Origin of the sequence: Cupriavidus sp. U2 (assembly GCF_009663685.2) — a bacterium.
In the GTDB taxonomy this organism is placed as follows: Bacteria; Pseudomonadota; Gammaproteobacteria; order Burkholderiales; family Burkholderiaceae; genus Cupriavidus; species Cupriavidus necator_C.
Genome location: NZ_RCOG02000002.1, coordinates 1 through 226345, shown reverse-complemented (window position 1 = coordinate 226345; position 226345 = coordinate 1). Strand labels below are relative to the sequence as shown.

Below are 226345 nucleotides of genomic sequence, written 5' to 3'. Positions count from 1 at the left end.
CGCCATGGGCGGCCGTACCGGCGGCCTGGTAGGCGCCGGTCTGGGCGGTGCAGCAGGCGCCGCACTGGGCGGCAATGTGTCGCGCAGCAACTCGTACGACGATGACCGCCGCTACTACAAGCGCAGCAAGCATCGTCACCATCACCACGATTAATACAGAACGGGCCCTGCGGGGCCCGTTTTTACGACGGCATGACGTTGCTGACGGCCGACACCAAGATGCGTGCGTATCGGCCAACCCCGCGGGTCGTGTGACACCCGCCGTCAGAAAACAAAAAACCCGTACCAATCGGTACGGGTTTTTTTCGGAATGCCTGGCGGATCAGATCTTGGCGCCGTCCGAGTAGACGTCGAACGACTTGGCGCCGTCGGTGAACGAATCGAACTTGCCAGCCTTGGCACCGTCCGTGAACGTGTCGAACTTGCCGGCCTTCGCGCCGTCGGTGTACGGGTCGAAGCGGGTGGCCTTGGCGCCATCGGTGTAAGGGTCGAACTTGCCGGCCTTGGCGAAGGCGGGCGCGGCGGACAGGGCAACAACGGCTGCAGCGATCAGGGCGATTTGGCGGTTCATGGCGAATCCTTCACTTTGTTCGAGGATGCCGCCGTTCTGGCTATTGCTGCGTCGCGGCATCGGTTAGCGTGATATTAGGCATTCCCCTGATATGAATAAATAGCCGCGTCCACAATGATTGATTGTGGTTTCAACAATAAACTACCCGTACCGTGTAAAAGTTCACGGCGGAAGCGGGAGACTATGTCATGGATCGGCTGCAATCGATGCGCGTCTTCGCCAAGGTAGTCGAACTTGGCAGCTTCGCCCGTGCGGCGCAGCAACTGGAAATGTCCAACGCCGTGGTCACGCGCTATGTGGCCGACCTGGAAAGCCATCTCGGCACGCGGCTGCTGAACCGCACCACGCGCAGCCTGTCGCTGACGGACGCGGGCGAAACCTACTTGCAGCGTTGCGCCCAGATTCTTGAAGACGTCGAAGAGGCGGAGTCGATCGTCACCGCCCGTAGCCAGTCGTTGTCCGGCACGCTGCGGCTGGTGGCGCCGGTCATGTTCGGCCTGCACCTGCTGCCGCACACCCTGGAGCGGTTCCACCAGCGTTACCCGGACGTGGTCTTCGACGTGCAGTTGTCCGACCGTGTGATCGATATCGTCGAGGAAGGACGCGACGTCGGCGTGGTGCTGTCTGACCTGGGTCTCGGTTCCCACCTGGTGGCCCGGCCGCTGATCTCGGCCGAAATCATCCTGTGCGCCTCGCCGGGCTATCTGCGCGAGCATCCGCCGCTGCGCACCGCCCACGACCTGTCCAATCATCGCGCCATCGCCATGCGCATTCCCACGGCCGAGCATGAGTGGACGCTGTCCGGGCCGGAAGGGGAGGTGACCGTGCCGATTCGCCCGGGCCTGCTCTGCAGCAACGCCGAACTGGCACACCAGGCGGCGCTGGCCAATATGGGCATCGCGATGCTGTCGTCGTACCTGGCCCGGCCCAATATCGAGGCGGGACGCCTGATGCACATCCTGCCGCAGTACCAGTTGCCGCGCCGCGACGTGAGCGTGGTCTACCCGAGCCGCAAGTTCCTGCCCACCAAGGTGCGCGCCTTCATCGACTTCCTGCTCGACGAGGGCAAGCAGCGGGCTGGCGAGAATCTCGTCAAGCTGGCCAGCCAATAAAAAAGCGAGGCGCCTGCCTCGCTTTTTCGTTTGCCGTCCGGAGAGCCTGGCGAGTGCTTACTCCTCGGCTTCCGCCGTCTGCTTCGCCTTCCTGGCCGCAGGCGTCTTGGCAGCCGTCTTCGTGGCTACCTTCTTGGCCGGTGCGGTCTTGGCGGCAGCCTTCCTGGCAGGCGCTTTCTTGGCAGCCGTTTTTGCAGCCGTTTTTGCGGCGGCCTTGGCCGGCGCGGCCTCGGCTTCGTCGCCCTTGGCTGCCGACTTCGCCGCCGCGGACTTCGCCGCCGGCTTGGCGCCTGCCTTGGGCTCGCGAGCCTCGAACTCGAAGCCGATCTTGCCGTCCGGCTGCTTGACCAGGAACGCCTTGAAGTTGCGGCCCGTGCGCGACGACTTGAAGCCCGTCAGCAGATCCGTCTTGCCGGCGGTCAGCAACTTGCCGATCTGCTCGCGCGAGATTTCCTGCTGCAGGATGATCTTGCCGGTCGTGAAGTCGCAGGTCTTCTCGCTGCCCACGGCGTTCTCGCAGACGTACTTCATGCCGTGCTCGTAGACCCGGCCGTTGCACTTCGGGCAGTGGCCCACCGGCGTCTGCCCGCTGAAGTCCACCGGTTCGTCGTCTTCCTCGTCGTTCTGCCCGAAGTCGAACTCCATCTTCCAGTGGCCTTCGTCGTCCTTGGCCAGCTTCAGGATGGCTGCGAATGGACGGCCCATCTTGCTGCGGAAGCCCTGCAGCGGACCGATTTCCTTCTTCTGCAGCAGTTCCTCGACTTCGTCGATCTCGAACTGGCGTCCGCCCGGGATCTTGCTGATCGAGAAGTCGCACGCCGTACAGGCAAAGCGACGGTAGTTTTCCTTGACCTGGCCCCCGCACTGCGGGCACGGCGTGTTCAGTGTGGCGTAGTCGCCGGGGATCGTGTCGCTGTCGTATTCCTTGGCGCGCTTGACGATCTGCTGCGTCATCTGCGCGATCTCGCGCATGAATTCATCACGCTTCAGACGGCCGCGCTCGATCTGCGACAGCTTGTGTTCCCACTCGCCGGTCAGCTCGGCCTGCGTCAGTTCCTGCACACCCAGGCCGCGCAGCAGCGTCATCAGCTGGAACGCCTTGGCGGTCGGAATCAGCTCGCGGCCCTCGCGCACCAGGTATTTTTCGGTCAGCAGGCCTTCGATGATGGCCGCGCGCGTGGCTGGCGTGCCCAGGCCCTTGCCGGCCATGGCCTCGCGCAGCGCGTCGTCGTCCACCAGCTTGCCGGCACCTTCCATCGCCGACAGCAGCGTCGCTTCGTTGTAGCGGGCCGGCGGGCGGGTGCTCAGGCCGACGGACTCGACCTTGTCGGTCTTGACGCGCTCGTCCTTCTGCACCGGCACCAGGTTCGCATCCTTGTCGTCCTTGCCCTGCGCTTCGCGGCCGTAGATCACAAGCCAGCCCGGATTGACCAGCACCTTGCCTTCGGTCTTGAAGTGATGGCCCGCTACCTCCGTGATCCGCGTGGTCACCTGGAACTCGGCCGCCGGGAAGAACACGGCCAGGAAGCGGCGCACGACCAGGTCGTACAGCTTCTGTTCGGGCTCGGACAGGTTTTTCGGCGCCTGCAGCGTCGGGATGATGGCGAAGTGATCGCTGATCTTGCTGTTGTCGAAGATCTTCTTGTTCGGCTTCACCCAGCCTTGCGACAGGATCTTCTTGGCGTGCGGCAGGTAGTTCGGCGAGCTGTCGGCCAGCATGTCCATGGTCTGCTTGACCGTGTCCAGGTAGTCCTCGGGCAGCGCGCGGGCGTCGGTACGCGGGTATGTCAGCACCTTGTGCTTTTCATACAGCGCCTGCGCCAGGCCCAGCGTGTTCTTGGCCGAAAAGCCAAAACGCGAGTTGGCTTCGCGCTGCAGGGTGGTCAGGTCGAACAGGGCCGGCGACTGCTGGGTGGACGGCTTCGATTCCTCGGTGACCGTGCCCGGCTTGTCGCGGCAGGCCGCCACGATGCTCTTGGCCTCGGCTTCGCTCCACAGGCGCGACTCGCGTGCCTCGGCGTCGAACTCGTTCTTCTTGAACTTCGGGTCGAACCAGCGGCCCTCGTACAGGCCGGCGGCGGCGATGAACTCGGCGCGCACTTCCCAGTAGTCGCGCGGCACGAAGTGTTTGATCTTCTCTTCGCGCTCCACCACGATCGACAGCGTCGGCGTCTGCACCCGGCCGACCGTGGTCAGGAAGAAGCCGCCGCCCTTGCTGTTGAAGGCCGTCATCGCGCGCGTGCCGTTGATCCCGACGAGCCAGTCGGCCTCGGAACGGCAGCGGGCCGCGTCGGCCAGCGGCAGCATTTCCTCGTCCTCGCGCAGCGCGGCAAACCCGTCGCGGATCGCCTGCGGCGTCATCGACTGCAGCCACAGCCGGCGCACGGGCTGCTTGGCCTTGGCCTGCTGGGCGATCAGCCGGAAAATCAGTTCGCCTTCGCGCCCCGCGTCACAGGCGTTGATCAGCGCGGTCACATCCTTGCGCTTGATGAGGCGGTTGAGCACTTTCAGGCGCGATTCGGTCTTGGCGATCGGGCGCAGGTCGAAGTGCGGGGGGATCACCGGCAGATTGGCGAAGCTCCACTTGCCTCGCTTGACCTCGTAGTCGTCGGGCGCGGCGATTTCCACCAGGTGGCCAACCGCCGAGGACAGCACGTAGTCGTCGCTCTCGAAATACTCGTCGTGCTTGGTAAAGCCCCCGAGGGCGCGCGCAATATCGGCAGCGACCGATGGCTTTTCCGCGATGATGAGGGCTTTAGACATTCAACGGGTCCTTGTGGCGCCACCGCGTGAAGTGCAGTGGGCGCCTCTTGAAATTCACGGCAAACTATGTAAACAGCAGGCCTGGGCTTTGAGGCGCCAATAATAAGCGCGGTTCCGACGGGCGTGCAAGCGACCGCCGCCGCCCGCCCTGACCCCGCTCAACCGTTATCGGCACCGCTGCCAAGCAACCAGGGCAGCACTTCAGGGATGTCTGGCGCCGTGCCGGACATGGTACCCGCACGCGCCAGCATCCGATCAAGCACATCGAGGTGGGGCAGCACGGTTCCGTAAAACTGCGGTGCGCCGCCACTGACGGGCTGAATCAATACAGTAGGAAAGTTTTCGATGTCGATGTCCTCTCCCAGATAGTCGGAGTGGGTTTCGACATCGATCCAGACGAAACAGTCGTCCGGATAACGTGCCGCCAATGCCGCAAAGCCCGGCAGGTAGTCCTTGCACGTGCCACACCATGCGGCGCAAAGGCAGGCCACCAGCCGTCCGTGCGGACGGGCATGAAGCGCCTGGCGCAGGGCTGCGGCATCCTGCTCGGGGAAGTAAACGGCCATTCCAGTCGAAAAGTGAGGCAAGGGCGATACCGGATCATGCCAGACGCCGGAAACGATTGCCTGGCAAGCGCTCGGCCGCGCCGGCCAGTTCCAGTTGCAGCAGTTCGGCCGATACCGCCTCCGCCGCCATGCCGGTGCCCTCGCACAATGCATCGAGCGTGACAGGATCATAGGCTAGCGCCGCCCCGAGCGCGTCGGCCGCCGCCGGCTGCGGGGTGGCCAATACCGATACTTGGCTGGCCTTCGTCCTCGCCGGCGTCCTTGTTGCGCTGCTGGCCCCGGTTGGCGCCAGGTCGGCGAATTCCTCGAACACGTCGGCCGCCGACTCCACCAGCTTGGCGCCCTGGCGGATCAGCTTGTGGCAGCCGCGCGAAAGCTCGGCGTGGGTCGAACCGGGGATCGCAAACACCTCACGGCCGATTTCGGACGCCAGCCGGGCGGTAATCAGCGAACCGGACCGCTCGGCGGCTTCCACCACCAATACGCCCCGCGCCAGCGCCGCGATGATGCGGTTGCGACGCGGAAAATGGTTCGGCAATCCCGGCGTACCGAGTGGGAATTCGCTGACGATGGCGCCGCCGGTATCGACGATCTGGTGCGCCAGCTTGTGGTGTCGGGCGGGATAGACGATGTCCACGCCGGTGCCCACGATGGCGACCGTGCCGCCGGGCCCATTCAGTGCCGCGGCATGCGCTGCGGCATCGATGCCGAGTGCGAGCCCCGACACCACGGTCAGCCCGGCATCGGAAAACGCCGAAGCGAACGTCTGCGCATTGCGCACGCCCTGTGCCGTGGCATGCCGCGCGCCGACGATACCCAGTGACGGCGCCTGCAGGCGTGCGGCCTGGCCGTTGACGTAGAGCACCAGTGGCGGATCGGCGAGGTCGAGCAGGCGCGCCGGATAAGCGGCGTCGCCCATCGTGACCAGATGGTGGCCAGGGCTGTCGAGCCATTGCAGGGTGCGATCGATCCGGGCGGATACGTCGGCGTCGGGCGGCGCAGCGAGCACGCGCGCCACCGCGGGCTCCGCGGCGTCGCGGAGCCTTGCAGGGTCCTGGGCCAGCACGGCCTGGGGCAGCCCGAAAGCCGCCAGCAGCCGGCGGCCGGCCTGCACCGAAATACCGGGGGTGGCCGTCAGCCGCACCCAGGCAGCCACTTCGGCTGGATCGCGAGTCGAATCGGTCATCGAACAACGCGGCGGCGCGTGCTCGCGCACGCGCCCGCCGGTTACTGCGGGCTGGTGGCGCGGTCGCCGACCTTCATCACATTGCTGGCATCGGTCACCAGCGCGTAGGCGATGCCCGGGAAGACGCGATACACGTAGGCCAGCCCATAGCGGTCATCGGGCAGCGTGATGCTGCGGTTGCCGTCGGTCGGATCCTTGGCCACGCCGCCCACGCGCGACAGCGCCAGCACGTGACCCGGCTCCAGGCCACCGTTGGCGCCCAGGTTCAGCACCACCACCTGCTTGGCACCACCGTACTCCACGCCGCCATAGACGGCGGCGATGCGGGCCTCGACGTTGCCTTCCGGCGCATGGGGCACGTAGCGCACCAGTTCGCGCGCCGGCTGCGGCAGCAGCAGCGAACCCGCGCCCATTTCCTGCGGCGACTGGGTGGCCTGGACCGTGGTGACCGCGTCCGGGCCTTCCGGACCGCGCATCACGCGCACGCTGCCCTGGTACTGGGCTTCGAAGCCGATCACGGCATTGCTGACGGGGTCGCGCACCGGCAAGGCCGGCTTGAACGCCTGCCAGTCGCTGCCGATCGCCGCGTCGGCCGATGCGATGCCGCGCACGTAGCCGGTATCGCCACGCCCCATGTAGACGCGGGCATCGGTCAGCGCAACGATGCGGGCCGACGAGTCCACCGCATCCTTTTCCACGACCAGCGGACGCGTCAGGAACGGCTCGATGTCGGACGCAGGGATGCTCAGGATGGCCTCGCCGTTGCCGCCCTCGCCGCGCACGCGCGGCGACAGGCGGGTGTCGCCCTGGGCGCCACCGGGCGCCGTGGTCGACAGGTACGCGCGGCCATCGCGCTGCACCAGGTAGAGGATCTGCCCAGGGTAGATCAGGTGCGGATTGCGAACCTGCTGGCGGTTCATGCCCCACAGCGCCGGCCAGCGCCACGGCTGGCGCAGGTACTGGCCCGAGATGCCCCACAGCGTGTCGCCCGAGCGCACGGTGTACTGGCCTGGCGCATTGGGCGCCAGTTCGGAAACGGGGATACCCTGCTGGGCGGTCGCATCGGCCTGGGCGAGCTGTGCCGCCGAGACATTCAGATCGGCCGCCTGAACCGCCATGCCGGCTCCGGCTGTGACGCCGGCGACACATAGCATGGCGAGGGTGAACGCGTGCAGCCCGCGGCCCGACGCCGCCTGTTCTTTGGTAAGATCGCGCATTTTCCTGACCGGTCGGGAGAACGACCGGATTGACCCTAGGTAGAGCGTGCCTGCTGCGGCGCGCCTTGAATTTTTGTACTAGCGCCCCGATTCTGCATGGAAACCCCGCACGCCGCAACGGCGGTCGGACAGTGGACAGCACCCGGCGTTGCGCCCGAGCATCATGGCCAAACTCGACATCCTCACCTACCCCGATCCTCGCCTTCATACCGTGGCCAAGCCCGTGGCGGTGGTGGACGACCGTATCCGCCAGCTGGTCCAGGACATGGCGGAAACCATGTACGACGCGCCCGGCATCGGCCTGGCCGCCACGCAGGTGGACGTGCACGAGCGCGTGATCACGATCGACGTTTCCGAAACGCGCGACGCGCTGATGGTGTTCATCAACCCGGAAATCGTCTGGGCCAGCGACAACCGCAAGGTCTGGGAAGAGGGCTGCCTGTCGGTGCCCGAAGTCTATGACCGCGTGGAGCGTCCCGACCGCGTCAAGGTGCGCGCGCTCAACGAAAAGGGCGAAACGTTCGAGCTCGATGCCGACGATCTACTGGCCGTATGTATACAGCACGAGATCGACCACCTGAACGGCAAGGTATTCGTGGAATACCTGTCGCCGCTCAAGCTGAACCGCATCAAGAGCAAGCTCCAGAAGCGCGTCCGCTCGCGCATGTAAGGATGTAACAGGGACGTGCCACGCGGGTGGCGTCTGCTATCGTTACATCTTCCAAGACACATCACGTACCGGCCGCTATGCGGCCGGTGTCGTTTCCACCTGCGGATTTCCGTCATGACTCAAGCCCAGCCACTGCGCGTCGCGTTTGCCGGCACACCCGAATTTGCGCGCGTTGCCCTTGAGGCCATTCACGCCGCCGGCTTTCCGGTGGTGGCCGTCCTGACCCAGCCGGACCGGCCTGCCGGCCGCGGCATGCAGCTGCAGGCCAGCCCGGTCAAGCAGTTCGCGCTGGAAGCGGGGCTGGGCCCCGTGCTGCAGCCGCGCTCGTTGCGGCGCAACGGCAAGTATCCCGAGGAAGCCGGCGCCGCCGTCGACACGCTGGCGCAGATCGCCCCCGATGTCATGGTGGTGGCCGCCTATGGCCTGATCCTGCCCGCCGAGGTTCTCGATCTGCCGCGCCATGGGTGTCTGAACATCCATGCCTCGCTGCTGCCGCGCTGGCGCGGCGCGGCGCCGATCCACCGCGCCATCGAGGCTGGCGACGCCGAGACCGGCATCACGCTGATGCAGATGGACGAAGGGCTCGATACCGGCGCGATGCTGTCGCGCGAATCGGTGGCGATCGGTCCGGAGGACAGTACCGGCAGCCTGCACGACACGCTGGCCGCACTGGGCGGCCGCATGATCGTCGATGCCTTGCGCCGGCTGGCCGCCGGCCAGCCGCTGGCGGCCACGCCCCAGCCCGAAGCCGGCATCACCTACGCCGAGAAGATTGCCAAGGACGAAGCGCCGCTGGACCTGACCCGCCCGGCCGCTGCGCTGGCCAGCCAGGTGCGCGCCTTCAATCCGTTCCCGGGGGCCACGATCCAGGTGGGCGACACCGTCATCAAGTGCTGGCAGGCGCTGCCGCTGGCCGCCGCCACGAGCCTGCCGCATGCGCCGGGCACCGTGCTGGCGGCGGACGCCGCCGGGGTGATCATCGCCTGTGGCGACGGCAGCGCACTGCAGGTGACCGAATTGCAGAAGGCCGGGGGCCGCCGCCAGCCGGCGCAGCAGTTCCTGCAAGCCATGCCGCTGCCGCCGGGCACGCGCTGCCTGGTACGCGGCGCGGCATAAGTTGCGCTTGCGCCGCTTTGCGTCGTAAAACCCTGTCATCCGCATTGAATTCCTGCGGTCCTGGCCCTATCTAACGAACATCGCGTCCCGCAGGGGTGGGTACGCGCCCGAATCGATCTCTCTGGAGACCAAGCCATGTTCAACTGGGTCAAGACCTTCATGCTGATGGCCGCCATCACGGCGCTGTTCATCGTCATCGGCGGCATGATCGGCGGCCGTAGCGGCATGATGTTCGCGCTGCTGATCGCGCTGGGCATGAACTTCTTTTCCTACTGGTTCTCGGACAAGATGGTCCTGCGCATGTACAACGCGCAGGAAGTGGATGCCAGCACCGCGCCGCAGTTCTACAACATGGTGCAGGAGCTGTCCCAGCGCGCGGGCCTGCCCATGCCGCGCGTGTACCTGATCAACGAGGACGCGCCCAACGCCTTTGCCACGGGCCGCAATCCCGAACACGCGGCCGTGGCCGCCACCACCGGCATCCTGCGCGTGCTGTCCGACCGCGAATTGCGCGGCGTGATGGCGCACGAACTGGCGCACGTGAAGCACCGCGACATCCTGACGTCGACCATCGCCGCCACCATGGCCGGTGCCATCTCGGCCCTGGCCAACATGGCGATGTTCTTCGGCGGCCGCGACGAGAACGGCAACCGTACCAACCCGATTGCCGCGATTGCCGTCGCGATCCTGGCCCCGCTGGCCGCATCGCTGATCCAGATGGCGATCTCGCGGGCGCGCGAGTTCGAAGCGGACCGGGGCGGTGCCGAGATCAGCGGCGACCCGCAGGCGCTGGCCAGTGCGCTGGACAAGATCCATCGCTATGCACAGGGCATCCCGTTCCAGGCGGCCGAGGAACATCCGGCCACGGCGCAGATGATGATCATGAACCCGCTGTCCGGCGGCGGCATCGCCAACCTGTTCTCGACGCACCCGGCCACCGAGGAGCGCATCTCCCGCCTGATGCACATGGCGCAGACCGGCAGCTATCCGGCCTGATGCCGGCGCCGGCGGCGGGATTTGGCCGGTTTGACCGGCCAGTCCGCGACAACGGGTAAACTGCCCGCTGTGTTCCCCCGGGGACCGGCGGGCATTCTTGTATCCGCCCGGCCCGACGCCCGTTGCGTCACTCCTTTTCCTACGTTGCCTGTCTGATTTTCCGTATGCGCCTGCCTCACGATTCCCTTGCCTTCCAGATGCTCGGTGCTGCCGCGGCTGTTCGCGGCGTACACGAAGGCGCGGCCCTGCCGCAGGCCATCGAAGACGTTGCCACCCACTTGCGGCTGGACCGCGTGCGCGACGCCGCCACGCGCGGCGCCATCCAGGATCTGGCGTATCGCTCCGTGCGCCTGTTCGGCACCACGCGCGCCCTGGTGACGCAACTGGTGACGCGTCCGCCCGGGGCGCTGGTCGATTCCCTGCTGGCCGTGGCGCTGGCCCTGCTGATCGAGGGCGAGGAGGGCGATGGCAGCAAGGTAGGGCGCGGCGGCTATTCCGACTTCACCGTGGTGGACCAGGCGGTCAGCGCGGCGGCCTCGGAGCCCAAGACCGCGCATGCGCGCGGCCTGGTGAATGCCGTCCTGCGCCGCTTCCTGCGCGAGCGCCGCGCGCTGATGCCGAAGATCATGCAGGACGAGGAAGCCCGCTGGAACCTGCCCTCGTGGTGGCTCGCGCAACTGCGCCGGGCCTACCCCGACCAGTGGATGGCCCTGGCCCAGAGCGTCAACGAACGCCCGCCGATGACCTTGCGCATCAATCCGCGGCGCATTTCGGTGCAGGCGTATCTCCAGGCGCTGGCCAATGCCGGCCTGGCCGGCAGCGCCGTCGGCGAGCAGGCCGTGCGCCTGGCACGGGCCTTTCCGGTATCGCAGATCCCCGGCTTTGCCCAGGGCGACGTCTCCGTGCAGGACGCCGGCGCGCAACTTGCCGCGCCGCTGTGCGAAGTGTCCGACGGCATGCGCGTGCTGGACGCCTGCGCGGCGCCTGGCGGCAAGACCGGCCATCTGCTGGAGCTTGCCGACATCCACGTGACCGCGGTGGAAAGCGACGCGGAACGCGCCGCGCGCATCCACGACAACCTGGCCCGCCTGGGACAACGCGCCGAAGTGATCGTGGGCGACGCGAGCCGCCCCAAGGACTGGTGGGATGGCCAGCCGTTCGATCGCATCCTGGCCGATGTGCCATGCTCGGCGTCGGGCATCGTGCGGCGGCATCCCGATATCCGCTGGCTGCGGCGCGAGTCCGACGTGGCCAAACTGATGACCGAGCAGCGCCGCATCGTTTCGCAACTGTGGCCGCTGCTCAAACCGGGCGGCATCCTGGTCTACGTGACCTGTTCTATTTTCCCAACGGAAGGCGAGGAGCAGGCGCTCTGGTTTGGTGCGCAGCTTCCAGATGCGATACGATTGCAGGCGCCGGGGCAGCTGCTGCCCGGGATCAAGGCGCCTGAAACGACCGGCAGCGGGACCGCCGGCAAGGCAAGCCTGCCATCGGATCACGATGGCTTCTACTACGCCCGCTTCCAGAAACGCGCCTGATATTTCCACCAATGCCGAACCTGCAGCGCCTGCTCGTCCTACGTGCCCCCGGCCGCGCGGTGCGCGAATGGCCGGCAGCACCGCTGGCCGGCATCCTGCGCACGTGGTACGCCACCGCTTTGCTGCTGCTGGCGCTGCTGGTGTACATGCCCCATGCTGGCGCACAGCTGATTGAAACCACCGAGGCACGCATCGACTATCAGGACGGCGGCTTCGAGCTTGGCGCCTCTTTCGACTTCGATCTCCCGCCCGCACTCGAGGACGCCCTGCACAAGGGCATCTCGCTCTATTTCGTGGTGGACTTCCAGCTGTCGCGGGCGCGCTGGTACTGGTTCGATGAAAAGCCGGTCAACACCTCGCGTTCGGTGCGCCTGTCGTATCAACCGCTGACGCGGCAATACCGCGTATCGACCGGCGGGCTGCAACTGCCGTTCAACCGCCTGAAGGGCGCGCTGCAGTTCATCCAGCAGGTGCGCGGCTGGCGCGTCTTCGAACGCCGCGACGTGAAGGCTGGCGAAACGTATCACGCCGAGACGCGCATGCGGCTGGATCTGTCGCAACTGCCCAAGCCGTTCCAGATCAACGCCGTGAACACGCGCGAGTGGAACCTGTCGTCGGAGTGGAAACGCTTCAACTACACGGTGCCGACCAACCTGGACGCACCGCCTCCGCCGCCTCCGCCACCACCGGTGGCACCGCCCGCGCCACCGGCCATGCCGGGGTCCGCGCCGTCCGCAGCGTCGGCCGCCTCCGCCGAACTGCGCGCCCCGTTCGCGCAAACCGTGTCGAACGTGCTGTCGCCGAGCCAACTGGTCCAGCCGGCCAGCCAGCCATGAACGGCAATCCGTGGGATAGCCGCTTCCGCCGCGTGCTATACCGCGTGGTGGTGGGCATCATCGTCTTTCTGGCGCTGGTGCTGGTGGGCCTGCTGGCCGGCGCGTCGGCAAATACCGAATTCTTCGACCGCTACTTCACGCTGCTGTTCAAGATCAACCTCGTCGTCGGGGCGTTGCTGGTTCTGACGGTTGGCGCGCTCGCGTTCACGCTGTGGGTACGCTACCGGCGCGGCAAGTTTGGTACGCGGCTGATGAGCAAGCTGGCCGTGTTCTTTGGCGTGGTGGGCGTGCTGCCGGGCGTGCTGATCTACCTGGTGTCACTGCAGTTCGTATCGCGCAGCATCGAATCGTGGTTCGACGTGCGCGTGGAAAACGCGCTGGAGGCGGGGCTGAACCTGGGCCGCTCCACCATCGACAGCCAGCTGGCCGACCTGCAAGGCAAGGCGCGCCTGATGGCCGACCAGCTCACCGGCGCGTCGAGCATGGCGTCGTCGCTGCAGCTGAACCGGCTGCGCGAGCAGTACGGCATCCAGGAAGCCGCGATCTTCACCGGCAGCGGCCGCGTGCTGGCCACGGCGTCGAGCAGCTACGCCACGCTGGTACCGGACATTCCATCGGGCGTGCTGGCCGAACAGGCGCGCATGGCGGGCGGATACGCGGCCGTGGAAGGCGGCTCGGACCCCACCGGCAGCGACAAGGCCCCGGTCAATCTCGACAGCAGCCACCTGTACCGCATTCGCGTCATCATTCCGCTGGGCCCCGCGCCGGCCGCGACCACACCCGATGAAGCGGCGCAGGCTTCGGTCAGCATCAGCGCCAGCGCGGCGGCCGCGGCCGCCGCGGCACGGGCTCGCACGCGGCTGGCGCCGCCGGGCAGCCGCTGGGCCGGCTCGGGGCTTTCCATCGAACGCCGCCCCGAGGATGCCCCGGCCACTGGCTTCGGCCTGGTCGGCGACACGGTCCGCGAGGAACGCTACCTGCAGGTGCTGCACCCTGTGCCAGCGGTGCTGGCGCGCAATGCCGACGAAGTCCAGCGGGCCTACCAGGAGTATCAGGAAAAAGCGCTCGGACGTACGGGCCTGCGCAAGATGTACATCGGCACGCTGACGCTGACGCTGTTCCTGGCGGTGTTCATCGCCGTGATGCTGGCGCTACTGCTGGGCGGCCAGTTGGCCCGGCCGCTGCTGATGCTGCTTCAGGGCACGAAGGAAGTGGCCGAGGGCGACCTGTCGCCCAAACGCGAGCTGAAGAGCCGCGACGAACTGGGCCAGCTGACGCAGCAGTTCAACCAGATGACGCGCCAGCTGTCCGAAGCGCGCATCGCCGTGGAAGACAACCGCGTGGCGCTGGAACAGTCGAAGGCCTACCTGGAAAGCGTGCTGCAGAATCTGACCGCCGGCGTGCTGGTTTTCGACCGCCGCTTCACGCTGATCACGGCCAACCCCGGTGCCGAACGCATCTTCCGCCAGCCGTTCTCGGGCGTGCTGGGCCAGCCCGTGGAACAGATTCCGGGCATGGGCAACTTTGCCGACATCGTGCGCCAGGCATTCTCCGAGCAGACCACCCGAGAGGTGCTGGGCGGCTCGCAGCACTGGCAAAAGCAGATCGAACTGCCGCAGGGCGACGAAGAACAGCCGCTCACCTTGCTGGTGCGCGGCGCACACCTGCCGGGCGGCAGCCGCGACGAGCCCGGCTACGTGGTGGTGTTCGACGATATCTCCGATGTGATCTCGGCCCAGCGTTCGGTGGCATGGGGCGAGGTGGCACGCCGGCTGGCGCACGAAATCAAGAATCCGCTGACGCCGATCCAGCTGTCGGCCGAGCGCCTGCAGATGAAGCTGTCGCCCAAGCTCGAACAGGCCGATGCCGAAGTGCTAAAGCGCGGGGCCACGACGATCGTTAACCAGGTAGCGGCGATGAAACGCATGGTGGACGATTTCCGCGACTATGCGCGCACGCCGCCCGCGGTGATGCAGTCGCTGTCGCTGAATGCCCTGGTCGCGGAAGTCCTGCATCTGTACGGCATCGACGATCCCGCTGTGCATGAACACCCGGTGATTCATGCTGCGCTGGGCCCGGATCTGCCTGAAATAAAGGGCGATCCGACACAGTTGCGGCAGGTGATCCACAACCTGTTACAGAATGCGCAGGATGCGGCTGCGGACAACGTGGCGGCCGGTAGGGCGGCGCCCCATATCACTCTGCACACCGAGACTGTAGAATACAAAGATTCCGCCGGCGAAGACCGGCAAGCCGTCAAGTTGTCCATTACGGACAATGGTCCTGGATTCGCACCACGCATCCTGAGTCGTGCGTTCGAACCGTATGTGACTACCAAAGCCAAGGGTACGGGTCTCGGGCTTGCGATGGTGAAAAAGATCATTGACGAACATGGCGCGCGCATTGAATTGCGCAATCGCATGAACGGTACCGAGATCGCCGGAGCGCAGATCTCGATCCTGTTCGTTAAACTGGCTTAAATCTTGCGCGCCGGCGCCTCCGGTTGCGCTGCGGTGGGGTTAAGAGGGGAAGTATGGCAACCATCCTCGTAGTCGATGACGAAATGGGAATCCGGGAGCTGCTCTCGGAGATTCTCAGTGACGAAGGGCATGTGGTCGAGCTTGCGGAAAACGCCCAGAAGGCGCGTGAATACCGTGCGAACGCCACGCCTGACCTGGTGCTGCTCGATATCTGGATGCCGGATACCGATGGCGTAACGCTGCTCAAGGAGTGGTCGGCGCAGGGCTATCTGACGATGCCGGTCATCATGATGTCGGGGCACGCCACGATTGATACCGCCGTGGAAGCCACCAAGATCGGCGCGCTGAATTTCCTTGAGAAGCCCATCGCGCTGCAGAAGCTGCTGTCTGCCGTGGAAGCCGGCCTGGCCCGCGGCATCGAGCGCCCACGCACCGCGCCTGCGGCCCCCGCTCCGCTGACCGCGACCGGCATGCCGGAGGCGGCCGCCGCCACCGTCGCGCCGGCCGAGGCACCTGCCGAGGTGGCCGCCAACGGCAACCCGTCGCGCGGCGTGCCCGAGGGCGAAATGCAGTTCTCGTTCGACATGCCGCTGCGCGAGGCGCGCGACCTGTTCGAACGGGCGTATTTCGAGTATCACCTGGTACGCGAACACGGCAGCATGACCCGCGTGGCGGAAAAGACCGGCCTGGAGCGCACCCACCTGTATCGCAAGCTCAAGCAGCTGGGTGTGGAGCTGGGCCGCAACAAGCCCGAACCGACCGAACAGTAGGCCGTGGCGCAGAAATCGCTTGACGAGGGCCAGTCCCACGGTTATAGTTTCGCTTCTTTGGCCCGGTAGCTCAGTCGGTAGAGCAGAGGATTGAAAATCCTTGTGTCGGCGGTTCGATTCCGTCCCAGGCCACCAGATTCAAGAAAACGGACGCTCAGGCGTCCGTTTTTGTTTTTGTGGTGCCGGCTTTCGACGGACACCCACCTATTAACATCCAGCTGATCATGGAAGTGACGGGACCCCTGCATTCGTCGTCATTCCCTATACGGAGTACCTCGACACGTATCGCGATGCACGCAGACTGGTGCCGCATGCGGTGGTCAAACGTGTGGTCGGGGGTGCTACGCCGGTACGCGCGTGGCGAGAGCACCTGGGCTTGACGCAGGCCGTCATGGCGGAGCGGCTGGGCATTTCCCAGTCTGCGTACGCGCAGCAGGAGGGCCGCGCGACGCTGCGCAAGGCGTCACGCGAGAAAGTTGCCGCGGCCCTCGGTATTCGGCAGGATCTGCTCGATATCTGAACCGTCCCGTCGATCACGATGCCTCCTGATCAAAGCGCCTCGCTCCCCCTGACCCAACGCCTGCGCACCTGGGCGCGTGCCGTCAAGCGCGATGGCGTTGCGCTCTGGTTCGCGTGCCGGCATCCCGATACGCCCTGGTATGTCAAGGCGCTGGGCGCGTTCGTCGTGGCCTATGCGTTGAGTCCGATCGACCTGGTGCCGGACTTCATCCCCGTGCTCGGCTATATCGATGACGTGCTGCTCTTGCCTGCGCTGATCTGGCTGGCGGTCAGGCTGATGCCCGCCGCCGTGCTGGCTTCGTCGCGGGAACAGGCGAGTGCGTGGATGGCCGCCAGCGGCGCGAAGCCGCGCAGTCGCTGGGGCGTTGTCCTGGTGGTGAGCGTGTGGGCGGTGGTGGCCTATGGCATCTGGCGCTGGCTCGGGCCTCCACCCTTCGCCAACTAGCCAAACAGCTCTTCGGCCACGGTGGGATGCAGCGGCATGGTGGTTTGCAGATGCGAGGCCTTCGCGCCGAGCCGCAGCGCCAAGGCCATCGTCTGGACGATTTCCGGTGCGGCGCCATCCATCAGGTGGACGCCCAGCACCCGGCCGCTACGCGCGTTGAACACGAGTTTGAAGACCGATTGCTGTGGCACGCCGCCGAAGCGGCTTTCCAGCGAGACAAAACGCTTGATCTCGGTGCGGATGCGGTCGGCCTTGCCCCCGGCTTCCTCCAATGCCTGGGCCTCGGTCAGCCCCACGGCGCCAATTGCCGGCTCGCAGAATACGGCCGTGGGCAGGAATTCGAAGTCCGTCATGTCACCGCGCCGGCCGAATAGCCGATCCGCCAGCCAGCGGCCTTGCGCAATCGCCACCGGCGTCAGGTGCACGTTGTCTGCCATGCAATCGCCGATGGCGTGGATCGACCGCACGCTGGTGCGGAACTGCCGGTCCACCTCGATGCCACCCTTGGCATCGCTCTTCACACCCAGGTCGTCGAGACCCAGTCCATCCACATTCGGCTTTCGGCCAATCGCGGCCAGCACCGCCTGGGTGCGTACGGTCTGCGTGCGACCCCGATTGTCTTCCTGCGTGTAGCAGACGTCGAATGCACCGTTCGACTGCGACACCATTGTGACATCTGTGCGGAAATGTATGCGTATGCCCTTGGCGATCAGGGCTTCTGTCAGGGCAGCGGCAATATCGTGATCGAACTTTGGCAGCAGCCGGTCCTCACGCACCAGCAGATCCACCTTCACGCCGTAGCGAGACAGGATCGATGCCATCTCCACGGCGATATAGCCGCCGCCGATCACGACTATCGAGGCGGGCACGGTCTGCCACGTGAACAGGTCGTCCGAAGAGCTGACAAGTTCGCCGCCCGGCACCGGGAGATCGATCGGGCTGGCGCCCGTTGCAATCAGCGTCTTGCGGGCGCGGATGACTTCATTGCCGACGACGACATCGCCGCGCGCGTTGAAACCCGCCTCGCCGTGCCAGATCTCCACGCCGGCCTCGTTGAGCCGCTGCTTGTACGACGCATTGAGCCGTGCCACCTCGGCATTCACGCGCACGATGGCATCGCGCCAGTCTTCCTTGCCGCCCGTGTGCGACAGGCACGTGGACAGGATCGATGCCCATCCCGCACCGTACGACAGCATTTTCTTGGGCACGCAACCGCGATTGACACAGGTGCCGCCGACGGCATCGCGCTCCACCAGAATCACGCGTGCGCCATGCGATGCGGCGCGCCGCGCGGCGGCCACGCCGCCCGAGCCCGCACCGATCACCACGAAGTCGGCTTCGCGTGTCTTGGGGCGGGCATCGCGCTTGCGCGGCACCCGTTCGACAACGGGTTCGGCGCTGGCCTCGCTGGCGCGCCGACGCGTCTTCACGGTCCTTGCCTGGGTTGCGGTTTCGGTTGATGCCTGACGCTTTGTCATTCAATCCTCCTTGCCTGCGCGGCACCATCGCCGCATGCCAAACAATTGACCGGCGCCACGTGGCGCTTTGGCTATGACGCCGGCAACAGATCCTGCTGGATGACGGGCCAGTCGCGCAGGAACGATTCCGCGTCGCGCCGGCCCAGGTCATACGCATGCGTCATGGCTTCGGGCCTGGTGTAGTCCCAGCTCGAAATCGGCACGCGTTGCGAAGGTTGCAGATACAGGCGGCGCTGGCCGCCCGTGTCGATGACGAAGCGGCGCGGCCGCGGATACAGCCGCGTCACCAGCACCAGGACATTGCCCGGCGTGGCATCGAGCGCATCGACCGGCACGTTGTCCACCAGCCCGCCGTCCAGCACCGCATGGCCATTGCGGCGCAGCACCGGCGTAAAGGGCGGCGTGGAGGCCGATTGCAGTAGCAGATCGGCCAGATCCTCGGGCGAGCCGCAGTCCTGCGCCAGCACGAATTCGGGGTGGAAGCCAAGCTTGCGGCCCAGGCGCGGATGCAGTGTCTTGAGCAGGTGCTTGTCGATGTTGTACGCCAGCAGCCCTGCGGCCACGGCCAGGCGCGGCCCGGTCCAGCGCGGGATATGGGCCACGCCAATGCGAATCTCGGGCGCCTGTTGCAGCCGGTGCAGGCGGTTATCGCCAAACAGCGAGAGCAGGGCGTTGCGATAGATGCCGTAGTGCGGAAACACGCGCTCGCGCCGCAGCAGGTTGCCCCAGTAGGCGTTGCGCGAATTGTTGGCCAGCACCTCGCGGTAGTAGGCCATGGTCTGGTGCGAATCGTGCGCATAGACCATGCACGCCGTGGCCGCGCCCGCCGAGATGCCGGCGATGACGCGCGGCCGCAGGTGCAGTTCGGGCGCCACGGTATCCCACCATCCAGCCTGCCACCAGCAGCGGTTGCCGCCGCCGGCAAAGACGATCTGGTCAAAGGGTTGGGGGCTGAGGTCGGACATCCTGGATTTCAAAGCAGGGCGTAGGTGGTGGTGGCCTGCACCGCGACCTTGCCGTCCTGGCCGGTCAGTGCGATTTCGCCGAAGACCACGGTCTTGCCCAGGCGCAGCACGTTGGCACGCACCAGCACATCGCCGTCGATCACGGGACGCATGAAGTTGGTGGTCAGCGTGACGGTGGTCATTGGCCGGAATGCGCCCAGTGCGGCAGAGATGGCGACGATCATCGCGGTATCGGCGGCCGACATCAGCACCTGTCCGCACACCACGCCGCCGGCATGGCGAAACGCTTCCTGGAAGGGCAGGCGCAGGGTCACGCCGGTGGCGTCCGCTGCCTCGGCGCGCAGGCCCAGCTGGCGCACCCATGGCGCCAGCACGCGTTCGAGCGTGGCATCGATATCCGCGATGGTGAAAGTGGCAGGCACGTCCCGGTCTCCTCGGCGCGCGGCATGTTGTTGGCGCCAATGATACAGGGGGCCGAAGCCCCCTGCCGATTCCTGCCAGGAACGCCCGGGCGGACGTCAGGCCGCGTTGTCCGCCTCGGCGCGCGCCGACGAACGGTTGGCGTGCCAGCGCAGCACGCGCGGCACCACCACCACGGCCACCGTCATGGCCAGGATCGTGGCCGAGATCGGCTGCTTGACGAACAGGGTCCAGTCGCCCTGGCCGATCGACAGCGCATTGCGCAGCTGCTTCTCGGCCATCGGCCCCAGGATCAGGCCGACGATCACCGGCGCGGTCGGGAAGTCGAAGCGGCGCATGGCCATGCCCAGCAGGCCGATCACGAACAACAGCAGCAGGTCGAACCACGACTGGCGGATGCCGTACGCACCCAGACCGGCGAAAATCAGGATGCCGCCGTACAGCAGCGGCGTCGGTACGCGCAGCATGCGCACCCACAGGCCGATCGCCGGCAGGTTCAGCACCAGCAGCATCACGTTGCCGATGTACAGCGACGCCAGCAGGCCCCAGACCAGGTCGCCCGAGGTCTGGAACAGCATCGGACCCGGCTGCAGGTTGTAGTTCTGGAACGCCGCCAGCAGGATGGCCGTGGTGTTCGAGGTCGGGATACCCAGCGTCAGCAGCGGGGCCAGCGTCGCCGTCACGGCGGCGTTGTTGGCCGCCTCGGGGCCGGCCACGCCTTCGATGGCACCCACCTTGCCGAATTCCGCCTTGTGGTTCGACAGCTTCTTCTCGGAGGCGTACGACAGGAAGGTCGGGATCTCGGCACCGCCGGCCGGGATCAGGCCAAACGGAAAGCCGATGAACGTGCCGCGGATCCAGGCCGGGATCGACCGCTTCCAGTCCGACTTGCTCATGTGCACCGAACTGAGCTTGTTGAACGAGCCCTCCGGCTGCGGGAAGAACGCATTGAACAGCGCCTCGCCCACCGCGAACAGGCCCACGGCCACCACGACGATGTCCACGCCGTCGTACAGTTCCTGGACGTTCATCGAATAGCGCGTCTGGCCAGACAGCGAATCCATGCCGATCAGGCCAATGCCCAGGCCCAGGAACAGGCTGGTCATGCCGCGCAGCAGCGACGAACCCAGCACGGCCGACACCGTGGTGAAGGCCAGCAGCATGATCATGAAGTACTCGCCCGGGCCGAACTGCAGCGCCACGTCGGCCGCCACCGGCGCGAACATCGACAGCAGCACGGTGGCGATCGTGCCGGCCACGAACGAGCCGATTGCGGCGGTGGCCAGCGCGGGCCCCGCGCGGCCATTCTTGGCCATCAGGTTGCCCTCCATCGCGGTGACCATCGTCGACGATTCACCCGGCGTGTTCATCAGGATCGACGTGGTCGATCCGCCGTACATCGCGCCATAGTAGATGCCGGCGAACATGATCAGCGCGGCCGTGGGCTCCACCTTGGCTGTCAGCGGCAACAGCATGGCCACGGTCAGGGCCGGACCAATGCCGGGCAGCACGCCGATGGCGGTGCCCAGGAAGCAGCCCACCAGGGCCCACATCAGGTTGATTGGCGTGATGGCCACGGCAAAGCCGTGCATCAGCTGGTTCAGGGTATCCATGTCAGTGTCTCCCGTAGGCGTGGATCAGAAGCCCGCGACGGGCAGCAGCGGCAGGTTGATGCCGAGCAGGAAATCAAACAGCGCCCACATCGGCAGCGTCAGCATCAGGCCGATCAGCGCGTCGCGCACGATGCGGCGGCTGCCGTAGCCGCGCGCCACGCACACCATCATCAGCGTGGACGAAAACACGAAGCCCAGCGTGCCGATCAGCGCCATGTTGGCCACCAGGCCGGCGGCCACCCACAGGAAACCCTTGAAGTTGTGCGGCGCCGCGGGCAGCTCGGCATCTTCCTCGGGCATGTTCCGGAAGCCGCCGCGCACGCCCTGCCACAGCAGCAGCGCGCCGCAGACGGCCAGGCCGATGGCCACCAGCGTGGGCACGAAGCGTGGCGACAGGCCGGCATAGCCCTCGTCGCCCGAAATGCCCGGTATGCCGGCGAAGAAGAACACGGACAACGCCAGGACGGCGACGCCGATGGATACGTGGGATGGTTTCATGGTGGGGCTCTCGGATGGTCCTGCCACCCGCGCGGTCACGGGGCCCGGTGACGTGATGGGTCTGTTTTTCGGTGTTGCGCAGGGGATGGCGGCACCGGGGCCCCGTGCCGTCCTCCGTGCGTGCCGATCTCGGATCGGCAGCCGGGCGGGAACGACAGGGTGAAGCAAACTTCCGCGACTCGGGTAACGAAATGTTGTACTGCTGTCTCGTATTACTTTTTCGTACTTCTACTACTTCACTGGCGGCGCCGGCGGCGGTGGCCGGCCGGTCGTCGACATGCGGAACCGAGGCGGCCGTGCCGATATGGCGTGGCGTGCGCCCGGTCCCTTGAGGCAGGTCTTACTTCGCTACGCCCAGTTCACGCAGCGTGGCGCCCAGACGGGCGGATTCGGCTTCCACGAACTTGCCGAACTCGTCGCCGGTCAGCAGGAACGGCGTCCAGTCGTTCTTCTGCAGCGCGTCCTTCCAGACCTGGTTCTCGGTGCCCTTCACCACGGCATCGATCAGGGCCTTGCGCTGGTCGGCGGTGATGCCGGGCGCGCCGTACACGCCGCGCCAGTTGTAGATCTCGACGTTCACGCCCTGTTCCTTCAGGGTCGGGATGTCGGCGGTGCGGTCCTTCGACGTCACGGCCAGCGCGCGCATCTTGCCGGTCTTGATGAATGGCAGGAATTCCGACACGCCGGCGATGCCGACGGTCACGTGGCCACCGAGGATCGACGCCGAAGCCTCGCCACCGCCCTGGAACGGCACGTAGTTGATCTTCTTCGGATCCACGCCGATGTCCTTGGCGATCAGGCCGGCCAGGATGTGGTCGATCGAACCCTTCGAACCGCCGCCCCAGCTGACGCTGCCCGGATTGGCCTTGAGCTGCGTGGTCAGGTCTTTCATCGACTTGATCGGCGAGCTGGCCGGCACCGTGATCACCATCGTGTCGGCGAACAGGCGTGCGATCGGCGTGGCGTTCTTGAGCGTCACCGGCGGGTGGTTGGTCTCGATGGCACCGACCATCACGGCGCCCGTCACGATCAGCGCGTTCGGGTTGCCCTTGTCGGTGTTCACGAACTGCGTCAGGCCGATGGTGCCGCCCGCGCCGCCCTTGTTGTCATACGAAGCCGACTTGGCCGTGCCAGCCGCCACCATGGCCGCGCCCAGCGAGCGGCCGGTCTGGTCGAAGCCGCCACCGGGGTTGGCGCCGATCATCACCTTGAGGTTGTCGACGGCATAAGCCGGTGCGGCCACCACGGCAGCAGCCAGCGCAGCCGAAGCGACGAAGACATGGGTAAAGCGGGCAAGCGCGCGAGGCATCGCGTGTCTCCTGTCTTATTGGAATTTGGGTTGTGCTTTTAGGTTTTTGGCTATTTACCACCATCCACGAAGAGACAGCAGTAGCCATGGCCCGAATTCTAGAAGCGTGAAACTGTCAAAACCCTGTCAAAACGTCTGCTTGATGCTCGGGGTTTACGTGGTGTTGTCTGCTTTGTCTGCCTCTCTCCCGTCCCGGCCGGACCGGGCGCCTGTCGTTTTTTGGCATCGTTGTACCTGCCAGATCAGATCTGCACATCTTTGACTTGGCTCAGGTCGGACATCTCACTACGATTTATCTCAGTTGGCTGCCGCACCGACAGCGTCGTGCTGAAGCTGCGGTGCGACACGGCGACCACAAACAATGCAACAAGGTTGAGATGGACCATCGCACAACGAGGCGCTGGCCGATTCGGGATATCCGGTCTTTTCGGTTTTCGGGTGAAGTGACAAACAAGAAGTCTCAGGGGTCAATCATGGATACAACGATCAAGGCGTCGGACGTCTGGTCGCCGGAACGCGACGCAGGCGCCGACCGCGGCCTGTGGAAAAGCACCGTTGCGGCCGCCAACCAGGCACTGGAGGCGGCCAAGGGCATGCAGGCGGCCGTGGGGCAGACGCTCAAGCTGCAGCACAAGATCATGGCGCTGCGCGACGAACTGCATCGCGCCGAAGCCGAGCGCGACATGTATCGCGACCTGCATGCGCGCACGGTCGACGAACTCAACCACACGCTGGACCTGAGCCCTGCCGAATGGCAGCGCCTGCGCGCCGACAACGAGACGCTGCAGATCCGGCATCGCGCCTACAAGCTGCTGGTGCAACACTACGCGCGCGCTGGCACGCCGATCGATCCGGCCACGTTTGCCGAGCAGCGCAGCCGCGTGCAGCAACACATCCTGTTTCAGCGTCGCAAGGGTATTCCGGTGTCGGTCATCACGGCCGACGACATCGCATTCCTGTTGCGCTAGGCAAAACCGCGGCGGAGACGTCCATGAACTGTCTTATCCCTGAACAGATGGCGCCACAGTATTGCCGGCCGGCGCATCAGCCGCGCACACCCGGTTACGGCCCGCTTGCTTGGCGGCATATAGACGGCGGTCGGCCGTCGCCAGCATGGCATCGAGTGTCGGGCAACCGTCGCTCACGGCTTCTGCGACGCCAATCGATACAGTGAAATGAATGCGTCCGTCGCCCTCGCCGGGCGACGGCGCATCGGGTGCAGGTTTCACTGGCGTGGCCTGCACGGCGGCGCGCAGCCGTTGCGCGGTTGCCTCGGCTTCGGCCAGCGTGGTCTGCGGCAGCAGCACCGCGAATTCCTCTCCGCCAAGCCGCGCCGGCAAGTCTATCTCGCGCAGATTCCGGCGCAGCACGTCGGCCAGCGCCACCAGCACGTGATCGCCGCTGGCATGGCCCCAGCGGTCGTTCACGCGTTTGAAGAAGTCGATGTCGAGCATCAGCATCGCCAGCGGTGCGGGCGCTGATGCATCGACACGAGCCGGGGCGCCGCCGGCCAGGCTGTCGTCCGCGCCGGCAGCCTCGCGCTCGCGCCGCCGTCGTGCCGATTCCCTGCCGAACGCCTCGCCGAAGTGCCGCCGGTTGGCCAACCCGGTAAGCGGGTCAGTCTCGGCCAGGCGCTGCAGTGTCTCGCCGGCTGCCACGTAGTGGCGGAACAGCAGCGTCACCACGCGCAATGTGACAAACATCAACAGCGGCAGGGCCAGCCAGATCGACAACAGCGGTGTGCTGGTGCGTTGCAGGACCGCGCGCCATACGTCGGCATCGCTGAAGGATTCCACCAGCAGCCACGTACCGCGCTGGCCCACCGGCTGGTAGATCAGATATTGGCCATCCGCGTGCCGCATGCCGGCGCCTGCGTGGAACAGGTCCTGCACGGGAACACCGCGCCAGGCCCGGTCCACATCGTCGGGCCAGTGCATGTCGATGCGCACGTTGTGCCGGCTCGACGCGATGATGCCGCCGCGATAGTCCATCAGGTATCGCGTGGTGCCGGCGTCTTCCGGCACGCCGATCAGGTCGCGCAGACGCGCCAGTTCCACGTCGATGGCCACCACGCCGCGAAAACGGTTTTCCACATAGACCGGAATGCTCAATGTCGTGCGCAACTGCGTGCTTTCGAACTGCGTGTAGACCCGCGTCCAGCGAATGTCGCGCGACGCATCGCGCTCGGGCAGCATGTCGCGGTAATACGAGATATCGCTGAACCGCCTGAAGAGTGCCGGCGCCTTGTCCGGCGCCAGCGGCGGGTAGGTGACGTAGAGCCCATTGCTGGAGATATAGCTCACGGTACCGCCGGCATTGTCGTCGTCGCGCAGTCGCAGGCTCAGGCCCAGCACATGGCTGAGCTGACGCGCCGCGTACAGGTCGGCCCGCAGGTCGGCGTCGCGCCGTTCGAAGCCTTCGAGCTCGTCGAGCACCGCGGGCGCCGTGCCGATCACCGGAGAATCGCCAAGCGGCACCTCCATCTGCCAGATACGCTCGTTGCGCTGCGCGAAGGCCCGCTCCACGGCGGGCTCTGCCGGGGCCGCGCCGTTGTCGTAGAGGGTGATCAGTTGCTGCGCATAGTCGCGCACGAAAACCAGCCTGGAGCGTTCGGCGGCGAAGACCGCTTCGCCGCCCAGCGCGCGCAATGTCAGGTCGTGGTGGCGCGATGACAGGACACGGTCGCGCAGCAGGTAAAGGTCACGCGCGCCGACGATAAGCATCAGCAGCATCGCCAGGCTGAAGCCGGCGATGACCACGCGCTGCGGGTGCATCAGCGCCGCGCGCGGCAGCCAGCGCGGCCTCGGCAGCAGTTTGCGCCATGACATCGATCGTCTCCCCGGCAAGGCCCGCCCACGGGACGGGTAGTAAAACGGCGACTTTTACCTGCAACATCGACGGCGGGCACGCCAGGGCGTGGCGCGCCGGCTCAGTGTAGTGCAGCCGCGCGGCGCATGCCATCATGAAAGCCTGACAACCATCAAGGGGGATTTCTCATGCCACGGCACATCGGTATCGCGGCCTGTTCCGCCGAAGGCGCGGCACTGTGTTATCGCACGATCTGCATGGAAGGGGCCGGATTCCTCGGCGCGCACGGACATCCGGAAATCACGATGCATACGCCATCGCTTGCCACCTATGTGGCCTGCCTGGAGCGCGGCGACCTGCAGGGCGTGGCGAACCTGATGCTGCGCTCGGCGTACAAGCTGGCCGCGGCCGGCGCCGATTTCGTGATCTGCCCCGACAACACCATCCATGCGGCGCTGGACCTGGTGCGGCCCACGTCGCCGCTGCCGTGGCTTCATATCGCCGAGGTGGTGGCCGACGCCGCCGTGGCACGCGGCTTCCATCGGCTTGGCATCACCGGCACGCGGTGGCTGGTGGACAGCGAGGTATATCCGGCCGCGCTGGCCGCACGCGGGCTGGAAGCGGTGCGCCCGCCGGTGGAAGACCGCGCATTGATCGACCACGTGATCATGAACCAGCTGGTGCCCGGCATCGCCACGCCGGAAGGGGTAGCGACATTCCGGCGCGTGATCGATGACCTGCGGAACAACGGTTGCGACGCAGTGGTGCTGGGCTGCACCGAGATTCCGCTGATCATCGACGACAGCAATTCGTCGTTGCCGACGCTCGATTCAACCCGTCTGCTGGCGCGCGCGGCATTGCAGCGCGCAGTGGCCGCGTAGCCGACCGAGTTGGCTGCTCAACGACGTTCCGTGCGGAAGTACAGCAGCGCGATGGCGGGCAGGGCGAAGCCGATCCAGCTGGCCAGGGGCCAGCCCGCACGCGCATAGGCCCACGCGCCCACTGACGATCCGATGGCGCCGCCCACGAAGAAGATGGCCATGTACAGGCCGTTGAGGCGGCTGCGGTGTTCGTCGGACAGCGAGAAGATCGCGCGCTGGCCGATCACCAGATTGGTCGACACCGCGAAGTCGAGCAGCACGGCGGCCACCGTCAGCGACAGCAACGACAGCAGCGAACCCTCCGCGCCCACCCGGCTCAGCAGGAACGATGCCGCGCCCAGCGCCAGCGCCAGTGCGGTCATCTGCCGGCTGTGGCCACGGTCGGCGTAGCGGCCCGCCATCGGCGCGGCAATGGCACCGGCCACACCGACCAGCGCGAAGATCGCGATACCGGTCTGCGACATATGGAACGCAGGCGCGGCCAGGTACAGCGGCGTGGTGGTCCAGAACAGGCTGAAGACGCCGAACATGGCGGCCTGGTACGCGGCCCGGCGGCGCAGGATCGGCTGGGTACGCAGCAGATGGCTCATCGAGCCAAGCATCTGGATGTAGTTGACGCCGGGCGCCGGCCGGCGCTGCGGCAGCTTGCGCGCCAGCACGATGCCGAGCAGCACCATCGCCACGGCCGACGCCGCGAAGATCGCGTGCCAGCCGAACAGGTCTGACACCAGGCTCGACACCGGACGCGCCAGCATGATGCCCATCAGCAGTCCGCTGGTGACATTGCCGACCGCACGGCCGCGCGCATGCTCGGGAGCCAGGTGCGCCGCGAACGGCACCAGCACCTGCACCGCCACCGAGCACAGCCCAATCGCGCAGCCCGCCACCAGGAACACGCTGGCATGCGTGGCCAGCGCCGCCGCCAGCAGGGCCGCCGCGCACCCGCCCACCAGCGTGAGCACGAGCTTGCGGTTTTCGACGATATCGCCCAGCGGCACCAGCAGCAGCAGGCCCACGCAGTAGCCGATCTGGATCAGCGTGACGATCAGGCCGGCAATTTCCGGCGACAGCTGCAGCGCACGTGCAATCGGCCCGACCAGCGGCTGTGCGTAGTACAGGTTGGCGACGATCATGCCGCAGGCCACGGCCAGCAGGGGCGTGATCCAGGCGGCCGGGGCGGCGGTACGTTGGGCGGGAGCGGCGGTTGTCATGGGGCGCGCGTGGGCGGAGGGTGGGGCGTGGCGCTCTCGATGGGCGCCCGTCGAAGCCGCCGATTCTACCGGGAGATAGATAGGGCCGTATGACGTGGGGATTTTGGCGTATTGAGGCGATCGGGGGCGGCGCCGCGTCCGGGCGGCGCGGAATGGCTGTGGACGTGCGGAAACGCTGCTGGAACGGCCTGGGATCGGCCCGGGATCGCCTGGAGGAAGGCCGTTCAGCCTTCCGCCTCGTCGTCGAAGCGGAATTCCTCTTGCACCGGCGCGGGATCGTCCCCTTGCTCGGCCGCCGGGAGCAGGGCGCTGACGCGCACGCCCAGCAGCCGGATGCGCCGCTCCAGCGGTATCCGCTTCAGGCACTCGGTGGCACCGCGCCGGATCATCGCGCCATCGGCGGTATGGGCGGTCATGGTCAGGTCGCGGGTCACGGTGTGGAAATCGTCAAAGCGCAACTTGATGCCCACCGTGCGGCCCACGTACCCCTTGCGGCGCAGGTCGTCGGCCACGCGCATGCACAGCCGGGTGAACTGCTCCGACAGCACGGGGCGATCGGTACGCGGATGCAGGTCGCGCTCGAACGTGGTTTCGCGGCTCATCGACTTGGGTTCGGAGCTGACCACCACCTGACGGTCGTCGCGGCCATGGGCCACTTCCACCAGCCAGCCCGCGTAATTGCGGCCGAAGTGCGCCTGCAGCAGCGCCAGGTCGGCCTCGGCCAGGTCTCCCACGGTGTCGATGCCGATGGCCTGCAGCTTCTCCGCGGCCTTGGGGCCGATGCCGTTGACCTTGCGCGCCGGCAGTGGCCAGATGCGCGTGGGAATATCGGCCGGGGTCAGGATGGTCAGCCCGTCCGGCTTGTCCAGTTCGGACCCGATCTTGGCCAGGAGCTTGTTGGGGGCCACGCAGATCGAACACGTCAGGCCTGTCGCTTCATGGACAGCAGCCTTGATGCGGGCGGCTACCTCGTGCGGCTCGCCCTCAATATCACTTAGATCGATATATATCTCGTCGATCCCGCGATCTTCTATTTGTCCGGTGAATGTTCGGACGGCTGCCTTGAAGAGGCCCGAGTAGCGGCGGTAGGCGTCGAAGTCGGTCGGAAGCAGGATCGCGTCGGGCGCCAGCTTGGCGGCCTTCATCATGCCCATGGCCGAGAACACGCCCAGGGCCCGGGCCTCGTAGGTGGACGTGGTGACCACGCCCCGCCCCACATAGTCGCGCAGCCGGGCATAGCGGCGCGATCCGTCGGGTAGTACCTCGGGCACCGCATTGCGCCCGCCGCCGATCACTACAGCCTGGCCACGCAAGTCCGGATAGCGCAGCAGTTCCACCGAAGCGTAGAACGCGTCCATGTCGAGATGGGCAATACGCCGGGAAGCGTTCGGGGGCATGAGCGTGGAGAGGCGATCGATACTGTATATCCGTACAGTATAGTGTGGCGACGTTGTTTCCGGAATAGCGCGCGGTTGCCACGTATATTCACATGACGGATAGAGGAAGCTATTTTCTACGCAGGTTCATTTTTCGCGCTGATGGACCGCTTCGCATTCAGACGCGTGACCAGCAAACCCTCGGCCGCGTAGATGGCCAGCGAGATCCAGATCAGGGCATAGCCGATCTGCTTCTGTGCCGGAAACGGCTCGTGGTAGAGCCAGATGCCAAGTACCAGCTGGATGGTGGGCCCGGCGTATTGCAGCAGGCCGAGCAGCGACAGCGGGATACGGCGGGCGCCGGCGGCAAAGAACAGCAGCGGCACCGCCGTGAGCGGGCCGGCCAGCAGCAGCAGGATCTGCGTACCCGTGCCTGCGCTGCGCGTGGTGTCGTGCCCGGTCAGAAGCAGGAAGCCCAGCGCCGCAGCGGCCAGCGGGAACAGGATCAGCGTTTCCAGCGACAGGCCTTCGAGCGCACCGAGCGCGCCGGTCTTCCGTAGAAGACCATAACCGCCGAACGACGCCGCCAGCCCCAGCGCAATCCATGGCAGTTGTCCGGCCGACCATGTGAGCCAGAACACACCGGCCGCCGCGATGGCGATCGACAGCCACTGGGCCGGCCGCAGCCGCTCGTGCAGCAGCAGCACCCCCAGCAGCACACTAAATAGCGGATTGATGAAATAGCCCAGGCTGGCATCGACCACGCGATCGGCCGACACCGCCCAGATATAGAGGAACCAGTTGCAGCACAGCAGCCCCGCGCTGGCCGCGAAGTTCAGGATCAGGCGCGGATTGGCCGCCACGTCGCGCAACCAGCCGAAATGACGGCGCCACAACAGTATTGCCCCCAGGAATACCAGCGACCACACCATGCGGTGCAGCAGGATTTCCAGCGGCGCCACGCCGTGCAGGGACTTGATGTAGAGGGGCAGCAGGCCCCAAATGATGTACGCCAGCAGAGCGTAGAAGATGCCGAGTTGCATGGGAATGTTCCGGGTAGAGTCCGGTTGTGGGGCGGATTCTACCGGGGTGTGGGCAGGCGCGTGGCGCCATGAAAAAACCCGGCCGGAGCCGGGCTTTTCCTGAGCGAAATGGCCGAATGGCCAAATCATCGGTTCGCTTAGAGCTTGCGCGCGTAGCTGAACTGCGCGAACGCCTGCTCGGCCACGTTGAACCAGGCGGCCTCGTTGTTGCGGAACACGCGCCAGTCGTCGTAGATCTTCTTGAACGACGGGTTCTTGGCGCTTTCGTCGGCGTACGCTTCCTGCGTGGCCTTGAAGCAGGCTTCCATGATCTCCTTCGAGAACGGACGCAGCTTCACGCCGCTTTCCAGCAGGCGGGCCAGCGCCTGGGGATTCACGGTGTCGTACTTGGCCATCATGTTGGTGTGCGCCTCGATAGTGGCCGTTTCCAGCGCGCGCTTGTAGAGCGCCGGCAGCTTGTCGTACTCGGGTTGCGATGCGTAGAACGACAGCTGCGCGCTGCCTTCCCACCAGCCCGGGTAGTAGTAGTACGGCGCCACCTTGTAGAAGCCGAGCTTTTCGTCGTCGTACGGACCCACCCATTCGGCCGCGTCGATCGTGCCCTTTTCCAGCGCGGGGTAGATGTCACCGCCGGCAATCTGCTGCGGCACCACGCCCAGGCGTGCCAGCACCACGCCGGCAAAGCCGGCCACGCGGTACTTCAGGCCCTGCAGGTCGGCCACGGTCTTGATTTCCTTGCGGAACCAGCCGCCCATCTGGGCGCAGGTGTTGCCGCCCATGAAGTTGACGACGTTGTATTCCTTGAAGAACTCGCGCATCAGCTTCATGCCGTTGCCCTGCATCATCCAGGCGTTCTGCTGGCGCGCGGTCAGGCCGAACGGGATGGTCGTGTCGAAGCACAGCGTCGGATTCTTGCCGAAGTAGTAGTAGCCGGCCGTGTGGCCGATCTGCACGGTCTGGTTCTGCACGGCGTCCAGCACCTGCAGGCCCGGCACGATTTCACCGGCGGCGAACACCTTGATGTTGAACTTGCCGTCGGTCAGTTCCTTCACGCGCTGGCTCAGCAGTTCGGCCCCGCCATAGATGGTGTCGAGCGATTTCGGGAAGCTGGACGCCAGGCGCCATTCCACCGCCGGGTTGCTGCCGACCACGGCGGGCGCGCCCGGCGCGCTGGCCGATGCGGCCGGGGCCGCGGGCTTTTCTTCCTTGCCGCAGGCGGCAAGTGCACCCGTGGCAGCTACGGCCGAAGCCTTCAACAGGAAGGAACGACGTTCCATGGACATCTCCTCTTTTATAGATATATAGGCGTGACTGCCTTGCACCCGTTATGCGTTGCCCGGAAGACAGGTCGGACGATTATAGCGGTGGCGTTTTCAGCACGGATGCCCTCAGGGATGGGGGTTTTCGCTAGGAATTCGGCACTTCTGCAACGCTTTTGCCATGTCGCCGGGGCATGCTTCGAAACGGTGCAATTCGCGTTCCGCAATGTGGGAATCCGGACGCATTTCCAACGCTTTGTGACGCGATCGCGGGATTTTGTAACCCGGCTTGCGGTCAAAAAGTTCGCCTGTTAAAAACTGAGCCCTCCCTCCGGAGTTCTTCCACGCCGGCCCTGTTGTGTCCATGCTGCAATCCGTACTGCCTCCCGCCCGCCCATTTGCCCGTCGCCGCCTGACTTTTGTCGTCCTGGCCGCCTGGGGGCTCAGCGCGTGCGCGCAAACAGGCACTTCGGTAGCGCCGCCGCCGATGATTGCGGAGAGCACGACCCAGCTGACGACCTCCGCCGTGGCGGCCGGCGCCGTGCCTGTCACCGCACCTGCCGCCCCACCTGCCAGCGTACCGGCGACCGTACCCGCCGCTGCGTCCGCTGATCCACTGGCGGACCTGATTCAGTCGGCCAATGTTGCCGATGGCGCCGATGCCGCAAAGGACCGGGCTGCCGCGCCGGCCAATGCGGCACTGGCGGCCCAGGCTGGCGAAACGCCCGCGGCCGCCGAGGGCACCGCTCTGGCCCAGATGCCAGCCAACGAGAATCCGGACTTCGTGGGTCCGCCCGACTCGCTGGCCCCGCCGCCCCCGCCACCGCCGCCGGTGGTGCTGTTCCCGCATCGGCTGGGCGAATTCCCGGCACTGCCGCAGGACGGGACGCCAACACCAGCGCGGCATTCGGAAAACGCCGATATCGCATCGGAGACCCCGTCCGACGGGCCGCCAGTGCTGCGTTCGCAACTCCCGGCCGACGACCCAGCCGGGGGTTCGGTCTGGCGCCTTGGCTACAGCGGCCGCGCGGCGGTCGAAGACCGCTCCGGCACGCAGCGCGCGTGTCCGGGTGGCGGCACACCATCGGCAGGGTTTGGCCAGGGTCTGGCCTGCACCAGTTCGGGCGAGGTCAAGATCCGCGAATCGGTGGCGGATATCGGCGGCGGCGCACAGGTGCAGCTGGTCGCCCAGGCCAAGGGCACCAATGCCACATCGGTCAACGGCAATGCTGCCGCTGTCGATCCATACGCGCTGGTGCCGAACTTCTATACCTCGGTCAGCGGCCTGTCGGGGCTGACCGTGCTCGACGGCGCCAGTGTCTGGGCAGGGCGTCGCGACAGCAATCCGTTCCTGATGTCGTCGGGACTGTTGCCGCCGAATTCGCCATCGATGCGTTTTGGCATCGACAACGCCAAACTGGGCGAATTCGGCGTGAGTTATCAATACACCGCGCGTAACGACCTAAATGGCGCCAAGCTTCCCAGCTATCACTCGGTGCTCTCGACCCCGATCGACACCAATGACAAGGGTTCGGTACGGGTCGGCTTTACGCGGGTAGAGCCGCTGTCGCAAATCGAAGACACCGGCAGCGCATGGTGGGCATCGGCCATGCACGAGCAAAAGGGCGTGCTGTATGGCACCAACCGGCTGGGCTTCCAGTACGGGCAGGGGTCGCGCACGGCCATGACCGGCTATTCGGGCATGGGTAACGCGCTGTCGCGGGTACGGGTGTCGGAATCGATGGAGTGGAAAGGCCGCTCGGGCCTGGCCGGCTCGGTGGAATCGAGCCTGCAGCTGGATCGATCGGGCATCGGCACGTTGCAGTGGGCCGCCACCCGCGTGCGTCCGGCCTTTGTGGCCAGCGACCAGTTCAAGCTGAGCTTCGAGGTGGCGCACGACCAGATCTCGTCGGGGTTTGGCGTGGGTGGCCAGCGCACCGCGTTCACGGTGGCACCCACGATGACGCTGGGCAAGGCCACCGGCAATGCCAACCTGCGCGCGTTCTATACGTACAGCCGTGCCAGCGACGTGGACGGCATCACCTTCGCGGCCCCGGCCGACGCCTGGGCTTCGCAGACCAGCGGCTCGATCTTCGGCGTGCAGCTCAATCGGCGCTGGTAAGCCCCGGATGGCCTTTCCACCGGCGCCTGGACAGGACTCCCGGCGCCATCGTCACCGGCGGACACAGCCAGTGGAACAGTAGCGTTGCATTCATCGCACCAAATGTCTGGGCGAGAATAAACGCGGGAATATCCATCAAGCGAATACCCGTGAACGTATTGGTCAGCGCGCAGGCCAGTGTCAGGGCGGGGTTTGCGAACGACGTCGAGGACGTGAACCAGTAGCCGGCGGTGATATAGCCCGCCACGACAAACGGCACCAGCCCTGGCCGCGACCGCCCGGTGGCGATGGCCAGCCCGATCAGCCCGAACGACGCCAGGCATTCGCTCCACCACATCGGCGCCCCGGTGCGCGCCTGCGTCGACAACGACAGCGCGGGCAGGCCGAACATCGCATGCGCGGCCATCACACCCAGTACGGCACCCATCAGCTGGACCACCACATAGCCGGCGGCTTCGCGCGGCGAAAGCCGTCCCTGGATCAGGTTCGACAGGCTGACCGCCGGGTTGAAGTGCCCGCCGGACACCGGCCCCAGCGACACCAGCAGCGCCACCAGGCCGGCCCCGGTAGCCAGCGCGTTGCAGAGCAGAGCCAGCGCGGTATCGCCGGCGGCCAGCCGTTCCGCGCGGATACCCGAGCCTACGACGATGGCCACCAGCAGGGCCGTACCCAGTGCTTCGGCCACCAGGCGGCGCGCGAGATCGGGAGGGGAAAGGGGGACGGGCGAAGAACTGGAAGAAGGAGGAGGCGCTGCGGCGGACATGCGAAAGATCGTCGAAATACGATCGCGCAGTGTTTCGCGGCGGGGGACGGCCCGTCAATGCAACGGGGCGATGTTGAGAAACTACCGCCGGTACCGAATCGGCCTGACGGCGGCAGTGATGACTGCGATTACTGCAGGTCGTTACGCAGGATCAACAGCCACGGCATGTGCGAATTCGTGAAGCCGTCGAGCTGGCCCGCGTCGTTCAGGTCGATCACATCCATCGATACCGACTGCTGGACGTTGCCGCCGATTGCCTTGACCACATTGGCGGCACGATCCACCTCGACCACGATGTCGCAATGCATGGGCGTGGTGCCGAAGCCGATTTCGGACGGATCCGAAAGATATTTGTCACGCCCCCGGCCCGCGCAGATCATGTCGCCAGGGCGCGGCACGGCGGGCACCCGCTCCACATGGAACGCCGGGCGCGGCAGGATGCCATCGCGCGCGTCCACCACGTACATCGAATGGGACTGGCCCGTCAGGAACTGGTCGTTATCGAGCCCGGCCTTGCGCATCACCCATGAAATGAACACGGCCGACCACGCCCACGCGCCCTGCGTGACCTGACGGCAGTCCGGCGCCTCGCCAACGATGCCCCAGTAACGCTGGGCCATCCGGCATCCCTGCGGCGTGGCCTCCATGCCGGTGCCATCGGGAAAACGCAGGCATTGGCTGTCGCCATCCTCTTCCATATCGATGTCGGCTGACGGCTGCATCGCCGTGCCTTGCCCCCCGGCGCCATTGGCAGGCAGCGCGGCGGCCGGGGCGGGCAGCGGACTCTGGGTGACGCACGCCGAATCGTCACGACCGATCCGCACTACCTGGCTGCCCCACTTGCGCCATTCCTGCAGGGCAATATCGACGATCCGCTCACGCGCCGTGGCGCCGGGCGGCGTGGCCACGCGCCCGTAGTCGGGCAAGGGCACGGCCTGCGGCCGGGCCGTACGTGTCGGCGAGGTACTGCAACCGCACAGGACGGCCAGCGCCACCACCGCCATCGCACCCTGCCAGGTACGCGTGCGTGCCTGTGGAGAATGCTGTGGAAGTTTGTGTGGAAACTGCTGTGAATAAGGCTGTGGAAATGTGCGCTGCGGCAAGCGGAACGACATGTCAGGCTCGTGATTCCTGATCTCGCGCAAGGCCTTGATTAGCCAAGCGTGGATGACATTTTCGCGTGGTCGCTGCAGGCCTGTGAAGGGGCCTGGCCAACTGTGCGATTCTCCACGCGGAGCTGGGGGAAAAATGGTGTGGATAACGTCCCCGCGCGCTGCGCACCTGCGCCGCTTTCGGGCTATGGCGGCGGCACGGCGGGGTCATGCGAACCGGGCGACAAGCTTGCCCGTCGGCATTACTGGTTGACGGCGTCCTTGAACTTCTGACCTGCCTTGAACTTCACGGTCTTCGCAGCTTCCACCTTGATTTCTTCGCCGGTGCGCGGGTTGCGGGCCATGCGCTCGCCACGTTCGCCCTTGCTGAAGGTACCGAAGCCGATCAGGCTGAGGGTCTCGCCCTTGGCCACGGCATCCATGATGGCGTTCAGGGTCACGTTCAGGGCCTGTTCGGCCTTGGCCTTGGTCAGACCGTCCACGCCTGCTGCGATCGCGTCGATCAGTTCAGTTTTCGTCATGCTTCACTCCGTATCGAGTTGAAAAAACACTGACGTCCGGGCCGGCGACTTCGCTGGAAGCCGCGCTGGCAAAGACGCCGCGGGCCACATCATACCGTGTCGGACACGCCGCACCGGGAACAGTTTGTTACCGGCCCTTGGCGTGCAGGCCGCGTCAGGTCAACGTTGGCGGGTTTTTTACGAAAGAAGCGCGCGCCTGGAGCGCCGGTATACGCCCAGGCTCACCAAAGGATGGCGGGGCGCGGTATACGGCCCTGGAGCCACGTATACGCCCCAGGACGCGTTCTGGGGCCCCGGAGAGGCTCGGGCAGGCCAGGAGACGTATACGCCCTGAGAGGCCTGTATACGGCGCTGCAAGGCTGTCGAGTGCCCATTGTGGCGATCAGGCCTCAGGTGACGGCCCGACGTATACCGCCTGCCTCCATCCCCGTGGGGCCTGCCCAATTTTTCATCTTGCGTGAAAGCGTGCCGATCGCGACGGCACCGCCTGTGTTGCATCGGACGTTCGCCGTATACGCACCGGCTGCGGTCCTCCTGCGTATGGTTTACATCTTTCTTTCATGTATACAGATAGTAGTGATAGGTAAACCCCCTGCCTTTCTGTGGATAACCCGGTATACGCCAATCGGATCAACCGTTTACGTATACCGAAAGCACAGGGATGACATGTTGGCGCGCGTGGATGACTCATCCTTCGGGATGGGATGAGGGACGTATACCCGCCAGGTTGTTCGTATACGTTCCCCATGCCAGCCCCAGGCAGCCCACACCAAACCCATGCGCTTATCCACAAAAATGGCCCCGGTTATCCACATTGGCACCGGCCGGTATACGTCGCCGTGCCCGGTAAACGTGCCCGGCCCGGTCCGGGCGCCGATGCGTATACCTGACACAGCCGCACGGGTATCATCCGGTTCTCCGGACTGGACCGGCCCACCACCGCAGGAACATCAGACATGTCGGACAAGGCCAACGACGCCAAGGATCAGAAGAGGCAGGCGGGCAAGAAGACCGCCAGCGACCGTATCGAGGTGCGCCAGTCGGGCGTGCATGGCAAGGGTGTCTACGCGATTGGCGCCATTGCGGCAGGCGAGCGCGTGATCGAGTACAAGGGCGAGCACATTTCCTGGAAGGAAGCCCTGAAGCGCCACCCGCACGATCCGGCGGACCCGAACCACACGTTCTATTTCAGCCTGGACGACGGCAACGTCATCGATGCCAAGTTCGGCGGCAACCGGGCGCGCTGGATCAACCACGCCTGCGAGCCGAACTGCGAAGCGCGCGAGAAGAAGGGACGCGTCTTCATCCACGCCCTGCGCGATATCGCCGAGGGCGAAGAGCTGTTCTATGACTACGGCCTGGTCATTGATGCACGCTATACGAAGAAGCTGAAGAAGGAATACGAATGCCGTTGCGGCAGCCCGAAGTGCCGCGGCACGATGCTGGCGCCCAAGGAGAAGTCGGGCAAATAAGCCGCCCGGTCCGGTTTAGGCCGGCGTGGTGCCAGGTGCCTCGCACGGGATCCGGATCACGAAGCGCATCGACGCGCGGCGTGCCGACGCATTCGACGATGCGGACGTTTCCGGCGATGCGGGGGCATGCGGCGAAACCGCGCCCGCACCATCGTCCGGCCCGCCGGCCATGGCCGGCGTGACCGGGACGGACGCGGCGGCGGACGCCGGCACATCCTCGATCCGGATCGTGCCCTGGTGCAGGGTGATGATCTCGTGGACGATGGCCAGACCCAGGCCGGCTCCGCCGGGCGAAGCCTGCAGGGTGGGCGTGCCGGGTGTGTGATCGCCGCGGAAGAAGCGTTTGAACACCTCCTCGCGGCGGGCCGGCGGAATGCCGGGGCCGTTGTCTTCCACCATCACCACGGCCATGCCACGGTGGCCCATGGCCTCGCCGCCGGCGCGCACCGTAATGCGTCCACCGGCCGGCACATACTTCACCGCGTTATCGATCAGGTTGGACAGCGCCTCGCGCATCAGCAGCCGGTTGCCGCGCACCACGGCCGGGGCCCCGCCGGTGAACGTGGGGCCGGGCAGTACCTCGAAGCCCAGGTCCACACGCCGCGCCAGTGCCTGGGGCACCCATTCCGCGCCAATCTCGAACGCCAGTTCCGCCAGGTCGAAGTGTTCGACCGGGCCCAGCCGCTCCAGCGACAGGCCGGGCTCCGCGCGCGCCAGCGACAGCAACTGGTTCGACAGGCGCACCGCGCGGTCGGCGGCGGTCTGCACCTCGCGCAGCGCATGACGCGCCACATCGAGCGAATCGGCTTCCACGGCGCGGTCGGCATGCAGCTTCACCGCCGTCAGCGGCGTGCGCAACTGGTGCGCGGCGTCGGCGATGAACTTGCGCTGGGCATCGAGGGCATCGCGCAGGCGCGACAGCAGCGCGTTCAGGGCGCGGATCAGCGGCTCGACCTCGGCCGGCACCTGGGTCTCGTCCAGCGCCGCCAGTGACCGCGCGGTCTGGCGGTTCAGCTTGTCGGTCAGGATCTGCAGCGGCACCAGTTCTTCCTTGAGCACGTGCGACAGGATCAGGCTGCCCACCAGCAGCAGCAGGATCAGCGGCACCGACACCGACAGCAGGATCTCGTTGGCGGCCGTTTCGCGCCGGTCCAGCAGTTCGGCCACCTCGACCACGATCGGCCCGCGCGGAATCTGCGCCTCGGACGGCGTCGTTGCCAGTTCGTCGGCGGCCGGGCTGGGCAGGCTCACCGGCAGGCGCACCGCGCGCACCTGGCGGCCGCTGAACCACGCGTAGAACAGGCGGGCATCGTGCAGCGATGTCTGGCCCGTGCCGTAGCCCAGCCAGGTGTCCATGCCGCCGATCAGCCCGTCCGGACCATGAATGCGCCAGTAGATGCGGTCGGTGCCCTCGGCCTCGACCAGCGTCTGGGCGATGATCGGGATGTCCTGCTCCAGCCGCGGACCCGCAATGCGGATCTGCTGGGCAATGTTGTTGGCCACGCCATAGAGTGCGCGATCGAAGACCTGCGTGGTGTAGTGCGCCGCCAGCCAGTACGACAGCGATCCGCTGGTCAGCACCAGCGCGAACAGCGGCGTGGCCAGCGCGCGCAGCAGGTGGATGCGCAGGCTGGGGTTCGATGTGCCGCGTGCCGCCGCGCCGGCACGGCTGCGTCCGCCGCGTGCGCGCTTGCCCGTGGCGCTCGCATCGCCAGGCGGGGCAGAAGAAGATTGCGAACGCGGCCACATGGCGGGTCAGGACTTCCGGTTGAAGGCGGCCGCCACCCGGGCGGCGCGTGCCGGTCGCGGGCTCAGTGGCCCGCGCGGATTTGTAGCAGATAACCGAAGCCGCGCACCGTCACGATCTCGACATCGGCATCCTCGAGCTTCTTGCGCACGCGATGCACGTAGACCTCGATCGCAGTGTCGCCCACCGTGTCGCCGCCTTCGCCGGCCGGGTGCGCGAAGGTGGCCAGATGGTCCTGCAGCTGCGCCTTGCTGACCACACGGCCCTGGCGCTGCAGCAGCAGTTCCAGCACGGCAAACTCGCGCGGCGACAGTTCCAGCGGGCGGCCATCGACGAACATGCGGCGGTCGTTACCCGACAGCCGCAGCCGGCCCAGGCGCACGTCGCGTTCCGGCGCGGCTTCGCCGTGCTGGCTGCGGCGCAGCAGCACGCGCACGCGGGCTTCCAGTTCGGGCAGGGCGAAGGGCTTGACAAGGTAGTCGTCGGCGCCCGCGTTCAGGCCCGACAGCTTGTCTTCGAGCTCGTCGCGCGCGGTCAGGATCAGGACGGGGGTCGTGCGGTTGCGGGCGCGGTAGCGAGCCAGCAGCGTCATGCCGTCGATGCCGGGCAGGCCCAGATCCAGGATGACGAGGTCGTGCTGCTCCTTGAGCAGGTGGTCGGTGGCGTAGACGCCGTCATGCACCACGCGTACCTGATGGCCGGCGCGGGCCAACCCGGCTTCCACGCCGCTGGCGATTTGACGGTCGTCTTCGATCAGCAGGATACGCATGGCGGTACAGGTGACATTGGATGGAAAACAATGTCGCCGATTGTACAGGGCAGGCCCGCGGCCTGCCTTTCAGTTGCCCTACAGCCGGGCCGGCGCCGCGTTCAGCGTGCCAGGCCGGCGGCGGCCTGTTCGATGAAGCGGGCCAGGTCGATATCGCGCTGGGTCAGGCCGTTGGCGTCGTGGGTGGACAGCGTGATGTCCACGCGGTTGTACACGTTGAACCACTCGGGATGATGGTCCACCTTGTCGGCCTGCAGCGCCACGCGCGTCATGAAGCCGAATGCGGCGTTGAAATCGGCGAACTTGAACGATTTCCGGATGGCATCGCGGTCCTGGACGGGGGTCCAGCCCGGCAGTGTTGCCAGCAGCGGCTGGCGGGCGTCTTGCGAAAGTGGGGTCATGATGGGCTCGATCTGAAGGGTTGTCTGTGGCTGCACGGGGAACACGACAAAAGCCGGCCCGCCCCGGCGCGCACCGGATGACCGGCGGCCAGGGCATTCCGGCATTGTTTCACAAAGTGGGATAACGGGCGGGGCCGCTGGCGGGCAGCGGCCTTCGCCCGGCGGCGCGTCAGATATCGTCGCTGCTGGCCCAGCCCTCGCGGGTGCCAACGTTGATGACCTGGTCGCCCTCGACGATGTCGCCGGCGCCCAGCGTCGGCAGCGCGCGCAGCGCCGGGTAGAGGTCGGTGAAGTCCGGGCGCGTGGCATCGAACAGCTGTTCGAAGCTGTCGATCACAAAGTACGTTTTCTGGAACGTGTCGATGCGGTAGCGGGTGCGCATGATCCGGTGCAGGTCGAAGCCGATGCGGTTCGGGCTGGCCGAATCGAGGCTGTAGACCGACTCGCCCTGGCTGGACAGGATGCCCGCGCCGAAGATGCGCAGGCCCTGCGGCGTGCGGATCAGGCCGAATTCCACCGTGTACCAGTACAGGCGCGCCAGCATGTCCAGCGCACCCAGCCGGGCCGCCTTGAGACCGCCCTTGCCGTACGCCTCCATGTAGTCGGCGAAGATCGGATTGATCAGCAGCGGCACGTGGCCGAACACGTCGTGGAAGCAGTCGGGCTCCTGCAGGTAGTCGAGCTGTTCCGGCTTGCGCATCCACCAGCTCGCCGGGAATCGCCGATTCGCCAGATGTTCGAAGAACACCTCGTCCGGCACCAGGCCGGGCACGGCCACCACCTGCCAGCCCGTGGCGCGCATCAGCATGTCGTTGAGCTGGTCGAATTCGGGCACGCGGTCGCGCGCCATGCCCAGCGTGGCCAGGCCCTGCAGGAATTCGTCGCAAACCCGGCCTTGCAGCATCGACGCCTGGCGGTCGTACAGCTTGCGCCATATCGCGTGGTCGGTGTCGGTATAGCGATGCACCGGCTGGGCGATGGTGAAGTCGGGGCGCAGTTCCTGGCCGGACAGCAGGCCGGCATCGAACTGTTCCTTGAGCTTGGCGGTCATCGTGCCGGCAAAGTTGCCGGTGTCAAGGGTGGCAGCCGAGGGCGTCATGCGTTGTGTCTCCAAAACTTGTGGTCTGTGTTCCGATCGGATGCGGAATTTATGCATAGTCTAGCGAGCGGACGCCGCAAGATGGCCGCATAATCCACGTTATCCGCCGTCACGGTGCATATAATCCGCACATACACGAAAATCGATGCGGGATATCTGCGGACATGAACCAAGCCAACCTGGACCCCTATGACCTGGCCCTGCTGGCCGCCCTGCAGGCTGACGGCCGCTCCACCCATCAGCAACTGGCCGACCGGGTGCACCTGTCGGCCAGCCAGGTGGGCCGGCGCCTGGCCCGGCTGGAAGCCGACGGTGTGATCACCGGCTACCGGGTGAACCTGTCGCCGCAGGCGCTGGGGCTGGGCGTGATGGTCTTCATCAGCGTGAAGCTGGCGCATCATGGCGACACCATGGTCGAGCGCTTCGCCGAGGAGATCCTGCTGCTCGAAGAGGTGCAGGAGTGCTATTCGGTCGCGGGCGAGGCCGATTACCTGATTCGCGTGGTGGTGGCCGACCTGCCCACGCTGGCCGATTTCACGATGAAGCGGCTGATGCGCGTACCGGGCGTGGAGAGCGTGCGGTCGAACATCGTCCTGACCGCGCTCAAGCGCGAAGGTCCGCTGCCACTGTCACATTTGCGTTAAACCACAAGGCCTTTCTTCCGAAATGTGCAGAGGCTTGCGCTTGCCACCCGCGCATGTCACGCTCGCGCGGAGCCAATTCGGGAGAAGGCAGCATGATCGGGAGGATCGCCACGGCGGCCACGGCCACCGCAGCAGGTCTTGTATTCAGTGCGTTGACATGGGCGCCGGCCGCATCGGCCGCGCAGATCACGCGTTTTTCACCCGAAGGGGTGAACCCGCAGGTGCGCCAGGTGGCCATCCGGTTCGACGAACCGATGGTGCCGATGGGCGACCTCAAGGCTGCCGCGCCGGCATCGGTGTCGTGCGTGGGCGGCGTCGGCGGCAGCGGGCGCTGGGTCAACGCCACGAACTGGGTCTACGACTTCGAGCGTGACCTGCCGCCCGGCGTGCGCTGCACCGTACAGATCACCCCGGCCCTCAAGAGCGTGGCCGGCAAGGCGTTCGCCGGCAAATCCGAATACCGGTTCGAAACGGGCGGTCCGATCGTGATCGCCGCGCGCCCGTCCGGCGGCCAGGTCGAGGAAGACCAGGTCTTTGCGCTGCGCTTCAACGGCGCGGCCACGGCCGGGTCGATCCGGTCCCATGCCTGGTGCCAGGCCGAGGGGCTGGGCGAACGTATTCCCGTGCGGCTGCTGGCCGGCAAGGAACGCGACAGCGTCATCGAGGCGCTGCACTGGAAGGAAGTGGTCAAGCGCGACGGCGATGCCGTGCATCTGCTGGCCTGCCAGCAGCGCCTGCCTGCCGGCGCACGCATGCAACTGGTGCTCGATGCGGGCATTGCCACCCCGTCGGGCCTGGCCACCACGGCGGCCCGCCGCTTCGACTTCCAGGTGCGCGACCCCTTTGCTGCGGGCTTTACCTGCGAGCGCGAGCGTGCCGAAGCCCCCTGCACGCCGCTGCGGCCGATGACCGTCACATTCACCGCGCCGATTTCGCGCAAGGCGGCCGAAGGCATCGTGATGAAGACGCCGTCCGGTCCGAAGGCGCCGTCGTTTGATCCGGACGAGGCCCCCGATGCGCCGGTATCCACCATCACGTTCAAGGGTCCGTTCCCGGAAAAAGCCAGCCTGACGATCGAGGCGCCGAAGGATCTCAAGGACGAAAGCGGCCGGGCGCTCAGCAACGCCGACCTGTTCCCGATCAAGCTCACCACGGCGGCGCTGCCGCCGCTGGCCAAGTTCGCCGCCGCGCCGTTTGGCGTGGTCGAACGCTTTGCCGACCTGCCGCGCGGAAAATCGGCAAACGACTATCCGCCGCTGCTGCCCGTGACGCTGCGCAATGTCGAAGCCGACCTGCCCACGCTGGCCGTGCGTGCCGAGGCCGGCACCGTGGCGCGGCTCAAGGTCGATGACGACGGCGCCATCCTGCGCTGGTTCGGCATGGTCAAGCGCATGCACGAGAACAGCTGGACCGGGGAGCAGATCGCCGCCATCCGCGCGGGTCAGGCACCGTATTCCGTCCAGAGCCCGCGCAACGCCCCGTCGATCGAGACGCGCTCGGTGTCGCTGCTCGAAGGCGTGGCTGGCGCCAGGACGCTGGCCATTCCGAAGTCCACCGACACCACGCCGCGCCCGTTCGAGGTGGTCGGCATTCCGTTGCCCGAACCCGGGTTCCACGTGGTGGAGATCGCCTCGCCGATGCTGGGCGAGGCGCTGCTCGGCAAGAAGGCGCCGATGTACGTGCGTACGGCGGCACTCGTTACCAACCTTGGCGTGCATTTCAAGCTGGCACGTGGCGAGGGCGACGGCGACATGAGTGGCCTGGCGTGGGTGACCACGCTCGATGACGGCAAGCCCGTGGCCAATGCCAGGGTGGCCGTCCGCAGTTGCGAGGGCGAGCTGCTGGGGCAGGGCACCACCGATGCCACCGGCGTGGCGCGCTTCGCCAAGCTGGCCGACCGCCGCTACAAGGATTGCGCCAACGGCATGGACGGCTATTTCGTGTCGGCCCGCATCGCGGCCGACCATGCCCAGGCGCGCGGCAAGGCGGACATGGCCTTTGTCATGTCGGACTGGAATCGCGGCATCGAGACGTGGCGCTTCAACGTGCCCACCGATCTGAGCCCGAAGCAGACCGTGCGTGCCCATACCGTGTTCGACCGCACGCTGCTGCGCGCCGGCGAGACGGTGTCGATGAAGCACCTGATCCGTAACGAGACCGCGCAGGGTTTTGCATTGCCGCAGGCCATGCCGGCGAAGCTGCTGATCACCCATGAAGGCAGCGGACAGAAGTACGAGATGCCGCTCGCCTGGCGCACCACCGCCACGGGCGGGCGCAGTGCCGAGAACGCGTTCCAGGTGCCGTCATCGGCCAAGCTCGGTGTCTACGACGTGGCGCTGGTCTACGACAACGATCGTACGCTCGATAGCGGCAGTTTCCGCGTCGAGGCCTTCCGCCTGCCGGTGCTGTCCGGCACGTTGTCGGTGACCCGGGACGCCAAGGCCAAGGGCAATGCGCTGGTGGCGCCCGCCGAGGTGCCGGTGGGCGTGGAGATCCACTACCTCAACGGGGGCGGTGCGGCCGGCCTGCCGGTGCGCCTGTCCGCGCTGATGCGCAACAAGGCGGTGAACTTCGCGGACTACGACGACTACGCGTTCAACCCGCCACGCGCGCAGCGGCAGAGCGGCAGTGGCGACGAGGAAGACGACCCGGACAGCGAAGGATCGCACGACGAATCCGAAAAACTCGTGGCCGACAAGCTGCCGCTGACGCTGGACAAGGATGGCAACGGCAAGCTGACGGTGAAGAACCTGCCGAAGGTCGATGCCCCGCGCGATCTGGTGCTGGAAGCCGGTTTTGCCGACCCGAACGGCGAGATCCAGACGCTGCGCCAGACGGTGCCGCTGTGGCCGTCGGCCGTGGTGGTGGGCATTCGTGCGGCCAACTGGGTATCGGTCAGCCAGAAGCTGGCCGTGCACACCGTGGTGCTCGATACCCAGGGCAAGCCGGTGGCCGAAGCGCCGGTGCAGATCAAGGCACGCGCCCGCATCACCACGTCGGCGCGCAAGCGCGTGGTGGGCGGCTTCTACCGCTACGACAACCGCAGCGAGACCAAGGACCTGGGCGTGGTGTGCGATGTGCGCACCGACGCCCAGGGCCGCGCACGCTGCGAGGTGGAACTGACGCAGGCCGGTGAAGTGGAGCTGATCGCCAATGCGCGCGATGCCGACGGCCGCACGGCGCAAGCCGCCACGACGGTATGGGTCACGCGCCAGGGCGAACTCTGGTTCGGTGGCGAGAATCATGACCGCATGGATGTGCTGCCCGAAAAGAAGGCGTACGCGCCCGGCGACACCGCCGTGTTCCAGGTGCGCATGCCGTTCCGCCGCGCCACGGCGCTGGTGGCCGTGGAACGCGAGAGCATCCTCGATACGCAGGTGGTGGAGCTCAACGGCAGCGACCCGACGATCAAGCTCAAGGTCAAGCCGGAATGGGGACCGAACGTGTACGTGTCGGTGCTGAGCCTGCGGGGCCGGCTGCGCGAAGTGCCGTGGTACTCGTTCTTCCAGTGGGGCTGGCGCCAGCCGCTGGACTGGTGGCACGCATTCCGTAGCGAAGGGCGCGAGTACGTGGCGCCGTCGCCGCTGGTTGATCTGTCGAAGCCGGCGTTCCGGCTGGGGCTGGCGCAGATTCGCGTCGGCAACGAGGCGTACCGGCTCGACGTGAGCGTGACACCGGACAAGGCGAGCTACCCGGTGCGGGGCAAGGCGCGCGTGACGGTGCAGGTCAAGCTGCCCGACGGCAAGCCCGCGGCCAATGGCGAGGTGGCGCTGGCCGCCGTGGACCAGGCGCTGCTGGAACTGATGCCCAACACGAGCTGGAACCTGCTCGACGCCATGGTGCAGCCGCGCAGCCATGGCGTGGAAACCTCGACGGCCCAGATGGAAATCATTGGCCGCCGCCACTATGGCCGCAAGGCGGTGCCGGCCGGCGGCGGCGGGGGCAAGAGCCCCACGCGCGAGTTGTTCGACACGCTGCTGGTGTGGAATCCGCGCGTGCAGCTGGACGGCGAGGGCAAGGCCGCGCTCGAGGTGCCGCTCAACGATTCGCTGACCAGCTTCCGCATCGTCGCCGTGGCCGATCTGGGCGTGAACCGCTTCGGCAGCGGCAGCGCCAGCATCGCCGCGACGCAGGACCTGCAGATGATCTCGGGCCTGCCGCTGTTGGTCCGTGAGGACGACAAGTACCGCGCGATGTTCACGCTGCGCAACACCACGCAGCGCGCGATGACCGTGGAAGCCACGGCACGCGCCACGCTGGTGGACGCACAGACGCTGCCGGCGCAGACCGTGCAGATTCCCGCCGGCGAGGCCCGCGAGATCGGCTGGGACATCACCGCGCCCGCGCTGCTGGCGTACAGCCGCAGTGGCACGATCCTGTGGGAGGTGGCCGCCGCCGAGAAGGGCACGGGCGGTGCCAGCGACAAGCTCAAGGTGTCGCAGCAGATCGTGCCGGCCGTGCCGGTGACCGTGCAGCAGGCGATGCTGGCGCAGCTGACGCCGAACATGTCGGTGCCGGTGCAGGCGCCGGCCGGTGCGCTGGCCGATCCGTCCGGCAAGCTGCGCGGCGGCATGCAGGTGACGCTGCAGTCGTCGCTGGCCGGCGGCATGCCTGGCGTGCGGGAATGGTTCCGCAATTATCCGTTCAGCTGCCTGGAGCAGCGGTCGTCGAAATCGCTCGGGCTGGGCGATGCGGCGGCCTGGGACGCGCTGATGGCGCAACTGCCGTCGTACCTCGACACGAACGGGCTGGCGTCGTACTTCCCGCTGCGCAGCGACAGCCAGTCGGGCAGCGAAGTGCTGACGGCCTACCTGCTGGCGATTGCCGACGAGGCGTCGCGCGCAGGGCTGCCGATGCGGATTCCCGACGCACAACGCGACCAGATGGAGCGTGGCCTGACAGCATTTGTCGAAGGGCGCATCGCGCCGCCGCGCTGGGCCCCGTCGTCGGCGACGATGGATCTGGACGTGCGCAAGCTGGCGGCCATCGAGGCGCTGTCGCGCAGTGGCAAGGCGCAGGGCCGCATGCTGGGATCGATCCAGATCCTGCCCGACCAGTGGCCGACGTCGGCGCTGATCGACTGGCTGGGCATCCTGTCGCGCGTACAGGACATCCCCGAGCGCGACAAGCGCATGGCCGATGCCACGCAACTGTTGCGCAGCCGCCTGACGGTGCAAGGCACGCGCCTGGTGTTCTCGACCGAGCGCACTGACAACTGGTGGTGGCTGATGGCGGGCGGCGACGTCAACGCGGCGAAGCTGCTGGCGCTGGCGTCGCAGCTGCCGGCCTGGAAGGAAGACGTGCCGCAGCTGGTAACCGGCCTGCTGGGCCGCCAGACGCGTGGGGCGTGGTCGACGACCACTTCGAACGCCTGGGGCGTGATGGCGATCCGCCGCTATGCGCAGGCCTACGAGAAGACGCCTGTGGCGGGCAGTGCGCGTGCCACGCTCGGCGACGTGTCGCGCACGTTCGACTGGTCCAGGGCGACGCATCAGGACGGCGTGGCCAGCGGCATGGTCGACCTGCCGTGGCCGGCGGCCTCCGCCAGCGCGCCCGTTGCGCTGCAGGTGGAGCAGCAGGGCACGGGCCGTCCGTGGGCCACGGTGCGGGCGCTGGCCGCCGTGCCGCTGCGCGAGCCGGTGGCGGCGGGCTATCGCATCCGCCGCAGCGTCACGCCGGTGGAGCAGGCCGTGGCGGGCAAGTGGTCGCGTGGCGACACCTATCGCGTCAAGCTCGATATCGATGCGCAGGCCGACATGACGTGGGTGGTGGTCAGCGATCCGGTGCCCACCGGTGCGACGATCCTGGGCAGCGGCCTGGGTCGCGATTCGGTGATCGCCACGCGCGACCAGAAGTCGGCATGGTCCGACTTCACCGAGCGCACGCCCGAGGCCTATCGCGAGTACTTCAGCTACGTGCCCAAGGGTGGGCTGTCGGTCGAGTACACGGTGCGGCTCAACAACGCGGGCGAGTTCGCGCTGCCGCCGACGCGTGTCGAGGCGATGTACGCCCCGGACGTGTTCGGTGAAGCGCCCAACGCGAAGCTGACGGTGGGAGCGGCCAAGTGAGCTGGATCGCCATGCGGATTCCCCCACGCGTGCGCGAATGGTGGATGGCCGGCGCACTGGCCGGCATTACCTACGGTGTGCTGCTGTTCCAGGCATCGCTTGAACTGCCGCCCAATACGCCGCTGACCGGGCAGATCGCGTACCAGCCGGTCTGGAAGACGGCGATGGTGCTGCTGCTGGCGCGGGCGGCGTGGTTTCATCGCCCGTCGGCCGAACGGCGCTGGCTGGTGATCGCGCTGGTCTTCTCGGGCCTTGGCGATTTTCTGCTGGCGCTGCCCGGGCTCCGCGTGTCGTTCGTCGGTGGGCTGGGCGCCTTTCTGATGGCGCATCTGGCCTATCTGCGGCTGTTCGTGCCGCTGGCCGGCGACATGCGTCCGCAGCGGCTGGTGGGCTGCGGGCTGGTGCTCGGTGCCGCCGGTGCGTTGCTGGGGCGCTTCTGGCCCAACCTCGGACCATTGATGTGGCCCGTGACGGTCTATATCGGCGTGCTGGCCGCCATGGCGTGCGCGGCGCTGCTGGCGCGCCTGCCGACGCCGCTGACGGCGCTCGGGGCGCTGTGCTTTGTGGTGTCCGACGCGCTGATCGGCACCGCGAAATTCCTGTCGGCGTTCGACACATACCAGCTCGGCATCTGGTGGACCTACGCCATTGCGCAGCTGCTGCTGGTGGCCGGTGTGGTGTCGGGGCGCGACGCGCACGATTGAGGCACCTGGTGCAGGCAAGGCGGGACGAAGCATGCGAATGAAGCGAAGTGCATGGGTGGTGACAAGCCTGCTGCTGTGGTCGGCCGGCGCGGCCCATGCCGTGCCCGGTTTCCGGGAGGTGCGCGACAACTGGCGCAGCGCCGATATCGTGGTCACGGATCGGCACGGGCAGACGGTGGCGCGCGTGCGCGACGACTTCCAGGCACGGCGTGGCGACTGGGTGACGTTGACCGATACCTCGCCGGCCTTGCGCACGGCCATCGTGCTGTCCGAGGACAGGCGCTTCTATGCGCATAGCGGGGTGGACTGGCAGGGCGTGGCCGCGGCGGCGTGGGCCAACCTCTGGAACACGCGCACGCGCGGGGCATCGACGCTGACGATGCAGTTGGCCGGGTTGCTCGACGCCGATCTGCGCGCCGGCCGTGGCCGCAGTTTCGGGCAGAAGATGGGGCAGGTGGTCAGTGCGTCGTCGCTGGAGCGCGGCTGGAGCAAGGATCAGATCCTGGAGGCCTACCTGAACCTGGTGCCGTTCCGGGGCGAACTGGTGGGGCTGTCGGCGATGTCGCAGACGCTGTTCGGCAAGGTGCCGAGCGGGCTCGATGCGCGCGAGTCGGCGGTGGCGGTGGCGCTGGTGCGCAGCCCGAATGCGTCGGCGCTGCAGGTGTCGAAGCGGGCGTGCGGCATCTTGCGCGACATGAAGCTGCCGCGCGAATGCGACGGGCTCGACGGCTTTACCACGCTGGTGCTGGCAAAGTCATCGGGCGCGGCGGGCGATGCGATGAACGCGCGCCGCGACATCCAGCTTGCACCGCATCTGGCGCGGCAACTGGTGGCCCAGGCGCGGGTTGCGACGCCGGCCGGAAAGCCGCTGCCGCCGCGCATCGAATCGACGCTCGACGCCGAATTGCAGCGCGTGGCAGCGGACAGCCTGGGCCGGCATCTGCGTGAACTGGCCGGCCGCAATGTCGAGGACGGTGCGGTGGTGGTGATCGACAACGCCAGCGGCGACGTGCTGGCCTATGTGGGGTCGTCAGGCGTGCTGTCGGCGGCGGCACAGGTCGATCACGCGGCCGCACTGCGGCAGGCCGGATCGACGCTGAAGCCGTTCCTCTATGCGCAGGCGATCGAGGAACGCCGGCTTACCGCCGCATCGTTGCTCGACGATCGCCCGGTCAATCTGCCGACCGGCGGCGGCCTCTATATTCCGCAGAATTACGATCATCGCTATGCCGGCTGGGTCAGCCTGCGGGCCGCGCTGGGGTCGTCGCTCAACGTGCCGGCCGTGCGCACGCTGGTGATGGTGACCCCGCATCGCTTCCATCGCCGCCTGGTGTCGCTGGGTCTGCCGCTAACGCAGTCGGGCGATTACTACGGCTACAGCCTGGCGCTGGGCAGTGCCGATGTGTCGCTGCTGTCGCTGACCAATGCCTATCGTACTTTCGCCAATGCGGGCGCGTACTCGGCACCGCGCATGACGGCGGGGGCCGCGATGCGCGCGAAGCGTGCGGTGATGACCCCCGATGCCGCGTATGTGATCGGCGACGTGCTGTCGGACCGCCATGCGCGGGCGCGCACATTCGGGCTCGACAGTCCGCTGACAACGCGTTTCTGGACGGCGGTGAAGACCGGCACCAGCAAGGACATGCGCGATAACTGGTGCGTGGGATGGTCGCAGGCCTACACGGTAGGCGTATGGGTGGGCAACGCAAGCGGCGCGAGCATGCACGACGTGTCGGGGGTATCCGGTGCGGCGCCCGTGTGGCACGAAGTCATGGAGGCGCTGCACCGGCGCAAGCCGAGCCGGGCGCCGGCGATGCCGGCCGGTGTGGAGCGCGTGGCGCTGGATTTCGAGGACGACCTGGAGCCCGCGCGTGACGAGGTGTTTCTGACGGGTACGGCCGTGCCGCACATCCGCATCGGCAAACCCGGCAAGACACCCGGTACGCCGGCGATTGCAAGCCCGGCGGACGGCACGATCTTCGCGCTCGATCCCGATATCCCGCTGGCGGCGCAACGGGTCTGGTTCCATGCCGACGGGCTGACCGGGCAGACTGCCAACGCCGTGACATGGCGCATGGACGGCAAGCCGCTGGGCAAGGGGGGCCAAGTGGGCTGGCTGCCATGGCCGGGACGGCATCGTGTGCAGCTGGTGGATGCCGGCGGCAAGGTGGTGCACGAGATCGGCATCGAAGTGCGCGGCGCCAGCGTGCGCGCGTCCACGGCGCAGAAGGTGTCGCTGCGGCGCTGACGCCGCGCCGCCAGCCGGCGGCTACAGCGGGGATTGCGGCAGTTCGCGCGCCTTGAGGAAATCGACGAACACGCGCAGCTTGGGTGGCATCAGCGCGCGGCTCGGGTAGTAGAGGTAGAAGCCCGAGAACGGCGGCGTCCAGGCATCGAGCACGGTGACCAGCGCCCCCGACGCCAGCGCCCCGGCGATATGGTGCGGAAACTCGTACACCAGCCCCAGCCCTGCCAGTGCGGCCTGATGCAGCATGGTCTTGTCGTTGGCGATCAGCGCGGGCCGTGTGTCGACGGTGAACGGGCGGCCGCCCGCGCGCGAAAACTCCCAACGGTACATCGACCCCATGGGCCCGAAACGATATTGCAGGCAGGCATGCCGATGCAGGTCATGGGGCGTTTCCGGCGTGCCATGGGCGGCCAGGTAGTCCGGCGAGGCGGCTACCACCATGCGTAGCGGGCCTGTGACAGGAATCGCGACCATATCCTGCTGCAGGGCTTCGCCCAGGCGCAGGCCGGCATCGAACCCTTCGGCGATCAGGTCGATGAAGCGGTCGTCGGTCACCAGATCGACGCATATCGACGGGTACGCACGCATGAAATCGGTCAGGATGGGCCGCAACGCGATGACCACCGCCGAATGCGAACTGGTGAGCCGCAGCGTGCCCACCGGTACGTCGCGCTGCTGGCGTACGTCGTCGGTGGCGGCATGGATTTCGGCCAGGGCCGGTGCCACGCGCGCCAGCAGGGCCGCCCCAGCCTCCGTCAGGCCCACGCGTCGCGTCGTGCGTTGCAGCAGGCGCACGCCAAGCCGATCTTCCAGATGGCGCACGGTCTGCGAAATCGCCGAAGGGCTGACGCCCAGGGCGGCGGCAGCAGCGGTGAAACCCCCAAGTTGCGCCACGCGCGTGAAGGCGGCCAGCGCGGGCAGGGAATCAGGGTCGATTGTGAAGTCAGGCTTCATGATGCGTGCAGCGTAGCACGCTGTTTCCCAATGCGGGGGATGGCGATACTGGCGCTCATCCGGTTGGGACGCGCTGGTTGTTCTGGTGCCCGCCGGGACTTGAAACCACAAGGAGTCTCCCGATGACGGCAATGCGCAAACTGGGGCAGGTTGGCCCCGAAGTCTTTCCCCTGGGCCTGGGTTGCATGGGCATGAGCGAGTTCTATGGCGACCACGACGACGCCGAATCTATTCGTACGATTCATTACGCTATCGATAAAGGCGTAAATTTTATCGATACGGCAGATATCTATGGTCCGCACACCAACGAGCAACTGGTGGGCCGGGCATTGGCCGGACGCCGTGACAAGGTGGTGCTGGCCACCAAGTTCGGCATTGTGCGCGATCCCGCCAATCCGGGGGCGCGCGGCGCCAATGGCCGTCCCGAATATGTCCGGGCGTCTTGCGATGCCAGCCTGAAGCGGCTGGGCGTGGATCATATCGACCTGTACTACCAGCATCGCGTGGACCCGGACACGCCGATCGAGGAGACCGTCGGCGCGATGGCCGATCTGGTCAAGGCCGGCAAGGTGCGGTGGATCGGGCTGTCCGAGGCCGGCACGGCTACCATCGAGCGCGCCCATGCGGTGCATCCGGTGACGGCCCTGCAGACCGAATACTCGCTGTGGACGCGCGACGTGGACGAGAACGGCATTCTGGCCACCTGCCAGCGTCTGGGCATCGGCTTTGTGCCATACAGCCCGCTGGGGCGCGGCTTCCTGACCGGGGCCATCCGTACGCCCGACGATTTCGCGCCGGACGACTATCGCCGTACCAATCCGCGCTTCACGGGCGAAAACTTCGCGCGCAACCTGAAGCTGGTGGATGCCGTGCGCGAGCTGGCGGCAGCCAAGGGATGCACGGCGGCGCAACTGGCGCTGGCCTGGGTACTGACGCGCGGCGAGCAGGTGGTGCCGATTCCCGGCACGCGGCGAATCGCCAATCTGGACGACAATCTGGGCGCACTGAACGTCACACTGTCTGCGCGAGATCTGGCCGATATCGACGCGGTGTTCCCGCTGGGCGCAGCGGCGGGTACGCGCTACGCCGAACAGGTGATGTCGCTGCTGTCGCGCTGATCGGTGTCCGGCGATGGGCCGGCCGGGTGACAATGTCGGCCTTCGCGTCTTTTTTGCCTGTACTGGCCCCACACCGATGACTGCCGAGCCCACCGTCCCCCTGACTGCCCTGGATGCCGCCGCCACCGCGGCACGCCTGCCGTATCCCGCGCTTGCCCGGGCCATTGGATCGATGCTGGGCGAACTGCGCGACGGCACCGCGATGGCGCCGCCGCGCATTGCGCTGCCCGTGGGCGACGCCGCGCGCGGGCAGGGCACGCTGCTGGTGATGCCGGCGTGCAACCGCGACATCGTGATGACCAAGAACATCACCGTCCATCCGGGCAATCCGCAGCGGGGCCTGCCCAATATCCTGGGCGAAGTGGTGGTGGCCAACGCGCATACCGGCGAGCGAATCGCCATGCTCGACGGCCCGACCGTCACCGGCCGGCGCACCGCCGCCGTATCGTTGCTGGCAGCGCAATCGTTCGCACCGATGATTGACGGGGAACTGCTGATCGTCGGCGCGGGCGTGCAGGCGCAAACCCATCTCGAAGCGTTCGTGGCCGGCTTGCCCGTGCGCAAGGTCTGGCTGCAGTCGCGCACGCGCGACAAGGCCGACGCGCTGGCCGCGCAAGCGCGGGCGCTGGGCGTGGCCGCCGACGTGATCGACGATGTCGCGGCAGTGCTGCCCCGGGTGTCGATGGTGGTCACCGTGACATCGAGCCGGTCTCCGGTGCTGCCGGATCTGGACAGCGGCCTCTGGACCGACCGCCATTTCGTGGCGGCCGTCGGCGCATTCCGGCCCGACATGTGCGAACTGCCGCCGCAACTGTGCCAAACGGCATCGGCGCGGGGCCGCCTGCTGGCCGACACGCTGTTCGGTATCGAAGAGGAAGCGGGCGACCTGCTGCAGGCGGGCATCGACTGGAACACGGTGCAGCCGTTCGAGACGGCCATTCTCGATGCCGACACCCTGCGTACGCGAACGGGCAGTCCGCTGGTGTTCAAGAGCGTGGGCTATGCGCTGTGGGACCTGGCTGCCTGCATCCTGGCCAGCCAGAAGTGACGCGGGGCTGGCGCCCGAATTCCGTCCGAACGCCTGTTTGAGCATTCGGCTATGCAGTCACAAAACCACTCGCATTGAGTGGTTTTTCATTTGTGAAACAGAACCGTTGTGCTGACGCGTCGTTTTGGATGCAAAAACGCCGAAATCAGTGTCCGCCTTTTGGGTTAACCCTGTCTTTAGGGCATTTCTTCTATCATCCCGTCCCGTGTATGAAACAGTCCGCGCAAGCCCCGCAGGATAATTGCCGCCAGCAGTGGCTGTATTCAGAAGAAAGAGGACGGAGTAAGAGGAACAATGAAAAAGATCTATAAGAACATGCTGATGGCGGGTGCCGCCATGGCAATGGCTGGCGCCGCACAGGCCCAGTCCGCGGGCACTAACGTGGTGAGTCTTGGCTGGATGCGCGTGATGCCGACGGGCGACTCGCAACTGCTGACGATCGATTCGATCGGTGGCCGTCCGGCTGGCGTGCAGCGCCCGAACACCGGCGCCAAGATCGACGGCGCCGACACCGCCGGCCTGACGTTCGGGCACTTCTTCACCGACAACATTTCGGCCGAATTCGTCGTGGGCATCCCGCCCCAGCACGATGTCAGCGGCGACCGCGGCTATGCCCAGTACGGCAAGCTGGGCGAAGTGCGTCAATGGAGCCCGGCGATCGTCGCCAAGTGGCATTTCTTTGACGCCAAGACCAAGTTCCGCCCGTACGTCGGCGTGGGTGTGAACTACACCTGGTTCACCGGCGAGACGGTCACGAATCAGACGTTCGTGCAGCGCGAGTTTGGCCCGGGGTCGACCATGACGGCGACCGCCAGCTCGTCGTGGAACCCGGTGTTCAACGTCGGCGCGAACTACGCGATCAACGAGAAGTGGTTCCTCGGCTTCTCGGTGTCGTACGTGCCGATCTCGTCCACGGCCCACTTCACGACCACGCTGGCCAATGGCGCCAAGGTCGAGTCGCACACCAAGATCAAGATCGATCCGGTCGTGACGTTCCTGCACGTCGGCTACAAGTTCTGATCCATCACGGACCAGACGCCAGATGGCGAAAAGGGCACCCTCGGGTGCCCTTTTCATTGGCCGGATATCAGGCCGCCGACTTCACCGGGTAGCCGGCATCCTCGATGGCTTGCCGCAGCGCCTGGCGATCCGCGGCCGATTCGACCTTGACCGACTGGGCCGGCACGTCGGCGGCCACCTGGGCGGACGGATCGACGGCCTGCACCGCGCGGGTGATCGCGCCGACGCAGTGGTTGCAGGACATGCCTTCGACCTGGAACTGGATCATGGTGTGACTCCTTGTTGACGATTTGAGACCGGAAACGACTTTCGGAAGCAGTATGAACCTTCCCACCATGGGAAGCGCAAGCCCGCGATGGTGACGCGGAAATAACGCCGCCCGGCCTTGACCTTCCAATGATGGTAAGGTCCACAGTACAGTTGTCGCGCCCCGTGCGCCTTGCCGGATTTCGCTCATGTCCACCCCTGCGTCGTCCCTGAGTTCCGTCTCGAACACCACGCCGAATGCCGCCCGGAATGACGTTGGCGCCGCCGAGTGGCGCCTGCCTGTCGAGGGCATGACTTGCGCGTCGTGCGTGGGCCGCGTCGAGCGTGCGCTGGCGAAGGTGCCCGGCGTGCATGACGTGGCGGTCAACCTGGCCACCGAGCAGGCCACGCTCCATGTCGACAGCGGCGCCGCACTGGCCGCCGCCGCACAGGCCGTGGCCGATGCGGGCTACGACGTGCCGCGCGACGAGGTCGAGCTCGACATCGCGGACATGACCTGCGCGTCATGCGTGGGCCGCGTGGAGCGTGCGCTGCGGGCCGTACCCGGCGTGCAGGACGCCCAGGTCAACCTGGCTACCGAGCGCGCCACGGTGACGGTGCTGCGCGGCACAGCCGATGCCGCGGCACTTGCCGAGGCTGTGGCGCGCGCCGGATATGGCGCCAGGCCGGTGGTCGATGCGGCAGCCGCTGCATCGGGTACGGAAGCACGGCGAACCGATGTCTGGTCCGGTCCGTGGCCCGTGGCGATCTCCGCCGCGCTGTCGCTGCCGCTGGTGGCGCCGATGGTGCTGGAATGGTTCGGCATCCACGCGATGCTGCCGGGCTGGCTGCAATGGCTGCTGGCCACGCCGGTGCAGTTCGTGTTCGGCTGGCGCTTCTACAAGGCCGGCTACAAGGCCGTGCGTGCCCGTGCCGGCAATATGGACCTGCTGGTGGCACTGGGTACGTCGGCCGCCTATGCGCTGTCGATCTGGCAGATGTTCGATGCCGAGCCCGGCGCCATGCCTCACCTGTACTTCGAAAGCGCCGCGGTCGTGATCACGCTGGTGCGGCTGGGCAAATGGCTGGAAGTCCGCGCCAAGCGCCAGACCGCCGATGCCATCCGCGCGCTGGCCGCCCTGCGCCCCGATACGGCGCGCGTGGTCCGCAACGGCGTGGAGCAGACCGTGCCGCTGGCCGACGTGCGCGTGGGCGACGACATCATCGTCCGGCCCGGCGAGCGGATTCCGGTCGATGCCGAAGTGGTGACCGGCGCCAGCCATGCCGATGAATCGATGCTGACCGGCGAGTCGCTGCCGGTGCCGAAGCAGCCGGGCGACCGCCTGACCGGTGGATCAATCAATTTCGAGGGCCTGCTGGTCGCGCGTACCGTGGCCGTGGGTGCCGAGACGGTGCTGGCCAGGATCATCCGCATGGTCGAGCACGCGCAGGCAGCCAAGGCGCCGATCCAGCGCATGGTGGACCAGGTCAGCGCGGTGTTCGTGCCCGTGGTGCTGGGCATTGCGCTGGCCACGCTGCTGGGCTGGGGCCTGATTGCCGGCGACTGGAGCCAGGCGCTGCTCAACGCAGTGGCCGTGCTGGTGATCGCCTGCCCCTGCGCGCTGGGCCTGGCCACGCCGACCGCGATCATGGCGGGCACCGGCGCCGGTGCGCGCGCAGGCATCCTGATCAAGGACGCCGAGGCACTGGAAGTGGCGCATCGCGTGTCGATCGTGGCGTTCGACAAGACCGGCACGCTGACCGTCGGCAAGCCCGAGGTGGTGGCGCTGCACGCCGCCGATGGTGATGACAACGCACTGCTGGAAAAGCTCGCGGCATTGCAGGCCGGCAGCGAGCATCCGCTGGCACGCGCCGTGGTGGCGCTGGCGGCCGATCGCGGTATCGCGGCGCCCGTGGCCAGCGATGTGCGCGCGCTGCCGGGCCGCGGCATTGCCGGCGTGGTGGCGGGGCAGGCGCTGCAACTGGGCAGCGAGGGGCTGCGCGCGTCGCTGAACGCCGATGCGGGTGGGCTGCAGGCCGATGCCGAACGCCTGCGCGGCGAAGGGCGCACGGTATCGTGGCTGATCGACGCCGCGACGCCTTCCGTGCTGGGGCTGGTGGCGTTTGGCGATGCGCTGAAGCCGGGCGCGGCGGCCGCCATCGCACGGCTGCGCGAGGCCGGCATCCGCACCGTGATGCTGACCGGCGATAACGCCGGCGCGGCGGCCCGCGTGGCCAGCGTGCTGGGTCTGGACGACGTGCAGGCCGAGGTATTGCCCGGGGACAAGGCCGCCCGCGTGACGGCGCTGCGGGCTGACGGCAAGGCCGTGGTGGCGATGGTGGGCGATGGCATCAACGACGCGCCGGCGCTGGCCGCGGCCGATGTCGGCATCGCGATGTCCACGGGCACCGACGTGGCGATGCACGCCGCCGGCATCACGCTGATGCGTGGCGATCCCGCGCTGGTGGCCGATGCGCTGGCGGTGTCGCACCGGACCGTGCGCAAGATCCGCCAGAACCTGTTCTGGGCCTTTATCTACAACGTGATCGGCATACCGCTGGCCGTGGCGGGGCTGCTCAATCCGGTGGTGGCGGGCGCCGCGATGGCGTTCTCCAGTGTCAGCGTGGTCAGCAACGCGCTGCTGCTGCGCCGCTGGCATCCGCTGGCGGGCCAGCAAGCCAAGGAGGCAAGATGAATATCGGAGAAGCGGCGGACGCCTCGGGCGTATCCGCCAAGATGATCCGCCACTACGAATCGATCGGCCTTGTCGATGCGCCGCCGCGCAGCGAGGGCGGCTATCGCCGCTACGACGAACGGGCGGTGCATACCTTGCGCTTCGTGCGGCGCGCCCGTAATCTCGGCTTCTCGCTCGACGAGATTCGCAGCCTGCTGTCGCTCTGGCATGATCGCGGGCGGGCCAGCGCCGACGTGAAGGCGCTGACGCTGCGGCATGTGGCGGAACTGGAGGTCAAGATTGCCGAGCTGGCCGCCATGCGCGACACGCTGCGCGCACTGGCCGAGGCCTGCAGCGGCGACGACCGGCCCGATTGCCCGATCCTGTCCGACATGGCGTCGGAAGCGTCGGAAAGGTCGGAAGCGCCGGGTTGTCCGGCATGCCACGCCTGAACGCAGTCCATCCGCAGCATCACGACAAGCAGGTCCCAACAAGGAGAGATTGGGATGAACGAGCCTGTGACCGCCTTTGCGCTGGCTTCCGCGCCGGCGCCCGCCATCGCGCCGACCGAATCGCGCCAGCGCATGCGCGATGGCACCGAACTGCTGCTGCGTACCTGGCTGCCCGATCCGCAGCACTTTCCCGAGCCCCTTGGCACCGTCCTGCTCGTGCACGGACTGGCCGAGCATAGTGGCCGCTATCCGCATGTTGCGGCCGCGTTGTGCGCGCTGGGGCTGCGCGTGCGGGCCTACGACCACCGGGGCCATGGCGCGAGCGGCGGCCCGCGCATGGTGGTGCCGCATCCCGACAGCTATCTCGACGACCTGGCCGAAATCCACGATGCCGCAGTGCGGCAATGGCACGAACTGCCGATCGTTCTGGGCCACAGCATGGGTGGCCTGGTGGCGGCACGTTTTGCGACGGCCCGCGTGCGGCCGATCCGGGCGCTGATCCTGTCGTCGCCGGCGCTGGCGTTGAAGTTGTCCAATACTATGCTCACGCTGCATCGCGTGCTGCTGGCGCTGGTGCCGCATATGCGTGTGCCGAATCCCATCGACGCCCATCTGCTGTCGCACGACCCCGAAGTGGCGCGTGCCTATCGTACCGATCCGCTGGTGCAGGGGTCGATCAGCGCCAGCGTGCTGGAGTCGTTCCTGCGCGGCATGGCGCAGGCGCAGGATGACGCGCCACGGCTGGAAGCGCCGATGCTGATGCTGGTGGGCGGCGCCGACCGCATCGTCGATCCGCAGGGCAGCCGTACCTTTTTCGCTCACGCGCCCGAGGACCTGCGCGACATGGCGTGGTTCGAGACCGGTTTTCACGAGATATTCAACGAGGCCGAGCCATTGCGCGGCGAGGTCTTCGCGGCACTGACCGACTGGCTTCGCCGGCACCTGGAGAATCCGGCAAAGCCCTGACGACGGCCGCTGCCAAGTCGTGCGATGATGCCCGGCATTCCACAAGAAAAAAAAGCGCCCTCAGGGCCGGCAAAGGAAGCAAGGGATATGGAGACGTACGACTACATCATCGTGGGCGCGGGCTCGGCCGGCTGCGTGCTGGCCAATCGCCTGACGCAGGACGCCGATGTCAACGTGCTGCTGCTCGAAGCGGGCGGCAAGGACGACTACCACTGGATCCATATTCCGGTGGGCTACCTGTACTGCATCGGCAATCCGCGCACTGACTGGCTGTACCGCACCGTCGAAGAGGCTGGCCTCAATGGCCGTTCGCTGGGATACCCGCGCGGCCGCGTGCTGGGCGGCTGCTCGTCGATCAACGGCATGATCTACATGCGCGGGCAGCGCGAGGATTACGACGACTGGGCACGCATCACCGGCGACGACGGCTGGCGCTGGGACAACGTGCTGCCGCTGTTCAAGCGTAGCGAGGACCATCATCGCGGCGCCAATGAATTCCACGGCGCCGGCGGCGAGTGGCGCGTCGAAGGGCAACGGCTGCACTGGGACATCCTGGAGCGGTTCATCGACGCCGCCGAGCAGGCCGGCATTCCGCGCACCAGCGATTTCAACTGCGGCGACAACTTCGGCGTGGGCTATTTCGAGGTGAACCAGCGGCGCGGCATTCGCTGGAACACGGCCAAGGCATTCCTGCGCAAGGCGTCGGACCGGCCCAACCTGACCATTGTCACGGGCGCCCAGGTCAGCGGGCTGGTCTTCGATTCGCCCGACGGCCGGCGCTGCACTGGCGTGCAGTACCTGGGCGGCGGCCAGCAACTGGAAGCGCGGGCCACCGAAGAGGTGATTCTGGCCGCCGGTGCGATCAATTCGCCGCAATTGCTGGAACTGTCGGGCATCGGCCAGCCGGAACGGCTGCAGGCGCTGGGCATTCGCGTGCGCCATGCCCTGCCCGGCGTGGGCGAGAACCTGCAGGATCATCTGCAGCTGCGTACCGTCATCAAGGTGCAGGGCGTGCGCACGCTCAATACGCGCGCGTCGAAGTGGTGGGGCAAGCTTGGCATCGGCCTGCAGTACGCGTTCAACCAGAGCGGGCCGATGAGCATGGCGCCATCGCAGCTGGGCGCGTTCGCGCGCAGCGACGAGGGCCAGGCGCGCGCCAATGTCGAATATCATGTCCAGCCGCTGTCGCTGGACAAGTTTGGCGACCCGCTGCACGACTTCAATGCCTTCACGGCCAGCGTCTGCAACCTGCGGCCCACGTCGCGCGGCAGCGTGCATATCGACAATGCGGACTTCCGCCGCGCACCGCGGATCGCGCCGAACTACCTGTCGACCGAGGCCGACCGCAAGGTGGCCGCCGATTCGATCCGCCTGACCCGGCGCATCGTCGCATCGCCGGCGCTGGCGCCGTACCAGCCCAGCGAATGGCTGCCGGGCCCTGCGTTCCAGACCGACGAGCAGCTGGCGGAGGCGGCCGGCGCCATCGGCACCACGATCTTCCATCCGGTGGGCACCTGTCGCATGGGCGCCGGGGACGACGCCGAGGCGGTGGTCGACAACCGGCTGCGCGTACGCGGCATCGATGGACTGCGCGTGGTGGACGCCTCGGTCATGCCGCTGATTACCTCTGGCAATACCAACTCGCCGACGATCATGATTGCCGAGCGGGCCAGCGACATGATCCGCGCCGACCGCAAGGCACGCGCGAGCGGTGCAGCAAATACCCCGCAAATCGTCACGTCGGTGTCGGCGTAAGGGTCTTCCACGATACCTGGCGAAGCCGATGCCCGCAGACGTCGGTACGGCTTCGCACATCGCAATGCCGTCACGTCGCTAATGTATTACGCCTAGTGCAAACCCCGATGTTTTGCGACGCAGCAGGCGCACACAATAGTCGCCGGTATACGGTGCCGCAGCCTTCACTTCGCGCACGCGTATCCACGGTAGCCGCACCGTTCCCACCAATACCTAAAGCGGCAAACATGGCGACAAAGCGCCGCAGTTCGAACCATTGTCAGTAGCCGGGCACAACCTGGCAGCAGCAAGAGGGCGGGCAGGAGACTATGACTCAGGAAATCATCCTGGAAACGAAGAACCTCACGAAGGAATTCAAGGGGTTCACTGCGGTGAGCGACGTCAACCTGCAGGTGCGGCGCGGCTCGATCCATGCCTTGATCGGACCGAACGGCGCGGGCAAGACCACTTGCTTCAACCTGCTCACCAAATTCCTGGAGCCCACCACGGGCACCATCCTTTTCAACGGCATCGACATCACGCGCGAGAAGCCCGCACAGATTGCGCGGCGCGGCGTGATCCGGTCGTTCCAGATTTCCGCCGTGTTCCCGCACCTGACCGTGCGCGAGAACGTGCGCATCGGCCTGCAGCGCCAGCTGGGCACCGCGTTCCAGTTCTGGCGCAGCGAGCGGTCGCTCGACGTGCTCGACGCGCGCGCCATGGACCTGCTGGACCAGGTGGGCCTGACCGAGTTCGCCGAGACCACCACCGTCAACCTGCCGTACGGCCGCAAGCGCGCGCTGGAGATCGCCACCACGCTGGCGATGGAGCCCGAGCTGATGCTGCTGGACGAGCCCACGCAGGGCATGGGCCACGAGGACGTGGACCGCGTGACGCAGCTGATCAAGAAGGTCTCGGCCGGCCGCACCATCCTGATGGTCGAGCACAACATGAACGTGGTGTCGTCGATCGCCGACAAGATCACGGTGCTGCAGCGTGGCGCCATCCTGGCCGAAGGGCCGTACGCCGAGGTGTCGAAGGACCCGCGCGTGATGGAAGCCTACATGGGCACCGCCGACGCCGAACTGCAGGGGGCGCACTGAGATGAGCACGAACGCATCCAATGTCCCCGCGCTGGAGATCAAGGACCTGCACGCCTGGTACGGCGAATCGCACATCCTGCACGGCGTGGACCTGACCGTGAACCGTGGCGAAGTGGTCACGCTGCTGGGCCGCAACGGCGCCGGCCGCACCACCACCATGCGCGCGATCATGGGCCTGACCGGCGCGCGCAAGGGATCGATCAAGATCAACGGCAACGAGACCATCGGCCTGCCCACGCACAAGATCGCGCACTACGGCATCGGCTACTGCCCGGAAGAGCGGGCGATCTTCTCCAGCCTGTCGTGCGAGGAAAACCTGCTGCTGCCGCCCGTGCTCAAGGGCGCCAGGGGCGGCGACACCCCCGGCATGAGCGAGGCCGAGATCTACGAGATGTTCCCGAACCTGCGCGAGCGCAAGCAGAGCCAGGGCACGCGGCTGTCGGGTGGGGAACAGCAGATGCTGGCCGTGGGCCGCATCCTGCGCACGGGCGCGAACCTGCTGCTGCTCGACGAGATCTCCGAAGGCCTGGCGCCGGTGATCGTGCAGGCGCTGGCGCGCATGATCCTGATGCTCAAGAAGAAGGGCTACACCGTGGTCATGGTGGAGCAGAACTTCCGCTTTGCCGCACCGCTGGCCGACCGCTTCTATGTGATGGAGCACGGCACCATCGTCGAACGCTTTGCCGCCAGCGAGCTGCAGGCCAAGATGCCGGTGCTCAATGAACTGCTCGGGGTCTGACCCGCTGCGCCCGACCGGCGCCAGGGTCGTAATTCCGGATCGTGTGAATCGTATTTTTACGAGATGGCAGGAACGGGTGGCAGCACGCCGCCGCAACTCAGGAGACAAGACATGAAGATGAATCGGCTGGCTGTCGCAGTGGCGGCAACTGTCTTTGGCGCGTTTGCAGGGGGCGCTTCGGCGCAGGTATCGAACGATACCGTGAAGATCGGCTACATCACCGACATGTCTGGCCTGTACGCCGACATCGACGGCCCGGGCGGCCTGGAAGCGATCAAGATGGCCATCGAGGATCACGGTGGCAAGGTGCTGGGCAAGCCGATCGAACTGGTCAGCGCCGATCACCAGAACAAGGCCGACATCGCCGCGTCGAAGGCGCGCGAATGGATGGACCAGCAGGGTCTGGACATGCTGCTGGGCGGCACCAATTCCGCCACGGGCCTGGCCATGAACAAGGTGGCGCAGGAAAAGAAGCGCGTCTACTTCAACATCGGCGCCGGCACGGCCCGCCTGACCAATGAAGAGTGCTCGCCGTACACGGTGCACTATGCCTATGACACGGTGGCGCTGGCCAAGGGCACCGGCAGCGCGGTGGTGAAGCAGGGCGGCAAGAAGTGGTTCTTCCTGACCGCCGACTACGCCTTCGGCCATTCGCTCGAAAGCGATACGGCGGCCGTGGTGAAGGCCAATGGCGGCACGGTGGTGGGCCAGGTGCGCCACCCGCTGTCGGCGTCGGACTTCTCGTCGTTCCTGCTGCAGGCGCAGGCATCGAAGGCTGACATCCTGGGCCTGGCCAATGCCGGCGGCGACACGATCAACGCGATCAAGGCCGCCAAGGAATTCGGCATCACCAAGAGCATGAAGATTGCCGGCCTGCTGATGTTCATCAATGACGTGCACAGCCTGGGCCTGAAGAACACCGAAGGCCTGCTGATGACCGACAGCTGGTACTGGGACATGAACGACGACACCCGCAAGTTCGCGAACCGCTTCTTCGGCAAGATGAAGAAGATGCCGAGCAGCCTGCAGGCCGCCGATTATTCCGCCGTCAGCACGTACCTCAAGGCTGTGGACGCCGCCAAGACCGATGATCCGGACAAGGTCATGGCCGAGCTCAAGAAGATGAAGATCAACGACTTCTACAACAAGAGCTACATCCGCGCCGATGGCCGCAATATCCACGACATGTACCTGATGCAGGTCAAGGCGCCGGCGGATTCGAAGAAGCCGTGGGACTACCTGAAGGTGGCGGCGACGATCCCGGGGGACCAGGCGTTCACGACGGTGGCCGAGTCGAAGTGCTCGATCCTGAAGAAGTAAGGTAGCAGGCAAATCAGCGATGGTTTGCTCCCCTCTCCCGCTGGCGGGAGAGGGGCAGGGGGAGAGGGATGGCGTACCAAGGCCGGATGATGGCAGGTTGAGCCGCTGAACCCTCTCCCCCGACCCCTCTCCCACGCGTGGGAGAGGGGAGACACCAACAGGCAAATCAGCCCATGGATATTTTCGGAATTCCGCTACCCGCCATGCTGTCCCAACTGCTGCTGGGTCTGGTCAATGGCGCTTTCTACGCGATGCTGAGCCTGGGTCTGGCCGTGATCTTCGGCCTGCTCAACGTGATCAACTTTGCGCACGGCGCGCTGTTCATGCTCGGTGCCGTGCTGGCGTGGGCCGGCATGGAATACGCCGGCCTGAACTACTGGGTGATGCTGGTGCTGTCGCCGCTCGTGGTGGGCCTGCTGGGCGTCATCATCGAGAAGACGATGCTGCGCTGGATCTACAAGCTCGATCACATCTACGGGCTGCTGCTCACGCTGGGCATCACGCTGATCATCGAAGGTATCTTCCGTTCGATCTACGGCGTGTCGGGCCTGCCGTATTCGCCGCCCGACGCCCTGCAGGGCGCCACGGACCTGGGCTTCATGATCCTGCCGAACTATCGTGCCTGGGTGGTGGCCGCGTCGGTGGTGGTGTGCCTGGCCACGTGGTTCACGATCGAAAAGACCAAGCTTGGCGCGTACCTGCGCGCCGGCACCGAAAACCCGAAGATGGTGGAAGCCTTCGGCGTCAACGTGCCGCTGATGGTGACGCTGACCTACGGCTTCGGCGTGGCGCTGGCGGCGTTTGCCGGCGTGCTGGCGGCGCCGGTGATCCAGGTGTCGCCGCTGATGGGCCAGAACCTGATCATCATCGTGTTTGCCGTGGTGGTGATCGGCGGCATGGGTTCGATCATGGGGTCGATCATCACGGGCCTGGGGCTCGGCGTGATCGAGGGGTTGACCAAGGTGTTCTACCCGGAAGCATCGTCGACCGTGGTGTTCTTCATCATGGTGATCGTGCTGCTGCTGCGCCCGGCCGGGCTGTTCGGGAGGGAAAAGTGATGAGCGGACCGACTGGACAAACGGCTGTGGCCGTCGAGGCCAAGGGCTTCAAGGAAGGGACGGGATTGCAGAAGAAGGTGCTCTACGGCCTGCTGCTGCTGGGCCTGATCGTGGCGCCGCTGGCCGGCGCCTACCCGGTGTTCGTGCTCAAGGTGCTGTGCTTCGCGCTGTTCGCGTGCGCATTCAACCTGCTGATCGGCTTTACGGGCCTGCTGTCGTTCGGCCATGCGGCGTTCTTCGGCGGCGCGGGCTACGCGGCCGGCCATGCGATGAAGGTGTGGGGCGTGACGCCGGAGCTGGGCCTGCTGTTCGGCACGCTGTCCGGCGCGGCGATCGGCTACGTGGTGGGTTCGCTGGCCATCCGGCGCCAGGGCATCTATTTCTCGATGATCACGCTCGCGCTGGCGCAGATGCTGTTCTTCTTCTGCCTGCAGGCGCCGTTCACGGGCGGCGAGGACGGCTTGCAGGGCATTCCGCGCGGCAAGCTGTTCGGCGTGTTGCCGCTGGCCGACGACATGACGCTGTACTACGTGGCGCTGGCCATCATCGTGGCTGCCTTCGCGCTGATCGTGCGGACGGTGCACTCGCCGTTCGGCCAGATCCTGAAGGCCATCCGCGAGAACGAGCCGCGTGCGATCTCGCTGGGTTACGACGTCGACCGCTTCAAGCTGCTGGCCTTCGTCATCTCGGCGGCGCTGTCCGGCCTGGCCGGGTCGATCAAGGCGCTGGTGCTGGGCTTCGGCACGCTGACCGACGTGCACTGGTCGATGTCGGGCTCGGTGATCCTGATGACGCTGGTGGGTGGCCTGGGGACGCTGTCTGGCCCGATCGTCGGCGCGTTCGTGGTGGTGGCGCTGGAAAACAAGCTCGGCGACATTGGCACGTTCCTGGCCAACCTGACCGGCATCGGCTGGTTCAACGCGCTGGGCGAGTCGGTGACGATGGTGACCGGCGTGATCTTCGTGATCTGCGTGCTGACGTTCCGACGCGGCATCATGGGCGAGCTGATTGCGCTGACTGGCCGGAAATCGGACAAGCACTAGCCGGCCACCCCGAGTGGAGATCGGGCGACATGCCCGATTTTGGGGCTAGGGTTATTGCTGACTTGTTTCATACGCACCGGTTCGTTACATTGCATATACGGTTTTCGCAGGTTAATTGGAGGCGGAAGCGAGGAGACGACAGGCGCGCACCCGGTGTCGGGTAGCAGCAGCCAATACGATAAAGAGGCGTTGCTGGGTGATCCCCGGCAACGCCTTTTTCATTTCTGGCTTCCGGAAACCGCCGCCTGCGGCACGCGCCCGAGTGGATGTGCGTCCGATGCATCTTCGGCATGACCGCCCGCCAGCCCCCATGCGACAATGCCGGCAGCTTCTTCGGCCGCGCCATGTCCACCCCTTCCGAATCCCCCGGTTTCCAGAAAGTGCAGTATCAGATACGCGTCGGCGGCAGCGCCGATGGTCCCGCCATCGACGCGTGGCTGAACGCGCGCGCGCCGCTGCCGGTGCCCGAAGCCCGCGCCCGGAGACTGTCTCTGGACGCCTTGCTGGAGCAGGGCGGCCACGGCATCTGTGTGCTGGGCGTCGGCACCAACGCGGTGCGCGAACCCGGTGAAGCCGATACCGCGCTGGCCTGCCTGACGCCTGTCACGCTGGTTCACAGCCTGTCGCTGGGCGGGCGCGTGGCGATGGTGGCCGAATGGTGGCCGCCGGGCGCCGATGCGGCGGGCTGGCTCGAAGCGACGTGCCAGCTGCTGGCCGACTGGTGCCGTGCCCATGGCATCCGCCATATCCGGCTGGCGCCGGGGCTGGTGGCCGACGCCGCGCGGCCGCCGCGGGGCTTTCAGCGCGACGCCGATGGCCTGTGGCTGCGCAGCCTGATTCCCACCCCGAAACGGCTCGGCTGACCCGCAGCGGCGCCGTTTTCCCGCCCGGGCGAGGCGACGCGTTGCCGCCTGCTTCGATTCTTTCTATCCCCTCGATTCCTTTCACCGCTTTTTCGACCGTTCGGACTGTTCAACCATGGAGTTTGTATTTCTGGCCGCCGCCGCGTTTCTGGCCGGCATGATCGACGCTGTGGCGGGCGGGGGCGGCCTCGTGCAGGTGCCGGCGCTGTTCTCGACCTATCCCAACATGTCGCCGGCGACGTTGATCGGCACGACCAAGGTGGCGTCGCTGGCGGGGACGTCCAATGCAGCCTTCCGCTTTGCGCGCAAGGTACGGATCTACTGGGGCGCCACCGCGCCCGCGACGCTGGCAGCCTTCGTGTTCTCGATGGCCGGCGCGTGGACGCTGACGATGATCCCGGCCGAGCCGCTGCGCAAGGCGCTGCCTTTCGTGCTGCTGATCCTGCTGGTCTATACGGTGGTGAAGAAGGACCTCGGCACCGAGCACGCGCCGGTGCTGTCGGGCGGGCGCGAACGGCTGGCGGCGCTGCTGGCCGGCGCGGCGATCGGGTTCTACGACGGTGTGTTCGGCCCCGGCACGGGCAGCTTCCTGATGATCGTGTTCGTGCGCGTGTTTGGCTACGACTTCCTGCACGCGTCGGCTTCGGCCAAGATCGTCAACCTGGCCACCAACCTGGCGGCGCTACTGCTGCTGTCGGCCAAGGGCCATGTCTGGTGGCAGCTCGGCATCGTGATGGCCCTGGCCAACGTGGCCGGCAGCCAGGTGGGCAGCAAGCTGGCATTGCGGCACGGCAGCCGCTTCGTGCGCAAGGTGTTCATCGCGGTGGTCAGCGCGCTGATCCTGAAGACCGCCTACGACGCGTTCCTGCGCTAGGCCGCAGCAAGTGTCCGCACCGGGCTGGAAGCCCCGTCGGACAATGGAAACCCGCGACTGTTGCGCCTGCGCCGCTGCGGGTTAATCCGGCCTTTTCGTATCACATCGCTGTGTTAGACTCGATTCGCATTCCCGACCGCGCGGTCGGGAAATGCAACTGCGCAATCCGGGGGTAATGGCGCAGGACGGGAAAAAACGGGACGAACTTCGATGCTCCCGGCTGAGATCGGATGCCAGCGTTGCATCCGCCAAAGAGCCTGCCAGAGTGGGCCACAAAAAAACTGAAGGCATCCGTCGGCCGGAAGCCGGCGGGTGCCTTTTTCCGTTTTTGGAATCGAAGGAGACAAGCCATGACGTTCAAGCGCGCCAGCCTGCTGGCACTTGCCGCCGCCAGTCTGTTCTCGGGCGCGGTCAGCGCCCAGGTAAAGGTCGGGGTCACGGTTTCGGCGACCGGGCCGGCCGCCTCGCTCGGCATCCCCGAGAAAAACACCTTCACGCTGCTGCCCAAGGAAATCGCCGGCAAGAAGATCGAGTACATCGTGCTTGACGATGCCACCGACACGACCACGGCGGTCAAGAACACGCGCAAGCTGATCAGCGAAGACAAGGTGGATGTGGTGGTGGGTTCCACCGTCACGCCCAATTCGCTGGCCATGGTGGATGTGGCGGCCGAAAGCGAGACGCCGATGATTTCGATGGCCGCTTCGGCCCGCATCATCGAGCCGATGGACAGCAAGCGCGCCTGGGTCTTCAAGACGCCGCAGAACGACTCGCACATGGCAACCGCCCTGGCCGAGCACATGACCAGCAACAACGTGAAGACGGTGGCATTCATCGGCTTCGCGGACGCCTATGGCGACAGCTGGGCGCAGGAATTCGCCAAGGTGGCGGAAATGCGCAAGATCAAGGTGGTGGCCAACGAGCGTTTTGCGCGTACCGACAATTCGGTGACGGGCCAGGTGCTGAAGATGATGGGCGCCAATCCGGACGCCGTGCTGATCGCCGGTTCGGGTACGCCGGCCGCGCTGCCGGCCAAGGCGCTCAAGGAGCGCGGCTACAAGGGCAAGATCTACCAGACGCACGGTGTGGCCAACCCCGACTTCCTGCGCGTATGCGGCAAGGATTGCGAAGGCACGTTCCTGCCGGCCGGCCCGTTGCTGGTGGCCGAGCAGCTGCCCGACACCAATCCGGTGAAGAAGCCGGCCATGACCTACAAGACCGCATACGAGAAGGCGTTCGGCGGACAGGTATCCACCTTCGGCGGCCACGCCTGGGATGCGGGCCTGCTGCTGCAGAACGCGATTCCCGAGGCGCTCAGGAAGGGCCAGCCCGGCACGAAGGAATTCCGCAAGGCGCTGCGCGATGCGCTGGAGCAGACGAAGAACCTGCCGGTATCGCACGGCATCATCAACATGAGCCCCACCGACCACCTCGGCATGGACCAGCGCGCGCGCGTGATGGTGCAGATCGTCGATGGCAAGTGGAAGCTGCAGAAGTAAGCCGGCACAAACCGACCGGCTGGCAGGGGTCACCCGCTGGGCAGCGTAGCAACGCAGGGCGCATGGCAGACCATGCGCCCTTTTTTTGCCGCCGTGGATTCCCGCCACCCTCTAGGCATTGCGCGGTGGAGTCTCTAAGCTGAGGCTGCGGTAGCGGCAGGCAGGCAGGTTTTCCGGCGCTGGCGCCCGCCACGCGCGCACATAACACGGGCAGACAATGGACCTATCGATTGCGGCCATTCTGGCGCAGGACGGCATCACCTCCGGCGCGATCTACGCGCTGCTGGCACTGGCACTGGTGCTGGTGTTCTCGGTGACGCGCGTCATCTTCATCCCCCAGGGCGAGTTCGTGGCCTACGGCGCGCTGACGCTGGCCGCGATGCAGGCGGGCCACGCGCCGCAGACCACGTGGCTGCTGCTGGCCATGGGCGTGCTGACATTCCTCTACGACGGGGTGGCGGTGCTGCGCAGCCCCGAGCTGCGGCTGGCCGCGCCGCGCCGCATCCTCGTCCTGGCCGGCAAGTACCTGCTGTTCCCGGGCGCCGTGCATGTCCTGGTGCAGCAGTACGGCGGCATGCCGCTGCCGATGCTGGTGCAGATCGCGCTGACGCTGCTGATCGTGATCCCCCTGGGGCCGATGCTCTATCGCCTGGCCTATCAGCCGCTGGCCGAGGCCAGCACGCTGGTGCTGCTGATCGTGTCGGTCGGCGTGCATTTCGCGCTGGTGGGATTGGGGCTGGTGATGTTCGGTGCCGAAGGCTCGCGTACGAATCCGTTTTCCGATGCGCGCTTCGATGTGGGCAGCCTCAGCGTGTCGGGGCAGAGCATGTGGGTCGTGGCGGTGTCCGGTGTACTGATTGCGGCGCTGTATTTTTATTTCGAGCGCACGCTGCAGGGCAAGGCACTGCGCGCCACCGCCGTGAACCGTCTGGGCGCGCGGCTGGTTGGTATCGGCACGACGCAGGCCGGGCGCCTGTCGTTCACGCTGGCCGCCGCGATGGGCGCGCTGTGCGGCATCCTGATCGCGCCGCTGACGACGATCTACTACGAATCGGGCTTCCTGGTGGGGCTCAAGGGGTTCGTTGGCGCCATCGTCGGCGGGTTGGCCAGCTATCCGGTGGCGGCGCTCGGCGCGCTGCTGGTGGGGCTGCTCGAATCGTATTCGTCGTTCTGGGCCAGCGCGTTCAAGGAGGTCATCGTCTTCACGCTGATCATTCCCGTGCTGCTGTGGCGTTCGCTGACCAGCAAGCATGTCGAGGAAGAGGAGTAAGCCATGACGATGCTGACCGACAAGCCGCTGGAGAAACACGTGGAGTCGCACAACGGGAATTCGCAAGGCCGGCCGCAATCGCGACGTGAAGGCCACCTGCGCGGGGCCACGCGCAACCGCGTGCTGGCGCTGGGCTTTGCCGTCGTGCTGGCGCTGCTGCCGGTGCTGCCGACACCGGAGTTCTGGATCACGCTGGGTAACTACATCGGGCTCTACAGCATCGTGGCGATCGGCCTGGTGCTGCTGACGGGCGTGGGCGGCATGACGTCGTTTGGCCAGGCCGCATTCGTGGGGCTGGGCGCCTACAGCACGGCGTACCTGACCACGCAGTTCGGGCTGTCGCCATGGCTGGGACTGATCGTCGGGCTGGTCATCACGATGGCGTCGGCCTATGTGATTGGCCTGATTACGATGCGGATGTCGGGCCACTACCTGCCGCTGGCGACGATAGCCTGGGGCCTGTCGCTGTTCTTCCTGTTCGGCAACCTTGAATTCCTGGGCAAGTACGATGGCCTGAACGGCATTCCGGTGCTGTCGTTCCTGGGTATCGAGCTGCAGTCGGGCCGGTCGATGTTCTACCTGATCTGGGCCGTGGTGCTGCTGGCCGTGGTGGCCATGCAGAACCTGCTCAATTCGCGGCCGGGACGGGCGATCCGCGCGCTGAAGGGCGGCGGCACGATGGCCGAGGCGATGGGCGTGAATACCGCGTGGATGAAGGTGGTGATCTTCGTCGTGGCGGCGATCCTGGCGTGTGTCTCGGGCTTCCTGTACGCGCACCTGCAGCGTGCCGTGAACCCGACGCCGTTCGGGCTCAACTACGGCATCGAATACCTGTTCATGGCCGTGGTGGGCGGTGTGGGGCACGTCTGGGGCGCCGTGCTCGGCGCGGGCATTCTGACCATCCTCAAGGACGTGCTGCAGGGGCTGCTGCCGAGGCTGCTTGGCAGCACGGGCAACTTCGAGATCATCGTCTTTGGCGTGCTGCTGGTGCTGCTGCTGCAGTACGCGCGCGATGGCATCTGGCCGTTCCTGCGCAGGCTGATGCCATCGGGGCCGCCCGTGGTCGCGCCGGATCAGGCCGAGGCCCTGGCGGTACGGCAGAAACCCGGGGCCGGCGAGCTGATCCTCGACGTGCGCGCGGCGCGCAAGCAGTTCGGCGGCCTGGTAGCGGTGAACGACGTGAGCTTCCAGGTGCGTGCCGGCGAGATCGTCGGGCTGATTGGCCCGAACGGCGCGGGCAAGTCCACGACCTTCAACCTGGTGACCGGCGTGCTGCCACTCACGCGCGGCGAGGTGCGCTATCGCGGCGAGGTGATATCGGGCCTGCCGTCGCGCGAGATCGTCAAGCGGGGCGTGGGCCGCACCTTCCAGCACGTGCATCTGCTGCCGACGATGACCGTGCTGGAGAACGTGGCCATCGGCGCGCACCTGCGCGGCGATTTCCGCGCACAGGGCGGCGTATCGGCGGCAATCCTGCGCCTGAACCGCGCGGAGGAACAGAAGCTGCTGTTCGAGGCCCGGCGCCAGCTGGAGCGTGTGGGCCTGGCCGACTGCATGTACATGGAAGCCGGCAGCCTCGCGCTGGGCCAGCAACGCATTCTGGAAATCGCACGCGCGCTCTGCTGCGACCCCGCGCTGCTGCTGCTCGACGAGCCTGCGGCGGGCCTGCGCTACAAGGAAAAGCAGGCGTTGGCGGAACTGCTACGCAAGCTGAAGGGCGAGGGCATGAGCGTGCTGCTGGTGGAGCATGACATGGACTTCGTGATGAACCTGACAGATCGGCTGGTGGTGATGGAGTTCGGCACGCGCATTGCCGAAGGGGTACCGGAAGCGGTGCAGAAGAATCCGGCCGTGCTGGAAGCCTATCTCGGCGGCGTCGAGTGAGGAAATGAGATGAGTCTGATTCTGGAGGTGAAGGACCTGCATGTGCGCTACGGCAAAGTGGAGGCCGTGCATGGCGCCAATCTGCAGGTGCAGGCCGGCAAGATCGTCACGGTGATCGGCCCGAACGGCGCCGGCAAATCGACCATGCTCAACGCGATCATGGGCGCGCTGCCGGTCAGCGGGTCGTCCAGCGGCACGGTCCGTTACCTGGACCACGACATGGCCGGCATTCCGGTGGAGGGGCGGGTGGCGCGCGGCATGTGCCTGGTGCCCGAAAAGCGCGAGCTGTTTTCGACGATGACCGTCGAAGACAACCTGCAGCTCGGTGCCTTCCGCCGCAAGCGTGCCGGCGAGCGCCACTATCTGGATCAGATGGACGTGGTCTATGACCTATTCCCGCGCCTCAGGGAGCGTGCCAGGCAGGAGGCCGGCACGCTGTCAGGCGGCGAGCGCCAGATGCTGGCGGTGGGCCGGGCGCTGATGGCCAAGCCGCAGCTGCTGATGCTGGACGAACCCAGCCTGGGCCTGGCACCGCTGATCGTGAAGGAAATCTTCCACATCATCAGCAACCTCCGCCAGACCGGCGTGGCGACGCTGCTGATCGAGCAGAACGCGCGTGCGGCGCTGCAGGTGGCCGACTACGGCTACGTGGTCGAGACTGGCGATATGGCCATGGAGGGCGAGGCCGCAGCGCTGGCCAGCAATCCCAAGGTCATCGAGACGTATCTGGGGCTGGCCAAGAAGGCGGCCTAAAGGCAACTCGTAGATGCCGCGCAGACGTTTCGTGGCACGTATACATCGGTTTGGAAAATAACGGTGCCCATTCTGGCGACGTTTTTATTCACGCAGCCGATGTTGTTCACAAAACTATCCACAGTGTGGATAACTATTGGCGAACCAGTTCGACGATATCGATCGCTGCCGCCGAAAGCAGCCATTCGCGGAAGATCGTCAGGGCCCGATGGTCGCTTTTTTCACGTGGCGCGCAGAGGAAATAACCGCGGTTCAACGTGACCGGCAGATCGAACGGCGCCACCACCTGACCGGCCTGCAACGCATCCCTGACAAGGCATCGCTGCAAAACGGCCACGCCCATGTCGGCCTTCACGGCCTCCAGCAGAATCGACACCTGATCGAATCCTCGGGCCAGCGCGGGCGCAGCGTTGGGTACGCCCGTGGCACGTAGCCAGTTCTCCCAGTTCCTGGGGGCAGTTGTGTGGAAAAGCAGCGGTTCGACCATCAGGTCCGACGGAGTTTTCCACAGATTGGAAGCTTGCCGCGCATGGGCCCGGGCGGGGTGGCAGACCGGCACCATTTCGCGTCCGATCACATAGTCCACCTGCAGGTTGGGCCAGTGGCTGGCTTCCCCGGTCAGGATCGCCGCATCGGGCTTTGCGCCGGCGAAGTCTTCGTCACGTCGGTAGGGCACGAAGTCGAGCCGGATATCGGGATGCTTGCGGTGGAAGTCAGGCAGGCGAGGGACCAGCCATACGCTGGCCAGTGTGGGCACCGCCGACAGCGTCAGGTGATGCTGCCGATCTTCCCCCAGCATCGCCCCGCTGGCGGTTTCGATCGCGGCCACCGGGGCCGCGATGGCGTCCAGGTATTGGCGCCCCGCATCGGTCAGCGTGAGCTTGTGGGCGTTGCGATGGATCAGCGGCTGGCCGAAATGCGATTCCAGCCGGGAAATGGCGCGGCTGATGGCGCCTTGCGTGACGCACAGCGATTCCGCGGCACGGGTGAAGCTGCCCAGCCTGGCAGCCGTCACAAATGCATGTAGCTCGGACATCGAAGGTGAGCGTATACGCATGACGACGTGTGCATGAGCTTTGGTAATGGAAGCGTGCAATATAGTCGTTTGTGCAGGGCCGGTAAACTGCCGAAACTCCCCAGCTCGGTCCCCGGATTCGAGAACGATAAAACGAGGAGTTTCACACCATGAATCGAGCCCTGCCTGTCCGCGCCACGCGCCGCCGCCTGATGTTTTCCACAATGTTGTCCACAGCCATCGGCGCCGCTTTTGGCGCTATGGCGATGCCGGTGGCGGCACAATCGAACTACCCGAACAAGCCGATCCGTCTGGTCGTGCCGTTCGCCGCAGGTGGCACCACCGACCTGTCGGCGCGCCTCGTTGCCGAGTACGCTGGACGCGAGCTGGGGCAGACGATCGTGGTCGATAACAAGGGTGGGGCAGGCGGTTCGATCGGCATGGAACAGGTGGCCCGCTCTGCGCCGGACGGGTACACGATCGGCATGGCCACGGTCAGCACCCATGGGTCCAACCCGGCGGTATACCCAAAGCTGGGCTACGACCCGATCAAGGACTTTGCGCCCGTCACCAACGTAGCGGCCGTTCCCAGCGTCTTTGCCGTGCATCCGAGTGTACCGGCCAAGACCATGCAGGAGTTTGTCGCACTGGCCAAGGCCAACCCGGGCAAATACACCTTTGCGTCGCCCGGTGCGGGCTCGCTCGGGCACGCCAACATCGAGAATTTCATGATGCTGGCCAAGATCGACCTGCTGCACGTGCCGTACAAGGGGGCCGGCCTGGCGCTGAACGATGCGCTGGCAGGGCAGGTGAATGCGATTACCGACAACCTGTCGACCACGTTGCCGCACGTGAAGGCGGGCCGGCTGCGCGCGCTGGCCCTGCTCGGGGCGCAGCGTTCCCCGCAACTGCCTAACGTGCCGACGTACGGCGAGCTTGGCTACAAGGATATGGGTGACGGTGGCTGGTTCGGCATCGTCGCCCCCGCGGGTACGCCCCAGCCCATCATCGACAAGCTGAATGCCGCCATCCACAAGGCGATGCTGAACCCCGAGTTCAAACGCAAGATCGAGGAATCGGGCGGCACGCTGGTGCCGACTACGCCGGACCAGTTCAAGGCCCAGATTCAGCAGGCCATGGCACGCTACGCCCGCGTGGCCAAGGCTGCCAACATCAAGCTGGATTGAGCCATGACGACGTTCGATACACCGTACCGCGCGGTACAGGGCGATGCGCCGGGCGGCCCCTATACGCTGGCATTGCCGGAAGGGCTGCCACTGCCGCTGGTCTGTGATTCGCCACACAGCGGCGTCTACTATCCGGCTGATTTCCAGGCGGCGGTGCCCTTGGCGCGGCTGCGTGGCGGCGAAGATACCCATATCGACACGCTGTGGTCGGCCATCCCGAAGGTCGGCGGCACGCTGATCGGCGCAACTTTCCCGCGCGTCTATATCGATCCCAACCGGATGCTGGAGGACCTGGACCCGGAACTGCTGGATGCGCCGTGGCCCACGCCGCTGTCGCCGGGCGAGAAGACGCGCCTGGGCTATGGCCTGATCTGGCGGAAACTCGACGCGGCCACGCCGATCTACGACCGCCAACTGTCGGTGGCGGAGGTACAGAACCGGATCGCACGCTACTACCGCCCGTACCACGCCGCACTGGCGGAGGCAGTGGAGACCGCGTATCGGCAATTCGGCGCACTCTGGCATCTGAACCTGCACTCGATGCCGAACAACGCCTACGAGCGGCTCAAGATCGATAGCCCGCATCCGTTGGCGGACTTTGTGCTGGGCGACCGCGATGGTACGACCTGCGAGCCCGGCATCGTGGATCTGGTGGAGCGGGAGCTGAAGTCCATGGGCTACACGGTGGCGCGCAACGACCCGTACAAGGGGGTGCAACTGATCGCGCAAATCGGCCGACCGGCCGAGCGGCGCAACAGCCTGCAGATCGAGATCCGTCGCCCGCTGTATATGGACGAGGCGACCAAGGCGCCGAACGAAGGATTCGCGACCTTGCAGCGCGATCTGGCATCGCTGGCGGAGCGCATCGCGATGTATATCCGGAGCCGGATCTGACAATGTTTCACGTGAAACAGAGTCGATAGGGAAGGGCCCTGTGCAAGCAGGGCCCTTTCTTTTTTGTCGAGAGTTGTCCACAGCACGACCGGTGTGTTTCACGTGGAACACACCGGCCCGTTCCAAGAGTATCTTCGGCGCCATGTTTCACGTGAAACTTCGCTGTGGGCCCAGTCCGCCAAACGAATGCCGCTATAATTCGACATCCCGAATTTTCCCGCCTAGCCTCCCGGAGGAGGTGTCCCATGCTTTACCCGAAAGAATTCGACGTCATTGTCGTCGGCGGTGGTCACGCCGGCACCGAAGCTGCCCTCGCCGCCGCGCGCATGGGCTGCCAGACACTGCTCCTCTCGCACAATATCGAGACGTTGGGCCAGATGAGCTGCAATCCGTCGATCGGCGGCATCGGCAAGGGACACCTGGTCAAGGAAGTGGACGCCATGGGCGGTGCGATGGCTGCAGCCACGGACGAGGCCGGCATCCAGTTTCGCATCCTCAACTCCAGCAAAGGCCCGGCCGTGCGCGCCACGCGGGCCCAGGCCGACCGTGTGCTGTACCGCAAGGCGATCCGCACGCGCCTGGAGAATCAGCCCAACCTGATGCTGTTCCAGCAGGCCGTCGATGACCTGATGGTGGAGGGCGATCGGGTGGTGGGGGCGCGTACCCAGGCGGGCATTGACTTCCGTGCGCGGGCCGTGGTGCTCACGGCGGGGACGTTCCTGGACGGCAAGATCCACGTGGGCCTGGACAACTACACCGGCGGTCGTGCGGGCGACCCCGCCGCCGTGTCGCTGTCGGCACGTCTGAAGGAATTGAAGCTGCCGCAGGGACGGCTGAAGACCGGGACGCCGCCGCGCATCGATGGCCGGACTATCGACTTTTCCGTCATGGAAGAGCAGCCCGGCGATCTGGACCCGGTGCCGGTCTTTTCGTTCCTTGGGCGCCCGGAGCAGCATCCCCAGCAGCTGCCGTGCTGGATTACCCACACCAACAGCCGTACCCACGACATCATTCGTGGGGGTCTCGATCGCTCGCCGATGTACACCGGCGTCATCGAAGGCGTAGGGCCGCGCTACTGCCCCAGCATCGAGGACAAGATTCACCGCTTCTCCGGCAAGGAAAGCCATCAGATTTTCCTTGAGCCGGAAGGGTTGACCACCAACGAGTTCTACCCGAACGGCATCTCCACGAGCCTGCCATTCGATGTGCAGCTGGACCTCGTGCATTCGATCCGCGGTATGGAGAACGCGCATATCCTGCGCCCGGGCTATGCCATCGAGTACGACTACTTCGACCCGCGCGGCCTGAAGGCATCGCTGGAGAGCAAGGCAATCCAGGGGCTGTTCTTCGCCGGACAGATCAACGGCACGACAGGCTATGAAGAGGCCGCAGCACAAGGCCTGCTGGCCGGTATCAATGCGGGATGCTTCGTGCGCGAGCGCGACGCCTGGACGCCGCGCCGTGACCAGGCCTACCTGGGGGTGCTGGTCGACGACCTGATCACGCGTGGCGTGACCGAGCCGTACCGGATGTTCACAAGCCGCGCCGAATTCCGTCTGAGCCTGCGCGAGGACAACGCCGACATGCGCCTGACCGAAGTCGGCCGCGAACTGGGCGTCGTGGACGATGTACGTTGGGATGCATTCAACCGCAAGCGTGACGCTGTTTCACGTGAAACAGAGCGATTGAAGTCCACGTGGGTCAACCCGACGCTGCTGCCGGAAGCCGACGCCGTACCGCTGCTCGGCAAGGCGATCGAGCGCGAATACTCGCTGGCCGATCTGCTGCGTCGTCCGGAAGTCCGTTACGAGGCACTGGTTGCCTTGCAGGACGGCCGCTACGCACCGGAAACGCCGCTTGCCGACGATGCCATGCTGGCCGAGCAGATTCGCGAGCAAATCGAGATTGGCATCAAGTACCACGGCTACATCGCGCGCCAGGCGGCCGAGGTGGACAAGCTTGGCGCCAACGAGGCGACCAAGCTGCCCCTGGACTTCGACTACACCGAAGTTCGCGGCCTGGGTTTCGAGGTCAGCCAGAAGCTGAATCAACACCGTCCGGAAACGCTGGGCCAGGCATCGCGGATCTCGGGCGTCACGCCGGCGGCGATCTCGCTGCTGCTGGTCCATCTGAAGAAGAAGGGCATGGGCCGTACGGGGCAGACGCACGGGAAGGCCGGCAACGGTCAGGAGGCTGCCTGAGTGGGAGGCTTGCGATACACCGTGGTCGACGAGGCCGCCCAGCGTCAGCGCCTGGAAGCCGGGCTTGGAGCCATCGGCCTGGCACTGGCGCCTGCCCAGATCGAGACGCTGTTCGCATACCTGACGCTGCTCCGCAAGTGGAACAGCGTCTACAACCTCACCGCCATCCGTCATCCCGACGAGATGCTGACCCACCACTTGCTCGATTCGCTCGCAGCGGTTCCTGCGCTGGCCGAGGCCGCGCGCAGCCCGGCCGTACCTGACGCTGCGCGGGGCAGGGTACTGGACGTGGGCTCGGGTGGGGGCATGCCTGGCATGCCGCTGGCCATTACCTGCCCCGATGTGTCGGTGCTGATGGTCGATATCGTTCAGAAGAAGACCGCATTCCTGACGCAGTGCCGCGCGCAGCTGCACCTGACCAATGCCGCGGCGCACTGGGGTCCCGTCGAGAAGATCGAGGACGCCGATGGCTATGCCGTCATTACGTCGCGTGCGTTTGCCGAGCTGACGGACTTTGTGAACCTGTCCGGCCACCTGGTGGCCCCAGGCGGCAAGCTGCTCGCGATGAAAGGGGTTTATCCCCAGGCCGAGATCGACCGGATGGAAGCCGCGGGCCTGATGCAGGCATGGCAGGTGGAAGCGGTGCCGAAACTGGTCGTTCCAGAGCTCGATGCGGAACGGCATCTCGTAGTGCTATCGCGGCGTTGAATTCGCTGTTTTAGAATTTGGTAAGTGTTATTCGTCGCATGAATACGAAGACACGCACAGGGAGCTGCAAGCGCATATGGCCAAGGTATTCGTGATCGCAAACCAGAAGGGCGGCGTCGGCAAGACCACCACCACGGTGAATCTGGCCGCCGGTCTGGCCGCGCAGGAGCAGCGCGTGCTGCTGGTCGACCTGGACCCCCAGGGCAATGCCTCGATGGGCTCCGGTATCGACAAGCAGTCGCTGGAACACAGTGTGTACCAGGTGCTGGTCGGCCTGGCATCCGTGCCGCAGGCAACCCGTCGGTCCGAGTCGGGCCGCTACGACGTGCTGCCGGCCAATCGCGAACTGGCCGGTGCCGAAGTGGAGCTGGTGGAGCTGGACCAGCGCGAGCGTCGCCTCAAGCAGGCGCTGGCCGAAGTGGACGACCAGTATGACTTCGTGCTGATCGACTGCCCGCCGTCGCTGTCGCTGCTGACGTTGAACGGCCTGTGTGCCGCGCATGGCGTGATCGTACCGATGCAGTGCGAATACTTCGCGCTGGAGGGGTTGTCCGATCTGGTCAACACGATCAAGCAGGTGCATGCCAACCTGAATCGCGAACTCAAGGTGATTGGCCTGCTGCGGGTGATGTTCGACCCGCGCGTGACGCTGCAGCAGCAGGTGTCGGCGCAGCTGGAGGCCCACTTCGCGGAAAAGGTATTCAAGACCGTGATTCCGCGCAATGTGCGGCTGGCCGAAGCGCCGTCATATGGCATGCCGGGCGTGGCATTCGATGCGTCCTCGAAGGGCGCCAAAGCGTATCTCGATTTCGGCGCGGAGATGATTGCGCGCGTACGCCAGCTCGGTTGAGCGGCACGAACAGACAGGGAAGGGTGGCGAGCATGGTGACCGCTAAAAAGAAGGGTCTGGGCCGGGGACTGGAAGCACTGCTCGGCGGGCCCGCCGAGATTGTCGAAACCGCAAAGCAGGAAGGCGCGCCGTCGGTACTGGGCGTCAATCAGCTTCAGCCGGGCAAGTATCAGCCGCGCACCCGCATGGACGAAGGCGCGCTGCAGGAGCTGGCGGCAAGCATCCGCGCGCAGGGCCTGATGCAGCCGATCCTGGTGCGCCGCGTGGCCGAACCCGACCGGTACGAGATCATCGCCGGCGAGCGCCGCTTCCGCGCGTCGAAGCTGGCCGGGCTGGACAAGGTGCCGGTGCTGGTCAAGGACGTGCCCGACCAGGCCGCCGCCGCGATGGCGCTGATCGAGAACATCCAGCGCGAAGACCTCAACCCGCTGGAAGAGGCGCAGGGCATCATGCGCCTGATCCGCGAATTCAGTTTCACGCACGAACAGGCCGCCGAGTCGGTGGGCCGCTCGCGCAGCGCGGTCTCGAATCTGCTGCGTCTGCTGAACCTGGCCTCGCCGGTGCAGACCATGCTGATGGCCGGCGATCTCGACATGGGCCACGCGCGCGCGCTGCTGGCCGTGGACGGGGCCAACCAGATCACGCTGGCCAACCAGATTGTGAACAAGCGGCTGTCGGTACGCGAAACCGAGAAGCTCGTCGCCTCGACGCTGAAGCCGTTCGACCTGAAGTCGCTCAAGCAGAAGCAGGGCAACGGCACACGCGATGTGGCGCGGCTCGAAGAGGAACTGTCTGACACGCTCGGGCTGGCGGTGCAGATCAAGCTCGGCGCACGCGGCAAGGGACAGTTGACCATCCACTTCACCAGCAACGACGCGCTCGATGGCGTGTTGGTCCGCCTGCGCGAACCGGCGGCCAGCGCCTGATACCGGCCAACGCCATCAGGCACGGGCTCCGTATACGTTTACCCGGGTTACGGCAATCGTTTTACCGATGAAATTGCCGGGCTGTCGGCATCGCGCGACAGCCCGCCGGCCATGCACCGTGTCGCGGCATGAATCTGCGCGATAACCGCACGGCTCTCGGGCGATGACCTTTCGGAATGCACGCCCTAACGGCTGCCAACGATGGCCGAATCGCCATCATGCACGCATTGGCGTGCGCAATCCAATTACGTTACGCATCATTGGCGCGCAATTTCGCACCATCCATCATGAACGCGTGATAGCAACCGTTGTGCGAAATTCCCTGCAAGCTAACTGAAAGCAGATTGACGCGTGTCGGCGATTGCTAATAGAATCGTGCGGTTTGAATTCTGGCCGGACCCAAAAAGTTCCGGCCTGGAACGAGGCCAGGCAGGTGGTGGTACGAGACCGTCAGCAGGAAAAATCGCAAGCCGGTACGGCATCCCGCGACAATCATCGAGACGATGGCTGGCGCGATGACTGGGATGATAGCGCCGCGCGCGAAGAGGAAGCTGTCGATCCGCTGTCGCATGCCGAAGCGGTGAAGCTGCTTGGCGAGCGCGCGTTGCGTCCGTCGCGCATGACACCAGGCAAGGTCGTGCTGGCGCAGGTCGTCGTGACGTTGTTGTCCGCAATGGCCTGGGCGGTGTTCGCGCATGAGCATGCACCGTCGGGCTGGTCGGCCTTCTTCGGCGGCATGGCGTGTTTCGTGCCCAGCGGCTTCTTTGCGCTGCGTCTGTATATGTCGCGCAAGCAGCCGTCGGTCGGCGGCCTGGTGGCCGGCGAGGCGATCAAGGTCTTCGGCACGATGGCACTGCTGGTGCTGGTGATCGTGCTGTACCGGGATCTGCGCTGGGTGCCGATGCTGGTCACGTTCCTGTTGGCGCTCAAGACTTATTGGGTGGCGCTCGCGATCCGCTAAGCGGAGATACGCGAATCCCGTCGCCCTTGGCAATGCATGAAGCAGGGCCACGGCGTGGGATTCGGTCTCAGATGAGGCACCCATCCGGAATATCAAGTGGTTTTACGCGCAGGGCGTCACAACCGTGAAGTGCTGCGTGAGTAAGGTTTTGCCCAGAACAATAGCGCGGGCTTGCCCAGGCGGTGACCGGTCATGTGACCGAAGGCCAAAGCAAGACGCATGCCGGGCGGCCGCCAAAGCGGTTGCCGGAAACTCAGATTTCGCAATATACCGATCGTTTCGACATGTCAGCTGAAGCTACTCAAGGCGCTGGGCACACGCTCACACCCTCAGGCTATATCGCCGAACACCTGCAGAACTTTAATTCGGTCGGCGGCAAGCAGCATTCCGTCGTCGATTTCAGTGTCCTCAACTACGACACCGTGTTCTGGTCGGTGCTGTGCGGCGCCATCGCCGTGCTGTTCCTGTACCTGGCCGCGCGTCGCGTCACGGCCGGCGTGCCGGGCCGCTTCCAGGCCTTCGTCGAAATGATCGTCGAGATGGTCGACGACCAGGCCAAGGGCATCATCCACGGCGACCGCTCGTGGATCGCTCCGCTGGCGCTGATGGTGTTCTGCTGGATCACCATGATGAACGCGATCGACCTGATCCCCGTGGACTGGGTCACCGGCCTGAACAACGTGCTGGGCATCTTCCACATCCACCTTCCGCACCACCGCGCGGTGGCCACGGCCGACCTGAACGGCACGCTGGGCATGTCGTGCTCGGTTCTGGTGCTGATGATCTACTACAGCTTCAAGATCAAGGGCGCGGGCGGCTTCATGCACGAGCTGTTCTCGGCCCCGTTCGGCGCCAAGTGGTACCTGGCCCCGTTCAACCTGATCCTGAACATCATTGAATTCCTGGCCAAGGCCGTGTCGCTGGGCATGCGGTTGTTCGGCAACATGTACGCAGGCGAACTGGTGTTCCTGCTGATCGCGCTGCTGGGTTCCATCTGGACGTTCAGCGCCGACCTGTCGGCACTGGGCTTCATCGGGCACGTGGTTGCCGGCACCGTATGGGCCATCTTCCACATTCTGATCGTGCTGCTCCAGGCATTCATTTTCATGATGCTGACGCTGGTGTACATCGGCCAGGCTCACGATCACCACTGATTTTCCGGTTCTTCGTTTTTTGGTTTTTTGGTTCTAAGTCTCTCTAAATTAAAGGAGTCATCATGCAAGCATATCTCGCCAACATCCAGGGTCTGACCGCAATCGGTATCGGCATCATCATCGGTCTGGGCGCTATCGGCGCCTGCCTGGGTATCGCCCTGATGGGTGGCAAGTACATCGAAGCCTGCGCACGTCAGCCCGAGCTGATGAACCCGCTGCAGACCAAGATGTTCCTGCTGGCTGGCCTGATCGACGCTGCATTCCTGATCGGTGTGGGTGTTGCAATGCTGTTCGCCTTCGCCAACCCGCTGCTGTCGGTCATTCAGTAAGTCTTTTCGGTCTGCATGATGCTGACGGGCGGCGTAGGCCTCAGTCCGATGGCCTGGCCGCCCTTGTGCATTTATCTGTAGTTTGATTACCGAAAGGAACACACCATGAATCTGAACGCAACGTTTTTTGCGCAGATGGTCGTGTTCTTCATCCTGTGGTGGGTTGTTGCCAAATTCATTTGGCCGCCGCTGGTGAAGGCGCTCGACGAACGCGCAAAGAAGATCGCCGATGGCCTCGCCGCTGCCGAAAAGGGCAAGGCGGAGCTTGAACTCGCCAACAAGCGTGTGGACCAGGCCATGGCCGAAGCCCGCACCGAAGGCGCACAACGCGTGGCCGACGCTGAAAAGCGTGCCCAGGCCGCCGCTGACGAGATCAAGCAGAACGCCCAGGCAGAAGCCGCACGCATCATCGCCCAGGCCAAGGCCGAGGCAGAGCAGCAAGTGACCCGCGCCCGCGAAACGCTGCGCGACCAGGTCGCCGTGCTTGCCGTGAAGGGTGCAGAGCAGATCCTCAAGCGTGAAGTGAACGCGCAGGTGCATGCAGACCTGCTCAATCAACTCAAGGCTGAGCTCTAATCATGGCTGAAACCGCAACCATTGCCCGTCCCTACGCTGAGGCGCTGTTCCGCGTCGCGAGCGAAGCCGGTGCAGGCAACCTGGGTGCATGGTCTGAACTGGTGTCGGAGATGGGGCAGGTTGCCGCCAACCCCGACATGCAGGCGCTCGCCACCGATCCGAACGTCCCGGGCGAAAAGCTCCAGGAACTGTTCCTTTCGGTGCTGAAGAGCCCGGTGAACGATGAAGCCCGTCGCTTCGTCAACCTGCTGGTGGAGAACAACCGCCTGACGGTGCTGCCGGAAGTCGCCGAACAGTTCCATGCGCTCAAGAATGCCCGCGAGGGTTCGTCCGACGTCGAGATCACCAGCGCATTCCCGCTGGACGATTCGCAGACGAAGGAACTGGTCGCCGCACTCGAACGCAAGTTCGGTCGCAAGCTGTACGCAAAGGTGGCGGTGGACCCGTCGCTGATTGGCGGCGTGAGCGTCAAGGTCGGCGACGAAGTGCTCGACACCTCCGTGCGCGCGCGCCTGGCTGCCATGCAAGCCACGCTGACCGCCTGACCGCAACGGCCGACGGATTGAAGAATTAGGAGCATTGTGATGCAACTGAACCCCTCAGAAATCAGCGAGCTGATCAAGTCCCGCATCTCGGGTCTTGGCGCCGACGCTGAAGTGCGCAACACCGGCACGGTGATTTCCGTGACCGATGGTATCTGCCGCGTGCATGGCCTGTCCGGCGTGATGCAGGGCGAGATGCTGGAATTCCCGGGTAACACGTTTGGCCTGGCACTGAACCTCGAGCGTGACTCGGTGGGTGCCGTGGTGCTGGGCGATTACGAACACATTTCGGAAGGCGACACGGTCAAGTGCACCGGCCGCATTCTGGAAGTGCCGGTTGGCAAGGAACTGCTGGGCCGCGTGGTCAACACGCTGGGTCAGCCGATCGACGGCAAGGGCCCGATCAACGCCAAGGAAACGGACGTGATCGAGAAGGTGGCACCGGGCGTGATCGCACGTCAGTCGGTGAGCCAGCCGGTCCAGACCGGCCTGAAGTCGATCGACGCGATGGTGCCGATCGGCCGTGGCCAGCGCGAGCTGATCATTGGCGACCGCCAGACCGGCAAGACCGCCGTGGCCGTCGACGCCATCATCAACCAGAAGGGCAAGGGCGTCTTCTGCGTGTACGTGGCAATCGGCCAGAAGGCTTCGACGATCTCGAACGTGGTGCGCAAGCTCGAAGAGCACGGCGCCATGGAATACACGATCGTCGTGGCCGCATCGGCTTCGGACTCGGCCGCCATGCAGTACCTGGCTGCCTACGCCGGCTGCACGATGGGCGAATACTTCCGCGACCGCGGGGAAGACGCACTGATCGTTTATGACGATCTGACCAAGCAAGCCTGGGCCTACCGTCAGGTGTCGCTGCTGCTGCGCCGCCCGCCGGGCCGTGAAGCCTACCCGGGCGACGTGTTCTACCTGCACTCGCGTCTGCTGGAGCGTGCAGCCCGCGTGAACGAAGACTACGTGGCCAAGTTCACGAACGGCGCCGTCACCGGCAAGACCGGTTCGCTGACCGCGCTGCCCGTGATCGAAACGCAGGCCGGCGACGTGTCCGCTTTCGTGCCGACCAACGTGATCTCGATCACCGACGGTCAGATCTTCCTGGAAACCGACCTGTTCAACGCCGGTATCCGCCCCGCTATCAACGCCGGTATTTCGGTGTCGCGCGTCGGTGGTGCTGCCCAGACGAAGGTCATCAAGAAGCTGTCCGGCGGTATCCGTACCGACCTGGCCCAGTACCGTGAACTGGCTGCGTTCGCGCAGTTCGCCTCGGACCTGGACGATGCCACCCGCAAGCAGCTGGAGCGCGGCCGCCGCGTGACGGAACTGCTGAAGCAGCCGCAGTACCAGCCGCTGCAGGTGTGGCAACTGGCCGCGTCGCTGTATGCCGCGAACAATGGCTTCCTCGACAACGTCGACGTGAAGGACATCCTGCCGTTCGAAAAGGGCCTGCACGATCATCTGAAGACCAAGTTCGCCGACCTCGTCAACCGCATCGAAGATACCAAGGATCTGTCGAAGGACGACGAAGCCGCCCTGCGTGCAGCGATCGAGGATTTCAGGAAGTCCGCCGCGTTCTAACCGCGTGATTCCACGGACCGCGCCGTGGCTGCCGCAAGGCATGCGGCGCGGCACGAATGGAGAGGAAAGATATGGCCGGAACGAAAGAGATTCGAACCAAGATCAAGAGCGTGCAGAACACGCGAAAGATCACCAAGGCGATGGAAATGGTCGCCGCATCCAAGATGCGCAAGGCGCAGGAACGGATGCGCAACGCCCGTCCGTATGCTGAAAAAGTGCGCAATATCGCAGCGCACCTGGCCACCGCCAACCCCGAGTTCAAGCACCCCTTCATGGTGTCGCGCGATGTCAAGCGCGTCGGCATGATCGTGGTGACGACCGACAAGGGCCTGTGCGGCGGCATGAATACGAACGTGCTGCGAGCCGTGACCAATGAACTGAAGACCCTGCAGAACCGCGGCGTGGACGTGCAAGCGACCGCCATCGGTACCAAGGGCATGCAGTTCCTGGGTCGTATCGGCGCCAAGGTGGTCTCGAACGTGGTGCATCTCGGTGACACCCCGCATCTGGAAAAGCTGATCGGCGCGATCAAGGTCCAGATGGATGCCTTTACCAACGGCGAAGTCGACGCGGTGTACCTGGCTTATACCCGGTTCATCAACACGATGAAGCAGGAGCCGATGGTCGAGCAACTGCTGCCGCTGGCCGCAGACAAGCTGAGCCAGACCGAAGATGAAAAGCGCGCCTACTCGTGGGATTACATCTACGAGCCCGACGCCCAGACGGTTGTGGAAGAGCTGCTCGTCCGCTACGTCGAGGCGCTGGTGTACCAGGCCGTGGCCGAAAACATGGCGTCGGAGCAGTCCGCGCGCATGGTGGCCATGAAGGCGGCTTCCGACAACGCCAAGAACGTGATTGGCGAACTGCAGCTGGTCTACAACAAGACCCGCCAGGCCGCGATCACGAAGGAACTGTCGGAAATCGTCAGCGGCGCAGCTGCGGTCTAAGGCGTCAAGAATTCAAGCTATCGGAGATACGAAATGAGTATCGGAAATATTGTGCAGTGCATTGGCGCCGTGGTGGACATCGAGTTCCCGCGCGACGCAATGCCGAAGGTGTACGACGCACTCGTGCTCGAAGAGGGCAACGACAAGTCGTTCGCCGAGAAGGGTCTGACCTTCGAAGTGCAGCAGCAGCTCGGTGACGGCGTGGTGCGTACCATCGCCCTGGGCTCGTCGGACGGCCTGCGCCGTGGCATGTCGGTGAAGAGCACCGGCGCCCCCATCTCCGTGCCGGTTGGCCACGGTACGCTGGGCCGCATCATGGACGTGCTGGGTCGCCCGATCGACGAAGCCGGCCCGATCGCCGCTGACGAAAAGCGCGCGATTCACCAGAAGGCACCGAAGTTCGACGAACTGTCGCCGTCGGTTGACCTGCTGGAAACCGGCATCAAGGTGATCGACCTGGTGTGCCCGTTCGCAAAGGGCGGCAAGGTGGGCCTGTTCGGTGGCGCCGGCGTCGGCAAGACCGTGAACATGATGGAGCTCATCAACAACATCGCCAAGCAGCACAGCGGTCTGTCGGTGTTTGCCGGCGTGGGCGAGCGTACCCGTGAAGGGAACGACTTCTACCACGAAATGAAGGACTCGAACGTGCTCGACAAGGTGGCCATGGTGTTCGGCCAGATGAACGAGCCGCCGGGCAACCGTCTGCGCGTGGCGCTGACCGGCCTGACGATGGCCGAGCGTTTCCGCGACGAAGGCCGCGACATCCTGTTCTTCGTCGACAACATCTACCGCTACACGCTGGCCGGTACGGAAGTGTCGGCACTGCTGGGCCGTATGCCTTCCGCCGTGGGCTATCAGCCGACGCTGGCTGAAGAAATGGGCAAGCTGCAGGAACGTATCACGTCGACCAAGACTGGCTCGATCACGTCGATCCAGGCCGTGTACGTGCCTGCCGATGACTTGACCGACCCGTCGCCGGCTACGACCTTCCTGCACCTGGACTCGACCGTCGTGCTGTCGCGTGACATCGCCGCGCTGGGTATCTACCCGGCCGTCGACCCGCTCGACTCGACCTCGCGCCAGCTGGATCCGCAAGTCGTGGGTACGGAGCACTACGAAGTGGCCCGCCGCGTTCAGCAGACCCTGCAGCGTTACAAGGAACTGCGAGACATCATCGCGATTCTGGGCATGGACGAACTGTCGCCGGAAGACAAGCTGGCCGTGTCGCGCGCTCGTAAGATCCAGCGTTTCCTGTCGCAGCCGTTCCACGTGGCCGAAGTGTTCACGGGTTCGCCGGGCAAGTACGTGCCGCTGAAGGAAACCATTCGTGGTTTCAAGATGCTGGTGGATGGCGAGTGCGATCACCTGCCGGAACAGGCCTTCTACATGGTCGGTTCGATCGACGAAGCCTTCGAGAAGGCCAAGAAGCTTCAGTAAGCGGCGTCTTTCGTCTTGGCGCCAGGCGTGGCTGCCGTGCTCCGGCACGCGGCCGCGGCCGGCGCGAAGGCGAAGATCGTGCTTCCTGATTTGCGGGAAGCCAACGCTTTCTGGAGAAAGGATCTTATATGGCAACCATTCTTGTAGACGTCGTCAGCGCGGAATCGTCGATCTTCTCCGGTCAGGCGAAGTTCGTGGCGCTGCCGGGCGAGACGGGTGAGCTGGGTATTCTGCCGGGCCACACGCCGCTGATCACCCGCATCCAGCCGGGTGCGGTGCGCATCGAGAAGGAAGATGGCAGCGAGGAATTCGTGTTCGTTGCTGGCGGTATTCTCGAAGTGCAGCCTCAGCACGTGACTGTTCTGGCCGACACCGCCATCCGCGGCAGCGACCTGGACGAAGCCAAGGCGCAGGAAGCCAAGCGCGCCGCAGAGGAACTGATGCAGAACCAGAGCAGCGATCTCGACCTGGCTCGCGCCCAAAGCGAGCTGGCCGTGGCTGCGGCGCAACTGGCTGCTATCGCCCGACTGCGTCGTAAGAAGTAAGCAAGGCACTGTAGTCGCCACGCTGTTGTTTTTTCGGCGTGGCAAATGAAAAAGGCAGCCAATCGGCTGCCTTTTTTTCTTCCGGACGCTATATTTCGTTGCCTGGACCACAAAAAAAAGCGCGCGGGCCGGGGAGGCTCCGCGCGGACGGGAAAATCCCTTCGAGGGGTCAATTCGAAGGAACGGGTTCGATCCAGGTTTCACTTACAAGCGCAGCGGAACGTCTTGTCCGCATCATCGGCGAGTTTCCAATCATCGGAACCTCAAGCCGCGCGCTACAGGTCTTCCTGGTGTCCGGATCAGTCGACGTTGCTCGGCTGGTCCGGATAAATCGGGGAACTGCTTAGGCTTTCTTCCACACCCCTTATTTTTCAAGGCTTTAGCGGCGGGGGTGCCTCACACCAAGCTCAGGTCTGTCAATGCATTGTGGGGGAAACTGCTGGGCATGGCAGTAACAAAATGTATCCTTTTGCAAGAAGATGAAAGCCCGCGCGGGAAGAATCCGGCGTTTTGGACACTTTTATTCGTATTTGAAAGCGTTTTCACGACACCGGCTGGCATTTTCTTTAGCCAGAAATGTTAAGACATTGTGAGCGTAGTGTACTGAATGCATTACGTTTTTTCGGCCGGCGCTTAATACACTCCCCGCTTTCGTGGGGTGTCCGAAATGCAACCGCGAAAATTGTGTTCGCTGGCGCATGGAGCGTTACGATTCGAAACGGTTCCAAGTGCACCTTCAGACGCTGTCAACAAGACCCTCGCCGCGCGCGTCGCTGCCGCTACACTGGCGGACGTTCGTGATTCCGCTAGATTCCTCACCATGGCCATCGACCCCCAGCTGCAAGCCTATTACCGCCAGATGGCGGAAGTGTATGCCGGCCAACCCGTTGCCCAGAGCCCCGTCGAGCGCCGTGCGCGGTTCGAGGATGTGGCCGCACGCTCGCAACTGCCGGACCCCGATGGGCTCGCAATCACCGAGATCGGTCTGCCAGTGGATGGCGCCGTGCTGCCCGTGCGGCTGTTCCGGCCCATCGATGCCGACCGCCCACGCCTCATCGTCTATTTTCACGGGGGTGGGTGGGTCGTCGGCTCGCCTGACACACACCACACGGTGGCTGCGTTGCTGGCCGCCGATACGGGCTGCGCAGTGGCCAGCGTCGACTATCGCCTGGCGCCCGAACAGGCATTTCCCCAGCCTTGCAACGATGCCATCGCAGCAGTCCAGTGGCTTGCCGATGCACGCGAGCGCCTGGGCTTCGCGCCCGAATTCCTGGCCGTTGCCGGGGACAGCGCGGGAGGCCACCTGGCCGCGGTTGCCGCCCGGCATCTCAACGATGCCGCCGGCCGCCATGTGGTCAACGCCCAGTTGCTGATCTACCCCGTCGCCGCGCCCGTGCTGACCACCGAAAGCTACCGCGCCTTTGCCGATGGCCCCGGCCTGACGCGCGATGAAATGGCATGGTTCTGGACCCAGTACATCGGCGCCGATGCCCTGGCGCTTGGCGCCGCGCATGCGGACCCGCGTATTCACCTGATGGCCACGCCGCCGCGCCATCTGCCGCCGGCCAGCGTGGTCATCGTGGCGTCCAACGACGTGCTGCGCGACGATGGCCTGGCGTACGCCGATTTCCTGGTGCGCCACGATGCGCCCGTGGTCACGATCGAGGCCAACGGCATGACGCACGGGTTCGCCCGACTACAGCCCGACGCCCCGCGAGCGCGCGAATGGATGCGGCGCGCGGCCCAGGCCTTTGTCGCCGCGTTCGACGAAATCTGACAGACGGGGCCGGAAGCTGGCGCGGATATGACGGGCATCAGCCTCGGGGGCGGCAGCTGGGGGCGGCGTTCCCGTAGAATGGCGGTCTTACGAGGATGACCATGACCGTACTGCAGAACGACACCTTCCTGCGCGCGCTGCGCCGGCAGCCCACCAAATACACGCCGCTCTGGCTGATGCGTCAGGCGGGCCGCTATCTGCCCGAGTACAACGCCACGCGCGCGCGCGCGGGCAGCTTTCTGGGGCTGGCGAAGAATCCGGCATATGCCACGGAAGTGACGCTGCAGCCGCTGGATCGTTATCCGCTCGATGCCGCGATCCTGTTCTCGGACATCCTGACCGTGCCCGACGCCATGGGTCTGGGCCTGTCGTTCGCCCAGGGTGAAGGCCCGCGCTTCGCCCATCCGCTGCGCACCGAAGCCGATGTGGCCAAGCTGGCCGTGCCCGACATGTCGTCGTTGCAGTACGTATTCGATGCGGTCAGCGAAATCCGTCGTGCCCTGGTGCAGGACGGCACCCAGCGCGTGCCGCTGATCGGTTTCTCGGGCAGCCCGTGGACGCTGGCCTGCTATATGGTCGAGGGCGGCGGTTCGGACGACTTCCGCACCGTCAAGGCCATGATGTACGGCCGGCCGGATCTGATGCACCGGATCCTCGAAATCAACGCGCAAGCCGTTTCCGCCTACCTGAACGCCCAGATCGAAGCCGGCGCACAGGCCGTGATGGTGTTCGACACCTGGGGCGGCGCGCTTGCTGACGGCATGTACCAGACGTTCTCGCTGGCCTATATGCGGCGTGTGCTGCAGGGTCTGAAGCGCGAGCACAACGGCCAGCAGATTCCGGTCATCGTGTTCACGAAGGGCGGCGGCATCTGGCTGGAGCAGATCGCGGCGATCGAGCCCGATGCGATCGGGCTGGACTGGACGGTCAACCTGACCCAGGCGCGCCGTCGCACGGCGGGCAAGGTTGCCCTCCAGGGCAACATCGATCCCACCGTACTGTTTGCATCGGAAGCAGCAATCCGGGAACAGGTGCGCGGCGTGCTCGACAGCTACGCGGCAGGTGGCGGCAGCGACGGCCATGTCTTCAACCTGGGACATGGCATTTCGCAGTTCACACCGCCCGAAAACGTTTCGGTGCTCGTGGATGAAGTGCACAGTCACAGCCGGAAACTGCGCGGCGCAACGGTTGCACCTCTTGCATGACCGGCCGGTTACCTCGCGACGCAACGATGTGATGGGTATTTGCCGTGCGGTGCCGTGTCAGGCGCAGCGCGCGTCCTGTCAAGTAAACTATTTAGCGATATTTCGCCAAAAAGGTGCCAGGGGCTTGCTGTCAAGGCTTGACTTATGCACACCGATAGGTTTGCGGCACTGCACGAGCGGGTAAGCCCTTAACTCAGTTGGGGGGTCTTTGCAAGTCCTTGATTCATAAGGCTTTGAATGTTCTGCAAAGGTGGTTGCAAGGGCGATGAAAGCCTTGTGCCAAGCGCCTTGCCGGGTAGTCGGTGCGACTTTTCAACAAAGTTATCCACAGGGCCGATTGGGAGGATGGAAAACCATCCGTGGATCATCGACTTAGGGTCACATTTGAAGTTTTACTTTAAGTTGATGTTGCGCCGCACACAGACATTCGTCGCCCTTCCTGACCGCATGCGCATGCACAAGATCAGGGCAAACTGGCTGCACCATGCAGGGGGCTGCGCATGACCCCGGACATGCCGGAAGCCCCTGCCGAGGCCAAGTTCGTGGCGTCTGCCCCACACCCGTCCTTGAGCCCCATCGTCCGTGTCGCACTGGATACCCCGGCCGACGACTGCTTCGACTATCTGGCCGACAACGGCGTCATGCCGGGCCAACTCGTGGTGGTGCCGTTTGGCCGGCGCCAGGCGGTCGGTGTGGCGGTCGCGCGTGTGGATCACTCGGACGTGCCTGAAGACAAGCTGCGCCCCATCGTGCAACGAAACGACTGGATGCCGCCGCTGAGCCCCGAATGGATCGCCTTGGCGCGCTTCGCCGCGCGCTACTACCATCGCAGGCTCGGTGAAGTGATCCTGCCCGCGCTCCCGCCGTCGCTCCGGGAGTCCGACACGTGGGACCGCCTGGGGCAGCGTGCGCGCACCACGCAGTACCGGATACGCCCCGGCCACGCCGAAACGCTGCGCGAGGCAGCCCCGGTGCGCGCGCGCACCGTCCGCGCGCTGGCCGATGCCCTGATCGATACGCAGGACTGGGTACGCCTGGCTGACGCCCGCGAACTTTGCACGGCGGCGCCGGCACGTCTGGACGAATGGACCGCGGCCGGCTGGGTCGAATGCATGCATGCCGACCGGCCCGTGCTGGAAGCGGATACCAGCCGCACGCCATCCGTGGCGCCCACCCTGCACGCCGAGCAGCAGCAGGCGGTGGACGCCATCGCGGCGGCGCAAGCCTACGCGGCTTTCCTGCTGCACGGCGTAACGGGAAGCGGCAAGACCGAGGTCTATCTCCATGCCATGGCCCAGCGGCTTGCTGCCGATCCCGCGGCCCAGGTGCTGATGCTGGTGCCTGAGATTAATCTCACGCCACAACTGCAATCGCGCATCGCCGAACGCTTTCCCCATCTGCCGCTGGCGGTATTGCACAGCGGATTGGCCGACCAGGAGCGCAGCCTGCAATGGCTGGCCGCCCATCGCGGCGAGGCGCGCATCGTCCTGGGCACCCGCATGGCGGTGATGGCGTCGATGCCGCACCTGAGTCTGATCGTGGTCGATGAAGAGCACGATACGTCTTACAAGCAGCAGGAAGGCCTGCGGTACTCGGCGCGCGACCTCGCCGTGTGGCGCGCCAACCAGCTTTGCATCCCCGTGGTGCTCGGTTCGGCGACGCCTTCGATGGAGACCTGGTACCGGGCGGAGCAGGGCGCGTATCGCAAGCTGGTGTTGCGCGAGCGCGCCCAGGCCGATGCGGCGCTGCCGGCCGTGCGGCTGATCGACCTCAATCACGAGCGGCAACGGCAGCGTGCGCTGTACGAAGGGCTGTCGGTGCCGCTGCTCGATGCCATCCAGCAGCGGCTGGACCGTGGCCAGCAAAGCCTGCTGTTCCTGAACCGGCGCGGCTATGCGCCCGTGCTGGCTTGCGACAGTTGCGGCTGGTTGTCCGGTTGTCCGCGCTGTTCCGCGTACCTGGTGCTGCATCGTCCCGAGCGGCGCCTGCGTTGCCACCACTGCGGCCTGGAATCGCCGGTGCCGCACCATTGCCCGGACTGCGGCAACGTGGATATTGCGCCACTGGGGCGCGGTACGCAGCGGATCGAGGAAGCCCTGGCGGCGCGCTTTCCCGAGGCGCGTATCGCCCGCATCGACGCCGATTCCACGCGCCGCAAGGGCAGTGCCCAGGCGATGTTCGACGAGGTGCATGCAGGCGAGGTCGATATCCTGGTGGGCACGCAGATGGTGGCCAAAGGGCACGACTTCCAGCGCGTGACGCTGGTCGGTATCGTTCACCCCGATGCCGCGATGTTCAGCCACGACTTCCGCGCGGCCGAGCACCTGTTTGCGTCGCTGATGCAGGTGTCTGGCCGGGCGGGCAGAGCGGGGCTGGGCGGCGAAGTCATGATCCAGACGCGTTACCCCGATGCCCCCGCATTGCAGGCGCTGGCGCGCCATGACTATGATGGATTCGCGGCCAGCCAGTTGCGCGAGCGGCGGCAGGCCGGGTTGCCCCCGTTTGCCTACCAGGTATTGATTACCGCCGAGCACGGCCAGCTGGAGCGGGCACTGGCGTTCCTGCAGGCGGCGCGCGAACAGGCCGACACCTGTTCGATGGCACCCGAGGTGCAACTGCACGACCCGGTGCCGATGTCGATGGTCCGGCTGTTCAACAAGGAACGCGCCCAGATGCTGGTAGAAGCAGGCTCGCGGCCCGTCCTGCAGCGCTTTGTGAGTGAGTGGGTGTCAACTTTTGAAGAAGTCGGCGCGCGGGTGAAGGGCGTGCGCTGGCAGCTGGAAATCGATCCATTGCGGATCTGAAGCCCGCCGTCGCGCGCGGAAAATGTTGCGTCAGTGCAACCGTCTTGCGGCGGTGGAACTAAGTGGTTGCACTAGGTTGCACCTAGTAAATCTCCGAGAGTAAGATCGCGCCAGCCCCGTAGTCTGGCTAGTTGCGCTTGCGCGTGTCGCCAGGACTGCCAACCGTCTTACCAAGATCCGCTGGAGAACTGCCCGCATGGCCACCACCACCCTTGGCGTCAAGCTTGACGATGCTTCGCGCGAACGCCTGAAACGTGTTGCCCAATCGATCGACCGCACCCCGCACTGGCTGATCAAGCAGGCGATCTTCACGTACCTGGAACAGGTGGAACGCGGCCAGCTGCCCCTCGAGGCCGGTTCGGCCGCGCTGGCCGATGGCGAGGCTGCCGACGCCGGCGACGCCGGGCAGGGCGACGCCATGCCTCAGCCGTTTCTGGAATTCGCCCAGAGCATCCAGCCGCAGTCGGTGCTGCGCGCCGCCATTACCTCGGCTTACCGCCGGCCCGAAACCGAGTGCGTGCCGATGCTGCTGGAGCAGGCCCGCCTGCCGCAGGCGCAGGCAGACGCCGCCATCAAGATGGCCAAGGCGCTGGCGCAAAAGCTGCGCGAGCAGAAGGTAGGCACCGGCCGCGAAGGCCTGGTGCAGGGGCTGATCCAGGAATTCTCGCTGTCGTCGCAGGAAGGCGTGGCGCTGATGTGCCTGGCCGAGGCCTTGCTGCGCATCCCCGACAAGGCCACGCGCGACGCGCTGATCCGCGACAAGATCAGCGGTGCCAACTGGCAGTCGCACCTGGGCCAGAGCCCGTCGCTGTTCGTCAACGCGGCCACCTGGGGCCTGCTGCTGACTGGCCGCCTGGTGGCCACCCATACCGAAGCCGGCCTGTCGAAGGCGCTGACGCGCATCATCGGCAAGGGCGGCGAGCCGCTGATCCGCAAGGGCGTGGACATGGCCATGCGGCTGATGGGCGAGCAGTTCGTCACCGGCGAGACGATCTCCGAGGCACTGGCCAACGCGCGCAAGTACGAGGCCGAGGGCTTCCGCTATTCGTACGACATGCTTGGCGAAGCGGCCATGACCGAGGCCGACGCCCAGCGGTACCTGGCCTCGTACGAGCAGGCCATCCACGCCATCGGCCAGGCGTCGCGCGGCCGGGGCATCTATGAAGGCCCGGGGATCTCGATCAAGCTGTCGGCGCTGCACCCGCGCTACAGCCGCGCCCAGCACGAGCGCGTGATCACCGAACTGTACGGCCGCCTGAAGAGCCTGACGATGCTGGCCCGCCAGTACGACATCGGCATCAACATCGACGCCGAGGAAGCCGACCGCCTGGAAATCTCGCTCGACCTGCTCGAACGCCTGTGCTTCGAGCCCGAGCTGGCCGGCTGGAACGGCGTCGGCTTCGTGGTGCAGGGCTACCAGAAGCGTTGCCCGTTCGTGATCGACTACCTGATCGACCTGGCCCGCCGCAGCCGCCATCGTCTGATGATCCGTCTGGTCAAGGGCGCCTACTGGGACAGCGAAATCAAGCGCGGCCAGGTGGATGGCCTGGAGGGCTATCCGGTCTACACGCGCAAGGTCTATACCGATGTGTCGTACGTGGCCTGCGCGCGCAAGCTGCTGTCGGTGCCGGACGCGATCTATCCGCAGTTCGCCACGCACAACGCGCACACGCTGTCGGCCATCTACCAGATCGCCGGGCAGAACTACTATCCCGGCCAGTATGAGTTCCAGTGCCTGCACGGCATGGGCGAGCCGCTGTACGACCAGGTGGTGGGCGCCAAGGCCGATGGCAAATTCGGCCGGCCGTGCCGCATCTACGCCCCGGTGGGTACGCACGAGACGCTGCTGGCGTACCTGGTGCGCCGGCTGCTGGAAAACGGCGCCAACACGTCGTTCGTGAACCGCATTGCCGACGAATCGATTCCGCTCGACGAACTGGTGGCCGACCCGGTGGCCGTGGTCGAGCAGATGCACAAGGCCGAAGGCACGCTGGGCCTGCCGCACCCGCGCATTCCGCAGCCGCGCGCGTTGTACGGCAAGGCACGCGCCAATTCGGCCGGTATCGACCTGTCGAACGAGCATCGCCTGGCGTCGCTGTCGTCGGCGCTGCTGGCGGGCGCCAGCGAGGTGCTGCGCGCCGATCCGCTGCTGGGCGCCGAGGTGGACCGTGCCGGCGCGAAGTCCGAGCCGGTGCTGAACCCGGCCGACCACCGCGACGTGGTGGGTCACGTGAGCGAAGCCACGCCGGCCCAGATCGAAGCCGCGCTGACAGCCGCCGTCAATGCGGCGCCGATCTGGCAGGCGACGCCACCAGAAGTGCGTGCCGCCGCGCTGGAACGTGCCGCCGACCTGATGGAAGCCCAGATGCAGTCGCTGATGGGCATCATCATGCGCGAGGCCGGCAAGACGTTCTCGAACGCCATCGCCGAAGTGCGCGAAGCCGTGGACTTCCTGCGCTACTACGCGGTACAGGTGCGCGAGACGTTCTCGAACGACACGCACCGTCCGCTGGGCCCGGTGGTCTGCATCAGCCCGTGGAACTTCCCGCTGGCGATCTTCACCGGCCAGGTGGCCGCGGCCCTGGCCGCCGGCAACCCGGTGCTGGCCAAGCCGGCGGAACAGACGCCGCTGATCGCCGCCGCCGCCGTGCGCCTGCTGCGCGATGCCGGCGTGCCGGCTGGCGCCGTCCAGCTGCTGCCGGGCCGTGGCGAAACGGTGGGCGCCGCGCTGGTGGGCGATGCCCGCGTGAAGGGCGTGATGTTCACCGGTTCGACCGAAGTGGCGCGCCTGCTGCAGCGTAACGTGGCGGGCCGCCTGGACGCGGCGGGCCGTCCGATCCCGCTGATTGCCGAAACCGGCGGCCAGAACGCGATGATCGTCGACTCGTCGGCGCTGGCCGAACAGGTGGTGGGCGACGTCGTGAACTCGGCGTTCGATTCCGCCGGCCAGCGTTGCTCGGCGCTGCGTGTGCTGTGCCTGCAGGAAGACGTGGCCGACCGCATCCTGGAAATGCTCAAGGGCGCGATGGGGGAGCTGACGCTGGGCAACCCGGATCGCCTGTCGACCGACGTGGGCCCGGTGATCGACGAGGAAGCGCGCGGCAATATCGTGCGCCATATCGAGGCCATGCGCGCCAAGGGCCGCCGCGTACATCAGGCCGACGCCGGTTCGGCCGCCTGCCGCAACGGCACGTTCGTGCCGCCGACGCTGATCGAACTCGATTCGATCGCGGAACTGAAGCGCGAGGTGTTCGGCCCGGTGCTGCACGTGGTGCGCTACCCGCGCGCCGCGCTGGACACGATGATCAGCCAGATCAACGATACCGGCTACGGCCTGACGCTGGGCATCCATACGCGGATCGACGAAACCATCGCGCATATCGTTGACCGCGCGCACGTGGGCAACCTGTATGTGAACCGCAATATCGTGGGCGCCGTGGTGGGCGTGCAGCCGTTTGGGGGCGAAGGCCTGTCGGGCACCGGGCCGAAGGCCGGCGGCCCGCTGTACCTGCATCGCCTGCTGTCGGTATGCCCGCAGGACGCCGTGGTACGTGGCGTGCGCACGTCCGACATGGGCGGCGCCACGCCGGCCGCGCCGGAAAACACGGCGCTGGCCGCCCTGGAGGCCTGGGCAAACGCCAGCCTGCCGGACGTGGCGCAGGCGTGCGGGCGCTTTGCCGCCGCTTCGGCCTCGGGCCTGTCGGTGACGCTGCCGGGCCCCACGGGCGAGCGCAATACGTACTCGCTGCTGCCGCGCGAACGCGTGCTGTGCCTGGCCCAGCAGGAATCGGATCTGGCGCTGCAACTGGCGGCCGTGCTGGCCGTGGGCTCCGAAGCGTTGTGGACTGACACACCCGTCGCAAAGACCCTGTTGGCGCGCCTGCCTGCCGCAGTACAATCGCGCGTCCGCGTGGTTTCCGACTGGCAGGGTACCGATATCGCCTTCGACGCGGTGCTGCACCACGGCGATTCCGACCAGCTGCGAACGGTCTGCGAGCAGGTGGCCACGCGTCCCGGCCCGATCGTCAGCGTGCAGGGCCTGGCCCAGGGTGAACCGAATATCGCGCTGGAGCGTTTGTTGATCGAGCGTTCGCTGTCCGTCAATACGGCGGCGGCGGGCGGCAATGCAAGTCTGATGACGATCGGCTGAGGCCAGGGGCCAGGCGGATTGTCAGCAAAGCGCGTGGCGGGGGCCGGCGATCCCGACCCTGCCGCGCAACCCAGGAACGGACCGGTGCTGCCAACGCCGATCCGCAAATATGCCGACACCGGCACCATATGGCACCCTATGGGACCCAAGGAGAACTGATGAGCTCGACATTCCGCAAGACGGCCATGACCGTTGCCATGGCCGTTGCAGGCCTGACCGCCGCCTCGGCCGCTTTCGCCCAGGCACAGGAAATCAAGCTGGGCTACGCCGGCCCGCTGACCGGCGGCCAGGCACAGTACGGCAAGGACATGCAGAACGGCATCGTCCTGGCCATCGACGACATGAACGCCACCAAGCCGAAGATCGGCGGCAAGGATGTCAAGTTCGTCCTGATCTCCGAAGACGACCAGGCCGACCCGAAGACCGGTTCGGTGGTGGCGCAGAAGCTGGTGGATGCCGGCATCCAGGGCATGCTTGGGCACTTCAACTCGGGCACCAGCATCCCGGCGTCGATGGTCTACAACCGCGCCGGCATTCCGCAGATCGCCATGGCCACGGCGCCTGAATACACCAAGCAGGGCTTCAAGACCACGTTCCGCATGATGACGTCCGACACCCAGCAGGGTTCGGTGATCGGCGCCTTCGTGGTGAAGAAGCTGGGCGCGAAGAACATCGCCATCGTCGACGACCGCACCGCGTACGGCCAGGGCCTGGCCGACGAGTTCGAGAAGGCCGCCAAGGCCGCCGGCGGCAAGATCGTGCGCCGCGAATTCACGAACGACAAGGCCGTGGACTTCAAGGCCGTGCTGACCAACATCAAGCGCAGCAACCCGGACGTGATCTTCTATGGCGGCGCCGAGACCCAGTCGGCCCCCATGGCCAAGCAGGTCAAGGAACTGGGCATGAAGGCCCCGATCGTATCGGGCGAGATGTCCAAGACCGACAACTTCCTGAAGCTGGCCGGCCCGGCAGCCGAAGGCACCGTGGTGTCGCTGGCTGGCCTGCCGCTGGAACAGATGCCCGGTGGCGCGGCCTACGAAAAGAAGTACGAGAAGCGTTTTGGCTCGAAGGTCCAGACGTACTCGCCGTACGCCTATGACGGTGCCACCGCGATGATGACCGCCATGATCAAGGCCGGCTCGGCCGATCCGGCACGCTACCTGCCGGTGCTGGCCGCCACGAACATGCAGGGCGTGACGACCAAGACCCTGGCCTACGACGCACGCGGCGACCTGAAGGACGGCGGTATCACCGTGTACAAGGTCGAAGGCGGCAAGTGGACCGTGCTGGAAACGGTCGGCGGCAAGTAATCGCCCCAATTGCCACAGTTTTGATGCATTTCCTGTAGTACCTCAGCACACCGGACGGCTTTCCTACGGACGGGGTGTTCTGACAGTAGCACTGACGCCACCCGGGCCTGGCCCGTGGTGGCGTTTTTTGTTTCGGGGCGGGGCGCAACCCATTTCAAGGGTACGGCGATTGTGCTCCGGGTTCGGGCGTCGCTAGCCTGCTGCGCAATGCTGTCGAGGGCGATGGCATTTCGTCATGGGGGGCGGCATGGTGATTTTCTATACGGCAGTGATGGGCGATCCGCTCGATACGGGCGGCAACAGTCAAGTTATCGAAGGCGCGCAGGACAACACGATCGAGGGCCCGGATGGTCGGAGTCGCCCGGTCGCACTGGTCGGACACCGGGCATGGTGCGATGCGTGCAAGAGCGTTGGCGTGATCGTGGAGGCGCCCGGATCGCCATATCACAACAGGATGGTGGATTTCGTGGCAGGCGGAGCGCGGGAAGCCCTGGGCGGTGATCTCGTGATGTGCCAGTGCAAGTCACCGGCTCGCATTATTGCCGTCTATGGCCGCAGCTCGATGATTCTTCCCGATTCCGGTCCCGCTGTGGAGACGGCTGCGGCACGAGCCAATCCCGCAGGAAACCCCGACGACTACGACGAGCACTTTGTCCTGACGGACTTGCGGACAGGCCTGCCCCTGGCGGGCTTCGCATGGGGCATCGATACACCGGACGGGCCACGCGAAGGGTGCACGGGGGCAGACGGCAAGACGGCCACCATTTGCGGCTGTGACCGCGAGCCAATCACCCTCGCATGGGTCGCGCAAACGGAAATGGGGATTCGATCATGAGCATCGCTACGTCCAATCTCAGCCCGAAAGACAACCGTCAAGGCGCGGTTGTGAAGGTCGACCAGATGTATCTCGACGAGATACCCGGCGCCATGGACAAGATGGGCTGGCGGGTGTCTGCCGCATTGATGCGCAGATGGTTTGCAACGAAGCCGGCTTGGGTGATGGGTGCGGAGGAAAGAACAAGGACCGATGTGGCCGTGCTTTCAGCGTCTCGCGTTGAAAGTCGATTGGTGACCATGAAATGGTTACTGGGCTTCGAATCGGTGCTTCCGGCATTCGAGGCGTTGCGCAAGGGCTGGAATACTCCCAGGGGCCTCGCTGTACTGCGGGACCGGCTACGTGCCGTCGGATGGTCCCCCGGCTTACATGCAACCCTGGGGTATGGCGTGAGAAGCGCCGTGATGGCGGATGCCACATGCCAGGTCAATCTCAAGCCTTTCGGCGCGTACAACGACACCTTCAATGAGCGGTCAATAAGGGAACCTTGAAGCTGGCTGTCAAAGGTCAGGCGATGCGCTCTCCCGTAACAGGGAGTGACATTTTCAAGATCGACAAGGTAGGCATCTATTGCCGTGATACGTACGACTTCCAACGCGAGTTGGTACACAGATATGGCGATTGGCTTGGGGGTGTGGAGTCGAGACCGGTGTTTGTCGAAAGCAGAAATGGCCGCGTATATCGGATCACCGCCCGCACTGAGAGCCGCCAGATTTCCGGGTTTCGTTCCAACGAAAAACGTGGACTTTCGGCGCTGGCAGAAAGCCCGAAACGAAGGCGGCGATTTTTACGTTTTTTCCGACATATTGTGGGTACAGCCGCATAGCGACCATGTTCCACTGGATTAAGCGACGCTTGTGGTGGATGCTTCTGGCCATTTTCATTGGGGGCGTGAGCTTTGCTGTGAAGCGCGGCATCTTGTTCGACGACGACTGCTGGAGCCCGAATCACGAATATTTCATGGTCCGGAAACAGAGTTTGTGGTCTGCGATGTTCTCTCAATTCGGCTACGAGGAAGGCTGGGTTCTGGTCTATGACAAGTACGGCAACCTTGTGCATCGATGGGACGGAGACCTTACCACGCAAGGCGGTCCATTCTGGGCGGGCAACGAAGTGCTGATCCTCAACAAGCCGGAGGCCAGTCTGCGCTTGCCCAGCGATGCAGGCGAAGGCGATTTGAATCGCATTTGCTATTAGCCCTATGACCGCCAAACGTTCGCTGCGCCGGATTTTACAACGGGAATGGTGGTATTTCCTCCCACTCATCCCATTCCTTCTCATGGCCGCCAATTTCTCGTACAGCCTTCTGTTTGGCGAGCGATGCTGGAGTCCCAATCGTCAATACTATTTGATACAAATGGAAAGCCTGCTGTCGTCGGCACTGTATTCGCCCGGCACGGGCTTTGGATGGATTTTGGTGTTCGACCAGAAGGGGCGCTGGCTGTATCACTGGCATGGGGAGTTCCTCACTTACAACAGGCCGACGTGGAAAGACGATTCCCTATGGATTGGCGAATCTACCCGGCTGTCCCTCTATGCCGCAGCCGGACCGAACGGCGCCGCGAAGATGTGTTTCTGCATGTATCGGGCAACCTTTCCCAACCCCTGTGAGCCACTGTAGCCCGCGCTAGCCGATGGCCGACCAGCAGCAGGACGCCACCCGGGCCTGGCCCGTGGTGGCGTTTTTTGTTTTGGGGCGGGGCGCAATCCATTTCAAGGGTATGGCGATTGTGCTCGGGGTTCGGGCGTCGCTAGCCTGCTGCGCAATGCACCCTCTCATGGGTGGCGCAAACGGAAATGGGGATTCGATCATGAGCATCGCTACGTCCAATCTCAGCCCGAAAAACAACCGTCAAGGCGCGGTTGTGAAGGTGGACCAGATGTATCTCGACGAGATACCCGGCGTCATGGACAAGATGGGCTGGCGGGTGTCTGCTGCGTTGATGCGCAGATGGTTTGCAACGAAGCCGGCTTGGGTGATGGGTGCGGAAGATAGGGTTGAGGCTGATGTTTTGAAGCACCCGGCATCGCGTGTGGATAACCGACTGATAACCATGAAATGGTTGCTGGGCCACGAATCGGTACTCCCAGCGTTTGATGAACTAAGTTCTGCCTGGGACACGGCCGCTGGCCGGAGAGAATTGATGAAACGGTTAAGAGCCGCAGGCTGGAAACCTGGCGTCCGTACCAAGCTAGGTTATGGGGTCACCAACGCAATGCAGGCGGAGACGACGTGTCAGGTGAACTACAGCATCTTTGGTGCTTACCGGGACACCTTCAACGATCTATTTGGCGCTATTAACAAGGGTTTGTTCAAACTGGCGTTGAAAGGTCAGACTACCGAATCACCGATAACGGGGCGTGAAGTTTTCGAAATCCACAAGATCGGAATCTACTGCCGGGACACGTACGACTTTGGTGCGGACTGGTGGGTCGATAGCGCCTTCGGACTTGGTGTGTGGAGTCGCGATCGCTGCTTGTCGAAAGCAGAAATGGCCGCTTATGTCAGCGCCCCCGTCCCTTTTAGAGCCGCGCGATTCCCTGGCTTTGTGCCCCTGCGCAATGTCGATTTTCGGCGTTGGCAGCAAGCGAGAAACGAGGGTGGGGATTTCTATGTCTTTTCAGACATTCTCTGGATCGAGCCGCATATTGATCATGTCCCTCTGGCGTAAGCGCAGCTGGCTGTTGGCGGCTTTACTGCTTGGCGCAAGCGTTGTCGCCTACAACAGTCGGCAGGGCGTTCCGCTTGGCGGCAACTGCTGGAGTCCGAACGGCGAGTACTTCCTGGTGCGCAGGCAAACTTTGACGTCGGCCGTCATCTCGGAGCCCGATTTTGAGACCGGATGGATCCTTATATTCGACAAATACGGCAATCTGATACATCGCTGGGATGGGAGTCTTCACCCCGCAGGCGGCCCGTTTTGGGATGATGATGCTGTAATTGTCGGGGGGGTGGACGGGGCCGTCTTGCCGTTGCCAACGGCTGCTGGAAACGGTGATCTTGCTCGGCGCTGTTATTGAACGCGCGACTGTGCGGTAAGTCACGAGTGATAACTAAGCGCTTGTTTTGCCAACGCAGAACGCGGACAGCATTACCGGGTATGTCATCTATGAGCGTTAAATGCTACCTGGCGTGGCTCGTTGGCATGCTGTCAACCCAGATCGCGTTTGCGTGCGTGCCAAGCCGGAACGTCGATATCTATTTTGCGTTCGACTCGGCCGGAATATCGGCGGCCGAATTTCGCAGATTAGCTGATTGGGCGCTGGAGCAACGCAAAAACTATCCAAATCAGCAGGCGATCTACCTGGACGGCTATGCGGAAGAAGTCGAGTCTGCCCCGCGCGCGCTTGCCAGCCGAAGGGCCTCGGAAGTCGAAAGATTGCTTGTCCAGCTCCGGTTCAACAGCATCCCGATGGAAACATCGGCAGCCGTATATCGAACAGGCGACGTCAGCAATGGCAAGCGAGTTGAGGTGTCCCTGCTTCCCGCCTGCCCGAACGATTGCTGTCGATGAGGGCTCGCTGGTGCAACGGCGCAAGCCACAGCATTCCGGCCCCTCATTCCGCGCTCCGCAGACCCACTTCCCACCCCGTCAACCCAAATCAGACCCCTTTCCGCCCCTGTTCTCTCCCAAGCGTGCCACGGCAATGGCGCATAATTCCGCCTTTGCCGAATTCTGATGAAGGAGCGGACCGTGCAGGATGTCCGTTACGAGCACGCGATCGCGCTGGCCAATGCCGGGCGCCATGACGAGGCGTTGCAGGTTGCCGACCAGCTGTGGGCGGCGCACCCCGAGGTGGTGGATTATGCCGCGTTGCGGGCGCAGATCCAGTCCGACCGTGGCGACGTGGCCGCCGCGCTGGCTGCCCTGGACGAAGCCATGGCGCGCCTGCCCGAACTGCCGCTGGCGCCGATGCACCGCTGGGCGTCGCGCGGGGCGCTGGTCCATATGTATGGCACCTTGCTGATGCGCGATGGGCGCGACACCGAGGCGCAGCCATGGCTGCACGAGGCGGCGCGTCGCAACGGGCTGGCCACCGGCGAATGGGCCGCGCACTTCTATGCCGGCTTTGTCGCGTTCCGGCTGAACGACTTCGCGCTGGCCGGGCGGTACTGGCACGACCTGCTGTACCGGGCCCCCGACCTGGGCGCCAGCGACATCCTGCCGCTGGTCCAGGATTACGTGGCACGCAGCGATGCCGCCGAACTGCTGGGCGAACCGCTGCTGCGTATCTGCCTGGGGCGCATCGCGCTCGATTCCCCGGAACTGCTCGACCTGACGCCTGCACAAGGCGATGCGCTGGCTGCGGCCCAGGCCGAGCGCGTGCTGGCCGAACAGCCCGATCATCCCGAGGCCCGGCGCCTGCGGGCGCCGCTGCGGCTGGGTTCCGAGCCCGCTGCGGCGCTCGACGATCTGGAGACCTATCTGCGCCAGCGGCCCGACCCGCTCGCGCAGGTCCGTGCGCTGACGTGGCGTCACCAGGCCAATGTCACCGCCGGCGCCAACGCCCCGGCGCAGCCCGCGTGGACCGGTTTCGCCGTGACGGCGGATGCCGACGATGGCGCGCTGTACTTCCATGCAGCGACCGCACTGGGCAGTTTCCTCGATGAAGTCCCCGCCTCGCAGGCGGCGCTCAAGACGACGCTGGAGGCCATGTGCCGCAAGGGCCTGTCGTGCTTCGAGTCGTATTTCGAGACCGGCGAGGGCGATGCCCAGGGGCACGGCGGCAATGCCGACCCCCATCTCTATTCGCTGCTGTGCCGCCTGCTGGGCCGTACGCTGCCGGCCGATGCGGCGCATTTGGACGAGAAGGTCGCGTTGCACCGCAAGGGCATGGCGGCCAGCGATTTCATCGACCACTGGATCGACCTGCTCGACACCTACGCGGCGGCGGGCCAGCACCAGCAGGTCGTGGACATGGCCGGCGAGGTGCTGAACCGCTATCCGGTGGAGCGCAACCCGGCCGGCGTGAGCTGGGCTTTCAGCCGTCTGGTGGCGGCCTGGGCGGCGATCGGCGGGCGCGAAGCCACCGAATCGGCCAGTGCCGCGCTGGCGCATATGGATGCCCGGCTCGATGCCTTGCCCGTGGAAGCCCGCACCGAGGGCGCCCACGCGATGGCCCACGCGCGTGCCCATTACGGCGCGCTGCTGCAGACCGGCATGGCGTCGATGGACGAGCACGACAAGGCGGATGCCATCGCCGAGCTCGAAGCCCTGCAACGGCGCTCGCTGCTGATCGAGGATGCCTGGGTATCGGGCCGTTTCGGCCAGATCTGGCGTGACCTCGGCGACAACGAGCGCGCCATGCCGTTGCTCGAACAGGCGGTGCAACTGGGCGAGGGCGATGCACGACAGCAGGCGCTGGCGCGGGTGCAGCGCGCCCGGCTGCTGGTGGACCTTGGGCGCCACCCCGAGGCGCTGACCGACTTCCAGATTGCCTTTGCCGCGCGCGACGACTGGGACGCACAGACCTGGCTGGCCGCAGTGCAGGCCGCGCTGGGCATGGGACAGCGCGAAACGGCGTTGGGATGGTTCGAGCGCGCACGCGGTCTCGATGCCGAGAAGGGCGTCACCCGTGGTTTGTTCGCCAAGGTGGAAACGGCACTGAAGGCCACACGGCCGAAGTGGAAACTCTGGGGCGTTTGATGTCGGGTCGCAAAATGTGACCCATCGCACCAGAGACGATTCTGATTTTGCAAGAGCTACAAAAGCGCCATCGAAGAAGATGGCGCTTTTTCTTTGCAGAACGCGTAAGTTGCGCGCATGTTCGGGAAAGTGTCGGACAAGCACTTACATTTACGGACGTGTCCTTCCGTTACCATGTCGCGCATGAACGGATTGAGCCAACTTTTCCCCTCGCTGCCACTGGCGCCGGGCGGACTGTTCTGGGTGGGCCTTGCGCTGGTTGGCGCGGGCCTGGCCGGGGAAGTCTGCCGACGCTGGCTGGGCTGTCCGCGTATCGTCGGTTACGCGGTGATCGGGCTGTTCGCCGGCATGCTCGGCCGCAGCATTGTCGACGACAACATGATCGCGCAGACACGGGTGCTGATCGACATGGCGCTGGCCCTGGCGCTGTTCGAACTCGGCCACCGACTGTCGCTGTCCTGGCTGCGCGCCAATCCCTGGCTGCTGATCACCAGCGCCGCGGAAAGCCTGCTGACCTGGGGGCTGGTGTCCACGGTGCTGCAGTGGATGGGGGCTTCGCCGGGCGTGGCCATCCTGGCCGGCGGTATCGCGGTCAGCACGTCGCCCACCATCGTGCTGCAGCTCAAGAACGAGCTGCGTGCGGATGGGCAGGTCACCGAACGCCTGATGGCGATGTCGGCGCTCAATTCCATCTACGCCGCGGCCATCGTGCAGGTGGCCACGGGCTGGCTCCATTCCGAATACGGGAACCTGGGCGCGGCACTGCTGCATCCGCTGTATCTGCTGGTGGGCTCGTGCCTGCTGGCGTGGGTGGTGGGCAAGTTCGGGCATGCGATTTACGCGCGCATGTCGGCCGACGATCACTACAGCTTCCTGGTACTGGTGGGACTGGTGCTGTTCACGCTGGCGCTGACACGGGTGCTGAAGCTGTCGATGCCGCTGACGCTGATGCTGGCCGGGGTGGTATTCAAGCACCAGGACCGCCAGCCACATGTGTGGCCCACGCACTTTGGCAGCGCGGGCAGCTTGCTGATCATCGTGATGGTGGTGTCGCTGGGCCTGCCGCTGACCGCCCGGGACTGGGTGGTGGGCGGGTCGCTGGCCGTGGCGCTGGTGTTCTTCCGTCACGTCGCCAAGCTCGCCGGCGTCGTGTCCCTGGGTTCGTTCTCTGGCCTGAGCCTGCGCCAGTGCGCGGCGCTGGGGCTCGCGCTGGCGCCGATGTCCGGCCTGGCTTATCTTTTGATGAGCGACGTTGCCCGCCTGTACCCTGGCACCGGGGCGCCGCTCGCATCGATCATCCTGTGCGCGCTCGCGATCGAGCAGCTGCTTGCCCCGATCATCGCGGCATGGGCGCTGCGCTTCGCCGGCGAGACGCGTGACCATGGAGGAGGGCGCTGATGTCGCTCGAACCGTTCAAGCATTCCGAGGCGCTGACCTTCGGCGTCGAGCTGGAACTGCAGCTCGTCAACCGGCACGACTATGACCTGGCGCCGTTCGCCCCGGATCTGCTGCGCGCACTGAAAGGCGCGCAGCACGCCGGCGACATCAAGCCGGAAATCAGCCCGTCGATGATCGAGATCAGCACCGGCATCTGCCATGACTATGCGCAGGCGCTGGAGGAACTGACCGTGATGCGCGACCTGATGGTCAATGCGTCGCGCGGGCTGAACCTTGGCATCTGCGGCGGCGGCACGCATCCGTTTCAGGTCTGGTCGGAACGCACGATCTCGAATTCGCCGCGTTACCAGTACATTTCCGAACTCTATGGCTATCTGGCCAAGCAGTTCACGGTGTTTGGCCAGCACGTGCACATCGGGTGCCCGACCCCCGATGAGTCGCTGTTCCTGCTCCATGCCATCGGGCGATACGTGCCGCACTTTATCGCGCTGGCCGCTTCATCGCCTTACGTGCAGGGCGTGGATACGGGCTTTGCATCGGCGCGCCTGAATTCGGTAGCGGCGTTCCCGATGAGCGGCCGCGCCCCGCATGTGCTGACGTGGGACGGCTTCGAGGCGTACTTCAACAAGATGCGCGCCACCGGGGTGATCGAAAGCATGAAGGACTTCTATTGGGATATCCGTCCCAAGCCGGAGTTCGGCACGATCGAGGTGCGCGTGATGGACACCCCGCTGACCGTTCAGCGCGCCTGCGACATCGCGGCCTATATCCAGGCGCTGGCGCGCTACCTGCTGTTGTCGCGCCCATTCATGCCGCAGGAAGACGACTACCTGGTGTACACCTTCAATCGCTTCCAGGCTTGCCGCTTCGGGCTGGAAGGCGAATACGTGCATCCGAACGAACTCACCCGGATGCCGATTGCGGACCATATCCTGTCGATCTGCGACGCGCTGGAGCCTCACGCCGAGGCGCTGGGATCGCTTCAGGCGCTGGCCAATATCCGCGCCCAGGCGGCGGCGCGTGACAACGACGCACGCCTGGTGCGCACGGTGAACGACGAGGCGCACAGCCTGCGTGACACGGTGCGCCGTACCTGTGAATTATGGGAATCCTGACGCATTGCCTGGGCTGAGGCGAGGCAGGGGCCGGGCTGATCCTGGACCAGTCCGCAGCAAGCCCCTGGCGCGCTAGATGCCGTGCGGCACGCTGTCCCCGTCGCGGCCGCTGGCCAGCCCGAGCTGCCTGTTGGCCGGGACGGCGACGTCGATCAGCTTGGGCCGCGGCAGGTTCAGGTTGCGCATCATCATGATGAACTCATCGCGCGTGCGGCCGGCTACCCGGCTGTTGGTGGCGCGCTCGTGGCCGATCGTTGATTCGGTCCGGCCCTTGTAGTCGTGCGCGGGATAGACGCGCGTGTCGTCGGGCAGGCGGAAGAGCTTCTGCGTCAGGCTGTCGAACAGCGTGCCGGCGTCGCCCGACTGGAAGTCGGTACGACCGCAGCCGTCGATCAGCAACGCGTCGCCGGTGAAGATCCGCCGCGTCATGCCGTCGGCGGACGGCTCTTCCCACAGGTAGCTCATGCTGCCGGCGGTGTGGCCGGGCGTGTGGATCGCGCGCAGCACCTGGCGGCCGAACGGAATCGTATCCCCATCGATCAGTTGCTTCAGCGCGGGCTTGATGTCGCAGCCCGACGGCGCGGCGGTGCTGGCGCCCGTCAACTGGGCAAGATGGCCGGCTGACGTGATGTGATCGGCGTGCGCGTGGGTCTCCACGACCCAGGCCAGTTTGGCGCCGGTCTGCTCCAGCAGCGCAAGATCGCGCGTGGACTGCCGATCGACGGGGTCGATCAGCACGGCCTCGCGCGTGTCGGCGTCGATCAGCAGGTAGGTGAACGTGGACGAAGCCTCGTCGAACAACTGGTGAAAGGTCTGCATGGCGGTATTGTTGTGGCAAACCGGAAGTGCTTCCATGATACGTCGCCGGTCAGCGCCGGCCAACGGATGCCACGTGCGTCAGCACTCGACGATATTCACCGCCAGGCCGCCGCGCGCGGTTTCCTTGTATTTGGTCTTCATGTCGGCCCCGGTTTCGCGCATGGTCTTGATGACCGAATCCAGTGACACATAATGCGTGCCGTCGCCGCGCAGGGCCATGCGCGCCGCGTTGACGGCCTTGACCGATGCCATGGCGTTGCGCTCGATACACGGAATCTGCACCAGGCCGCCGACCGGATCGCAGGTCAGGCCCAGGTTGTGCTCCATGCCGATCTCGGCCGCGTTCTCCACCTGCTCCGGCGTGCCACCGAGCACGGCGGCCAGCGCCCCGGCCGCCATCGAACAGGCCACGCCGACTTCGCCCTGGCAGCCCACCTCGGCGCCCGAGATCGACGCGTTGAGCTTGTAGAGCAGACCGATGGCCCCGGCTGTCAGCAGGAAGTCGACTACACCCTGGGTGTTGGCGCCAGGCACGAAACGGTCGTAGTAATGCAGCACGGCGGGAATGATGCCGGCCGCGCCGTTCGTCGGCGCCGTGACCACGCGGCCCCCGGCGGCGTTCTCCTCGTTGACGGCGATAGCGTAGAGGTTGACCCAGTCCATCACCGATAGCGGGTCGGACAGCGTGCGCTCGGCGCGCAACGTCAGATGCCGATAGAGCTCCGGCGCCCGGCGCTTGACCTTGAACGGGCCGGGCAGTTCGCCGTCCGTGCGGCACCCGCGCGCCACGCACTGCTGCATGACATCCCAGATATGCAGCAGACCGTCGGTCACCTCGTTTTCCGGCCGCCATGTCAGTTCGTTCTCGAGCATGAGCCGGGCAATCGACTTGCCGCTGGCATGGGCCATGTCGAGCATCGCGCGTCCCGTGCGGAACGGGTGCGGCAACTGCTTGCCGGCGGCCAGCACCTGCGTATTGGGCGCGCCGGCGGTGACGACGAAGCCGCCGCCCACGGAGAGGTAGCGGGCCTCGCGCAGCGACGCGCCATCGGCATCATAGGCGTGGAACTTCATGCCATTGGGATGCTCGGCCATGGCTTCGCGCCGATAGAACACGATGTGCTCGCGTTCCACGAACGGCACGGTGTGCCGGCCCAGCAGCGACAGCTGCTTGCTGGCGCGCAGCGCCGCCAGCTTGCCGTCGATCGCCTCCGGATCGACCGTGTCGGGCGATTCGCCCATCAATCCCAGGATCACGCCCTTGTCGGTGCCGTGCCCCTTGCCCGTGGCGCCGAGCGATCCGTAAAGCTCCGCGCGCACGCTGGCCACACGAGGCAGCAAGCCGTCGCGTTCCAGGCCATGCGCAAACATCAGGGCCGCCCGCATCGGGCCCACGGTGTGGGAGCTCGACGGGCCGATGCCCACCTTGAACAGATCGAATACGCTGACTGCCACGGCTGAACTCCAGATTGGTTGCCGGCGCGGTTTGTGGAACCGTTCGCCGTAAGGCCGCTAGGCCGGCTTGTCCTGATCGGCATGGGCCGGATGACGCCATAGTGCGCCGGGTTCGGCGGGACCGGAAGCAGGCGGCGGGTCCTTCATCTTCACGCTGATGGAGCCGTCGGTTTCCAGAATCGCGAAATGCACGTCTTCCACGCGGGCGCAGCCATTGCGGCGCAACACCTTGTGCAATTCGTGCGTGCTGATGCGTTCGCGGCGCATGACTTCCTCGTAGACCTCGCCCTGGTGGATCACGATCTGCGGGCGGCCGTCGACCAGCATTTCGAGCGGCCGGCTGCGCCATGTGACATACCCGAGCAGCGCATCGATTCCAAACAACGTGCCCGCCAGGATCAGCCCGGCCAGCACCGAGTTGTCGCCGGCATTCATCGCGTTCTGAACCGCGTTCGAGATGATCAGCAGCAGGACAAGATCGAACGGCGTGAGCTGGCCGATCTGCCGCCGGCCCGAAATACGCATCAGCAACAGAATTGCGCCATAGACGATCAGTCCGCGCAGGACGAATTCCCACCAGGGCGCGCTGAGATTCCACATGAATGAGGCCTCCGCTCAAGGACGGCGCCGGATACCGGCGCCCGCTCCCTGAGCATAGTCCGTCGGCGGCATCCGCGTGTATCGGACGCCGCCTGACGGGCTGGCGCTCACTCGTCGGCGTACTCGCTCATGGGCACGCACGAGCAGAACAGGTTGCGATCGCCATACACGTTGTCGGCACGGCCAACCGGCGGCCAGTACTTCTGCGTGCGCAGCGATGCCAGCGGGTAGGCCGCTTCCTCGCGCGTGTACTTGTGCGTCCACTCGTTGCCCACCACCACGGCCGCGGTGTGCGGCGCGTGCTTGAGCGGATTGTCCTCGCGGTCGAAGCTGCCGTCTTCCACCCGCGCGATCTCGCCGCGGATGGCGATCATCGCGTCGATGAAGCGGTCGAGTTCGTGCAGCGATTCGCTCTCGGTCGGCTCGATCATCAGCGTGCCCGGCACCGGGAAGCTCATGGTCGGGGCGTGGAAGCCGTAGTCCATCAGGCGCTTGGCCACGTCCTCGTTGGTGATGCCGGTGGTCTTCTGCAGCGGGCGCAGGTCGAGGATGCACTCGTGCGCCACCAGGCCATGCTGGCCTGTGTACAGCACCGGGAAGTGCGGCGACAGGCGGCGCGCCACGTAGTTGGCGGTCAGGATCGCGTTCTCGGTGGCGGCGGTCAGGCCGGCCGACCCCATCATCGCGATATACATCCACGAGATCGGCAGGATGCTGGCCGAGCCGAACGGCGCGGCGGAGATGCCGCCGATACCGTTGTCGTCGCGACGATAGCCGACGCTGTCCTGGTTGGGCAGGAAGTCGGCCAGATGCGCACCCACGGCTACCGGACCGACGCCCGGGCCGCCGCCGCCGTGCGGAATGCAGAACGTCTTGTGCAGGTTCAGGTGCGACACGTCGCCGCCGAACTGACCCGGCGCAGCCACGCCGACCATCGCGTTCATGTTGGCGCCATCGACATAGACCTGGCCGCCGTGCTTGTGCACGATGTCGCAGATCTGCTGCACGCCCTGCTCGAACACGCCGTGCGTGGACGGGTACGTGATCATGATCGCGGCCAGGTTCTTGCTGTGCTGCTCGGCCTTCTTCGCCAGATCGTCGAGGTCGACGTTGCCGTTGTCGTCACAGGCCACCACCACGACTTTCATGCCGGCCATCTGCGCCGACGCGGGGTTGGTGCCATGGGCCGACGACGGGATCAGGCAGATGTCGCGATGGCTCTCGCCACGGCTGGCGTGGTACGCGTGGATGATCAGCAGGCCGGCGTATTCGCCCTGCGAGCCGGCGTTCGGCTGCAGGCTGACCGCCGCGTAGCCGGTGGCGGCGCACAGCATGGCCTCCAGCTGGTCGATCATCTCGCGATAGCCCACCGTCTGGTCCAGCGGGGCAAATGGGTGGATGTTGCTGAACTCGGGCCACGTCACCGGAATCATCTCGCTGGTGGCGTTGAGCTTCATCGTGCAGGAGCCCAGCGGAATCATCGTGCGGTCCAGCGCCAGGTCCTTGTCGGCCAGCGAGCGCAGGTAGCGCAGCATCTCGTGTTCGGCATGGTGCGTGTTGAACACCGGATGCGTCAGGTAGGCGCTCTGGCGCGCCACGTTGCCCGGGAAGCCGTCGCCGACCGATGCCTCGATCTTGTCGAAGTCGGGCACCGGCTTGCCATGCGCGAAGATCTCCCACAGCGTGACCACGTCGTCGCGCGACGCGGTTTCGTCCAGCGAGATGCCGATGCGCGACGCGCCGGCGTGGCGCAGGTTGATGCCGCGCTGCGTGGCCGTGGCGTGGAACGCCTCGGTGTTGAAGCCGGTTTCCAGCGTCAGCGTGTCGAAGAACGTCTCGTTGACCGGGGGCAGGCCCAGCGCCTTCAGGCCGGCGGCCAGCGTGGCGGTCAGGCGATGCACGCGTTGCGCGATGCGCTTCAGGCCCTGCGGGCCATGGTAGACCGCATACATCGACGCCATCACGGCCAGCAGCACCTGCGCGGTGCAGATGTTCGAGGTGGCCTTCTCGCGGCGGATATGCTGCTCGCGCGTCTGCAGTGCCAGGCGGTAAGCCTTGTTGCCCTGCGCGTCGATCGTGACGCCGACCAGACGGCCCGGCATCGATCGCTTGAATTCATCCTTGACGGCCATGTAGCCCGCGTGCGGACCGCCAAAGCCGAGCGGAATGCCAAACCGCTGCGAGTTGCCCACGGCCACGTCGGCGCCCCATTCGCCCGGTGCGGCGATCAGCGTCAGCGCCAGCAGGTCGGCGGCGGCTACCACCCGGCCACCGGCCGCATGCACGGCGTCGGCAATGGCGCGGTAGTCGGCCACATCGCCATTCACGCCCGGATACTGCAGCAGCACGCCGAACGCGTGGGACTGCGCGGCGTCGGCAGCCGGGCCGACCTTCACCTCGATGCCCAGCGGCAGCGCACGCGTGCGGATCACTTCCAGCGTTTGCGGCAGCACATCGTCGGCCACGTAGAACGTGTTCGACGCATGCTTGTGGACGCGCTGCAGCAGCGTCATGGCCTCGGCAGCGGCCGTGCCTTCGTCGAGCATCGACGCATTGGCGATGTCCAGGCCGGTCAGGTCCGTGATCATCTGCTGGAAGTTCAGCATCGCCTCCAGGCGGCCCTGCGAGATTTCCGGCTGGTACGGCGTGTAGGCGGTGTACCAGGCCGGGTTTTCGAAGATGTTGCGCAGCACCACGCCTGGTGTGAGCGTGTTGTAGTAGCCCTGTCCGATGAAGCTCTTCAGCACGCGGTTCTTGCCGGCCAGGCCGCGCAGGCGGGCCAGCGCGGCTTCCTCGGTCAGCGGGGCGGTGAACTCGCCCAGCGACATGCCGTCGCGGCGGCGGATGGCGGCGGGCACCACGGCGTCGATCAGCGCGGCGCGGCTGTCGAAGCCAAGCACCTTGAGCATGTGTTGCTGTTCGGCGCTGTCGGGGCCGATGTGGCGGGCGGCGAAGGCGTCGCGCGCCTCCAGTTCGGCCAGCGTGGGCCGTGTACCTTGGGCGGCGGCATTCATGGGAAGCGGGGCGTTCATGGCAAGGAATCTCGGGGAGCGGGCGGCGGGCAGGTGGTCGGCCTGTCCGCCGCGCGCGGCATCAAAGAGTCAGCGCGATCAGGCGCCGACGCTGGCCTTGTAGGCGTCGACGTTCATCAGGCCGTTCACGTCGTCGGCGTTGGCCGGCTTCAGCTTGAACAGCCAGGCGTCGAAGGCGTTGGCGTTGACCGACTCGGGCGCTGCCGAAGCGGCGTCGTTGACGGCGATCACTTCGCCAGCCACCGGGGCGTAGATGTCGGAAGCTGCCTTCACGGACTCCACCACGGCCAGGGCGTCGCCGGCACCCACCGACTTGCCCACTTCGGGCAGTTCCAGGAAGACGATGTCGCCCAGGGCGTCCTGTGCGTGGTCGGTAATGCCGATCGTCAGCGTGCCGTCGGCTTCGACGCGCACCCACTCGTGCGACTCGGTGTACTTCAGGTCAGCGGGGAAGTTCATGAGGTTCTCCGGGATACAGATTGTTTCTTGTTTCATTCACCCGGTCCGCAGCAGGTTGGGCTCGAGCGGACGGGCGGAAGGGCGACCGTTTGATGTGAAGCCGGGCGATGCCTCAGCTCACGAGTGCCTTGCCATTACGCACAAACGGCAGTTTAACCACAGTCGCGGTCAGTTTGCGGTCACGAATCTCGACCTGGACGTCGGTGCCCGGCGCCACGCCCTGCGGCAGGCGGGCGAACGCGATCGACTGCTGCAGGCTCGGGCTGAACGTGCCGCTGGTGATTTCGCCGGCGCCGGCCGCCGTGATGACCTTCTGGTGCGCACGCAGCACGCCGCCCTTGTCGCGCAGGATCAGGCCCGCGAACGTCTGTTTCTGGCCGCCTGCCACCAGGGCCTGCTTGCCGATGAAGTCGCGCTCGCTCTGCAGGTCGACCGTCCAGGCCAGGCCGGCGTCCAGCGGCGACGTATTGATATCCATGTCCTGGCCGTACAGGTTCATGCCGGCTTCCAGGCGCAGCGTGTCGCGCGCGCCCAGGCCGGCCGGGCGTACGCCCGCGGCGATCAGCTTTTCCCAGATGCCGGCGACGTTCTCGGCCGGTACCACGAGCTCGAAGCCGTCTTCGCCGGTGTATCCGGTGCGGGCGACCATCAGCTCGCCCATTTCCGGGTCTTGCACGACCAGCGCGTTGAACGGCTTCAACGCGTCGGCCGGCTGGGTGGAGGGGAAGGCCTGATAGACCTTGGCGCGGGCGTTGGGGCCCTGCACGGCCACGATCGCCAGCTTGCCGCTGCCGGCCGGCGCCACATCGCCGCGGCGCGGTGTGATCGTCACGCCGCTGCCGGTGGCCGCATTGCGCGACTGGATCCATTCGATGTCGCCAAGCGCCGTGCTGGCGTTCACCACCAGGCGGAAGTAGTCCTCGGCAAAGAAGTAGACGATCAGGTCGTCGATGACGCCGCCTTTTTCGTCGAGCATGCACGAATACAGCGCCTTGCCCGGCGTCTGCAGCTTGTCGACGTTGTTGGCCAGCAGGCCGCGCAGGAAGGCGCGCGTGCCGGCCCCGTGCAGGTCGACCACGCACATGTGCGACACGTCGAACATGCCGGCATCGGCACGCACGGCATTGTGTTCCTCGATCTGCGAACCGTAGTTGACCGGCATGTCCCAGCCGCCAAAGTCGACCATGCGGGCGCCGAGGGCGCGGTGGATAGCGTTGAGGGGCGTGGCCTGGAGCGTCATGGATATCCTCGGGGGCGGTTCGAAAACGAAAAAAGGGTCATCCGCCGCAACGATCGGGCGCACCAATGTGCATCCAATCCGCTGCGGCGGATGACCCCTCTGTCCTCGATACCTGAGAGATTACGAAGCCGGAACCTCGTGCGCCCCTTCGGTGGACATGCTCACCACGGCGTCAGGGCAGTGGCGGATGTCGCTCTCCAGAGTGCGGCATGCATCGTGTGCATGTTGCATGCCGATCCGGTCGGTCCATGGTGCCTGAGAGTTTGCGGGTGGTTCCCCTTCGGCGGCGCAATCGATGCGCGCTCTCCCGGCCGGATGCGCGAGAATGTACGGGACCGGTCAGCCTTTGTCAAACGCACACCGGACGCCGGCTGGCGGCCCCGCCCCCGGGATTGAAATCCCCGGCGGGCCGGTTAGCGGCGGTCCTTCGTCACGACATTACCGACCACGCCGCCCACGGCCGCGCCGCCCAGCGTACCCAGCGCGCTGCCGTCGGTCAGGACGGCACCGCCGAGCGCACCGGCGCCTGCGCCAATGGCGGTATTACGCTGCTTCGGGGTCATGTCCGCGCAGCCCGCAAAGCCCACCAGCGTCACGCCGATCAGGGCAACTTTCGAAAGGGTGCGAAGCGTCTTCATGATTGGCTCCTTTGTTGTCATCGAGATCATCGTTTCCGATTTGTTGATATGTCCCCGGACCGGTCGCGCCACGCGCAAGACCCGTGCGGTCCTGCGAGATAAGAGGCAAGCTCCATGCCCCGGGATCCGCCGCTTTACGATTGTTACCAGCCTGAAACGCCTCTTGTCGGACGCCGCCCGACACGCCCGTGCGCGCCTGCGGCGCGTGTTAACATCGACGCCTTCGGCGCGCCACCCGCAGGTGCGCCATGAGCCATTCCGCCTGCCACTTCCCCAGCCTCATGACTCACGGACTCAATGCCGCGCAATCCGAAGCGGTGCGCTACCTGGACGGCCCCTGCCTTGTGCTGGCGGGCGCCGGATCGGGCAAAACCCGCGTGATCACGCAGAAAATCGCCCACCTGATCGAGGACAAGGGGTTCGAGCCGCGTCACATTGCCGCCGTCACGTTCACGAACAAGGCGGCGAAAGAGATGCAGGAACGCATCGGCAAGCTGATGGAAGGCAAGACCACGCGCGAAGGGAAGCGCATTCCACTCAAGCAGCTGACCGTTTGTACGTTTCACTCGCTGGGCGTGCAAATCTTGCGCATGGAAGCCGAGCATGTCGGGTTGAAGCCGCAATTCTCGATCATGGATTCGGACGACTGCTTCGGGCTGGTCCAGGAGCAGCTGGGCACCACCGACAAGAAGCTGATCCGCAGCGTGCAAAGCACCATCTCGCTGTGGAAGAACGGCATGGTCGATCCCGAGACCGCGCTCGCGCAGGCGGCCAATGCCGACGAGCACCAGGCCGCGATGGTCTATCGCAACTACGTGGCCACGCTGAACGCGTACCAGGCGGTGGACTTTGACGACCTGATCCGCCTGCCCGCCGAACTGTTCGCGCGCGACGAGGCCGTGCGTTTGAAGTGGCAGAACCGGCTGCGCTATTTCCTGGTCGACGAATACCAGGACACCAACGCGTGCCAGTACCAGCTGCTGAAGCTGCTGGCCGGCGGCTCGCACCTGCGCGCGCCGGCGTTCACGGCAGTGGGCGACGACGACCAGGCCATCTATGGCTGGCGTGGCGCCACACTGGACAACCTGCGGCTGCTGCAGACCGATTTTCCTGACCTGAAGGTGGTCAAGCTGGAGCAGAACTACCGCTCGACCGTGCGCATCCTCGAAGCGGCCAACGCGGTCATCGCCAACAACCCGAAGCTGTTCGACAAGAAGCTGTGGTCGGAACACGGCATGGGCGATCCGATCGCCGTCCACCCGATGAATGACGAGGAGCACGAGGCCGAGTCGGTAGTGTTCCGCCTGTCCGCGCACAAGTTCGAGCGCCGCGCGCAGTTTCGCGATTACGCCATCCTGTATCGCGGCAACCACCAGGCGCGCCTGTTCGAGCAGATCCTGCGGCGCGAGCGCATTCCGTATGTGCTGTCGGGCGGCCAGAGCTTCTTCGACAAGGCGGAGATCAAGGACATCTGCGCCTACCTGCGCCTGATCGCCAATCCGGACGATGACCCCGCCTTCATTCGCGCCATTACCACGCCGCGCCGTGGGGTGGGCAACACCACGCTCGAGGTGCTGGGCACCTTTGCAGGCCAGGCGAAGGTGTCGCTGTTCGAGGCGGCGATGATGGGCGGCATCGAGGCCAGGCTGCAGCCGCGCCAGCTGGAGCCGCTGCGCACGTTCTGCGAATCGATGGTGCGCCTGGCCGACCGCGCGGCCAGCGACCCGGCCACCGTGGTGCTGGACGACCTGATGGAAGGCATCCATTACGAGGCCTATCTGTACGACACCTTCGACGAACGGCAGGCGCAGTCGCGCTGGACCAATACGCTGGAATTCCTGGACTGGCTCAAGCGCAAGGGCACGCGTCCGGAGGCCGAAGGCGATGGCGAGGCCACGGGGTTCGACACGGCCGACGGCTTCGGCGATGAAGGAAAGAACCTGCTCGAACTGACCCAGACCGTGGCGCTGATGAGCATGCTTGAAGGCCGCGACGAAGATCCCGACGCGGTGCGACTGTCGACCCTGCATGCGTCGAAAGGCCTGGAGTATCCGCACGTGTTCCTGGTGGGCGTGGAAGAGGGCATCCTGCCCCACACACGCGAGGACGAAGACCTGGACGACGAGAAAATCGAGGAAGAGCGCCGCCTGATGTATGTGGGCATCACGCGCGCGCAGCGCAGCCTGCAGATCAGCTGGTGCAAGAAGCGCAAGCGGGCGCGCGAAACCTATTCGGTCGAGCCCTCGCGCTTTATCGCCGAGATGAAGCTGGAAGAAGCCCCGGCACCGCAGGACACCACGCCGGCGATGAGCCCGAAGGACCGGCTCGCCGGCCTGAAGGCGCTGCTCAACAAGCCTGTCGCGGGCTGACTTGATACAAGGCCGACAAGACTGCCGGGGGCGGGCTCACTACGATTGGCGGCGCGTGGAAACGTCTCGGACGTTCCTGCGACGCACCGCGCCCGCCCTTCGGCTGCGGTGTGGCTGGGCGCATGCGAGCCCGGCTTCTTCCCTGTTGAACGCTCCCGGTTGCGGCAGCACCGGGAGCGTATTTTTTCTCCCGGGCGTTCGGGCTGCGCCAACACCGCCCGGCGCCTCGCACCGCGGGCCCACGTGCCGTGCGCCGCACGTATCAAAATTGATACAAAGCAGGCATCGCGCGTCATCTTGCGGCTGGTACATTGGCCGGTCGGATGTCCCGCATATTCCTCACTTTTCCCCATGGACCTGTCGCCCAACCTGCCCATTCGTCTGCTGATCGTCGATGACGACCCCCAGATCCGCGCCATGCTGGCCGAATACCTGGCCACGTTCGGCATGGAGGCCGACGGCGCGGAAGGCGGCGCGGCGATGCGCGCGGCGATGGGCCGGCAGGACTACGACCTGGTGATCCTGGACCTGTCGCTGCCGGGCGAAAACGGCCTGACGCTGTGCCGCGAGATTCGCGAGCAGAGCAACCTGCCCGTGATCATGCTGACCGCGCGTGCCGAACTGGCCGACCGCGTGGTGGGGCTGGAAGTCGGGGCCGACGACTATGTGACCAAGCCGTTCGAGATGCGCGAGCTGGTGGCGCGAATCCACACGGTGCTGCGCCGCAGCCGTGGCGACGTACGCCGCCCGACGCCGGCCACGGGCGGGCACGAGATGCGCTTTGGCTGCTGGCGCCTGAATGCCACGCTGCGCCAGCTGGTCGATGCGGAAGAAACCGTGGTGCCGCTGTCCAACGCCGAATTCCGCCTGCTGCTGACGTTCATCGAGAATCCGAACCGCGTGCTCGACCGCGAGATGCTGATCAACAATGCGCGCGGCCGCGACCTGGACGTCTTCGACCGCAGCATCGACCTGCTGGTATCGCGGCTGCGCCAGAAGCTGCGCGACGACCCGCGCGACTCGTCGCTGATCCGCACCGTGCGTGGCGAAGGGTACGTGTTCACCGGCAACGTGGAGCACTGAAGGCATGGCTGCTGCGATTCCGCCGTCCACCGGCGGTGCTTCGGCGATACGGGCCGAACCGCGCGCCGCCGAGCCGGCCAGACGCCGCCGGTTCAATTCGATGTTCATGCGGTTGTTCTTCGTGATGACCGCCATCATGCTGGCCGTGCATGTGCTGGGTGTGACCGTGATCGAAAGCGTGTTTCCGCGCCCGGGTTCGGAACGCTACATGGAGCGCATGCGCCGCGCCGCGTCCGACGCCGAGGCGGCGGGCCGGCTGGTGCCGAGCGGCACGCCCGCGCATCCGCTCGAAGGGGTTTTCATGCCCGACCGGCCGCCTGGCGCGCCGCCCGGCATGCGGGGCAATGAACCGTTCGATTTCGATGGCCCCCCGCTGCGCCCCGAAGCCTTCGGCGAACGCCGGCCATTCGACCGTCCCCCCGGCCCGCCGAAGGGATTTCATATCCGTGGCATCTGGCCGCCGCACCTGGGCCTGATCTTCCAGCTTGCGGCCATCCTGATCGCTTCGTGGGTGGGTGCCCGCCTGCTGGCGCGGCCGGTGCAGCAACTGGCCAGCGGCGCCAACCGTCTGGCGCAGGACGTCCATGCACCGCCGCTGGACGAAGACACCGGCCCAGCCGAAGCGCGCGACGCCACGCACGCGCTGAACCTGATGCAGCAGCGCATCCGCACCCAGCTGGCGCAGCAGTCGCGCTTCCTGGCGGCGGTGTCGCATGACCTGCGCACGCCGCTGACCCGCATGAGCCTGCGTATCGAGCGCATCGAGGACAACGACGTGCGCTATCGCCTGCGCCAGGATCTGGCCGAGATGAATGGCCTGATCGACGCCACACTGTATTACCTGCGCGAACGCGACGACGGCACCGGCCCGCGCCAGCGGGTGGACATGGTGGCGCTGCTGCAGGCGGTGGTCGACGACGCCCAGGAAATCGGGCAGGACGTGCGCCTGTCTGGCGAAGCGGCGCCGCTGCTGGCCTATCCGGCCGAACTGCGGCGCGCCGTGGTGAATCTGGTGGAAAACGCCCACCGCTATGGCGGCGCCGCGCACATCATCCTCACCGATAGCCCCGAGCGCGTCTCGATCGATGTCTGCGACAACGGTCCCGGCATTCCGCCGGCCGAACTGCAACGCGTGCTGGAGCCGTTCTATCGGTTGGAGTCGTCGCGCAGCCGCGCCACCGGCGGCGTGGGCATGGGCTTGTCGATCGCTGCCGATATCGTGGCGCGCCACGGTGGCGAACTGAAGCTTGCCAACCGGGCGGAGGGAGGGCTGCGCGTCAGCATCACACTTCCGCGCGCCTGATCGAAGCGATCCAGCCCCAGCTCAGGCGCGCTGCGGCAGGCCGCTCTTGCCGATCGCCGCTAGCTGCACGTACTGCGACCCCCGCAGGCCCCGCGTGAAGTCCAGCGTGAAGTCCCCGACGTCGATGCGGGCCTGCAGCGCCCGCCGCAGTTCCGCCGTGCCCGACGACTTCATGCCGGCAGCCGCGCGCACCAGGCAGGCCGCACCGATATAGCCGGCCAGCGTGGCAGGCGAGGGCGGCTCGTCCAAGTACTGCTTCATGCGGGCCACGTGCTCCTTGACCACGCGCAGCGTCGATTCCTGCGGCCCCGGTGCAATTTGCGTCACGACCATGCCGCCCGCGTAGCCGGCGCCCAGGATCTCGCGCGCCGCCGACGGACTGACCGCCGAAAGGCCTACCAGAAAGCCGTACCAGTTTTGCGCCGCCAGGGCGCGGCCCAGGCTGCCATAGGCCAGCGTGTCGCCCGCGACGATCACTGCGCCCGGCCGGGCCGCGGCAATGCGCCGTGCGTTGTCGTCGAAATTGCCAGTCAGCGCCACGGCGCGCGTCGAGATGTCCTTTTCGAGGCGCGCGAGCCACGGGGTGCCGACGCCGAGCGTGCCGGCTGCGAAGTCGGGCGACACCGCCAGCGCGATGCCGGTCAGCCCGTAGCTGCGCAGCTGATGCACGGCGGCATCGAGTTCGGCCTGATAGTCGGCGCGCGTGAACCACACGTTGTCAGCGCTCAGCGCCAGCCCCGACAGCGGCGCGACGATCTGCACCCCGCGCCGCGTCAGTTCAGCCGAGCCGGCCAGCGTGGGCAGCAGGCTGTCGCCAGGCCCGAACAGCACCTCGGCGCGTTCGTTGTCGGCCAGCGCCACGGCCTGTGCGGCGGCGCGCCGGTTCGAGGCGTCCGCATCGCGCACCACGTGAACGATGCGCAGACCGCCGTTGCCGGTCGGCGACGCATTGAAGGCATCAAACATCACCTTGGCGCCGGCCAGATAGTCCCGCGCCTGATCGGCCTGCGGCCCTACGCGGTCCACCAAATGGCCCACCACAAGCTGGCGGCGCAGGACCTGGCCAGCGGGCTGCGCCATCGCGGGCAGCACGGCGGCGGACGTCAGGGCGCCGAGCCTCTGCAAGGCGCGGCGGCGGCCTATCGAAGCGGGCGGACACGCGGGGGGCGACTGCGGCAAGGCTGGGCGCATGGCAGTGAGAGTCGGATGGACGCCCGAGACTATCGGCCCTTCATGACGCTTCCGTGACGGTTGCCCGACATGAGGCCCCCCGTTGGCGGGGCTGGCAGGCGTAGGATCGCCATGGTCTTGATGCGCATCAAGGTTGATGCACCGGGCGAGGCATAGCATCGATTGTCATTCCGCCCACAAATCGAGTCCCCGCATGTCCGCCCCCATTCCAGACGTCGCCGGCACGGCTTTCGACCGCCGCGCGCTTGCCGATTTCCGCAGCCTGGCCGGCCGCATCGACGGCAACGGCCCCCGCTATACCTCCTACCCCACCGCCGACCGCTTCCACCAGGAAGTGGGCGACGCCGGCTACCAGACGGCGCTGCAGGCGTGCCGCGCCGATTCGCCGGCGCCGCTGTCGCTGTATCTCCATATCCCGTTTTGCGAAAACATCTGCTACTACTGCGGCTGCAACAAGATCATCACCAAGGATCACAGCCGCAGTGCGCAGTATGTCGACTACCTGTCGCGCGAAATGGCGATGGTCGCCGGGCGCCTGGGCGAGCGACGCGCCGTGATGCAGTCGCACTGGGGCGGCGGCACGCCGACCTTCCTCGACCCCGAGGAAATGCGCCGGGTCATGGCGGCGCTGCACGCGCATTTCGTGCTGCTGCCGGAGGGCGAGCATTCGATCGAGATCGATCCGCGCCGCGTCACCGATGAACGCATGGACCTGCTGGCCGAACTCGGCTTCAACCGCATCAGCCTGGGCGTGCAGGATTTCGACGCCGAGGTGCAGGAAGCCGTGCACCGGGTGCAGTCTTACGAAGACACGCGCGCCGTGGTGCGGGCGGCGCGGCGCCTGGGATTCCAGTCGGTCAGCGTGGACCTGATCTACGGCCTGCCGCACCAGACCACCGCGCGCTTTGGCAAGACCATCGAAAAGGTGCTGGAGCTGCGGCCCAACCGGCTGTCGGTGTACAGCTACGCCCACCTGCCGCACGTGTTCAAGCCGCAACGTCGTATCGATGCCGCAGCACTGCCGCCGCCGGCAGAGAAGCTCGACATCCTGGTGTCGACGATCGAACGGCTGACCGCCGCCGGGTACGTTTACATTGGCATGGATCACTTTGCGCTGCCCGACGACGACCTGGCGATCGCCCAGCGCGAAGGCCGGCTGCAACGCAATTTCCAGGGCTATGCCACGCACGCCGGCTACGACCAGATCGGTCTTGGCGTATCGGCCATCGGCGCCGTGGCCGGACACTATGTGCAGAACGCCCGCACCACGGACGACTACTACGCGGCGATCGATGCCGGGCGCCTGCCGGTGGTGCGCGGTTTCGAGATGTCCGCCGACGATCATCTGCGCAAGGCCATCATCGGCGCCCTGATGTGCAACGGCACGCTGGACATTGCCGAGGTGGAAAAGACCTACGGCATCGACTTCGCCGCCAACTTCGCCGCCGAGCTGGCCGACCTGGACAGGCTGGCGGAGGACCACCTGGTACGCCGCACACCGGCCCGCATCGACATTACCGAACTGGGACGCCTGCTGGTACGCCGCGTGGCCATGGTTTTCGACCGCTACCTGCGCGACGACGCTGCCCGACCGCAACCGGCGCCCAGCGCCGCCAACGATCGCCAGGCAATTCCGCTGGTGCGCTATTCGCGCGTGGTGTAGCGGCCGCGGCAACGCCAGAAACGAAAAAGCCCGCGACAGATTCGCGGGCTTTTTGCTGGGTGCAGGCCCGGTTGGCCGGGCTGGCCGGACCAGGTCTGAGGCGGGCTGGAAGCTTATTTGGCTGCGTTGGCCATGTAGTCGGATGCGGCGATCACGTCCGCATCCGGACCGGCGTAGCCACCCTTGGGCGGCATCACACCCTTGCCCTTGAGCGCGTAGTTGTGAACCACGTCCATGCCTTCCTTGAGGCGCGGCGCCCAGGCAGCCTTGTCGCCGAACTTCGGCGCACCGGCCACGCCGGCAGCGTGGCACGCGGCGCAAACCTGTTCGTAGACCTTCTTGCCCGTGTCGGCCGACGCCGCAGCCGGGGCGGTGGGTGCTGCCGGTGCTGCGGCTGCCGGAGCAGGGGCTGCCGCAGGTGCGGGCGCAGCGGCAGCCGGTGCTGCAGCCGCCTCGGGCGCCGAGGCCGCAGCCTGGGCGGTGGCACCCTGGGCTGGAGCCGCCGGCTCGGGGAACTTGGCACCGCCGGCATCGGCCATGTAGACCACGGCGCGGGCCAGTTCGTAATCGCTGAGATCGTCCGGCGACGTGCCGGCGCGGGCGGGCATGGCGCCCTTGCCGTTCAGCACCGACTTCAGCAGGCCGTCAAAGCCCTGGCCGATCCGGGCCGTCCAGTCGCCAGCCGTGCCGTACTTCGGCGCACCGGCCGCACCCGTGGCGTGGCACGCGGCGCAAACTTCCTTGTAGACCTGCTCGCCCGTCTTGAAGACGCGGGGGGCATTGGGATCCTTGATTTCGAGTGACGCTACCGGCGCGATACGGGTGTTCACCGCCTCCACGCTCTGGGTGGAGCCGGCGCCCTCGCGGGTGCCATGTCCGACAAAATTGACCAGCAGGATGATGACGATGATCGGCACCAGAAAGGCGGCGATCACAACAGCGACAAGCTGCTTAGGGGTCTTGATTGGCGACTCGTGGTGGTCGTTTTGATGGACGTCACTCATACAGAACTCTCGATTTTGCGGGAAACCTATTGCACAGCACGTGGGGGCGGCTTGCTTGTCTGGCCCTGTCTTCGGGGATGAATCTGTCGGTCTTCGCGTCCGGGGCGTCTCCTGCCCCGCTACGTCTCTGGTACGACGCAAATAGCTGCCGATTATAGACCCAAGACTCGGCCCCGGGGGCCAAAAGCGACGGCTCAGAGACCTGTGAAAACCCGGGTTCGACGGCCCCCGGCGCATCCCGCATGGACGGCCACGGACAAGTCGGGTATCCTATGCGACTTTCCGACGACGGCACTCTCCGTTGTCACTGCAGTTCACATCGCGCCCGTAGCTCAATGGATAGAGTACTGCCCTCCGAAGGCAGGGGTTGCTGGTTCGATCCCAGCCGGGCGCGCCAAGTCTCAAAGGTTTCCCGCCTTTTTCCCCGTCTTGCCCTACACCGACTGTAGCTAAATTGCAGCTAACTTCGGCGACGGCACTGCCGTCAGCGGCGCCCCCCCCTGTGCTAGGTGATCCGCCGAGAGGCGCGTATATCGCTGCACCGATCTCCATCGGATGGCTGAGTGCCTCGCCGTTAGGCGCGAGGCCAGGCGCCAGCGGAATTCCTGACGGGCAGAACACCGCACCCAGTACACTGCAATCCAGCGGAGCCAACCAACATATATCAAAGGAAGGAGATATGCCGGGACACCATGTGAAACGTCGTTCATTAGTAGGTCTGCTTTGATGTGTGACGCCCTTGTGTGGTCGTTCGACGCGATAACGGACATCAACTGGCTTGAGCTCATAAAAACCCTCGCTCCTGTAGCAACAGCTGTCATTGCCTTCTCAGCTTTGCGCAACTGGCAGCGGCAGGACAAAGCTAAGAGAGAGGCAGAGTTCCTTGATGCGCTGATCGAAGCAACACACTCCTACATCGCGGAAATGCCCAAGCCCATCGCCCTACTGGAGATGTCGAAGATTGGCATGGCAAGTCACGTACAGTCGTGGGGCAGCGGTGACCATTCTGACAAAGCGATAAATGGTGCAATCGCTTACATCAAGAAGTATGGAGACCAGGACGCGAAGCGCCTACTTGATGCGTTGGAGGCTGTCCGCCCCTCGGGCACCAAACTCAGATCGCTGGCAGCAAAGGGCCAGGTATTCAAATTCCGCTCGTACGCGGACTGTCAGAACGCGGTGAAAGTGCTCACCTGGCAAGTCGACCGGTTGGAGGCATTCGCAGGAGTGCTTGGGTCGTCGACGTGGAACTGGGAAAACGCGGAAGTGCGGGAGCACTTGAAGAACGTGATGGCGATCGACCCAAACGAAATTCGCGAGAGCGTTCGGGACAATAACGTCACCACAATTGCATTTGCCCGCGACACTTACAACCGCATATATGGATAGCCTAGCCCGGCCACTTCACGAATTTGAACTCTTGCTCCAGCACTGATGGTGGGGAAGGCGCTTGAACTGTCAGTGTTGTACAGGAGGGGGTGCCTTGCATTCGCCCGCCTTCGAAGCCAACTCCACCGCGATCTTCTTTTGCTCTAGCTTCTCGGCAGGCCAGTTGACGACTACAGCGTGCTCGTCAAAATCTGGCTCGGGTGCGGCAAGGCATCCGAGCGAAAGGTCCAGCGCATGCTGAACATCGAAGTCAGTGCGTGCATGCAACGTTTTAGTTGGACGGCGGCTGCGCCCTAAATGCCACACTCTGGACTCTTCACACCGGTCTAAATGGCAAACTGAAGTCTCATGTCGGTCATTGTAGAGCTCAGGCAGAAAGGCGCCCACTTTCGGCCGATTGTTAGACTTGGAAATCTTGTCTGATTCATAGATAAACCGCGACACTTTGTCGGTAGGCGCCAACGGTTCGTCCGCATTGGTTTTAGCCTGCACGGAAGCTCTTGAGCGCTTCATTAAGCGGCTGAGGAACGCTCCTACTGAAACGAGCAGTGCCAGATACCCTCTCGGCGCCGAACTTTCCTGCATAGGTGACTCCCCCTCCCGACCCAATGCTCACGGACAGCATCTTATTGTCATCGATCCAGTCGAACGCCACTTCTCCGTCCGGATCCACGGAGACCTCAGGCAGCGCAGCGTCAGTTGGCAGCGCTAACGCAAAGTCGACTGCTACTTTGAGAGTGACTCTGGATAGCCGATCATATTTGGCAGCCAGAGCAAAAAGCTCATTGGTTACTGCATTAGTCTTCGTGCTTTTTCTTACCCGGTAGAACTCCTCGGCGCTTGCCTTTGCGACACGCACGGCATCGCTTGTGAGACCCGGAGTAGAGCTCAAGGGAAATACGCCGCTAAACGCTAACAGTGCACTCATGCGTAGGGCTCCAGTATCTTTTCTTCAAGAAAGCCAAAGAACGCTTTATTCTTGAACTCTCGTAGTCGCTGCAGCACAGAAAATATCTGCTCTTCCGTCGCCGACTTTAGCTGGCACGGATGGAAAACGTCTATATCAAATAGAATATTGATCGCCTTTCCATCAGATGCTTCGCCTTCCAACATTTGAGTCACTTGCGCGATGTCCTTGTTCTCTTGATCGTGAATGAGAACTCGATTGAGGAAGCTTGCAAGCGACTGTGGAAGTTCTTTCGGCACCTGCGGTGCATGCGTCAGGTAGTCATCGAAGTTTTGCACAGGGAGAGGGATCGCCAGGGCATTTATGTAGCGAAGTGCAATCCTAGAGATTTCTTCGGGCTTAACGATCGCTTGGTACTCGCGCCAGATCTCAAGGGCGCCAGCACTCATGGCTTCCCAAGTGTCATAGGGAGGCAGCTGACTGTAGGTGAAACCGTTCATTCTGAACTGGACAACATGTTTTCCGTCGTCCAAGTCAAGGCGCTTACCGATTAACGTCGCCGTGTGTTCCGGTTGAAGAGCGCCTGGAGCAGGACCGACACGTAGCTCCAAGGATGTGGCCCAAAGATCGCTTACCGGTCCCTTGCCGTTCGAAAACGCTGTGGCAAATTCACTGACGCTAGCCGAGTCGACGGCCGATTGGAACTGGATATCGATGACCGCTTCTCGAATTGGTGCCCGAGACAGGTGTCGTTGCTTTGCCATGCCTGGTGTTCCCCGGAGGTGATCAGCCACTTGTCATTTTCGCGCTGAAGTATACGACACTCTATCGCCACTTGCGATCACCATCCGAGCAGACACCGCGATGAAGTGGTGCTGCAATCGATGCTCTTGGCCTCATGAGGCTGGTGCGAGATGAATGCGCGAGCGAAGCTCCAGCACTGTAGCTAGATTGCACCTTGGACAAGCTGGATTGACGTTGATTGCCCTTGGTTGATCTTGGTTTTGCAATGTGCGAGTTGCGCAAGGCATTGATTTATAAAGAAGTCTACTGCGACACCAAAACTCCGAAGGCAGGGGTTGCTGGTTCGATCCCAGCCGGGCGCGCCAATCTGACTGATCGCTGGCACTTCGCCAAACGTCCCTGCTGAAGCGCGAGATGGCTGGTGCCATCGGCTTCGTGCCAAGAATCCGGCCTTTTCTGGTGGCGGTGCGAACAGAACATCTGTCACGCGCGGTGCCGATTTCCTTGAAATGCCCGCATTCCCTTACCGCCCCATCCGCCGCTGATAGCTTTGCGTGATCCGGTTGACCAGTCCGGGGTCGCGGGAATCGGCCGCCTGGAATTCCACGCGCACGCTGCCATCCGCCTGCTGCCGGATCATGGCCGCCACAGGGGTGCTGCCGTAGTAGCCGGTGATATTGCCGGTGGTCGGCTCCTGCGTCTGCACCGCCACACCCTGATCGCGCATGGCGTCGGCCGCCGCGTAGAACGAGCGGTCGAAGCTGGTCGGTCCGGGCCCTGGCGCAGGCGGATAGCCGTAATAGCAGCCGCCAAGCAGCAGGGCCGCCCAGAGGGCCAGGATCGGAGGCAGGCGTTTCATGGCATCCCCTTTCACGTGTCGGCGCCGGACTTTCGTTTTAGCACCGGAACGGGGGCGGCCGATATTGGGCGGAAGGCCCGGATACGGAACGGCGCGGCACGGCTAAGGCCCAATGGGCAGATGCACCGGCGCTCCGCGTGCCGAGACCGAGACAGGAAGCAGGGATGAGTGAAAAGACAGACTACCAGGTGATGGCCCTGGCCAACGGCAAGCCAGTCAAGATGTGGACGGTTGGCGTGCCCGTCGAGGAAGATGCCCGGCGGCAGTTGCAGAACACTGCGCGCATGCCCTTCGTGTTCCGCCATCTGGCCGTGATGCCGGACGTACATCTGGGTAAGGGATCGACGATAGGGACTGTTATTCCTACCCAAGGCGCGATTATCCCGGCGGCGGTCGGGGTCGATATTGGCTGCGGCATGATGGCTGCGCGCACGACGCTCAAGGCGGCGGACCTGCCCGATTCATTGCACCGGCTGCGCAGCGCCATCGAACGCGCGGTGCCGCACGGCCGGGCGCCGGGACGGCGGGATCCGGGTGCCTGGGGGGATCGTCCGCCCCACCACGTGGACGAAATGTGGAAGACGCTGATGCCGGGCTTTGAGCGAATCTGCCAGAAGTACCCAAAGCTCGCGCGGACGAACAACCATGTCCATCTGGGAACGCTCGGCACCGGCAATCACTTCATCGAAGTCTGCCTCGACGAAAGCGACACGGGCTGGTTCATGCTCCATAGCGGGTCACGTGGCGTGGGCAATGCCATCGGCACGCAGTTTATCGAACTGGCGCAGCAGGACATGCGCCAGCACATCGCCAACCTTCCCGATCGCGATCTGGCGTACTTTGAAGAAGGCAGCGCCCATTTCGACGACTACGTCGAGGCCGTGGGCTGGGCGCAGGAATATGCGCGCCGTAATCGTGAGGTGATGATGGCCGCCGTGGTCGGGGCCGCGCGGGCTGTTATCAGCAAGCCATTCGCGATGGATGAACACGCAGTGAACTGCCACCACAACTATGTGCAGAAGGAGCGCCACTTTGGCGCCGATGTCTTCGTGACGCGCAAGGGCGCGGTCTCGGCCCAGAAGGGACAGCTTGGCATCATCCCGGGGTCGATGGGCGCCAGGAGTTTCATCGTGCGCGGGCTGGGGAACGCCGAGAGCTTCTGCTCCTGCAGCCACGGCGCCGGCCGGACCATGAGCCGCAACGAGGCCAGGCGCCGCTATACGGTGGCAGACCAGGTCCAGGCCACCGCGCACGTGGAATGCCGCAAGGACGCAGCCGTGATCGACGAGATTCCGATGGCCTACAAGGACATCGACGCTGTCATGGCCGCCCAGAGCAGCCTGGTCGAAGTCGTCCACACGCTGCGGCAGGTGGTCTGTGTGAAGGGGTAGGTGGAGCAGGGGTGCCGGCAGACGTCGCACCGTCCTATTCAATGCGCCGGCTGACGTACCCGGTCAGCGAACTCGATAGCACGGCCGGCGCAAGCAAGGTCTGCAAGCGCACCTGCTGCGAGTCATCAAGAAAGTGCCATAGCAGCGGGGTCATCAAATGCCAGCTATAGACGACGATGCCGCTCGCCAGGGCCGTGCAGAGGATCCAGAACATGCCGATCATCGCGCAGTTGACCTGGTCGCGGAATGATTGGTGGCGTTTGTGCTCCCGGACACGCCCGTCATGCGCCAGGTCGCCGGGACCCATCAGTCCATGCTCTTCCGGATAGCCAGCTGGAGCACCGTCCGTTTCGCCTCCGTCAAACTCAAGATCTCGAGGGAACGCGGACATCCTCATGGCTTCGTCGTTCATCCTGGACCTCACAGCGCGTGATGCCGACCTTTGCGCAAGATCTGCCTATAGAAATGGGCCAGCAGATTATTGGAAATGGGCCCGTTCTTCCCAATTTCTTCACGCGTGATACGCCAGGGTGTTCCTGGATGATGCATGGCGCCGGCCAGGGCAATTCCGTCAAGGCGCCCATACATGTCGGCAACCCAGTCCATGAGAGCGATTTCATGCGGATCGAAATCGACGACTGGCGCGCCAGGCACCGCGTCGATGAACCGGCTGCAATAGTGCCGCACGGCGTAGTAGACACTCGGCACCATGGGTCCGAGCGGCCACGCCTGGACCTCCTCGTCGAAGAGCGGCCGCATGTGCCTCGCCAGCATATGACCGTGTGCGATGTACGTAAGCTTTGTCAACTGCAAGGGAGTCAGTCCTGCCCCCGCATCCTGACGGCGCTTGAGCATGTACTGGGCAACGGCCAGCGCCTTCCCGTCATGCGCTCTCGCATCATATTTCGTCCAGTTCTCTCGCTTCCAGAATTTCCACATGGCGACCCCTCTGTTCTGCGTGCTTGTTGGTGATCCGGCATGAAGACGACCATACCGTGCAGCCACACCCCAGGCCAAGTAAACATGTGTGTCATCTGCACGCCCGTGTCTCGCCCACGCCGCCTCAAGAGTGCAACAAATTGTGCTACCCGCACGGTCGTCAGCACGCACGTCATTGCCGCAACCGTTGCTGCGAAGCCGTTCTCCGACGCCTGGCGCGTGCCTTGCATCCATATCCCTTCCCAGGAAGATCGTTGTTGAAAAAAGGGAGGGTTCATCATGCCCACGCTTGCCGCCGACCACATCGATATGCTGCGCAAGGCCGTGCGCGGCAAGGTGCTGCTGCCGCACGACGCCGGTTACGACGTGGCGCGCACCGTCTGGAACGCCACGGTCGATCGCCGGCCTGCGGTCATCGTCCAATGCACGGGCACGGCCGACGTGATGCAGGCGGTCAATTTCGCGCGCGATCATGGCCTGCCGGTTGCCGTGCGCGGCGGTGGCCACAACATTGCCGGCAGCGCCATCTGTCATGACGGGCTGGTGGTCGACCTGTCAGGGTTGCGCAGCGTCCATATCGATCCACGCGACAAGGTGGCGTGGGTGAGCCCTGGCGCCACGCTGGGTGATTTTGACCACGAAGCGCAGGCCCTCGGTCTGGCCACGCCGCTCGGCATCAACTCGACGACGGGCGTGGCCGGGCTGACCCTTGGCGGCGGATTCGGCTGGCTGACGCGCCAGTACGGCATGACCGTCGATAACTTGCGGGGCTGCGAGGTGGTAACGGCCGATGGCGAGCGGCGATGGGCCGATGCCAACCACGAGCCGGAACTGTTCTGGGCCCTGCGCGGTGGCGGCGGCAATTTCGGCGTGGTCACGCTGTTCGAATTCAAGCTGCATGCGGTGGGCCCGCTGGTGACGGCCGGGCTGATCGTGTTTCCGGCCGTGGAGGGCAAGTCGGTGCTGCGCCAGTACCGCGCATTTACGGAATCGGCCATGCCCGAAGAGATGAATGTCTGGGTCGTCCTGCGCCGTGCGCCGCCCCTGCCGTTCCTGCCGTCGTCGGCACACGGCGCCAATGTGGTGGTGCTGGCGGTCTTCTATACCGGCGACCCCGGGAAGGCCGACAGGGCGATTGACCCGCTGCGCGGCTTCGGCCAGCCCATCGGGGAGCACGTGGGCCAGATGCCCTACACGGCCTGGCAACAGGCGTTCGACCCCTTGCTGACACCGGGCGCGCGCAATTACTGGAAATCGCACAACTTCACGCGGCTGGACGATGCCGCCATCGATCTGATGACCGATTACGCGGCGCGCGGGCCGTCGGCCCATGCCGAGATCTTTATCGGCCAGGTGGGCGGCGTGGCCAACCGCGTGGCACCCGACGCCACGGCATACCACCATCGCGACGCGCGCTATGTGATGAATGTGCATTCGCGCTGGGACCGTACCGACGAGGACACCGCCTGCATCGGATGGGCGCGCGATTTCTTCGACGCCACCGCCCCCTATGCCACCGGCGGCGTGTACGTGAATTTCATGACCGAGGACGAAGGCGCGCGCGTCAACGCGGCGTATGGCCACAACTTCGACCGCCTGGCGCGCGCCAAGCGCACGTACGATCCGCAGAACCTGTTCTGCTCGAACCAGAACATCAAGCCGGCGCCGTGACACGATGCGCCGCACACCGCCCGGCCATGCGTTGCTATGATGCGGCGCATGGCCGACGACCTGTTCATCCCCCACCACGAGTACGAGATCACCGCCATCCGCGCGCAGGGCGCGGGCGGGCAGAACATCAACAAGGTGTCCAATGCGGTACACCTGCGTTATGACGTGCGCACGTCCTCGCTGGCGGCCGATCACAAGGAACGCCTGCTGGCGCTGCACGACCACCGCATCACGCGCGACGGGGTGATCGTCATCAAGGCGCAGCAGCATCGCAGCCTGGAGATGAATCGCGAGGAAGCCATCCGGCGCCTGCACGACCTGGTACGCAGCGTGGCCGAGCCGCCGCGCATCCGGCGCGCCACCCGGCCCACCCGGGCGTCGAAGGTCCGCCGGCTCGATGCCAAGGTCCAGCGCGGCCAGATCAAGGCGCTGCGCGGGCGGGTGGTCGATTAGAGGGGCGCCTCGGAAGTCGAACAAATATTTCAAACGCAGGGAGACCGGGCGGGACAATGCGGCGATAGACAGGCATGCTCTGGCATCGCGCTGCCCAGCCATTTCCGATTTCGACAAGGAACGCCCCCATCCATGTCATCCGTCACGCCCGCCGTTGCCCTGGAACCGATTCCGCGCGATCCGGGCTGGCCCCTCGTCGGCAACCTGTTCCAGATCACGCCCGGCGAAGTCGGCCAGCACCTGCTGGCGCGCAGCCGTCATCACGACGGCATCTTCGAACTGGATTTCGCGGGGCGGCGCGTGCCGTTCGTGTCGTCGGTGGCGCTGGCGGCCGAAGTGTGCGACCCGGCGCGCTTTCGCAAGATCATCGGTCCGCCGCTGTCGTATCTGCGCGACATGGCCGGCGACGGCCTGTTCACCGCGCACAGCGACGAGCCCAACTGGGGCTGCGCGCACCGCATCCTGATGCCGGCCTTCAGCCAGCGCGCCATGAAGGGCTACTTCGACGTGATGCTGCGCGTGGCCAACCGGCTGGTGGACAAGTGGGACCACAAGGGGCCCGATGCCGATATCGCCGTGGCCGATGACATGACGCGGCTGACGCTCGACACCATCGCGCTGTCCGGCTTCGGCTACGACTTCGAGTCGTTCGCCAGCGACCAGCTTGACCCGTTCATCGTGGCAATGGTGGGCGCGCTGGAAGAGGCCATGCGCAAGCTCACGCGGCTGCCGATCCAGGACCGCTTCATGGGCCGCGCGCACCGCCAGTTCGCCGACGACGTGGCCTACATGCGCAACCTGGTGGACGACGTGATCCGCCAGCGCCGGGCCGCGCCCCGGCCGGGCATGGACTTGCTGAACCTGATGCTCGAAGCGCGCGACCCCGAAACGGACCGCCAGCTCGACGACGCCAACATCCGCAACCAGGTCATCACATTCCTGATCGCGGGCCACGAAACCACCAGCGGCCTGCTGACCTTCGCGCTGTACGAACTGCTGCGCAACCCGGCCGTATTGGCGCAGGCCTATGCCGAAGTCGATGCCGTGCTGTCCGGCGACGCCCCGCCCGTCTATGCCGACCTGGCCCGCCTGCCTGTGCTGGATCGCGTTTTGAAGGAAACACTACGCCTCTGGCCGACCGCGCCGGCCTTCGCGGTGGCGCCGTTCGACGATGTGGTGATCGGCGGCCGCTACCGTTTGCGGCAGAACCGTCGCGTCTCGGTGGTGCTGACGGCGCTGCATCGCGATCCGAAGGTGTGGGCGCACCCGGAGCGGTTCGATATCGACCGTTTCCTGCCCGAGAACGAAGCGGCGCTGCCGGCGCACGCCTATATGCCGTTCGGCCATGGCGAACGCGCCTGTATCGGCCGCCAGTTCGCGCTGACCGAGGCCAAGCTCGCGCTGGCGCTGATGTTGCGCAACTTCGCCTTCCACGACCCGTACGACTACCAGTTCCGGCTCAAGGAAACGCTCACGATCAAGCCCGACAACTTCGTGCTGCGCGCCCGGCGCCGGCGTCCGCATGAGCGGATCGCTGTCCAGGCGGCCGCCGAAGTGGTGGCCGATGCCGCGCAGGCCGACGTACGCGGCAATGGCCAGGCCATGACCGTGCTGTGCGCGTCAAGCCTGGGCACGGCACGCGAGCTGGCCGAGCAGATCCATGGCGGCGCGTTGGCGGCGGGGTTCGAGGCCACGCTGGCCGATCTGGACGACGTGGCGCATGCCCTGCCCACATCGGGCCTGCTGGTGGTGGTGGCGGCCACCTATAACGGCCGCGCGCCGGATTCCGGCCGTCGGTTCGAAGCGATGCTCGATGCCGGCGGTGCCAGCGGCTACCGCGCCGAGGGTTTGCGGCTGGCGCTGCTTGGCTGCGGCAACTCGCAATGGGCGACGTACCAGGCCTTTCCACGCCGCGTGTTCGACTTCTTCACGGCCGCCGGCGCGGTGCCGTTGCTGCCGCGCGGCGAGGCCGATGGCAATGCCGATTTCGACCAGGCGGCGGAACGCTGGCTGGCGCAGTTGTGGCAGGCGCTGCAGGCCGATGGCGCCAGCACTGGCGGCATCAGCGTGGACGTGCAGTGGCGCAGCGTCGAAGCCATGCGTGCCGACACCCTCCCGGCCGGCACGCAAGCCTTCACGGTGCTGGCCAATGCCGAGCTGGTTGCCGATCCCGCCGGGCTATGGGACTTCGCCATCGAAGCGCCGCGCACATCGACGCGCGACATCCGGCTGCAACTGCCACCCGGTGCCACCTACCGGACCGGCGATCACGTTGCGGTCTGGCCGCAGAATGACGCGGCACTGGTGGCGGCGCTCTGCGAGCGGCTCGACCTTGACCCCGAGGCCCTGGTCACGCTGTCGGCCCGCCAGGGCGCCGGGCGCGGCCTGCCGATCGGCGAAACGCTGCCGCTGCGGCAACTGCTGACGCACTTCGTCGAACTGCAGGACGTGGTGTCGCGCCAGACGCTCCGTTCGCTGGCCCAGGCCACGCGCTGCCCGTTCACGCGGCAGACGCTGGAGCAGCTTGCCGCCGACGATGCCGATACCGGCTATGCCGCCCAGGTGGCCGCGCGCCGGCTGAACCTGCTCGATGTGCTGATCCGCTTCCCGGCCATCGCCCTGACGCTCCCGCAACTGCTGGCCTGCACGGTGCCGATGCGGCCGCGCTTCTATTCGATTGCATCGTCGCCGCGGGTGTCGCCCGATGTGGCCACGCTGCTGGTGGGCACGGTCTGGGCCCCCGCGCTGTCAGGGCGCGGCCAGTTCCGCGGCGTGGCGTCCACGTGGCTGCAGGGCCTGCCGCCGGGCGCCCAAATATCGGCGTCGATCCGCGCGCCGAATCCGCCGTTCGCGCCGCCTGACGATCCATCGGTGCCGATGCTGCTGATCGGCCCGGGTACCGGCATCGCGCCGTTCCGGGGCTTCCTGGAAGAGCGCGCCGCCCAGCAGGCGGCCGGGCAGGCCATCACGCCGGTGCAGTTGTACTTCGGCTGCCGCCATCCCCGGCACGACTGGCTGTTCCACGACGACATCGCGGCCTGGGCCGAAGCGGGTGTCGCCGAGGTCCACACCGCGTACTCGGTGCTGCCGGGCGCCGCGCGCTATGTGCAGGATCTGCTCTGGCAGCGGCGCGCGCAGGTCTGGGACCAACTGCGGGCCGGGGCGATGGTCTACGTCTGCGGCGACGGCCGCCGCATGGCGCCCGCCGTGCGGCAGGTGCTGATCGAGATCGGCGCGCAGCAGGGCGGCATGACAGCCGACGCGGCATCGGACTGGTTCGCCGGTCTGGTGGCGCAGGGCCGCTACCGCCAGGACGTATTCAACTGACAACCACGCGGTATCGGAAAGTCTGCCGGACAGCCTGCCGGCTTTGGCAGGATTCCGCTGAACATTGTCAGTCGGCCGCCCGGCCGGGCCCGTACGCTGGAATCCATCCCATTCCAGAATCCGGAGACCCCCGATGGCTTCCCCCGCGATGCGCCAGGCGCGCGTGCTGGCGCTGTGCCAGGCGCTTTTCACGTCCGCCATATCTGTCGACCTGACGCTGACCGGGCTGGTCGGCTACACGCTCGCGCCAGCCAAGGCGCTGGCCACGCTGCCGTTCGCGCTGATTACGGTGGCGGGCGCGGCCACGGCCCTGGGCGTGCCGTTCGTGATCGAACGATTCGGACGCCGCTTCGCGTTCTGCCTGGGCGGCGTGGCCTGCATGCTGGGCGGATGGGTGTCGGTGGCGGCGATCTGGCGCCATGACTTCTGGCTGTTCTGTGCCGGTACGGCCCTGGTCGGCGTGTTCCAGTCGTTTGCGCGCTTCTACCGGCTGGCCGCCGCCGACGCCGCACCGTTGCCGGAAAAGCCGCGCGTGATCTCGGTGGTGCTGACCGGCGGTGTGGTGGCCGCCGTGTGCGGCCCGGCCATCGCCGCGTGGAGCGCGGACATGCTGCTGCCGACGCCGTTTGCCGGCTCCTACGCCGTGGTGGCGGTCTTCGGGGCGCTGACCGTGATGCTGCTGATGCTGGCGTACCGCGAATCGCCCGCCGCGCTGGCCGCCGCCGCTGCCGACACCCGGCCCGCGCGCCCGCTGGGCGAGATCGTCCGGCAGCCCGTGTTCCTGGCGTCGTTTGCCAACAACGGCATCGGCAACGCGGTGATGATGTTCGTGATGACGGCCACGCCCATTGCCGCCATCGCCTGCAACCACACGATCGCGCAGGGCGCCCAGATCATCGAATGGCACCTGGTGGGCATGTACGCACCGTCGTTCTTCTCGGGGTGGCTGCTGCAGCGGTTCGGCAACCCGGTGATGCTGGTGGCTGGCATCGCGCTGTCCGCGCTGGCTGCGGTGGTGGCGCTGTGCTCGACGTCGCTGGTGGCGTTCTACGTGGCGCTGCTGTGCCTGGGCATGGGCTGGAATTTCATGTCGGTGGGCGGCACGACGCTGCTGGCCGGCAGCTACCGGCCCAGCGAACGGGCGCGCACGCAGTCGGCCAGCGAGTTTTCGTCGGCCGTGCTGACGGCGGCGGCCACGCTTGCGGCGGGTCAGGTGCTGACCGTCTGGGGCTGGCAGGGCGTGAACCTGGCGGTGCTGCCGGCGCTGGGCATTGCGCTGGCGGTGACGCTGGCGTGGCAGCGCCGGGAACGGGCGGCGGCGGTGGCCGCGGCAGTATGATCGGGGCAGCGTAATGTGGCAACGTAAGCGCCAGCCCGTCACTCATCCATCCCGCAACCCATCATGCATCTCGTCCCAGACCCGCCGCGCGTGGTGGTGATCGTCGCGCCAGATCCGTCGCAGGAACTTGACGTTACCGGGCCCACGGCAGTCTTCAGCACGGCCAACAAGCTGTGCGGTCGCGACCAGCCGGCGTACGAGGTGCACGTGGCCAGTGTCAGCGACGATGCCATCGTGCATACCGAATGCGGGCTGCGGCTGCTGGCCGAGGCGCCGTACCACCAGATCGCCGGACGGATCGGCAAGCCCATCGATACGCTGCTGATCTCCGGCGGCGCGGGGTCGCGCGCCGCGGCCGATGACGCGCGGCTGATCGGCTGGCTGCGCGAGCAGGCCGGCACGGTGCGGCGCATGGGTGCCGTGTGCACGGGCGCCTTCGCGCTGTGCCGCACCGGCCTGCTCGACGGCCAGCGCGTGACCACGCATTGGCGCCACGCCGAACGGCTGGCGCAGCGTCACCCCGAACTGACCGTCGATGCCGATCCGATCTGGATTCGCGCCGGACGCTTCTACACGTCGGCCGGCGTCACGGCAGGCATGGACTTGTCGCTGGCGCTGGTCGAGGAAGACCTGGGCCACGCGGTGTCGCTGGAAGTGGCGCGCGAACTGGTGATGTTCCTGCGTCGCCCCGGCAGCCAGGCGCAGTTTTCCACCGTGCTGCGCGCGCAGGCCGCGAAGAGCCCGGAGCTGCGTGCGCTGCAGACGTGGATCGCCGACAACCTCGGCCGCGACCTGTCGGTGGGCGTGCTGGCCGAGCAGGCGGCCATGAGCCCCCGCAACTTTGCCCGGGTTTTCGTCAAGCAGGTGGGAGAAACGCCAGCGCGCTATGTGGAGCGGCTGCGCGTGGAAGCCGTGCGGCGGCTGCTCGAAGGCAGTGACCGCCGGCTGGAAGCGATCGCCCACGCCACGGGGTTCGGCAACGCCGATGTCATGCGGCAGGCGTTCCTGCGCCATGTGCAGACCACGCCCGAACGCTACCGGGCGGCGTTCCGGTCTGACGCGGCGGCGGGGGAAGACGGACTGGCGGCGTAGCGGTACGGGCCACGCCGCCGGCCGTCCCCGCATCAGCGGGCGTTCTGCAGCGCGGCGATACGCGATTCGATCGGCGGGTGGCTGGAGAACAGCGCCAGCCACGACTTGCCGCCCGAAATGCCCATGGCCTGCATGTTCTGCGGCAGGCCGTCGGCGTCCAGGCCGCCCAGGCGGCGCAGCGCGCCCACCATCGGCACGGGCGTGCCCATCAGGCTCGCCGCGCCGGCATCGGCCCGGTACTCGCGATGCCGCGAGAAAGCCGCCACGATGATGCTGGCCAGGATGCCGAACACGATCTCGCAAACCACCACCGTGATCATGTAGCCAATGCCGGGGCCGCTGGACTCCTCGTCATTGCGGCGCAGCCACGAGTCGACAAAGTAGCCGACCACGCGCGCCATGAAGATCACGAACGTGTTCACCACGCCCTGGATCAGCGTCAGCGTGACCATGTCGCCATTGGCGATGTGGGCCACTTCGTGCGCCAGCACGGCCTCCACCTCGTCATGCGACATCGATTGCAGCAGGCCCGTGGATACGGCCACCAGCGAACTGTTCTTCGACGCGCCCGTGGCAAAGGCGTTGGGCTCGCCGTCGTAGATGGCCACCTCGGGCATCGGCAGGCCGGCGCGCGTGGCCAGCTTCTGGACGGTCTGTACCAGCCAGAGCTCGGTGCTGGTGCTGGGATGCGTGATGACCTGGGCACCGGTGGACCACTTGGCGATGGTCTTGGACATCAGCAGCGAGATGAACGACCCGCCAAAGCCCATCAGCGCGGCAAAGGCCAGCAGCATGCCAAGGTTCAGGCCGTTGGACGTCAGGAAGCGGTTCACGCCCAGCAGGCTGGCGGTGATGCTGAGGACGAGCATGACGGCGATGTTGGTCGCCAGGAACAGGAAAATGCGTTTCATGGTTGTGGGGCAGTGCAGGTAAGGACGCGGACAGGCCGCAGGCGCGCACGGCACGCATCGGACGTGCCACGCGACAAGGGTCGGCGCGGCACATGTCGGCCGCGCGAAAGCGGGGATCAGCCGCGCGGCGGGCGCGGCAGCCGGGGCAGGTCGGGATCGGGCAGCGGGGCGGCCGCATAGCGCGGCACGGCGCCGCGCGCCGCCGATGTCACCACGCGCGGCAGCGGCGCGGGCAACAGCTGCTCGGCAAAGTCGGCGCCGGGCGGCGTCGGCTCTGCATTATCGGCAGGCAGCGAGGAATCGGACGAAACCGGTGTGGCAGATGGCTGGGAAACCTCAGCCGGGTCGGCGGCCACGTTGCCGGGTGCCATGACGGCCGCGTGCGGCGCCTGCATGCCGGGGCCTGCCGTGGACATGCCGATGCCGGCCCAGGCCTGCAGCGGCAGGAAGGCAAGCAGCACGATCATCATCAGGAGGCGAAGCGGATGCACGGGGGCGGGTGAAGCACAAGACCGGAAACGATGGCGTCGATTCTACAGGATGGCGCGCCGCTGCATGGCACCCGCTTGCCGCGCCGACGGCCCGGTACTGCAAGCCCGGCGCGACAGGTCTACACTAACGGGAAACCCTGTAATGGCTACAGGGTGGACATCGATCCCAGTTCGGAGATTTGGGCCATGCGCATCGGCGAACTGTCGCGCCATAGCGGCTGCGACGTGGAAACCATCCGGTATTACGAACGCGAAGGGCTGCTCGACGCCCCGCAACGCGAAGACAACGGCTACCGCCGCTATGGCGACGGTCATCTGGTGCAGCTGAATTTCGTGCGCCACTGCCGCTCGCTGGGCATGAGCCTGGCCGATGTCCGCCGGCTGCGCGACTTCCAGCGCAATCCGTCGCTCGCATGTGACGATATCAACACGTTGCTGGATCGCCAGATCGACCAGATCCACGCGCAACGTGTGGCGCTTGAGGCGCTGGAGGCGCAACTCCGTACGCTGCGCCATACCTGCGAGAACCCGCACCCGCATCCGGCCAGCGAGTGCGGCATCCTCCAGAACCTGCAGCAAGCCGCCGAAGGGGCCGGCTGCGAGTGCCATCCGGCGCCTGCGCGACACTGAACTGCCGGGCAGTTCACGCGAACCCATCCCCGCCAGAGCAGGGATGTTTCTCATCGGCCATGTCGCGACGGCTGTGCTAGCATGGCCGTTCGCGTCCCAGAGACGCTCTTTTTCTAAGAAATTTCCTACGATGTCTCGCCACCTTCCGTCCGCCGCCCTTGTCCTGGTTCGCACCATGCGACCGGCGCGCGCGCGCATGGTGGCGCAGCCCATCACCGCCAACCGCCGGATCAACGCCCCGCTTGATCCTGCCCGGTTCCCGGCCTGACCGACCCACTCCTGAGCAGCAAGGGTCCGGTGCCGAACCGGGCCCGAGCCACCACGCGAATCCGCTGTAACGCCGCCGGTGCCTGTTGCGCGCCGGCCCGACCGACATTTCAACGGCTGTCGCCAGCGCCGGGGTTTCCTCCCGACGCGCGGCCGCCGCTTTTGCGAGAGGCACTGCCATGGCAAAGACCAAGAACCCGACCCTCTACCTGACCGAACTGGACGTGACCCGCCTGGAGGGCATCGCCAGCCGTGCCGGCACCGCCGAACTGGACGAGATGCTCGACGACCTGCTGGCCCGCGCGGCCATCGTGTCGCCCGATGCCATTCCCAAGGATGTCGTGACGATGAATTCGCGCGTCGTCTGCACGCTGGAAGGTGAAGCCGCGCCGCGTGAGTGGACACTGGCTTATCCCGACGACGCCGACCTGGCGGCGGGCCGTCTGTCGGTGCTGTCGCCGATCGGCCAGGCCCTGCTTGGTGCCCGCGCCGGCAAGACCGTGGACTATCGCCTGCCTAACGGCGGCGCGCAACGCGTGACCATTGTCAGCATCGCGTTCCAGCCCGAGGCCAGCGGCCAGTACACGCTCTGAACCCACGCCCACGCTGCGTGACGCCAGACGTCCCGCGGCGCGCGCCGCCTGGCCGTGCGCGTACCGCAGGGTAGGTGGCCAGTTCCGTACTGCGGAATACCCCTCCTGGCGGCCATCCGGTCGCCTGCCCCTACCGTTCATCCCCAGACCCGGCATTTCACGGCGAGCAACGCACCATTCGTCGCAGCGGTGTTTCTAGTGGAAGTGCCAGCCACTAACCTTCAGTCCGTGCTCGCATCGCTACACAGATAGCGCGTCCGGGCAGTAGTCAGCTGTATCCATAAAAAAGTTGCGAATCAGTTGAAGGAGTCCCAGATGAACGCCAAACGTATCCTTGGCGGCGCTCTCGTGCTTGCCACGTTGGCTGCGTCGGCCGCTTTTGCCGCGCCCGCCACGACCAAGAAGGTTGGAAAGTTCGACGTGTATGCCGATGCCGCGCGCCAAGGCAAGTTCGACACGTACAGTGAAGGCTCGAAGATCGGCAAGTTCGATTTCTTCACCGACGGCCAACGCAAGTTCGACAGCTACACGGACGGCGCCCGCCAGGGCAAGTTCGACAGCTTCGGCGAAGGCGCACGCAGCTTCAGCGGCGAGATTTCCGCCTCCGCGCTGGACAATTCGCGCAACGGCGATCTGTACGGCTACAAGGTCTGATGACCTGCCAGCCGGCCAGAACGCAAATCGGCGGCCCCGGGTCACCTCCGGGCCGCCGATTGTGATTTCCGGTTTCTCTCCCACCTGCGCGGCCGACCTCCTCCTTCTCTCTGAAGTCGCGCAGGTGATTTTTCCCCCGCCCGCCGCCGTTGTCGCATTTCTTCCCGTAGTTCTTTCCTGATTTTTCCGAAGTACCGTCAGAGTTGCCGCTGCGCGAAGGTATCGCACTTGCGGATGTCGCCGGTCGTCAGGCCCTGGCGCAGCCAGCGCACGCGTTGTTCGCTGGTGCCGTGCGTGAACGCCTCGGGCACCACATAGCCCTGCGACTGCTTCTGCAGGCGGTCGTCGCCGATGGCGGCCGCGGCTTTCAGACCCTGTTCGATATCCCCGGGCTCGATCAGCTGCTGGTTGAGCTTGCCCGCCGTGGCGGCCCACACGCCGGCCAGGCAGTCGGCCTGCAGTTCCATGCGCACCGACAGCTGATTGGCCTGCGCCTCGTTCATGCGGCGCCGCGCGGCGTCCACCTTGTTCGACACACCCAGCAGATTCTGTACGTGATGGCCAACTTCGTGGGCAATCACATAGGCCTGGGCGAAGTCGCCGCCCGCGCCGAACCGCTGGCGCAGTTCGTTATAGAACGACAGGTCGATATAGACCTTCTGGTCGGCGGGACAATAGAACGGCCCCATGGCCGACTGGCCCGTGCCGCAGGCGGTGGGCGTGGCGCCCGTGAACATCACCAGCGTCGGCGGCGCATAGCGGCGGTTCAGGTCGGTCTCGAAAATGTGTTCCCACGTGCGCTCGGTATTGCCCAGCACCTTGCGCGTGAACACCGAAAGCTGGTCGGTGGCCGGCGGCCGGTGCGACTGCGATTGCGGCGCCTCCTGCAGTTGCTGCTGCAGCGCCGAGCCGCCCTGCAGGATCAGCCTGGGGTCGATGCCGAAGAAGTACGAAGCGGCCAGCGCGACGATGATCGTGCCGATGCCGATCGATTTGCCGCCGATGCCGAATCCGCCACCTCCACCACGGCGGTCTTCCACATTCTGGCTTTCGGCTTCGTCATCGAGACGCATGTTGTTACGCTCCGGGGTGTGTTATGCCAATGGAGTATAGCAACGGCCATGCCCCCGGCTCCGGTGCCCCCAGGCACACACGCAAGGACGCCCCCGCGCGCATCGCGATGCGTAAAAGGAGCGCCGCCCGCGCCAATCGGGCTGTGGATTGGCTCGGGCGGCGGGTGAACGGGGGGTCAGCCCGTCCGACGCAAGGGAAATCGGCGATGTGTGGAGCAGTCGTCAGGCGGTGGCCGTGGCGGGTGCCTTGCTGATGTCCAGCGCGGCCACTTCCGTGCCGACCTCCGCCACGCGCAGCAGGTTGGTCGTGCCGCCCTGGCCGAACGGCATGCCGGCCGCAATCGTGATCTGGTCGCCCGGTGCGGCATAGCCTTCCACCAGCGCGGCGCGGGCCGCGGCTTCGACCATCTCGTCCACGCTCTGCACGTCCGGGCTCACCGTCGAATGCACGCCCCAGGTGATGGCCAGCCGGCGTGCGATATCCAGATTCGGCGTGATGCTGACGATCGGCGCGCACGGCCGCTCGCGGGCGGCGCGCAGCGCGGTCGCGCCCGACGACGTGTACGTCACCGTGGCCTTGGCGCCGATGATTTGCGTGACCTCGCGCAGCGCGGCGCAGATCGCATCCTGGCGCGTGGAAAGCGGCACCTCGTGCTGGGCGTCGATCATGTTGCGGTAGAGCGGATCGCGCTCCACCTCGGTGATGATGCGGTCCATCATCGACACGGCCGGCACCGGATGGCGGCCGTTGGCCGACTCGGCCGACAGCATCACCGCATCGGCGCCGTCGTAGATGGCACTGGCCACGTCCGACGCTTCGGCGCGCGTGGGCACCGGCGAATCGATCATCGACTCCAGCATCTGCGTGGCGATCACCACCGGCTTGCCCAGCTGGCGGCAGATGCGCAGGATGCGCTTCTGCACGCCGGGCACGCGCTCGGGCGGCAGTTCCACGCCCAGATCGCCACGGGCCACCATGACCGAATCGGACACGCGCACGATCTCGTCGAGCTGCTGCAGCGCGGCCGGCTTCTCGATCTTCGACAGCACGCCGGCACGCGTGCCGATGATCTCGCGCGCCTCGACGATGTCCGACGGCCGTTGCACGAACGACAGCGCGATCCAGTCGGCGCCCAGTTCCAGCGCAAATGCCAGATCGCGGCGGTCCTTGTCGGTGAGCGCGGGAATCGGGATCACGGCGTCGGGCACGTTCACGCCCTTGCGGTCGGACAGCGTGCCGTTGTTGGCCACCCGCGTGGTGATGCTGCCGCTGGACACCGCCTCGATGTTCAGGCGCACCTTGCCATCGTCGATCAGCAGCGACTGGCCCTCGCTGGCCGCCTTGAACAGCTCGGGGTGCGGCAGGTAGACGCGCGTCGCGTCGCCGGGCGTGGGGTCGCTGTCCAGCACGAACGTGTCGCCGGCGCGCACGGCCACCTTGCCCACGGCAAAGGTGCCGATGCGCAGCTTGGGGCCCTGCAGGTCGGCCAGGATCGCGATGGGGCGGCCCGTCTCGGCCTCCACCTGCCGCACGGCGTCGTAGCGGGCCCGGTGGTCATCGTGCGTGCCGTGGCTGAAGTTCAGGCGGAACACATCGGCTCCGGCATCGAACAGCTGGCGGATCACCGCGATGTCCGAGCTGGCCGGGCCCAGGGTGGCCACGATCTTGGCTTTGCGCTGGCGTCTCATGAAAGTCTCCTTCTCCATCCTCTTTTATGCTGCAGCTCGCGATCTCAAACGATCAGGATCGCGCGGAAATCGTTGACGTTGGTACGGGTCGGGCCGGTAACGACCAGATCGTCGAGTCCGGCAAAGAAGCCGTAGCCGTCGTTGTTGTCCAGGTGCGCGCGCGCCGACAGGCCACGCGATGCGGCGCGCGTCAGCGTGTCGGGGCCCAGCAGCGCACCGGCGTTGTCTTCGGAACCGTCGATGCCGTCGGTGTCGGCCGCCATTGCGTGCACGCCGGGCAGGCCGTCGAGTGCCACCGCCAGCGACAGCAGGAATTCCGCGTTGCGGCCGCCCCGGCCGTTGCCGCGCACGGTAACCGTGGTCTCGCCGCCGGACAGGATCACGCACGGCTTCTGGAACGGCTGCCCATGCGCGACGATCTGGCGCGCGATGGCGGCATGCACTTCGGCCACGTCGCGGGCCTCGCCCTCGATGCTGTCCGACAGGATGTGCGCGGTCAGGCCCAGTTCGCGGGCACGGGCGGCGGCAGCTTCCAGCGACTGCTGCGCGCTGGCCAGCGTGACGCTGCGGTGGCCTTCGAAGCGGGCATCGCCGGGCTTGGGCGTTTCACCGGCGCCGGACTCCAGGTGCGCACGCACGTTGGCCGGCACGTCGATGTCGTACTTGGCGATGACCGCGAGCGCGTCGGCGCACGTGGTGGCGTCGGGCAGCGTCGGGCCGCTGGCGATCAGCGTCGGATCGTCGCCGGGAATATCGGAAATCAGCAGCGTCTCCACACGGGCCGGCGCGCAGGCCAGGGCCAGGCGGCCGCCCTTGAGCGCGGACAGGTGCTTGCGCACGCAGTTCATCTCGCCGATGCTGGCGCCGCTGCGCAGCAGCGCCTTGTTCACGGCCTGCTTGTCGGCCAGCGTGATGCCGGGCGCGGGCGCGGCCAGCAGTGCCGAGCCGCCACCGGAAATTAGGCAAAGTACGAGGTCATCGGCTGTCAGGCCCTGCACCAGTTCCACCATGCGCTGTGCGGCCTGCTGGCCCGCTGCATCGGGCACCGGATGGGCGGCCTCGACCACTTCGATACGGTGGCAATCGGCGCCATGGTCGTAGCGCGTCACCACCAGCCCCGACAGCTCGCCTTGCCAGTGCGCGTCCACCGTCTGCGCCATCGCCGCGGCGGCCTTGCCGGCGCCGATTACCACGGTGCGGCCCTTCGGCGGTGGCGGCAGGTGCGGCGGCAGGCAGTGGCTGGCACTCACGGCGGCCACTGCCGTATCGAAGAGGTCGCGCAGCAACGCGCGGGCCTGGGCAGGGTTGCGATAGTCGGTCTGCCGCTGGGGCGAAAGCAGGGCGGCGTTGGCGTCGGTGGCGAACATGCGAATCCTGAGGAATCTTGGGAAAAACAATGCAACCGCCTTCACGCGAAGGCGGTTGCAATACTGCTATTGCATTTACTTCGCGGCTTTGGCGATTTCGTGATTCGACATGATCTCGATCGCACGGCACAGCGCCGAGTGGTCGAGCTTGCCGTAGCCATTGGCGGCACACGCATTGAACAGTTCCTGCGCGGCCGACGTGTTCGGCAACGACACGCCCAGCGTCTTGGCACCCTGCAGGGCCAGGTTCAGGTCCTTCTGGTGCAGTTCGATGCGGAAGCCCGGATCGAACGTACGCTTGACCATGCGTTCGCCATGGACTTCAAGAATCCGCGATGCCGCAAAGCCGCCCATCAGCGCCTGGCGGACCTTGGCCGGATCGGCGCCGGCCTTGGAGGCGAACAGCAGGGCCTCGGACACGGCCTGGATGTTCAGCGCCACGATGATCTGGTTGGCCACCTTGGTGGTCTGGCCGTCGCCGTTGCCGCCCACCAGCGTGATGTTCTTGCCCATCAGCTCGAACAGCGGTTTCACCTCGTCGAACGCTTCCGACGGGCCACCCACCATGATCGTGAGCGAGGCAGCCTTGGCGCCCACTTCGCCGCCCGACACGGGGGCGTCCAGGTACGAAGCGCCGAGCTTGTTGATGCGCGCGGCAAAGTCCTTGGTGGCGATGGGCGAGATCGAGCTCATGTCGACCACGATCTTGCCGTAGGTGGCTTCCTTGCCGGCGGGCTTGAACGCGGCGGCGATGCCCTTTTCGGCGAACAGCACGGCTTCCACGTGCGGGGTGTCCGGCACCATGACGATCACGATGTCGGCGCGCTTGGCCACTTCCTCGGCGCTGGTGCAGACGGTGACGCCGGCATCGACCAGGGCCTGCGGGGCCGGGTTCACGTCATGCACGAACAGCGTGTGGCCGGCGGCGCGCAGGTGGCCCGCCATGGGCGCGCCCATGATGCCCAGGCCGATAAAGCCGACGTTGCGTTGGTTTGCCATGTTTGTCTCCAGTAAGTAAAAAATTCTGTAGGTCTTTGCTCCCCTCTCCCGCAAGCGGGAGAGGGGTTGGGGGAGAGGGTTCGGCGTCAGGAACACCGAATTCGCTTCGTAGAGCCTCTATGCCCTCTCCCCCCGCCCTCTCCCGCAAGGCGGGAGAGGGAGCCAAAACAAGCGGGACTTCAAACGCCGTGGGCGGCGCGCCAGCCCAGGCCGGCTTCGGTCGTGGTCTTCGGCTTGTACTCGCAGCCGATCCAGCCCTGGTAGCCGATCTCGTCGAGGAAGCGGAACAGGTAGGGGTAGTTCAGTTCGCCGGTGCCCGGTTCGTTGCGGCCCGGGTTGTCGGCCAGCTGCACGTGGCGGATCTTCGGCAGGTTGGCGCGGATCGTGTTGGCGATCTCGCCCTCCATGCGCTGCATGTGATAGATGTCGTACTGCACGTAGAGGTTGGGCGCGTTGACCTGGCCGATCAGGTCGATGGCCTGCTGCGTGCGCGACAGGAAGAAGCCGGGAATGTCGAACGTGTTGATCGGCTCGACCAGCAGGTCGATCTGCTCCCGGGCCAGCGCGTTGGCGGCAAAGCGCAGGTTCTCGACCAGCGTCTCGTTGGCCTGCTCGCGCTTGACGTTCTGCGGCAGGATGCCCACCAGGCAGTTCAGCTGCCGCACGCCCAGCACCTTGGCGTACTTGATGGCTTCGCCCACGCCGTCCTGGAACTCGCCCACGCGGTCGGGGTGGCAGGCGATGCCGCGCTCGCCGGCATCCCACTTGCCGGCCGGCAGGTTGTGCAGCACCAGGTCCAGCTGGAAGCGGCTCAGGCGGTCGGCGATCTGGTCGGCGTGGAACGCGTACGGGAACAGGAACTCCACGCCACGGAACCCGGCGCGGGCGGCGGCCTCGAAGCGGTCCAGGAAGCCCACTTCGTTGAACAGCATCGTCAGGTTGGCTGCGAGCTTTGGCATTGTGATGTCTCTCTCGGTGTTGGGAAAAACGGCGGCCCGGCCGCCCCGGTGGAGCGGGGCGGTGGGCGTACTGCGGAAACGGCTTGTGACTGCGGCGTGTTGCCCGCGACTTACGCGGTGACGGTCTCTTCGGCCAGGATCGCTTCTTCCGCGTCTTCCAGGTCTTCGATCGGCTCGAACTCGTTGATGTTGTCGATCTCGGTGCCCATCGCGATGTTGGTCACGCGCTCCAGGATCACCTCCACGACGACCGGCACCGAGAACTCGGCCATCAGGTCGCGCGCTTCGGCAAAGGCCGGGGCGATGTCCTCGGGCTTGAACACGCGGATCGCCTTGCAGCCCAGGCCTTCCACGACCTTGACGTGGTCCACGCCGTAGCCTTCCAGTTCGGGCGCGTTGACGTTGTCGAAGGCCAGCTGCACGCAGTAGTCCATCTCGAAGTTGCGCTGCGCCTGGCGGATCAGGCCCAGGTAAGAGTTGTTCACCACCACGTGGATGTACGGCACCTTGAACTGGGCGGCCACGGCCAGTTCCTCGATCATGAACTGGAAGTCGTAGTCGCCGGAGATGGCCACGATGTCCGAGTTCGGCGACGCGGTCTTCACGCCGATGGCGGCCGGAATGGTCCAGCCCAGCGGGCCGGCCTGGCCGCAGTTGATCCAGTGGCGCGGCTGGTTCACCGACAGGAACTGCGCGGCGGCGATCTGCGACAGGCCGATCGTCGTCACGTAGCGCACGTCGCGCGGGAAGTACTGGTTCATCTCGCGGTACACGCGCTGCGGCTTGACCGGCACGTTGTCGAAGTCGCTCTTGCGCTTCATGGTGCGGCGGCGCTTCTGCACGTCGGCCACCCAGGCCTTGCGGCACGGCAGGCGGCCGGCCATCTTCATTTCGCGCGCCACTTCCACGAACAGCTCCAGCGCGGCGCGGGCGTCGGACACGATGCCCAGGTCCGGGCCGAACACGCGGCCGATCTGGGTGGGCTCGATATCGACGTGCACGAACTTGCGGCCCTTGGTGTACACATCGACGCTGCCGGTGTGGCGGTTGGCCCAGCGGTTGCCGATGCCCATCACGAAGTCCGATGCCAGCAGCGTGGCGTTGCCGTAGCGGTGCGATGTCTGCAGGCCCACCATGCCGGCCTGCAGCGGGTGGTCGTCGGCCAGCACGCCCCAGCCCATCAGGGTCGGCACGACCGGCACGTTGACCAGTTCGGCAAACTCGACCAGCAGTTCGTCGGCGTTGGCGTTGATCACGCCGCCCCCGCAGACGATCAGCGGACGCTCGGCCTGGTTCAGCATCGAGATGGCTTTCTCGATCTGGGCGCGCGAGGCGGCCGGCTTGTACGGCTGCAGCGGCTGGTACGTTTCCGGATCGAATTCGATCTCGGCCACCTGCACGTCGAACGGCAGGTCGATCAGCACCGGACCCGGGCGGCCCGAGCGCATCAGGTGGAACGCCTGCTGGAACACCTGCGGCACCAGCGCCGGTTCACGCACGGTGACGGCCCACTTGGTCACCGGCTTGGCGATCGATTCGATATCGACAGCCTGGAAGTCTTCCTTGTACAGGCGGGCGCGCGGCGCCTGGCCGGTGATGCAGAGGATGGGAATCGAATCGGCCCAGGCCGAGTACAGGCCCGTGATCATGTCGGTGCCGGCGGGGCCCGACGTGCCGACGCAGACGCCGATGTTGCCGGGTTCGGCACGGGTGTAGCCTTCGGCCATGTGCGAGGCGCCTTCCACGTGGCGGGCCAGCAGGTGGCGGATCGACCCTGCCTTGCGCATGGCCGAGTAGAACGGGTTGATGGCGGCGCCGGGCACGCCGAACGCGGTGGTGATGCCTTCCTTTTCCAGTACGGCAATGGCCGCGTCGACTGCTCTCATCTTCGGCATGTCTCTCTCCAGTACGCTCAAAAACAATGGTTGGGATTTCGTTCTGGCGTTGACTTTATGCCCGCAGAGGGGGGCGGATAAACAGAAGGGCGATCAGTTGATTCGATACCTGGTGTAAGGAATGTCGCAGCAACCGGCCTTGAAATGTGCATTTTCATAGACACGCGGGGACGGCGACACGGCACCCCCCGATACGTGGGGTTGGGGGGATTTGCCACGGTTTTCCCCTATCGGCGGCAACGGGGCCCGGGTCAAAATAGCGGGTTTGGGATTGCCCTGTTTCGCCATGTACACGCGGCTGCCAACCACCTACGAATTGATGGAAGCGTTGCAGACGGCGCCGGCCGAAAAATCGCCCGACGGCCGGCTGCCTTTGGTCCTGTGGGCCGGCTTCGTTCTGGCGCTGGTGCCGACGCTGGTGGCCGGCGGGGCGCTGGTCTGGTGGCACCAGGTACTGGTGCAGGCGCCGCCCGCCTGGCTGCCGCAGGCGTTCCACGTGCTGCTGACCGTCAGCGGGGCGTTCTATGCCGGCGCGTGGCTGTCGCGGCTGCTGGCCGGCCGTGATGCACTGCGTCATCCGCTGCGCTGGCTGAGCCGCCGCGTCGATGCCCAGAGCGAAGTCGAGAACGCGCTGCTGCTGCGCCTGGGGCGCATTCCGGTGCTGCAACTGCGCGCGCGGCAGCGGCGCGTGCTGCTGCAGGCGCGGCTGTGGGAAGGGGGCGCACGCACGGTGGCGATGATCGTGGCGCTGGTGCCGGCCGCCGTCGTGCTGGCCGATGGCCTGGCGGTCATGGCCCCGGGCCATGGCCCGTCGGTGGTGGCGCTCTACGGCGTGGTGCTGGTCGGCGGCGGCGCGCTGGCGCTGTTCGCGCAACTCCAATGCAGCGCGCCACTGCGACGCCTGGCCCACGTGCTGGGCGAGGCCGCCGAGATCAACGAAAAGCTGGGCCGCTAGCCACGCCCGGTACGTCCGGCCGCGTCCAGGCGCCATCTTCGGCGCCCTGCATGGCGTGCGACGGATGCACGGCATCGCTGTCCGGGGATGCGCACCATGGCGTCCATGCCTCACAATGTGTCGGCAGGAGACAAATGGCGTTATGGACAAACTCAAACAAATCGAAGCATTCATCGCCGTGGTGGAACACGGCAGCATGGCCGCCGCGGCGCTCACGCAGAACGTCACGCCGGTCATGATCGGCCGGCGCATCAACGCGCTGGAAGCGCGCATCGGCGTGAAGCTGCTGCACCGGTCCACCCGGCGCATCGTGGTGACGGAGCAGGGCGCGGCGTTCATGGAGCAGTGCAAGAAGGCGCTGTCGGATCTGGATCGCGCCGAGATGCTGATCGCCGAGGGCAAGCACAAGGCCACCGGCCACCTCATCGTGTCGGCGCCGGCCGCCTTTGGCCGCAAGCACGTGGCGCCGCATGCGCCGGCGTTCCTGTCGGCCAATCCCGAAGTCCAGATCTCGTTCAACCTGACCGACCGTGTGGTGGACCTGGTGCGCGAGGGCTACGACCTGGGCATCCGCATCGGCGGCGCCATCGACCCGAACTTCGTGGCGATCAAGCTGGCCACCAACAAGCGCGTGGTGTGCGGGACCCCGGCCTACTTCGCCCGGCATGGCGTGCCACATACGCTGGAAGACCTGGAAAAGCACAACTGCCTGGCCTTCAACCTGCAGGGCGGGCAGCAGCGCGGCTGGTACTTCCAGCAGAACGGCAAGACCGTGACCGTGCGGGTGCGCGGCAACCTGGACTGCAACGACGGCGAACTGCTGCACCGCTGGACCGGCGAAAGCCTGGGGCTGGGATGGCGCTCGACGTGGGAAATCCTGCCGCAGCTCGAAAGCGGCGAGCTGATCACCGTGCTCGATGAATTCGCGCTGCCCGACTACGACATCCTGGCGGTGTACCCGCAACAGCGGCCGGTGCCGGCCAAGATCCGTTTCTTCATCGAACACCTGAAGCAGGCATTCGCCAAACCGGGCTACTGGACCGAGCGCGGCAGCAGCTGGACCGATGCCGCCCAGCGGCAGTCGGCCTGAGGCCAGGAGATCGGGCGGGAAAGAAGGGGAAGGCAGGGAGGCAGTGGGAGACAGCAGCGATGCCTGAAGGGCAGCCCAAAAGAAAAAGCCCGCAGCCATTGCGGTCTGCGGGCAGCCCTTCTTGCGAAGGACGGGGAGAGCTCATGAAGTGCGCCCCCGCAACTTCATGGCGAGAGGAATGATGCGCCTCCCATCCCGTCCTCGTCCTTGATGGCGATCAAGCCAGATGCACTGTCCTACGCCAGCAGCGCGGCGACCAGGTCCTTGCCGCGTGCGGCGGCCGGAACTTCCTCGAAGTGCAGCGCGCTTTCGACGTGATTCAGGTGCTCCACCATCAGCGCCACGGCCCGGTCGGCGTCGCCTGCGCGGGCGGCCTCGATGAACGCCCGGTGCTCGTCGGACGAGCACGTGGCATCGCGCCGGCTCTGGTAGAGCATGGTGATGACCGCGCTGCGCATCGACAGCTCGCGCATGATTTCCGTCAGCACGTTGTTGCCCGCCACCTCCGCCAGCACGATGTGGAAATCGCCCAGCAGGCGTGTGCGTGTCTGCGCGTCGTTGCCGGCCAGCGACTTCCGTTCGGCGGCCAGATGCTTTTCGATGCGCTTGTAGTCGGCCGGCGTGGCGCGGGCCACGAACTCGCGCGCCAGTGCCGCCTCCAGGATGCGGCGCACGGCAAAGACCTCGCGCGCCTCTTCGGCGCTGGGCTTGGCCACGAACGCCCCCTTGTCCGGCACGATCTGGATGACCTTGTCCTTGGACAGCATCAGCAGCGCCGCGCGCACCTTGGTACGGCTGACGCGGTAGACGCTGGCCAGGGCTTCCTCGCGCAGCTTGGTGCCGGGCGGCAGCCGGTGCGAGACGATGGCCGCGACGATGTCGTCGGCAATCGCCTCGGCGGTCATGTCTGGATTGATGTGCTCGGGCATGGTGTGCGCGTCTCTTGCCGGACCTGCGCGTTGACTGGGATGGCGCGATTCTACCGCCCCGGCGCCGCCCCGGGCAGCGGCGCCGGCACAGGGACTTCCCCGACGCTGTCCACCAGCGCCGACAGTCCTTCGTCCAGTTCGCTGGCCGGGATGGTCCCGTTGAGCACGCCGTGGGCGCGTTCGCGGTCGATATCGCGCTCCCAGGCGGCCACCACCACGGTAGCCACGCAGTTGCCGATCAGGTTGCCCACGGCGCGGGCGATGCCGATGAACCAGTCCACCGACAGCACCAGCACCAGGCCGATGGCGGGGATGGCCGGGTGGGCCGACAGCGTGGCCGCCAGGATCACGATGGCCGACCCCGGAATGCCGTGCGCGCCCTTGGACGTGACCAGCGCCACGGCCAGGATGCCGAGCAGGTCGCCCAGCGCCAGCGGCGTATTGGTGGCCTGCGCGATGAACACGGCCGCCAGCGTCAGGTAGATCGAGAACGCGTCCAGGTTGAACGAATAGCCGGTCGGAATCACCAGGCCCACCACCGACTTCTTGATGCCCATGAATTCGAGCTTCTTCATGACCTGCGGCAGCACGCTGTCCGACGACGCGGTGCCCAGCACCACCAGCAGTTCGGCGCGCAGGTAGCGGATCAGCTTGAGCACCGAGAAGCCGCACAGGCGCAGGATCAGGCCGAGCACCCCTAGCACGAAGACCACCACGGCGCCGTAGAACAGGATCACCAGGAAGCCCAGCTGCTTGAGCGACCCGATGCCGTACTTGCCCACCGTGAAGGCCACGGCGCCCAGCACGCCCAGCGGCGCCAGCTTGATGATGAAGCCCATCATCTTGAACAGCGTGGCCGAGAAGTTGTCGATCATCCGCACCAGCGGCTTGCCCGGTTCGCCCACCACCGACAGCGCGCAGCCGAACAGCACCGACACCAGCAGCACCTGCAGCACGTCGCCGCTGGTGAACGCGCCCATGATCGTGTTCGGGATCAGCTTCATCAGGAAGTCCACCGTGCCGGCGCTCTTCACCTTGTCGGCCGATTCGATGTAGGCCGCCATGGCCGAGATATCGAGGCTGCGCGGGTTCACGTTCATGCCGGTGCCCGGCTGGAATACGTAGGCCAGCACGATGCCCAGCGCCAGTGCGATGGTCGTGACGATCTCGAAGTAGACCACCGCCTTGATGCCCACCCGGCCCACCTTCTTGAGTTCGCCGGCGCCGCAGATGCCGGCCACCACCACGCAGAAGACCACCGGGCCGATCAGCATCTTGATCAGCTTGATGAAGCCGTCGCCCAGGGGCTTGAGCTTGGCGGCGAATTCGGGAAAGGCGAGGCCCAGCAGGGTGCCGAGCGCCAGGGCAATCAGTACCTGGCCAAACAACGAACGGGTGAAGCGCGTGTGCAGGCGGCCTGCGGCGCGCTGCGTGGGTACGGCATGCTGCATTGTTGTCTCCGTGCCGGGCGGGTCCGTGGCGCATCGGTTGCCATCGGCCTGCCCTGATCTGGTTCAGGGGTGCCCGCCGTCACATGCCTGCCGACGCCGGGAGGGTTGCACTTCTGGAAGGACCAGGGGCCAATCGGCCCGCACGCCTTGCCCCCGCGCGGAAAGCCCCCCTGTTGAGGCGGAATCCACGCCATCCACTTGTCCGGACCGGATTGTCCGCGGCGGATTGTCGGTGCGTGGAAGCCAATATAGTGCATATCATTTTTGTATGCAATTTTTGAATTCACTGTGCTAACATGAATCGCACAGAATAGAGAGCACGGTCCCGGGCGCCCGCCCGGACTGGCAGGATTGCCAGGCATCCTTGAACCGGGCTCAGGCACCAAGCAGGAGAGACACGCACATGGCAGCAACCCCTACGCCGTTGTCCGCTGACACCGGCACCCGCATCATGGCCTGGGCCGACAGCCTGGCCGTCCATACCGATCAGCCCGGACTGCTCACCCGCACCTACCTGACCGACGCCCACCACGGCGCTGCCGCGCAGCTGACCGAATGGATGCAGGCGGCCGGCATGACCGTGCGCCGCGACGCCGCCGGCAACGTGATCGGCCGCTACGAAGGCACCGAACCCAATGCCCCGGCACTGCTGACCGGCTCGCACTTCGACACCGTGCGCGACGCCGGCCGCTTCGACGGCAACCTGGGCGTGATCCTGCCGATTGCCTGCGTGGCCGAGTGGAACCGCCAGGGCAGGCGCTTTCCGTTCGCGCTGGAAGTGGTCGGGTTTGCCGAGGAAGAGGGCGTGCGCTTCAAGGCCACGCTGCTGGGCAGCCGCGCCATCGCCGGCACGTTCGACACCAACGTGCTCGACAACGTGGACGACTCCGGCAAGACCATGCGCGAAGTGATGCGCGCCGCCGGCTTCGAACCCGACCAGCTGCCCGCCGCCCGCCACGATCGCAGCCGCGTGCTGGCCTTTGTCGAGGTGCATATCGAACAGGGTCCGGTGCTGCTGAACGAGGGTCTCCCCGTGGGCGTGGTGACCGCGATCTCGGGCGCCACGCGCTTTATCGTCGAACTGGAAGGCCTGGCCGGCCACGCCGGCACGGTGCCGATGGACATGCGCCGCGACGCCGCGATGGCCGGCGCCGAGATCGGCCTGTTCATCGAGAAGCGCTGCAGCGGCAAGCCGGGCCTGGTGGGCACGGTGGGCCAGTTCAACGTGCCGAATGGCGCCACCAACGTGGTGCCGGGCCGCGCGACGTTTTCCATCGACATCCGCGCCGGCATCGACGCCGAGCGCGAGGCCGCCGTCAACGACGTGCTGGCCGAAATCGAACGTGTCTGCGCGCGCCGCAACGTGCGCGCGCAGATCCGCAAGACGCACGAGGCCGCCAGCGTGCCGTGCGCACCGTGGCTGCAGTCGCAATGGGCTGCCGCCGTGGAGCGGCAGGGCGTACCCGTGCGCCACCTGCCCTCCGGCGCCGGCCATGACGCGATGGCCATCGCCGCCATCGCCGATGTGGCCATGCTGTTCGTTCGCTGCGGCAACGGCGGCATCAGCCACCATCCCACCGAGACCATGACGGCCGAAGACGCCCAGACCGCCGCGCGCGTGTTCGCGGACTTCGTCGAGCACTTTCACCGTCCCCAATAAGCCTGCCGGCAACCCGAAGACTCCCGAGATACGAAGATGACCGCACGAGACAACATGAACCCGATCGAATCCACGCTGACGCAGTACATCGACCAGCACCGTCCGCAGCAGGAAGCGTTCCTGGCCGAACTGGTCAAGGTGCCGTCGGACAACCCCGCCGGCGATTGCGCGGCCCACGGCAAGCGTGCCAAGGAACTGCTGGAAGGGCTGGGCTTCAAGGTGGAAGCGCACAAGGTGCCCGACGAACTGGTCAAGGCGGCCGGCATGATCAGCGCCACGAACCTGCTGGTGCGCAAGACGTTCGGCAGCGGCGGTCCCACCATCGCCATGAACGCGCACGGAGACGTCGTGCCGCCGGGGCTGGGCTGGACCAAGGACCCGTACGGCGGCGAGATCGCCGACAGCGAACATGGCCCGGTCATGTACGGGCGCGGCGTGGCCGTGTCGAAGTCGGACTTCGCCACCTACGCGTACGCCGTGCTGGCGCTGCAGGAAGCGGAAAAGCAGGGCGCCAGGATCAACGGCACCGTGGAACTGCAATTCACGTACGACGAGGAAACCGGCGGCGACATCGGGCCGAAGTTCCTGCTCGACGAAGGCCTGACCAAGCCCGATTACGCGATTTCGGCCGGCTTCTCGTACGGCATCACGTCGGCGCACAACGGCTGCCTGCACGTGGAAGTGACCGTCAAGGGCAAGCAAGGCCACGCCGCCATGCCGCACACCGGCGTGGACGCCATCGAGGCCGCCACGCACATCCTTCACGCGGTCTACGGCCTGCGCGCCGAACTGGCCACGCGCAAGAGCAAGGTGCCGGGTATCGACACCGCCACGCTGAACGTTGGCCTGATCAAGGGCGGCATCAACACCAACGTGGTGCCTGACCTGGTGACGTTCCGCGTGGACCGCCGCATGATCCCGGAAGAGATCGGCTTCGACGCCGAAGGCGAACTGCGCGCCGTGGTGGAAAAGGCCGCCAGGGATCGTCCGGGCATCGAGGTCAAGGTCGAGCGCATCATCCTGGCCGAGCCGCTGTCGGAACTGCCGGGCGTGGACAAGCTGATCGGCGCGCTGAAGACGCGTGCCGAATCGGTGTTCGGCGTGGAGATTCCGGTGCAGGGCGTGCCGCTCTACACCGACGCGCGCCACTACACGAGCCGTGGCATCCCCACTGTGCTGTACGGCGCCGGCCCGCGCACGCTGATGGAAGCCCGTGGCCATAACTCCGACGAGAACCTGCGCCTGAACGACCTGAACCGCGCCACCAAGGTGGTGGCCCTGGCGCTGTCCGACCTGATGGGCTGAGCGCCGGCATCGGCAACCACGTAGACCCTTGTAGCACCCCCTTGTTGTGATGATGGCCCGTACGGCGTTTGCCGGCGGGCCTTTTTTCATGGGCGGTCGGTATCGCTATTCCGCCAGATCCTCACCGGGCACGGCCAGGCTCACCAGCCAGCGCCGCACCACGGCTTCCTCGGCGGGCGTCAGCCCCGCACGCAACTGCTTGTCCACCTCGGTGGCGCGTACCTTGCACTGCGCCAGCAACGCGCGGCCGGCATCGGACAGCGCGATGGTCTGGATGCGCCCATGCACCGGATGCGGCTGGCGCACGATCGCGCCCATCTTCTCCAGATTGCCCATGATCACGCTGACCGTCTGCGGCGTCAGCATCGCCAGCCGCGCCACGTCGGCGCCCGAGATGCCGGGGTAGGCCCCGAGCATCGTCAGCACGAAGAACTGCGGCAGCGTCACGCCCAGATCGGCCAGCGCGCGTTCCATATGCAGCCGGTTGGCCGCGCTGGCCTGCCGCAGCAGGTACGCCAGATAGCCGCTTTCGCCGCGCTTGCCTTCGCCCGGTGCCGGAATCGCCACGGCATCGGCGGGCTCGCTGTCCCGTCGCGCCGGGTGCTTCCTCTCGCTTTTCCCTTCGGTCGGCAGGGTCTTTGCCATAATGTCAGAGCTCTTACATTAATCTTCGAACTCTGACATCTTACCCGAAGGAGTTCGACATGGATTTCCAGGCTTTCACGCAGACCGCGCCCGATGTGTACGCGTCGCTGGGGGGCGTCAGCAAGGCGGTGACCGCGTCCGGCATGGACAAGGCGCTGACCGAACTGGTCAAGCTTCGTGTCTCGCAGATCAACGGTTGTGCCTTTTGCCTGCAGTTCCACCTGAACATCGCGCGCAAGCTGGACATCGACCCGCGCAAGTTCGACCTGCTGGCAGGCTGGCGTGACGCCGGCATCTATGCCGAACGGGAAATGGCCGCGCTGGACTGGGCCGAGGCCCTGACGCAGCTGACCGATCCATCGGCCCGCGACGCCGCGCTGGCCAGGGCCCGGGCGGTGTTCGACGACAAGGAGCTGGTGTTCCTGGCCGCGACCATTGCGTCGATCAATGCCTGGAACCGTATCGCCGTCGGGCTGCACTTTCCGCCGCCGGCCGCCGAACCCCACCGGAGCCAGGCATGAGCACCACCGTCGCGGCCGCCGGGCAGACCACCGGGAAGAACGCCGGGAAGATCGGGATCCGCCGGCTGGAAACGGCCGCCGAGGTGGCCGATGCCTTCCCGCTGATGCACCAGCTGCGCCCGCACCTGACAGATGCCGCCGAACTGGTCACGCGCTGGCGCCGCCAGACCGGCGATGGCTACCATCTGGCCGGACTGTGGGACGACGGCCGCCTGGTGGCCCTGGCCGGCTATCGCTTCGCCGACAACCTGATCGTCGGCCACCATATGTACGTGGATGATCTGGTCACCGATGCCAACGCGCGCAGCGGTGGGTACGGCCGGCAACTGATGGACTGGCTCAAGGCCGAGACCGAAGCGGCAGGCTGCACCCAGCTCGTGCTCGATACCCCGCTGACCAATGTGCTGGGGCACCGCTTCTATTACCGAAACGGCCTGCTGGCGCGGGCCCTGCGCTTCTACTTTCCGATCGGCTGATCCGGTCCACCTGAGCGAAACATGGCAACCCTGCTTCACCTGAACGTCAGCCCGCGTGGCGACGCCTCCACCAGCCGCCGCGCGGGCCAGCTCGTGCGCGCGGAACTGGCTGCCAGACATGGCGAACTGACCGTGGTCGAGCGCGACCTGGCGGCCCAGCCGCTGCCGCCCATCGACGCGGCCTTTACCGACGCCAACATGGCGGTGGCCGCCGGCCGCACCGACGCCGATCCCGCCGCGCTGGCGCTCTCGGAAACGCTGATCGCCGAACTGCAGGCCGCCGACGTGGTGCTGATCACCACGCCGATGCACAACTTCACGGTGCCGGCATCGCTGAAGACGTGGATCGACCTGGTCGTCCGGACGGACCGCACGTTCGCCCGCACGCCGCAAGGCAAGCAGGGCCTGCTGCGCGACCGCCCGGTGCTGGCCGTGGTGTCGTGCGGCGGCCGGTTCTCGGACGATGCCGCGAGCCAGCGCGATTTTTTCAGCCCGTACCTGACCTACGTGCTGGAGACGATCGGGCTGAAGCAGGTAGAGATCCTGCGCATGGAAAGTACATCGCGCGGCCCCGACCACGTGGCCCGTGCCTTCGACAAGCTGCAGTCCTGGTGCACCACCGTGGTGCAGGCGCTGCCGGCCTGGCGGTCGGGCCGCTAGCGCAGGGCGTCCGGGTCGGGCAGCGTCGCGTCGCCCGCCCCGAGCGGGCGCTGCATCAGCAGGGTGTCGATCCACTGGCCATGCTTGAGCCCGACCGATTCCAGCCGGCCAACGGTGCGGAACCCCAGCCGCTCGTGCACGGCCACCGAGCCCGCGCCTTCGCCGCTGGACGTCAGCGCCACCACGGCCACCATCTGGCGCCACGGTCCGGTCTCGCAACGCGCGATCAGCTCGGCCAGCAGCGCGCGGCCCAGGCCTTCGCCGGTATGGCGGTGGTCGATATAGATCGAGTCCTCGATCGCGAAGCGGTAGGCGCTGCGGGCGCGATAGCTGGACGCATAGGCGTACCCCAGGATCTCGCCATCGCGCTCGGCCACGATATAGGGCAGGCCCTTGCGCAAGACTTCGGCAAAGCGCGTCCGCATGTCGTCGGGCGTGGGCGCGACCTCCTCGAACGAGGCACGGCCGTGCTGCACGTGGTGGGCGTAGATGGCGTGAATGGCGGGCACGTCGGCAGGGGTGGCATCGCGCAGGCTGAAGGGCTTGCGGACGGGCACGGCAGTGGAATCGGGCAGCGCGGACACGGTATCTCTAAATAGTGCAGGGCCGCGCCGGCAAGGTGCCGGCGACCCTGGAAGACGGGTGGTCATGCCCATGCAGGATGCATGCCCGCCACATCCCCTACCTTACCGCGCCAGCGTGGTGCATGCGCGCGTCGCGGCGGTATAGTGCGGGATATTTGAACGCCCCGGAAAGCGGGCAGGAGGAAGCCGCCATGATCACGATCTACCATAACCCCCGTTGCTCCAAGTCGCGCGAAACGCTTGCGCTCGTGGAGACCGCTGCGCAGCGGCTGGGCGAGCCGGTGGAGATCGTCGAATACCTGAAGTCGCCGCCCTCGCTGTCCACGCTGCGCCAGCTGCATACGATGCTCGGCGTGCCGGTGCGCGACATGATCCGCGACGGCGAATCCGTCTACAAGGAACTGGATCTGGCCGATTCGGGCCTGACCGACGCCGAACTGCTGGCCGCCGTGGCCGACAACCCGATCCTGCTGCAGCGTCCGGTGGTGGTGCGCAACCGCCGCGCCGTCATCGGCCGGCCGCCCGAGAACGTGGCCCCGCTGCTGGCCTGACCCGCGGGGATGTTGCGGCGCACAAAATAGAACCGGCCTCCCCAGGGGAGGCCGGCCGGTCAGTTGGCGATTCGCTTCAGGCGAGTCGTCGTTTATTCAACACCCAGCCAGTGCATGGCCTCCTGACCGAAACTGATGCCTGCCAATACGACCAGCAGCACGATCGCGGTGACCGCGCTCACATAGATCAGCGCCTTGGCGACTTCGGCATCTTCCGTTGAGGAATGGAAATGCGAAACGACGTTGGTGCGCGCGTGGGAGCGATGCGGCCAATGCAGCCTGCCTGACAGGTCCTTGAGATGAAGGTCTGGATGGAAACGCATGGTCACACCTCCTGGGCATGCCGCCGCGCATCGGGGTCGGCCGTACTCGTGGCCCGGTGGGCCACCGCACACTTCCAATATAGGAGACGCCGCGCAAATGTGGTGCCCTTGCCGCCACTGGCGGCCGCCGATGCCCGCCGGCGCTTGTGGGCTAGCGCACCGATTTGCCCGGGTCTGAGGATGGATGTGAGGCTTCGCTTTCGCTGCCGTCCGCGTCAGACAATGCGCCAGGCAGTGCATCAGGCAATGCATCAGGCGATGATGCAAGCGCCGCCAGACGCGCTTCGCGCGTGCGCAGTTCTGCGAGCATGTTGCAGAACAGGGCACCTTGTTCCAGGGCATCGTCCAGCGCCACGTGGGTGTGCGGCAACGGGTCGTGCCAGTGCGCCGGGAAGGCTGCCTTGACCGACTTCCGGTACGGCCGGCCGGTCAGCGCGAAGCCCAGGGTCTTGATGTCCAGCGCGGCCCAGCCGAAAGGCGAGCGGCCGGCAAAGCGCATCATGTACCAGAACATCCAGGTGAAATCGAATCCGGCCGGAAAGGCGATGAACACCGGCTTGCCCGGCAGCTTTTCTACCCATTCGACGTAGCGGGGCAGCACGTCCTCGGGGCGCTCCAGGTCGCGCCGGCAAGCCGCCCAGGCGTCGGGCTGGGTTTTCCACCACTGCATCTGCACCGGATGGCCCGCCGCGCCCGGCAGGGTTTCCAGGTTGGCGGAGAACGTGCCGATCACGGTCTTGTCCGCCAGCATCGCGGCCGACGCGAACGACAGCATCGAATGCGGGCCCGGAATCGGGCCATCGGCCTCGACGTCGGTGCTGACGTAAATCTCCGGTCGCGTGTCGGGCGGCTGCTTCTTTGCCATGCGTCAGGCCACGTCGATCAGGTGATCGGCCACAAACGGGTTGTTGCGGCGTTCCTGGCCGAACGTCGATGCCGGGCCGTGGCCGGGCACGAAGGTCACGTCATCGCCCAGCGGCCAGAGCCGCGTGCGGATCGACCGGACCAGATCGGCGTGATTGCCACGCGGAAAGTCGGTACGGCCGATCGATCCGGCGAACAGCACGTCGCCCACGATGGCCAGCCGGTTCGCCCGCGAAAAGAACACCACGTGGCCCGGCGTATGGCCGGGGCAATGGTAGACCTCCAGCGTTTCGTTGCCGAAGGCCACCGTGTCGCCGTTCTCCAGCCAGCGGTCGGGTTCGAAGACTTCCGCGTGGCCAAAGCCGAAGCGGCGCGTCTGCTCGGGCAGTTGCTCGATCCAGAATCGCTCGTCTTCCTGCGGGCCTTCGATCGGCACGCCGTACTGACGCGCCAGCGCGGCGGCGCCTGCGCAGTGGTCCACGTGCCCATGGGTCAGGAAAATCTTGTCCAGCGTCACACCCTGTTCGTTGATGGCCTCGGTGATGCGATTCAGATCGCCACCGGGATCGCAGACGGCGGCGCGCTGCGTGGCTTCATCGATCAGCAGCGAACAGTTCTGCTGGAAAGGCGTCACGGGGATCAGAAGGACTTTCATTTTTGTGATCGGTAAGCCTGTTCGGGCGGGTACCTTCGAGGGGGGAAGGGGGCCCGGAGGGGTGGTCCATTGTAGCCGCCGAACACGCGCCCGACAGATGGTGAAACGTTTGAATCGGCGATGAGAGCCGTCTGAAAGTTGCGTTGTCAGCACCCGGATTTTGCGCCGCGGGAACGGCGCAATCCCTTGCCAGGCGGTGGATTGCGGGCAATTGCGCGGCGTTGTAACAGATTTCGTAACAAAATCAAGGCACTAGCTTCAAACGACCAATGTTAGACTGCGCGCCTATGTTCAGCCTGCCCCTTTCCCGTCCGGGGTCCGTGCGCGAGACAGCGCCCGGCTCCAACCGCTTCCTGCGTCAGTGCGCGATCCTCGTATCGGCGCTGGTGCTGGCTGCGTGCGCGACGCCGCCGGGCGGCGACACCGACAACGCATCGAGCACCACCGGCGCGCTGTCCACGAAGGCGGCCAAGCCGGCGAAGCCCAGCGCCAGTGGCAATAGCGCCAAGAGCGACGATCGCGGCAACTGGAACCTGTTCGGCTGGCAGGACGAGAATGCCCCATCGCAGTCGTCGATCGACGGCCTGCGCGCTGACATGGGGACGTTCGAGCAGCGTGGCACGGCATCGTGGTACGGCAAGGGCTTTCATGGCCGCAAGACGGCCAACGGCGAACGCTTCGACATGCGCGCCATGACGGCGGCGCACCCGTCGCTGCCGCTCGATAGCTGGGTGCTGGTGCGCAACCTGCGCAACAACAAGGTGGCCGTGGTCCGTATCAACGACCGTGGCCCGTACCACGGCAACCGGATTCTCGACCTGTCCTACGCCGCGGCCAAGCGCCTGAGCTTTGTCGACCACGGCGCCACGCAGGTGGAAATCCGCCGGCTGTCGCGCACCGAGGTGGCGGCGCTGGGTCCGAACCTGGAAGCGGGCGGCATGGAAGCCGGTGACGGCAGCGGCGCCGACGAGGTGCCCGACACCGCCAATACGCTGGTGCCGGCGAAATCGAAGGCCAGGGCCAGGTCCGGCAAGGCCGTGGTCAAGCACAAGCACAAGTAAGGCGATGCGCACCGGCCGGAACCCGATTCTCGCGCTCCCGACCCTCCGCCCGCTGCTTCCCTCGCAATTAAGAAATTTCTCAAAAGGCACGATCTCCCCGATCGTGCCTTTTGTGCTTTCAGGCGTCGTTGTCGCCGTCGTCCACTCCGTCCGCCCCATCCGCGCGCTGCGCCAGCGCCAGCTTGTACAGCGCGTCGGTCCTGGCGCCCGTCACGGCTGCCGCCAGCTTGGCGGCGCGCTTGGCCGGCAGCTCCGCCAGCAGGAGCTTCAGCACCCGCTGGGCCTCCGCGTCAGGGGTATCGGTGTCGCCGCCGACGGCGCGGCCCGCGCCTTCCACCACCAGCACGAACTCCCCCTTGCCGCGCGTGGCTTCGGCGGCCAGCCAGGCGGGCGCTTCGGCCACCGTCAGCACCGGCGTTTCTTCGAACAGCTTGGTCAGTTCGCGTCCGATCAGCAGCCGACGCGTGCCGGGCAGGCCGGCCGCCAGCGCCGCCAGGGTTTCGGCGATGCGGTGCGGGGCTTCGTAACACACCCACGCGTGATCGAGCGCAGCCAGCCCCGCGATGGCGTCCTGGCGGGCCTTGGGCTTGCCGGGCAGGAAGCCCACAAACGTGAAGCGGCCTTCGCCGGCCTCCAGCATGGCGCCGGCCACCGACAGCGCCGTCACGGCCGCGCTGGGGCCCGGCAGCGGCACCACGTTCAGGCCGGCCGCGCGCACGGCTTCGACGAGCCGGGCGCCGGGATCGGAAATGCCAGGCGTGCCGGCATCGGATACGTACGCAATGCGCTCGCCTGCCGACAGCCGTTCGACGATGCGCACGGCCGCCTCGCGTTCGTTGTGTTCATGGACGGCCACCAGCGGCCGCTGCAGCCCCACCCGGGACAGCAACTGGCCGGTGTTGCGCGTGTCTTCGCAGGCAATGGCATCGGCCAGCCCGAGCACGTGCAGCGCGCGCAGCGACAGGTCGGCCACGTTGCCGATGGGCGTGGCCACCACGTAAAGCGTGCCGGCGGGGTACGTCTGGCCGGCGGCCAGCTGGGTCCAGTCACTCATGCTTGAGAACTTCCGTTGAATCACTCATTCAAATCCACCACGCACGCCGACGTGCGTAGCACGACGCAACGCGGCGCGCTGGCCGAAGACCGCGCGCTGGCCTATCTTCAGCGGCAGGGGCTCGCGCCAGTCGTCCGCAATTATCGCTGCAAAGGCGGGGAGATCGACCTGATCATGCGTGCCGCCGACGGTACGCTGGTGTTCGTCGAGGTCAGGCAGCGCCGCAGCCGGGGGTTTGGCGGGGCGGCGCAGAGCGTGACGCCGGCCAAGCAGCGGCGCGTGCTGCTTGCGGCGGCGCACTATCTGGCCACGCTGGACGGCGTACCGCCCTGCCGCATGGATGTGGTGGCCATGGACGCTGGCCGGATCGACTGGCTGCCCGGCGCGTTCGACCTCACGTCGGCCGATGGGAACAGCGGCGCGGGCGCTGCGTCATAATGCGCGGGATTGTGCAGATGTCACCAGACCATGAGTATTGAAAGTATCGAGCAGCATTTCCTGGACAGTGCCGAGACCAAGCGGCTGGCCGCGACGCTGATGGCGCCGCATATCGATGCCGCCGTGGAGCGGATGGTGACGGCGCTGACCAGCGGCAACAAGATCGTGGTGTGCGGCAACGGCGGGTCTGCTGCCGACGCCCAGCACTTTGCCGCCGAACTGATCGGCCGCTTCGAGCGCGAGCGCCCGGGCCTGGCCGCCATCGCCCTGACCACCGACAGTTCGATCCTGACCGCCATCGGCAACGACTACGATTTCTCGGTGGTGTTTTCCAAGCAGGTGGAGGCGCTGGGCCAGCCCGGCGACATCCTGCTGGCGCTGTCCACGTCTGGCGATTCGGCCAACGTGGTGGCCGCCATCCAGGCCGCCCACCAGCGCGACATGGGCGTGGTGGCGCTGACCGGCAAGGGCGGCGGGCGGATTGCCACCCTGCTTGACGAATTCGATATCCACCTGTGCGTGCCCAGCGACCGCACGGCCCGTATCCAGGAAGTGCACCTGTTGACACTGCATTGCCTGTGCGACGGCATCGACGAAGCATTGCTGGGCGAAGCATGACGCCCGGGCAGCCCGGACCGGCACGTGTTATCCCGGGATATCCACAAGGCTGCCCACAACCTGTGCACAGGAATCGCCATGTCTTCCACAGCCTTATCCACAGACATGGCGAAAACCTGAAACTGCAACCTGTTTCACGCATCCTTTCGGCATCCACCCAGAACCCAAGAACCGCATGACGAACGTGACCCATCAAAACAAGACCTCTCCCGCCCGCCTGGCCCGTACCGCTGTCACCGTGGCCGCACTGCTGGTGTCCGCCACGCAGCTGGCGGGCTGCTTCCCCGTCCTGGCCGGCGCCGTGGGCACCGGCGTGGTAATGGCCACCGATCGCCGCCCGACCGGCACGCAGGCCATCGACCGCGGCCTGCAGGTGGAGATCGACAGCACGCTGGGCCAGCGTTACAGCGACAGCCAGGCGCGCGTGAGCACGACGGTGTTCAACCGCAAGGTGCTGCTGACCGGCGAGGCCGCGAACGCCCAGATCAAGCAGCAGATCGAGCAGTACGTGCGCGGGCTGCCGAACACGCGCGAGGTGGTCAACGAACTGGAAATCACGGCGTCGCCGGGTTTCATGACCCGTAGCAACGACACCTACCTGACCAGCAAGGTGAAAACGTTCCTGGTCACGGCCGATGGCGTGCCCGCCAATTCGATCAAGGTCACCACCGAGAAGAGCGTCGTGTACCTGATGGGCGTGGTCACCACGGCCGAGGGCGACAAGGCCACCGACGTGGCCCGTAACGCCAGCGGCGTGCAGAAGGTGGTCAAGGTGTTCGACTACGTGAGCGAAGCCGAGCGTGCGCGCCTGGATCAGGCCGCATCGTCGCAGAACGGCAACGCCGGCAGCGATGCCGTGGGGACGCCTGCGCCGGTGCAGACCGTGCCGGGCAGCCAGCCAAACGCGCCGGTCACGTCGGATGCGCCGGCGTCGATGGGCACCTCGGGCGCTACCACCAGCCCGGTGGCCGCCCCGGTATCGTCGCCGGTGGCGCTGCCGCCGGGACGCAATCTCCCCTGATCCTTTTAAGGAAAGTGCCATGACACTGTCGCGATTCCCGATCTCCCTGCGTTGGATGGCCGGTGTCGCGGCCGGGCTGTGTGCCGCGCCGCTGCTCGCCCAGTCGCCGGCGGCGGGGCCAGCATCGGCATCCGCGCCTGCCCCAGCGCCTTCGGCACCGATGACCACCGGCCCCGCCGACGCCGGCAAGATGTCGATCGAGGTCCAGCGCGCGCGTACCGAGCAGGCGCGCAACCAGGCGGCGTCGTGCGCCGTCTGCCATGGCCCGGACGGCCGCGCGCCCGCCGATAGTCCCGTTCCCGGCCTGGCTGGCCGCTCGCAGGCCGAACTGGTCGAACTGATGCTCAACTTCAAGAACGGCAGGCGTCCCGGCACGGTGATGCCGCAGATTGCCAAGGGCTATAGCGACACCGAGATCATCGCCATTTCGGCGTGGTTCGCGGACCAGAAATAGACCGATGCACCGACGCTCCGTACTGAAGGCGGCGCTGGCCGCCACGGCCTTGGGCGGACTGACCGTGCGCCAGGCGCGCGCCGCCGCACGGGCCAGGGTGGTGGTCATCGGCGGCGGCTACGGCGGCGCCACGGCTGCCCGCTACCTGCGCACCTGGAGCCGCGGCGCGGTGGACGTGACGCTGGTGGAACCCGATGCCGCCTTCGTGTCGTGCCCGCTGTCGAACCTCGTCGTGGCCGGCTATCGCCAGATGGCCGATATCACGGTGCCTTACGATGCGTTGGTCAGGCGTCACGGTGTGAAGCACGTGCGCGATACGGCGACCGCCATCGACCCTGGCAAGCGCACGGTGCGGCTGGCCGGTGGCGCGACGCTGCCGTATGACCGGCTGGTCCTGTCGCCGGGCGTGGAAATGCAGTCCGGCGCGATCGACGGCCTGTCGGCGCCCGGCGGCGAGCAGATCGTCCATGCCTGGAAGGCCGGTCCGCAGACCGATGTCCTGCGCCGGCAACTGGCGGCCATGCCGGACGGCGGCACCTTTGCCATCACCATTCCGCTGGCGCCATACCGCTGCCCGCCGGGCCCCTACGAGCGCGCCTGCCTGGTGGCGGACTATCTGAAACAGCACAAGCCGCGCAGCAAGGTGCTGGTGTTCGATGCCAATCCCGATATCACGTCGAAGGGCGCGCTGTTCCGCCAGGTCTGGCAGACGCGCTACGCGGGCATGATCGAGTACCGGCCCCAGCACGACACGGTGGGCGTCGACCCGGCCACCCGTACCATCCGGTTCGACGTGCAGGACGACGAGCGCGTGGACGTGCTCAACCTGCTGCCGCCGCAGCGGGCCGGTGCCATCGCGGTCGTGGCCGGACTGGCCACCGCCAACGGCCGCTGGTGCGAGGTCGATTTCCTGACGATGGCGTCGCGGGTGGCGCCGGACATACATGTGCTGGGCGACGCGGTCCAGATCGCGCCGCTGATGCCGAAATCGGGCACCATGGCCAACCAGCACGGCAAGGTGGCCGCCGCCGCCATCCTGCAGTTGCTGGCCGGGCGGGCGCCAGACCCGGTGCCGCTCTATACCAATACCTGCTACAGCTTCACGTCGTCGACCGAGGCGATCCACATCGCCAGCGTGCATCGCTACGACCCCGCCGAGCGAACGATGCTGACGGTGCCGGGATCTGGCGGGCTGTCCACGGCCCCGAGCGCGCTGGAAGGCCAGTACGGATTCGCATGGGCCCGCAGCGTCTGGGCCGACATGCTGGCGTAACGCGGAACAGCAGAAGCGCAGAAGACCGGAAGGGACGCGGGCGCCACAAACAAACCGCAGGATCGTGCAATGCCTGGCCGGCGCGGGCTGCTACGCTAGTCGTGCCGAACGTCCATGCCCCCTGTCTGGCCACAACCAGGACGCGGCTTTCTCTCCACGATCATGCAAGCCAAAGACCGTCTGCTCGCCCTCGCCATCATCGTGGTGTGGGGTGTCAATTTCGTCGTCATCAAGGTGGGCCTGTCCGGCATGCCCCCGATGCTGCTGGGTACGCTGCGGTTCAGCCTGGTGGTATTCCCGGCCATCTTCTTCATCCCGCGCCCGCGCATTCCGCTGCGCATGCTGGTGGCCTATGGCGCGTCGATCAGCCTGGGCCAGTTCGCGTTCCTGTTCTATGCGATGGCCGTGGGCATGCCGGCCGGGCTGGCGTCGCTGGTGCTGCAGTCGCAGGTGTTCTTCACGGTGGCCATCGCGGCGCTGTGGCTGGGCGAACCGCTGCGCTGGCACAACCTGGCCGGCATGGCGATTGCTGCCGGCGGGCTGGCATTGATCGGCAGCGCCGCCGCGCACGGCCCCGGCGGCATGACGGCGGCGGGCTTCCTGCTGACGCTGTGCGCGGCGCTGTGCTGGGCCACCGGCAATATCGTCAGCAAGAAGATCGGCCCCGTGGATCTGCTGGGCCTGGTGGTGTGGGGCGCGCTGATCCCCATCGTGCCGTTTGCGCTGCTGTCGCTCTGGTTCGAGGGGCCGGCACGCATCGCCGACGCGCTGACCCATGTCTCGGGCAAGGCCGTGTTCGCGGTCGCCTACCTGGCGTTTGCCGCCACGCTCTTCGGCTACACGATGTGGGGCCGCCTGCTGACCCGCTACGCGGCCAGCAAGGTGGCACCGCTGACGCTGCTGGTGCCGGTGGTGGGACTGCTGTCGGCCCACCTGCTGCTGGGCGAAGACCTGGCGGCCGCGCAATGGGCCGGCGCCGTGGTGGTCATGGCCGGCCTGCTGCTGAACGTGTTCGGCAACCGGCTCTGGGCGGGCAGGACGCTGGCACGCCGATAGCGGCACCTGCGGACCCGGCGCCAGCCAGCCCAAGGGTTAACCCGCAATAAGGCGACAATTCCCACCTGTTTTGTGCATATGGTTATCACTGTCGCGTCCGTATACGGGCTTTGACTTCAGGCAAAATAGCGGACTGGCCGCATATGCCCGGGAGCCCCCAACGATCACCGCAGGGCACTCCTGAGAAGCCCGCCCCAACGGCGGCCAGCACGCGCCGCGCCGTGGAGCAATCCGAGCGCGGGCATTTGCCGTCCCCACGGCTCTCATTCAGTTTGGAGCACAACACATGAAGCAGTTTGTCATCGCCGCCGCGCTGCTGGCCGCCGCCGCGTCCGCGCACGCCGCCGTCGACGCCGCCAAGGCCCAGGCCATCGCCAACAAGAATGCCTGCATGGGCTGCCACCAGGTGGACAAGAAGCTGGTTGGCCCGGCCTTCAAGGACGTGGCCGCCAAGTACAAGGGTGACAAGGACGCCCTGACCAAGTTGTCGGCCAAGGTGAAGAATGGCGGTTCGGGCGTCTGGGGCCCGGTGCCGATGCCGGCCAACGCCGCCGTCAGCGACGCCGATATCAAGACCGTGGTGGAGTGGGTTCTGGCCGGCGCACCGGCCAAGTAATCGGGGCTCTGGCCTGGGCGGGCGGCTGGCAGTGCCGGGCGCCCGCCACGTTTGAAGTATTCGCAAGATGCATGCATGGGCCGGCGACGCACCGGCGCGGCAGGGGTCGACAGGAAACCGGGTAGTACGGGAACACAGCAAGATGAATGCAAAACGACGAGATGTACTGCGGATGACCGCGGTCCTGTCACTGATGGCCGCCACTGGCCTGATCAGCGAGGCACAGGCCGCGGAATGGAACAAGACTGCCTTTGACGGCAAGAGCGTGGCCGACGTGATCAAGGCACTGGGCGGCAGCGGCACCGAGAAGAGCAGCGCCATCACCTTCAACGCCCCGGACATCGCCGAAAACGGCGCCGTGGTGCCGGTGGCGGTGACCAGCAACATCCCGGATACCGAACAGATCGCCATCCTGGTGGAAAAGAACCCGAACACGCTGGCCGCCGATTTCACGATCCCGGCCGGCACCGAGCCGTTCGTGTCCACGCGCGTGAAGATGGGCCAGACGTCGGTGGTGCATGCCGCGGTCAAGGCCGGCGGCAAATGGTACGTCGCATCGAAGGAAATCAAGGTCACGCTGGGCGGCTGCGGCGGCTAGGCGCCGCCGGACCGTTGCACCGTTCGAGACCAGATTTCCAGATGACTGCTGACAGGAGAAACACATGGCAGACCCGATGCGCGTTCGCGCCACTGAAAACGGCGGCGTCGTAGACGTCAAGATTCTGATGAAGCACGACATGGAAACCGGCCAGCGCAAGGATTCGGCCGGCAAGACCATTCCGGCCTGGCATATCCAGACCGTGGTGGCATCGTGCAAGGGCAAGGAAGTGTTCCACGCCCAGTTCGGCGCGGCGGTGTCGAAGGACCCGTTCCTGAACTTCAAGTTCAAGGGCGGCGCCAAGGGCGACAAGGTCACCGTGACCTGGGTCGACAACCGCGGCGACAAGCGTACCGACGAAGCCACCATTGCCTGATGGCCCTGAAACCGGCCTGATACGGGCGAAGGAGAAGCAGCATGCGTCGAGCATTCATTCGTGCCACGGCGGCCCTGGCCGCCATCGGACTGTCCGCCAAGGCGGCGGCCCAGCAGGCCCCGGCCCCCACGTCCGCGGCGTCGGGCAAGGGCCGTGTCAAGGTGGTGTACCAGCTGTCGGACGGTATCGACCAGGCCGTGCGCGCCATGTCGAACCTGCGCAACCACCTGAACGGGGCGCCCGACACGAAGATCGTGGTCGTGGCATTCGGCTATGGGGTGGACTTCCTGGTGGAAGGCGCCAAGGATGCGCGCGGCAACACGTTCGAGGCCGCGGTGGCGTCGCTGACGTCGTCGGGCGTGGAATTCCGCGCCTGCCGCAACACGCTGACCGCACGGCGCATCTCCGAGCAGAGCCTGCTGATGGATGCCAAGGTGGTGCCCGCGGGCGTGGTGGAAATCGCGCGCCTGCAGTTCGACGAAGGCTACGCCTACATCAAGCCGTGACGGACCGGGGCGGCCGCTGCGCATCGTCGCGGCCTGCCCGGGTTCACTGACAAGCCGTCCGGCAACGAGCCGCCGGACCCGCACAAGAAGGCCGTCCGTCCGCCAGCCATGCGGCGCGATGGCGAGGAGAATCCCCCAATGGTTACCGTGCGCAACATTCGCCGTCTGCGCCGCACCGTGGCCCCCGCGCTGGTGGCGCTGGGCGCCGTGGCGGCCGCCGTCACCGCGACGCTGTCCGGCCCCGCGCTGGCGCAGGACAACACCGCCGAGGAAATCGCCAAGTACCGCCAGATGCTGGCCGAAGGCAATCCCGCCGAACTGTGGGAAGCCGCTGGCGAGGAACTGTGGAAAAAGCCCGCCGGCCCGAAAAACGCATCGCTGGAGCAATGCGACCTGGGCAAGGGCCCGGGCGTGACCAAGGGGGCCTACGCCGAACTGCCACGCTACTTCAAGGACGCCAACAAGGTGATGGACCTGGAACAGCGCCTGGCGTACTGCCGCGTGACGCTGCAGGGCCTGACGCAGGAAGAGGCCACCAGGAACCCGTTCGCGTCGCAGGGCAAGCCGTCCGACATCGAGCGCCTGGCCGCCTTCCTGACCGGCGAATCGCGCGGCGTGAAGATGAACGTCCAGCTGACGCACCCCGAGGAAAAGCGCGTCTACGCGCTGGGCCAGAAGATGTTCTTCTACCGTGCCGGCGCCTATGACTTTGCCTGCGCCACCTGCCACGCCGTGGACGGCCAGCGTATCCGCCTGCAGGACCTGCCGAACCTGATGACCGAGAAGGGCGCCCAGGCTGCGTACACCACCTGGCCCGCGTACCGCGTGTCGCAGGGCGAGGTCCGCACCATGCAGCACCGCCTGTACGACTGCCTGCGCCAGCAGCGATTCCCCGAACCGGCCTACGGCTCCGACGTGATTACCGCCCTGACGATGTTCCTGGCGAAGAACGCCAACGGCGGCACGTACGACGGCCCGAACATGAAGCGCTGAGCACGGAGCAGAACAACATGAAGACACTCCATACGATGGCCGCCGCCGCGCTGGTGCTGCTGGCCGCCTCGGGCGCGCACGCGCAGACCGCCGCCAAGGGCGCCAGGGCTGACAAGTCCGTCAAGGTCACCGACGCCGACGTGCGCCAGATGATCGAATCGTCGTTCACGTCGAAGGGCCCGTCCACGGTCGAGGGGGTGATCCACCAGGACGCCACCCAGAAGGCTTGCAGCCAGTACCCGGACCGTCTGCACGTGCCCGCCGCCGTGGCGAAAAAGGTCGAGGCCGCCGAGCTGAAGCAGGTGAAGTACCCGGCCGACAACCACTTCATCGGCGACTGGAAGGAAGGCGAGAAGATCGCCCAGAACGGCCGCGGCATGCAGTTCTCGGATCAGGCGGGCGCGCCCAACGGTGCCAACTGCTACGCCTGCCACCAGCTGACCAAGGCAGAGATCTCGTTCGGCAATATCGGCCCGTCGCTCTACCAATACGGCAAGCTGCGCGGCAATTCGCCGGACGTGGTGCGCTACACGTGGGGCAAGATCTGGGATTCGAACGCGTACAGCGCGTGCTCGAACATGCCACGGTTTGGCCACAAGGGCATCCTGACCGAACAGCAGATCCGCGACGTCATGGCGCTGTTGCTGGACCCGGCCTCGCCGGTCAACCAGTAGGGGCGGCATGATGCGGGCGTGGCGCGTGGCGATGATATGGCTGCTGGCTGTGCTGGGCATGGCCAGCGCGCTCGCCCATGCCGCCGAGGTGGGCGACACCATCCACCTGCCCGATGTCAGGCTGCTGGACGGCCGCACGGTGCCTGCCTCGCAGTGGGCGGGCAAGCCGGTGGTGATCGAGTTCTGGGCGTCGTGGTGCCCGTTCTGCGCGCTGCAGAACCCGCGCCTGCAGGCGCTCTACGACAAGACGCGCGGCACGACACTGCAGGTGTTGACCGTCAGCATCGACCGGCAGCCGCAGGAAGCCGTGGCGTACCTGAAGCAGCGCGGCCATACCTTCCCCGCCACGATGGATTCCGATGCGCTGCGCCGCGCCTTTGGCGCCCGCAAGGGCCTGCCCGAGCTGTACGTGCTGGATGGGCAAGGGCGTGTGGTGCAGAAGGAAGTCGGCGAGATGATCGACGACGACGTGGCCGCGCTGGCACGCTACGGCAAGCCCTGAGCCGGCGCGCCGGCGAATCAACGGATAACAGCATGAACCGACGCGAGTTCCTGCAGGTGCTGGCCGTGGCCGGCGCCGGAGGCATGACATTCCCTGGCGGCGACGCCCAGGCGGCGCAGGCCGCCACGCGGCTCTACGACGTGCCGCGCTTCGGCAACGTCCACCTGCTGCACTTCACCGATTGCCACGCGCAGTTGCGGCCCGTGCATTTCCGCGAGCCGAACGTGAACCTGGGCGTGGCCGAGTGGGCCGGCAAGCCGCCGCATCTGGTGGGCGACGCGTTCCTGCGCCAGTACGGCATCGCCCGGGGCAGCGCCACCGCGCACGCGTTCACATCCCTGGATTTCACCGAAGCGGCGCGCCGCTACGGCAAGGTCGGTGGGTTTGCCCATCTGTCGACGCTGATCCAGCGCATGAAGGCCAGCCGGCCCGGCGCGCTGCTGCTGGACGGCGGCGATACCTGGCAGGGATCGGCCACGGCGCTGTGGACCAGGGGGCAGGACATGGTCGATGCCGCGCTGCAGCTTGGCGTCGACGTGATGACGCCGCACTGGGAAATGACGCTCGGCGCCGATCGCGTGAAACAGATCGTCGACAACGACTTCAAGGGCAAGGTGGCGTTCCTGGCCCAGAACGTGAAGACCAACGACTTCGGCGATCCGGTCTTCGATCCTTACGTGATTCGCGAGATGAATGGTGTGCCGGTGGCCATCATCGGCCAGGCGTTTCCGTACACGCCCATCGCCAACCCGCGCTACCTGGTGCCGGACTGGACCTTCGGCATCCAGGAAGAGAACCTGCAGCAGGTGATCGACGAAGTGCGCGGCAAGGGCGCCAAGGTGGTGGCGCTGCTGTCGCACAACGGCATGGATGTCGATCTGAAGCTGGCGTCGCGTGTGCGCGGGCTCGACGCCATCCTGGGCGGCCACACCCACGACGGCGTGCCGGCCCCGGTGCCGGTGAAGAACGCCGGCGGTGTCACGCTGGTGACCAATGCCGGGTCCAACGGCAAGTTCCTGGGCGTGCTGGACTTCGACGTCCGCAATGGCAAGGTGGCCGACTTCCGCTACAAGCTGCTGCCGGTCTTCGCCAATTACCTGCCGGCCGATCCGAAGATGAACGCGCTGATCCAGAAGGTGCGCGCCCCCTACGAGAGCAAGCTGGCCGAAGTGCTGGCCGTGAATCGCGGCCTGCTGTACCGGCGCGGCAACTTCAATGGCACCTTCGACCAGCTGATCCTGGATGGCCTGATGGCCGTGCAGGACGCCCAGATCGCATTTTCGCCAGGTTTCCGCTGGGGCACCACGCTGCTGCCCGGCCAGAACATTACGATGGAAGCCCTGATGGACCAGACCGCCATCACGTACCCGTACACCACCGTGACGGCGATGACCGGCGAGACGATCAAGACCATCCTCGAAGACGTGGCCGACAACCTGTTCAACCCCGACCCGTACTACCAGCAGGGCGGCGACATGGTGCGCGTGGGCGGCCTGCAATACACGATCGACCCCAACCAGCCAATCGGCAAGCGCATCACCGACATGCGCCTGGCCGGCCAGCCGCTGGACGCCAGCAAGACGTACAAGGTTGCCGGCTGGGCCCCGGTGTCCGAGGAAGCCCGCCAGACCGGCGGCGCCCCGATCTGGGACGTGATGGCCCAGTGGCTGCGCGCCACCAAGGAAGTTAGCGCCCGCCCACTGAACCTGCCCACGGTACGCGGCATGGACGGCAATCCCGGCATGGCGGCGACCTGAAACGCACCAAAGTGTTGGTTCGATGCGATTGAAAGGCCGCTCGCGATTCGGCTACAATCAGTCGCGACGGGCCGATAGCTCAGCTGGGAGAGCGCTGCGTTCGCAATGCAGAGGTCGGGAGTTCGATCCTCCTTCGGTCCACCAGGATTTTCCTTGTAAAACAACGCACTACGTCGAAAGATGTGGTGCGTTGTTTTGCTTTGGGGGCCGGAGATTCTGAGGGCCTATATTCCTCCCCTCGAGCCGTTTCGTATCGATCCGAGTGTTCGCTGGAGCGCAATGCGTCCAAATGCTCGCTTGAATCGATTGGGCTTCGAAGGCGCAGGGTAAAACTGGCCTCATTTTCTTTAAGGACTATTGGCTGCGAAAGGGAGAAAGCTGTCCGACGGGCGATCACATTGATAGCGCGTACATGACCCGCAGGAATCGGCCGGTAAATGAGACGGCGCAGCCGAACCCCAAGAAATGCTACCGTTCCACCTATCGCCCACCCTCTGTCTTCACCCATGCGTGAACCGCACGTCGCTCCCGCCCTTGGCGCCGACAATCTTGATGCCGAAGCCCGCCATCTGGCTGGGCGGCGGTCCACGCTCGTCAGCGTTTTCGTCAATATTGGGCTGACGATTGCCCAGGGCGTGATCGGGGTCGTCGCCGGCTCACAGGCGCTGGTGGCCGATTCGCTTCATTCGCTGTCCGACCTCGTTTCCGATTTCGTCGTGCTGTTTGCCGGCCATCACAGTCGCAAGGGGGCCGATACCGATCATCCGTACGGGCATCAGCGGTTCGAGACGGCGGCCTCGCTGGCGCTGGGCGCGCTGCTGCTGGCGGTGGGCGTGGGCATGCTGTGGGCGGCGGTTGGCAAGATCCAGCATCCGGAAGGGGCGCAGCCGGTGCAGACGGTGGCGTTGTGGGTGGCGCTGGCGGCGTTGGCGGCCAAGGAGGGGCTGTTCCGCTACATGCTGCGCGTGGCGGAGCGGGTCAGGTCGAGCATGCTGGTGGCCAATGCCTGGCATGCGCGGTCCGATGCGGCGTCGTCGCTGGTGGTGGCGCTGGGTATTGGCGGCAACCTGCTCGGGTATCACGTGCTCGATCCCGTTGCGGCCATCGTGGTGGGCTTGATGGTGTCGCGCATGGGCCTGCGATTTGGCTGGGATGCGATGAACGACCTGATGGACCGCGCCGCCGACGAGGACGTGGTGGCCAGCCTGCGCGACGCGATGCTGGATACCCCCGGCGTGCTGGGCCTGCATGACCTGAAGACCCGGAAGATGGGCGACATGATCCTGGTCGACGTGCACCTGGAGATCCAGGCCGACCTGACCGTCGAGCAGGGCCACGCGATCGCCACGGAGGCGCGCCGTCGCGCGATGGAGCGCGACGACGTCCTGAACGTCATGACGCATGTGGACCCGGTCAGGGTGCCACGCATGCAGCCGGCGCCGGCCGAGTCAGCGTAGGTCGCTGCGGCGGTACAGGCTCAGGCCCACGGCCAGGAAGGCCAGCATGCCGGCACAGCCCCGGTTGATCCACTGCACGGCCCGCGCCGACAGCGTGCGCACCGCGTGGCGGCCGCCGAACGCGTAGATCGCCATCATCACGATATCCATCAGCGCGGCAATCACCGCCAGGATCACGTACTGAATGGCCACGGGCTTGTCCGCGTGGACGAACTGCGGCACGAAGGCCGACGTGAACAGGATGGTCTTGGGGTTCGACAGGGCCACGAACAGCGCGCGCAGGAAAGCCGCGCGGCCGCTGGCCGACGTGGCGTCCGACGTCGCCACCAGTTCCCGCGTGGGCGCCCGCCACATCGAGACCGCCAGGAAGAACAGGTAGGCCGCGCCGATCCACTTGATCGCCGTAAACAGGTGCTCGGATGCCTGCAGCACCGCGCCAAGCCCGCAGCCCACGGCGCCGATCAGGATCAGGTCGGCCAGCGCGGCCCCGGCAATGCCGCAGGCAGCCACGCGCATCGGGCGGGTGGCGCCGTTGCTCAGGGCCAGCAACATCGTCGGACCCGGTGTGACCATGACGGCGGCTACCGCAATCAGGTAAAGAAAGAGAGTTGTGCTATCCATCGAACGCGCTCCGGAAAGGCGCCGCATTGGCGAGGCGCCAGTGTGAGCCGATTCGCGCCGATATGCACGTGCTTTCCTGTGGATAACCGCGTGAACAAGCCTGTGGGCGGGCCTGGGGCCCGCCTGTGGGGCGGCTGTGGGACGGCTGTGGGGCGTATACGCACAACCCGGCACGTATACGTCAGCGCCCCGGTGTCATCCTGTAGTTACCCACCCGCGTCCACGTATGCGCCGCACGGTTTCCCATAGGGTTATCTGTTGTGTAACCCATTGATCGAAAAGGAAGAAGCGGGGTTATCCACGGCCGCGGACTGGTGTTAACCATTACTACTACTATTTATGTATACGTAAACAATGTCGGTATACGTATACGGACCGTTGCGCGGAACGCGCCTGGGCAGCCCGTCGCTCACCCCATGGACCCCTAGCGCGGCACCTTGAACGCCTTGCGCGCCCGGAGCACCGCGGCACGCGTCGCGCAGCCGTCCATGTGATCGTTGACCAGCCCCATGGCCTGCATCAGCGCGTACATCGTGGTCGGCCCGACAAACTTCCAGCCGCGTTTCTTGAGATCCTTCGACAGGGCCGTCGATTCGGGGCTGATGGCCATCGTGCGCAGCACGTCGGGCGTCAGCGTCTTCGGCCGGCTCTTCGGGTCGGGCTCGAACTTCCAGAAGTAGGCCGCCAGCGACGGCTCGGTCTTCAGCAGTTCCTGCGCGCACTTCGCGTTGTGGATGGCGGCCTCGATCTTGCCGCGATGGCGCACGATGCCGGCATCGCCGAGCAGCCGCTCCACGTCGCGCTCGGTAAATCGCGCCACCTTGTCGATCTCGAAATTGGCGAAGGCCTTGCGGAAGGCCTCGCGCTTGCGCAGGATGGTCAGCCAGCTCAGGCCGGACTGGAAACCTTCCAGGCACAGCTTTTCGAACAGGCGCCGGTCGTCGTCCACCGGAAAGCCCCATTCGTTGTCGTGATAGTGGCAGTAGTCCTCCAGATCCCCGCACCAGCCGCAGCGTACCGGGGTCTGCGGCGCGGATGTCGTCGTCATTCGCCTTCGCTCCTTGGGTCCATGGCGCACACGGGCGCCGCAGCGATCATGCGCCCGGAAGGCCACGCCGTAAAGACCGCAACCAGCCGGATCCGGACATCCAACTGACAAACGGCGGCGCGTCGCGGGCGAAAAAAAAGCCAACCCGGAGGTTGGCTTCCTTGCGGCGGGGAAACTGCCGGGTCAGGCCAGCTTCTTGCCCGTACGGTCGTGCATGAAGGCCAGCGCAACCAGGCTGATGGCCGCGGCGGCAATCACGTAGTACGCCGGGGCCAGCTTGTTGTGAGTGGACTCGATCAGCCACGTCACGATCAGCGGGGCGAAGCCGCCGAAGATCGTCACGGCGAAGTTGTAGGCGAGCGAAAGGCCGGTGGAGCGCACTTCGGTCGGGAACTGCTCGGCCAGCACGGCTGGCGCCGGACCCGTGAAGGCGGCCAGCAGGATGCCCAGCACGATCTGCACCTGCAGCAGCGTGGCGGTGGTCGGGGACACGTTGAGCCAGTGGAACAGCGGGTAGGCCAGCACCAGGATGGCCAGCGCCACCACGCTCAGCATGCGCTTGCGGCCCACGCGGTCGGACAGCATGCCCATCAGCGGGCACAGCACCAGGATGATGGCGCCGCAGATGGCCGTGGACTGGAACGTCGCGCCCAGCGGCAGGCCCAGCTGCTGCTTGGCGTAGGACGGCATGTAGAACACCAGCACATAGGTGCAGACCGTCCACAGGATGGTCACGCCCAGGCCGGCCAGCACTTCGCGCGGATGGTCGCGCAGCACCTGCGACAGCGGCGAGAACTTCACATTGTTGGCGCGACGCTCGGCCTGGCGCTGCTCGAACTCGGGCGGCTCTTCCAGGTGCGAGCGGATGTACATGCCCACCGGGCCGATCAGCAGGCCAAACAGGAACGGGATGCGCCAGCCCCACGCGTCGATCTGGGCCTGGTCCAGGCCGTTCGTGACCAGCGCGCCCATGGCGGCGCCCAGCATGAACGAAATGCCCTGGCTGGCCTGCTGCCAGCTGGCGTAGGCGCCGCGCTCCTCGTCGGGCGCATGCTCGATCAGGAACGCCGTGGCGCCGCCCACTTCGCCGCCGGCCGAAAAACCCTGGATCAGGCGGGCCAGCACGATCAGCGCCGGTGCCCAGAGGCCGATCGATGCATAGGTGGGGGCCAGGCCGATGATGGCCGTACCCAGCGCCATCAGCAGGATGGTCAGCGTCAGGGCGGCCTTGCGGCCGACGCGGTCGGCGTAGACGCCCAGCACGATGGCGCCCACCGGGCGCATGAAGAAGCCCACGCCGAACGTGGCCACGGTCAGCAGGAACGACGTCAGGTCGTTGCCGGTGGGGAAGAACAGCTTGGCGATGATGACCGCGAAGAAGCTGTAGACGGTGAAATCGAACCATTCCAGGCCATTGCCGATGGTGGCGGCGATGATCGCGCGTCGTCGGGTGGCTTTGGACAGGTCGTTGGCGGATGCTGCAGTAACGGACATAAGGCTGGCTACAACGATGAAGGAACCGGTGGATGCCCCCGCCAGTGTGCCCCGGCGGTGACGCAAGCCAGCATCTTAAGCGATTCCTTACATCGATTTGTCATACGGATGTTCCGACAAAGGTTGTCGATGCATCACCTGTTACCCATGCTCCCGAACCGCGACGGCCCTATCCGGCGCCGTGCCCATGATGGTTGGGCGTGTGTGGCGTCTGGGTGGGCGCGGTGAGGTCGAGCGGGGTCATGTCGTGGGCCGGCTCCGGCCGCTTGCGCGTGAACCACAGCCAGGCGGCGCTCGAGAGCCAGCCGATGACGAAGACGGTGTCGCCAGCATGGTTGAGCAGGGCCGACGCCAGCGGCGTGCCGAACGCATCGGCCAGCATCTCGGCCGGCAGGCGCGCGACGATCCAGAGCAGCACGGCCGGGCCGCTGCCGTAAACGCCGGGCTGCCACCACAGCGCGTGGGGCAGGGCGTGCAGGGGATCGAAACGCTTTGACACGGGCTTTCTCCGGCGGATGCGTGAGCCGCATCTCTGGAGCACATCATAGGCCGATTCGCGTTACGGCCGCTGTCGGTGTTTGGGGAAACCGCGCGGGGTGTGTGCGGTATCCAACGCCCAGCATGCAGGGGGCGGCGGACCTTCAAGTTTTTTGCAGGACTTGTCCGCAAAAGCCATGCGTCACGGCGTGACATCTTTGCCAGACTGCATGCATTGGATACCTCCGCTTACCGGCCCGACGCCATGACTACCCTCTTGCCCGCCATCTATGTGTCACACGGATCGCCGATGCTGGCGATCGATCCCGGCCCCACCGGCGCCGCGTTCGACGCGCTGGGCTTGCGCCTGCGCGCGCTGAAACCGAAGGCCGTGCTGGTGATTTCCGCCCACTGGATCTACAGCACGCTGGCCGTCAGCACGCGCGCGCGCCAGGAAGCCTGGCACGACTTCGGCGGTTTTCCGCGCGAGCTGTACGCGCTGCGCTACGACGCCCCGGGATCGCCCGACCTGGCGGCACGCGTGAAATCGCTGATCGAGGCCGCCGCCATTCCGGGCGCCGGATTCGTGGCGGAAGACGAGGAACGTCCGCTCGACCACGGCGCCTGGATGCCGCTGCGCCATTTTTTCCCCGATGCCGATGTGCCGGTGGTGCAGCTGGCCTTCAACCCATACCTGAGCCCGGCTACCCAGATCCAGATCGGCCGCGCGCTGGCGCCGCTGCGCGCCGAAGGCGTGCTGGTGATCGGATCGGGCAGCTTTACCCATAACCTGCAGGAAGTGTTTGGCGGCGGCGCCCGCAAGGCGCAGCATGGCCCGGAGACCGAGCCTTATGTGGATGCCTTCCGTGACTGGATGGCCGATGCGCTGAACGATGCGCTGGCCACCGGCGACGTGAGCCGGATTGCCGACTACCGCACGCAGGCGCCATTTGCGCGCCGGGCCCATCCGACCGACGAGCACCTGCTGCCGTTCTACGTGACGCTGGGTGCGGCCATCGGCCCGGACGCGACGGCAGGCAAGGACGCCAGCGTGGCGCGCGTGGCCGACGAAGTCACGTACGGCGTGCTGGCCATGGACACCTTCGTGTTCGACGGCATCGGCACCGGCCACGCACCGCTGCCCAAGGCGGCCTGACCGCTGCCTGATCCCGGCCGGACCCGCGCAGGCGCCGGTCAGGTCGTCAGATAGCGCCGCACCGACCGCGCGCCGAACAGCGCGATATAGCCCATCGTCAGCGCCACCACGGCGATGCCGATGCGCAGGCTGGCCAGGTGCGCCACGCCGCCGATCATCACGGGGCCCAGCAGCAGGCCCACGTAGGCAAAGCGCGCCACGCGCGCGATGGCTTCGGCAGCGGTCACGCCGGGCAGGCGCGACGCCGCCACGAAGAAGATCGGCACCATGTTGGCGGCCCCCAGGCCCATCAGGCTGAAGCCGATCAGCGCGGCCAGCGGCCAGGGCACGGCAATGGCCAGTGCGATACCGGCAAAGCCCAGCCAGGCGCTGCCGGTCAGCGTGCGGGCATCGCCGAAACGGGCCCGCAGGCGGTCGCCGCCGAAGCGGCCGCAGGCCATGCCGCCCGAAAAGGCCGCGTAGCCGAAGCTGATCCATGCCAGCGGCGCCTCGGTGACCTCGCGCATGTAGACCGTGGTCCAGTCGTACATCGCCCCTTCGCCCACCAGCCCCAGAAACGCCATCAGGCCCAGCAGCCACAGGCCGCGCGTGGCGTGGTCCTTGTGATGATCGGCCGTGGGCAGCACCGGATGGTCTGCCAGCAGACCGCGATGCGTGCCCAGCGCCACGGCGGCCGTCATGGCCGCGATCAGCGCCGTGTGCAGCAACGGCGGCACCTGCAGGCTCAGCATCAGCCCGCCAAATGCCGCGCCGATCATGCCGCCCAGGCTGAACATGCCGTGCAGCGCCGACATCACGGGCCGCGCGCTGCGGCTGGCCTCCACGGTGGCGGCCTGCGCGTTCATCCCGACATCGAACATCGCGTTGGCCATGCCGAATACCAGCAGCGCGGGCAGCAGCAGCGCGAAGCTGGGCATGGCCAGGATCATCAGCGTCATGCAGGCAAACGCGACACCGCCCAGCATCGACGCCCGCGCGCTGCCCATCTTGCCCACCCAGCGGCCTACCGGCCCCATGACCAGGATCGCCCCGCCGGCCACGGCCAGCATGGCCAGCGACAGCATGGCGTCGGATAGCCCGAAGCGGGCCTTGATGGTGGGAATGTGGACCCCCCACGTGGCAAACGTGGCGCCATTGGCAAAGAACAGCGCCATGGTGCCGCGCGTGGCGCGCGAGACGGCCGACGGGGACGGGGCGGGAACGGAGACGGAGGGCGAAGACGTTTCGATCGAATAATCAGACATCGGGAATCGGGACAACCGGGTACGGCCGGGTACGGCCGGGACAACGAGGCACGGATCGGAAACACTCAGGCCGGCGCGCCGCCAGGCCGCAGCAGGCCGCGCTGGTGCAGGGCGAAGGCAAACGCTGCCAGGGCACCGATGGCCAGCGCCACCATGACCCACAGCATCAGCCAGTAGCCGCCGGCCACCCGCCAGAGCAGGGCGCCAATCCACGGCGCGGCGGCTTGCATCAGCAACACCGGGGTCATCATCAGCCCGTTCAGCGTTGCATAGTGATGACGCGAGATCAACTCGGGCATGGCCATCGCGCGCAGCATGGTATTGACGCCGTTGGCGCAGCCATAGCACACCGCCGCCACCATCAGCCAGTAGCCGTCGCCGAGCGTCAGGCACAGCAGGCCCAGGCTCATGACGATATACACCGGCATCGACAGCCGCACCGGGTGATCGATGGGCAACCGCGCCATGGCCAGACGGCCCGCCACCTGGGCCGGCCCGATCAGCGCCGCCACGACCAGTTGCTGGCCCACCGGCAGGCCCTTTTCGGTCAGCATCGGAATCAGGTGGGCGCCCAGCAGCGACGCGATCACGGCGGTGGCCGTGAAGGCCAGTACCACGGCCCAGAACACGGGCTGGCGCAGCGTGGTGCGCGCGATGCTGGGCGACGCGGCGGCGGCCAGCGGGGTGTGTGGGCCGGTATGTGAATAGCTGGGATGCACCGCGTAGCGCAGCCGGGCGTGCAGCGGCGCGCAGACAAACAGGTTCAGCGCCGCGAAGATGACCAGCGTCTCGCGCCAGCCCAGATGCAGCACCAGCCACTGCCCGATCGGAATGAAGATGGTGCTGGCAAAGCCGGCGAACAGCGTCACCTGGACGATCGGCTTCTGGTAGCCATCGCCGAACGCCTGCCGCAGTACCACGAAGGCTGGTTCGTAGAGTGTGGACGCCATGGCCAGCCCCAGCGGCATCCACATCAGCAGGAACAACGCCGGGGATGGGCACCAGGCCCACAGCAGCAGCCCGATGGCGGCCAGCACGGACCCGATGCCCATCACCTTGCGCGCCGGCACGCGGTCCAGCAGGCGGCCCACCGCGAACGAGCACATCGCCCATACCAGCAGTCCCAGCGAGAAACCGCCGGCCAGGAACGGCTTGCCGTAGCCCAGCGAGTCGTTCATCGGGCCGATGAAGACGGTGAACGTGAAGTACAGCGTGCCCCAGCTGATGATTTCGGTGATGCCGAGGGTCCAGACGATCTGGCGAGGCGATAGCTGGGCCGGGGCTGCGGCGGAATCGGGGGCGGCGGAAGCGGTCATGGCGCGCCCGGCGCGATTGGGGGGCGCCGGTGGCGGTGCGGTCAGTGGAGCGGAAATTGTATCGGCGCAGCCACGGGTGAGGGAAGGCGCACGCCGGGGGGTATCGAGCGGTCAGCCGCCGGGACCGGCAACCTCAGGCGGGCCCTTCAGTTCGACCGTGTTGCCGTCGGCGTCCTTTACGTAGATCGACGGACCCTCGCCTTCGGCGCCATAACGGCGTTGTACCGGGCTGGCATCGACATGATGAATACTCAGGTGATGAAAGACGGAATCAGCATCGAACGGATCGATACGCAGGCAGAAATGGTCGAGATTGCGGCCTTCCGTACCCGGCCCTGCGCCGCCGGCCCGGCCGATGGGCCCGTCCAGCGACACCAGGTCGATCAGGCTGCCGCCGGCCCGCAACTGGGTGAGGCCAAAGGCGGGCTGTTCCTTTTCCACCGTGCAGCCCAGCACATCGACATAGAAACGCACCATCCGCGCGACGTCGGCGGTGCGCAGCACCAGGTGGTCGATACCCCGGATCGCGAACATGGCGCGTGAGTCCCGTGCGTGGCTACTTGTGCAGCCCGTCGTACTCGATCACCTTGAGGCTGGCCAGGTCCACGGCGTCCAGGCAGCGCGCGTTCACGGCGGCTGTGGGATTGCCCTGCGGGTCGGTGGCCTCGGAGTATGGCCCGACGCCGCAGGTGGGGCAGAAGCGGTGGGCGATCTTCATCGTGTTGAAGCGGTAGGTCGACGCGTTCGCGTCGGGCGTCTTCAGCCGGAAGTTCGCCTTGGGCACGAACCAGAGCAGGTGGCCGCGCCGGCGGCATATCGTGCAGTTGCATTGCAGTACCTGCGTGAGCTCGCCGTCCGCCTCGAAGGCGACGCGGCCGCAGTGGCAGCTTCCCTGATAGGTGGTCATGGTGTCTCCGGTTTGCCGTGTCTGGTTATTGGCGGTCACTGGTCCGGGATCAGCCGCTTGCCCAGACTGACCGCCGCATCGCGGCCATAGCCGAGCCGGTCGTAGAACGCCAGCACGGCCTCGTTGGTCTCGCGTACCAGCAGGTTGATCTTCGGGCAGCCGCGCTCGATCAGCAGGGCCTCGGCGTGCGCCATCAGCATACGCCCGTAGCCGCGGCCCTGGAACTCGGGATGCACGGCCAGGTAGTAGACCCAGCCGCGGTGGCCGTCGTAGCCGATCATCGCCGTGGCCACCAGTTGGCCGTCCACTTCGCCCACGCGGAACAGCTCGGGCTGGGTGGTCAGCTTGCGCGCGATGTCCTTGTGCGGATCGTTCCACGGCCGGGTCAGGCCGCAGGCTTTCCACAGGCCGACAACGGCGGTTTCATCGGCGGGGCGGTAGGGTCGGAGCTGCATGGGTCGGCTGGGAGTCATACGGGTTCCCAGTGTAGCCATGACCGATCGGATGTTGAAAGGCCCACCCTCTCCCCCGGCCCCTCTCCCGCCTCGGCGGGAGACGGGAGAAAACCGTTGGCATTTCAAGGACTGCTCGCAGCCCCCCCGACGATCGGTTACGCCGCCCGCTGCCCTGCCTGCGGATCGCGGAACAGCTTCAGCAGGCGGTCCCACTTGCCGCGTGCGGCCTTGAGGTTGTTGTCCTTGACGTGGCCGAAGCCGCGGATGTCGTCGGGCACGTTGGCCAGCTCCACGGCGGTGCCGTGGTTGGCGGCCGTCAGGCCCTTCGACAGCTCGTCCAGCAGCGCGCGGTATTCGCCGATCAGCGCGCGTTCGGTGCGGCGTTCCTCGGTCTTGCCGAAGATGTCGAGCGGACCCCCGCGCAGGCCCTTGAGTCTGGCCAGGATGCGGAACAGCGTCATGGTCGACGGGCCGAAGCGGCGCTTGACCAGGTTGCCCTTGTCGTCGCGCTTGGCCGTGGTCGGCGGCGCCAGCCAGAAATTCAGCTGGTAGTCGCGGCCCGGTTCGCCCTCGAACTGCGCGCGCAGCTTGTCGAGGAAGATCGGGTCGGTGTACAGCCGCGCCACCTCGTACTCGTCCTTGTAGGCCATCAGCCTGGCCAGGTTGCGCGCCGCCGCCTCGGTCAGCGGCAGGGGCTTGCCGGCGCCCACCAGCGCGCTTTCGGCTGCGCGCACGCGGTTCACGGCATCCCGATACTGCTCGGCGTAGGCGGCGTTCTGGTACTTGGTCAGCAGGTCCACGCGGTTGGCGATCAGCTTTTCGAGCAGCGCGCCGCTCGACGTCGGCAGCTTCACCACGTCGGCGCCCTCGGTCTGCGTCTTGAGCTTGCCGGCCAGCGACAGCACGTGGTCCGGGTCATGGGCCATATGGCGACCCCAGTCAAAGGCAGCCTTGTTCTTGTCGACCGACACGCCGTTCAGTTCGATGGCGCGCTCCAGGGCCTCGAGCGTCAGCGGAATCCAGCCCTTCTGCCACGCGTAGCCCAGCACCAGCGGGTTGGTGTAGATCGTGTCGCCCAGCAAGGCCACGGCCAGCGCGCTGGCGTTGAGGAAGTCGCACTGCTCGCCCACGGCGTTGCGGATATCCTGCTCCGCCGACAGGCCCGGGAACTGCCACTTCGGGTCCTTGATGAAGGCGGCGGTCGGGGTTTGCGCGGTATTCACCACGGCGCGCGTGCGGCCCGACTGCGTTTTCGAGATGACCTCGTCGGTGGCCGACACGATGGCGTCGCAGCCGATCACCAGGTCGGCCTCGCCCATGGCGATGCGCGTGGCGTGCAGGTCGTCCGGCCTGGCAGCGATCTGCACGTGCGACAGCACCGCGCCACCCTTTTGCGCCAGGCCCGCCATGTCCAGCACGGTCACGCCCTTGCTTTCCAGGTGCGCCGCCATGCCCAGCAGACCGCCGATCGTCACCACGCCCGTGCCGCCCACGCCCGTCACCAGGATGCCGTATGCGCGTCGGATCTGCGGCAGCGCCGGCAGCGGCAGGTCGGGCAGGCCGCTCATCGACACGCCACTGGCCTTGGGCTTGCGCACCTGCGCGCCTTCGGCGGTGACAAAGCTCGGGCAGAAGCCGTTCACGCACGAGAAGTCCTTGTTGCACGACGACTGGTTGATCTGGCGCTTGGTGCCCAGTTCGGTTTCCAGCGGCTCCACGGACAGGCAGTTCGACTTGACCGAGCAGTCGCCGCAGCCTTCGCAGACGGCGTCGTTGATGAACGCACGGCGTGCCGGGTCGGGGAACGTGCCGCGCTTGCGGCGGCGGCGCTTCTCGGTGGCGCAGGTCTGGTCGTAGATCAGGATGGTGCAGCCCGGCACCTCGCGCAGTTCGCGCTGGATCGTGTCGAGCTGTTCGCGCGGATGCACGGTCAGCCCTTCGGGCAGCTTGATCGCACTGTTGTACTTCTCGGGCTGGTCCGTGACGATGACGATTTTCTTCGCGCCTTCGGCGGCCACCTGGAACGCGATGTCCTGCACCGACAGCTGGCCGTCCACCGGCTGGCCGCCCGTCATGGCCACGGCGTCGTTGTAGAGGATCTTGTAGGTGATGTTCACGCCGGCCGCGATCGATGCACGGATCGCCAGCAGGCCCGAATGGAAGTAGGTGCCGTCGCCCAGGTTCGCAAACACGTGCTGGTCGCCGGCAAACGGCGCCTGGCCGATCCAGGCCACGCCCTCGCCGCCCATCTGGCTGAAGGTGCTGGTGTTGCGGTCCATCCAGACCGTCATGTAGTGGCAACCGATGCCGGCCAGCGCGCGGGAGCCCTCGGGCACGTTGGTGGACGTGTTGTGCGGGCAGCCAGAGCAGAACCACGGCTTGCGCTCGGCGGTCACGCGCGGCGTGGCCAGTGCACGCTCCTTGGCGTGGATGATGGCCAGCCGCGATTCGATCCGCGCGCGGATATCGGCGGGCAGGTCGAACTTTTCCAGGCGCGTGGCGATGGCCTTGGCGATGATCGCCGGCGACAGTTCATAGTGCGCCGGCAGCAGCCAGTTGTTCTGCGGGATCGACCATTCGCCGCCCGCGTTGTCCTTTTCGTCGAACTTGCCGTAGACCTTGGGGCGCACGTCGTCGCGCCAGTTGTACAGCTCTTCCTTGAGCGCGTACTCCATGATCTGGCGCTTTTCTTCGACCACCAGGATTTCCTGCAGGCCTTCGGCAAACGCGCGCGCGCCGTGGGCTTCCAGCGGCCAGACGCAGCCCACCTTGTACAGCCGGATGCCCAGCTGGGCGCAGGTGACGTCGTCAAGGCCCAGGTCGGACAGCGCCTGGCGCGTGTCGAGGTAGGCCTTGCCCGCGGTCATGATGCCGAAGCGCGCGTGCGGCGAATCGATCTCGATACGGTCGATCTTGTTGGCGCGCACGTAGGCCAGGCTGGCGTACCACTTGAAGTCCAGCAGCCGGGCTTCCTGCTCCAGCGGCGGATCGGGCCAGCGGATATTGAGCCCGCCCTGCGGCAGGATGAAATCGTCGGGCAGCACGATCTGCACGCGGTGCGGATCGAGCTCGACCGAGGCGGACGATTCCACCACGTCGGTCACGCACTTCATGGCCACCCACAGCCCCGAGTAGCGGCTCATGGCCCAGGCGTGCAGGCCGTAGTCCAGGTATTCCTGCACGTTGGACGGGTACAGCACGGGCAGGCCGCAGGCCTTGAAGATGTGCTCGGACTGGTGCGCCAGCGTGGACGACTTGGCCGAGTGATCGTCGCCCGCCAGCACCAGTACGCCACCGTGCTTGCTGGAACCGGCCGAGTTGGCATGCTTGAAGACGTCGCCGGTGCGATCGACGCCGGGACCCTTGCCGTACCACATGCCGAACACGCCATCGAACCTGGCGTCCGGATACATGTTGACCTGCTGCGAGCCCCAGACGGCCGTGGCGGCCAGGTCTTCGTTCAGCCCGGCCTGGAACACGACGTTGTGCGCCGCCAGGTGCTTCTTGGCCTTCCAGAGCGACTGGTCGAGTGCGCCGAGCGGGGAACCGCGATAGCCGGAAATGAAGCCGGCGGTATTCAGGCCGGCGGCGCGGTCGCGTTCCTGCTGCAGCATCGGCAGACGTACCAGTGCCTGGGTGCCGCTGATGTAGATGCGGCCTCGCTCCAGCGTGTACTTGTCTTCGAGGGAAACGTTTTCGAGCGCGCGGCGGATGGCGTCGCTGACCGGTGGGGTCAGGGGGGCATTCATATGTGCTCCTCTTTCGGCCCTGCGTGGGGCATGCTGTCGGGATCACCGACACATCATTGATGGGCAGCCGTCCGTGGTCTCTTGTGGAGGCGTCGGGCGGCCGTGTCTCTGCGCGGCATGGTAGCACCGGCGTGCAGGCCGCGGTACCGTGCGATGCAGCATAAAACGCGCCAGACACCCCCGTGCTTTCCCGTATACGCCTATGCTGCACGTGTACACTGCGGTGCATCCAAATGGCGCGCGCGTGAGATCGATGATGTCCGCGCGCCACACGCGGGGGGCGCCGCCATGGTGCAACCCGGCCCCATCCAGAAGAACCGAACATGACCAATTCTCCCCGCCAGGGCGCTACCCTGGCCGTGCTGATCGACGCCGACAACGCGGCGCCCGCCATCGTCGAAGGCCTGCTGGCCGAAGTGGCCAAGTACGGCGTGGCCGCCGTCAAGCGCATCTATGGCGACTGGACGCGCCCGAACCTGTCGGGCTGGAAGGACCGCCTGCTGGCCCATTCGATCCAGCCGATCCAGCAGTTCCGCTACACGGTGGGCAAGAACGCCACCGACAGCGCCATGATCATCGACGCCATGGACCTGCTCTACACGGGCCGCTTCGATGGGTTCTGCATCGTGTCGAGCGACAGCGACTTCACCCGCCTGGCGTCGCGCATCCGCGAGCAGGGCCTGACCGTCTACGGCTTCGGCGAGCGCAAGACGCCCAAGCCGTTTGTTACCGCCTGCGACAAGTTCATCTACGCGGATGTGCTGCGCGGCGATGCCGACACGGACGCCGATGCCGACACCGACACCGGCACGGCACCGACGCGCCGCCGCAGTTCGCAGGAGTTGCGGCAGGACTCGCGCCTGGTGCGACTGCTGCAGAGCGCCTCGCAGGCCGTATCGGACGAGGACGGCTGGTCCACGCTCGGCGGCATCGGCAACTACATCGCCAAGCAGGCCCCCGAATTCGATTCACGCAACTACGGCTACGGCAAGCTGTCGGAGCTGGTTGCCGCCACCAACCTGTTCGAAGTGGAAGCCCGCAACGGCGGCAACAACAAGACGATCTGGGTGCGGCTGAAGAAGCGCGGCAAGGGCGAGGGCGGCCAAGGCGGCCAGCAGGGCGGTCAGGCCCAGCAGGGTGGCCAGCCGCAGCAGGCGCAGCCGCAATCCCAGGCCCAGCGCCCGGCTCCGGTGAAGCCGGCGCCCGCACCCATTCCCACGCAGACCGTGGCGCAGCCGGTGCCCCCGGTGGAAACGCCCGCGCCGGTGGTGGACATGGAAGCCATTCCCGAACCCGCGCCTGCGCTGTCGGCAGACGACGAGGCAGCCGGCTCGGCTTCGACGCTGATCCCGGAGACCGTGGAAGCCGCCGATGAGGTGCCGGCACCGCGCGGCAGGCGTTCCCGGCGTCCGGACGTGACGCTCAGCGAAACGCCATGGCCGATCGATCAGTCGGTATTCGCCGCACCGGGGACGACGGTCCTGGCGGCGCAGGTGACCGAGGCAGTGCCGGCGGCATCGGCCGAAGCTGTCGCCGATGTCGCCGAGGCATCATCGCCCGAAGCCGATACGGAGGCCAAGGCACCTGCCAAGCGGAAGCCCGCCGCAAAGAAGGCCGCCCCGCGCAAGCGTGCGCCGGCGAAGAAGGCGGCCAAGGCTGCGGAATAAGCGTTAGCTGGTCCGCAGGCCAGGCGCGTGAGCGGCTACCGCTTTACCGCACCAGCTGATTGATCTCGATGATCGGCATCAGCACCGCCAGCACGATGAGCAGCACCACAACCCCCATCGTCAGGATCAGCAGCGGCTCCAGCAGGCTGGTCAGGAACAGCGTGCGGCGCTCCAGTTCCTGCCCTTCGCCGGTGGCGGCGCGCTCCAGCATGATGGGCAGGTTGCCCGTGGCTTCACCGGATCGGATCAGGTGCACCAGCACCGGCGGAAACTGGTTCTGCGCGGCCAGCGCGCGGGCCAGCGACGCGCCTTCGCGCACGCGCGTGGTGGCGTCGTCGACGTTGTTCTTGAGCGCCACGTTCGTCAGCGTTTCGCCTGCCGCCTGCAGGCTGCGCAGGATCGGCACCCCGGCCGACACCAGGATGGCCAGCGTGCTGGCAAAGCGCGCGGTGTTGTAGCCGCGAATCAGCTTGCCCACCAGCGGCGCGGTCAGCAGCCAGCGATGCCACGACAGCTTGATGTCGGGCTGCTTCAGCAGGCTGCGGATGATCGCCGAAATCACCGCGATCACGGCCACCGCGGCCCACCACGAGTTGCGCACGAAATCGGACAGCCACAGCATGATGATGGTCAGCATGGGCAGCTTCTGCTTGGTGTTGGCGAACACGCTGACCACCTGCGGCACCACGTACGACAGCAGGAAGATCACGATGGCAAACGCCACGAACGTGACGATGGCCGGATAGGTGAACGCCAGGCGGATCTTCGACGTCAGCTGATTGCGCGTCTCGATATAGGTGGCCAGCCGCTCCAGCACCACGCCCAGATGGCCCGAGTGCTCGCCCGCCGACACCAGCGCCCGATAGATGTCCGGAAAGTCCTTGGGATGCTGGGCCAGCGCCACGGACAGCGAACTGCCGCCCATGACCTCGGCCCGGATGCCAGCCAGCAGTTCGTGCACATACTGGCGCTCGGCCTGGTCAGCCAGCGCGCCCAACGCTTCGTCGAGCGGCAGGCCCGACACGATCAGGCTGGCCAGCTGGCGGGTGAACAGCGCCTGCTCCTGCGTCGACAGTCGCCGCACAAAAAGGGTACTGCTGCTGCGCTGGGCCAGGCCGGCACCGGCCAGCGGATCGACGGTAAGCGGCGTCAGGCCGCGCGCACGCAACTGGGCGCGCGCCTGCTTGGGACTGTCGGCCTCGACGACGCCCCGGTCGGCTCGGCCGGAGGCATCGGCAGCTTCGTAGCGATAGGCGGGCATGCTGCGGTCCCCGGCTTATTCGCGCGTCACGCGCAGCACCTCTTCCAGCGAGGTGGCGCCGCTGTCGATCCAGCGTTGCGCATCGCCGCGCATCGTGTGCATGCCCTTGGACAGCGCCACCTGCTTGATCTCGGATTCCGGCTGCTGGCGATGGATCATGGTCTGGATCTCGTTGTCGACGGTCAGCAGCTCGTAGACGCCCATCCGGCCCTGGTAGCCCGAATGGCCGCACTTGTCGCAGCCCACCGCGTGCCACACGCGCTGCAGCGGCTTGCCCTGCGCGTGCAGGGCTTCCGACTCCGTCGCCTTGACCTCGATCACTTCCTCGCGCTTGCAGTGCGGGCACAGGCGCCGTACCAGCCGCTGCGCCAGCACGCCAAGCAGCGACGACGACAGCAGGAACGGCTCGATGCCCATGTCCACCAGCCGCGTGACGGCCGATGCCGAATCGTTGGTGTGCAGCGTGGCCAGCACCAGGTGGCCGGTCAGCGATGCCTGCACCGCGATCTGCGCGGTCTCCAGGTCGCGGATTTCACCGATCATCACCACGTCCGGGTCCTGGCGCAGGATGGCGCGCAGCGCCTTGCCGAACGTCATGTCGATACGCGGGTTGACCTGCGTCTGGCCGATGCCGTCGAGGTCGTACTCGATCGGATCTTCCACGGTCATGATGTTGGTCGTGTGCGAATCGAGCCGCGACAGCGCCGCGTAGAGCGTGGTGGTCTTGCCGGAGCCGGTCGGCCCGGTCACCAGCACGATGCCGTGGGGCTGGCGTACCAGGTGGTCGAAACCGGCCAGCGTTTCGGGTGCCATGCCCAGCCGGGCCAGGTCCAGCCGGCCGGCTTCCTTGTCCAGCAGACGCAGCACGGCGCGCTCGCCGTGGCCGGTGGGCAGCGTCGAGACCCGCACATCCACCGGGCGCCCGCCCACGCGCAGCGTGATGCGGCCGTCCTGTGGCAGGCGTTTCTCGGCAATGTCCAGCTGCGCCATGATCTTGATCCGCGAGATCAGCGCGCCGTGCAGCGCCTTCTTGGGCCGCACCACGTCGCGCAGCGTGCCGTCCACACGGAAGCGCACCACCGACGCCGACTCGAACGGCTCGATGTGGATATCCGATGCCTGTTCGCGCGCGGCCTGGGTCAGCAGCGCGTTGATCATGCGGATGATCGGCGCGTCGTCCTCGGATTCCAGCAGGTCTTCGACGGCGGGAATGTCCTGCATCAGGCGCGACAGGTCCACCTCGCCCTCGACCTCGCCCACCACCTGCGCGGCCGAGCCATCCTGGCGGTTGTAGGCATCCGACATCGCCGCGTCCAGCGCCGCCGGCTCCAGCACGCGCAGGTGCAGCGCGCCATGCACGCGCGCCACTTCGGCCAGCGCGGCTGGCGATGTCTGGCGGCTGACCCAGACTTCGAGCCCGTCCGGGCGCTGGTGCGCAATCAGCAGCGGCGCCTCGCGCGAGAACGAATACGGCACGAGCCGCGCCGCCATCGGCGACGGCGGCTCCAGAGGCGCTTCGGCTCCGGCGGCGGTGGCGAGTGTTTCGGTGGCCATGTCGATGATGCTCAACTCTGCGAGGCCTGACGCGTCGCGAACGACTCGTCGTTGAACGACAGCGGCCGCGGCGTCGCGGACTGGGGCGCCTGTTGCGGCGCTTGTTGCGGCAGCAGTTGCGGCGCCTGTTGCGGCACCGGCTGCGAACCCGGCTGGCCGGGCGTCTGGTCCAGCGGCAGCGGACCCTGCTGCAGGGTGCCGCCGCGCGGATCCACGAACGGGGTGGTCGGCGCGTTGGCCGGCGGCAGCACCGGTGTCACCGCGTCATGCACGATCATGTTAGGCGACACGAAGCCTTGCTGCTGCGTGCGCATGTAGTCGTAGCGGTCCTGCGTCAGGCGGTCCGTGGCGGCCGTCGTGCGCATCACATAGGGACGCAGGAACACCAGCAGGTTGGTCTTGGCGCGGTTCTTGTTCTCGTAGCGGAACAGCGAGCCGATCCAGGGGATGTCGCCCAGCAGCGGCACCTTCTGCACGCCGTCGCCGTAGTTGTCCTCGATCAGGCCGCCCAGCACGATGATCTGGCCGTCATCGACCAGCACGTTCGTCTCGATCGAGCGGACGTTGGTGGTCGGGCCCGAGGTGTTGGCGAGCGTGCCGGCCACCACCGACGACGATTCCTGGTAGATCTGCATCTTGACCAGGCCGCCCTCGCTGATCTGCGGGCGCACGCGCAGCGTGATACCGACGTCCTTGCGGTCGAAGGTCTGGAACGGCGTCACCGAGGCGCTGCTGCCGGTCTGCGCATAGGAGCCCGTCGTGATCGGAATGTTCTGGCCGATCAGGATCTTGGCCTCTTCGTTCTCGAGCGTGATCAGGTTCGGCGTGGACAGCAGGTTCACGCTGCCATTGGTGCCCAGTGCCCGCAGCAGCGCGCCAAGGCCCAGGGCCTTGTTCACGACGCCCAGGTTCAGGCCGCCCGCCGTGGGCAGCAGCTGCTGGATCGCCGCCAGGCCGGCGGTCTTGTTCTCGCCGTAGAGCACGCCGGCCGCCGTCAGGTTGACGATGTTCTGGCCGCCCGTGCCGAAGTTCGTGCCGGCAAAGCCGGTGACGCTGCCGCCGCTGTTGACCAGGCCCTGCCACTGGATGCCCAGTTCGCTGGCCTGCGTGGACGTCACCTCGACGATCATCGATTCGATGTAGACCTGCGCGCGGCGCGCGTCCAGATCCTCGATCACGCCGCGCAGGTTGCGGTAGACCGGTTCGCTGGCCGTGATGATCAGCGAATTGGTCGACGGATCGGCCTGGATGATGCCGCCCGTGGTGGGCTGCTGGTTCACGGCAAACGACGACGAAAACGCATTCGAGCCGCCGCCCGAGCTGCCAAAGCCCGACGAGCCCGAACCGCTGCGGTTGTAGCCGCTGCTGCTGCCGCCGGTGTACTGGCCGCCCTGCGGCAGCGAGGTGGTCTGCGACGTGGCGCCCGTGGCGCCGGCGATGCCGCCGGCCTGACCGCCCTGCGTCGAACTCGCGAAACTGCTATCCGCCGCGACGATGGCGCGCAGCGTGGCCGCCAGTTTCACCGCATCGGCATTCTTCAGCGGCACCACCCAGATATTGCCGGGGCGCGCATAGGGCTGGTCGATCTTCTCGATCAGCTGGCGCGCCTGCTGCACACGGGCGCGGCTGGTGGCGCGAATAATCAGCGAATTGCTACGTGGCTCGGCGACGACGGTCGTGCGCAGCGACGCATCGCCGGCTGCGGCGCCGCCCCCGGCGCCGCCGGCCGCCGATGGGTCGAGCAGTTTCTGCAGCACCACGGCCGCATCGCTGGCCACGGCGTTCTTGAGCGGGACCAGTTCGACTTCGCCCGATGCCGGCGCATCCACGGCCGCGATGATGCGGGCCAGGCGGCGCAGGTTGTCGGCGTAGTCGGTGATCACCAGCGTGTTGTTGGCCGGGTAGGCGGTGATGGTGTTGTTGGGTGCGATCATTGGACGCAGCACCGGCACCAGGTTGTTGGCCGACTCGTAGTTCAGCCGGAACACCTGCGTCACCACCTGGTCACCACGGCCGACGCCGGCGCCGATCACGGTCGGCGACCCCTGCAGCTTGGCATCGGCCTCGGGCACCACCTTCGTGAAGCCGTTGGATTCCACCATCGCGTAGCCCTGCATGCGCAGGACCGACCCCAGCGTTTCCAGCGCCTGGGCCCGCGACACCGGCTGCTCGGTCACCAGGTTCACGGTGCCCTTCACGCGCGGGTCGATCACGAAATTCTTGCCCGTGGCCTGGCCCACCGCCTTCACCACCGATTCGAGATCGGCGTTGACGAAGTTCAACACCACCTGGTCACGGTTGCGTGGCGAGATGTCATTGGGCTGCGGTACCTGCTGCTGCGGCTGCGCCCACGCCATGGCGGGCGACAGCAGCGACAGGGTGCACAGCAGCGCGGTAGCGCGGGCGCAGACGGTGCGGACGAGGTGGTGGTGTGCTTGCGTTGTCATCATCGGTTTCAGGCCCGGGCTTCGGCGATCAGAAGCGCAGCCTTGTCACGTTGTTTTCTGTTCGTCCCAGCAGGCTCAGCAGGCCCGCCAGCTGGGTGGCCGCCTCGGGGTCGGCATGGGCCGTACCTTCGAAGCGGGACTGCCGGCCGAGCGTGCCGCTGCCCTCCAGATGCAGCGGTCCGGCCGTGGTCTTCAATTGCAGGCGGCCGGCGGCGCCGGCCAGGTCGACTTCCACGCGATAGCTGCCCAGCGGGCGCAGGCGGCTCACTGCCGCCGACATCTGGTCCAGTTGCAAGGTCAGATGCCCGAATTTCTGGTTGCCGGCAAACTTGCCCTGCAGCGCCGTCCAGTCGATCCGCATCGTGCCGTCCGGCCGCAGCGTGTTGAACGGGGCGCCAATGCCCTCCAGCAGCGACGCCGGCAGGCGGATGCCGCCCGACTGCACGGTCCAGCCAGCGGGCGTCACCGTCACCGTTACCGGCGCGGCCATCGTCATGTCCTGTTCCAGCACCAGGCGCAGCGTGCCGGTCAGCAATGGCCAGAACGCCACGTCCCAGGTCAGCCGGCCCGGCAGCACGGTCGATGTCTGGCTGCCCGCGCCGGCGGACAGCGCCAGCGTGGCGCTGCCGTGCCACAGCGTGCCGGCCGCATCGGCCAGCAGCACGCGGCGTCCGCTTTCCGTGGCAATGCGTTCGGCCATCCACGTGGCGGGCAACGAAGCCGTCACCGTCACCACCACGGTTGCCGCGCCCAGCAGCGCCCAGCGCAGCCATTGCGAGCCGCGCGACGCGCGGACGCGCCGACGGGGCAGGCGCAGGGCCTCGAGCCGCGCCATCAGTTGCGGCCACCGGCACCGGGGCCTTGCAGCGTTGCCGTGACATTGACCAGCGCCGTGGCGCCGACATAGCTGATGCGGGCGTCCGTGACCTTGAGCCGCTGCTGGGCGCGCACATCCTGCAGCCAGCTGGCCACCGAGCCAAAGGCCACCTTGTCCAGCTGAACCTGCACGGCGTTGTCGCCGGTGGCCGCCAGGCGCGTGGCCTTCAGACCATGCTGCCCGAGGTTGTCCTGCAGCGCCTGGGTCAGCGCATCGCCGCGCAGCGACGGCGCCGGGCTGGCTTGCAGGCCGCGCGCTTCCTGCGCCAGGGTTTCCATTTCGGCCAGGTCGGCGCGCTGCGCCGGCAGATTGCGCATCAGCCGGTCGCGGCCGGTCGCGGCCGGCTCCCACAGCACCAGGTAGCCGAACACCAGCACCAGCACCACCGCGCCACCGCCCAGGATGGCCTGTTCGCGCGGATTGCGGGCGTTCCAGAACGTGTCGAAGCGTTCGCGCCACGCGTCGGGCATGCGCGGGCGCAGCCTGCCAAGGCGGCCTGCGGACGTACCCGTTGCAGCGGTGCCGGCGGCGGGGCGCCTGGCGGATTGACCGAACTTCATGCGCCGGCCCTGCCTTGCGCCGGACTGTCGGCGCGCGCTTCGCTCTTGATCGTCCAGCGCGAGCCGGGCGGGGTCGGGGCGCCGCCCGCACGCACGGCGGCGTCCGGCGGCGTCTTGTCTTCTTCCATCTGCAGGCCTGCTTGCCGCGCCGCACTGCGCAGCGCATTGGTATTGGTGCCCGGCTTGAGCGTGACGTAGAGCGCGCCGGCGCGATAGTCGAGCTGCAGCAGCGCATCGGGTGGCAGGCTTTGGGCGGCGCGTGCGAAGCCGTCGGCCAGCGGCAGGAAATCGCTCGGTGTGCTGCGGCCGCTGGCCGTGCGCAGCTGTTCCATCTGGCGGCGCATCAGCAGCGGGGGCTCGGCCACCGGCGGCACGTTCGGAAAGGCGGTATGAAGGATATCGATCTGGGCGGCTTCGATGCGCTTGGCCTCCTGACGCAACATCAGCCATTGGGCGTTCATGCCGATGATCTGCACCAATGCCAGCCCCACGGCCAGCGCCACCGGCAGGCGCCAGGCCAGCACGTTCCAGCGGTCCATGCGGCCCTGCGCGAACTCGAACTGCGCCAGGTCGACCTGCGGATCGCGCAGGCAGGCTTCGGCGCCCGCCAGCCAGATGCGCCAGTTTTCGGAAATCCGCGATGCACGTGCGACCGGCCGCTGCGCACGCAGCGCGGGGACCGGCGCGTGAGCCAGTGCGGCAGGGTCGCCGTGCCATACGCCGGCCGGGGCCAGCACCTGCCAGGCGGCCAGGGCCTGGTCATTGAGCAACAGGCCGTAGCCGTCGTAAGGGCCGGTCCGTACCGTCAGCTGCCAGAGTCGGGCCGTGTCGGCGGCGGCCGGCGGCGGCGCGGCGGCGTCCAGCAGCGAGGCCGACTGGGCCAGCGCCGATGTCGCGGCTTCCACCACCAGCGTGGCCGGCTGGGCCGCGGCATCGGCCGTGGCGGGCGTCTCAGGGACAGACGGCTGCGGCGCGGGGGCGGGCGTGGCGTCTCCGGCCGTCGCCGGTTCTGGTGTCGGTGCCAGGATATCGGCCGTATCGGCAGGGGCCGGCGCCAGCGCGGTGGCTTCCTCCAGTGGCAGGCACAACTGGGCCGGCAGCACGTTGCGCCGGCGGTGCTTGTGTTCGGTGAACTGGTCGAGCGCGGCGCGCAGCCAGGCGCGGTCGGTGACCATCAGCAGGCGACGGCGCGGGCCGCGCGCCGGGGCGGCGGGATCGAGCGCCGGGCCCAGGGCGATATGGCACGGCGCGGCGTCCGTGGCCAGCATGTCTTCCACCAGGTTCGGCAGGGCCAGCCGCAGCCGGGCGGGCGGCAGCGGCGGCACCATGGCTGCCGTGAGCAGCACATCGCTGGCGGCCAGAATCAGGACCAGGCGGTCCGCCGCCGGCATTTCGGCCGCCAGGGCGTGGCCTTCGCGCAACAGCTCGGGCGCAGGCGACAGGCCGCCGGCGCGGCTTTTTTCCGCGGATGCCCGTACCAGCGCAAAAGGCATCGCGCCAAACTGCCACGGTTGCGGCTGGTCATGCGGCCGGTGCGGCAGGCGGACGTAGAGCGTGGTACTCAAGATTTCCCTGTTGTCTGTGGCGAAGATGCGCTGGAGGCGCGTGACTGGCCCGTCAGCCGCCCGCTGGCGCCCATGGCGCCATGCGCCGGGGCAGGCTGGCGGGCACAATCCCTGGCCTGGCGGCAGTTGGCTGCACCGGACCCGGCTCGGCGCAGCAGCATACCTTGCCTGTGTGACTTACGCGCGTCAATAGTGGTCCGGCTGATTCTGCAGAACGTTGATGCCTACACGCATCCGGGCAAAAACGGCTTGCGGGCTGGCCCCGTTTCAGCGTTGCTCGGGCATGGCGTCGGCGTCGCGGGTCCAGATGATCCTGGTGGTGTTTCCGCTGCCCAGCACGTCGGCCCGGAACACCAGCGACACCTTCAGGCGGCGCGCCCGCTCGTGCCGGACCAGCCCGTAGATCAGGAAATAGTGCGTGCGCACGTCGACCGCGTCGCCGGGGTTGACGGCCTGCGGGGCAATACCCTGCAGTTGGGTCGTCACGTCGCCGGTGTTGTTGAAGTAGCTGCGGTCGCGCTGGCGCACCAGCTCGCGCGCCCGGTCGAGCGGCAACTTGTCGATCACGGCGGACAGGACTTCGGCCTCGGCGGTGTTGGCGTTGACCTTGGTACGTTCGGGCAACACCGTGACGAACGGCTCGAGCACCGCCACCATTGCCGGCGTATAGCCGGGCACGGCGAGCAGGTCTTGCACGCTGTCGGGCGGACGCGGCGCGGGCTGGCCGTTTGCCGAAACGCCACGGGCCGCGCGCAGGAAATACTGCGCGGTTGGCTCGGCCAGGCCGGCGTTCATGCCCAGCGTTTGAAGCAGGCGCCTGAAGGCCAGCAGCGACGGCTGGTCGATATTGGCCACGCGGCCCGTGCCATCGGCCTGCCAGATATAGAGGTTGGTCAGGTTGAAGCGCGCCTGCGCGTCGAGGATGCGGCCGGACACGAACGACGTCTCGCCGCCTTCTGACGTGCTGACGCCCGCGCCCAGGAAGTCGGACAGCCGGGTTTCGGCCACGGGCACCGACCACGGTTCGCCCAGGTAGTCCACCTGCGAACGGCGCTGGTCGTCGCGCAGGATCAGGCGCGACCAGTCCACCGCTGCCCGTTCGATCCAGGCAGCCTGGGCCACCAGCCGCTGGTTCTCGATCGAGCGGATCTGCACCTGCTGGCGCCACAGCATGCCGGATACCACCACCACAGCCAGCGTCACCATCAGCAGGGCCGTCACCACGGCGGCGCCGTGCTGGCGGCGCGGGCGCATGCGAAACGATGTGGCGAAGGGCGCGCGTGTCATCACATCCCCGTCATGCAGATTTTCTGGAACTGCCGCGTGGCATCGCCGTCGCCCATGCGCGCGAACACGTTCAGTTCGACGGCACGCACGGCCACGCTGTTCGAGATCGTGCCCAGTCCGGCCTGGGCATCGCTGGCGCCCGTGGCGGCCGCTGCGGCCGCTGCCGCGGCCTCGGCCGCGTTGGCCACGGCGCTGCCCTGCATCAGCCCGGTGCGTACGCGGCCGGTATCGATCAGCCAGCCTGCCGGCTCGACCCAGACGCGCGCCGACAACTGGTCGGCGTTGCCCAGCAGCGGTCGGATCTGCAGGCCTGCGCTGCCCGGCTGGCGCAGGGCCATCAGCGCGCCCTGCACGTCGTTGCGGGAATACGCGGCGCGGCTGGCCGCGCGTACCACGGTATTGCCGTCGAGCCGGTAGGCCACCACCTGCCAGGACGGCGGCTGGCCTTCGTCGCGGCGGTCGCGCACCAGCAGCAGCTGGTTGGCGCCGATCTCCACGGGGCTGGCCTGCAGCAGGGCCGGTTGGGCCAGGTGCTCGCAATCGGACTGGAACTGGCCGTAGAGCACCTTCAGCGCATCGAGCCGGGCGTCGTGGTCGGTCAGCCGTTCGCGGCTGCGGGTCAGGGAATCGAGGGCGCGCCAGCCGATGACGGCCATCACCGCCAGCAGCGTGATGGCGACCAGCATCTCCAGCAGCGTGAACCCGCGCCGGGCACCGGAGCGGATGCGGCGCTCAGAGAACATTGCGGGTTTCATTGGGCACCAGCGTGACCAGCCATGCCAGCCGCACCGACTTGTTGCCGGCGGATGGATAAACGGCGACTTCCACACGACGGAACGACGGATTGGGCGTGCCCGAGACCAATTCCTCGCACCACAATGCCACGCCGCCCTGCGGGCAGTCGTAGCCGCGCGTGCCCGGTTCGGGCCAGGTCTTGGACAGCCGCAGCGTGGCCAGGTGGTTTTCGGCGCTGAACTCGGCCAGCATGCGCTGCTGCAGCGACGCGCTGGACTCGACCATCGATCCCATCGCGCGCATGGCGGCGGTGAGCGCCACGGCCAGGATGGTCAGCGCGACCAGCACTTCGATCAGCGTGAAGCCCCGGGCCGGGGCGCGGGCGGGGAAGGGCCGGCGGATCATTGCGTCACCGTCGCCACGTAGCGGCCGCTGCCGTCGCCGGTCACGTCCACGCGGATGTCGCCGCGCGTCAGCACCAGCCGCTGCGGTTCGTCGATCAGTTCGCGTCCGAAGACCAGCCGTATCGGGCCCGTGCCTGGCTGGCGGCCGCCCTGTACGACGACCGCGCCATCCAGCGGAACGCGCCAGTGGCCCGGCGCAAAGACGTCGGTGCGCATCGGCACCCAGCCCTGCGGCGTGGATTCAAGAAAACGCCATCCCGAAGCGTCGCCTTCCCAGGCCAGCGGCCGGGCGCCGAGCTGGGCATCTTCCTGGGCCAGTTCGAACAGGCGGGCGATGCGCTGGCCATCGTCGAGTACGCGGCCGCGATCATTGGGGGTGGCGTTGACCGCCACCAGGGAGATGACGATGCCGGCGATCACCATGACCACCAGCAGTTCGAGCAGCGTGAAGCCGTGCAGCCGGCGGCGCTGGAGTAGGGCGGACTGGCCGCGCGGCGTCGCCGGAGTCATGAAGGGAAGGGGTGGGGTTTATTCCCAGTTGCCGATATCCGCGTCGTTGCCGCTGCCGCCGGCCTGGCCGTCGGCGGCAAAGCTGAACACGTCGATCTCGCCGCGCACACCCGGGTTCAGGTACTGGTACGGATGCCCCCAGGGGTCCTTGGGCAGCTTTTCCAGATAGCCGCCGCCCTTCCAGTTGTTGGGGATCGGCTCGGTCGTGGGCTTGTTGACCAGCGCCGCCAGGCCTTGTTCGGTGGTCGGGTAGCGGCCGTTGTCCAGGCGATAGAGCTTGAGCGCCTGCATGATCGACGAGATATCCTGACGCGCGGCAACGATACGTGCCTCGTCGGGACGGCTCATGATCTTGGGCACCACCAGCGCCGCCAGCACGCCCAGGATCACGATCACCACCATGATTTCAATCAGGGTGAAGCCGCGGGCGAGGCGGCGATGAAGTTGCGTCCGGAGGGCGGCAGTCTGGGTCACGGTTCTGCGCATCGGTTGTATGCCTTGAGGTCGAGGTATGGTCGAAGAGTATAACCCCCGCCAGATGACCGTTTGGTGTGCTGCCGGGGTATCAGGGCCCGATAAATGTACCAATGTGCAACTGCAATAAAAATATTGCATTCAGGATGCATGTTATCTATGATTCCAGGCACGATGCAACTGACCCGATTCTCCGACTATGCCTTGCGCCTGCTGATGTACGTATCACGCGGCGACGGCACCCGTCCGATCACGATTGCCGAAGTCGGCCAGCAGTTTGACATATCGCACAATCACCTCGTGAAGGTGGCGGCGCGGCTGTCGAAGCTGGGCTGGATCTCGGCCACGCGTGGGCGGCATGGCGGGCTGCAGCTGGGCCCGGGCGCGGAGACGCTGTCGATCGGTACGATCCTGCGCGAGCTGGAAGGGCACAAGTCCGTGATCGACTGTGCCGACCCGCCGTGCGCGCTGCACGGCAATTGCCGGCTGAAGCGGGCGCTGGAGCAGGCCGAAGAGGCGTTCTACCAGGCGCTTGACGGCGTCACGCTGGCCGAAGTTTCCGGCAACAGCCGGACGGCCGAGTCGATCATCAGTCTGCATCGCGATTTCCTGAGCCGGCGCGTGGCCTGAGGCAGCGGGGCGAGACCCCCAGCCGCAGTCTGACGCCGGCTTTATCGTGCCAAAAACATGCATTTAAAATGCATGAATTCACAGGAGTTTTTGCTGATGTTGTCCGCTGCTTCCCGCCCCTATATCGATGCCAGCGTCCCCGTGCTGCGCGAGCACGGCCTTGCCATTACCACGCACTTCTACCGCGAGATGTTCGCGGCGCGCCCCGAGCTCAAGCATCTGTTCAACATGGGCAACCAGGCCAACGGTTCGCAGCAGCAGTCGCTGGCGTCCGCGGTGTTTGCCTATGCCGCCAACGTCGACCGCGCCGATGTGCTGGCGCCCGTGGTGGAGCGCATTGTCCACAAGCACGTGGCCGTCGGCCTGACCTCGGCCCACTATCCGATCGTCGGCAAGTATCTGCTCGAAGCCATTGCCGCCGTGCTGGGCGATGCCGCAACCCCGCCGCTACTGGCGGCCTGGGACGAAGCCTACTGGCTGCTGGCCGGCGAACTGATCGCCGCCGAAGCCCGCCTGTATGAGCGGCACGGCGTCAAGGCCGGCGAACTGCAGCGTGTGCGCGTGATCGCGCGCGAGCAGGAAGGCGACCAGGTGGTCTCGCTCACGCTGGCGGCCGCCGACGGCAAGCCGCTGCGCGACTTTGCCCCGGGCCAGTACATCAGCGTGGAAGCCATCCTTGCCGACGGTCATCGCCAGCTGCGCCAGTACTCGCTGTCTGGCGAGCGCGGCCTGCCCACGTGGCGCATTTCGGTCAAGCGCGAGGACGGCAGCGCCGAAACCCCGGCCGGTGCGGTATCGAACTGGCTGCACGACAACGCGCATGTCGACACCACGCTGCATGTCAGCACGCCGTGGGGCGACTTTGCGCCGGCCATCGACGACCGCCGCCCGATCGTGCTGATGTCGGCCGGCATCGGCGTGACGCCGATGGTGTCGGTGCTGCGCACGCTGGCCAAGGAAAATCCGCACCGCCCGGTGCTGTTCGCGCACGCGGCACGCCATGGCCGGCACCACGCGCATCGCGGCGACCTGAGCTGGGCACGCGAACGGATGCCGAACCTGCGTACCCACATCAGCTACGAAACCCCGCAGGCTACCGATGTATCGGGCCGTGACTACGACCACGCCGGCACGATGCCGATCGAATCGCTGCTCAAGGCCGAAGACACCTCGGCATTCAACGATGCGCGCTTCTATCTGTGCGGCCCGCTGGGCTTCATGCAAGCCCAGCGTCATGCGCTGATCAATGCGGGGATTCCGGTGGGTCATATCCACCGCGAAGTGTTCGGTCCCGACCTGCTCGACGACCTGCTCTGATCCTGGTCGCCCCGGCCAGCCGCGGGCTGGCACGACGGACAGACAATCGACACCGGCGTCTGGTACGCTAGGCGACCTCCTGCATTCCGCCGCCTGGCGTACCGCTCGTGCCAACCCTGACCCGGCCTGCCTTCCGCTTCGACCTTTCTGCCTCCTGGCTGCCGCGCGCAGCCGGTCTGTTGCTATTTGTCGCACTATGCGCACTGGTCACGCACTGGGTGCTGGCGTTCAGCGCGATGCGGACGATTCCCGTCCCCAAATCGGCGCGTATCGCCCAGACCGAGGCCGTGGAAACCGGGGCGGTGGCCACGCTGTTCGGCGGCAGTGCGCAAGCGGGTGTGCGGGATATCCAGTTGATCGGCGTGGTGGCGGACCTGGATGGCGTGGGTCCGGCGGCAGCCATCCTGTCGCTGGATGGCGGGCCGCCGAAGGCCGTGCGCGCCGGTGCCGCGCTCTCGCCGCAGATCCGCCTGACCGAAATTCATGGCCGCAATATCGTGATCGAGCGCAATGGTGTGCGCCAGGAGATTGCGCTGCCGCTACAGAACACCGTATCGGTCGGTCGTCCGGGCAATGCGCCGGCGGCGCCGCCGTCCGGTGCTGCCGCACCGCTGTCCACGCCGATGCCGGCTCCCGTGCAGTCGCCGCCGCCGGTGGCCAGTGCGCCGATACAGCAGCCTCAGCAGTTCCAGCAGCCGGCACCCCAACAGCAGGGCTTCGCGCCGCAGGACTTCCAGTCAGTGCCGCCGCACGGGGCCGAGAACCTGCTGCCGAAAGACTGATCAAATCGTAAAAATACGAGTTTCACAATATTGCGCAATCTTTGACTGTATTGCGGCGGTTTACGGCCCGAGTCGATTCTGTGAGGCCCGTAACATCGTATTAAAACTGCCAACTTGGCGTGGTTGTCTGCGTTCTAATCCGTACATGCCCAACGTGATGACAAGGAGCACAGACATGCAACGCAATCACAAGACGCACATCCTCAAGAGCTTTATCGCCGCCTCGGCCGTGTTCATGGCCGCCGGTGCCGCCTTCGCGCAAACCACGCCGGCCCCGGCCGCCCCCCAGGCGGCTCCGCAGGGTGGCCCCGCGCCTCACCACCGCATGGGCGGCCCGGGCGAGCACCACCATGGCGGCATGATGTGGATGAAGTCGGTCGACACCGACGGCGATGGCACGATCTCGAAGGCCGAAGCCGACGCGCTGTTCAACAAGATCGACACCAACCACGACGGCAAGCTCGACAAGACCGAACTGGCTGCCTATCGCAAGGCGGCCTGGGAGCAGCGTCGCGCCGAGATGAAGGCCGAATTCGAAGCCAGGTTCAAGGCGGCGGACAAGAACAACGACGGTGCGCTGACGCGCGACGAGTTCAAGGCCGCCTTCCCGCGCATGGCCGACCGCTTCGACAAGCTCGACGCGAACCGCGACGGCAAGGTGACCATGGCTGAAATCCAGTCGGACATGCAGAAGATGCACAAGGACCGGATGGATCGCATGCAGCGTCGCGGCCCTGACGGTGCCTCGGCCCCGGCCGTTCCGTCGACGAGCGGCAACTAAGCCATTGCCCCGGCACCTGCCAGGCGCGGCCTTCGGGCCGCGCTTTTTTATTTGGCTGGCACCATCCTTGCCTCGCCCCACGTGACGCATGCGCCCGCTGCAAATGGCTGCCGCACTCGTCCCTGCATGAAATAAATTGCGGACTTGTGCACGACTTGCTAAATTTGCGCAAAAAAATTGCCGACAAACATATTGCGGAGCAACAAAACGTGAGCAAGGTGGAGCTGGACAAGATCGACCGGAAGATTCTGGAGGTCCTGCAGACCAACGGGAGGCTGACCAATCTGGAAGTGGCGGAGCGCGTGAATCTGTCGCCGAGCCCCTGCCTGCGCCGCATCCGTCGGCTTGAGGAAATTGGCGTGATTCGCCAGTATGCGGCGCTGCTCGAACCGAACAAGATCGGGCTGGGCCTGCTTGCCTATATCAATGTGCGGTTGGAAAAGCAGGGCGGCACACCCAAGGGCAAGGCGCCCCTGGACCTGTTCCGTGCCGCGATCCAGACCTGGCCGGAAGTGGCCGCGTGCCATGCCATGACGGGCGAGATGGATCTGCTGCTGAAGGTCTACGTCGAAGACATGGAGCACTTTGCGCGCTTCATGCAGGAACAATTGCTGGCGCATCCGTCGGTGATTGATGTGCGTTCCAGCTTTGCGCTGGAATCGATCAAGGACACCACGGCGCTGCCCGTGGCCGGTGGCGCCTGACAGCGAGCGGCTCAGGCTGCACTTTGGTCCGCACCAAACAGAAACGGCGCACCTTGCGGGTGCGCCGTTTTTCATTCGGGGTCGCCGGAACGGGTCAGGCGGTGCCTTTCTGCGGCACCAGCGAGCGCCAGAAACGCAGGCCAAAGCGGCGGACATCGCGCAGGTTGCGGCGGACCATGTAGTCAAGGTCAGCCACCTGTTCGTCGATGGCCTCGGTCAGGCGGCTCACCGTGTCGGCAGGCGGCAGTTCCAGGTAGGCATCGGCTTCGCCATAGGCATATTGCACCTTCATGCCGGCCTTCTTGGCGATGTGCATCATCGCCGCGTTGCGCGACAGGCAGTGCATGTACAGCGTGCGGACGTTGGTATTGCGGCCATGGATGGCGGCGCGCTGGAACAGGGCGCTGCCGATGCCGCGGCCCCGGGCGCTCTTCGACACCGACACGCCGAACTCTGCAACGCGGCCCTGGGCGTTGTCGCGAAGGTTTGCGAAGTGGCCGACGCCCACCAGTTCCAGGTGCTCGTCATAGACGCCAAACACGCTGTCGTGGTCGAAATCGATGCTTTCCACATACGCCTCGATCACGTGGTTGCCAACCGACTGGCCAAAACGGAGCAGGCGATCTTCCTCGCCCAGGGCGAGAAAATGCTTCTGCAGACGCGAGCGATGATGGGCAGCCAGTTCGCGCACCAGTGTGGTGGGACGCTGGGTTGCCTGGCTCGCCTCGGCTGCACGGCGAAGATCTTCGTCGGTGACTGCGCCGACGGCCTTGCTCAGTTCGAGCGGGTTCACTTGGTTTCCTTCTTCAGTGATCGGTATAAAAATAGCACCGTCGCGGTGGTCGTCCCTGCTCTTTCATCAAACTCTGTGCGGCATGAGTCGGATTTGTGATCCAGAATGCGGGATTCGGGCAAACACTAGGTTGCTGCGGCGCGAAAAGTATTGTAGTGGAATTGTCAGTATCGCGTAAGCTACCCGTCCGCCAAACTGTGGCGCGAAACCGGTGCATATCAAAAAACGCTGACAATTCAAAAGGTTATGAACGCGGCTGGGACGCCGCTGGTGTGTGGGTTGTGGATTTGCTGCAACGCCGCACCGGCTGGCTTGTCTGTCGCATCGATCCCCCAAGGGAAAGACAAAGCCCCATTCATGAACGAGCCACCGATTGTTGTGATCTATGCGCATCCCGCGCCCCGACGCTCGCGCGTCAACCATCCCCTTGCCGAAGCCCTTGCCGAACTGCCCCATGTGGCAGTGCGTGAGCTCTACAAACTCTATGTCGACTACGACATCGACGTCGTAGCGGAACAGCGGCTGCTATCGACCGCCGAAACCGTGGTGTTGCTGTTTCCGGTGCGCTGGTACAGCGTGCCGGCGCTGATGAAGCTCTGGCTCGACGACGTGCTCGAATTGGGTTGGGCCTACGGTCCGGGCGGCACGGCGCTGCGCGGCAAGTCGATGCTGGCCGTGGTCAGCGCGGGCGGCCAGGCCGATGCTTACGGTCCCGACGGCGCCCACGGCCATCCGATCGGCGATTTCCTGCTGCCGCTGGAGCAGACCGCCCTGCAGTGCGGCATGAGCTGGATGCCCCCGGTCGTGCTGCACGATGCCGACCGCGCCGACACCGACGCCGTGGCGCTGCACATCGAACATGTGGCGCGCCACCTGACGGCCCCGCCGCTGCCCCCGGAAACACAGGAATGGCCGGCATCCGAGGTCAGCGGGGAGGACGCGCAATGAACCAGCATGACTTCCTGATTGCCCTGCTGGTGTTCCTGGTGGCAGCCGTGGTGGCCGTGCCGGTCGCGCGCCGATTCCAGCTGGGCGCGGTGCTGGGCTACCTGATCGCGGGTGCCGCCATCGGGCCGTTTGCCTTGCGCCTGGTGACCAACGTCGAGTCGATCCTCCATTTCTCGGAGTTCGGCGTCGTCCTGATGATGTTCGTGATCGGGCTCGAACTGGAGCCGCGCAAGCTCAAGGCGCTGAAGCAGAGCATCTTTGGCTACGGTTCGATACAGATGACGGCGTGCGCGCTGGCCATCGGCATTGTTGCGGCGCTGTTCGGCGCGCCCTGGCAGGTGGCCATCGTCGCCGGACTGGGCCTGGCGCTGTCGTCCACGGCGATTGCGTTCGCCACGCTGGCCGAGCGCAACCTGATGCAGACCGGCGCCGGCGCCGCCAGCTTCGGCATTCTGCTATTCCAGGATATCGCCGCGATTCCGATGATCGCGCTGTTGCCGCTGCTGGCCGCGGACGGCGCAGGTGCCACGGCCCACGGCCCGGAGAACTGGCAGACCGCCGCCAAGGCGGTGGCCGTGATTGGCGCGGTGGTCGTGGGCGGCCGCTACCTGGTGCGGCCGGCCTTGCGCGTGATTGCCCGCACCGGCATGCGCGAGATGTTCACCGCGTTTTCGCTGCTGCTGGTGGTCGGCATCGCGCTGATGATGGACGCCGTGGGCCTGTCGATGGCGCTTGGCACCTTCGTGGCCGGTGTGCTGCTGGCGGACTCGGAATATCGCCATGCGCTGGAGGCCGACATCGAGCCATTCAAGGGCCTGCTGCTCGGACTGTTCTTCATGGCGGTGGGCATGTCGATCGATTTCGGCATCCTTGCCCAGCAGCCCGGCAAGGTGATGGGCTTCGTGGCGGCGTTCGTGCTGATCAAGACGGCGGTACTGACGCTGCTCGCCAGGCGTTTCCGGGTGTCGCGCGGCCAGTGGCTGCTGTTTGGCCTGCTGATCTCGCAGGGCGGCGAATTCGCGTTCGTGGTGTTTGCCGAGGCGCGCACGGTCGGCCTGCTGCCCAAGGAAACCGAGGCGCTGCTGGTGCTGATCGTGGCGCTGTCGATGGTGGCCACGCCGCTGTTGCTGCTGCTGTTCGACCAGTTGCTGGCGCCGCGTCTGAACGCGATGTCGAAGCGGCCCGACGACGAGATCACCAATCATCACAATCCTGTGATCATTGCCGGGTTTGGCCGTTTCGGCCAGATCATCGGGCGCCTGCTGTATGCGCAGGGCATCGGCGTGACCGTGCTCGACCATGATCCCGATCAGATCGAATTCCTGCGCCAGTACGGCTTCAAGATCTTCTATGGCGATGCCACGCGCATGGATCTGCTCGAAGCGGCTGGCGCCGGCGAGGCGAAGATCCTGATCGTGGCCATCGAGGACCTGGACGACAACCTGGGCCTGATCGACAAGGTGCGCCACCGCTGGCCGGACCTGAAGATCTACACGCGCGCGCGGCATGTGTCGCACGTCTACCAGCTTATGGACCGCGGCATCGGCATCGACAACTACGAGCGCGAGATGTTTGAAGGTTCGCTGATGCTGGGACGCAAGGTGCTGGAGGGACTGGGCTTTGACCGGGTGGAGGCGCGCAGCGTGGCGCTGCGCTTCCGGCGCCACAATATCGAGGCCATCGACCGTTTCTACCCGTACTACAAGGATCAGAAAACGCTGGTCTCGATGGCCAAGCAGGCGCGCGACGAACTGGAGGAGATGTTCCGCCAGGACCGCGACCAGCGGCGCAAGCTGGAAGATGCCGAATGGTCCTGAGGTTGCCCCGGCAGCCGTGCGCCAGGCCGGCCTGACTGGCTCAGCGGGCGCCCGGCATGCCCGGTGCCAGGCCGTGTTCGAGCAGCCCGACCACCATCTCGGCGAACGCCGCGTAGGACAGCCGGCCACCGGGCTTGAGCCAGGTGAAGGTCCAGTTGATCATGCCGAACACGGTCATGGTCAGCGCCGTCTGGTTGTCGCGTGTCACGCGCTCCGGATAGGCGCGCTGCAGCAGTCGGGCGAACGCCGCCACCACGTCGCGCTCGCGTTGCAGGATCTGGTCGCGCTGCTCCTCGGCCAGAAACTTCACATCGTTGATCAGCGCGATATGGCGCGTTTGCGATGTCTCGTATTCAGCCAGGAAGGCGCGCAGCAGATGGCCGAATGTCTCGCGATGGTTGCGCGACTGGCGCGTGCCTTCGGCCTCCACATCTGTGACGATCTGCATCAGCTGCCGGGTGTAGCGGTCCAGCAGGTCGAACAGGATCGCTTCCTTGCTCTCGTAATAGTGGTAGAGCCGGGCCTTGGACGTGCCGCAGGCCGCAGCCAGGTCGGCCATCGAGGTGCTGGGGTAGCTGGAGGCGGCAAAGGCGGCGGCCGCCAGGTCGAGAATCTGTTCGCGTTGCGCCTCGAAATCGGGCGCCTTGGTTCGTGCCATAGGGGTCGGATCGATCCGCCTGTTGTTCTGTTATCGGTACGGCGTCAATCGGTGTGGGCGGCGAGAGGGTTGCGGCGGATCTCGCACGATTCGAGGCTTTGCGGGTCGCCGCGCAGCGCCAGCGGCCCGGTGCTGACCAGCTCGCGGCAGCGCCAGAAGACGAACCAGTCGCTGGCCAGCAGGCCTTCGATGGCACCCATCACGCTGCCCACCACCTGCGCGGCCGGCGTCCAGTCGTCCGGGGCGCGCTCCAGGATCACGTCGTCGACGTTGTGATAGGCCGCCGGCACCAGCGTATTGCCCTTCCACAGCCGCACATCGGCGTTTTCCTTGACGTTCTGCTGCCACTCGTAGCCAAGCCGGCCCAGGCGCAGCACCGAGACCGGCGCGATCGTCGAAAAGCGACGTGCCAGGCGGGCGGACGGATACATGCCGATGGCGGTCAGGCTGCCGTGCGTGGGGGCTTCCAGCTCGCGCAGGTCCATCGCCACTTCGTTGATGCGCTGCGGGGCCTGATAGAGGTGGAACACCACCCGGCGCAGCATCAGCTGGTCCGATGCGCTCTGGCCATGCCAGATGGCCACTTCCATGTCGTCGCGACGCAGTTGCTGGAGCTGGTCCAGCGCCTGGCGCATCTCGGCCCCGAAGTCGATATCGGTGTGCGGCGCCACGCGCTGCCAGAAGCCCGAGCGGATCAGGCCGGTACTGTCGATATCGGCGATCGGGCCCACGGCAAGATCGTCGCGCAGGACGACCACCGGGTCGGGCCGGGCAGCCTGGGCCAGAGCCTGGCGCAGCGTGTTGCCCGCGACATCGCCGTTGACGACATGTATGTATTGCATGACCGTGATTGTATAGGGTGCGACGGGTGCCGGACCTCCGCATGCGGCCGCCGCCACCGCCGGCAGGCGGCCGCCCGGCGGGCGATGCGACGCATGAAGCGTGTTCCGCCATTGTAATCACGGTGCGACGCCGGCCGGGCATCGGCGGCTGTCTGACATGTGGGATTCCCGCCATAGGCTCGACACCCTTGACATCGGTCAGCCCCGCTGGTCGGCCCTTACCGTTCGTCGTAGCTGACCACCACCCGGGGCGTCAGCGCGCGCGCCTGGCATGTCAGGACAAAGCCCTTTTCCATCTCCCACGGTTCGAGCGTGTAGTTCTTTTCCATTTCGACCTTGCCCTCCAGCACCTTGGCGCGGCAGGTACAGCAGACGCCGCCCTTGCAGGCATAAGGCAGATCCAGCCCGGCGGCCAGCGCGGTGTCCAGCACTTTGCCATCGGTCAAAGGCAGGCGCATCTTGTGCTGCTTGCCGTCCAGCACCACCACCAGTTCGGCGGTGCCTGCCTGGTCGGCATGGGCGGGCGGGGCCGGGCGGGGCTGGGTCAGCGGCACACCGAATCGCTCGGCGTGGATCCGGTGCGGGTCCAGCCCGGCGGCCTTGAGGGCCTCCTCGACTTCGTCGATCATCGACGCGGGGCCGCACACGAAGGCAGCGTCGATGTCGTCCACGGGCAGCAGGGTCTGCAGGAACGCGGTCACGCGGTCGCGGTCGAGCCGGCCATGCAGCAGATCCACCTCCTGCGGCTGGCGCGACAGCACGTGGTACAGCGTGAAGCGCGACAGATACTGGTTCTTCAGGTCTTCGAGCGCTTCGGAGAAGATGATTGAATCGACGCTGCGGTTGCCATAGACCAGCGTGAAGCGGCTGCGGGGCTCCCGGGCCAGCGTGGTGCGGATCAGCGACAGCACCGGCGTGATGCCGCTGCCGGCCGCAAAGGCCACGTAGTGGCGCGATGCATCGGGATCGAGCGGCACGTGGAAGCGGCCATCGGGTGTCATGACGTCGAGCACCTGGCCGACGGCCACGGTGTCATGGATCCACGTGGAGAATACGCCGTCGTCCACCAGCTTTACGGCCACGCGCAGTTCGCCGTGATCGTCGTAATCCTGCACGCCGCAGCAGATCGAGTACGAGCGGCGCAGGTCCTTGCCCTCGACGGGCGCCTTGATCGTCAGGAACTGGCCCTGCGTGAAGCGGTAGGCATCGCGCAGGTCCGGCGGGACATCGAAGGCAATCGAGACCGTGTCCGGCGTCTCGGGGCGAACCTGCGCCACGCGTAGCGGATGGAACTGTGGGGTCATGGGCCGGCGGTGCTCAATAGGGTTTGAAGTAGTCGAACGGCTCGCGGCAATCCAGGCAGCGGTAGAGCGCCTTGCAGGCCGTGGAGGCAAAGCGCGACAGCTCCTGCGTGTGGACGCTGCCGCAGCGCGGGCATGCAATGGCCGGCGCCTGCGGCTGGCGCGGCACGAAGCGCATTGGCTGGACGTTGCCACCGTGCGCGGCCGGGCTGGCGCATTGTCCCGGCGGCGCGATGCCAAACGTACGCAGGCTGGCGCGGCCGGCTTCGGTGATCCAGTCGGTGGTCCAGGCCGGTGCCAGTACGGTGCGCACGCGCCACGGTGCCAGGCCGGCTGCTTCGAGCGCGCGGCCGGCGTCTTCCTCGATCTGCGACATCGCGGGGCAGCCCGAATACGTGGGGGTGATGATGGCCTCGATGGTCTGGCCGTCATCGGCCATCGCCACGTCGCGCAGGATGCCGAGGTCACGGATCGACACGACCGGGATCTCGGGGTCGGGCACGGCTTCCAGCGCGGCCCAGGCGCGGGCCAGCCGGTCTTCGGGCGAAACCGCGGAACCGGCGGGCGTGGAGCCGTCGCCGTGGGTGAATGTCGGCGCGAATGTCGGCGCGAATGGCGATGCCGGAGCCCGTGTCATCGGTGCGGGAACGGTGCGCATGGCCGGCCTCGCATTACCACTGCGCGCCCGGATGGGCCCGCGCCAGCCCCTGCAGTTCGGCCAGCAGGTAGCTCATGTGTTCGGAATGCACGCCGTGCTTGCCGGTGGACACGAAGGCCGACGGCGCCGGGCGCCGCAGGGTGGCGTCATCGAGCGTGGCGGCAACGGTGGCCTCCCAGGCCGCGCGCAGGCTGGACGTCAGCACGCCCACGCCCTGCGCAGCCACTTGCTGCTCCACCGCATCATCGACGAAGCACTCGTTCATATAGGGCAGCAGGTGATCGAGCGCCCGTTGCATGCGCGCGTGCGACGCATCGGTGCCGTCGCCCAGGCGCACCACCCAGTCGGCGGCATGGTGCAGGTGGTAGCGCACCTCCTTGGCCGACTTTGCCGCAATGGCCGCCAGCTCGGTGTCGGTGCTGAGCGCCAGCGCCGGCCAGAGTTCGGCCATCAGCGCGCTGTACAGGAAGTTGCGCATGAGGGTGACCGCGTAGTCGCGGTCGGCGCGCGCCGTGCCGGCCAGCGGGCCGTGGTGCGGCAGTTCCTGCAGCGTCCAGTTGCGGAATTCCGGTTCGCTGCGCCAGTAGGCGTAGTCGTCCTCGTGGCGCACGCGGCCAGTCAGCCGGCCTTCCAGCGCGCCGGCGTGGCTGTACAGCAGGCGTGCCTGGCCGATCAGGTCGAGGCTGATATTGGCCAGCGCGATGTCTTCTTCGAGCACCGAGCCGTGGCCGCACCATTCGGCGTTGCGCTGACCCAGGATCAGCGCGTTGTCGGCCAGGCGCAGCACGTATTGCAGGGGGGCCGTCTGCGCCAGCGGCAGGCGTGCCAGGGCGATACCGTCGGCTACGTTGGGTTGCGTCATGGGGCCGGCCTTACATATGGTTCACTTCGTCGGGCAACTGGTAGAACGTGGGGTGGCGGTAGATCTTGTCGGCGGCCGGGTCGAACAGCTCCGCCTTTTCGGCCGGCGCGCTGGCCGTGATGGCCGCCGACGGCACCACCCAGATCGACACGCCTTCCTGCCGGCGCGTGTAGACATCGCGCGCCATGTGCAGCGCCTGCTGCGCGTCGGCGGCGTGCAGGCTGCCGCAGTGCTTGTGTTCCAGGCCCTGCTTGCTACGGACGAAAACTTCCCACAGCGGCCATTCCTTTTGTTGCGTCATGGTGGTCTCCGGGTCAGGCCGCCTTGGCCGGGGATGCGCGCCGGGCGCGCTTTTCGGCATGGGCCAGCGCCGCCTCGCGTACCCAGGCGCCGTCTTCGTGCGCCTTCACGCGCGTGGCCAGCCGCTCGCGATTGCAGGGGCCGTCGCCGTTGATCACGCGCCAGAATTCTTCCCAGTCCAGCGGGCTGTAGTCGTAGTGGCCGCGCTCGTCGTTCCAGACCAGGCCGGGGTCGGGCAGCGTCACGCCCAGCACCCTGGCCTGCTCGACGGTGGCATCGACGAACTTCTGGCGCAGGTCGTCGTTCGAAATGCGCTTGATGCCCCAGGCCATGGTCTGGGTGCTGTTGGTGGACGCCGCGTCCGGCGGCCCGAACATCATCAGCACCGGAAACCACCAGCGGTCCACGGCGTCCTGCACCATGGCGCGCTGGGCTTCGGTGCCGCGCATCATGCTCAACAGCGCGTCAAAGCCCTGGCGCTGGTGGAACGACTCTTCCTTGCAGATGCGGATCATGGCCCGCGCGTAAGGGCCGTACGAGCAGCGGCACAGCGGGATCTGGTTCATGATCGCCGCGCCATCCACGAGCCAGCCGATCACGCCGACGTCGGCCCAGGTCAGCGTGGGGTAGTTGAAGATCGACGAATATTTGGCGCGGCCGCTGTGCAGGCCATCGAGCAGGGCGTCGCGCGATGCATCGAGCGTTTCGGCCGCACTATATAGATAGAGGCCGTGGCCGCCTTCGTCCTGCACCTTGGCCAGCAGGATGGCCTTGCGCTTGAGCGACGGGGCGCGGCTGATCCAGTTGCCCTCGGGCTGCATGCCGATGATTTCCGAATGCGCATGTTGCGAAATCTGCCGCACCAGCGTCTTGCGGTAGGCCTCGGGCATCCAGTCCATCGGCTCGATCTTGGCGTCTTCGGCGATGCGCGCGTCAAAGGCGGCCTGCCGTGCGGCCTGGTCGGCGTTGGCCGATGTGGGCCCATGCTGCGGCTGGCCTGGCAGGTCGAGGCTCTGTGTGTACATCACGTCTCCTTGACTTTCGTCTTTGGCGGGGGCCGACCTGTTTGTGGTGCGCTGGCGCGGCCGGGAACGGCGCGGACTGTTGTGGGGTCGGTCAGTCGGCTAAATATAAATATAAACCGACTGGTCGGTCAATTTAAGAGTTTTACGATGGACACGTGGATTCGGCGCCACGTGTAGTATCGAGCTTCCACGTCTTAATGGAGGGCAAAGCTATGTCGAGCAAGGCTTACGGCAAGATCGCGGTGGCTGTGGATGGCAGCAGCACGTCGGATCTGGCACTGCAGGAGGCGATTCGGGTGGCCAGCGGCGGCGGCACCGTGCTGGCGCTCTATGTGGTCGACAACGGCGTGATGCTGTTCGATGCGGGTTTCTACGATCCCACGCAGATCGAACGGGCCTATGTGGACAGCGGCAAGAAGGCGCTCGAGGCCGCCAGCCGGGTGCTCGGCAATGCCGGCGTGCCCTTCGAGACGAAGCTGGTGACCGATCCGGCCGTGATCGGCGACATCGCGGGATCGATCAATGCGGCCGCCAGCGAATGGGGCGCGGACCTGCTGGTCATCGGCACCCATGGCCGCCGGGGCGTACGTCGTCTGGTGCTGGGCAGCGTGGCCGAGGCCGTGATTCGCCAATCGACGACGCCGGTGCTGCTGGTGCGCGGCAAGGCATCCGCCGATTGATCGTTGACAGGTAGTCGTTCCGGGCGCCGCCGGCGCGGAGGTCAGCCGGCGAACCGGAAATGGCCGCCGCGCAGCACGATCTCACGGGCTTCGGTCAGCTCGAATAGCGTTTCCGCGAGCTGTTCGATACGCCTGCGGTTGCTGGTGAAGGCGCGGACGAGATCCTCCTCGCGTGCCGATTGCGCCCCGCAATAGGCTTCCAGTGCTTCTGCCGTGACCGAGTATTGCGACCGGGTGCCGTTCACGGTGGCGGGGCAGGACAGCGTCAGGCTGGCCCCGCAGTAGGTGGGAACGGCGCTGGGGAAGGTGATATCGACCATGGCGTGCCTCGTCTTGCCGGGAACGGGGAAATCGCGGATATCCGTTCAATATAGGCAATCGCGGTGGCCTGGCAAGTGGGCAGGCCCGTGTCTCAGGGCAAGCCCCGATCCGCTGCGTCAGCCGGCGCGCGCGCCCGGCAGCCGGACGCGCCCCGCCTCGGCCTGCTCGGCCGCCAGCGCGCGCAGGTGGGAAACGGTTTGATGGGCGCTATCGATATGCGCATCCGCGTAGGTGCACTGTTCGGCCAGGAAGTGCTCGAACGGGGCATCGGACGGCGTCAGCGGCGCCATGCGCGCGGAGGCAATCGCGGCACTGACCCCGGTACGGCCCGGCCGAACGGCCACTTCGGCCAGGCGGGCTTCCAGATCGGTGAGCAGCGATTGAATGGCGGCACCGGGCGCGGCATGCACTTCACCCGATTCCGCGCCCGCCCGGACCAGGCCGGCCAGCGACGCCATGCGTCGCGCCGTGACATGCAGGGCGGCATGGGCCGCGCCAAGGCGTGGGTCGAGGTCTGCGGCGCACTGGGCCAGCGTGTCTTCGGCACGAGTGGAAGCCCTGCCGGCCGCCACGCGCAGGGCTTCCAGCCGCATGCGGGCCGGCGTGACGCTGCGGGCGGTGCTGATTGCGGCACGCAGGTAGACGGCATTGACGGACAGCGCGTCCAGGCTGTGCCGGTACGCCCGCGACAACTCGGCGCGCGGGGCCAGTATGTAATAGCTGGCCAGCGCGATCAGGCATCCGATGGCCGTATCCATGCCGCGCAGCGCCGCCACATGGCTGCTGCTCGACGCGGGCTCGCCCAGCCACGAAAACAGAATGACCGCCGGCGTCAGGCAGAATGCGAAGCCGCCGGCGCTGCCGGCCAGCCGCAGGGCGTAGGCGGCGGCCAGGAACATGGCGCTCAACCCGAGCGCCAGTGTCGGGCTTGGATGGGCCAGGCCCACCAGGCAAGCCAGCAGCGCGCCAGCCAGCGAGCCGGCAAAGCGGTGGAACGAGATCTGCCGCGTGGTTTGCAGGCGCGGACTCAATACCATGATCACCGTGACAGCCACCCAATAGCCATGGTCGACCTGCAGCAGTTGCGATGGCAGCAGGCTCAGGCCGCCGGCAAACGCCATCCGCAGCGCATGTCGCGTGATTCTGGCATCACGTGCGGCGATATCGGCAAGCGTATGGCCGATCCGGTCGACGATGCCGGCCAATCCGGCATTGGGCCAGGCAAACGATTCGCGCCAGCGATCGAACGATGGATGCTGGGCCAGCGCCGCGAGGGCGGACTGATAGGCCGGCGGGGCGCCGGCGTTGGCGCGCTGGCCGATCAGCCTGCGCACATCGCGATCGAGCATGGCGCTCAGGGCGGGCAGGTCGGGCGCATGGCGGGTCAGCGCCTGCCGTACCTGCGCCTGCGTATCGGCCAGGCAGCGCGCGGCATACACCAGGGGCAGGCTGTGCTGTCCGCCCGCCCGCTCGCGCAGTTCGCCAGCGACGATCAGCAGCGCAAAGATGGCGTCCGCCACCGTTACCGCGTAGGCGTAGTGCAGCATGCCGACCGGATCGACCATGCCGCGCCGGCCCATGACGGCGGCGCGCGCGGCTTCGATCCGCAGGCGGATTTCTTTCTTGTATAGCGAGGTGTCTTGCACCCCCGGCGCCGCCAGGTGCTCGGCAAAGCGCCGGAGCGCATCGTAGACGGCGGTGATCTCTGGCCGGGGCCGTGCATCGCGCTGCGAGGGAATCAGCACCAGCGAGATCAGGCACGCAAACACGCCGCCGCGCAAATAGTCCACACCGGCCGTCCAGGCATGAACCAGCACCGACGGCTCGGCCACTGGCTGCAGGCACGCCGCGATCAGCACGACATAGAGCAGCTTGAAGCACAGCGCGGCGGCGGGGCCTCGTATTTCCGCCAGACCGGCGACCAGGCCCGCGCAGACCACGACCGCCAGCGCGATCAGCGGCGACGACGCCAGGCTGGCACCGAGCACGCTGGCCGCCGCCCCGCCGATCCCCACCGCGCCAAGCCCGCGCATGCGAGCGCCGGCCGTGCCTTGCCGGTCTGCCAGACACGTCCAGATCGAAGCCGTGGCCGACCACAGATAGCCGTTGTCTCCCGTCAGCCAGGCAATGCCGGCCAGTGCGAAAAACGAAACGGCATAGACCACGCCGCGCTGCAGGAACGCGGAATCGGGCCAGAAGGAGAGGGAGCGCGGGACGCGGCGCATGGTCGGGGGCGTTGGAGTGGACGTCTCAGGGTGAGTACGGAGTCCACTCTACGGGGACTATTGCTGCGTCGCAACATTTCCATGAATCCGGCCGTCTTTGCCCGGCAACTGTGCGGTATCGCACCAACGGCGGGAAATGTGACGCAGGTCGGTGCAATTGTCACATTTCCGAAGTTCTACGATTGAAAGAACTTCGGTCGGGGCGGGATTCCCCGGATTTTGGGTAAAAAAAACCCGCGCAGGTTGTGCGCGGGTTGGAATCCACCGAGGTGGTGGAGGAGACAGACTTCACTATACACGACTTGTTGCGACGCACCAGGCGGCATCGAAAAAAATGACTGCAAGCCAGCACAATCACCGTTGTTGTCGTACAACAAGGTCGGGAACGTCACCGAAACAGGTAGGCGATCCACACTGCGGCACCCATGCCGACGACGTCGGCGAACAGGGCGCAGCCCAGGGCGTGCCGGGTATTTCGCACATTGACGCTGCCGAAGTAGACCGCCAGCACATAGAAGGTGGTTTCCGTCGATCCCTGGATGATGGCGGCAAGCCGCCCCTGGAAGGAATCCACGCCGTAGGTGGTCATCACATCGACCATCAGGCCGCGGGCGCCGGCTCCGGACAGGATCTTCATCAGCCCGACAGGCAGTGCCGGCACAAAGTCGGTGTTGACCCCCAGCCACGTAAAGCCGGCGGTCAGCCCCTGCATGACCACGTCCATGCAGCCGCTGGCCCGGAAAAGTCCGATCGCCACCAGGATCGCGACCAGATAAGGAATGATCTGCACGGCCACGCTGAAACCTTCCTTGGCGCCGTCGATAAAGGCATCGTAGACATTGACGCGGCGAAGCGCGCCGCACACCAGGAACAGCGTGATCAGCGACAGGATAAAGCCGCTACCCGCCAGCGCCGTCATCTGGCTGACCTGATCGGGCGGGGCGTGCCGCAGCCAGGCGAACAGGCCGGCCACGGCAACGCCCGCCACCGCAAAGGCGGCCAGCACGGCGGGCTTGAGCAGGTTCAGTCGCTGGACCCACGCCACGGCCAGCAACCCGGCCAGGCACGACGCGCCCGTGGCCAGCAGCGTGGGCAGGAAGATGTCGGCGGCATTGAAATTGACCAGCCCCTGCTTGACGGCCATGGCCTGGCGAATGGCGATGACCGAGGTCGGAATCAGCGTCAGACCGGCCGTGTTCAGCACGATGAACATGATCTGGGCGTTGGTCGCCGTGTCCGGCTGCCGGTTCAGCGACTGCAGTTCGCGCATCGCGTTCAGGCCCAGCGGCGTGGCCGCGTTGTCCAGCCCCAGCATATTGGCGGACACATTCATCATCATCGCGCCCTGCGCCGGATGCCCCTGCGGCACGCCCGGGAAGAAATGGCGCAGCAACGGGTTCACCAGTCGCGCGAACAGGTCGATGACTCCGGCGCGTTCGCCAATCCGCATGATGCCGATCCACAGGCTCATCACGCCGACCAGGCCGAGAGAAATCTCAAACGCGGTGCGGGAGCTGTCGAAAAGGCTGGTCAACAGGGCGGGGAACACCGTGGTGTCGCCACCAATGAGCCGCACACAGGCGGCCAGGAAGGAAAGTAGGAAGAATCCGAGCCAGACGAGGTTCAGTGCCATCGACGTAAATAAGGCCAGTGGAGGGCTTCGCCACGTGGGTCGCGGCGAAGCCCAGCATCATAGCCTGCCGGTCTCACGCGATGTCGGCCCCGCGTTCCGCCAGCAACGCGCGCAGGATCGAGCGATGGCAGTGCGACGCATCCTCGCAATAGCAACCGAGCGAGAAATTCGTCTGATGGGAGAAGGCGGCCAGCAGATCGAGCGTGCGGCTGGCATCGGGCTGGGCCATCTCGGCACGAAAGTGCTTCTCGAAGGCGCGCCATGCCTTGGCATCGTTGGCAGCCTGGGCTGCCAGGGCTTCCGACACCAGTTCGGCGGACGGCGAGAGCACGGGATACCAGACATCGTAGAAATCCCGGCTGGCGAATTCGGCTTTCGGCACCCCGCGCGGTGGGCGGCGCACGGTGCCCATGCGCAGGCCTTCGCCCTGGGTGCGCGGTTCGCCGAGCCTGACGATGCGGATGGTCATCGGAAATTCTCCAGAACTACGCCGTGACGGCCTGCTGCAGCCCGAGGTCGTGAATCATGGTGTCACGCATGACAAACTTCTGCACCTTTCCCGTCACGGTCATCGGCATTTCTTCAACGAAGCGGATATAGCGCGGAATCTTGTAATGCGCGATCTGGTCGCGGCAGAAGGCACGGATATCGTCCTCGGTGGCGGTCTGTCCGGGTTTGAGCACGATCCATGCGCAGACTTCCTCGCCGTATTTGGGGTCGGGCACGCCGAACACCTGTACCGCCTGAACTTTGGGATGGCGGAACAGGAATTCCTCGATCTCGCGCGGATAGATGTTCTCGCCGCCACGGATCAGCATGTCCTTGACGCGTCCGACGATGTTGCAATAGCCGTCCGCATCGATGGTGGCCAGGTCGCCTGTATGCATCCAGCCGTCGCGGATGGCCTCGCGCGTGCGTTCGTCGTCGTCCCAGTAGCCCCGCATCACGGAGTAGCCGCGCGTGCAAAGCTCGCCGGTCTCGCCGCGCGGCACGATGTCGCCCGTGGCATCGACCACCTTGCATTCCAGGTGCGGCTGGACGCGGCCCACCGTGGCCACGCGCTTGTCGAGCGGATCGTCGGTGGCGCTCTGGAACGACACCGGGCTGGTTTCCGTCATGCCGTAGGCAATGGTCACCTCCGCCATATGCATGTCAGTGACCACTCGCTTCATCACTTCGATCGGGCACGGGGCGCCAGCCATGATGCCGGTGCGCAGGGTAGAGAAATCGAACTGGCGGAAGTCCGGATGATCGAGCTGGGCGATGAACATGGTCGGCACGCCATGCAGCGCGGTGCATCGCTCGTCGGAAACGGCCTGCATGGTCGCCAGTGGATCGAACGCCTCGCCCGGAAAGACCATGCAGGCGCCGACTGACACGCAGGCCAGCACGGACAGGACCATGCCGAAGCAGTGATATAGCGGGACGGGAATGCAAAGGCGGTCGGCGGCACCCAGGCGCATGGCCATGGCAACGAAGCGGCCGTTGTTGACCACGTTGTGATGGGTCAGCGTCGCGCCCTTCGGGTTGCCGGTGGTGCCGCTGGTGAACTGGATATTGATCGCGTCCTGGGCATCCAGCTGGCGGGTGACGGTATCGAGCGCGCCGCGTTCGGGCGGCTGCAGCAGGCTGGCATAGTTGAGCATGCCGGGGGTCGGGTCTTCCCCCAGACGAACCACTGACTTTAGATGGGGCAGGCGGGCGGCGCGCAACTGTCCGGGCGTCGCATCGGACAATTCCGGTGCCAGCGCCTGCAGCATGCCTAGATAGTCACTCGACTTGAACCGGGTCGCCGTGATCAGCATCCGCACGCCAGCCTTGTTTAGCGCGTATTCCAGCTCTGCGTGACGGTAGGCGGGGTTGATGTTGACCAGGATTGCGCCAATCCGGGCGGTCGCGAACTGCGTAACCAGCCATTCGGCGCGGTTTGGCGACCAGATGCCTACGCGGTCGCCGGGGGAGATCCCCCTGGCCAGCAGGCCGGTGGCCAACTGATCGACCTGATCGGAAAATTCCCGCCAGGTCCAGCGTATGGACTGCTCCCTGAAGATCACTGCGTCACCGTCGGGGTTTGCCGTGACGGCGCGCGCCAGTAGCGCGGGGATCGTATCGTCGGACAGCGGGATATCGGTCGCACCAACCACGTATGAACGGTCGATGGGCACGGATTGCGTCATGGGTGTCTCCTTCAACAGCGTCTTCTGATAGGTTGGCTGCCAGCTTAGGACAGTTCCGAAACCAAGGCTGTCTTCCCCGTGACAGTTGGGCCGATTCGGGCGCTTTGAACTTTTCGCGGAAAGCGCTTGCGCCCCCGGCCAATCCCATCTAATATTCGCCCCCTCGCAACACAAAGCGCGCTGCAAACGCAGCAGCGACAACGGTTGCGGGGTTGGCAGGAGGTTGGCGTTGCGAAGTTCGCGGCGCCGGCCGGCAGAAAAAAGTTCTGCAAAAACTGTTGACGAAACGTTGAATGCTCTGCATAATCTCGTTTCTCCGCTGCGACAAAAGACGCAGCGACAGCGAACGGCAAAGCCGGTCGCTCGGGTTCTTTAACAAACAAACAACCGATAAGTGTGGGCGCTTGATGGCGAACGCCACGGAGCTTCGGC

At 66.2% G+C, this 226345-nt stretch carries 208 protein-coding genes, 3 tRNA genes, 1 pseudogene and 2 riboswitches (1 of these 214 cut by a window edge); of the genes and pseudogenes, 120 read left to right on the top strand and 92 right to left on the bottom strand.

Annotation, left to right across the window (positions count from 1 at the left end; all coding sequences use genetic code 11):
* On the top strand, positions 1-154 hold the 3' portion of the coding sequence (locus D9X30_RS02610; protein ID WP_153946272.1) for a hypothetical protein. It extends 281 nt beyond the left edge of the window; 154 of the gene's 435 nt are visible here — the last part of the coding sequence; its start codon lies off the left edge, out of view; the stop codon is at positions 152-154.
* A 168-nt stretch (positions 155-322) separates the two neighbouring features.
* Here D9X30_RS02610 and D9X30_RS02605 read toward each other — a convergent pair whose 3' ends face one another.
* Entirely contained in the window at positions 323-571 is a 249-nt protein-coding gene (locus D9X30_RS02605; protein WP_153946273.1) for a hypothetical protein, read from the bottom strand.
* Between the two features lie 188 nt (positions 572-759).
* On the opposite strand from D9X30_RS02605, the gene D9X30_RS02600 reads away from it, so the two are divergent.
* Positions 760-1683: a LysR family transcriptional regulator gene (locus D9X30_RS02600; protein WP_153946274.1), complete on the top strand. Its 924-nt coding sequence runs from the start codon at positions 760-762 to the stop codon at positions 1681-1683.
* Between the two features lie 57 nt (positions 1684-1740).
* On the opposite strand, the gene D9X30_RS02595 is transcribed toward D9X30_RS02600, so the two are convergent.
* The 4 genes from D9X30_RS02595 to D9X30_RS02580 all read right to left on the bottom strand — a co-directional run bounded on the left by D9X30_RS02595 (position 1741) and on the right by D9X30_RS02580 (position 7415).
* Entirely contained in the window at positions 1741-4446 is a 2706-nt protein-coding gene (locus D9X30_RS02595) for a DNA topoisomerase III (protein ID WP_153946275.1), read from the bottom strand.
* 158 nt (positions 4447-4604) lie between these two features.
* Complete coding sequence (locus tag D9X30_RS02590) at positions 4605-5012, bottom strand: thioredoxin family protein (protein ID WP_153946276.1); 408 nt, start codon at positions 5010-5012, stop codon at positions 4605-4607.
* Between the two features lie 34 nt (positions 5013-5046).
* A complete protein-coding gene (gene dprA, locus D9X30_RS02585) occupies positions 5047-6198 on the bottom strand; it encodes a DNA-processing protein DprA (protein WP_153946277.1) in 1152 nt (383 codons plus the stop codon).
* Positions 6199-6239: 41 nt separating this feature from the next.
* Complete coding sequence (locus tag D9X30_RS02580) at positions 6240-7415, bottom strand: LysM peptidoglycan-binding domain-containing protein (RefSeq protein ID WP_153946278.1); 1176 nt, start codon at positions 7413-7415, stop codon at positions 6240-6242.
* A 163-nt stretch (positions 7416-7578) separates the two neighbouring features.
* Here D9X30_RS02580 and def point away from each other — a divergent pair, with 163 nt between their 5' ends.
* The 10 genes from def to D9X30_RS02530 all read left to right on the top strand — a co-directional run bounded on the left by def (position 7579) and on the right by D9X30_RS02530 (position 16785).
* On the top strand, positions 7579-8085 hold the full coding sequence (gene def, locus D9X30_RS02575; RefSeq protein WP_092600577.1) for a peptide deformylase: 507 nt from the start codon (positions 7579-7581) through the stop codon (positions 8083-8085).
* A 114-nt stretch (positions 8086-8199) separates the two neighbouring features.
* Complete coding sequence (fmt, locus tag D9X30_RS02570) at positions 8200-9201, top strand: methionyl-tRNA formyltransferase (RefSeq protein WP_153946279.1); 1002 nt, start codon at positions 8200-8202, stop codon at positions 9199-9201.
* 135 nt (positions 9202-9336) lie between these two features.
* Positions 9337-10197: a zinc metalloprotease HtpX gene (htpX, locus tag D9X30_RS02565; RefSeq protein ID WP_153946280.1), complete on the top strand. Its 861-nt coding sequence runs from the start codon at positions 9337-9339 to the stop codon at positions 10195-10197.
* A gap of 164 nt (positions 10198-10361) precedes the next feature.
* Positions 10362-11735 (top strand): 16S rRNA (cytosine(967)-C(5))-methyltransferase RsmB, encoded by a 1374-nt coding sequence (rsmB, locus tag D9X30_RS02560; protein WP_153946281.1) that lies wholly within the window; start codon positions 10362-10364, stop codon positions 11733-11735.
* 11 nt (positions 11736-11746) lie between these two features.
* Positions 11747-12571 (top strand): DUF4390 domain-containing protein, encoded by an 825-nt coding sequence (locus D9X30_RS02555; RefSeq protein ID WP_153946282.1) that lies wholly within the window; start codon positions 11747-11749, stop codon positions 12569-12571.
* Entirely contained in the window at positions 12568-15051 is a 2484-nt protein-coding gene (locus D9X30_RS02550; RefSeq protein ID WP_153946283.1) for a sensor histidine kinase, read from the top strand. Before D9X30_RS02555 ends, D9X30_RS02550 begins: the two co-directional genes overlap by 4 nt.
* Before the next feature lie 53 nt (positions 15052-15104).
* Positions 15105-15821, top strand: coding sequence for a response regulator (locus D9X30_RS02545; protein ID WP_153946284.1), 717 nt, complete (start codon positions 15105-15107; stop codon positions 15819-15821).
* Positions 15822-15880: 59 nt separating this feature from the next.
* A tRNA-Phe gene (locus D9X30_RS02540) sits at positions 15881-15956 on the top strand.
* A 121-nt stretch (positions 15957-16077) separates the two neighbouring features.
* Positions 16078-16341 carry a helix-turn-helix domain-containing protein gene (locus tag D9X30_RS29775; RefSeq protein ID WP_349632220.1) on the top strand — a complete coding sequence of 88 codons (264 nt, stop codon included), beginning with the start codon at positions 16078-16080 and terminating at the stop codon, positions 16339-16341.
* Between the two features lie 18 nt (positions 16342-16359).
* Positions 16360-16785, top strand: coding sequence for a YkvA family protein (locus D9X30_RS02530; RefSeq protein ID WP_153946286.1), 426 nt, complete (start codon positions 16360-16362; stop codon positions 16783-16785).
* On the opposite strand, the gene D9X30_RS02525 is transcribed toward D9X30_RS02530, so the two are convergent.
* The 6 genes from D9X30_RS02525 to D9X30_RS02500 all read right to left on the bottom strand — a co-directional run bounded on the left by D9X30_RS02525 (position 16782) and on the right by D9X30_RS02500 (position 23068).
* Positions 16782-18263, bottom strand: a complete 1482-nt coding sequence (locus tag D9X30_RS02525) for a dihydrolipoyl dehydrogenase family protein (RefSeq protein WP_153946287.1) — start codon at positions 18261-18263, stop codon at positions 16782-16784. The two genes, D9X30_RS02530 and D9X30_RS02525, sit on opposite strands and share 4 nt — an antisense overlap.
* A gap of 71 nt (positions 18264-18334) precedes the next feature.
* Positions 18335-19228, bottom strand: coding sequence for a patatin-like phospholipase family protein (locus D9X30_RS02520; RefSeq protein WP_153946288.1), 894 nt, complete (start codon positions 19226-19228; stop codon positions 18335-18337).
* Between the two features lie 8 nt (positions 19229-19236).
* Positions 19237-19650, bottom strand: a complete 414-nt coding sequence (locus D9X30_RS02515; RefSeq protein WP_249640863.1) for a PaaI family thioesterase — start codon at positions 19648-19650, stop codon at positions 19237-19239.
* Between the two features lie 96 nt (positions 19651-19746).
* Positions 19747-21261 (bottom strand): tripartite tricarboxylate transporter permease, encoded by a 1515-nt coding sequence (locus D9X30_RS02510; protein WP_153946289.1) that lies wholly within the window; start codon positions 21259-21261, stop codon positions 19747-19749.
* Positions 21262-21285: 24 nt separating this feature from the next.
* Entirely contained in the window at positions 21286-21759 is a 474-nt protein-coding gene (locus D9X30_RS02505) for a tripartite tricarboxylate transporter TctB family protein (RefSeq protein ID WP_153946290.1), read from the bottom strand.
* 340 nt (positions 21760-22099) lie between these two features.
* Entirely contained in the window at positions 22100-23068 is a 969-nt protein-coding gene (locus D9X30_RS02500; RefSeq protein ID WP_153946291.1) for a Bug family tripartite tricarboxylate transporter substrate binding protein, read from the bottom strand.
* Between the two features lie 473 nt (positions 23069-23541).
* Here D9X30_RS02500 and D9X30_RS02495 point away from each other — a divergent pair, with 473 nt between their 5' ends.
* Positions 23542-24036 carry a hypothetical protein gene (locus D9X30_RS02495; RefSeq protein WP_153946292.1) on the top strand — a complete coding sequence of 165 codons (495 nt, stop codon included), beginning with the start codon at positions 23542-23544 and terminating at the stop codon, positions 24034-24036.
* A gap of 33 nt (positions 24037-24069) precedes the next feature.
* On the opposite strand, the gene D9X30_RS02490 is transcribed toward D9X30_RS02495, so the two are convergent.
* Positions 24070-25896 (bottom strand): diguanylate cyclase, encoded by a 1827-nt coding sequence (locus tag D9X30_RS02490; RefSeq protein ID WP_153946293.1) that lies wholly within the window; start codon positions 25894-25896, stop codon positions 24070-24072.
* 168 nt (positions 25897-26064) lie between these two features.
* On the opposite strand from D9X30_RS02490, the gene D9X30_RS02485 reads away from it, so the two are divergent.
* On the top strand, positions 26065-26757 hold the full coding sequence (locus tag D9X30_RS02485) for an aspartate/glutamate racemase family protein (protein WP_153946294.1): 693 nt from the start codon (positions 26065-26067) through the stop codon (positions 26755-26757).
* A 17-nt stretch (positions 26758-26774) separates the two neighbouring features.
* Here the strand turns inward: D9X30_RS02485 and D9X30_RS02480 are convergent, their stop codons facing one another.
* The 4 genes from D9X30_RS02480 to D9X30_RS02465 all read right to left on the bottom strand — a co-directional run bounded on the left by D9X30_RS02480 (position 26775) and on the right by D9X30_RS02465 (position 31664).
* The gene (locus tag D9X30_RS02480) at positions 26775-27968 is read right to left on the bottom strand and encodes an MFS transporter (RefSeq protein ID WP_153946295.1); all 1194 of its coding nucleotides are present in this window, start codon (positions 27966-27968) and stop codon (positions 26775-26777) included.
* Positions 27969-28192: 224 nt separating this feature from the next.
* Positions 28193-29365, bottom strand: coding sequence for a DNA polymerase IV (gene dinB / locus D9X30_RS02475; RefSeq protein WP_153946296.1), 1173 nt, complete (start codon positions 29363-29365; stop codon positions 28193-28195).
* A gap of 116 nt (positions 29366-29481) precedes the next feature.
* A complete protein-coding gene (rarD, locus tag D9X30_RS02470; RefSeq protein ID WP_153946297.1) occupies positions 29482-30387 on the bottom strand; it encodes an EamA family transporter RarD in 906 nt (301 codons plus the stop codon).
* A 137-nt stretch (positions 30388-30524) separates the two neighbouring features.
* Positions 30525-31664 carry a TRAP transporter substrate-binding protein gene (locus D9X30_RS02465; protein WP_153946298.1) on the bottom strand — a complete coding sequence of 380 codons (1140 nt, stop codon included), beginning with the start codon at positions 31662-31664 and terminating at the stop codon, positions 30525-30527.
* Positions 31665-32010: 346 nt separating this feature from the next.
* On the opposite strand from D9X30_RS02465, the gene D9X30_RS02460 reads away from it, so the two are divergent.
* Positions 32011-33768: a carbohydrate porin gene (locus D9X30_RS02460; protein WP_153946299.1), complete on the top strand. Its 1758-nt coding sequence runs from the start codon at positions 32011-32013 to the stop codon at positions 33766-33768.
* On the opposite strand, the gene D9X30_RS02455 is transcribed toward D9X30_RS02460, so the two are convergent.
* From D9X30_RS02455 to D9X30_RS02445, 3 genes are all read right to left on the bottom strand, one after another.
* The gene (locus D9X30_RS02455) at positions 33752-34531 is read right to left on the bottom strand and encodes an aquaporin (RefSeq protein WP_153946300.1); all 780 of its coding nucleotides are present in this window, start codon (positions 34529-34531) and stop codon (positions 33752-33754) included. The genes D9X30_RS02460 and D9X30_RS02455 overlap by 17 nt on opposite strands.
* A 128-nt stretch (positions 34532-34659) precedes the next feature.
* The gene (locus D9X30_RS02450) at positions 34660-35646 is read right to left on the bottom strand and encodes a DUF2272 domain-containing protein (RefSeq protein ID WP_153946301.1); all 987 of its coding nucleotides are present in this window, start codon (positions 35644-35646) and stop codon (positions 34660-34662) included.
* A 239-nt stretch (positions 35647-35885) separates the two neighbouring features.
* Positions 35886-36164, bottom strand: coding sequence for an HU family DNA-binding protein (locus tag D9X30_RS02445; protein WP_066737795.1), 279 nt, complete (start codon positions 36162-36164; stop codon positions 35886-35888).
* 956 nt (positions 36165-37120) lie between these two features.
* On the opposite strand from D9X30_RS02445, the gene D9X30_RS02440 reads away from it, so the two are divergent.
* Entirely contained in the window at positions 37121-37636 is a 516-nt protein-coding gene (locus D9X30_RS02440; RefSeq protein WP_153946302.1) for an SET domain-containing protein, read from the top strand.
* Positions 37637-37651: 15 nt separating this feature from the next.
* Here D9X30_RS02440 and D9X30_RS02435 read toward each other — a convergent pair whose 3' ends face one another.
* The 4 genes from D9X30_RS02435 to phhA all read right to left on the bottom strand — a co-directional run bounded on the left by D9X30_RS02435 (position 37652) and on the right by phhA (position 41652).
* Positions 37652-39385, bottom strand: a complete 1734-nt coding sequence (locus D9X30_RS02435) for a sensor histidine kinase (RefSeq protein ID WP_153946303.1) — start codon at positions 39383-39385, stop codon at positions 37652-37654.
* Between the two features lie 62 nt (positions 39386-39447).
* Entirely contained in the window at positions 39448-40152 is a 705-nt protein-coding gene (locus D9X30_RS02430; RefSeq protein WP_153946304.1) for a response regulator transcription factor, read from the bottom strand.
* A 101-nt stretch (positions 40153-40253) separates the two neighbouring features.
* Entirely contained in the window at positions 40254-40565 is a 312-nt protein-coding gene (locus D9X30_RS02425) for a 4a-hydroxytetrahydrobiopterin dehydratase (RefSeq protein ID WP_283780726.1), read from the bottom strand.
* Positions 40566-40722: 157 nt separating this feature from the next.
* Positions 40723-41652, bottom strand: a complete 930-nt coding sequence (phhA, locus tag D9X30_RS02420; protein ID WP_153946306.1) for a phenylalanine 4-monooxygenase — start codon at positions 41650-41652, stop codon at positions 40723-40725.
* A 164-nt stretch (positions 41653-41816) separates the two neighbouring features.
* Here phhA and D9X30_RS02415 point away from each other — a divergent pair, with 164 nt between their 5' ends.
* The 4 genes from D9X30_RS02415 (at position 41817) to pbpC (ending at position 51316) form a co-directional block, all read left to right on the top strand.
* Entirely contained in the window at positions 41817-42296 is a 480-nt protein-coding gene (locus D9X30_RS02415; protein WP_153946307.1) for an Lrp/AsnC family transcriptional regulator, read from the top strand.
* A 92-nt stretch (positions 42297-42388) separates the two neighbouring features.
* On the top strand, positions 42389-48364 hold the full coding sequence (locus D9X30_RS02410; protein ID WP_153946308.1) for an alpha-2-macroglobulin family protein: 5976 nt from the start codon (positions 42389-42391) through the stop codon (positions 48362-48364).
* Positions 48361-49068 (top strand): lysoplasmalogenase, encoded by a 708-nt coding sequence (locus D9X30_RS02405; RefSeq protein ID WP_249640862.1) that lies wholly within the window; start codon positions 48361-48363, stop codon positions 49066-49068. Before D9X30_RS02410 ends, D9X30_RS02405 begins: the two co-directional genes overlap by 4 nt.
* Positions 49069-49105: 37 nt before the next feature.
* Positions 49106-51316, top strand: a complete 2211-nt coding sequence (pbpC, locus tag D9X30_RS02400; protein ID WP_153946309.1) for a penicillin-binding protein 1C — start codon at positions 49106-49108, stop codon at positions 51314-51316.
* Positions 51317-51337: 21 nt separating this feature from the next.
* Here pbpC and D9X30_RS02395 read toward each other — a convergent pair whose 3' ends face one another.
* Positions 51338-52270 carry a LysR family transcriptional regulator gene (locus D9X30_RS02395; protein ID WP_153946310.1) on the bottom strand — a complete coding sequence of 311 codons (933 nt, stop codon included), beginning with the start codon at positions 52268-52270 and terminating at the stop codon, positions 51338-51340.
* 122 nt (positions 52271-52392) lie between these two features.
* Between D9X30_RS02395 and D9X30_RS02390 the strand changes: the two genes are divergently transcribed.
* The 3 genes from D9X30_RS02390 (at position 52393) to D9X30_RS02380 (ending at position 55456) form a co-directional block, all read left to right on the top strand.
* On the top strand, positions 52393-53388 hold the full coding sequence (locus D9X30_RS02390; protein ID WP_153946311.1) for an aldo/keto reductase: 996 nt from the start codon (positions 52393-52395) through the stop codon (positions 53386-53388).
* Between the two features lie 76 nt (positions 53389-53464).
* Complete coding sequence (locus D9X30_RS02385) at positions 53465-54436, top strand: delta(1)-pyrroline-2-carboxylate reductase family protein (RefSeq protein WP_153946312.1); 972 nt, start codon at positions 53465-53467, stop codon at positions 54434-54436.
* A 294-nt stretch (positions 54437-54730) separates the two neighbouring features.
* Positions 54731-55456, top strand: a complete 726-nt coding sequence (locus D9X30_RS02380) for an OmpW/AlkL family protein (protein WP_153946313.1) — start codon at positions 54731-54733, stop codon at positions 55454-55456.
* A 67-nt stretch (positions 55457-55523) separates the two neighbouring features.
* On the opposite strand, the gene D9X30_RS02375 is transcribed toward D9X30_RS02380, so the two are convergent.
* Positions 55524-55724, bottom strand: a complete 201-nt coding sequence (locus tag D9X30_RS02375) for a heavy-metal-associated domain-containing protein (protein ID WP_153946314.1) — start codon at positions 55722-55724, stop codon at positions 55524-55526.
* 187 nt (positions 55725-55911) lie between these two features.
* Between D9X30_RS02375 and D9X30_RS02370 the strand changes: the two genes are divergently transcribed.
* The 15 genes from D9X30_RS02370 to D9X30_RS02300 all read left to right on the top strand — a co-directional run bounded on the left by D9X30_RS02370 (position 55912) and on the right by D9X30_RS02300 (position 73935).
* Positions 55912-58398 (top strand): heavy metal translocating P-type ATPase, encoded by a 2487-nt coding sequence (locus D9X30_RS02370; protein WP_153946315.1) that lies wholly within the window; start codon positions 55912-55914, stop codon positions 58396-58398.
* Positions 58395-58829 carry a Cu(I)-responsive transcriptional regulator gene (cueR, locus tag D9X30_RS02365; protein WP_153946316.1) on the top strand — a complete coding sequence of 145 codons (435 nt, stop codon included), beginning with the start codon at positions 58395-58397 and terminating at the stop codon, positions 58827-58829. Before D9X30_RS02370 ends, cueR begins: the two co-directional genes overlap by 4 nt.
* 54 nt (positions 58830-58883) lie before the next feature.
* Positions 58884-59795 (top strand): alpha/beta hydrolase, encoded by a 912-nt coding sequence (locus tag D9X30_RS02360; protein WP_153946317.1) that lies wholly within the window; start codon positions 58884-58886, stop codon positions 59793-59795.
* 87 nt (positions 59796-59882) lie between these two features.
* Positions 59883-61550, top strand: coding sequence for a GMC family oxidoreductase (locus tag D9X30_RS02355; RefSeq protein WP_153946318.1), 1668 nt, complete (start codon positions 59883-59885; stop codon positions 61548-61550).
* Positions 61551-61858: 308 nt separating this feature from the next.
* Positions 61859-62632, top strand: a complete 774-nt coding sequence (locus D9X30_RS02350; RefSeq protein WP_153946319.1) for an ABC transporter ATP-binding protein — start codon at positions 61859-61861, stop codon at positions 62630-62632.
* 1 nt (position 62633) lies between these two features.
* Positions 62634-63371 carry an ABC transporter ATP-binding protein gene (locus D9X30_RS02345; RefSeq protein ID WP_061958431.1) on the top strand — a complete coding sequence of 246 codons (738 nt, stop codon included), beginning with the start codon at positions 62634-62636 and terminating at the stop codon, positions 63369-63371.
* Positions 63372-63482: 111 nt separating this feature from the next.
* Positions 63483-64691, top strand: coding sequence for an ABC transporter substrate-binding protein (locus D9X30_RS02340; RefSeq protein ID WP_153946320.1), 1209 nt, complete (start codon positions 63483-63485; stop codon positions 64689-64691).
* A 173-nt stretch (positions 64692-64864) separates the two neighbouring features.
* The gene (locus tag D9X30_RS02335; RefSeq protein WP_153946321.1) at positions 64865-65749 is read left to right on the top strand and encodes a branched-chain amino acid ABC transporter permease; all 885 of its coding nucleotides are present in this window, start codon (positions 64865-64867) and stop codon (positions 65747-65749) included.
* Positions 65749-66792, top strand: a complete 1044-nt coding sequence (locus D9X30_RS02330) for a branched-chain amino acid ABC transporter permease (protein ID WP_153946322.1) — start codon at positions 65749-65751, stop codon at positions 66790-66792. The genes D9X30_RS02335 and D9X30_RS02330 overlap by 1 nt, the downstream gene beginning before the upstream one ends.
* 290 nt (positions 66793-67082) lie before the next feature.
* The gene (locus D9X30_RS02325; RefSeq protein ID WP_228770798.1) at positions 67083-67655 is read left to right on the top strand and encodes a hypothetical protein; all 573 of its coding nucleotides are present in this window, start codon (positions 67083-67085) and stop codon (positions 67653-67655) included.
* 115 nt (positions 67656-67770) lie between these two features.
* Positions 67771-68529 (top strand): sulfite exporter TauE/SafE family protein, encoded by a 759-nt coding sequence (locus D9X30_RS02320; protein WP_153946323.1) that lies wholly within the window; start codon positions 67771-67773, stop codon positions 68527-68529.
* Positions 68530-68879: 350 nt separating this feature from the next.
* Entirely contained in the window at positions 68880-70028 is a 1149-nt protein-coding gene (locus tag D9X30_RS02315; RefSeq protein WP_153946324.1) for an ABC transporter substrate-binding protein, read from the top strand.
* 217 nt (positions 70029-70245) lie between these two features.
* Positions 70246-71298 carry a branched-chain amino acid ABC transporter permease gene (locus tag D9X30_RS02310; RefSeq protein ID WP_153946325.1) on the top strand — a complete coding sequence of 351 codons (1053 nt, stop codon included), beginning with the start codon at positions 70246-70248 and terminating at the stop codon, positions 71296-71298.
* Positions 71299-71301: 3 nt separating this feature from the next.
* A complete protein-coding gene (locus D9X30_RS02305) occupies positions 71302-73182 on the top strand; it encodes a branched-chain amino acid ABC transporter ATP-binding protein/permease (protein ID WP_153946326.1) in 1881 nt (626 codons plus the stop codon).
* A 9-nt stretch (positions 73183-73191) separates the two neighbouring features.
* Positions 73192-73935 (top strand): ABC transporter ATP-binding protein, encoded by a 744-nt coding sequence (locus tag D9X30_RS02300; protein WP_153946327.1) that lies wholly within the window; start codon positions 73192-73194, stop codon positions 73933-73935.
* Between the two features lie 133 nt (positions 73936-74068).
* Here D9X30_RS02300 and D9X30_RS02295 read toward each other — a convergent pair whose 3' ends face one another.
* Positions 74069-74992 carry a LysR substrate-binding domain-containing protein gene (locus tag D9X30_RS02295; RefSeq protein WP_153946328.1) on the bottom strand — a complete coding sequence of 308 codons (924 nt, stop codon included), beginning with the start codon at positions 74990-74992 and terminating at the stop codon, positions 74069-74071.
* Between the two features lie 128 nt (positions 74993-75120).
* Between D9X30_RS02295 and D9X30_RS02290 the strand changes: the two genes are divergently transcribed.
* From D9X30_RS02290 to D9X30_RS02145, 32 genes and pseudogenes are all read left to right on the top strand, one after another.
* Positions 75121-76137, top strand: coding sequence for a Bug family tripartite tricarboxylate transporter substrate binding protein (locus D9X30_RS02290; RefSeq protein WP_153946329.1), 1017 nt, complete (start codon positions 75121-75123; stop codon positions 76135-76137).
* Positions 76138-76140: 3 nt separating this feature from the next.
* Positions 76141-77031, top strand: coding sequence for an N-formylglutamate amidohydrolase (locus D9X30_RS02285; protein WP_153946330.1), 891 nt, complete (start codon positions 76141-76143; stop codon positions 77029-77031).
* Between the two features lie 245 nt (positions 77032-77276).
* Entirely contained in the window at positions 77277-79232 is a 1956-nt protein-coding gene (mnmG, locus tag D9X30_RS02280; RefSeq protein ID WP_153946331.1) for a tRNA uridine-5-carboxymethylaminomethyl(34) synthesis enzyme MnmG, read from the top strand.
* Positions 79233-79940: a 16S rRNA (guanine(527)-N(7))-methyltransferase RsmG gene (gene rsmG, locus D9X30_RS02275; protein WP_249640861.1), complete on the top strand. Its 708-nt coding sequence runs from the start codon at positions 79233-79235 to the stop codon at positions 79938-79940.
* A gap of 76 nt (positions 79941-80016) precedes the next feature.
* Positions 80017-80790 carry a ParA family protein gene (locus tag D9X30_RS02270; RefSeq protein ID WP_153946332.1) on the top strand — a complete coding sequence of 258 codons (774 nt, stop codon included), beginning with the start codon at positions 80017-80019 and terminating at the stop codon, positions 80788-80790.
* Positions 80791-80822: 32 nt separating this feature from the next.
* Positions 80823-81716 (top strand): ParB/RepB/Spo0J family partition protein, encoded by an 894-nt coding sequence (locus D9X30_RS02265; protein ID WP_153946333.1) that lies wholly within the window; start codon positions 80823-80825, stop codon positions 81714-81716.
* A gap of 433 nt (positions 81717-82149) precedes the next feature.
* A complete protein-coding gene (locus D9X30_RS02260; protein ID WP_249640860.1) occupies positions 82150-82677 on the top strand; it encodes an ATP synthase subunit I in 528 nt (175 codons plus the stop codon).
* A 284-nt stretch (positions 82678-82961) separates the two neighbouring features.
* A complete protein-coding gene (gene atpB, locus D9X30_RS02255) occupies positions 82962-83831 on the top strand; it encodes a F0F1 ATP synthase subunit A (protein WP_153946335.1) in 870 nt (289 codons plus the stop codon).
* A 62-nt stretch (positions 83832-83893) separates the two neighbouring features.
* A complete protein-coding gene (gene atpE, locus D9X30_RS02250) occupies positions 83894-84160 on the top strand; it encodes a F0F1 ATP synthase subunit C (protein WP_008650162.1) in 267 nt (88 codons plus the stop codon).
* A 105-nt stretch (positions 84161-84265) separates the two neighbouring features.
* Entirely contained in the window at positions 84266-84736 is a 471-nt protein-coding gene (locus tag D9X30_RS02245; protein ID WP_029051304.1) for a F0F1 ATP synthase subunit B, read from the top strand.
* Between the two features lie 2 nt (positions 84737-84738).
* Entirely contained in the window at positions 84739-85281 is a 543-nt protein-coding gene (locus D9X30_RS02240) for a F0F1 ATP synthase subunit delta (protein WP_153946336.1), read from the top strand.
* 39 nt (positions 85282-85320) lie between these two features.
* The gene (gene atpA, locus D9X30_RS02235) at positions 85321-86862 is read left to right on the top strand and encodes a F0F1 ATP synthase subunit alpha (protein WP_029051302.1); all 1542 of its coding nucleotides are present in this window, start codon (positions 85321-85323) and stop codon (positions 86860-86862) included.
* 71 nt (positions 86863-86933) lie between these two features.
* Positions 86934-87809 (top strand): F0F1 ATP synthase subunit gamma, encoded by an 876-nt coding sequence (gene atpG, locus D9X30_RS02230; protein WP_153946337.1) that lies wholly within the window; start codon positions 86934-86936, stop codon positions 87807-87809.
* Positions 87810-87842: 33 nt separating this feature from the next.
* The gene (gene atpD / locus D9X30_RS02225; protein WP_029051300.1) at positions 87843-89246 is read left to right on the top strand and encodes a F0F1 ATP synthase subunit beta; all 1404 of its coding nucleotides are present in this window, start codon (positions 87843-87845) and stop codon (positions 89244-89246) included.
* Positions 89247-89374: 128 nt separating this feature from the next.
* Entirely contained in the window at positions 89375-89791 is a 417-nt protein-coding gene (locus D9X30_RS02220) for a F0F1 ATP synthase subunit epsilon (RefSeq protein WP_029051299.1), read from the top strand.
* An 820-nt stretch (positions 89792-90611) separates the two neighbouring features.
* Positions 90612-91568, top strand: coding sequence for an alpha/beta hydrolase (locus D9X30_RS02215; protein ID WP_153946338.1), 957 nt, complete (start codon positions 90612-90614; stop codon positions 91566-91568).
* A 101-nt stretch (positions 91569-91669) separates the two neighbouring features.
* The gene (hemE, locus tag D9X30_RS02210; RefSeq protein ID WP_153946339.1) at positions 91670-92773 is read left to right on the top strand and encodes a uroporphyrinogen decarboxylase; all 1104 of its coding nucleotides are present in this window, start codon (positions 91670-91672) and stop codon (positions 92771-92773) included.
* 500 nt (positions 92774-93273) lie between these two features.
* A complete protein-coding gene (locus D9X30_RS02205) occupies positions 93274-95577 on the top strand; it encodes a primosomal protein N' (protein WP_194946463.1) in 2304 nt (767 codons plus the stop codon).
* Positions 95578-95773: 196 nt separating this feature from the next.
* The gene (putA, locus tag D9X30_RS02200) at positions 95774-99727 is read left to right on the top strand and encodes a trifunctional transcriptional regulator/proline dehydrogenase/L-glutamate gamma-semialdehyde dehydrogenase (protein WP_153946340.1); all 3954 of its coding nucleotides are present in this window, start codon (positions 95774-95776) and stop codon (positions 99725-99727) included.
* Between the two features lie 158 nt (positions 99728-99885).
* Positions 99886-101037 carry a branched-chain amino acid ABC transporter substrate-binding protein gene (locus D9X30_RS02195; RefSeq protein ID WP_092602235.1) on the top strand — a complete coding sequence of 384 codons (1152 nt, stop codon included), beginning with the start codon at positions 99886-99888 and terminating at the stop codon, positions 101035-101037.
* A 247-nt stretch (positions 101038-101284) separates the two neighbouring features.
* A complete protein-coding gene (locus D9X30_RS02190) occupies positions 101285-101872 on the top strand; it encodes a PAAR domain-containing protein (protein WP_153946341.1) in 588 nt (195 codons plus the stop codon).
* Positions 101869-102363, top strand: coding sequence for a DUF6402 family protein (locus D9X30_RS02185; RefSeq protein ID WP_153946342.1), 495 nt, complete (start codon positions 101869-101871; stop codon positions 102361-102363). The genes D9X30_RS02190 and D9X30_RS02185 overlap by 4 nt, the downstream gene beginning before the upstream one ends.
* 23 nt (positions 102364-102386) lie before the next feature.
* Positions 102387-102443, top strand: a pseudogene (locus tag D9X30_RS29845) (hypothetical protein); the annotation flags it as partial.
* A 43-nt stretch (positions 102444-102486) separates the two neighbouring features.
* Positions 102487-102720 (top strand): DUF6402 family protein, encoded by a 234-nt coding sequence (locus D9X30_RS29840; RefSeq protein ID WP_502799605.1) that lies wholly within the window; start codon positions 102487-102489, stop codon positions 102718-102720.
* Entirely contained in the window at positions 102704-103069 is a 366-nt protein-coding gene (locus D9X30_RS02180) for a hypothetical protein (RefSeq protein ID WP_153946343.1), read from the top strand. Before D9X30_RS29840 ends, D9X30_RS02180 begins: the two co-directional genes overlap by 17 nt.
* A 4-nt stretch (positions 103070-103073) precedes the next feature.
* Entirely contained in the window at positions 103074-103493 is a 420-nt protein-coding gene (locus tag D9X30_RS02175) for a hypothetical protein (RefSeq protein WP_153946344.1), read from the top strand.
* A 13-nt stretch (positions 103494-103506) separates the two neighbouring features.
* Positions 103507-104544, top strand: coding sequence for a DUF6402 family protein (locus D9X30_RS02170; RefSeq protein WP_153946345.1), 1038 nt, complete (start codon positions 103507-103509; stop codon positions 104542-104544).
* Complete coding sequence (locus D9X30_RS02165) at positions 104528-104893, top strand: hypothetical protein (protein WP_153946346.1); 366 nt, start codon at positions 104528-104530, stop codon at positions 104891-104893. The genes D9X30_RS02170 and D9X30_RS02165 overlap by 17 nt, the downstream gene beginning before the upstream one ends.
* A gap of 125 nt (positions 104894-105018) precedes the next feature.
* Positions 105019-105387 carry an OmpA family protein gene (locus D9X30_RS02160; RefSeq protein WP_194946464.1) on the top strand — a complete coding sequence of 123 codons (369 nt, stop codon included), beginning with the start codon at positions 105019-105021 and terminating at the stop codon, positions 105385-105387.
* 165 nt (positions 105388-105552) lie between these two features.
* A complete protein-coding gene (locus tag D9X30_RS02155) occupies positions 105553-107520 on the top strand; it encodes a tetratricopeptide repeat protein (RefSeq protein ID WP_153946348.1) in 1968 nt (655 codons plus the stop codon).
* Between the two features lie 183 nt (positions 107521-107703).
* Positions 107704-108918 carry a cation:proton antiporter gene (locus tag D9X30_RS02150; RefSeq protein ID WP_153946349.1) on the top strand — a complete coding sequence of 405 codons (1215 nt, stop codon included), beginning with the start codon at positions 107704-107706 and terminating at the stop codon, positions 108916-108918.
* Positions 108918-110033 (top strand): YbdK family carboxylate-amine ligase, encoded by a 1116-nt coding sequence (locus tag D9X30_RS02145; RefSeq protein WP_092602245.1) that lies wholly within the window; start codon positions 108918-108920, stop codon positions 110031-110033. Before D9X30_RS02150 ends, D9X30_RS02145 begins: the two co-directional genes overlap by 1 nt.
* A gap of 72 nt (positions 110034-110105) precedes the next feature.
* Here the strand turns inward: D9X30_RS02145 and D9X30_RS02140 are convergent, their stop codons facing one another.
* From D9X30_RS02140 to D9X30_RS02110, 7 genes are all read right to left on the bottom strand, one after another.
* On the bottom strand, positions 110106-110852 hold the full coding sequence (locus D9X30_RS02140; RefSeq protein WP_153946472.1) for an MBL fold metallo-hydrolase: 747 nt from the start codon (positions 110850-110852) through the stop codon (positions 110106-110108).
* Between the two features lie 78 nt (positions 110853-110930).
* On the bottom strand, positions 110931-112307 hold the full coding sequence (locus D9X30_RS02135) for an L-serine ammonia-lyase (RefSeq protein ID WP_249640859.1): 1377 nt from the start codon (positions 112305-112307) through the stop codon (positions 110931-110933).
* Positions 112308-112364: 57 nt separating this feature from the next.
* On the bottom strand, positions 112365-112907 hold the full coding sequence (locus tag D9X30_RS02130; protein ID WP_153946350.1) for a DUF421 domain-containing protein: 543 nt from the start codon (positions 112905-112907) through the stop codon (positions 112365-112367).
* 107 nt (positions 112908-113014) lie between these two features.
* On the bottom strand, positions 113015-115939 hold the full coding sequence (gcvP, locus tag D9X30_RS02125; RefSeq protein WP_153946351.1) for an aminomethyl-transferring glycine dehydrogenase: 2925 nt from the start codon (positions 115937-115939) through the stop codon (positions 113015-113017).
* A 78-nt stretch (positions 115940-116017) separates the two neighbouring features.
* The gene (gene gcvH / locus D9X30_RS02120; protein ID WP_153946352.1) at positions 116018-116398 is read right to left on the bottom strand and encodes a glycine cleavage system protein GcvH; all 381 of its coding nucleotides are present in this window, start codon (positions 116396-116398) and stop codon (positions 116018-116020) included.
* Positions 116399-116510: 112 nt separating this feature from the next.
* A complete protein-coding gene (gene gcvT, locus D9X30_RS02115; protein WP_153946353.1) occupies positions 116511-117638 on the bottom strand; it encodes a glycine cleavage system aminomethyltransferase GcvT in 1128 nt (375 codons plus the stop codon).
* A gap of 89 nt (positions 117639-117727) precedes the next feature.
* A riboswitch (glycine riboswitch) is annotated at positions 117728-117849 on the bottom strand.
* Positions 117850-117870: 21 nt separating this feature from the next.
* Positions 117871-117958, bottom strand: a riboswitch (glycine riboswitch).
* Between the two features lie 93 nt (positions 117959-118051).
* Entirely contained in the window at positions 118052-118276 is a 225-nt protein-coding gene (locus D9X30_RS02110; RefSeq protein WP_066736784.1) for a YMGG-like glycine zipper-containing protein, read from the bottom strand.
* Positions 118277-118557: 281 nt separating this feature from the next.
* Between D9X30_RS02110 and D9X30_RS02105 the strand changes: the two genes are divergently transcribed.
* The 3 genes from D9X30_RS02105 to D9X30_RS02095 all read left to right on the top strand — a co-directional run bounded on the left by D9X30_RS02105 (position 118558) and on the right by D9X30_RS02095 (position 123031).
* On the top strand, positions 118558-120645 hold the full coding sequence (locus D9X30_RS02105) for a UvrD-helicase domain-containing protein (RefSeq protein ID WP_153946474.1): 2088 nt from the start codon (positions 118558-118560) through the stop codon (positions 120643-120645).
* Positions 120646-120996: 351 nt separating this feature from the next.
* Positions 120997-121728: a response regulator gene (locus D9X30_RS02100; RefSeq protein ID WP_153946354.1), complete on the top strand. Its 732-nt coding sequence runs from the start codon at positions 120997-120999 to the stop codon at positions 121726-121728.
* Between the two features lie 4 nt (positions 121729-121732).
* Positions 121733-123031: an ATP-binding protein gene (locus D9X30_RS02095; RefSeq protein ID WP_153946355.1), complete on the top strand. Its 1299-nt coding sequence runs from the start codon at positions 121733-121735 to the stop codon at positions 123029-123031.
* Between the two features lie 21 nt (positions 123032-123052).
* Here D9X30_RS02095 and D9X30_RS02090 read toward each other — a convergent pair whose 3' ends face one another.
* On the bottom strand, positions 123053-124222 hold the full coding sequence (locus D9X30_RS02090; protein ID WP_153946356.1) for an ABC transporter substrate-binding protein: 1170 nt from the start codon (positions 124220-124222) through the stop codon (positions 123053-123055).
* Positions 124223-124415: 193 nt separating this feature from the next.
* Here D9X30_RS02090 and hemN point away from each other — a divergent pair, with 193 nt between their 5' ends.
* On the top strand, positions 124416-125885 hold the full coding sequence (hemN, locus tag D9X30_RS02085) for an oxygen-independent coproporphyrinogen III oxidase (RefSeq protein WP_153946357.1): 1470 nt from the start codon (positions 124416-124418) through the stop codon (positions 125883-125885).
* Between the two features lie 113 nt (positions 125886-125998).
* On the opposite strand, the gene D9X30_RS02080 is transcribed toward hemN, so the two are convergent.
* A complete protein-coding gene (locus D9X30_RS02080) occupies positions 125999-126889 on the bottom strand; it encodes a c-type cytochrome (protein WP_153946358.1) in 891 nt (296 codons plus the stop codon).
* 321 nt (positions 126890-127210) lie between these two features.
* On the opposite strand from D9X30_RS02080, the gene D9X30_RS02075 reads away from it, so the two are divergent.
* Both D9X30_RS02075 and D9X30_RS02070 read left to right on the top strand, forming a co-directional pair.
* A tRNA-Arg gene (locus D9X30_RS02075) sits at positions 127211-127286 on the top strand.
* 329 nt (positions 127287-127615) lie between these two features.
* Positions 127616-128278, top strand: a complete 663-nt coding sequence (locus tag D9X30_RS02070; protein WP_153946359.1) for a hypothetical protein — start codon at positions 127616-127618, stop codon at positions 128276-128278.
* A gap of 69 nt (positions 128279-128347) precedes the next feature.
* Here D9X30_RS02070 and D9X30_RS02065 read toward each other — a convergent pair whose 3' ends face one another.
* From D9X30_RS02065 to D9X30_RS02050, 4 genes are all read right to left on the bottom strand, one after another.
* A complete protein-coding gene (locus tag D9X30_RS02065; RefSeq protein ID WP_153946360.1) occupies positions 128348-128770 on the bottom strand; it encodes a hypothetical protein in 423 nt (140 codons plus the stop codon).
* Complete coding sequence (locus D9X30_RS02060) at positions 128760-129206, bottom strand: hypothetical protein (RefSeq protein ID WP_153946361.1); 447 nt, start codon at positions 129204-129206, stop codon at positions 128760-128762. The genes D9X30_RS02065 and D9X30_RS02060 overlap by 11 nt, the downstream gene beginning before the upstream one ends.
* Positions 129203-129949, bottom strand: a complete 747-nt coding sequence (locus D9X30_RS02055) for a TIGR04255 family protein (RefSeq protein ID WP_153946362.1) — start codon at positions 129947-129949, stop codon at positions 129203-129205. Before D9X30_RS02055 ends, D9X30_RS02060 begins: the two co-directional genes overlap by 4 nt.
* 503 nt (positions 129950-130452) lie before the next feature.
* Positions 130453-130788 (bottom strand): hypothetical protein, encoded by a 336-nt coding sequence (locus tag D9X30_RS02050; RefSeq protein WP_153946363.1) that lies wholly within the window; start codon positions 130786-130788, stop codon positions 130453-130455.
* A gap of 164 nt (positions 130789-130952) precedes the next feature.
* On the opposite strand from D9X30_RS02050, the gene D9X30_RS02045 reads away from it, so the two are divergent.
* On the top strand, positions 130953-132179 hold the full coding sequence (locus D9X30_RS02045) for an RtcB family protein (protein ID WP_194946465.1): 1227 nt from the start codon (positions 130953-130955) through the stop codon (positions 132177-132179).
* Positions 132180-132213: 34 nt separating this feature from the next.
* On the opposite strand, the gene D9X30_RS02040 is transcribed toward D9X30_RS02045, so the two are convergent.
* Complete coding sequence (locus D9X30_RS02040) at positions 132214-132591, bottom strand: hypothetical protein (protein WP_153946364.1); 378 nt, start codon at positions 132589-132591, stop codon at positions 132214-132216.
* Positions 132592-132599: 8 nt separating this feature from the next.
* Positions 132600-133118, bottom strand: coding sequence for a Panacea domain-containing protein (locus D9X30_RS02035; protein ID WP_194946466.1), 519 nt, complete (start codon positions 133116-133118; stop codon positions 132600-132602).
* 279 nt (positions 133119-133397) lie between these two features.
* Between D9X30_RS02035 and D9X30_RS02030 the strand changes: the two genes are divergently transcribed.
* From D9X30_RS02030 to D9X30_RS02010, 5 genes are all read left to right on the top strand, one after another.
* Positions 133398-134789 (top strand): FAD-binding oxidoreductase, encoded by a 1392-nt coding sequence (locus D9X30_RS02030; protein WP_153946366.1) that lies wholly within the window; start codon positions 133398-133400, stop codon positions 134787-134789.
* 48 nt (positions 134790-134837) lie between these two features.
* Positions 134838-135242, top strand: coding sequence for an alternative ribosome rescue aminoacyl-tRNA hydrolase ArfB (gene arfB, locus D9X30_RS02025; protein ID WP_194946467.1), 405 nt, complete (start codon positions 134838-134840; stop codon positions 135240-135242).
* A gap of 132 nt (positions 135243-135374) precedes the next feature.
* Positions 135375-138569 (top strand): bifunctional cytochrome P450/NADPH--P450 reductase, encoded by a 3195-nt coding sequence (locus D9X30_RS02020; RefSeq protein WP_153946368.1) that lies wholly within the window; start codon positions 135375-135377, stop codon positions 138567-138569.
* A gap of 133 nt (positions 138570-138702) precedes the next feature.
* Complete coding sequence (locus D9X30_RS02015) at positions 138703-139908, top strand: MFS transporter (protein WP_153946369.1); 1206 nt, start codon at positions 138703-138705, stop codon at positions 139906-139908.
* A gap of 63 nt (positions 139909-139971) precedes the next feature.
* The gene (locus D9X30_RS02010) at positions 139972-141000 is read left to right on the top strand and encodes a GlxA family transcriptional regulator (protein ID WP_153946370.1); all 1029 of its coding nucleotides are present in this window, start codon (positions 139972-139974) and stop codon (positions 140998-141000) included.
* A gap of 32 nt (positions 141001-141032) precedes the next feature.
* Here D9X30_RS02010 and htpX (D9X30_RS02005) read toward each other — a convergent pair whose 3' ends face one another.
* Together htpX (D9X30_RS02005) and D9X30_RS02000 are read right to left on the bottom strand one after the other, a co-directional pair.
* The gene (gene htpX, locus D9X30_RS02005) at positions 141033-141911 is read right to left on the bottom strand and encodes a protease HtpX (protein WP_153946371.1); all 879 of its coding nucleotides are present in this window, start codon (positions 141909-141911) and stop codon (positions 141033-141035) included.
* A 116-nt stretch (positions 141912-142027) separates the two neighbouring features.
* Entirely contained in the window at positions 142028-142402 is a 375-nt protein-coding gene (locus D9X30_RS02000; RefSeq protein WP_249640858.1) for a hypothetical protein, read from the bottom strand.
* Between the two features lie 186 nt (positions 142403-142588).
* Between D9X30_RS02000 and D9X30_RS01995 the strand changes: the two genes are divergently transcribed.
* The 3 genes from D9X30_RS01995 to D9X30_RS01985 all read left to right on the top strand — a co-directional run bounded on the left by D9X30_RS01995 (position 142589) and on the right by D9X30_RS01985 (position 144546).
* The gene (locus tag D9X30_RS01995) at positions 142589-143032 is read left to right on the top strand and encodes a Cd(II)/Pb(II)-responsive transcriptional regulator (RefSeq protein WP_153946372.1); all 444 of its coding nucleotides are present in this window, start codon (positions 142589-142591) and stop codon (positions 143030-143032) included.
* A gap of 446 nt (positions 143033-143478) precedes the next feature.
* Entirely contained in the window at positions 143479-143892 is a 414-nt protein-coding gene (gene rnk, locus D9X30_RS01990) for a nucleoside diphosphate kinase regulator (RefSeq protein WP_153946373.1), read from the top strand.
* A gap of 315 nt (positions 143893-144207) precedes the next feature.
* Entirely contained in the window at positions 144208-144546 is a 339-nt protein-coding gene (locus tag D9X30_RS01985) for a hypothetical protein (protein ID WP_153946374.1), read from the top strand.
* A 197-nt stretch (positions 144547-144743) separates the two neighbouring features.
* On the opposite strand, the gene ypfJ is transcribed toward D9X30_RS01985, so the two are convergent.
* From ypfJ to gcl, 6 genes are all read right to left on the bottom strand, one after another.
* A complete protein-coding gene (gene ypfJ / locus D9X30_RS01980; RefSeq protein WP_153946375.1) occupies positions 144744-145619 on the bottom strand; it encodes a KPN_02809 family neutral zinc metallopeptidase in 876 nt (291 codons plus the stop codon).
* Between the two features lie 222 nt (positions 145620-145841).
* Complete coding sequence (gene pyk / locus D9X30_RS01975) at positions 145842-147308, bottom strand: pyruvate kinase (protein ID WP_153946376.1); 1467 nt, start codon at positions 147306-147308, stop codon at positions 145842-145844.
* Positions 147309-147352: 44 nt separating this feature from the next.
* Positions 147353-148675 (bottom strand): glycerate kinase type-2 family protein, encoded by a 1323-nt coding sequence (locus D9X30_RS01970; protein ID WP_153946377.1) that lies wholly within the window; start codon positions 148673-148675, stop codon positions 147353-147355.
* 75 nt (positions 148676-148750) lie between these two features.
* Positions 148751-149674 carry a 2-hydroxy-3-oxopropionate reductase gene (locus tag D9X30_RS01965; RefSeq protein ID WP_153946378.1) on the bottom strand — a complete coding sequence of 308 codons (924 nt, stop codon included), beginning with the start codon at positions 149672-149674 and terminating at the stop codon, positions 148751-148753.
* 179 nt (positions 149675-149853) lie between these two features.
* Complete coding sequence (gene hyi / locus D9X30_RS01960) at positions 149854-150633, bottom strand: hydroxypyruvate isomerase (protein ID WP_153946379.1); 780 nt, start codon at positions 150631-150633, stop codon at positions 149854-149856.
* Between the two features lie 110 nt (positions 150634-150743).
* Positions 150744-152528 (bottom strand): glyoxylate carboligase, encoded by a 1785-nt coding sequence (gcl, locus tag D9X30_RS01955; RefSeq protein ID WP_153946380.1) that lies wholly within the window; start codon positions 152526-152528, stop codon positions 150744-150746.
* A 286-nt stretch (positions 152529-152814) separates the two neighbouring features.
* On the opposite strand from gcl, the gene D9X30_RS01950 reads away from it, so the two are divergent.
* The gene (locus D9X30_RS01950; RefSeq protein ID WP_153946381.1) at positions 152815-153483 is read left to right on the top strand and encodes a hypothetical protein; all 669 of its coding nucleotides are present in this window, start codon (positions 152815-152817) and stop codon (positions 153481-153483) included.
* Positions 153484-153625: 142 nt separating this feature from the next.
* Complete coding sequence (locus D9X30_RS01945; protein ID WP_092602304.1) at positions 153626-154573, top strand: LysR family transcriptional regulator; 948 nt, start codon at positions 153626-153628, stop codon at positions 154571-154573.
* 236 nt (positions 154574-154809) lie between these two features.
* Here D9X30_RS01945 and D9X30_RS01940 read toward each other — a convergent pair whose 3' ends face one another.
* Both D9X30_RS01940 and D9X30_RS01935 read right to left on the bottom strand, forming a co-directional pair.
* Positions 154810-155502, bottom strand: coding sequence for a GntR family transcriptional regulator (locus D9X30_RS01940; protein WP_153946382.1), 693 nt, complete (start codon positions 155500-155502; stop codon positions 154810-154812).
* A gap of 50 nt (positions 155503-155552) precedes the next feature.
* Complete coding sequence (locus D9X30_RS01935; protein WP_153946383.1) at positions 155553-156953, bottom strand: C4-dicarboxylate transporter DctA; 1401 nt, start codon at positions 156951-156953, stop codon at positions 155553-155555.
* 403 nt (positions 156954-157356) lie between these two features.
* Between D9X30_RS01935 and D9X30_RS01930 the strand changes: the two genes are divergently transcribed.
* On the top strand, positions 157357-158613 hold the full coding sequence (locus D9X30_RS01930) for an allantoate amidohydrolase (RefSeq protein ID WP_153946384.1): 1257 nt from the start codon (positions 157357-157359) through the stop codon (positions 158611-158613).
* A gap of 36 nt (positions 158614-158649) precedes the next feature.
* The gene (locus D9X30_RS01925; RefSeq protein ID WP_153946385.1) at positions 158650-159918 is read left to right on the top strand and encodes a M20/M25/M40 family metallo-hydrolase; all 1269 of its coding nucleotides are present in this window, start codon (positions 158650-158652) and stop codon (positions 159916-159918) included.
* A gap of 105 nt (positions 159919-160023) precedes the next feature.
* Here D9X30_RS01925 and D9X30_RS01920 read toward each other — a convergent pair whose 3' ends face one another.
* Positions 160024-160563: a MarR family winged helix-turn-helix transcriptional regulator gene (locus D9X30_RS01920; protein WP_153946386.1), complete on the bottom strand. Its 540-nt coding sequence runs from the start codon at positions 160561-160563 to the stop codon at positions 160024-160026.
* A 59-nt stretch (positions 160564-160622) separates the two neighbouring features.
* On the opposite strand from D9X30_RS01920, the gene D9X30_RS01915 reads away from it, so the two are divergent.
* Genes D9X30_RS01915 through D9X30_RS01905 form a run of 3 tightly spaced genes read left to right on the top strand, consistent with a single transcriptional unit; the run spans position 160623 to position 162220 of the window.
* Entirely contained in the window at positions 160623-161084 is a 462-nt protein-coding gene (locus D9X30_RS01915) for a carboxymuconolactone decarboxylase family protein (RefSeq protein WP_153946387.1), read from the top strand.
* Positions 161081-161560: a GNAT family N-acetyltransferase gene (locus tag D9X30_RS01910; RefSeq protein WP_153946388.1), complete on the top strand. Its 480-nt coding sequence runs from the start codon at positions 161081-161083 to the stop codon at positions 161558-161560. The genes D9X30_RS01915 and D9X30_RS01910 overlap by 4 nt, the downstream gene beginning before the upstream one ends.
* 21 nt (positions 161561-161581) lie before the next feature.
* The gene (locus D9X30_RS01905) at positions 161582-162220 is read left to right on the top strand and encodes an FMN-dependent NADH-azoreductase (protein ID WP_153946389.1); all 639 of its coding nucleotides are present in this window, start codon (positions 161582-161584) and stop codon (positions 162218-162220) included.
* Here the strand turns inward: D9X30_RS01905 and D9X30_RS01900 are convergent.
* A complete protein-coding gene (locus tag D9X30_RS01900; protein ID WP_249640857.1) occupies positions 162217-162804 on the bottom strand; it encodes a GNAT family N-acetyltransferase in 588 nt (195 codons plus the stop codon). The genes D9X30_RS01905 and D9X30_RS01900 overlap by 4 nt on opposite strands.
* 191 nt (positions 162805-162995) lie before the next feature.
* On the opposite strand from D9X30_RS01900, the gene arsC reads away from it, so the two are divergent.
* Positions 162996-163355, top strand: a complete 360-nt coding sequence (gene arsC / locus D9X30_RS01895; protein WP_153946390.1) for an arsenate reductase (glutaredoxin) — start codon at positions 162996-162998, stop codon at positions 163353-163355.
* A gap of 92 nt (positions 163356-163447) precedes the next feature.
* Here arsC and D9X30_RS01890 read toward each other — a convergent pair whose 3' ends face one another.
* The 3 genes from D9X30_RS01890 to D9X30_RS01880 all read right to left on the bottom strand — a co-directional run bounded on the left by D9X30_RS01890 (position 163448) and on the right by D9X30_RS01880 (position 165197).
* A complete protein-coding gene (locus D9X30_RS01890) occupies positions 163448-163678 on the bottom strand; it encodes a hypothetical protein (RefSeq protein ID WP_153946391.1) in 231 nt (76 codons plus the stop codon).
* A gap of 151 nt (positions 163679-163829) precedes the next feature.
* The gene (locus D9X30_RS01885) at positions 163830-164543 is read right to left on the bottom strand and encodes a 3'-5' exonuclease family protein (RefSeq protein ID WP_153946392.1); all 714 of its coding nucleotides are present in this window, start codon (positions 164541-164543) and stop codon (positions 163830-163832) included.
* Positions 164544-164546: 3 nt separating this feature from the next.
* A complete protein-coding gene (locus tag D9X30_RS01880; RefSeq protein WP_153946393.1) occupies positions 164547-165197 on the bottom strand; it encodes an MBL fold metallo-hydrolase in 651 nt (216 codons plus the stop codon).
* Between the two features lie 287 nt (positions 165198-165484).
* On the opposite strand from D9X30_RS01880, the gene D9X30_RS01875 reads away from it, so the two are divergent.
* Positions 165485-166258, top strand: coding sequence for a septal ring lytic transglycosylase RlpA family protein (locus tag D9X30_RS01875; RefSeq protein WP_194946468.1), 774 nt, complete (start codon positions 165485-165487; stop codon positions 166256-166258).
* Between the two features lie 118 nt (positions 166259-166376).
* Here D9X30_RS01875 and rsmI read toward each other — a convergent pair whose 3' ends face one another.
* Positions 166377-167312: a 16S rRNA (cytidine(1402)-2'-O)-methyltransferase gene (gene rsmI / locus D9X30_RS01870; RefSeq protein ID WP_153946394.1), complete on the bottom strand. Its 936-nt coding sequence runs from the start codon at positions 167310-167312 to the stop codon at positions 166377-166379.
* Between the two features lie 15 nt (positions 167313-167327).
* Between rsmI and D9X30_RS01865 the strand changes: the two genes are divergently transcribed.
* The 16 genes from D9X30_RS01865 (at position 167328) to D9X30_RS01790 (ending at position 179651) form a co-directional block, all read left to right on the top strand.
* Positions 167328-167750, top strand: coding sequence for a YraN family protein (locus tag D9X30_RS01865; protein WP_153946395.1), 423 nt, complete (start codon positions 167328-167330; stop codon positions 167748-167750).
* 30 nt (positions 167751-167780) lie between these two features.
* The gene (locus tag D9X30_RS01860) at positions 167781-168368 is read left to right on the top strand and encodes a phosphoheptose isomerase (RefSeq protein ID WP_153946396.1); all 588 of its coding nucleotides are present in this window, start codon (positions 167781-167783) and stop codon (positions 168366-168368) included.
* Between the two features lie 175 nt (positions 168369-168543).
* Positions 168544-169389: a BON domain-containing protein gene (locus D9X30_RS01855; protein WP_153946397.1), complete on the top strand. Its 846-nt coding sequence runs from the start codon at positions 168544-168546 to the stop codon at positions 169387-169389.
* A 19-nt stretch (positions 169390-169408) separates the two neighbouring features.
* Positions 169409-169843 carry a c-type cytochrome gene (locus D9X30_RS01850; RefSeq protein WP_194946469.1) on the top strand — a complete coding sequence of 145 codons (435 nt, stop codon included), beginning with the start codon at positions 169409-169411 and terminating at the stop codon, positions 169841-169843.
* 4 nt (positions 169844-169847) lie between these two features.
* Entirely contained in the window at positions 169848-171116 is a 1269-nt protein-coding gene (locus D9X30_RS01845; protein WP_153946398.1) for an NAD(P)/FAD-dependent oxidoreductase, read from the top strand.
* A gap of 162 nt (positions 171117-171278) precedes the next feature.
* The gene (locus tag D9X30_RS01840; protein WP_153946399.1) at positions 171279-172172 is read left to right on the top strand and encodes an EamA family transporter; all 894 of its coding nucleotides are present in this window, start codon (positions 171279-171281) and stop codon (positions 172170-172172) included.
* A 286-nt stretch (positions 172173-172458) separates the two neighbouring features.
* Positions 172459-172788 carry a c-type cytochrome gene (locus D9X30_RS01835; protein WP_066736677.1) on the top strand — a complete coding sequence of 110 codons (330 nt, stop codon included), beginning with the start codon at positions 172459-172461 and terminating at the stop codon, positions 172786-172788.
* Between the two features lie 142 nt (positions 172789-172930).
* On the top strand, positions 172931-173386 hold the full coding sequence (gene soxY / locus D9X30_RS01830; RefSeq protein WP_066736675.1) for a thiosulfate oxidation carrier protein SoxY: 456 nt from the start codon (positions 172931-172933) through the stop codon (positions 173384-173386).
* 64 nt (positions 173387-173450) lie between these two features.
* Positions 173451-173762 (top strand): thiosulfate oxidation carrier complex protein SoxZ, encoded by a 312-nt coding sequence (gene soxZ, locus D9X30_RS01825; protein WP_066736673.1) that lies wholly within the window; start codon positions 173451-173453, stop codon positions 173760-173762.
* A gap of 41 nt (positions 173763-173803) precedes the next feature.
* Positions 173804-174268, top strand: coding sequence for a DsrE family protein (locus tag D9X30_RS01820; RefSeq protein WP_153946400.1), 465 nt, complete (start codon positions 173804-173806; stop codon positions 174266-174268).
* A 138-nt stretch (positions 174269-174406) separates the two neighbouring features.
* A complete protein-coding gene (gene soxA, locus D9X30_RS01815; protein ID WP_153946401.1) occupies positions 174407-175261 on the top strand; it encodes a sulfur oxidation c-type cytochrome SoxA in 855 nt (284 codons plus the stop codon).
* Positions 175262-175278: 17 nt separating this feature from the next.
* Positions 175279-175935 (top strand): sulfur oxidation c-type cytochrome SoxX, encoded by a 657-nt coding sequence (soxX, locus tag D9X30_RS01810; RefSeq protein WP_153946402.1) that lies wholly within the window; start codon positions 175279-175281, stop codon positions 175933-175935.
* 10 nt (positions 175936-175945) lie between these two features.
* Entirely contained in the window at positions 175946-176437 is a 492-nt protein-coding gene (locus D9X30_RS01805; protein WP_194946473.1) for a TlpA disulfide reductase family protein, read from the top strand.
* A 32-nt stretch (positions 176438-176469) separates the two neighbouring features.
* The gene (soxB, locus tag D9X30_RS01800) at positions 176470-178194 is read left to right on the top strand and encodes a thiosulfohydrolase SoxB (RefSeq protein ID WP_153946404.1); all 1725 of its coding nucleotides are present in this window, start codon (positions 176470-176472) and stop codon (positions 178192-178194) included.
* A gap of 68 nt (positions 178195-178262) precedes the next feature.
* A tRNA-Ala gene (locus tag D9X30_RS01795) sits at positions 178263-178338 on the top strand.
* Between the two features lie 362 nt (positions 178339-178700).
* Positions 178701-179651, top strand: coding sequence for a cation diffusion facilitator family transporter (locus D9X30_RS01790; RefSeq protein ID WP_153946405.1), 951 nt, complete (start codon positions 178701-178703; stop codon positions 179649-179651).
* Here D9X30_RS01790 and D9X30_RS01785 read toward each other — a convergent pair.
* The 4 genes from D9X30_RS01785 to D9X30_RS01770 form a co-directional block, all read right to left on the bottom strand.
* A complete protein-coding gene (locus tag D9X30_RS01785) occupies positions 179643-180272 on the bottom strand; it encodes a LysE family translocator (RefSeq protein WP_153946406.1) in 630 nt (209 codons plus the stop codon). The genes D9X30_RS01790 and D9X30_RS01785 overlap by 9 nt on opposite strands.
* Positions 180273-180696: 424 nt before the next feature.
* Positions 180697-181320: a DNA-3-methyladenine glycosylase I gene (locus tag D9X30_RS01780; RefSeq protein ID WP_153946407.1), complete on the bottom strand. Its 624-nt coding sequence runs from the start codon at positions 181318-181320 to the stop codon at positions 180697-180699.
* A 183-nt stretch (positions 181321-181503) separates the two neighbouring features.
* Entirely contained in the window at positions 181504-182814 is a 1311-nt protein-coding gene (locus D9X30_RS01775; protein ID WP_092602366.1) for an MFS transporter, read from the bottom strand.
* A 169-nt stretch (positions 182815-182983) separates the two neighbouring features.
* The gene (locus tag D9X30_RS01770; RefSeq protein ID WP_502799604.1) at positions 182984-183271 is read right to left on the bottom strand and encodes a hypothetical protein; all 288 of its coding nucleotides are present in this window, start codon (positions 183269-183271) and stop codon (positions 182984-182986) included.
* Between the two features lie 285 nt (positions 183272-183556).
* Between D9X30_RS01770 and D9X30_RS01765 the strand changes: the two genes are divergently transcribed.
* Positions 183557-184447 (top strand): DODA-type extradiol aromatic ring-opening family dioxygenase, encoded by an 891-nt coding sequence (locus D9X30_RS01765; RefSeq protein WP_153946408.1) that lies wholly within the window; start codon positions 183557-183559, stop codon positions 184445-184447.
* A 38-nt stretch (positions 184448-184485) separates the two neighbouring features.
* On the opposite strand, the gene D9X30_RS01760 is transcribed toward D9X30_RS01765, so the two are convergent.
* The 6 genes from D9X30_RS01760 to D9X30_RS01735 all read right to left on the bottom strand — a co-directional run bounded on the left by D9X30_RS01760 (position 184486) and on the right by D9X30_RS01735 (position 192118).
* Positions 184486-185691, bottom strand: a complete 1206-nt coding sequence (locus tag D9X30_RS01760) for an MFS transporter (protein ID WP_153946409.1) — start codon at positions 185689-185691, stop codon at positions 184486-184488.
* Between the two features lie 65 nt (positions 185692-185756).
* Complete coding sequence (locus D9X30_RS01755; protein ID WP_153946410.1) at positions 185757-187007, bottom strand: MFS transporter; 1251 nt, start codon at positions 187005-187007, stop codon at positions 185757-185759.
* A gap of 111 nt (positions 187008-187118) precedes the next feature.
* Positions 187119-187541: a VOC family protein gene (locus D9X30_RS01750; RefSeq protein ID WP_153946411.1), complete on the bottom strand. Its 423-nt coding sequence runs from the start codon at positions 187539-187541 to the stop codon at positions 187119-187121.
* A 22-nt stretch (positions 187542-187563) separates the two neighbouring features.
* Positions 187564-187914, bottom strand: a complete 351-nt coding sequence (locus D9X30_RS01745; protein WP_153946412.1) for a GFA family protein — start codon at positions 187912-187914, stop codon at positions 187564-187566.
* Between the two features lie 35 nt (positions 187915-187949).
* Complete coding sequence (locus D9X30_RS01740) at positions 187950-188369, bottom strand: GNAT family acetyltransferase (RefSeq protein WP_153946413.1); 420 nt, start codon at positions 188367-188369, stop codon at positions 187950-187952.
* A 155-nt stretch (positions 188370-188524) separates the two neighbouring features.
* Positions 188525-192118, bottom strand: a complete 3594-nt coding sequence (locus D9X30_RS01735; RefSeq protein ID WP_153946414.1) for an indolepyruvate ferredoxin oxidoreductase family protein — start codon at positions 192116-192118, stop codon at positions 188525-188527.
* A 323-nt stretch (positions 192119-192441) separates the two neighbouring features.
* On the opposite strand from D9X30_RS01735, the gene D9X30_RS01730 reads away from it, so the two are divergent.
* A complete protein-coding gene (locus D9X30_RS01730) occupies positions 192442-193785 on the top strand; it encodes an NYN domain-containing protein (RefSeq protein WP_153946415.1) in 1344 nt (447 codons plus the stop codon).
* A gap of 43 nt (positions 193786-193828) precedes the next feature.
* Here the strand turns inward: D9X30_RS01730 and gspF are convergent, their stop codons facing one another.
* From gspF to gspG, 11 genes are all read right to left on the bottom strand, one after another.
* On the bottom strand, positions 193829-195046 hold the full coding sequence (gspF, locus tag D9X30_RS01725; RefSeq protein WP_153946416.1) for a type II secretion system inner membrane protein GspF: 1218 nt from the start codon (positions 195044-195046) through the stop codon (positions 193829-193831).
* 15 nt (positions 195047-195061) lie between these two features.
* Complete coding sequence (gspE, locus tag D9X30_RS01720) at positions 195062-196537, bottom strand: type II secretion system ATPase GspE (protein WP_502799603.1); 1476 nt, start codon at positions 196535-196537, stop codon at positions 195062-195064.
* 74 nt (positions 196538-196611) lie between these two features.
* A complete protein-coding gene (gene gspD / locus D9X30_RS01715) occupies positions 196612-199047 on the bottom strand; it encodes a type II secretion system secretin GspD (RefSeq protein ID WP_153946418.1) in 2436 nt (811 codons plus the stop codon).
* A 28-nt stretch (positions 199048-199075) separates the two neighbouring features.
* Positions 199076-199882 (bottom strand): type II secretion system protein N, encoded by an 807-nt coding sequence (locus D9X30_RS01710; RefSeq protein WP_153946419.1) that lies wholly within the window; start codon positions 199880-199882, stop codon positions 199076-199078.
* Positions 199882-200394: a type II secretion system protein M gene (locus D9X30_RS01705; RefSeq protein WP_228770814.1), complete on the bottom strand. Its 513-nt coding sequence runs from the start codon at positions 200392-200394 to the stop codon at positions 199882-199884. Before D9X30_RS01705 ends, D9X30_RS01710 begins: the two co-directional genes overlap by 1 nt.
* Positions 200395-200480: 86 nt before the next feature.
* Positions 200481-202049: a type II secretion system protein GspL gene (gspL, locus tag D9X30_RS01700; RefSeq protein WP_153946421.1), complete on the bottom strand. Its 1569-nt coding sequence runs from the start codon at positions 202047-202049 to the stop codon at positions 200481-200483.
* Positions 202050-202316: 267 nt separating this feature from the next.
* Complete coding sequence (gene gspK / locus D9X30_RS01695; protein ID WP_228770799.1) at positions 202317-203336, bottom strand: type II secretion system minor pseudopilin GspK; 1020 nt, start codon at positions 203334-203336, stop codon at positions 202317-202319.
* Entirely contained in the window at positions 203336-204079 is a 744-nt protein-coding gene (locus D9X30_RS01690; RefSeq protein WP_228770800.1) for a PulJ/GspJ family protein, read from the bottom strand. The genes gspK and D9X30_RS01690 overlap by 1 nt, the downstream gene beginning before the upstream one ends.
* Positions 204069-204476, bottom strand: a complete 408-nt coding sequence (gspI, locus tag D9X30_RS01685) for a type II secretion system minor pseudopilin GspI (protein WP_153946423.1) — start codon at positions 204474-204476, stop codon at positions 204069-204071. The genes D9X30_RS01690 and gspI overlap by 11 nt, the downstream gene beginning before the upstream one ends.
* The gene (locus D9X30_RS01680) at positions 204473-204985 is read right to left on the bottom strand and encodes a prepilin-type N-terminal cleavage/methylation domain-containing protein (RefSeq protein ID WP_153946424.1); all 513 of its coding nucleotides are present in this window, start codon (positions 204983-204985) and stop codon (positions 204473-204475) included. The genes gspI and D9X30_RS01680 overlap by 4 nt, the downstream gene beginning before the upstream one ends.
* Before the next feature lie 18 nt (positions 204986-205003).
* Positions 205004-205471 carry a type II secretion system major pseudopilin GspG gene (gspG, locus tag D9X30_RS01675; RefSeq protein WP_153946425.1) on the bottom strand — a complete coding sequence of 156 codons (468 nt, stop codon included), beginning with the start codon at positions 205469-205471 and terminating at the stop codon, positions 205004-205006.
* 162 nt (positions 205472-205633) lie between these two features.
* Here gspG and D9X30_RS01670 point away from each other — a divergent pair, with 162 nt between their 5' ends.
* The 5 genes from D9X30_RS01670 (at position 205634) to D9X30_RS01650 (ending at position 209673) form a co-directional block, all read left to right on the top strand.
* The gene (locus tag D9X30_RS01670; RefSeq protein ID WP_194946470.1) at positions 205634-206089 is read left to right on the top strand and encodes an RrF2 family transcriptional regulator; all 456 of its coding nucleotides are present in this window, start codon (positions 205634-205636) and stop codon (positions 206087-206089) included.
* 96 nt (positions 206090-206185) lie between these two features.
* Positions 206186-207406, top strand: coding sequence for a globin domain-containing protein (locus D9X30_RS01665; protein ID WP_153946426.1), 1221 nt, complete (start codon positions 206186-206188; stop codon positions 207404-207406).
* A 107-nt stretch (positions 207407-207513) separates the two neighbouring features.
* The gene (locus D9X30_RS01660; RefSeq protein WP_249640855.1) at positions 207514-208188 is read left to right on the top strand and encodes a general secretion pathway protein; all 675 of its coding nucleotides are present in this window, start codon (positions 207514-207516) and stop codon (positions 208186-208188) included.
* A 175-nt stretch (positions 208189-208363) separates the two neighbouring features.
* A complete protein-coding gene (locus D9X30_RS01655; protein WP_153946427.1) occupies positions 208364-208969 on the top strand; it encodes an EF-hand domain-containing protein in 606 nt (201 codons plus the stop codon).
* Positions 208970-209178: 209 nt separating this feature from the next.
* Positions 209179-209673, top strand: a complete 495-nt coding sequence (locus tag D9X30_RS01650) for an Lrp/AsnC family transcriptional regulator (RefSeq protein WP_029051418.1) — start codon at positions 209179-209181, stop codon at positions 209671-209673.
* Between the two features lie 94 nt (positions 209674-209767).
* Here D9X30_RS01650 and D9X30_RS01645 read toward each other — a convergent pair whose 3' ends face one another.
* On the bottom strand, positions 209768-210466 hold the full coding sequence (locus D9X30_RS01645) for a GNAT family N-acetyltransferase (protein WP_249640854.1): 699 nt from the start codon (positions 210464-210466) through the stop codon (positions 209768-209770).
* Between the two features lie 357 nt (positions 210467-210823).
* Here D9X30_RS01645 and kefF point away from each other — a divergent pair, with 357 nt between their 5' ends.
* Positions 210824-211414, top strand: a complete 591-nt coding sequence (gene kefF, locus D9X30_RS01640) for a glutathione-regulated potassium-efflux system oxidoreductase KefF (protein WP_153946429.1) — start codon at positions 210824-210826, stop codon at positions 211412-211414.
* On the top strand, positions 211411-213231 hold the full coding sequence (gene kefC / locus D9X30_RS01635; RefSeq protein ID WP_153946430.1) for a glutathione-regulated potassium-efflux system protein KefC: 1821 nt from the start codon (positions 211411-211413) through the stop codon (positions 213229-213231). The genes kefF and kefC overlap by 4 nt, the downstream gene beginning before the upstream one ends.
* Before the next feature lie 40 nt (positions 213232-213271).
* Here kefC and D9X30_RS01630 read toward each other — a convergent pair whose 3' ends face one another.
* From D9X30_RS01630 to paaA, 7 genes are all read right to left on the bottom strand, one after another.
* On the bottom strand, positions 213272-213889 hold the full coding sequence (locus D9X30_RS01630) for a TetR/AcrR family transcriptional regulator (RefSeq protein ID WP_153946431.1): 618 nt from the start codon (positions 213887-213889) through the stop codon (positions 213272-213274).
* 44 nt (positions 213890-213933) lie between these two features.
* On the bottom strand, positions 213934-214731 hold the full coding sequence (locus tag D9X30_RS01625; protein WP_153946432.1) for a DUF1835 domain-containing protein: 798 nt from the start codon (positions 214729-214731) through the stop codon (positions 213934-213936).
* 218 nt (positions 214732-214949) lie between these two features.
* Positions 214950-216035, bottom strand: a complete 1086-nt coding sequence (gene paaE, locus D9X30_RS01620; protein ID WP_153946433.1) for a 1,2-phenylacetyl-CoA epoxidase subunit PaaE — start codon at positions 216033-216035, stop codon at positions 214950-214952.
* 13 nt (positions 216036-216048) lie between these two features.
* On the bottom strand, positions 216049-216690 hold the full coding sequence (gene paaD, locus D9X30_RS01615; protein ID WP_228770801.1) for a 1,2-phenylacetyl-CoA epoxidase subunit PaaD: 642 nt from the start codon (positions 216688-216690) through the stop codon (positions 216049-216051).
* Positions 216691-216703: 13 nt separating this feature from the next.
* Positions 216704-217552 carry a 1,2-phenylacetyl-CoA epoxidase subunit PaaC gene (gene paaC / locus D9X30_RS01610; protein WP_153946434.1) on the bottom strand — a complete coding sequence of 283 codons (849 nt, stop codon included), beginning with the start codon at positions 217550-217552 and terminating at the stop codon, positions 216704-216706.
* Between the two features lie 10 nt (positions 217553-217562).
* Entirely contained in the window at positions 217563-217853 is a 291-nt protein-coding gene (gene paaB / locus D9X30_RS01605) for a 1,2-phenylacetyl-CoA epoxidase subunit PaaB (RefSeq protein ID WP_153946435.1), read from the bottom strand.
* A 13-nt stretch (positions 217854-217866) separates the two neighbouring features.
* The gene (paaA, locus tag D9X30_RS01600) at positions 217867-218877 is read right to left on the bottom strand and encodes a 1,2-phenylacetyl-CoA epoxidase subunit PaaA (RefSeq protein ID WP_153946436.1); all 1011 of its coding nucleotides are present in this window, start codon (positions 218875-218877) and stop codon (positions 217867-217869) included.
* A 212-nt stretch (positions 218878-219089) separates the two neighbouring features.
* Here paaA and D9X30_RS01595 point away from each other — a divergent pair, with 212 nt between their 5' ends.
* Complete coding sequence (locus tag D9X30_RS01595; RefSeq protein ID WP_153946437.1) at positions 219090-219557, top strand: universal stress protein; 468 nt, start codon at positions 219090-219092, stop codon at positions 219555-219557.
* Positions 219558-219598: 41 nt separating this feature from the next.
* Here D9X30_RS01595 and D9X30_RS01590 read toward each other — a convergent pair whose 3' ends face one another.
* The 6 genes from D9X30_RS01590 to D9X30_RS01565 form a co-directional block, all read right to left on the bottom strand.
* Positions 219599-219877, bottom strand: coding sequence for a DUF1488 family protein (locus tag D9X30_RS01590; protein WP_153946438.1), 279 nt, complete (start codon positions 219875-219877; stop codon positions 219599-219601).
* Positions 219878-219994: 117 nt separating this feature from the next.
* Positions 219995-222103, bottom strand: coding sequence for an FUSC family protein (locus tag D9X30_RS01585; protein ID WP_153946439.1), 2109 nt, complete (start codon positions 222101-222103; stop codon positions 219995-219997).
* 388 nt (positions 222104-222491) lie between these two features.
* On the bottom strand, positions 222492-223736 hold the full coding sequence (locus D9X30_RS01580) for a spore maturation protein (protein ID WP_153946440.1): 1245 nt from the start codon (positions 223734-223736) through the stop codon (positions 222492-222494).
* 73 nt (positions 223737-223809) lie between these two features.
* On the bottom strand, positions 223810-224205 hold the full coding sequence (locus tag D9X30_RS01575) for a DUF488 domain-containing protein (protein ID WP_153946441.1): 396 nt from the start codon (positions 224203-224205) through the stop codon (positions 223810-223812).
* Between the two features lie 16 nt (positions 224206-224221).
* Positions 224222-225913 carry an AMP-binding protein gene (locus D9X30_RS01570; RefSeq protein ID WP_153946442.1) on the bottom strand — a complete coding sequence of 564 codons (1692 nt, stop codon included), beginning with the start codon at positions 225911-225913 and terminating at the stop codon, positions 224222-224224.
* A gap of 148 nt (positions 225914-226061) precedes the next feature.
* The coding region (locus tag D9X30_RS01565; RefSeq protein ID WP_228770802.1) for a hypothetical protein at positions 226062-226345 on the bottom strand (284 nt) is incomplete at its 5' end.

Bases quoted from the DNA above. Each gene is read 5' to 3' on its own strand.
- D9X30_RS02165 (WP_153946346.1), top strand. From the start codon at position 104,528: ATGTCCCTCTGGCGTAAGCGCAGCTGGCTGTTGGCGGCTTTACTGCTT.
- D9X30_RS02555 (WP_153946282.1), top strand. From the start codon at position 11,747: ATGCCGAACCTGCAGCGCCTGCTCGTCCTACGTGCCCCCGGCCGCGCG.
- D9X30_RS02205 (WP_194946463.1), top strand. From the start codon at position 93,274: ATGACCCCGGACATGCCGGAAGCCCCTGCCGAGGCCAAGTTCGTGGCG.
- D9X30_RS02175 (WP_153946344.1), top strand. From the start codon at position 103,074: ATGACCGCCAAACGTTCGCTGCGCCGGATTTTACAACGGGAATGGTGG.
- putA (WP_153946340.1), top strand. From the start codon at position 95,774: ATGGCCACCACCACCCTTGGCGTCAAGCTTGACGATGCTTCGCGCGAA.
- D9X30_RS02040 (WP_153946364.1), bottom strand. From the start codon at position 132,591: ATGAACGACGAAGCCATGAGGATGTCCGCGTTCCCTCGAGATCTTGAG.
- soxZ (WP_066736673.1), top strand. From the start codon at position 173,451: ATGGCAGACCCGATGCGCGTTCGCGCCACTGAAAACGGCGGCGTCGTA.
- D9X30_RS01950 (WP_153946381.1), top strand. From the start codon at position 152,815: ATGTACACGCGGCTGCCAACCACCTACGAATTGATGGAAGCGTTGCAG.
- D9X30_RS01665 (WP_153946426.1), top strand. From the start codon at position 206,186: ATGTTGTCCGCTGCTTCCCGCCCCTATATCGATGCCAGCGTCCCCGTG.
- D9X30_RS02345 (WP_061958431.1), top strand. From the start codon at position 62,634: ATGAGCACGAACGCATCCAATGTCCCCGCGCTGGAGATCAAGGACCTG.
- D9X30_RS02550 (WP_153946283.1), top strand. From the start codon at position 12,568: ATGAACGGCAATCCGTGGGATAGCCGCTTCCGCCGCGTGCTATACCGC.
- D9X30_RS02525 (WP_153946287.1), bottom strand. From the start codon at position 18,263: ATGACAAAGCGTCAGGCATCAACCGAAACCGCAACCCAGGCAAGGACC.
- atpD (WP_029051300.1), top strand. From the start codon at position 87,843: ATGAGTATCGGAAATATTGTGCAGTGCATTGGCGCCGTGGTGGACATC.
- D9X30_RS02160 (WP_194946464.1), top strand. From the start codon at position 105,019: ATGCTGTCAACCCAGATCGCGTTTGCGTGCGTGCCAAGCCGGAACGTC.
- D9X30_RS01670 (WP_194946470.1), top strand. From the start codon at position 205,634: ATGCAACTGACCCGATTCTCCGACTATGCCTTGCGCCTGCTGATGTAC.
- D9X30_RS02300 (WP_153946327.1), top strand. From the start codon at position 73,192: ATGAGTCTGATTCTGGAGGTGAAGGACCTGCATGTGCGCTACGGCAAA.
- gspG (WP_153946425.1), bottom strand. From the start codon at position 205,471: ATGCGCAGAACCGTGACCCAGACTGCCGCCCTCCGGACGCAACTTCAT.
- D9X30_RS02440 (WP_153946302.1), top strand. From the start codon at position 37,121: ATGTCGGACAAGGCCAACGACGCCAAGGATCAGAAGAGGCAGGCGGGC.
- D9X30_RS02320 (WP_153946323.1), top strand. From the start codon at position 67,771: ATGGAGTTTGTATTTCTGGCCGCCGCCGCGTTTCTGGCCGGCATGATC.
- D9X30_RS02185 (WP_153946342.1), top strand. From the start codon at position 101,869: ATGAGCATCGCTACGTCCAATCTCAGCCCGAAAGACAACCGTCAAGGC.
- paaC (WP_153946434.1), bottom strand. From the start codon at position 217,552: ATGACGCAACCCAACGTAGCCGACGGTATCGCCCTGGCACGCCTGCCG.
- D9X30_RS02290 (WP_153946329.1), top strand. From the start codon at position 75,121: ATGAATCGAGCCCTGCCTGTCCGCGCCACGCGCCGCCGCCTGATGTTT.
- D9X30_RS01765 (WP_153946408.1), top strand. From the start codon at position 183,557: ATGACTACCCTCTTGCCCGCCATCTATGTGTCACACGGATCGCCGATG.
- D9X30_RS02110 (WP_066736784.1), bottom strand. From the start codon at position 118,276: ATGAAGACGCTTCGCACCCTTTCGAAAGTTGCCCTGATCGGCGTGACG.
- D9X30_RS01905 (WP_153946389.1), top strand. From the start codon at position 161,582: ATGGCAACCCTGCTTCACCTGAACGTCAGCCCGCGTGGCGACGCCTCC.
- D9X30_RS02335 (WP_153946321.1), top strand. From the start codon at position 64,865: ATGGATATTTTCGGAATTCCGCTACCCGCCATGCTGTCCCAACTGCTG.
- soxX (WP_153946402.1), top strand. From the start codon at position 175,279: ATGAAGACACTCCATACGATGGCCGCCGCCGCGCTGGTGCTGCTGGCC.
- arfB (WP_194946467.1), top strand. From the start codon at position 134,838: ATGGCCGACGACCTGTTCATCCCCCACCACGAGTACGAGATCACCGCC.
- D9X30_RS02355 (WP_153946318.1), top strand. From the start codon at position 59,883: ATGGAGACGTACGACTACATCATCGTGGGCGCGGGCTCGGCCGGCTGC.
- cueR (WP_153946316.1), top strand. From the start codon at position 58,395: ATGAATATCGGAGAAGCGGCGGACGCCTCGGGCGTATCCGCCAAGATG.
- D9X30_RS02010 (WP_153946370.1), top strand. From the start codon at position 139,972: ATGCATCTCGTCCCAGACCCGCCGCGCGTGGTGGTGATCGTCGCGCCA.
- D9X30_RS01855 (WP_153946397.1), top strand. From the start codon at position 168,544: ATGACGAACGTGACCCATCAAAACAAGACCTCTCCCGCCCGCCTGGCC.
- D9X30_RS02350 (WP_153946319.1), top strand. From the start codon at position 61,859: ATGACTCAGGAAATCATCCTGGAAACGAAGAACCTCACGAAGGAATTC.
- D9X30_RS02590 (WP_153946276.1), bottom strand. From the start codon at position 5,012: ATGGCCGTTTACTTCCCCGAGCAGGATGCCGCAGCCCTGCGCCAGGCG.
- rsmI (WP_153946394.1), bottom strand. From the start codon at position 167,312: ATGAGTGACTGGACCCAGCTGGCCGCCGGCCAGACGTACCCCGCCGGC.
- arsC (WP_153946390.1), top strand. From the start codon at position 162,996: ATGATCACGATCTACCATAACCCCCGTTGCTCCAAGTCGCGCGAAACG.
- D9X30_RS01945 (WP_092602304.1), top strand. From the start codon at position 153,626: ATGGACAAACTCAAACAAATCGAAGCATTCATCGCCGTGGTGGAACAC.
- D9X30_RS02060 (WP_153946361.1), bottom strand. From the start codon at position 129,206: ATGAGTGCACTGTTAGCGTTTAGCGGCGTATTTCCCTTGAGCTCTACT.
- ypfJ (WP_153946375.1), bottom strand. From the start codon at position 145,619: ATGCGTCTCGATGACGAAGCCGAAAGCCAGAATGTGGAAGACCGCCGT.
- dinB (WP_153946296.1), bottom strand. From the start codon at position 29,365: ATGCCCCCGAACGCTTCCCGGCGTATTGCCCATCTCGACATGGACGCG.
- soxA (WP_153946401.1), top strand. From the start codon at position 174,407: ATGGTTACCGTGCGCAACATTCGCCGTCTGCGCCGCACCGTGGCCCCC.
- paaE (WP_153946433.1), bottom strand. From the start codon at position 216,035: ATGACCCCACAGTTCCATCCGCTACGCGTGGCGCAGGTTCGCCCCGAG.
- D9X30_RS02605 (WP_153946273.1), bottom strand. From the start codon at position 571: ATGAACCGCCAAATCGCCCTGATCGCTGCAGCCGTTGTTGCCCTGTCC.
- D9X30_RS01920 (WP_153946386.1), bottom strand. From the start codon at position 160,563: ATGGCAAAGACCCTGCCGACCGAAGGGAAAAGCGAGAGGAAGCACCCG.
- D9X30_RS02495 (WP_153946292.1), top strand. From the start codon at position 23,542: ATGGATACAACGATCAAGGCGTCGGACGTCTGGTCGCCGGAACGCGAC.
- D9X30_RS02380 (WP_153946313.1), top strand. From the start codon at position 54,731: ATGAAAAAGATCTATAAGAACATGCTGATGGCGGGTGCCGCCATGGCA.
- D9X30_RS01740 (WP_153946413.1), bottom strand. From the start codon at position 188,369: ATGCAGCTCCGACCCTACCGCCCCGCCGATGAAACCGCCGTTGTCGGC.
- D9X30_RS01750 (WP_153946411.1), bottom strand. From the start codon at position 187,541: ATGTTCGCGATCCGGGGTATCGACCACCTGGTGCTGCGCACCGCCGAC.
- rarD (WP_153946297.1), bottom strand. From the start codon at position 30,387: ATGCAACTCGGCATCTTCTACGCTCTGCTGGCGTACATCATTTGGGGC.
- D9X30_RS02480 (WP_153946295.1), bottom strand. From the start codon at position 27,968: ATGACAACCGCCGCTCCCGCCCAACGTACCGCCGCCCCGGCCGCCTGG.
- D9X30_RS02595 (WP_153946275.1), bottom strand. From the start codon at position 4,446: ATGTCTAAAGCCCTCATCATCGCGGAAAAGCCATCGGTCGCTGCCGAT.
- D9X30_RS02390 (WP_153946311.1), top strand. From the start codon at position 52,393: ATGACGGCAATGCGCAAACTGGGGCAGGTTGGCCCCGAAGTCTTTCCC.
- D9X30_RS02285 (WP_153946330.1), top strand. From the start codon at position 76,141: ATGACGACGTTCGATACACCGTACCGCGCGGTACAGGGCGATGCGCCG.
- D9X30_RS02435 (WP_153946303.1), bottom strand. From the start codon at position 39,385: ATGTGGCCGCGTTCGCAATCTTCTTCTGCCCCGCCTGGCGATGCGAGC.
- D9X30_RS01710 (WP_153946419.1), bottom strand. From the start codon at position 199,882: ATGGCGCGGCTCGAGGCCCTGCGCCTGCCCCGTCGGCGCGTCCGCGCG.
- D9X30_RS02155 (WP_153946348.1), top strand. From the start codon at position 105,553: ATGAAGGAGCGGACCGTGCAGGATGTCCGTTACGAGCACGCGATCGCG.
- D9X30_RS01850 (WP_194946469.1), top strand. From the start codon at position 169,409: ATGACACTGTCGCGATTCCCGATCTCCCTGCGTTGGATGGCCGGTGTC.
- pbpC (WP_153946309.1), top strand. From the start codon at position 49,106: ATGAAGCGAAGTGCATGGGTGGTGACAAGCCTGCTGCTGTGGTCGGCC.
- D9X30_RS01935 (WP_153946383.1), bottom strand. From the start codon at position 156,953: ATGCAGCATGCCGTACCCACGCAGCGCGCCGCAGGCCGCCTGCACACG.
- D9X30_RS01775 (WP_092602366.1), bottom strand. From the start codon at position 182,814: ATGTCCGTTACTGCAGCATCCGCCAACGACCTGTCCAAAGCCACCCGA.
- dprA (WP_153946277.1), bottom strand. From the start codon at position 6,198: ATGACCGATTCGACTCGCGATCCAGCCGAAGTGGCTGCCTGGGTGCGG.
- htpX (WP_153946280.1), top strand. From the start codon at position 9,337: ATGTTCAACTGGGTCAAGACCTTCATGCTGATGGCCGCCATCACGGCG.
- atpG (WP_153946337.1), top strand. From the start codon at position 86,934: ATGGCCGGAACGAAAGAGATTCGAACCAAGATCAAGAGCGTGCAGAAC.
- D9X30_RS02090 (WP_153946356.1), bottom strand. From the start codon at position 124,222: ATGCGCCCAGCCTTGCCGCAGTCGCCCCCCGCGTGTCCGCCCGCTTCG.
- rsmB (WP_153946281.1), top strand. From the start codon at position 10,362: ATGCGCCTGCCTCACGATTCCCTTGCCTTCCAGATGCTCGGTGCTGCC.
- D9X30_RS02195 (WP_092602235.1), top strand. From the start codon at position 99,886: ATGAGCTCGACATTCCGCAAGACGGCCATGACCGTTGCCATGGCCGTT.
- D9X30_RS02485 (WP_153946294.1), top strand. From the start codon at position 26,065: ATGCCACGGCACATCGGTATCGCGGCCTGTTCCGCCGAAGGCGCGGCA.
- D9X30_RS02490 (WP_153946293.1), bottom strand. From the start codon at position 25,896: ATGTCATGGCGCAAACTGCTGCCGAGGCCGCGCTGGCTGCCGCGCGCG.
- D9X30_RS02305 (WP_153946326.1), top strand. From the start codon at position 71,302: ATGACGATGCTGACCGACAAGCCGCTGGAGAAACACGTGGAGTCGCAC.
- D9X30_RS01875 (WP_194946468.1), top strand. From the start codon at position 165,485: ATGTTCAGCCTGCCCCTTTCCCGTCCGGGGTCCGTGCGCGAGACAGCG.
- soxY (WP_066736675.1), top strand. From the start codon at position 172,931: ATGAATGCAAAACGACGAGATGTACTGCGGATGACCGCGGTCCTGTCA.
- rnk (WP_153946373.1), top strand. From the start codon at position 143,479: ATGGCAAAGACCAAGAACCCGACCCTCTACCTGACCGAACTGGACGTG.
- kefF (WP_153946429.1), top strand. From the start codon at position 210,824: ATGAACGAGCCACCGATTGTTGTGATCTATGCGCATCCCGCGCCCCGA.
- paaD (WP_228770801.1), bottom strand. From the start codon at position 216,690: ATGCGCACCGTTCCCGCACCGATGACACGGGCTCCGGCATCGCCATTC.
- D9X30_RS01625 (WP_153946432.1), bottom strand. From the start codon at position 214,731: ATGCAATACATACATGTCGTCAACGGCGATGTCGCGGGCAACACGCTG.
- hyi (WP_153946379.1), bottom strand. From the start codon at position 150,633: ATGCCAAAGCTCGCAGCCAACCTGACGATGCTGTTCAACGAAGTGGGC.
- D9X30_RS02030 (WP_153946366.1), top strand. From the start codon at position 133,398: ATGCCCACGCTTGCCGCCGACCACATCGATATGCTGCGCAAGGCCGTG.
- D9X30_RS01930 (WP_153946384.1), top strand. From the start codon at position 157,357: ATGGCAGCAACCCCTACGCCGTTGTCCGCTGACACCGGCACCCGCATC.
- D9X30_RS02140 (WP_153946472.1), bottom strand. From the start codon at position 110,852: ATGCAGACCTTTCACCAGTTGTTCGACGAGGCTTCGTCCACGTTCACC.
- D9X30_RS02015 (WP_153946369.1), top strand. From the start codon at position 138,703: ATGGCTTCCCCCGCGATGCGCCAGGCGCGCGTGCTGGCGCTGTGCCAG.
- D9X30_RS01590 (WP_153946438.1), bottom strand. From the start codon at position 219,877: ATGGTCGATATCACCTTCCCCAGCGCCGTTCCCACCTACTGCGGGGCC.
- def (WP_092600577.1), top strand. From the start codon at position 7,579: ATGGCCAAACTCGACATCCTCACCTACCCCGATCCTCGCCTTCATACC.
- D9X30_RS02215 (WP_153946338.1), top strand. From the start codon at position 90,612: ATGGCCATCGACCCCCAGCTGCAAGCCTATTACCGCCAGATGGCGGAA.
- D9X30_RS01835 (WP_066736677.1), top strand. From the start codon at position 172,459: ATGAAGCAGTTTGTCATCGCCGCCGCGCTGCTGGCCGCCGCCGCGTCC.
- D9X30_RS02045 (WP_194946465.1), top strand. From the start codon at position 130,953: ATGAGTGAAAAGACAGACTACCAGGTGATGGCCCTGGCCAACGGCAAG.
- D9X30_RS01970 (WP_153946377.1), bottom strand. From the start codon at position 148,675: ATGTTCGCCACCGACGCCAACGCCGCCCTGCTTTCGCCCCAGCGGCAG.
- D9X30_RS02145 (WP_092602245.1), top strand. From the start codon at position 108,918: ATGTCGCTCGAACCGTTCAAGCATTCCGAGGCGCTGACCTTCGGCGTC.
- D9X30_RS01655 (WP_153946427.1), top strand. From the start codon at position 208,364: ATGCAACGCAATCACAAGACGCACATCCTCAAGAGCTTTATCGCCGCC.
- D9X30_RS01705 (WP_228770814.1), bottom strand. From the start codon at position 200,394: ATGCCCGACGCGTGGCGCGAACGCTTCGACACGTTCTGGAACGCCCGC.
- D9X30_RS02395 (WP_153946310.1), bottom strand. From the start codon at position 52,270: ATGAAGCCTGACTTCACAATCGACCCTGATTCCCTGCCCGCGCTGGCC.
- D9X30_RS02330 (WP_153946322.1), top strand. From the start codon at position 65,749: ATGAGCGGACCGACTGGACAAACGGCTGTGGCCGTCGAGGCCAAGGGC.
- D9X30_RS01570 (WP_153946442.1), bottom strand. From the start codon at position 225,913: ATGACGCAATCCGTGCCCATCGACCGTTCATACGTGGTTGGTGCGACC.
- D9X30_RS01575 (WP_153946441.1), bottom strand. From the start codon at position 224,205: ATGACCATCCGCATCGTCAGGCTCGGCGAACCGCGCACCCAGGGCGAA.
- atpA (WP_029051302.1), top strand. From the start codon at position 85,321: ATGCAACTGAACCCCTCAGAAATCAGCGAGCTGATCAAGTCCCGCATC.
- mnmG (WP_153946331.1), top strand. From the start codon at position 77,277: ATGCTTTACCCGAAAGAATTCGACGTCATTGTCGTCGGCGGTGGTCAC.
- phhA (WP_153946306.1), bottom strand. From the start codon at position 41,652: ATGACGCCCTCGGCTGCCACCCTTGACACCGGCAACTTTGCCGGCACG.
- D9X30_RS02445 (WP_066737795.1), bottom strand. From the start codon at position 36,164: ATGACGAAAACTGAACTGATCGACGCGATCGCAGCAGGCGTGGACGGT.
- D9X30_RS02095 (WP_153946355.1), top strand. From the start codon at position 121,733: ATGGCTGCTGCGATTCCGCCGTCCACCGGCGGTGCTTCGGCGATACGG.
- D9X30_RS02530 (WP_153946286.1), top strand. From the start codon at position 16,360: ATGCCTCCTGATCAAAGCGCCTCGCTCCCCCTGACCCAACGCCTGCGC.
- D9X30_RS01880 (WP_153946393.1), bottom strand. From the start codon at position 165,197: ATGAAAGTCCTTCTGATCCCCGTGACGCCTTTCCAGCAGAACTGTTCG.
- D9X30_RS02465 (WP_153946298.1), bottom strand. From the start codon at position 31,664: ATGGAACGTCGTTCCTTCCTGTTGAAGGCTTCGGCCGTAGCTGCCACG.
- D9X30_RS01630 (WP_153946431.1), bottom strand. From the start codon at position 213,889: ATGGCACGAACCAAGGCGCCCGATTTCGAGGCGCAACGCGAACAGATT.
- D9X30_RS02240 (WP_153946336.1), top strand. From the start codon at position 84,739: ATGGCTGAAACCGCAACCATTGCCCGTCCCTACGCTGAGGCGCTGTTC.
- D9X30_RS02460 (WP_153946299.1), top strand. From the start codon at position 32,011: ATGCTGCAATCCGTACTGCCTCCCGCCCGCCCATTTGCCCGTCGCCGC.
- D9X30_RS02510 (WP_153946289.1), bottom strand. From the start codon at position 21,261: ATGGATACCCTGAACCAGCTGATGCACGGCTTTGCCGTGGCCATCACG.
- D9X30_RS02020 (WP_153946368.1), top strand. From the start codon at position 135,375: ATGTCATCCGTCACGCCCGCCGTTGCCCTGGAACCGATTCCGCGCGAT.
- htpX (WP_153946371.1), bottom strand. From the start codon at position 141,911: ATGAAACGCATTTTCCTGTTCCTGGCGACCAACATCGCCGTCATGCTC.
- D9X30_RS02180 (WP_153946343.1), top strand. From the start codon at position 102,704: ATGTTCCACTGGATTAAGCGACGCTTGTGGTGGATGCTTCTGGCCATT.
- D9X30_RS01790 (WP_153946405.1), top strand. From the start codon at position 178,701: ATGCGTGAACCGCACGTCGCTCCCGCCCTTGGCGCCGACAATCTTGAT.
- D9X30_RS02080 (WP_153946358.1), bottom strand. From the start codon at position 126,889: ATGAGTGACGTCCATCAAAACGACCACCACGAGTCGCCAATCAAGACC.
- D9X30_RS02310 (WP_153946325.1), top strand. From the start codon at position 70,246: ATGGACCTATCGATTGCGGCCATTCTGGCGCAGGACGGCATCACCTCC.
- gspI (WP_153946423.1), bottom strand. From the start codon at position 204,476: ATGATCCGCCGGCCCTTCCCCGCCCGCGCCCCGGCCCGGGGCTTCACG.
- D9X30_RS01985 (WP_153946374.1), top strand. From the start codon at position 144,208: ATGAACGCCAAACGTATCCTTGGCGGCGCTCTCGTGCTTGCCACGTTG.
- D9X30_RS02545 (WP_153946284.1), top strand. From the start codon at position 15,105: ATGGCAACCATCCTCGTAGTCGATGACGAAATGGGAATCCGGGAGCTG.
- D9X30_RS02340 (WP_153946320.1), top strand. From the start codon at position 63,483: ATGAAGATGAATCGGCTGGCTGTCGCAGTGGCGGCAACTGTCTTTGGC.
- D9X30_RS02190 (WP_153946341.1), top strand. From the start codon at position 101,285: ATGGTGATTTTCTATACGGCAGTGATGGGCGATCCGCTCGATACGGGC.
- D9X30_RS02130 (WP_153946350.1), bottom strand. From the start codon at position 112,907: ATGTGGAATCTCAGCGCGCCCTGGTGGGAATTCGTCCTGCGCGGACTG.
- soxB (WP_153946404.1), top strand. From the start codon at position 176,470: ATGAACCGACGCGAGTTCCTGCAGGTGCTGGCCGTGGCCGGCGCCGGA.
- D9X30_RS02315 (WP_153946324.1), top strand. From the start codon at position 68,880: ATGACGTTCAAGCGCGCCAGCCTGCTGGCACTTGCCGCCGCCAGTCTG.
- D9X30_RS02100 (WP_153946354.1), top strand. From the start codon at position 120,997: ATGGACCTGTCGCCCAACCTGCCCATTCGTCTGCTGATCGTCGATGAC.
- D9X30_RS02150 (WP_153946349.1), top strand. From the start codon at position 107,704: ATGAACGGATTGAGCCAACTTTTCCCCTCGCTGCCACTGGCGCCGGGC.
- D9X30_RS02375 (WP_153946314.1), bottom strand. From the start codon at position 55,724: ATGATCCAGTTCCAGGTCGAAGGCATGTCCTGCAACCACTGCGTCGGC.
- D9X30_RS02295 (WP_153946328.1), bottom strand. From the start codon at position 74,992: ATGCGTATACGCTCACCTTCGATGTCCGAGCTACATGCATTTGTGACG.
- D9X30_RS02070 (WP_153946359.1), top strand. From the start codon at position 127,616: ATGTGTGACGCCCTTGTGTGGTCGTTCGACGCGATAACGGACATCAAC.
- gspD (WP_153946418.1), bottom strand. From the start codon at position 199,047: ATGACAACGCAAGCACACCACCACCTCGTCCGCACCGTCTGCGCCCGC.
- D9X30_RS02035 (WP_194946466.1), bottom strand. From the start codon at position 133,118: ATGTGGAAATTCTGGAAGCGAGAGAACTGGACGAAATATGATGCGAGA.
- hemN (WP_153946357.1), top strand. From the start codon at position 124,416: ATGTCCGCCCCCATTCCAGACGTCGCCGGCACGGCTTTCGACCGCCGC.
- D9X30_RS01735 (WP_153946414.1), bottom strand. From the start codon at position 192,118: ATGAATGCCCCCCTGACCCCACCGGTCAGCGACGCCATCCGCCGCGCG.
- D9X30_RS01910 (WP_153946388.1), top strand. From the start codon at position 161,081: ATGAGCACCACCGTCGCGGCCGCCGGGCAGACCACCGGGAAGAACGCC.
- D9X30_RS01820 (WP_153946400.1), top strand. From the start codon at position 173,804: ATGCGTCGAGCATTCATTCGTGCCACGGCGGCCCTGGCCGCCATCGGA.
- pyk (WP_153946376.1), bottom strand. From the start codon at position 147,308: ATGAGACGCCAGCGCAAAGCCAAGATCGTGGCCACCCTGGGCCCGGCC.
- D9X30_RS01580 (WP_153946440.1), bottom strand. From the start codon at position 223,736: ATGGCACTGAACCTCGTCTGGCTCGGATTCTTCCTACTTTCCTTCCTG.
- D9X30_RS02450 (WP_153946301.1), bottom strand. From the start codon at position 35,646: ATGTCGTTCCGCTTGCCGCAGCGCACATTTCCACAGCCTTATTCACAG.
- D9X30_RS02385 (WP_153946312.1), top strand. From the start codon at position 53,465: ATGACTGCCGAGCCCACCGTCCCCCTGACTGCCCTGGATGCCGCCGCC.
- D9X30_RS01730 (WP_153946415.1), top strand. From the start codon at position 192,442: ATGACCAATTCTCCCCGCCAGGGCGCTACCCTGGCCGTGCTGATCGAC.
- D9X30_RS02050 (WP_153946363.1), bottom strand. From the start codon at position 130,788: ATGAAACGCCTGCCTCCGATCCTGGCCCTCTGGGCGGCCCTGCTGCTT.
- D9X30_RS02325 (WP_228770798.1), top strand. From the start codon at position 67,083: ATGACCGCCCGCCAGCCCCCATGCGACAATGCCGGCAGCTTCTTCGGC.
- gspK (WP_228770799.1), bottom strand. From the start codon at position 203,336: ATGACACGCGCGCCCTTCGCCACATCGTTTCGCATGCGCCCGCGCCGC.
- D9X30_RS01965 (WP_153946378.1), bottom strand. From the start codon at position 149,674: ATGGCAAACCAACGCAACGTCGGCTTTATCGGCCTGGGCATCATGGGC.
- gcvH (WP_153946352.1), bottom strand. From the start codon at position 116,398: ATGAACTTCCCCGCTGACCTGAAGTACACCGAGTCGCACGAGTGGGTG.
- D9X30_RS01840 (WP_153946399.1), top strand. From the start codon at position 171,279: ATGCAAGCCAAAGACCGTCTGCTCGCCCTCGCCATCATCGTGGTGTGG.
- gspE (WP_502799603.1), bottom strand. From the start codon at position 196,537: ATGGCGGCGCGGCTCGTGCCGTATTCGTTCTCGCGCGAGGCGCCGCTG.
- kefC (WP_153946430.1), top strand. From the start codon at position 211,411: ATGAACCAGCATGACTTCCTGATTGCCCTGCTGGTGTTCCTGGTGGCA.
- D9X30_RS01780 (WP_153946407.1), bottom strand. From the start codon at position 181,320: ATGACGACGACATCCGCGCCGCAGACCCCGGTACGCTGCGGCTGGTGC.
- D9X30_RS01845 (WP_153946398.1), top strand. From the start codon at position 169,848: ATGCACCGACGCTCCGTACTGAAGGCGGCGCTGGCCGCCACGGCCTTG.
- D9X30_RS02220 (WP_029051299.1), top strand. From the start codon at position 89,375: ATGGCAACCATTCTTGTAGACGTCGTCAGCGCGGAATCGTCGATCTTC.
- D9X30_RS01690 (WP_228770800.1), bottom strand. From the start codon at position 204,079: ATGTTCTCTGAGCGCCGCATCCGCTCCGGTGCCCGGCGCGGGTTCACG.
- D9X30_RS02600 (WP_153946274.1), top strand. From the start codon at position 760: ATGGATCGGCTGCAATCGATGCGCGTCTTCGCCAAGGTAGTCGAACTT.
- D9X30_RS02055 (WP_153946362.1), bottom strand. From the start codon at position 129,949: ATGGCAAAGCAACGACACCTGTCTCGGGCACCAATTCGAGAAGCGGTC.
- D9X30_RS01680 (WP_153946424.1), bottom strand. From the start codon at position 204,985: ATGACTCCGGCGACGCCGCGCGGCCAGTCCGCCCTACTCCAGCGCCGC.
- D9X30_RS01940 (WP_153946382.1), bottom strand. From the start codon at position 155,502: ATGCCCGAGCACATCAATCCAGACATGACCGCCGAGGCGATTGCCGAC.
- D9X30_RS02500 (WP_153946291.1), bottom strand. From the start codon at position 23,068: ATGCCTCGCGCGCTTGCCCGCTTTACCCATGTCTTCGTCGCTTCGGCT.
- D9X30_RS02520 (WP_153946288.1), bottom strand. From the start codon at position 19,228: ATGTCCGACCTCAGCCCCCAACCCTTTGACCAGATCGTCTTTGCCGGC.
- D9X30_RS02580 (WP_153946278.1), bottom strand. From the start codon at position 7,415: ATGCGCGATCTTACCAAAGAACAGGCGGCGTCGGGCCGCGGGCTGCAC.
- D9X30_RS01885 (WP_153946392.1), bottom strand. From the start codon at position 164,543: ATGGCAAAGAAGCAGCCGCCCGACACGCGACCGGAGATTTACGTCAGC.
- atpB (WP_153946335.1), top strand. From the start codon at position 82,962: ATGTCAGCTGAAGCTACTCAAGGCGCTGGGCACACGCTCACACCCTCA.
- D9X30_RS02245 (WP_029051304.1), top strand. From the start codon at position 84,266: ATGAATCTGAACGCAACGTTTTTTGCGCAGATGGTCGTGTTCTTCATC.
- D9X30_RS02105 (WP_153946474.1), top strand. From the start codon at position 118,558: ATGACTCACGGACTCAATGCCGCGCAATCCGAAGCGGTGCGCTACCTG.
- gcvT (WP_153946353.1), bottom strand. From the start codon at position 117,638: ATGACGCTCCAGGCCACGCCCCTCAACGCTATCCACCGCGCCCTCGGC.
- D9X30_RS01925 (WP_153946385.1), top strand. From the start codon at position 158,650: ATGACCGCACGAGACAACATGAACCCGATCGAATCCACGCTGACGCAG.
- paaB (WP_153946435.1), bottom strand. From the start codon at position 217,853: ATGACGCAACAAAAGGAATGGCCGCTGTGGGAAGTTTTCGTCCGTAGC.
- D9X30_RS02360 (WP_153946317.1), top strand. From the start codon at position 58,884: ATGAACGAGCCTGTGACCGCCTTTGCGCTGGCTTCCGCGCCGGCGCCC.
- D9X30_RS01915 (WP_153946387.1), top strand. From the start codon at position 160,623: ATGGATTTCCAGGCTTTCACGCAGACCGCGCCCGATGTGTACGCGTCG.
- D9X30_RS01995 (WP_153946372.1), top strand. From the start codon at position 142,589: ATGCGCATCGGCGAACTGTCGCGCCATAGCGGCTGCGACGTGGAAACC.
- D9X30_RS02370 (WP_153946315.1), top strand. From the start codon at position 55,912: ATGTCCACCCCTGCGTCGTCCCTGAGTTCCGTCTCGAACACCACGCCG.
- paaA (WP_153946436.1), bottom strand. From the start codon at position 218,877: ATGTACACACAGAGCCTCGACCTGCCAGGCCAGCCGCAGCATGGGCCC.
- hemE (WP_153946339.1), top strand. From the start codon at position 91,670: ATGACCGTACTGCAGAACGACACCTTCCTGCGCGCGCTGCGCCGGCAG.
- D9X30_RS01585 (WP_153946439.1), bottom strand. From the start codon at position 222,103: ATGCGCCGCGTCCCGCGCTCCCTCTCCTTCTGGCCCGATTCCGCGTTC.
- atpE (WP_008650162.1), top strand. From the start codon at position 83,894: ATGCAAGCATATCTCGCCAACATCCAGGGTCTGACCGCAATCGGTATC.
- D9X30_RS02415 (WP_153946307.1), top strand. From the start codon at position 41,817: ATGAACCAAGCCAACCTGGACCCCTATGACCTGGCCCTGCTGGCCGCC.
- D9X30_RS02170 (WP_153946345.1), top strand. From the start codon at position 103,507: ATGGCCGACCAGCAGCAGGACGCCACCCGGGCCTGGCCCGTGGTGGCG.
- D9X30_RS01890 (WP_153946391.1), bottom strand. From the start codon at position 163,678: ATGCGTTTCCATCCAGACCTTCATCTCAAGGACCTGTCAGGCAGGCTG.
- fmt (WP_153946279.1), top strand. From the start codon at position 8,200: ATGACTCAAGCCCAGCCACTGCGCGTCGCGTTTGCCGGCACACCCGAA.
- gspF (WP_153946416.1), bottom strand. From the start codon at position 195,046: ATGCCCGCCTATCGCTACGAAGCTGCCGATGCCTCCGGCCGAGCCGAC.
- gcvP (WP_153946351.1), bottom strand. From the start codon at position 115,939: ATGAACGCCCCGCTTCCCATGAATGCCGCCGCCCAAGGTACACGGCCC.
- D9X30_RS01595 (WP_153946437.1), top strand. From the start codon at position 219,090: ATGTCGAGCAAGGCTTACGGCAAGATCGCGGTGGCTGTGGATGGCAGC.
- D9X30_RS02270 (WP_153946332.1), top strand. From the start codon at position 80,017: ATGGCCAAGGTATTCGTGATCGCAAACCAGAAGGGCGGCGTCGGCAAG.
- D9X30_RS01805 (WP_194946473.1), top strand. From the start codon at position 175,946: ATGCGGGCGTGGCGCGTGGCGATGATATGGCTGCTGGCTGTGCTGGGC.
- D9X30_RS29840 (WP_502799605.1), top strand. From the start codon at position 102,487: ATGGCGATTGGCTTGGGGGTGTGGAGTCGAGACCGGTGTTTGTCGAAA.
- D9X30_RS02430 (WP_153946304.1), bottom strand. From the start codon at position 40,152: ATGCGTATCCTGCTGATCGAAGACGACCGTCAAATCGCCAGCGGCGTG.
- gcl (WP_153946380.1), bottom strand. From the start codon at position 152,528: ATGCCGAAGATGAGAGCAGTCGACGCGGCCATTGCCGTACTGGAAAAG.
- D9X30_RS01745 (WP_153946412.1), bottom strand. From the start codon at position 187,914: ATGACCACCTATCAGGGAAGCTGCCACTGCGGCCGCGTCGCCTTCGAG.
- D9X30_RS01860 (WP_153946396.1), top strand. From the start codon at position 167,781: ATGAGTATTGAAAGTATCGAGCAGCATTTCCTGGACAGTGCCGAGACC.
- D9X30_RS01755 (WP_153946410.1), bottom strand. From the start codon at position 187,007: ATGACCGCTTCCGCCGCCCCCGATTCCGCCGCAGCCCCGGCCCAGCTA.
- D9X30_RS01785 (WP_153946406.1), bottom strand. From the start codon at position 180,272: ATGGATAGCACAACTCTCTTTCTTTACCTGATTGCGGTAGCCGCCGTC.
- D9X30_RS02410 (WP_153946308.1), top strand. From the start codon at position 42,389: ATGATCGGGAGGATCGCCACGGCGGCCACGGCCACCGCAGCAGGTCTT.
- D9X30_RS01760 (WP_153946409.1), bottom strand. From the start codon at position 185,691: ATGTCTGATTATTCGATCGAAACGTCTTCGCCCTCCGTCTCCGTTCCC.
- D9X30_RS02505 (WP_153946290.1), bottom strand. From the start codon at position 21,759: ATGAAACCATCCCACGTATCCATCGGCGTCGCCGTCCTGGCGTTGTCC.
- D9X30_RS02455 (WP_153946300.1), bottom strand. From the start codon at position 34,531: ATGTCCGCCGCAGCGCCTCCTCCTTCTTCCAGTTCTTCGCCCGTCCCC.
- D9X30_RS02265 (WP_153946333.1), top strand. From the start codon at position 80,823: ATGGTGACCGCTAAAAAGAAGGGTCTGGGCCGGGGACTGGAAGCACTG.